Origin of the sequence: Arthrobacter silvisoli (assembly GCF_003369445.1) — a bacterium.
In the GTDB taxonomy this organism is placed as follows: Bacteria; Actinomycetota; Actinomycetes; order Actinomycetales; family Micrococcaceae; genus Arthrobacter; species Arthrobacter silvisoli.
This window is the reverse complement of record NZ_QRCU01000037.1, coordinates 1-222,268: the sequence shown is the minus strand read 5'-3', so window position 1 is coordinate 222,268 and position 222,268 is coordinate 1. Positions and strand designations below refer to the sequence as shown.

Here is a 222,268-nt window from a genome sequence, read left to right as displayed (position 1 = left end):
GCGGCCTGCCCACCCAGTGGGCAGGCCGCCGTCGCGGGTTAAGCGTGCTTTTCCGGACCGCCCCCTGTCCGGGCGCCACAGGCACGGGCACAATGTGACCATGACAGGGGCAATCCAGATACTGGGCGTGGTTTTCGGCGCCGTGCTGATCGTTGTCGGCGTCCTCGAATCGTTTTTCTTCCGGGACCAGCGTTTCCATTCAATCTTCCTGATCGAACCCAAGGACACGGCTGCCGTGCGGTTGTGGACGGTGAACCTGGGCTTCTACAACATGGTGTGGGGAGCCGGGGCGATCACCGGTGCGCTGCTCCTGGGCGGCGCCAACCATCAGGCCGGCCACGCCGTGCTCCTGTTCGCATGCGTGGCACATGTCATCCTGGGCATCGTGCTGGTGGTTTCGGAACGGCGCCTGTGGGTCAGCGGTATCGGCCAAAGCCTGCTGCCGCTCGTCGTTGCGGTCCTGCTCCTGCTGTGACTGCCGGAGCGGGCCGCCGGACGCGGATGCCAAGATAGGACCATGACCCCGGATCCCCAGTTCCTGCAAAGCAGCCGCCTGACCCGTTCCCGGCTGGCGCCCAATCCAGGGCCGATGAGCCTGGACGGCACCAACTCCTATGTGATCTCTGCGCCCGGCGCGGAAGGAACCGTGGTGGTGGACCCCGGCCCCCTGGACGAGGAACACCTGGCCGCCCTGGCCGGTGCCGGGAAGGTGGAACTGGTGCTCATCACGCACCGTCACCCGGACCACACGGAGGCCGCGGCACGGTTCCACGAGTTGACCGGTGCGCCGGTCCGCGCGGCCGACCCGCGTCACTGCCACGGCGGCGAACCGCTGCGCGGCGGCGAAACCCTGCACGCCGGGTCGGTCGAGATCCGGGTCCTGGCCACCCCCGGCCACACCTCCGATTCACTGTGCTTCCACCTTCCCGGCGACGGCCCGCACGGGTCCGTGCTGAGCGGGGACACGATCCTCGGCCGGGGGACCACCGTGCTGGATTACCCGGATGGCCGCTTGGCGGACTACCTCGGCAGCCTGGACCTGCTCGAAGCCCTCGGCCCGGCCACGCTGTTGCCCGCCCACGGCCCGGTGCTGACCGCCACGGACGCCATCTGCCGTGAATACCGCGCCCACCGGCTCATGCGACTGGACCAGATCCGCGGCGCCCTGGCAGAGCTCGGGCCGGACGCCGGCGTCGCGGCCGTCACCGACGCCGTCTATCCCGACGTCGATCCTTCCGTGCGCCGCGCCGCCGAGAACTCGGTGGCGGCGCAGCTGGACTACCTGCGACGGTAGGCTTGGGGGCATGCGTATCGCCCGGTTTGTTGTTGATTCTGATCCCATGTACGGCGTCGTGGAGGGGGAGCCCGGCAGTGAAACCGTCACTGTCATCCACGGCGATCCCTTCTTCAACGGCGTCGAGCGCACCTCCGTGAAGCACAAGCTGGAGGATGTTCGGCTGCTGGCCCCCATCATTCCCCGCAGCAAGGTGATCGGCGTCGGCCGCAACTACGCGGAGCACGCGGCCGAACTCGGCAACGAGGTCCCCGCCCAGCCGCTGCTGTTCCTCAAGCCGAACACCGCCGTCGTGGGCCCCGGCGATCCCGTCGTGCTGCCCGAGTTCTCCGAGGAGGTCTCCTTCGAGGCCGAACTCTGCGTGGTCATCGGCCGCATCTGCAAGGACGTGCCGGAAGAGCGCGTCGACGACGTGATCTTCGGCTACACCTGCGGCAACGACCTTACCGCCCGCGATGTCCAGAAGACCGAGCTGCAGTGGGCCCGTGCCAAGGGTTTCGACACCTCCGCGCCGCTCGGCCCCTGGATCGAAACCGAGCTTGACCCCGATGACCTCGACGTCAAGGGCTGGCTCAACGGCGACCTCCGCCAGGACGGCAACACCAGGGACATGATCCGCAGCGCGCGCGAGCTCGTTTCGATCGTTTCGCAGGCCTTCACCCTGCTTCCCGGTGACGTCATCATGACCGGTACGCCGGCCGGCGTCGGACTGGTCAGCGAAGGCGACCGCTACGAGATCGAAATCGAAGGCATCGGACGCCTGTCCAACCCCGTCGTCCGCCGCTGAATGTGAGGCGCGCGACGCCCGGATTCCGTCCGGGCGCCGCGCGTGCAGGCGGTAAAGTTGGAAGCACTATGACTACTGCTCCCGCGTCGAACTCTGCCGCCATTCCTGCCGTCACCGCCGAAACCCCGGTCCGCGTCCGCTTCTGCCCGTCGCCCACCGGAACCCCGCACGTCGGCCTGATCCGCACCGCCCTCTTCAACTGGGCCTATGCGCGGCACACCAAGGGCACCCTGGTCTTCCGCATCGAAGACACGGACGCCGCCCGCGACAGCGAGGAAAGCTACCACCAGCTGCTGGAAGCCCTGAAGTGGCTCGGCATCAACTGGGACGAGGGCGTCGAGGTCGGCGGCCCGCACGAGCCGTACCGGCAGTCCCAGCGCAGCGGGATCTACCAGGACGTCATCGCCAGGCTGAAGGCCGGCGGCCACATTTACGAGTCCTACTCCACTCCGGAGGAAATCGAGGCCCGCCATCGCGCCGCAGGCCGCGATCCCAAGCTCGGCTACGACGGTTTCGACCGCCACATGACCGAAGAGCAGCTCGCCCAGTACAAGGCCGAAGGCCGCGAGCCCGTGCTGCGCCTGCGCATGCCGGACGAAGACCTCACTTTCACCGACCTGGTGCGCGGCGACATCACCTTCAAGGCCGGGTCCGTGCCGGACTTCGCGGTGGTCCGCGCCAACGGTGCCCCCCTGTACACCCTGGTCAACCCGGTGGACGACGCCCTCATGGGCATCACCCACGTGCTCCGCGGCGAAGACCTGCTGAGCTCCACTCCGCGCCAGATCGCGCTCTACCGTGCCCTCTACGCCATCGGCGTCGCCGAGTACATGCCGGAGTTCGGCCACCTGCCCTACGTCATGGGCCAGGGCAACAAGAAGCTCTCCAAGCGTGATCCCGAGTCCAGCCTCTTCCTGCACCGCGAACGCGGCTTCATCCGCGAGGGCCTCCTGAACTACCTCTCCCTGCTGGGCTGGTCGCTGTCCGCCGATGAGGACATCTTCACGGTGGAGCAGCTCGTGGAGCACTTCGACATCCACGACGTCCTGGGCAACCCGGCCCGCTTCGACCTGAAGAAGGCCGAAGCCATCAACGGAACCCACGTGCGCATGCTTGCGGCCGAAGACTTCCGTGAGCGGCTGGTGCCGTACCTGCGCGACGCCGGACTGGTGGGGGAGATCCTCACTGACCGCCAGGAAGAGATCCTCATCGAGGCCGCACCGCTGGTCCAGGAACGCATCACCCTGCTGGGCGAGGCCCCGGAAATGCTCGCCTTCCTGTTCAAGTCCGACGACGCCGTCGACGTCGCGGACGACGCCCGCAAGGGGCTGCCGGAAAACCTCGGCGAGGTCCTCGACGCGGCCCTGGCAGCGCTGGAGCCGATCGAGGACTGGAACGCCGAGAACATCCAGACCGCGCTGAAGCAGGCCCTGGTCGAAGATCTCGGCATCAAGCCGCGCCTTGCCTTCGGACCCGTCCGCACCGGTATCTCCGGCCGCCGGGTGTCCCCGCCTCTGTTCGAATCCATGGTCATCCTGGGCAAGGAATCCTCCCTTGCCCGGCTGCGCGCCTTCCGCGGCTAGGAGCGGAATGGGCGGCACAGCGGCACAATCAGCGGCTACGGGCGCCGTCGGCGCAGGTCCTTTCGCCTTGGCTTCCTTCGGCACTGTCCGGGGCGTCCTCTTCGACATCGACGACACCCTCGTTGACCTCGAATACTCCATGACCACCGCGCTGCGCGATGTCAGCGAACACCTCCTGCCCGGCCTCGACGCGGCCGGGTGGGAGAAGTTCGGGCGGATCTTCACCCACGAGACCACGCACTTCTACGACCGCTATCTCGCCGGCGAGCTCACTTTCAATGAGCAGCGGCTGCTCCGCGGGCGGGCGGCGCTGGGGCACTTCGGCGTCGAACTCGAAGAAGGAGACCAGTCGCACGCCTGGCTCAGCGAGTATGCCCGGTTGCAGCCAAGCTACGTGCGCGCTTTCGACGACGTCGCTCCCGTCCTGGATGCGCTCGACGACGCCGGGATTCCGTACGGAGCCGTGAGCAACAACGTGCATGACTACCAGCGGGTGAAGCTGGACAGCGCGGGACTGTCCCGGATCTCCGTGTTGGTGGGAACCGACACCGTCGGCGTTCCGAAGCCGGACCCCGCCATCTACCTCGAAGGGGTCCGCCGCCTGGGCACCCGCCCGGAAGAGACCCTGTACGTGGGGGACAACCGCCTGCTCGACGCCGACGGCGCCACCGCCGCGGGCCTGCGCGGAATCTGGCTCAACCGGGTCGGGGAGACCGTGGAGGGTTTTGCCGGCAGGGAGATCGATTCATTGTCGCGGCTGCTGGGCTGATTGCTGCGAAAGAGGGCCGCCCTTCCGGGGGCGGCTTTCTTGTGCGTCAGGAGTCCGCTCAGGGCGTGGTCCTGCTCAGAGGGTACTCCGGCGCCGCCGCAGGACCACGAACGCGCCGATGGACCCGGCACCCAGGGTGCCGACAACTCCGAGCGCCGTGGCCGTGCGTGAACCGTCCGCCATGGACGACGGCGACACAGCCGCCGCACCGCGGTGCAGCTCTGAGGTTCCCGCGGCGATCCTGCCGTTGCCGTCCGCGAGTTTCGCGGCGCCGTCCGAGAGCTGTTCCGACCCCGACGCCAGCCGGGTGCTGCCCTCCGACAGCTTCGCCGCGCCGGCGGCCAGCGCACTGGAACCGCCAAGGAGGCCGGGACTGGCCGGGTCCTGGGGATCTCCGGTGATACCGGAAAGCAGGGCCTGGCTTCCTTCTGCCAACCGGGCGGTTCCGTCCGTCATGCCGGCAGTCGCCTTCAGCAAACCCGGACGCTCCGGATTCCCGGGTACCCCGTCCATGCCGGTCCTGATCTTTGACGTCCCCTCGGCCAGCTGCCTCGTTCCCAAGACCAGCCCGGGAGCTGCAGGGTCCTCGCTGTTGAGCTTGCCTGCCAAGGTGGAGAAGCCGGCGGTGAGTTTCCGGGAACCGGCTGCCAGCTCGCCGCTGCCGCCGGCGAGCTGCGTGGTGCCGGCGTGCAGCTGCGCTGCCCCTGATTCCAGGCTCGCGGCGCCCGCCTGCAAGCGGGCAGCCCCGCTGTCCAGGCGCTGGGCTCCGGCATTCAGGGCATTGATCTGTTCCTTCAGCAGGCCAAGGGGCACCATGCCCTGTGCGCCGTTCGCGGCGTCGGCGAGTTTTTGGAGGCCTTGGGCCAGGGCCGCCGTGCCGCTGCCTTGGGCGGGATCGTTGTTGGCGCCCGGGTAGCCCCTGAGCTGGACGGTACCCGCGGCGAGCCGGGTCGCCCCGTCATCAAGCAGGCGCGCGCCGTCGTCCAGCCGCGCCGCTCCCTCCTCGAGCCGGGAGGCACCGTTGCTCAGCCGGGTGGCGCCGTCGGCGAGGTTGTTCTCGGCGCTTCCCGTACTGCTGGGGGTAAGGGCGCTGGAGAGTTGGCGCGCGGCCGCGGCAAGCCGCTGTGCGCCGTCGTCCACTTTGTAGACACCGGGGGCCAGCTTTGCCCGCACATCGTCCTGGATCTTGAGGGCCCCGCTTGCCAGCTTCCCGGCGCCTTCATTCAGTTTGGCAGCTCCGGGCGCCAGCTTGTTTTCGACGCCGGAGCGGATTGTCGATGCGCCTGCCGCGAGCTTGCCGGCGCCAGCTTCGGCCTCGCCGGCACCGTGGGCCAGCCTTGCGGCGCCGTCCTTGAGCTGGACCGCGCCTGCGGAGGCCTGGCCGGCGCCGGCGTTGAGCCGTTCGGCGCCGGCGGTGATTTTGCCGGTGACCATCGCGTAGAAGGCCGCGAAAGCAATGAGGAGCAGGACAAGGATGCAGATGACGGTGTTCCGGCCACGGCTTCGTGGCAAGGTCTGGCTGAGGTTACGAGTCAAAGGCTTTCCTTTCGACGTCTCCATGCCTGCGACGTTGCAGGCAAAGACCCCCATGTGGCATGGTCGGCATCCGGACCCCGTCCGCAAGGTGGGCTTCGGATGCTGGTTACCGAGCGGTAACTTACCGAGAGTAAACTTAAGCAGGCCGCCGGATCAAGGGGTTCCGCGTGGTGCGCTATCGGACCCCTGGATGCTGCAGATCACCGGCCGCCAGCCGATTTGTGCGTGCCGGGAGTCTCGGGTAAAGTAATTACTCGTGCTGAGGGGCACGGAGCGGAAGGTTGAAGCCTTCGGGTCCGGCCTGAAAGCGACAATGGGATATGGTGTAATTGGCAACACTACGGTTTCTGGTACCGTCATTCTAGGTTCGAGTCCTGGTATCCCAGCTCTGAATAAGCCGAGGTAAAACGAGGCCGATTCGGAAGTTTCAAGCGGTTCGCCGATTTGGAACGAAGCTGAATGTATGAAACAATAGTTCAGCTTGATTGCGGGAAACGCAATCAGAAAAGTACTTGGCCCCATCGTATAGCGGCCTAGTACGCCGCCCTCTCACGGCGGTAACGCGGGTTCGAATCCCGCTGGGGTCACCATGAAACGGCTCCGGGCAATTGCCCGGGGTCGTTTTTCAATTCCGGCGAATATCGGGATTGGATTCCTTTCGCACCAGCCATTCTTAGGTATTGATGTGCCCCGCCGGTTCGTGGCCTCTACTACGTCCGGCAGGCGGATAAAAGTCAAGTAATCCGGTCCTGGCGCAGAGAGTTCAAGAACGGCTCGGTCTGTCACGGTTTTGAACGGTGTGCACCGGGATCTTGTAACATACACAGCGTGCTCGAACGCGAAAGGCCGACGGTGCACTGGTCGGGAAATCTACTGGGGAGAATCGCGTAAGCATGGTTAAAGACAAAGAACTCGACCCCGGCATCGGCAGCGTTGAACGGTTGCTTGCCACGAGGGGGCGGTCATCCACCCCGCCGCCGCCGAATGACGCCAAGATCAGGCTCGCCGACATGCTCCGGATCGGATACCACTCGGCGTCTCCGAACCACCCCAGGCTCAAAGTCGCCACGATCGTTCACGATGAACTGTACGACGAGCTGGAAAAGTCTTACTCCGTCATGCCGCTCCTGCCTTCGACTTTGGTCAATTCCGTCGATGCCGGGCAGCCGCGGATGATCGTGATCCACCGCTCCGCGTTCCAGGACGGGCCATGGTTCGGCACTGAAGACGCCACGGGCGGAGCTGCGGTCGACACAATCCGCAGGCTCCTGCCGTGGAGCCGGAAGCGCCAGGTACCGGTCCTGTTCATTGAAAACGGAACTCCCGACGGTTATTTCACAAACATGCTCCGGGAAATCGCCACGGAAATCTTCCCTTCCGAGCACTCCCGGAGCAGCGTGCCGGAAGGAGCTCCCCGGCGCGCAATATTCCAGATAGCGCTTCGGTCTGCCAAGGCGCCGTATGCACCGACGAACGAAGGCGGAATCTGACATGAAGGTGCTCTTTTGCTCGGCGTATACGCCGGAGTCAGTGGAAGCCGGCCGCAGTCATTTCGCGGCAGTTGGAAAGTTCCTGGGAACGCTCGGGGTCGCCGGGTACTCCATGGTCGCAGCATCGGCGGAGTTGGAGGAACTCCTGGACTCGCCGCCCGCCGGGACATTCGTCCATTCCGGGACCGAAACCGGAACGGATGCCGAGTTCATCCGCGCGTACGCTTCGGTGGTACACGACCGATTCGAACAAGACGGCTTCGACCTCGTCCTTGCCGACGGCCTGCTTCTTAACCAGGAACTTGCGCGGCGGGGGTTCCCCGCTGCGCGCCTCTGGTCCTTCCTTCCGGCCGCCGACGTAGCTTCCCGCAGCAACGCTGCCCGGGGCGGACTCGAAGACCTGCAAGCCGTTGTGCAGTATTCCGCGTTCACCCTCGTGGAAGATGCGGGCCAGCGGCACGTGCTCCGGCAGGCTGTCCCGGCAGCCAATCACCGGGTCCATCTCATTGACGACTGCGACGCCCGGAGGATGCACGCCTTGAAACGGGCGCAGCGCCGGGTCCTGCTGTACAGGCGGCCCGGGGTTCAGGACATGGTGGACTGGGCCAGCCGCACCTACCGGATGGCACGTTCTGTGGCCTCCGAGGACGTCCACGTGATCCTCCTGTGCCACGACGGAGAATCCATTTTTGGTTCCGTGGAGCAGGACAGCCCCCACATCACCGTGCTGCAGCCTGCTACGGCCGGGCACCAGGTTGAGAACGAGCGGTTACTGCCGCGGTTCGCGGCCTGGCATGTTGCCGTGGCCTCATCCGATCTCGATTGCTGCGCGGTCCTCACCGACGATCTGGAAACGGTGGTCTCCGGGTTCACCAATAGCGTCCTGCGGCGTAAATTGTGGCCACTGATTGACTTTGAAAGCCTGGATGAATTCAACGGGTCAAGGCAGCTTTTCCAACAGTTTGCGGAGACTGCGTCGCGCCTTGTCTTTGTGAGGGACGACGCCAGGGCTGTCCTTGAGTCGAGGATCCCGGCGGCGACGTCCAAGGGAGTATTGCTTCCGTCGCTTGCCGTCGGCATGGACGCAACGTCTTCATCTGCAGCAAACGCCGGATCGGACGCCGGACTTTTCCGTGACTACCTCGACAGGGCTGTCGCGGATTATGCGGCTGTTCCGTTCCTCCCTGCCAAGCGGCGCATCCTCGTGGCCGGCCACGATTTCAAGTTTGCCGGCGAGCTTATTGACGTGCTGTCGCAAAGGCAGGATGTGGAACTGCGGGCAGACCATTGGGTAGCCCAGAACCAGCAGGATGAAACGCAGAGCCGGACCCTCCTGGACTGGGCCGACGTCATCTTCTGTGAGTTCGCGTCCCATAACGCCGTGTGGTACTCGTGGGAGAAACAGCCGGGGCAAACCCTGGTGGTGAGGTTCCACGGATATGAACTGTTTTCCCCGTGGATCCAGGAAATCAACATTGCGAATGTCGACCGGATCATTTTTGTCTCCGAGTTTTACCGGAACAAAGTCGTCGAGGAACTGGGCTGGCCCCGCGAGAAGACCTCCGTCATCCCGAACGTGGTCGACGTCCTGGACTTGAACCGTCCCAAGAAAGACGGGGCGCGCTTCCACATCGGGATCGCAGGAATTGTTCCGATCCTGAAGCGGCCCGATCGCGCCCTGGACATCCTGGAGGGGCTGCTCGCCGCGGATCCCCGGTACACGGTCCACATCCGTGGCCGCGCGCCTTGGGACTACGGATGGATGTGGCAGGACGAAGTCATCCGTGAGGCTTACGAGGCTTTCTATGAGCGGATCGCCCTGAATCCCGGGTTGCGGCGCAGGATCGCCTTCGATGAGTTCGGTCCCGACATGGGCCGCTGGTTCCAGAACATCGGGTGGATGCTGTCGCCCAGTTTCCGCGAAACATTCCACCTGGCTCCCGTCGAGGGCATGGCTTCCGGCGCGGTACCCGTGGTCTGGGACCGGGAGGGTGCGCGGGAGATCTTCGGCGACGAATGGGTCCACGAGGACACGGCGGCTGCGGTTGACTACATCAAGCGGATCAACGAAAGCCCCGAGGACTACGCCGAGGCTTCGAACGCCGCGGTTGCACATGCTCGGCAGTTCGACCTGGTGAAGAACGGACAGGATTGGCTGCGGCTCCTTCTGACTCTTGAAGGAACCCACTCGGCCACCCCCGGCGAGAACATCTCCGCCGAGGCTTCCGAGCAGCGTTTCCTGGCGAAACCGAACAGCGTCTCCTTGGCGCGGCTGTTTGCTGTGCTGGAGCGCGACGGCGAACTGGACAGGATCCGTCAGCTGGCTGTCGAGCACCCCGAGCTCGTGGACCGCCCCTCGCAGCGTTACCTTTTCGACCGGCGCTGGAAGGAAGGAATCGAGGCGCTGAAGGACGAGTTGCCGAAGATACCCGAACGCAGCAAGGGTGCCGCCTATCTTGTCAGGCCCGAGAGTGTCCTGTTTGTGGTCGACGAAACCCGCAGCGCGGCGGCGGGCAACTCCTGGCCCACTGCCGTAGCGGACGACGTCGAGTCCGGCTCCTTGCACCTGGTGAGTGTCGCCTCCGCGGCAATCAATCCCGCCTTCGACGCCGAGGACGCAGGACGCACAGAGATCGAACTGGGCGGCGTCGCGGCGGTCCGCATACCCCTGAGAAACTCCGCCGGACTGCGGTTGCCGAAATTCGTCCTTGCAGCAACTGACGCGATCGTGCGGGAGGCGCGCGCCTTCCGGCCGGCTGCCATCGCCGCGCAAGGGGACTTCTGGGTGGCGCTGCCGGCGCTGCTGGCAGCGCGTCGCCTTGGTGTTCCCTTCCTGAGCGAAGACCTGTGCGACGTCCCCGAAGGCCGCCGTGACGAGGAGCTGTCGGCACGCTGTGCTGCACAAGCCGACGCGACTTTCGCGTCTGCCTCCAGCCCGCTGACGTGTATCACGCAAGCGCAACAGAGCTACTCAACGGCCCTTTCACCCGCAATTCAGCGCGATTTGGCGTCGATGAGGGTCGGTGTCATTGCCGACCAGTTCACCAGCGCCACGATCGCCCACTCCTTTGAGACCGTGCCGCTGTCCAGGACCGAAGGCTTTGTCCAGGTGGCCTCGCTTGACCTTGACGCAATCTTTGTCGAGTCGGCGTGGGAAGGCCCCGACTACCAGTGGCGCCGCGGGGTTGCCTACTACCCGGATGAGATCGTCGACCTTGAACGGATCATCAAGGTGGCCCGTGCGCGGAACATTCCGGTGATCTTCTGGAACAAGGAGGACCCGGTACATTTCCGTGCGTTTGAGCGCACTGCGGCCATGATGGACCACGTTTTCACTACCGATGCTGACATGGTGGGCAAGTACCTGCAGAACGAAGAATCCGTGGTGCAGACGGTCTCCTCGCTGCCGTTCTACGCCGAGCCTGCGATCCACAACCCGATGCCCACGGACAGGCCCTATCTGCATACGGTCAGCTATGCAGGCACCTATTACGGTGACCGCTTCAAGGAACGCTCAGACGAACTCCACCGGATCCTTGACGCTGCCAAGCTCCATGGCCTGACCATCTACGACCGTCAGGTCAACGTACCCAACTCGCCGTACCGGTTCCCGGCGGAATTGGCTCCGTTCGTCCGGGAAGGCGTGCCCTACCAGGAGGTCCTGAAGGTCTACAAGGCCCATCCGGTGAGCATCAATGTCAACTCGGCGAACGATTCCCCGACAATGTTCTCCCGGCGCGTGGTCGAAGTTGCCGCGAGCGGGTCCGTGGTCCTCAGCGGCCGCGGCCGTGGAATCACGGAGCAGATCCAGGGCATCGAGGCGGGCGATTCGGATGAGCGCTGGGCGGAACTGCTGGCCGGATGGATGACCGATGAGAAGCTGCGGCTGGAAGAGGCATGGAACCAGATGCGTACCATTACGCGGTCCCACCTGGCTGACCAGGCACTGACCATCGTGATGCGGACCGCCGGCATCCCCGTCGTCGCGCCGGTGCTGCCGTCCTATGCGGTGGTGGCCGCGGCGGCCGGTTCGGCCGACATCGAAGCCATGACACGTCAAACCTGGCGCCCGCGGGTAGTATTCGCGGACCATCTCGACGCCGGCGACCGCACGAAGCTGGAGCAGCACGGGATCCTTGTGGCGCCGGAGTCCGAGCTGGAAAGCATCGACGTGGACTGGCTGGCGACCTGGAACAACGTGCCGGACGATACATATTTCGAGGATCTCCTGCACGCCACCCGCTTTGGTGACTGGGACGTTTTGTCGGCACGGCCCTTTGAAGAAGGCGCAGAGCCCGGCGGTCCCATTATTGAATTGGAGCGCACTGGAACGTTTGCCGAAATCCGGCGCGTCGGTTCCGGGACGCCGGAAACGGAGCAGTCCGCCCTGACGTGGGTTGTCGTCCCTGCCAGAAGCTAGGCAAGGGAGCCTCTGAACCCTTGGAAGCCCTGCCCGTAACACGAGAGAGCGACAAATTAGTGGAAGAGCACGACGAGTTCTACGGTGTACCAGTTGTCCACCTCGGGAGCATCGACGACTTCAGGCCCACAACGGCGGATGAGGAAAGGATCTACACGCTCGCCATTGGCGACGGAATGACCTTGTCTTTCCTGGTCAATTGCCAGAAGAGCGTCCGCAACGAAATGCGGGCCGGATTCCACGCCGCAAAAGGGCCAAGTACGCCTGATGGCCGCTATTTTGCGCCGGTTGCCATTTCGAGGAATTCCCGGTCTCCGTTTGTGCTCTTTTCCGACCCGACGTTGACGCTTGCCCCCGCGAACAGGTTGTCCTGGTATCTCGGGACGCCCGCGGTTGATCCCGATGACTGGATGGAGGCGATCATCCGCAAGGTGATGGCTGCGTCCGGTGCGCGCTACCTGGTGCTGGAGGGCTCGTCCGCCGGAGGATTTGTCGCCATGCGGATGGGAGCCCGGTTCCGCAATTCAATCGCGGTGCCGCGCATTCCGCAGACCGATGTGTTCCGGTACTCCATCCGTACTCCGGTCCTGGAAACGCTGCGGGCGGCGTGGCCGGGCATGTCCTATGACGAGATCATGGCGGACTTCCCGCACCGGTTCCGCATTGCTGACCGTTACACGGATCCGCGCTGGAACAGGGGAAACCTGATTTCGTACGTCCACAATGCGGGAGACACCTGGCACACGGTGGAGCATCTTGAACCCTTCCTCGCCGAGCTTGGCGAGTCCTCCGGGGCGTTCCTTGCCTTGGACGGGCGCATCACGATTTCACGGCCGTACGTTGGGGACGGCCACATCGGCATCCCGTCCATGTGCTGGCCGGGGGATGCCGAGATTGCGTTGGCGCGGTTGAAGGCCCAGCGACCCCTCGAGGAATTGGAAGAAGGGGAAGAAGGCATGTTCGTCCCGCCTTCGGGAATGGACCGATCCGAGCTTGCCGGAAGCGCGCGGCAAGACTCAGTCGCCAAGCACTTCACGTCCTTCTAGGCAGCCGGCCTGCCGGCACGGACGAAGAGGGGAGCCAGCCGGCCGGCTGGCTCCCCTTCGGCCTAGTGGCCCGAGATCTTTGCAAGCTCGTCCAAGAGGTGAGTGGATACCCCGTCGACGAAATGGTACGGGGCGGGCCCCCACCGGTGCTTGCTGTCGGCCACGAGGAGCTGCTCCGGATAGTCGATGAAGCGGATCTCCGGGTGGACTGCGAGGTCGGCGTACAAGCGGTTGAGGACACTGTTGTGGTGCGCGATGTCGGCCTGGTTGGGAAGCTCGGTGCCGTCGTCGGTGATGGTGGCCCAGAAGACGCGGTTCACGATGATCTTGGAGGCAGGGCATGCGGCCAGCAGCCGTTCCAGGCCTGCCTTCCAACGCTCGTAGTAGTCCTCTGAGCCGACGCGCATGAGTTGCTCGGACGTGGCTGACGTCCCCGTCTTCTGCAGTTCCGTTGAATATGCGATCACCGTGTCCTGATACGGCAGCAACCGGATCCGTTCGTCGATGAGGTCGACCAGCAAATAGTCGAACTCAGAATCCCGGAGCAGGCCCTCGAGCTGTTTGTTCACGTCGGCCTTGACCATGCGCCGCTGGAACGGACTCTCGATGGAGTGGAGCTCTACATCGATCTCCTTCGGCACCTGGGCGAAGGCGCTGCCGAACGGTGAACGCGCAATGTAGTTCACCAGTTCGAAGCCGTGATCGAAGGCAAAAGCGTCCCGGGTGACGCAGCTGCCGTAGATGAAGAACCGCGAAGGGACCACCTCATGCGGCGCGGAGGCTCCAAGGGAAAACAGCTCATTGTTGAACCCGTCGCGTACGCGGACTTGTACGGTGAACCCCGGGTGTGGGCCGTCGGCCGGGAAGATGCAGTCCGTGTCGGGTGAGTACCACTTCGTGTTCGTCGCCGCGCCGTCGGCCTCCTGCTTGAAGAAGCCGAAACGCAGCCCGCCGTACCCCAACGGCACGTCACCGAGATTGACGCGGGCAAGGGGGCCGCCGTCGTCGTTCATGTCCAGGTCGAGCGACAGCTGGCCCTCGAGTTCGTCCTTCAGGTGACGCAGATCCCTCGGCTCTTGCCCGGGAAGCTGACCGGGCACGAGGCCGGACTCCTTGAAGGCCGAGACTACGTCCCTGGCGGTCCGTGCAGGATCAAGCAGGTCTTTCACGAGCGAGGTGACGCACTCCGGCGGGAGCGCCGCATGGTCGGCCCCGAAGTGGGTGATCCAGACGGCGTGGTTGACCCCGTGGTGGTACAGGCCCCTGCCCAGGTGCTTGTAGCTGCCGGCTTGGATAAACGGGGCCGTGTGGACGGGTACATGCCAGTCCGTTGCGTTCTGGATGAACACGGTGCGCCTGGGCCGAAGGCCTGCGGCGGTATCCGGAAGCAGGGAAAGCGGCACTCCGGCGTCGGCGAGCTCCCGCCGCACCTGCGACTTCCAGTCCTCGGACTGGAGCGCTGCGCTTGTGCGGTTTGGAAACGCGGTCTCCAAGTAGTGCCGTACGAACTTCTCGTTGTATTCGAGAATGTCAGTCTGGGCATTCCATACGAAGACCGAGGCGCGGTCGCCCAGTCTCTGGCCGTAGAAGAGAGCCGTGTAGCCTCCCCCGGATCCTCCCACGAGCAGGAGTTCGGCTCCTGCAGTATCGGATATGCCCTTCAGGATTTCCAGCAATGGCTCGTGCAGGTGCTGGCCTTCGCTGCCCGTGTACCAGGCCAGGCCAAGGGTCTCGTGCAGTTCAAACGAAGGGTCGGAAACTGAAATGTACGGGAAGTCGCCCGAAAGCGAGACATTCCCGCCGGAAAAGAACGGCCCGGCCTTGGCTTCGCGGTTTTGCACGGCACCCGAGAAGAACACGGGCAGGGCAGTGGAAGGACGGTCGAACGGCTGGCCGCTGATGATGAGATCCAGGCTCGGCCCGGCATCGAGCCCGATGGTGTGCACCCCGTCCTGCCAGGTGTCTTCCCCGCAAAAGGCGGCGACCGATTCCCACGTGAAATGCGGAGTTTTCCACCGCGCGTAGTTTCGCTCGAGCTTGGATGTCATTGCTTTGTCCCTCGCAGTTCGGAGATCTCGTTTTCCAGTTCCGCGATCCTCCGGGCAGATGACTCCTGGACGCTGCGCAGTTCCTCCAGGAGCGCGCGGATTTCGGTGATCTGATCGCTTTCCGCCGCACCGGCAACGGGAGCGGGCTTCCGTGGTTCGCTGTCCCGGGACTCCATCCGGCTGTTGATTTCCTGGAGGGCCTCCCGGTGGAGGCGCTCCGTATACCTGTTGGACCTCAGGAGCCGGGAATCAAAGTCCTTGTGCATGTCCCGGATGGCCTGCAGCTGCCGCCCCTGGAAGCTCACGATCGCCGCCTGCTCCGGTGTGGTTCGCGCCGGCGCAAGAATGTATGTCGGGGTGGCGTTGTAGACGCCCAGGCAGACATAGTCGATGGTTTCGAGGACGTCTTCCAGCGCCTGCAGCTCGGCCGGATCGTTCAACTCACATGAAATGAACGGACGATCCCGCTCGATAAGGGCCAGGCTTCCGCGGATAACCTCCAGGTCCATTCCTTCGACATCTATCTTGATGAGGGAGACGCGGCCGCTGATGGATTCGTTGTCAAGGGATGTCAGGGGGAGGTCGCCGTCCTCGGATTGGACGAGTGTGGTTGCGCCCAGGTTCGATTCATCGAATGTGTTGATTCGTGCCTGCCCGGGTGCACTTCCCACCGCGAACGGACGGACTTCGATATTGGCATCCGCGAAATTGATTTCCACGTTGTGCAGCAGACATTCCAAGGTTGTCTCAACCGGCTCGAAAGCAATGACGTTGCAGCGGAGAAGTTTCGCGAAGTACAGCGAATGGTTTCCGATATTTGCACCGACGTCCACCACGAGGCTTCCTGGTGAAAGAATCGGGGCCAACGCGTCAAGGAACGGACGCTCGTAAAAGTCGCCGGTGGTCCTGATGACCTTGCTGATGTGGTCTACATGCGACGGCAAGGCAAATCTGACGTCGACCTCGCCGGCGCGGACTGTCACAATATCGGACTTCATCAATCCTTCTGCCATTTCAACCAGCTCCTTTTGGACCCGGCGCTCGATTTGTCCGGCTTTCGCCGCAACGTGCTGGGCCGGACCTTCGCTTGCCCGCACAACGGGAAGCCTCCCGCAACGTCATGCAATGCTATCGCTTCCGCTCCCGGGGTCCTGCCAGATGTCCAACGGGGCGGCCCTGTCCGCGGCTTTCGTCAGAGGCCCCCGACGGCGTCCCGCACCTTGATCATCGTGCGCAGGTTCCGGGTGGTGGTCGCCGCCTTGTAGCGGGCTTTCGCGGTGATCTTACTGAAGGGGCTGTCGAGGGTGCCGCCGGCAGGAGCCAGCCAGGCGATCGCCTCGGGGCCGAGCCGCTCAAGGTCCACCCCGCCGTCGGCCGCGCTGCCAAGGGCAGATCCGGCGTCGAACAGCTCATCCAGCACCGCGGTATCCGAGGAGAGCGTGATGTAACTGTGGGTGGACCTGTCATCCGGGGGATAGGGGCACGCCGCTACCAGTTCGGCCACGCGCGCGCCGCTCAGGACAACCACCCAGGCGTCGTAGCCGAAGGAGCCGCGCAGGCACTTTTCGAACTGTTGCTTGACGTCCGGCGCCGCGAGCCCGCTCCTGAGCACCACGTTGCCGCTGGCCAGCAGGGTCTTGACGCCTTCGAAGGGAAGCCCGCTGAGGGCCGTCCTGAGATCGGCCATCTTGATGTTGATTCCACCTACGTTGACTCCCCGCAGGAATACCGCATAGCTGTCCATGCGCCCCACCCTACAACGCGTTCCCGGCGGGTTTTCGCGGCTGCACACGATCGCCGAGGCGCGCGGCGGCGACCTCATGCTCCCGGAAACCCCGGGCGGCGGAACAGCGGTCACGTCACCTTCCCCGCAGGGATCCAGACCCGGACGGCTCAGTCGTTGCCCTTGCGCAGCGCATCGGTGAGGACGCGGGCGGCGTTGCAGACTACTTCGGCGTGCAGCCGGCCCGGCTGACGGGTGAGGCGTTCGATCGGCCCGGAGATCGAGACGGCCGCGATGACCCGGCCCGACGGTCCGCGCACGGGTGCCGAAACGGAGGCGACCCCCGGCTCGCGCTCGCCGAGGCTCTGGGCCCAGCCCCGGCGTCGTACTCCTGCCAGGACGGTGGGAGTGAAGCGGGCGTTTTGCAGGCCGTCCAGCAGGCGGTCGTGGTCCTCCCAGGCGAGCAGCACCTGCGCCGCGGAACCGGCCTTCATGGACAGCTGGGTTCCCACCGGGATGGTGTCGCGCAGGCCGATCGGGCGTTCGGCGGAGGCGACGCAGACGCGCCAGTCACCCTGCCTGCGGAAGATCTGTGCGCTTTCGCCGGTGGCATCGCGCAACTGGATCAGGACGGGGCCGGCGGAAGCGATCAGCCGGTCCTCGCCGGCGGCCGAGGCGAGCTCCACCAGACGGCTGCCCAGGACGAAGCGGCCCTGGATGTCGCGGCTGACCAGGCGGTGGTGGACAAGGGCCAGGGCAAGGCGGTGCACGGTGGGACGGGCGAGGCCCGTGGCGGCCACCAGTTGCGCCAGCGTGGTAGGCCCGGCCTCAAGTGCGTCCAGCACCTGGGCCGCTTTATCAATGACACCGACTCCACTAGAATTGTCCATGTATTGATATTGCCGTCTCAATATCTGAGATGCAAGTTGTTTCAGTGGCGCACTTGGCGGCGCTCATGTTCAGTGGATGTAGACAATCCAACCGCAGTGAAGGGAGCAGGCCGTGGGGAAAACACTGGCCGAGAAAGTTTGGGATGCGCACGTGGTGCGCAAGGGTGACGGCGAAGGAGCCAACGCCCAGCCGGACCTCCTGTTCATCGACCTGCACCTCGTGCATGAAGTGACCTCCCCGCAGGCGTTCGAGGGCCTGCGCCTGGCCGGACGCCGGCTGCGCCGCCCGGACCTCACCATCGCCACCGAGGACCACAACACGCCCACCCTGGAGATCGACAAGCCGATTGCGGACCTCACCAGCCGCACCCAGATCGAGACCCTGCGCGCCAACTGCAAGGAGTTCGGTGTCCGGCTGCACTCGCTGGGCGACAAGGAACAGGGCATTGTCCACGTCGTCGGCCCGCAGCTCGGCCTGACCCAGCCGGGCATGACCGTGGTCTGCGGCGACTCGCACACCTCCACCCACGGCGCGTTCGGCGCGCTGGCCATGGGCATCGGCACCTCCGAGGTGGAGCACGTCATGGCCACCCAGACGCTCTCCCTCAAGCCGTTCAAGACCATGGCCATCAATGTCGAGGGCACCCTGCGCCCGGGCGTCAGCGCCAAGGACATCATCCTGGCCGTGATCGCGAAGATCGGCACCGGCGGCGGCCAGGGCTACGTCCTGGAATACCGCGGTTCGGCCATCCGTGCACTGTCCATGGAAGCCCGCATGACCATCTGCAACATGTCCATCGAAGCCGGGGCCCGTGCCGGCATGGTGGCTCCGGACCAGACCACCTATGACTACATGCAGGGCCGCCCGCATGCTCCGGAAGGCGCCGACTGGGATGCCGCCGTCGAATACTGGAACACCCTGCACACCGACGCCGACGCCACGTTCGACGTCGAGGTGGACCTCGACGCCGACACCCTGGAGCCGTTTGTGACCTGGGGAACCAACCCGGGCCAGGGCGTTTCGCTCAACGACGCCGTGCCCTCGCCGGAGGACTTCGGCGACGAGAACGCCAAGCTGGCCGCCGAGCGCGCCCTGCAGTACATGGGCCTGGAAGCCGGAACGCCCATGAAGGACATCCGTGTGGACACCGTTTTCCTGGGGTCCTGCACCAACTCCCGCATCGAGGACCTGCGTGCCGCAGCCGACGTGATCCGCGGCCGCGCCAAGGACCCGAACGTGCGCATGCTGGTGGTGCCGGGCTCCGCCCGTGTCCGGCTGGAAGCCGAGGCCGAGGGCCTGGACAAGGTGTTCAAGGACTTCGGTGCCGAATGGCGCTTCGCCGGCTGCTCCATGTGCCTTGGCATGAACCCGGACCAGCTGGCCCCGGGGGAGCGCTGCGCCTCCACCTCGAACCGCAACTTCGAAGGCCGCCAGGGCAAGGGCGGCCGCACCCACCTCGTCTCGCCGGTGGTGGCCGCAGCGACCGCAGTCCGCGGCACGCTCAGCTCGCCGTCTGACCTGGTATCCGTCTCCGTCGCCGCCGGCGACGCCGCCTAGGAGGACCCCTTGGAAAAGTTCACCACCCACACCGGCATCGGTGTTCCCCTGCGCCAGAGCAACGTGGACACGGACCAGATCATCCCCGCCGTCTACCTCAAGCGCATCACCCGCACCGGCTTCGAAGACGCCCTCTTCGCCGGCTGGCGCAAGGACGAGAGCTTCATCCTGAACCAGGAACCATTCAATGCAGGCTCCGTCCTGGTGGCCGGTCCCGACTTCGGCACCGGCTCGTCCCGGGAGCACGCCGTCTGGGCCCTGAAGGACTACGGCTTCAAGGCCGTCCTCTCCTCCCGCTTCGCCGACATCTTCCGCGGCAACTCGGGCAAGCAGGGACTCCTGGCCGCCCAGGTGGCCCAGGACGACATCGAGCTCATCTGGAAGGTGCTGGAAAACAACCCCGGCACCGAGGTCAAGGTGGACCTGGTCTCGAAGACGGTCGAATGCGGCAATGTCGTGGCACCGTTCGAGATCGACGACTACACCCGCTGGCGCCTGCTGGAAGGCCTGGACGACATCGGCCTGACCTTGCAGCACGAAGAGGACATCACCGCCTACGAGGCCACCCGCCCGTCCTTCAAGCCGAAGACGCTCCCCGCGCGCGGCTGACGCCTCTCCAGACCCTGAATCCGCACCTGCTGCGGTGCGAAATGAAAGAGCGCCGCCGTCGAATCAGCAATTCGGCGGCGGCGTTCGTGCCGTCCGCTGCGGCCCGCCGATTCCGGCCGGGAGGCAGCCCTCTGTTAAGGTTCTCTAATGCACAAAAACCTGATGATCTACGGCAGCTGTGTGTCCAGGGACCCGTTTGAGGAGCTCGGTTCCGACTACGCATTGCTCGGCTACGTTGCTCGTCAGTCCATGATCAGCGCACTCTCCCGGCCAACGGAACTCCTCGACGGCGAGGCATTGGCTTCCTCTTCCCAGAACCGTTCCCTCAACGGGGACCTGAAGTCGAACCTTCTGCCGACACTCAGGCGCTACGCACCGGACATCGACCTGCTGGTCATTGATTTGACCGACGAGAGGCTGGGCGTCTTCCGCCTCCCCGACGGCACGTACGTGACCCGTTCCTCCGAACTCATGCAGTCCGGCCGGCTGGCGGGGATTGCGGGAAGGTACCGTCTGATCGAGCCGGTCACCGAGGAACATTGGACCCTGTGGGAGTCCGCCGCCAACCGGCTCTTCGGCGCCCTGACGGCCATGGGGCTGCGCGGGAAGACGCTCGTCCTGGGCACCCCGTGGGCGCAGGTGACGGAGACCGGAGAGGCCGTGCCGCCCTTCAAGGACCAGCAAACCGACGCTGAGCTGAACGCCTATTTCGCCGAATGCTGTGCGCACATCAAGGGCCTCGGCTACACCGTCCAGACCCTCCCACAGGAACTCCGGGTGGCCCAGGCCGACCACAAATGGGGCCAGTCTCCGTACCATTTCGGCTCCGCCGCCAGGCAGTGGATTGCACGCCAGATGGAGGACTCGGCCTCCGGCGTCGCGGTCGCCTAGCAGCGCCGATTCGCGGGGGCGCGCCGCTCCCGGCCGGGCCCGCCCGCATTTCGGATCATTAACCCCAGCTTCTATGCTTAGCTTGAGCCCTCGGCAGTATGGGGGCATCAACTCGTGAGGAAACGGTATAGATGAGCAGTGTCCTGACAATCCGCGGCGGTGTGCCGCTGGCCGGCCGTGTAACCGTCCGTGGTGCGAAAAACCTTGTGCCCAAGGCCATGGTCGCGTCCCTGCTGGGAAATGAGCCTTCAGTGCTCCGGAACGTCCCGGAAATCAAGGACGTCGAGGTTGTCACCAGCCTGCTGAAACTCCACGGCGTCACCGTGGAGAAGGACCCCGTCACCGGTGACCTGACCCTGAACCCCAAGGACGCCAAGACCGCGTCCAGCACGGCGATCGACGCCCATGCAGGCGACTCCCGCATCCCGATCCTGTTCTGCGGCCCGCTGATCCACGCGATCGGTGAAGCCTTCATCCCGGACCTGGGCGGCTGCAAGATCGGTGACCGCCCCATCGACTTCCACCTGGACGTGCTGCGCCAGTTCGGCGCCGTTGTGGAAAAGCGCCCGGGCGGCATCCACATCTCGGCGCCCAAGGGCCTGCAAGGGGCCAAGATCTCCCTGCCCTACCCGTCCGTCGGCGCCACCGAGCAGGTGCTGCTGAGCGCCACCCGCGCCGAAGGCATCACTGAACTCAGCGGTGCGGCCACCGAGCCGGAGGTCATCGACCTGATCGCCGTGCTCCAGAAAATGGGCGCCATCATCAGCGTTCAGACGGACCGCACCATCCGGATCGAAGGCGTCAAGGACCTCGGGGGCTACGACCACCGGGCCCTGGCTGACCGCAACGAAGCCGCGTCCTGGGCCTCGGCTGCACTGGTAACCCGCGGCGACATTTTCGTCGAAGGCGCCTCCCAGCGCGACATGATGACGTTCCTGAACACCTACCGCAAGGTGGGTGGCGGCATGGACATCCGCGAGGACGGCATCCGTTTCTACCACCCCGGCGGCAAGCTGAGCCCGCTGGTCCTGGAAACCGACGTGCACCCCGGCTTCATGACCGACTGGCAGCAGCCGCTCGTCGTCGCTTTGACCCAGGCGGAAGGCGTGTCGATCGTCCACGAAACCGTGTACGAGAACCGCTTCGGCTTCACCGAGGCATTGAGCCGTATGGGCGCCACCATCCAGGTGCACCGCGAATGCCTGGGCAGCGTCCCGTGCCGCTTCGGCCAGCGCAACTTCCTGCATTCGGCCGTGATCTCCGGGCCGACGCCGCTGAAGGGCACCGACATCGACATCCCGGACCTGCGGGGCGGTTTCAGCCACCTCATTGCAGCCCTTGCGGCCACCGGTACCTCCCGCGTCACAGGCATCGACATCATCAACCGCGGTTATGAGCGCTTCACCGAGAAGCTGGCCGGCCTCGGCGCAGACTTCGACATCACCGAATCCAAGTAAGCGGGGGACCCTTTGAAGGAATCGGCCAAGAGCCGTGCCACGTTCGTGCTCCTTGCGGGGATCGCACGGCCGTTGATGAACATCCTGATGGCCAAGAAATGGGAAGGCACCGGGAAGCTTCCGAAGGGTGGTTTCATCGCCGCACCCAACCATTGCACCGAGATCGATCCCATCGTGATCGGCCACATGCTCTACAACCAGAAACGCCACCCGCACTTCCTCGCCAAGGCGGGGCTTTTCAAGGCCCCGATTGTCGGTTTCCTGCTGCGTGCCACGCAGCAGATTCCCGTGGAACGCTCGACGGCGGGTGCGAACCGTTCGCTGCAGTCGGCCCAGGAGGTGGTGGACGCCGGTGGCGCCATCATCATTTACCCCGAAGGCACCCTGACCCGCGACCCGGAGCTGTGGCCGATGAAGGGGCACACCGGTGCCGCCCGACTGGCCATCCAGACCGGCGCGCCGGTGGTGCCGATGGCGCATTGGGGAGCCCACGAAGTGTTCCCGAGGTACGCCAAGCGCTTCCACATTTTTCCGCGGAAAACGTCCCGTGTGCTGGTCGGTGAGCCCCTGGACCTCAGCAGCTTCGCGGGCCGGACGCTGGACCGCACCACCTTGAACGAGGCCACCGAGCTCATCATGGACGCCATCACCAAGCTCCTGGCCGAACTCCGCGGCGAAGAGCCCCCGGCTGAACGCTGGGACCCCGCGGCGCACAACCAGTCCAAGCAGGGCCGCTTCCAGGCCCGGGGCAGCGAAAAGCCCGGAAGCACAATGAAGCCCGGAAGCACGGCCAAACCGGGGGAGCTTAAGTGAGCGGCGCCGGCACCGACTGGGAACCCGCGGTCGTCGCCGTCCTGGGTGCGGGCTCGTGGGGGACCACCTTCGCCAAGGTGATCGCCGACGCAGCCACGGCCGCCGGCAAGGAACGCAACATCCGGATCTGGGGCCGCCGCCCCGAAGTGGTGGAGCAGATCAACACCCTGCACCTCAACGAGCAGTACCTGAAGGACACCCCGCTGCCCCTGTCGATCACTGCATCGACCGACGTCGCCGAGGTCCTGGACGGCGCGGAACTGGTGATCCTGGCGGTTCCCGCCCAGTCCCTGCGCCCACAGCTCAAGGAATGGAAGGAGCTCGTGGCACCCGGCGCCGTCGTGGTTTCCCTCATGAAGGGCCTGGAACTTGGCACCGATTCGCGCATGAGCCAGGTGATCGCCGAGGAACTGGACATACCTGAATGCCGCGTGGCAGTGGTCTCCGGCCCCAATCTGGCGATGGAAATCGCCCGGCAGGAGCCCACGGCCTCCGTGGTCGCCTGCAGCGACGAGGACACAGCGGCCGCGATCGCCCACTGCTGCACCGCGCCCTACTTCCGCCCGTACACCAGCACCGACGTCGTCGGGGTGGAGATCGGCGGCATCGTCAAGAACGTCATCGCCCTCGCCGTCGGAATTTGCGAAGGCAAACAGATGGGCGACAACACGAAGGCCTCGGTCATCACCCGCGGCCTGGCCGAGACCTCGCGCCTGGCCCTCGCCCTGGGCGGAGAGGCCCACACGATATCCGGCCTCGCCGGGCTCGGCGACCTCGTGGCCACTTGTTCCTCCCCGCTGTCCCGCAACCACACCGCGGGCCGGCTCCTGGGCCAGGGCCTGACCCTCGACGAGGTCACGGCCAAGATGACCCAAACGGCGGAGGGCATCAAATCCGGGTACGCTGTCAACGAGCTGGCCGTCAGCCTCGGCGTCGACATGCCGATCACCGCGGCCGTGGTGGCCGTGCTGGAAGGCAAACTTTCCGTTGATGAACTCGGGCCCCGGCTCCTTGCCCGCTCCCTGAAGTCCGAAGGCGATTACTGACTGTGACCGAAAAGACCCAGACCACCGGAACTCCCGACGGCGGCCGGCGGCCGCGCATCGCCGTGCTGTTCGGCGGCCGTTCCAGCGAGCACGCCGTGAGCTGCGTGACGGCGGCCGGAGTGATGGGGGCGATCGACAAGAGCAAGTACGACGTCATCCCGATCGGGATCGCCAAGACCGGCCAGTGGGTGCTCCCCAGCGGAGATCCGGGCCAGTGGTCGCTGAGCTCGGCGGAACTGCCGGAAGTCGCCCCCTCGGGCAAGACGGTAACCCTCGCCGAAATCGGCGGCACCCACCAGCTCGTGGTCACCGAACCCAATGCCGTCCCGCAGGAACTCGGCTCCGTTGACGTCGTCTTCCCGCTGCTGCACGGACCGTGGGGCGAGGACGGAACCATCCAGGGACTGCTGGAACTTTCGGACACCCGCTACGTAGGTGCCGGCGTGCTCGCCTCCGCCGTCGGCATGGACAAGCACTTCATGAAGGTGGTCTTCGAAGCTGCCGGGCTGAAGGTGGGGCCCTACGTGGCCGTCACCGACCGCGAATGGAGCAACGATGCCGAGGCCGTCCGCAAGCGGGTCGACCGCCTGGGTTACCCGGTGTTCGTGAAGCCGGCCCGCGCCGGATCCTCGATGGGGATTTCCAAAGTGGACTCGCTCGACGGCCTGGACGCCGCGATCGAAGAAGCCCGCCGCCATGACCTCAAGCTCGTGATCGAAGCCGGCATCACCGGCCGAGAGATCGAATGCGCCGTGCTCGAGGGGCGCGGCACCGATGCCCCGCGCACCTCCATGCCGGGCGAAATCGCCGTGACGTCGGGCGGGCACGAGTTCTACGACTTCGCCGCCAAGTACGTCGAGGACGGCGCCGCCGCCCTGAGCTGCCCGGCGGACATGCCCGAGGAAGCGATCGCCCGCGTCCGCGAGCTTGCCGCGGCGGCGTTCGACGCCGTCGGTGCGGAGGGCCTGAGCCGGGTGGACTTCTTCTATACCCCGGACGGCGAGCTCATCATCAACGAGATCAACACCATGCCCGGGTTCACCCCCAAGAGCATGTACCCGCAGATGTGGGCCGCCTCGGGCCTGCCGTACGCGGAGCTGATCGACGAACTGATCTACCTGGCCCTGAACCGCAAGACGGGCCTGCGCTAGCACACCCGAAGGCGCGTGCCGCCGTCGCGATTGCCGCTGCCGTGATTGCGGCGGTACCGCCCGGTGCGCTTGACCACCTGGTAGGGCCTACTTGCTCTTCGGGAGGTTCTGCAGGTCCTCCTGGCCCACGCAGTGGCGGACGGCCTTGATCTTGCCGGCGGCCTGGGCCAGATCGGCCAGGACTGTTGCCGAACTGATGACGTTCGGGTCCATGAGGATTTCGGTGGCGGGCTCCCGGCCGTAGGTGGTCAGCGTCCACACGGGGTTGCCCTCCTTGATCACCCAGTCGACGTCGTTGACGGTGACGCAGCGGTCGGTAGTGGGACCGGGGACGTTGACGCCGCAGCGCAGGACCACTTGGGAGGGCTCGCCCCAGGCCGCGGTGGCCTGGCTGTTCGTCTTGCGCAGCTTGGCGTCTCCGATCGCGTCCGGAAGCGCCACCATCATTGGGGCGCAGGCCGGGTTGGCGGCATCGGACGCCGCCTTGACGTCCACGGCAGCTGAGCAGGCGGACAGGGCCAGCAGCGACGCGGCCGCGGCAAGCGCCGCGATCTTCGGGGGGAAAGGTTGCGCGGACGGAAAATTCACCCCTCAAGCCTACGTGCCCCACGCGCCCGGAACGAAGCTGGGGGAAGGCTGGAAGGCCTTTTTCGCGGGGCATGGGATGATGGCGTGAACAGTTTTGCCTTGGGGAACAAAGGAACACACGGATGCACAACGACGAAATGCTGCCCGACGCTACGCAGGATGAGCAGGGGCCGCGGAAGAAGAAGTCGCACACCGCGCGGAATGTCCTGCTGGCCTTCTTGGCTGTTGTCCTGGTTGCGGGAACGATCAGCGGCGTCTACCTGGTCAACCTCGCCAACAGCTTCAACACCAAGACCCAGAAGATCGAGCACGCCTTCCCCGAGGAGTCCACCCGGCCCACCAAGCCGACCCTTCCCAACGGGGGAGAGGCCACGAACATCCTCGTGCTGGGCAGCGACTCCCGCTCCGCCTCGGTCGATACCGCGGAAAAAGGGGCCCCGTCGGACCAGCGCTCCGACTCGATGATGCTCGTCCACATCCCCGCGGACCGGAAGAACATCTTCATCACGTCCATCATGCGTGACACCTGGGTGGATATTCCGGGCCATGGCAGCGCCAAGATCAACGCGGCCATGGCCTTCGGTGGCATTCCGCTGGTGGTGCAGACCGTGGAAGGCATCCTTGATACCCGCATCGACCACGTTGCCGTGATCGACTTCGAGGGCTTCAAGTCCATGACCGACGCCCTGGGCGGGGTGGAAGTCAATGTCCCCATTGCCTTCAGCGCCCGGAACTTCGACTTCGCCAAGGGCAAGCAGGTGCTGAGCGGGGACAAGGCGCTGGTCTTCGTCCGCGAACGCTACGCCTTCGCCGACGGCGACTACCAGCGGGTGAAGAACCAGCAGCTCTTCCTGAAGGCCCTGCTGGGCAAGTTCCTGACCACAGAGACCCTCACCGACCCGGGCAAGATCAGCGCCGTGGTCGACGAGGTTTCCCCCTATGTTTCAGTGGACGAGACCCTTGATGCCGTGGCCGTGGGCAAGCTCGCCATCGAACTCCGGAACGTTCGCTCCGGCGATGTGAAGAGCTTCACACTTCCCAACAGCGGAACCGGCTGGTCTGCCGATGGCCAGTCGATTGTGGTGGCCGACCAGGCCGCGATCGACGCCCTCAAGAAGGCCCTGAAGGAGGACAAAGTGGGCGAGTACCTTAAAGCCGAAGGGATTGCCAATTAGTCCACATCAAGGACTTTGATGCGGCTTCGCGCCGCGGAGTGAATTATGCTGATCAGGATCTTATTGACTGGACCGACTGATTCGCTTTGACTAACCGGCCGGGTTCGCCAGCCGCAGCAGCGGCGGGCAGGACCTGCCGCAATCGCTGCGGGGGGCAACGATGAGGAAGTATTGCAGCGGGGCACGCAAGTGCGCCGCGGTGCTTGCGCTTGCCTTGACCCTGGGAATCCAGGCCGGCGCCGCACACGCGGAAGAGACTCCCGCCCCGATCATCGACAACACGCTCGACCCGGGGACCATCATTCCCGGACCCTCGGATCCCATCGACCTCGGCGGGACAACCGGGCCCGCTCCCGGCGATCCCGCAACGACGGATCCCGGCACGACTGATCCCGCGCCTTCCGGTTCCGAAACGAGCGGTCCGGTGACAAATCTTCCCGGAACCATCATTCCCGGCGGAGGAAGCGGGGGAACAGCCACGAATCCGGCGGAGCCCGCACCGAATCCGGCACCCCTGGCCCCGGCGTCCCCGGCGCCGTTCCCTTTCATCGTCGAGCAGCCCGCCGGGCAGCTCCAGGATCCGGGTACCGCGGAGGTCCCGGCCCTGCCGGAGACTCCGGACCCCACCGGCAGCAGCAGTACCGCCCCCGCTCCGAAGCCTGCCGCCCCCGCCAAGACCGCGGCTCCGGTGCCCATCCCCGAGCCGGTGGCGAAGACCCTCGACTCCGTGGTTTCAGTCGCCACCGGCAGCCCGTTGCACGTACAGATCATCACCGTCCTTGCCCTGCTCGGGGCCGGGTTTGCCTACTTCCGGTTCATGGGCTCCAAGTCCCGGAGGACGCCGCTCCGGAGCCATAAGTAAACCCGATGCAGACCGCCACACAAACAGGCGTTGAGCAACAGCGCTGCGGGGATACGCCGCGCCTTACTCTCGTCACCCACTCCTATTGGCCTGAGAGCAGCCCGCCGCAGCGCCGTTGGACCGCCTTCATCAAGGAGTTCGCCGCCGCCGGCTGGAACGTCGACGTCGTCGCGCCGGTTGCGCACACACCCCACGGACGCCGGGAGCTTCCCCGCGATACTGCCGGCTGGCCGATGCGCAGCCAGGAGGGCCCCAACTCGGAGCTGATCGTGCGCGTACCCTACCTGCGGCACGGTGCCTCCCACCTCGCGCGCTTCCTCGACCAGTGCTATTCGGCGGTGCTGTCCGTTCCGCTCGGCCTGCTTACCCGGCGGCCCGACGTCGTCATCGTCACCGCGCCCAGCCTCCCGACGCTCGGCGCCGGGTATGTCCTCTCCAGGTTGCGGCGGGTTCCGCTGATCGTCGAGATGCGGGACGCTTGGCCGGACCTGGCACGGGACGCCCGTCTCGTCCAGGGCAAGGTCAAGAGCCTGGCCGAACACGCCGTCGAGTTCGTGCAGCACCGGGCGGACCTGGTGGTTACCGTCACCGAAGGCTTCGCCTCTACCCTCAGGGCCCGCGGACTGGCCAACGTGGCCACTGTCAGCAACGGTGTCCGGCTGGAGCAGATCCCCACCCTGGCGCCCCCCGCGCTCGAACGGGACACCTTCGAAGTCCTGTACTTGGGCAACCATGGCAGGAGCCAGAAGCTCGACGTCGCGATCCGGGCCAGCGCCTTGGTGGGCGATTCCATGCACCTGCACATGGTGGGCAGCGGAGTGAAGCGCCGCGAGCTGGAGCAGCTTGCCCTCGAACTGGACGCGCCGGTCACCTTCCATGACCCGATGCACGGCAAGGACGTCATGGAGCGCTACGCTTCGGCGGATACCTGCCTGGTCTCCCTCAGGGATGACTGGAAATCCTTCGAGACCACGGTGCCGTCGAAGACCTACGAGGTGCTCGCCGTCGGTCGCCACGTCACCGCTGTGGTCCGCGGGGAGGCCGCCCGCATCATCGAAGACGCCGGCGCCGGTGACATCGTGGCGAGCAGCCCGGAGGCACTGGCGTCGCTGTGGACTTCGCTGGCCAAGGACAGGGGCCGGCTGATCCGTAACGGCGATGGCCGGCAATGGGTGAAGGAGCACGCCGACTACCCCTTCCTCGCCGCGCGCTACATGGACCTGATCAAGGGCGTCCTTGCCACCTCCCGGAGGCGCCGCCGATGAAAGAGCTCCTGAGTAATCTTCGCCTCGCGGCGGGGGCCGCACGCGAACACCTGGCTGATGATCCGGCCCTGCTGGCCCTCCAGGTGTCCCGGCGGATGCCGTCCCGCCTGGTGCGCACCCTCGCGAAAGCCGCGATCCGGGCCGCCGGGCCCGGTTCGTCGCGGGGACCCGTGCTGCTGGCCGGTCTGATGGCGGGCGAGGACCAGGATGTGGTCCGGCGGCTGGAAGCGGCCCTTGCGGACGCCGGCCCGTCCGCGGAGCACAGCAGGGCAATGGCCGACGTCGCGCTGGTCGCCAACCGCCCCGACCTCGCCGATTCGTTCCTCCGCCACTCAGCCGGAGCCCGCCGCCACCGCGCCGCCCAGGCGCGCCGGTTCTGGTACGACGGCGAGGTCAGTGCCGCCGTCGGGATCCTGGACGGCGCCGCCAGCGGTGCTGAACGCCGGCAGGGCCAGCGGCTCGCAGCAGAGTTGCGGCTCCTTGAAGGCTGGACGCCCACCCTTGCACCCGTGCCGTACGAGCCGCACCGCCGCAGGGTGCTGCACGTCCTGACGAACTCGCTGCCGCACACCGCCAGCGGATATGCCCAACGCTCGCATTCGGTCCTCCTGGCCCAAAAGGATGCCGGATGGGACACCATGGCGGTGACCCGGGTGGGTTATCCGGTGCAGGTGGGCAAGCTCGCCGCGCGCCACCGCGATGTTGTGGACGGCATCACTTACCAGAGGCTGCTGCCGGCCCGCCTGGCCGCGACTGTCGATGGACGCCTCCAGCAGCAGGCCGAAGCGCTGCTCGACTTGGCGCTCGACTTCCGGCCGGCGGTGCTGCATACGACCACCCACTATGTGAACGCCCTCGTCACCCGCGCGGTCGCGGAAGCACTTGGCATTCCCTGGGTCTATGAGGTCCGCGGCCAGCTTGCCGACACCTGGGCTTCCACCCGCGGACCGGAGGCGAAGAACAGCCAGCGGTACCGCCTCTTCCGGGAGCGTGAAGCGGAGGCCATGCGTTCGGCGGACCTGGTGGTGACCCTTGGCTCGGCGATGAAGGAAAACATCGTCTCCGCCGGCGTACCGGGGGAGAAGGTCCTGGTGGCGCCGAATGCGGTGGGCGGCGACTTCCTGGCTGAACCCCGGCCGGCGGCGGAGGCACGCGCGCAACTCGGCCTGGACCCGGACGCCCTGTACATCGGCACGGTCAGCAGCCTGGTGGCCTACGAAGGCCTGGACGACTTGGTCTCTGCGTTCGCGCTGCTGGCGCCGCGGCACCCGCGCCTGACGCTGCTGATAGTCGGTGACGGCGTGGCGCTGCCGGCACTGCGTGAACAGGTCCGCGCCGCCGGGCTGGACCACCGGGCGGTGTTCACCGGACGGGTTCCGCGGCACCGGGCCCACCAATACCACCAGGCCCTGGATGTGTTCGTCGTGCCCCGGAAGGACCTGTCGGTCGCCCGGGACGTGACGCCATTGAAGCCGGTGGAGGCCATGGCCTGCGCCCGTCCGGTCGTGGCCAGCCGGCTCCCCGCGCTCGGCGAGATCGTCGAGGACGGCATCACCGGATTCCTGGCGGCACCCGAAGATCCGGGCGGCCTGGCCATGCGGATCGCCGAACTCCTCGCCTCCAAGGAACTGCGGACGGCGTTCGGCGAGGCAGGGCGCAAGGCCGTCCTGGAAACGAGAACCTGGCAGGCGAACGCCAGGGCCCTGGCCTCGGCCTATGCGAATTTGATGGAGGCACTACGTTGAGCACGGAAACACCCGCGAAACCCCAGGGACCCCAGCCAACCGCGGTGGCTACCTCCGTGAACCTGCGCGGCCTGCGCCGGGTCGGGGCGCGCCCACCCCTGCTCGACTACCTGGTGTCACTGTGGGACTACCGGCATTTCGTGTACTACGACGCACAGGCACGCGTGCAGACCGGCAACGAGCAGGACAAGCTGGGCCGGGCCTGGCTCGTCCTGAGCCCGCTCCTCAACGGACTGATGTTCTACCTCATCATGGGTGTGCTCCTGAAGTCCGGGCACGGCATCGAGAACTTCGTGGCCTACCTGGTGATCGGCGTGTTCCTCTTCCAGATGTCGTCGCGTGCCATTTCGGTCTCGTCGCGGGCCATTGCGGGGAACAAGAACGTCATCCATGCCTTCCAGTTCCCGCGCGCAAGCCTGGTCCTGGCGGCCAACCTGCGGGAGCTGTTCGCCAACATCCCGGTGCTGATCACGATGCTCGTCCTGGTGATCATCCTGCCGCCCGCCGAAGAAATCTCCCTGCGCTGGCTGATGCTGGTTCCGGTGGTGGGCCTGCAGTTCCTGTTCAATCTCGGACTCGGACTGATCCTGGCGCGCCTGGTCTCCATGTTCAACGACGTGAACCAGCTGATCTCCTACGTGCTGCGCCTGTGGATGTACATGTCCTGCCTGTTCTTCTCCATCGACAAGTTCGACTCGGTGCCGTGGCTGAAGGGCGTCATGGAGTACAACCCGCTCTACAACGTGGTCCACCTGGCCCGTGAGTGTGTGCTCTACGGAAGCCTCGGCAGTTGGCGGGCGTGGGCGATCCTCGCACTCTGGTCCCTGGCGACCCTCGCCATCGGAATGGTCTTCTTCTGGAAGGGGGAGGAGTCCTATGGCCGAGAGCTCTGATCTGAACTTCATCGAAGGTACTCCGGCCGTTGTCATCGACAAGGTCAGCATGACCTACCGGACCACCAGCCGCAGCCGGGACGGATCCTCCGCGCCGGCCGTCCGCTGGAAAGGGTTCCGCTCCGCCGTCAACCGCACCAAAGCCGTGGAAGTCCCTGCGCTCAAGGAACTTTCCCTCGTGGTCGAACACGGGGAGTCGGTGGGCGTGATCGGCCGCAACGGTTCGGGCAAGAGCACGCTGCTCAAACTCGTGGGCGGCCAGGTTCCGCCCACCTCCGGTGCGGTGTACGCCACCTCGACACCCGTGATGCTCGGCGTCAACGCAGCACTGATCCCGGGGCTTTCCGGCGACCAGAACATCGTGCTCGGCTGCCTGGCCATGGGCATGACCCACCAGCAGATCGACGCCAAGTACGAGGCGATCGTGGAACTCTCCGGCCTCGAAGAGGCCATCCACATGCCCATGAAGTCCTACTCGGCGGGCATGAGCTCGCGGCTCCGGTTCGCGATCGCGGCGAGCATCGATCCTGAGATCCTCATCATCGATGAAGCCTTGAACACCGGCGACGCCCAGTTCAAGGACCGGACCCGCAAGAAGATGCTCGAACTGCTGGGCCAGGCGGGTACGGTCTTCCTGGTGAGCCACAGCATGCCCACCATCAAGGAACTGTGCAACCGGGCGATCTGGATCGACCAGGGTGAGCTGATCGCCGACGGCGACCCGGACCACATCATCAAGTGGTACCGGATGTTCACCCAGAAACTGGCCGAGGGCGATCGTTTCGCCGCCATGAAGCTCCGGCGCCGGATGATCAACGACCTGGAAGTCGCCGATGTCGCCGACCGCAATTCCCTGAGGCGGTCCCGCGCGTGAACGAAGGTATCGCTTCCCTTCGCAAGTTCCTCTGGCACCTGCGGACCGGCGGCCCCGCCCAAGCCAGGAAATGGCTTGAGCGCGAGGCCGCTGCAGCCGGGTACCGGAAGCTTGAGACGGTCCGCGGCGCCGAAGGCGCCTGGGTGGGCCGTGGCCGCCGGAAGCGGCTCAGGTTCCGGCCCGCGGAGCCCCGGCGACGGCGGGACGCAGCGGAGCCTCCCGTCAACGTGGCGGTGATCCTTGACGACTTCTCCCTGCTCGCCTTCGGCGAAGAGTGGAATTGCATCCAGTTCTCACCGCGGGACTGGGAGGCCCGGCTTTCCGGAAACCCGGTTGACCTGTTGTTCGTGGAATCCGCCTGGGCCGGGAACGGCGGACGCTGGACGGGAAAGATCTCCGGCGCCGCCAACGACTCCGCCCTGTCCGAGCTGACCTCCTGGTGCCGGGCACACGGCATCCCCTCGGTTTTCTGGAACAAGGAAGATCCGCCGCACTATGACGACTTCATCGCGGCCGCGAAACTCTTCGACGTCGTCTTCACCAGCGACTCCGGCCGGCTGGACGCCTACCGGAAAGACCTCGGCCACGACAGGGTCGACGTGCTCTCCTTCGCGGCACAGCCACGGATCCACAACCCCGTGCGGCCGCGGTACGGCTGGCACGAGCGGGACGTCGCGTTTGCCGGGATGTATTTCGCCGGGAAGTACCCGGAACGACGCGAGCAGCTCGACCTCCTGCTGTCCGCCGCCGTCGCAGCTTCGCCCTCCATGGAGACCGGCCTGGAGATCTTCGCGCGGCACGCCGGCACCGACCCGAAATACCGCTTCCCGGAAGCGTTCGAAGACCGGGTGGTGGGCTCGCTGGACTACGCGGAGATGCTCACCGCCTACAAGGCGTACAAGACCTTCCTCAATGTGAATTCCGTGGTGGATTCGCCCACCATGTGTTCCCGGCGGGTATTCGAGGTATTGGCGGCCGGTGCCAATATCGTCACCACCCCCAGCAAAGCGATCGGGAATTACTTTTCCGACGATGAAATCTTCACCGTCTCAAACCAGGCTGAAGCGGAACAACTCCTCAAAGCGCTCGCCCGGAATCCCGCATTGGGCGACCGCCAATTGCACCGGGCCCAGCGCCGGATCTGGCGCGACCACACCTACCGCGCACGCAGCAACCAGGTCCTGGCGGCCGCTGCACCGCATCTGGCCCGTCCCACGCGGCGGCCCTCCGTGTCCGCCCTGGTGTCGACCATCCGTCCGTGGCAGCTGGACCACGTCTTCCGGACCGTGTCGGACCAGCGCGACGTCGACGTCGAACTTGTGCTGCTGACGCACGGCTTCGACCTCGCGCCCGGGGAGCTTGACCGCCTCCGCAAAACGCACGGGCTGGCCGAGGTGACCCTGCTTTCCGCGGGCGCGGACAAGAGCCTGGGGGAGTGCCTCAACCAGTGCGTTTCCGCGGCCTCCGGGGACGTCTTCACCAAGATGGATGACGACGACTATTACGGGCCGGCATACCTGAGTGACCAATTGCACGCATTGGGCTTTTCGGCCGCCGACGTCGTGGGAAAACAGGCCCACTACATGTACCTGGAAGCGCCGAACGCCACGCTGCTTCGCTTCCCGGAGTGGGAGCATCGTTATACTCGAACGGTCATGGGCCCAACCATCATGGCTTCGGCCGACACGTTCCGGAGCACTCCTTTCGCTGCGCTTGGCAGCGGCGAGGACAGCCAATTCCTCAGAGATGCAGTGGCTAACGGGCTCACCGTCTATTCATCTGACCGGTTCAACTACTGTCAACAACGTGCCGGCTCAGGGCACACATGGAAGGTAAGCGATTCCGAACTGCTCGCCAGTGGTTCTTTGAAATTTTTTGGAAACTACAGGGACGAAGTCTCTGTCTAAACGGGGGTGTTTGGAATGAATACAATCGAAAACGTAGCGGTCGTCGGTCTTGGTTACATCGGTTTGCCGACTGCAGCAATTCTGGCCGGAAACGATATCCACGTCATCGGCGTTGATGTAAACCAGGGCACCGTGGACGCGGTCAACCGCGGAGAGGTGCCGTTCGTTGAACCGGACCTCGCCTCGTACGTGGCCGGCGCGGTCAGCCAGAAGAAGCTCAGCGCGTCGCTGGAAACCCCGGCAGCACAGGCGTACATCGTCGCTGTTCCCACGCCGTTCAACCCGGACCGCACCGCGGATGTCACCTACATCAAGGCCGCCGCGCGCGCCATTGCCCCGCAGCTCGTGGGCGACGAACTCGTGATCCTCGAGTCCACGTCCCCTCCCGGTACCACCCAGCTGCTGGGCGACTACCTCATCAGCCTGCGGCCCGACCTGAGCCTGGACGGTGCCGACGGCAAGCCGGCCATCCATGTGGCCCACTGCCCGGAACGCGTGCTGCCCGGCCGCATCATGGTCGAGCTCGTGACCAACGACCGCATCGTCGGCGGCCTGACGCCCAAGGCAGCCGAACTGGCACGGGCACTGTACGCCGTCTTCTGCCAGGGCGAAATCCTCGTCACCGACGCGGCAACGGCCGAGATGGCCAAGCTCGTGGAGAACTCCTACCGCGACGTCAACATCGCCTTCGCCAATGAACTCTCCGTGATCAGCGACAAGCTCGGCATCAACGTGTGGGAGCTCATCAAGCTGGCAAACCACCACCCGCGCGTCAACATCCTCCAGCCCGGCCCTGGCGTCGGCGGCCACTGCATCGCCGTGGACCCGTGGTTCATCGTGGCGGCAGCGCCCGAAGAGGCGCAGCTGATCCGCCAGGCACGCGAGACCAACGACGCCAAGCCCGAATGGGTCGTCAAGAAGGTCCTCGACGCCGTTGGTGACAAGGCTGCGCCGAAGATCGCAGTGCTTGGGCTGGCCTTCAAGGCAAACATCGATGACCTGCGCGAGTCGCCCGCCGTGGCCATCGTGGAGAAGCTGAGCGCAAAGGTCGACGGCGCGGAACTGCTGGTCGTGGAACCCCACGTCGAGAGCCTGCCCCGCCAGCTCGCCGGCCTTGCCAACGTCACCCTGGGTGACACCGCGGCCTCCATCGACGCAGCGGACGCCGTCCTCCTGCTCGTGGACCACGACGACTTCAAGGAGATCGACCGCGCGGTCCTCGGCGGCAAGGCCGTGATCGACACCCGCGGAATCTGGCAGTAGAAACGGAGGACTCGGAGACCTGTTGATGAAGCACCCTGACGAATCGGCACAGACTTCCGCTTTGCAGCTGGCGAAGCGCAGACGGTACGCGAGCGACACGGACGATTTGATCCGTGACTACGAACGCGTCGTCAAAGAAGCCAAGAGACAAGCCAGGAAGGCCGGAGACCTCGACAAGGATCTCCGGGCGATGCGCCGTGCAAGGGACGGCTTCAAAGACAGGCTCAACCGGGCCGAATCGGAAAACACGCAGCTCAAGACGACCCTTCGGAGGCTCCGGCAATCCCGGAGCCTCCGGCTCGGGCGGTCCCTGACGGCACCGTACGCCATCGCCAAGCGGGCCGCGCGAAAGCTGAAGGCGGCTGCGTCGTCGTTCCGTCCGTCGTCGTTCTTCCCGACGGCGAAGCCCGCGGCGGCCGCGAAGAACCCGGCGGCCGCGCCGTCGAAACCGGCAGTTTCGAAGCCCGCAGTTTCGAAGCCCGCACCGCGCCAGGAAGTCCCCGCCTACGAGCAGCTTCTCGCCGAGTTCCAGTCCGCTCCTTCCAAGGGGAGCCTGCTGAAACTGGTGATGCATGAGTACTTCGTCCGGGGCGACCTCGCGCTGCCCGCCTCAAGGATTTCCGCACACAGGACCCTGCTGACGGGGCTGACGGCCAAAGACAAGGAGATCCTCGACAACATCGAGGGACAGAACGCACTCCTGGAATCAGGGATCTTCGTCTCCCCGAAGCAGCCCAACCCCGGGTACCTGGTTGAACGCGGCCGGGTCCTGTACTGCGCACACAGCACCGGGCACTTCAACAGCAACGGATATTCGACCCGCACCGCCGGCCTCGTCACCGGCCTGGTGGATAACGGCGAGGACATTGTCGTCGCGGCCCGTCCGGGCTATCCGTGGGACGCACGGACCGACGTGCCTGCTCCCGGCCAGCGCAGGTTCGAACGCAAGATTGCCGGAGTCCCGCACGTCTTCAATCCGGGCCCCGACCTGTCGAAGGACCGCCTCGACCACTACCTGATGAACGCTGCGGATGTGATCGTCCGGGAAGCTCAGCGCAACCGCGTCGCTGTCATCCACGCGGCCTCCAACTACGTCACCGCGTTGCCGGCGCTCATGGCTGCCCGGCGGCTCGGGCTTCCCTTCGTCTACGAAGTGCGGGGCATCTGGGAGATCACCGAACTCTCCAACAGGCCGTGGTGGAACGAAAGCGACCGTTACCGGCTTGCGGTGAAGCTTGAAGCCCTGGTGGTCCAGGAAGCCGACCGGGTGCTGGCGATCACCCGGCAGGTCCGCGAGGAACTGATCCGCAGGGGCGCCGACGAGGCCAAGATCGAGCTGCTGCCCAACTCCGTCGACACCGATACCTTCAAGCCGATGCCGCCCAAGGCTGACCTCCGGGCCCGGCTCGGCCTCCCCGAAGACTCGATCGTTATCGGCTACACCGGCAGCCTCGTCGCCTACGAGGGCCTGCCCGACCTCCTGGAAGCCACCAGGATCCTGGTGGACCAGGGCCTGGATGTGCGCTGCGTGATCGTCGGTGACGGCACGCAACTCGGCGAACTGAAGAAGACCGCCGGGGAACTCGGTCTCGGCAAGCACGTCATTTTCACCGGACGGGTCCCGGCGAAGTCGGTCAAGGACTACGTGAGCCTTTTCGACATCATGCCCTGCCCGCGGCGGCGTTTCCCCGTCACGGAAATGGTCTCGCCCCTCAAGCCGCTCGAAGCCATGGCCAGCGGCAAGGCCGTGGTCCTGTCCGACCTTGGACCGTTGCGGGACCTTGCCGGCCAGGCCCAGGACCGTGCGCTGCTTTGCAGCCCGGGCGACCCCGCTTCCCTTGCCGCAGTCCTGCGCCGCCTGGCCGAAGACGCCCAGCTGCGGTCGGAAATGGGCCGCCGCGCCCGTCTCTGGACCATCGGGCACAGGACGTGGGCACAGGCTTCGGAAACGGCAGCGGCCACACACGCGGAGGCGCGTTCGAGCTACGGCGCCCACGACGCCGGGAAGCCACTCCAGGCCCACCGCATCGGAATCATCGCGGACCAGTTCACCACGGAAGGCCTGCTTCCCGAAGCCGGGTTCGTGGTCCTCGAGCCCGCCACCTGGCGGAGCCAGTTGGCGGCGAACCCCATCGATGCCTTGTTCGTCGAGTCCGCCTGGGAAGGCGTCGGCGGCCTGTGGCGGCAGAAGGTCGGGTTCTATGGCGATGAGCCTTTTGCCGTGCTGCGAGATCTGCTGCGTTACTGCAACGCCAATGCGGTGCCCACGGTCTTCTGGAACAAGGAAGACCCTGTGCATTTCAACCGCTTCAGGGTCACGGCCAAGTACTTCGACCACGTGTTCACCACCGACGCCGAATGCATCCCGAAGTACCTCGAAAGCGCCGGCCGCCGGCTGAAGACTGTGGCTTCGCTGCCTTTCTACGCGCAGCCGCGCCTTCACAACCCGCTGCCGGCGGAGCGGCCCTACGAGCACTCCGTCGCCTACGCGGGTTCCTACTACGGCGAGAAGTACCCGAAGCGGTCCACCGAGCTCGCGCGCCTGCTCGGTGCTGCACGGAACTTCGGCCTGGCGATCTACGACCGCCAGCACCTCAACCCTGACAGCCCTTACCGTTTCCCGGCCGAGCTGGCGGGCTACGTCCGCGGCGGCCTGGCTTACGGGGACATGGTGGATGCGTACAAGGCGCACCCGGTGCACATCAACGTCAACTCGGTGGACGCTTCGCCCACCATGTTCTCCCGGCGGGTCATGGAAGTCGCGGCCTCCGGCGGTGCCGTGGTCAGCGGCACGGGCCGGGGTGTCCGCGAAGTCCTCAACGGCCTGGTGCCGGTGGTTTCCAGCAAGGACGAAGCCGAACTCATCATCGAAGAGTGGATGGGCAACGAAGCAGTCAGGCTGCGCGATGCCTGGCTGGCGTACCGCTATGTCCACCGCGGGCACACGGCCGGCCACCGACTGGCCTTCGCCCTCCGCACGGCCGGCCTGGTGGTCCGCGCACCGGAGCTTCCGTCCTACGCCGTCTTCCTCCCCGAGGCCACGGCCGAGCAGCGGGCCAGGGTGGACGCGCAGACCGTCCAGCCGCGCACTGTCTACGCCCCGTCCGGTTCCGCCGGCGTCAGCGCCGCCGTCGACATCGAGGACGCCCGCAGGAAGGCGGCCGAACAAGGCATCGGCTTCCTCGGCACCCTGCCGGGCGACACCGCAGACCGGACCGCCTTCGAAGACCTCCTTACCGCCACCACGTTCGGTGACTGGAACCGGATCGGCTACGGCGAAAGCGGCCTCGAAACCAAGGGCCTCGGCCTTGTCCAGCCCGGCGCCGGGAACCCGCAGTTGCCCGCGCTCACAGCCACCGGCAACGCGGGCGGGGACGGGAGCGGAGATGCGGCACTGACCGTGCGCAGGACCCTGCTCCGCAGCGAACGCCCGGCGGTGGTCGACGACCCGGCCCCCAGGAAGCAGACGGTCCTGGTCGCCGGCCACGACCTGAAGTTCGCCGGCGGCATCGTCGAGGAACTCAAGCACCGCGGACACACCGTCGTCTTCGACCAGTGGCGGGACCACAACAAGCACGATCCTCAGCAGAGCGAAGCGCTGCTGAAGAGTGCCGACGTCGTCTTCTGCGAATGGGGACTCGGCAACGCCCTGTGGTACTCGAAGAACAAGCTTCCGCATCAGCGGCTGGTGCTGCGGGTCCACTCCCAGGAGATCTTCCGCCCGTACCTCAAGGACGTCGCCTTCAGCGCCGTCGATTCGGTGGTCTTCGTCGGCCGGCACATCGCGGACATCGCCGTACGGGACCACAACGTGCCTTCCAAGAAGGCGCTGATCGTGCCGAACCCGGTGAATCCGGCCGGTGAGGAGCAGGCCAAGGACGACGACCATCGATTCCACCTCGGCCTGGTGGGGATCGTTCCGGCCCAGAAGCACCTGGACAGGGCGCTGGATGTGCTCAAGGCGCTCCGGGCCAAGGACAACCGCTACAGGCTCTTCGTCAAGGGCAAGCGGCCCGAGGAATTCGCCTGGATGGCCAAACGGCCCGAGGAAATGCGCTTCTACGAGGAGCAGTACGCGCGGATCGCGGAAGACCCGGACCTGGCCGGCGGCGTCACCTTCGACCCCCACGGCAACGACATGGCGGAGTGGTACGCGAAGATCGGCGTGGTCCTGTCCGTGAGCGACTTCGAATCATTCCACCTGACCCTTGCCGACGGTGCCATGAACGGCGCCGTACCGGCCAGCCTCGCCTGGCCCGGTGCCGACCAGATCTACCCGACGTCGTGGCTCGCCGCGAGCGTCGACGAAATGGTGCAGCACATCGAGGACAAGACCGCTTCGCCGGAAGACTGGCGCGCCAACGCGGCCGAGGCACAGGCCTTCGTCCAGCAGCGTTTCAGCAAGGACGAGGTACTCGCAGCCCTGTGCGCCCGGATCCTGGGGGCGCCGGTGCGGACGGATGGCGGTCAGTAGTTTGGTGTTGCTCCACAGTTCTGCCCGGGACCTGCTCGCGGCCTCGTTCCGGGGTGCGGCGGACGCCGCGTCCGGGTTCCACGGCCAAAGCCCGAGCCTGGCGGAGTTGCCGCCCGGCGGACCCGCGGGATTCGTCCTTGAAGGCGACGCCGGTTCCGGCGGCCCCTGGGACCTCCGGGTGGGCATCCCCGAAGGGGTGAGGGTTGTCGCCCACGGGCACAGCGCGGCGTTCTGGTCGGACGAGGTGCAGTTCGGCGAACTGCACCTCGAATGCGCGACGCCGGCCCGGCTGGCCGTTGAGGCAGGTCCCGGTGGACAGCGGCTTGCCCTGTCCGGCGACGGGGGCGGCGTGCGGGTCCGCCTGCACCTGGACGGCTTCCTGCTGAAGGACCGCGGCATCGGGCGCCCGGGCATGAACTGGCTCCGGCACGATTCCGGGCGCTCCTTCAACTACCTCTTGGACCGGGCCGAAAGTGCGGAGCGTCCCGACGGGGCATCGGCAGGCAAGCTCCTGGTGGTTTTCTCGGCCATCGGCGCCGAATACGACTTCACCTTCAACTACCGGGCATCCCTGGAACAGAGCCGCCTGTCCAAGGCCTTCATCATGGACGACTTCGGCCGGCAAGGGTCCTACTACTGGATGGACCACGGCGACGACTCGATCTTCCACGAGACCCAGGGCCTGCTCGGCACGCTCGTCGAAGAGCTCGGCGTTTCGCTTGCAGACGTCATGTTCGCTGGCTCCTCAAAAGGCGCCACCGCGGCCCTGCTGCACGGCGTGACCCTCGGAGTCGGGAAGGTCGTCCTGGGTGCGCCCCAGTACCGGGTGGGGGACTACTTGTTCCACGCTGCCCCGCAGATCCTGGACTTCATGACGGGCGGGGCCACGGAGGAGCACCGGCGGTTCCTCAATGACAAGGCCAGGGGCATCCTGGCCAACGGGCACCGCACCACCGCCATCCGCGTGGCGGTTGGTTCCGCGGACCACCACTTGGCCTCCCACGTGGAACCGCTCCTGGACGACGCCCGCGCTGCCGGTTACGAACCCGCGAGCCTGGTGCTGCCCGGCCTGCCCCACAGCGAGATCGGCCAGGTCTTCAAACACTTGTTGTCCGCCGAAGTCGCCGACTTCGAACAGGGCAGCGGGCAGGAGCCGTTGCCCTACGCGTTGACCCGCCAACCCGGGTCGGTCACCCTCCAATGCTGGCCCGGTAACGGAGAAACCCTCGCGGTCCACCTGTTCGGCAAAGCCGGCATCCTCGAACAGCGTCCGCCGAGCGGTGACACGGACTTCACCTTCCCGTTGTCCGACGACGAAGGGCAGGTGCGTGCGCGGGTCTTCCGCCGGTCTGTTCCAGGGGCCACCGTCCGTGCCTTCACCACGCATTGGGTTTAGCTCCGTCCGGACAGGAGAATTGTGGAATTGGAACGTGGAACCCTGGGTCGGCGGCGCTTCGTGGCGCTCGCCGGGCTGGGCACGGTGGCCGCTCTTTCGGCTAGCGGGTGCACGCCGTCGGACGACGCAGGCCCGCAGCCCGTCCCGGGCAACGCGTCCATGCTCGATGCCTTCCTCGCCCGCCGCGGCGGGCCGATCGGCACCGACGGCCAGTCGGCGATCGCGTTCCGCTGCGACCACCACCTGAACAAGTTCGTCAGCAATGTGCTGCCCCTGCACCGGAAGTACTCGATTCCGGTGACGATCGCGGCCTTGTCGCAGATGGCCGCCGTCGAACGCGGACCGAACGGCAGCGACTCGGTGACGTTTGCTCAGCTCCAGCAGTACGCGCTGGAGAACGGGTTTGAGATCGGAAACCACAGTGCCACCCACCGCGACGCGGATTCCGAGCCGCGGCTGCGCGCGGAGATCGTGGACTCCCGCCGCTCCTTGGCGCAATCCCTGCCGAAGCTGCCCATTGAACTGTTCATCCCGCCCGGAGTCGGCGGTACGAACTACATGGGATTCAACGGCGGAGCGACCCTGCAAGCGTTCTCGGAAAATCCGGCGGGGCGGCTCATCATGGAGGAGCACGCCCTGTCGACCGGAACCATCCGGGGCTTTTGGTCGATGACGGGCGAACCCCTGTCGAACCTGGGCCGGGGCCACATCCCCTTCGAGAGCCTCGACGCGATAAGCCGCGGACGGGGCTACGTCCAGCTCGCCCGACGCCAGCGGCAGGGCGCCTGCTTCATGTACCACCCCAGCGGCCTCAACGCGGCCGAACTCACCGCCCTCGAAGGGTTCTTCGAATGGTGCGCGTCGGAACGCGATGCCGGGCGCCTTGAGATCCTCACCGTCGGCGGGCTGATGACCGCGCGGATCGACAGCGCGGACCGGCACGACCTGCTGACAGCTCCCGGGGTAGGCGGACCCGCCTGGGACGGCTGGAACGTTCCGGACGAGCAATGGACCCTGCTTCAGGAAGACGGCCAGGACTTCGCGCGCAGCCGCACGCCCACCGCCGTCCTGGGGAGGGACATTCCGCTCGACGGGCACGCCGGCTCGCCGCGGCAGTTGCGCGTCTCCCTGCGCTCCCTCCGAGGCTGCCGCGTGCGGCTGCGCGTGTTCGACGCCGGCTCTGCAGCGGGCCTGAACGTCACCAAGGACGTGGTGCTGCAGGGCTCGCCCGGTTTCGTTCCCGTCCGCCAGTACCTCACACTGCCCTTGACGGGCACGGACACCCTCCGCCTCAGCATCACCGCGACCGCAGTCGGGGGTGATCTTGATGTCCGGCAACCCGAACTCCTCGCCGCCTGAGCAGGTGCCCGCATCCAAGGGGCTCCTGCGCAGGACGGTGCTGTCGCTCGGCATTGCCCTGGGCGCCGGGACCGCGCTCACCCGCTCCACCGCCGGGCCCGGGCCCGGCCGCGCGGCCGCGGATCCCAATTCCGTGGACCAGCCATCAGCCGACCCCGGGTCCGTCCTCGACGCTCCTGCCCAGCGGCCAGGTCCCTCGATGCCCACGAAGTCCCTTGAAACCGCGCACGGCAAGGCAGTCGCTTTGACCACCAGGATGGCGAAACCCAGTGCGCCGCTCCGCCGTTACCGGAACGTGTTCAAGGGTGACCCGGATGTCACCGCAGAATTCTTCCGGACCGGGCAGGGCGTCCTGAAGATCGCGGCTTCCGCGGCGGGCCTGAGCGGTCAGTTGCAGATCCTCGACGCCGCCACCGGCGTCAGGGAGAAACAGATCAACCCGTTCCCCGGCAATGGCGGCGGTGTCGGGGCAACAGTGTATGACGCCGCACGTGCCACGCTGTTCGCCTTCGGGGCCGAAAACATCGTCCAGCGGGTATCTTCCGCCGGGATGGTCTCCACCGGGTACAGCACGGCGAAGGGGACAACCAACGCATCCTTCGCCGTGGCTACGGATTCAAAGGGACGCATCTGGAACGGCAACTACCCCTCCGGCAACGCCACGCGCTACGACCCGGCCAGCGGAGCCACCCTCAACACCGGCCGGCTCCGCGCCGACACCCAGTACGTCCGCTCCCTGGCCATCGACTCCTCGGACACGGTCTACGCGGGGACGGGGGCCAGTAATCCGGCCATCTTCAGTTGGGACACTGACACCCCAGGGAACGTTCGCGAGATTCCGTTGCCCTGGCGGACCCCCACCGGTTTCGTTCGGCGCATCGAAGCCCACGGCGACCTCCTCTTTGTGTACGTCGTCGGGCCGGACGGGAAGACGATCTTCAGCGTGTACCGGACGTCAACGGGCACTTGGCTGACGCCCCCATGGAGATGGCTGCCGTCCGGAATGGTCACTGCCTCTTCCGGCGACAACGCCGACGTCTACGCAGTCTGGAGCGGCGCGGGTTCGCACCGGCTGATGCGTATTGACGCCCGGACGCTCGATGCGGCCTTCGTGTGCCTCGTTCCGGGGCCGCCCGAGGCGATGGAATTCGAGGCGTCCGGCAGCCAGGGCTACCTGAACCTGCTGTGCGGAAGCGGCAAGGGTTTCCGGGTTGCCAGGATTTCCCTCGACAACGGGAACAGCGTCCGTGACGTGCCGGCCGAGCTCGCCCCGCGCATCTTCAAGCTGCAAACCCTCATCGCCCCCGCGGGCAACAAAGTCTACTTCGGCGGCTACCTCGGAGATGGGATCGGCAGCCTCGACCCCGTTACGCGCCGGACCTGGCGCTCTACCCCCGCGGCGGGCATCCGGCAGATCGAAGGGATGCTGGCCTACAACGCCAGGACGCTCTACATCGGTTCCTATACCGGCGGGGTCATTTTCCGCTTCAACCCCGCCACCGGGTCCGTCAAGAAGCTCATCGAACTGCGGGACAAGTACCTGCAATCACGGCCCATCGCGTGGACGACGGCAGGGGGCCGCGTCGTCGCCGGTACCATCCCGGACTATGGCCGCAGCGGCGGCGCCCTGGTCCTCATCGACCCGGCGGACGACTCGACCCGCGTGATCGTGGATCCGGTCCCGGGGCAGTCCATCCTGGGATTGGTCGGAGACGGCGACGTCGTCTACGGCACCACCGGAATCAAGGGCGGCCACGGCGCACCCAACGATGCCACCCCCGCCCATGTCTTCGCCTGGAACGTCGCGCAGGGGAGGATGCTGTGGAAGCAGGCCCTGCCGGGCGAAGTGGAGATCAACAGCCCCCTCCTGGTGAGCGGCGCGCTCTACGTGAGCACCAGTAACGGGGTGGTCCAGATGGGCAAGGCCGACGGAACGCCGCTGGCCACGTACCGGCTTCTTGAGCGCTGGGCGGCCGCGAAATACCGCACGAGCAGCATCGAAGCACTCCCGGGGCACAACCGGATCGTGCACCTGTGCGGCGGCACAGTGACCTTGCTGGATCTCGGCCGAAAGACACGTACTGAGCTCCTGCGGGGTACCTACTCGGATCTAGCCGTCTCCAAGCAGAACAAACTGCTCCTCGTCGACAACGGCACAGACATCGTCGAGGTGGCTGTCGGCGCCTGAGGGCCGCGCAGGCCGGGCCGGTTCCCCTGCCCGGCCCGGGTACCCCTCTCCCAGTCGGCGGGGACGCTACGTCCGCGGCCGTCCCCGCCGCTACTCAGGGCACGGTGCAGGACCGAGTAGTCGGCCCCCTGCGGACACCCCGAATTGAGTACTATTCGCCCCATTTTCCGCCTGGGCGACCGTACAAAGTGGAGTACACACTACTCGTGACGGGCCTTCACCGCGACGGCTCCAATGGAGCATGGCTGGTCCCCAAGACCGGCTTCTGGTCCCTGGGGGTCTCGGTATGTGCGGTCTCTTCAATCTCGCTATGCCAGTTCCGCGCCATGCGCCGACGGAGCTGCTCCGATGAGCGCCGGGAAGTTGATCCGGCGGAGATCCGTCCTGTCACTGGCCGTTGTCCTGGGAGCCAGCGCCGGGATCGGACTCACGGTCGCCGGAACGGTTCCGGCTGCAGCGCAGTCCCTTGCGACCAGCTTCGGGCAACGAATCCCGCTCACTACCGTCGGAACGGAGCAGTCCCGCCTCCTGCGCAGATTCCGGAACGTCTTCCAGGGCGTCCCCCAAGTGACCGCCAGGTTCTTCAGGACAGGCTCCGGCGTACTGAAGATCGCCGCGGGAAGCTCCGGCCTGGCCGACCAGCTCCAGATCCTTGACGCCGCCACGGGTGTCCGGGAGGCATCGTTGGCGCCGTTTGCGGGGAACGGGGCCGGCGTAGGGAACACCGCGATCGACGCCGGAACCGGGGACCTGCTTGCCTTCGGCGCGGACAACACCGTCAAACGGGTCACGGCCTCCGGTACCGTCACCGATGCGTACGACACGGCGCCCCTCTCGACGTACTCGTCGTTCGCCGTCGCCGTCGACTCCAAGGGCGGAGTGTGGAACGGCAACTATCCCACCGGGAACACCACGCGGTTCGATCCGCTGACCCGGACGACTTTGGAGACCCCGCGTGTCCGCCCTGATACCCAGTACGTCCGGGCGCTCGCGATCGACGGCTCCGACAACGTCTTTGCGGGAACGGGGTCCCAGAACCCGAGCCTGTTCACCTGGCATAGGGGCACCCCGGACGAAATCCGCGAAATCCCCCTCCCCGACGCCAACGCGTCGGGGTTCGTGGAACGTGTCGATGCCCACGCTGACGTGCTCTTTGTCTATTACGACGGCGCCGACGGAACCCAGAAGTTCAGGGTGTACCGGATCTCAACCGGCACGTGGCTTACCCTGCCGTGGACCTGGATCCCTTCTGCACGCACCTCTGCCTCTGCGCCCGGCTCCCCGGAGGCCTACGCCGTCTGGAACACCGCGGGCGTCCACAAACTCATGCGGATCGACACCAGGACCATGGAGGCGACGTTTGTGTGCCTCGTCCCGGACACGGCGCGGGCCATGGACGTCGAGGTTTCCGGGACAGACACTTTCGTGAACATCCTCTGCGGGAGCGACGGCGAGTACCGGTCCGTGCGGGTCTCCGCCACTGCGCAGGCGGTCCTTTCGGACGTGGTGGCCGGCTTCGCGGCCCAGACCTTCAAAGTCCAGGGACTCCTGGCCTCCGCAAGCGAAAACAAGGTCTACTTCGGCGGCTACAGGGGAGACGGCGTCGGCAGCGTCGACCTCGCCACCTGGGCCACGTGGAGGTCGCCGGTGGGGAGCGGGATCGCGCAGATCGAAGGCATCCTCGAATACGACGCGTCCACGATCTACATCGGCTCCTACACCGGCGGAGTGTTGCTCCGCTTCAACCCCGTCACGAAAACGATCAAAGTACTGGTTGAGCTGCGGAAAGCCTACTTCCAGTCGAGGCCGATCTGCTGGGCCCTGGCCGGCGGCAGGGTGGTGGCCGGGACCATCCCGGACTATGGGCGGAACGGCGGTGCGCTTGCCATCCTGAATCCGGCCGACGACGCCGACATCAAGGTGGTGTCCGCACCCGTGCCCGGGCAGTCCGTGCTGGGCCTGGCCGGCGAAGGCGACATCGTGTACGGCACCACAGGGATCATGGGCGGACAAGGCGCGAGCAACGACACCAAGCCCGCCCACGTCTTCGCCTGGGATGTCGTACAGGGCAAACTGTTGTGGGCCCGCCCGTTCACCGGCGAAGTAGAGATCAACAGCCCCATCCTGGTCAACGGGATCCTTTACGTGAGCACGAACAACGGGGTGATCCGGCTCAACAAGGCCAGCGGCTCGCCGGTGGCGACCTACCAGCTCCTCAACCGTTCCGTCGCCCCCGGGTACAGGACCAGCACCATCAAGTACCTTCCCAAGGCCAGCGGCATCCTCCACATCAGCGGCGGCACAGTGACCCTCCTGGACCCCTACTGGCAAACCCGGAAGGAAATCCTGAGGGGTGCCTACAGCGAAATGACGGTCAGCAAGGACGGCCGGCTGTTCGTCGTCGAAGACGGCACCAACATCGCCGAGGTCGACACCGTGCAGCGGCCGACGATCCGCACCGCAGCGGACCTGGTCTCGGTGGGTCCTACCGGCGGTTTGAGTGTCTGCCGTTCCCTCGGCAACGGAAAATTCGGGGATCCTCTCCGTGCGGACTCCGGGTTCGGCGGCTATGTACGGTCCGCGCACGTGGTGGATTGGAACCGAGACGGTATCTTCGACGTCCTGACAAGCCACAGCGACGGGTCCCTGCAACTGCACCGCGGCCTGCCGCGGGGGGGCTTCATGCCGCCGGCTGTCCTGGCGAAAACGGGCTGGGGCACCGTGGATCTCACTGTGGGAATCTGGGGCACCTCGCTGTCGGTGCTCGCCATGGATCCGGCCAGCGGCATCCTGCGGGCCTGGCCGGTCCTCAGCACCGGCGCCCTGGGAACGCCGGCCACCATCGGCACCGGATGGAAGGGCCGGAAGTTCGTCCTCATGGTTCCCTCGCGGTCCACCAGTTCGTGCCTCATCGTCAACCAGGGCGGCTCGCTGTACCGCTACTCGCGCGTTTATGGGGGTAAGGTCACTACGGCCCCGGTCCGGCTCAGCGCCGGAGGGTTCTCGGCCATGACCGCGTTTTCACCCGTCTACGGCCACCGCCCGGACCTCAACGGAATCGGCTGGATCGACGCCAACGGTGCCGTCAAGTACACGGACATCGCGCCAGGCTCAGTGGGCAGCAACATCGCCTACCCGTTCCTGCTGAAGGGCAACAAGCTGGCAAGCACCTGAGGCCATCCGACGTGCTCCCTGTAAGGACCCGCGGTCCCTTTCGCCCCGGCGGAACGAGGGCTAGCCTATAACCGAACGCTCAACGGACGTCAAGCATGCTGGGTGCAGTGTCAGGGGAGCTCATGCACGATGGTCTCATACCCTTCAGCCGTCGGCGGGCAATGCAGTTTCTTGCGGGCCAGCTTGCGGCCACCCCTGTGTTCCTGACCGGTCTCGGATCCGCACACGCGGCGGACTCACCGGCTCCGTACCCCTTCGCGTTCAACCAAACGCTTCTCGATACTTTCATTGCACGCCGCGGCGGAGCGATCGGGACGGCGGGGCGTGCGGCTGTCGCTTTCCGCTGTGACCACCACCTGAACAGGTTCAAGGCCGATCTCCTGCCCCTGCACCGGAAATACGCCATACCGGTGACTATTGCAGCGATGTCCCAGATGACTGCGGTTGAAAAGGGGCCCGCAGGAAGCGAGCTGATGCCCTTCCCGCTCCTGGAGAGGAGTGCTCTGGAGAACGGCATTGAGGTGGCGAACCACAGCGCCACGCATCGCGATGCCGCCACGGATCTGCGCCTCACGGAGGAAATCGTGGAGGCCCATTGGTCCCTGGCGCGCTCGCTGCCCAAGCTGCCGATCGAGCTGTTCGTTCCCCCCGGGGTCGGCGGCACGAACTACCGGGGGTTTGACGGCGGCGCCAACTGGTCGTCGTTCCAGAAACACCTGGCCGGCCGGCTCATTACACAGCAGCATGCGCTTTCCACCGGGTACATGCCAGGGTACTGGTCCATGACGGGACAAGCGCTTCTCAACATGGGCCGAAGCCACATACGGATCGATGACGCGGCCGTCGCGTGGCGCGGAAAGGACTTCGTCAATGCTGCACGGAGGCAGCACAAGGGCGTGTGCTTCATGTACCACCCCAGTTCCCTCAATGCCGCCGGCCTTGCCGCCGTCGAAGACCTTTTCGCCTGGTGCGCGGCCGAACGGGACGCTGGCCGGCTGGACATCCTGACCGTGGGCGGCCTCATGCTCGCGCAGCTCGACGGCCCGTCGCGGCATGACCTCCTGGGCGGGGACCAGGGGTTCAGCAACGGTTGGAACGGCTGGAACGGTTTGTCCGCGAAGTGGTCCCTCCGTGCCGAACAAGGCGGGCACTACGCCCGCAGGGGAACGCGCTCGACCGCGCTGTCCAAAGACTGCGCGCTTGGCGTGTACGCAGGTTCCACCCGGCAGCTGCGGATGTCCGTGCGTTCCGGCACCGGGGTGCGGCTCAAGCTCGAGGTGTTCGACGCCGAATCGCCCGCACGGTTCAGCGCGGCGAGGTACGTCACCGTACGCGGCTCAGGAACCAACACCGCGCTGCATCAGTACGTCACCCTGCCATTGACAGGGACACGGACCGTCCGGGTCCAGCTCACACCCGTTTCCGGCGGCGAACTACTGGTCCAGGCACCGCAATTGCTCGCGGCGTGAGACAGGAGATGACTAGGTAGGTAAGACCATGAACGACCACGAGGCACATGCCAGCAATACTCCCCATATCCGCAGACGGTCCGTACTGTCCCTAGCCGTCGTCCTGGGGGCGGGCGCAGGACTTGGGCGGGTTGCAACGAGTGCTCCACCCGCAGCGGCCGCGTCCCTCGACACCGCATTCGGTTCCGACGTTGCATTGACAACGGTCGGAACGGAACCCTCAGCCGTGCTGAGGCGGTACCGCAACGTCTTTTCGAGCATTCCGCAGGTCAACGCAGCCTTCTTCCGGACGAGCACCGGAGCGCTGAAGATTGCCGCCGGAAGCGCCGGGCTGACTGATCAACTCCAGATCCTCGATGCCGCCACGGGTGTCCGGGAGCTGTCCCTTGTCCCCTTCCCGGCCAGCGGCGGGGGCGTGGGGAAAACTGCCGTCGAAGCCGGAACCGGGGCACTGCTTGCCTTCGGCGCGGACGACACCGTCAAGAGGGTCACGCTTTCCGGGACCGTTACGGATGCTTACCAGACGGCACCGACGTCCACCAACGCGGCTTTCGCGGTCGCCGTGGACTCGAAGGACAGGGTGTGGAACGGTAATTACCCAACGGGCAACACCACCCGCTTCGACCCGCGGACCGGCGCAACCCTGCATACCGCCCGGATCCGCCCGGACACCCAGTACATCCGCTCACTCGCCATCGACGGGCCGGGGTGGGTCTATGTTGGAACCGGCTCGCAGAAGCCCACCGTGTTCACCTGGCACACCGACAGCCCGGATCAGATCCGCGAAATTCCCCTCCCGGATGCCCGGTCCACCGGATTCGTCCACCGGATCGACGCCCACGGGGACGTTCTTTTCATCTATTTCGATGGCGCCGACGGGATGCTCCGGTTCGAGGTCTACCGCACGTCCAACGACACGTGGGTCACCCGTCCGTGGGACTGGATGCCCTCCGCGATGACCAGTGGGTCGGCGCCCGGTTCCTTGGATGCCTATGCCGTGTGGAACACGGTGGGGGTCCACAAGCTGATGCGGATCGACACCAGGACCTTGGAAGCGTCGTATGTGTGCCTCGTCCCGGACACCGCCCGGGCCATCGACGTCGAAGTGTCCGACACGGACACCTTCGTCAACATCCTGTGCGGGAGCGACGGCCAGTACCACTGCATCAGGGTTTCCGTCGGCAGCCAGGCGGTCATCCGGGACGTCACACCGAATTTCGCCGCCCAGACCTTCAAACTGCAGGCCCTCATGGCGTCCCAGTCCGAAGACAAGATCTACTTCGGCGGATACACGGGCGACGGCATCGGAAGCGTCGACATCACGACACGGACAACCTGGAGGTCACCGCTGGGGACCGGGATTGCGCAGATCGAAGGCATGTTTGAATACGACGCGTCCACGATCTATGTCGGCTCCTACACAGGGGGTGTGCTGCTCCGCTTCAACCCGGTGACCCAGGCTGTGACCAAGCTCATCGAACTGCGCTACCCCTACTACCAGTCGAGGCCGATCTGCTGGGCGACCGCCGGCAACAGGGTGGTGGCCGGGACCATCCCCGACTATGGCCGGAACGGCGGGGCGCTCGCCATCCTGAACCCGGCGGACGACACGGACATCAAAGTTGTGTCCGGCCCGGTGGCCGGGCAGTCGGTGCTGGGCCTCGTCGGTGAGGGCGACATCGTCTATGGAACGACGGGAATCATGGGCGGGCTGGGGTCGAACTACGATACCAAGCCCGCCCATGTCTTTGCGTGGAATGTGCCCCAGGGGCGCCTGCTCTGGGCGCGTCCCTTCACGGGCGAGGTGGAGATCAACAGCCCGATCATGATCAACGGGATCCTCTATGTGAGCACGAACAACGGCGTGATCCGGCTGAACAAGGCCAGCGGTTCGCCGGTGGCGACCTATCAGCTCCTCTACCGCTCGGCCTCTCCCGGCTTCCGGACCAGCACCATCAAGTACCTCCCGAAGGCAAGCGGCATCATTCATCTGAGCGGGGGAACGGTGACGGTCCTGGACCCGTTCCGCCAAACCCGCAAGGAAGTCCTCCGCGGCCCGTACACGGAAATGGTGGTCAACAAACAGAGCCGGCTGTTCTTCGTCGAAAACACCACGAACATCGTTGAAGTCGACGCGGTGCAGCGGCCCACGATCCGTTCAAGGGCGGACCTGGTCACGGTGGGGCCCAACGCCTGGCTGTATGTGTGCAGGTCCTCGGGGGATGGGAGCTTCGGCAACCCGATCCGCGCGGACTCCGGGTTCGGCGGATATGTGCGGTCGGCGCACGTCGTGGACTGGAACGGGGACGGCATCCTCGATGTGCTGACGAACCACAGCGACGGGACGCTGCAGCTCCACCGGGGCCTCCCAAACGGCGGTTTCATGCCGCCGGCGGTGGTGGGGCCATCCGGCTGGGCCGCCGTCGACCTCGCCGTGGGAATCTGGGGCACGTCCCTGTCGGTCATCGCGATGGATCCCGCCAGCGGAATCCTGCGGGCCTGGCCGGTCCTCAGCACCGGCGCCTTGGGTACGCCGGCCACGATCGGAACAGGCTGGCAGGGCAGGAACTTCGTCCTCATGGTACCGTCGCGGGCCACCAGCACGTCCCTCATCGTCAATCAGGCCGGCTCGCTCTACCGCTACTCGCGTGTGTACGGCGGCACGGTCTCCACTACCCCGGTCCGGCTCAGCACCGGAGGATTCTCGGCCATGACGGCGTTCTCACCCGTCTACGGCCACCGCCCGGACCTCAACGGAATCGTCTGGATCGACGCCAATGGCGCCGTCAAATACACAGACATCGGGACAAGTTCCGTCGGCAGCACCCTCAGCTACCCGTTCATACTCAAGAGCCACAAGTTTGCGAGCACCTGAGCCTAGCCGGAAACCGCACGCCCTGCCGGTTCCACCGTAGGCAACGGGCCTTGGACAAAGGGTGCGTCCCATCCCGAGAGGACCAGGTCAACGAAAGGATTCAGCACCGTCCTGTAAGGCATGTTGTGCCCTTCGGCGAAGCGTTCGACGACGATCCTCACCTTGCCGTCCGGCGAAACCCCGGTGCGGGGTTCCATGCCCAGGGCGGCGGCGAAAGGACCCAGATGGTTCTCCATGTGGTGGGGGTCGTCGTCGTTCTGGACGTACAGGACCTGGTGCTCAAGCTGCGGCGACGCTCCATACGCGGTGGCCAGCTCGCAGCGTCCCCCGAGGCGGTTGAGCTGCTTCTCGGAGGCGAATTCAGGGAAAAGCCGCCTGACGTAGTTCCGTACCGACTTCAGCCAGTACCGCTGGATGTTTGTCTGCGGGTTGAAGACCAGGGCGCGGCTTCCCGGAGTCTTGGACGCCAGGGCGAGGGAGGCGAACCCGCCGCCCGAGCCGCCCATGAAGACGATTTTCCTGGCCCCCAGCTGGCGGGCGGCCCGCTTCACCAGTTCCGCATAGCGTTCGGTGAGGTCGTCCGCGGCACTACCAGTGAACCAGGCCAACTCCAGGTCGTTGTGCGGTTCGAGCGCGGTGTCGGCCAGGAACATCAGGTTCTCGGGCCGGCCTTCCAGTGTGGCAAGCCACTCGAAGCGGGGCAGGCTGTACTTTTCCCGGTTCAGGGCGCCGTGGCTTACCACCAGCAGGGTGTCCGAGCCGTTGTTCTGGATAAGGCTGCACAGGCCGTAGAGCTCGCCGGCGGCGGGCGCAATCCTGTGGTGGGTCCGCCCTTCCTGCGACGCGTCGAAGTCATCGAGTCCGGCCCACGCCAGGATCGGTGCCTTGTGCCGCGCGTCGTGGACGGGAAAGCCGTGGACGGGAACCTTGTTGACGGGGGCGGAGGCAGGCGGTTCGAGGAGCTCTTCCGGCAGCAGACCAAGCAGCTTCCCTGCTACCTCTCCGTAGACGGCGTCGTGCAGGTTGTACGGCGCCGGGCCCCATTTGTGGTTGCGTGAGGTCCACGTCCTGGAATGGCTCAGTACCTGGACGCCGCGATCGCGCAGGTACGCGGCATATCGGGAGAATTCGGCGTTTGCCTTGTCCGAGGAAAGGCCGAAAGGCAATTCGGCGTCGAGGCCGTTTTCGTCGGTGCGCGCCCACGCGAGATCCAGGACGTAGGTGCGCTGGAGGAGTGCTTTCCTCGCCAGGAAACCGAGGAACTTTTCCGCCGCTTCGCACCATAGCCCGAAGTGTTCATCGGTGCCGAACACAATGGTCCGCATCGCACCGGAGCCGGCAGTGACGTGCTTGACCCGCTCGGGGGAACGGGTCAGGTATGTCCCGTCGACAAGGCGGTCCACGCCGAAGCGTTCGTCGAACAGATCCCACAGCACGATATCGATACCCGGCAGGCGGGCCTCGACGTCGTTCCGCAAGGAAGCGGCGATGTCGGCCTGCAGGACGCGCACGGCAGCCGGGCGCGCCGCGGCGTCCGCGAACACCGCGCCGCTCGGCCCGCCCATGGCGCTGATCAGCGACTGGCGGGATACCAGGCCCGCCTGCTGAACGGCGTCGCCGGGAAAATGGTCAACTATGGCGGAGGCAGGGCCTCCGCCATAGGAGAAGACTTTCAAGGGGCGCATCAATCAGACGCGGACGGCACGTTCGTCGAGTTCGGAGCCGAATTCATCGATGCGGCTGCCGATCCTCAGCAGTTCCGCGATGGCGGCAACGGTGCGCTCTGACGCCTTGCCGTCACCGTACGGGTTGACGGCGTTTGCCATCGCGTCAAAGTGCGCCTCGTCGTGCAGGAGGCGGTCGACCTCGGCAACGATCCGGTCTTCGTCGGTGCCGATGAGCGACACCGTTCCGGCGGCCACGGCTTCGGGACGCTCGGTGTTGTCGCGCATCACGAGGACCGGCTTGCCCAGGCTCGGGGCTTCCTCCTGGACTCCGCCGGAATCGGTCAGGACGATGTGGGCGAGGGAGAGCATGCGGGTGAATTCGCCGTAGGCCAGGGGTTCCGTGACCACCACGTTGCCCTTGCCTTCGAGCGCGGGCAGCACGGCTTCACGGACCACCGGGTTCTTGTGCGCCGGAAGCACGATCACCATGTCAGGCTCGGCGTCGGCGATCCGGGCCAGGGCGCGTCCGACGCCACGCATCGCGTCGCCCTGGTTCTCGCGGCGGTGCGTGGTGACCAGGAGGATTTTCCGGCCGCTGGAGGCGAGTTCTTCAAGCTGCGGGTCCGTGAAGGGAATCTGCTTCCCGACGGTGGTCAGGAGCGCATCGATGACGGAGTTGCCGGTGACGACGATGTCTTCGTCGTTGACGCCCTCGGCCAGCAGGTTGGCCTTGCTGACGCTCGTCGGCGCCAGGTGGAGGCTCGCGATCTGGCTGGTGATCTTGCGGTTCGCTTCCTCCGGGAAGGGCGAGAAGAGGTCGCCGCTGCGCAGGCCGGCCTCGACATGGACCACTGGAATCCCGTGGTAGAAGGCGGCGATTGCGCCGGCAGTCGACGTCGTGGTGTCACCCTGGACAACCACGGCGTCGGGCTTCCGCTCGGCGAAGAGCTTGTCGAGACCGTCGATGGTGCGCGTCATGATCGCCGAGAGGGACTGACGCTGCTGGAGGATGTTGAGGTCGTGGTCGGGGACGATCCCGAATAGTTCGTTGACCTGGTCGAGCATTTCCCGGTGCTGGCCTGTCACGGTGACAACGCAATCGAAAAGGTCCGACTGCTGCAGGGCGGCAACGATGGGTGCCATTTTGATGGCTTCGGGCCTGGTGCCGAAAATGGGCATGACAGTGGGCATTGCTTCCCCCGGGTATTTGGATAATTGACAACATCCTGAATGTTACTTGACATCCCCCTGTGACAAGGAATGCGCAAGCGGCTCCAAGATGAACGGCGGGCGCCGTTTTTCGGCTATCTGATGAACAGCAAAGCCAGGACCAGCGCAGGGACTGCGAGCGTTGTTGCAGCCACCACGGCCAAGGCGACGAGGCGTTTGCGGCCGAAGGTGCTTGGCCGCCGTTCCGGCTTCGCCGCGCGGTTTCCAGCCTGTGGCTGCGGCACCGGAAGGTCGACGAACATGTCTTCCGGGATGTCGGAACGGAAGCGCCTCCGGTGCACGTGCCGGGGGGCTGAAAGAAGCTCCGATGCACTGTCTTGCGGGGTGTCCAGCGGCTGCTCCTTTCGCGTCCGATTCCGTAAAGGTCCGCAACGAGTCTAGCCGGGAGCGGCGCCGGATGCCTGCACGAGGGCCATCACGGGGTGGCTTCAACCGCACTCGGGGCGCAGGTTCACGTCCAGCAAGCCGGCTTCTTCGATGACGAAACGCCGCAGCCATTGCAGCGAATCCAGGGCCGGTTCCGACGCCACCATGTGGACATCCGCCGCGGTGCACTGGCGCATCAATGTCCCGGCCCGAAGCACGTGGTAAGAGGACGTCACGACGGCCACCGAGTGCCATCCGTTCTCCTTGGCCAGCTTCGCGACGGAGGCCGCCTCGCCGCGTGTGTCCATGCCTTCCGGCCGGAAGCAAATCAGTGATTGCTGCGGAAAGGACGCCGCGTTGCAGAGCGCATCGACCGAGGCGTTTCCCCGTGTGTCGGTCCAGGAGAGGACCAGCACCGGCGCCGCAGCCTGGCCGGCCCGGGACTGGGCAGCCAGGGCCTGCGCCGTTTCCAGGGCCTGCGCCGCGGGCAGCCGTTCATCGCTGCTGCCGCCCAGGACGACGATGGCATCGACGGGCGGGGGGACCGGCGTCGACACAAGGCAGAAAAGCTGGAGGGAGACCGCAAACCAGAGAACAAAGAGGCCCGCGGCGCCGGCTGAGAGATACCTCGTCAGCCTCCTGTTTTTCTGTTGCACCCTGCAAGTCTAAAAGCAGGCATGGCAGCGCCCCGCCCGCTCACCGAATGTCAGCACGAGCGGCTAGCGTAGAAGCGTGCCGGAAAAAGTACTGACTGTCGCCCACATGTCGGAGAGCGGGCTGCTCGCCCGGATCTTCCCGCGCCTCGAGTCGAGCAGCAGTGTCCTGCTTGGACCAGGTGATGATGCCGCCGTCGTCGCGGCCCCGGACGGACGGGCCGTCATCTCCATCGATACCCAGACCCAGGACCAGGACTTCCGACTGGACTGGAACAACGGCTACCGCACCACCGGCTACGACGTCGGGTGGAAGTCCGCAGCCCAGAATCTCAGCGACATCAACGCGATGGGAGGAACCGCCACCTCCCTCGTCGTCAGCCTGACGATGCCCCCGGAGACGCCGGTGTCCTGGGTGGAGGATTTCGCCGACGGTCTCACCGCCGGCATCGCCGGTCTCGGCGCCTCGGACTGCTCGGTGGCCGGCGGCGACCTGGGGAGGGGGCGGGAGATCGCGGTGACGGTCGCCGTCGTCGGGACCTTGCACGGGAAGGCTCCGGTGCTTCGCTCCGGAGCGCAGCCGGGGGACACCCTTGCTCTCGCGGGAACCCTCGGCCGCGCGGCCGCGGGCCTGGCCTTGCTGGAAAGCACGGTGCCGCTCGAATCCCTCACCCCGGAACAGCGGGAACTCGTGGACCGCCAATGCCGCCCGGTGCCGCCCCTGGCCGCCGGCCCGCGGGCAGCGGCAGCGGGGGCCACCGCCATGATGGACGTTTCGGACGGATTGATGCGCGACGGCGGCCGCCTCGCCACAGCCAGCGGCGTCATCCTGGACCTTGATCCGGTTGCCCTGAAGGCCCAGGCCCACGCCCTCGAAGCTGCGGCGTCGCTGCTGGACGTCGACCCCATGGACTGGGTGCTCGGCGGGGGAGAGGACCACGGCCTGTTGGCAGCCTTTCCGGCCGGAGTTGAGCTCCCGGAGCCCTTCACTGCGGTAGGCTCAGTCAGGGCCGCTGCCGGGGGAGAACGCGTGGGCGTCCGGATAGCCGGGGAGTCCGCCGACACCGTGGGATGGGATCACTTTGCAGACTAAGATCGCCGCCAATGTGCATGCAATGAAGCGCTGGCTGGGCAAAGCGGAGACTACTCTCGGCAACCACAGCGACCGGCTCAACGCCATCAACATTTTCCCGGTGGCCGATGGCGACACCGGCACCAACCTGTACCTCACCGTTCGGGCCGCCGTCTCAGCCCTGAGCGCAGCGGATGGCAAGGAAGCCCGCAGCCCCGAAAGCGGCCAGGCCAAGACCGAACAGCTCAAGGCCGAACAGGCCAACGACGTCGGCGCGGTGCTGGCGGCGGCCGGACGCGCGGCGATGGAGCAGGCCCGCGGCAATTCGGGGACCCTGTTCGCCGTCTTCCTCTGCGCGATGGCGGAGCCCCTCGCCGGGCATGGCCGGCTCAGCGCCCCGCTGCTGGCCGCTGCCCTGCACCGGGCGCAGATCCGTTCGTGGTCGGCGCTGAGCGAGCCCGTCTCCGGGACCATGCTGTCCGTGCTCGAAGCCGCTGCCCAGGCAGCCGGCGAGGTGGACGCCGCCCAGAACGGCGACGACAGCAACCATGCCCTCGGCCTCGCCCTGGACGCCGCCGTGGATGCCGCCCTCCGGGCCGTGGTTCGCACCGAGGAGCAGTTGGCGCCCCTGCATGATGCCCATGTGGTGGATGCCGGCGGCGTGGGGATGCTCCTGGTGCTGGACTGCTTGCGCTCGGCCGTGCTGGGTGAGGAACTGCAGGACGAGCTGCTGGATGGACTGCATGGCTACGACGTCCAGGACCCGCACATCCACACCGGGCTGCCGGACGACGAGGGCGTGGAAGTCATGTGCACCATCGAACTTTCACCCCTGGCCGCCGCCACGCTCCGGCAGAAGCTCGATGAGTTGGGCGACTCCGTCATCATGAGCCAGGTGGGCAGCGTCACCGCGTCCGGCAGCCAGGACGGCGACGAGCAGGATGACGACGACGTCGACGGCATCGAGGCAAGCTACCGCTGGCGGGTCCACGTGCACGTCCCGGAAGCCGGTCCCGCGGTGGAGGCCATCCGCGCCCTCGGGGAGCCGAGCGATATTTCCGTCAGCCAGCTGGCCCTGCCGCGCGATCCGGACGCCAGCCCGGAAGCCGGTTCCGGCGTCGCCTCCGCTGCCCCTGGAAGGCCATCACCGGCATGAGTCCTGAGCTGGCACACCCCGAACTGGGCCTGCCGCTGGACCGGAGGATCGGCAAGCGTTCGGCCTCCGTGATCACCAAGCACCTTGGCCTGGAAACCGTCGGCGAACTGCTGAACTACTTCCCCCGCCGGTATCTCACCCGCGGCGAGCTCACGCCCATCGCGCAGCTCCCGCTGGATGAGGAAGCCACCCTGGTTGCCCGCGTCATCTCGAACAACACCCGGCAGATGCGCGCCCGCCGCGGTTCGCTCACCGAGGTCGTGGTGACCGACGACGCCGGCGGGAACCGTGCCGAAGTAGCCGTCGCGGGCTCCAAGGGGCCCGGAACGCTGAAGATCAGCTTCTTCAACGGCTTCCGTGCGCGCAGCGAACTGCAGCCGGGACGCCGGGCCATGTTCTCGGGGAAGGTCACCCGCTACGGCGGTGCCCTCGGTATGACGAACCCGGACTTCATGCTGCTGGATGAAGACCCGGAAGCCGCCGGCAGCTCAGGTCTTAAAACGACTGACCCGGAGAAGCTCGCGGCGATGCCTATCCCGGTCTATCCGGCCACGGCCAAACTCACCAGCTGGTCGATCCACAAGGTCATTACCACCCTGCTGGACACCATCGACCTTGACCGGATCGAAGACCCCCTCCCGGCCGCCATCGTGGACCGGGAAGGATTCGCAGACATCGGCCGGGCCTACCAGCTGATCCATTCCCCGGAAACGGCCATGGACTGGAAGCACGCCCGGGACCGTTTCCGTTACCAGGAAGCGCTGGTGCTGCAGACGGCCCTCGCACGCCGCCGTGCCCAGCTGGCCGCCGAAGAGGCCACGGCGCGACGGCCGGCAACGGACGGACTGCTCACCGCGTTCGACCGCCAGCTGCCATTTACCCTCACGGCCGGCCAGGCCGCCGTCGGGAAGGCTCTCTCGCAGGAACTGGCGCAGAATTCGCCGATGAACCGGCTGCTCCAGGGCGAGGTGGGCTCCGGCAAGACGATCGTGGCCCTGCGCGCCATGCTGCAAGTGGTCGACGCCGGCGGGCAGGCTGCGCTGCTGGCTCCCACCGAGGTCCTCGCGGCCCAGCATTACGAATCGATCCGGCGCACGCTGGGACCGCTGGCCAGGGACGGCATGTTCGGCGGCGCCGGGATGCTCGGGCAGGAGCCCGGCACCGCCTCCGTCCAGGTGACGCTCCTGACCGGTTCCATGCCCACCGCCGCGCGCAAGCAGGCCATGCTGGACGCGGCGTCCGGGAACGCCGGCATCGTGATCGGCACCCACGCACTGCTCAGCGACAGGACCAGCTTCCAGGACCTCGGCCTGATCGTGGTGGACGAACAGCACCGCTTCGGCGTCGAACAGCGCGATGCCCTTCGTGCCAAGGCGAGCCGCCCGCCGCACCTGCTGGTCATGACCGCCACCCCCATTCCCCGGACCGTGGCGATGACCGTGTTCGGGGACCTCGAAACCTCCGTCCTCGACGAACTGCCCGCAGGCCGGGCCCCGATCAGCACCCATCTGGTGGGCCTGGCCGAGAACCCCGGCTGGGCCACGCGGATCTGGGCCCGCTCACGCGAGGAAATCGACGCCGGCCACCAGGTGTATGTGGTGTGCCCCAAGATCGGCACGGACGACGACGGCGACTTCACCCCGGGCGAAGACGAACCCGTGTACCTGCCGGACGGCAGTCCGGATCCGCTGGCGGAGGACGGCGCGGCCCGCGAGCTCGCGTCCGTGACCGCGGTCGTCGAAGCATTGCGGCAGGAGGATGCCCTGCGCGGAGTTAGGATCGAACCGCTGCACGGCCGCCAGGACCCGGTGCTCAAATCGGAAACCATGGCCTCCTTCGTGGCGAACGAGACCCAGGTGCTGGTTTCCACGACCGTGATCGAGGTGGGCGTCGACGTGCGCAACGCCACCCTGATGGTGATCCTCGACGCCGACCGCTTCGGCATTTCCCAGCTGCACCAGCTGCGTGGCCGGGTGGGCCGTGGCGGGCTGCCCGGGACCTGCCTGCTGGTCACCACCCTGGAGCCCGGGCACCCGAGCCGCCGCCGCCTGGACGCCGTGGCCGCCACGACGGACGGCTTCGAGCTGTCCCAGGAGGACCTCAAGTTGCGGCGCGAAGGCGACATCCTGGGTGCCTCTCAATCAGGCGGGCGGTCCACTCTCAAGCTGCTCAGGGTCCTGGAACACGGGGACGTGATCGAGCGCGCCCGCAGCGATGCCCAACGGCTGGTGGCCGATGACCCGGAGTTGGGCCGGCACGAGACCCTTGCGGCTGCGATCGACGAATACCTCAACCCCGAGAAGGAGGCCTTCCTTGAACGCGGATAGCCCGGACGCGGATGGCGTGATGCCCGTGGAGCGACGCCGTTGAGCCGGATCATCGCCGGGGCTGCCGGCGGCAACCCTTTGCAGAGCGTGCCCGGAAGCGCCACCCGGCCCACTACGGACCGCGTCAAGGAAGCCCTTTTCTCCCGCCTTGAAGCCTTGGGGGTGATCGACGACGCCCGCGCGCTGGATCTCTATGCGGGCTCGGGCGCTCTTGGACTCGAGGCGGCCAGCAGGGGCGCCGCCTCTGCGGAACTCGTGGAATTCGACGCCCGCGCCTCGGCCGTCTGCCAGCGCAACGCGGACATCGTCAACCAGGCGCTGGCCCGCAAGACCGTCTCGGTCCACCGGTCAAAGGTGGAGTCCTTCCTGGAAAGGGCAGGGGAGGACGCCCTCTGGGACCTGGTATTCCTGGACCCGCCCTACCCGCTGGATGAGCCGTCGCTGCAGGCGGTGCTGGCCAAGCTCGCCGGGCACTTGGACGATGGCGCGGTGGTCGTCGTCGAGCGCTCCTCCCGCTCGCCCGAACCGGACTGGCCGGACACGCTCGAACGTTTCGCCGGGAAGAAGTACGGCGAAACGATGCTTTGGTTCGCAGAACCGGCCTGAGTACCTTATCGCCAGTCGGTTGGGTCAGTCGGACAGCGGATCCAGCTCCACGCCCCGGAGGACGGTGGCCGGATGGGGGCCGCTGGCCAGCAGGGACTGGGTCCACGAGTCCTGCCACGGCTGCTTGCTGCCCACCAGGATGATGTTCCCGGGGTAGCGGCCGGCGAACATCCCGGTTTCCGCGAACGCCACCAGGTCCGCCAAGGCCCCGGACCCGATCGCTTCACGCATGGCAGCCACCTGGCTGCGCACCAGGGTCAGCGCCGCCTCGTCCCCGACATTGATGACCAGCAGCCCGTCGGGCCCCAGCCGGGCCGCGGCCTCCTCGTAGAACTCCCGGCAGGCGATGTGCTCCGGCGCTTCCGGGCCGGAGAAGATGTCCAGGATGACGACGTCGAACAGCAGTTCCGGGGGTAGCGCGGCAAGTTCGCCGCGGGCGTCCCCGATCCGCGTCTCCAGCCGGGTGCCTTCGGGCATGGGGAGCTTCTGCAGGACGAAGTCCAGCAGTTCGCGTTCAAGTTCGACGGCGTACTGCAGCGATCCGGGGCGCGTCGCCTGGATGTAGCGGGCCAGGGTGAGGGCTCCGGCACCCAGGTGGAGGGCGCTCACCGGCGCACCGGCGGGAGGCACCAGGTCCACCACGGTGGCGATCCGGCGCAGGTATTCGTAGAAGACGTCCTCCGGCCGGGCCAGGTTCACATGCGATTGTTCGGCCCCGCCTATGCTCAGCACGTAGGCGCCGTCCACCAGTCCGTCCTGTTCGATGCTTGCGTGCAGGCCGCTCGAGCGCAGGAAACGCCGGCCCCCGGGACCGTCGGCCGTGCTCATGCCTGGAGCTTGTCGCGCAGGCTGGCCAGGCGCGAGGCCGCTTCGGCCAGCACGCTCTCCCGCTTGCAGAAAGCGAAGCGCAACAGGCTCCGGGTCCGTTCGGCTCCTTCCGGGTGGCAGAAGACAGGCACCGGGATGGCGGCCACCCCCACCAGTGCGGGCAGCCTGCGGGCGAGGTCGACGGCGTCGCGGATTCCCAGCGGGGACGTGTCCACGTTGATGAAGTACGTTCCCTGCGGCAGGTAGACGCCCAGGCCCGCAGCGCGCAGGCCCTCGGCCAGGATGTCCCGTTTGCGCTGCAGCGTGGAGGCGATCTCCTGGTAGAAGGTGTCCGGCAGGCCCAGGCCCACTGCCACCGCACCCTGGAAGGGCGTGCCGGAGCTGTAGCTCAGGAACTGCTTGACGGTGCGGATCGCCGCCACAAGGTGTTCGGGGCCACTGAGCCAGCCGATCTTCCACCCCGTGAAGGAGAAGGTCTTGCCGGCGGAGGAAATGGTGATGGTCCGCCCGGCGGCGCCCGGCAGCGTGGCCACCGGGATGTGGGGCACGCCGAACGTCAGGTGCTCGTAGACCTCGTCGCTGACGATCAGGGCGTTGTGCTTTTCGACCAGTTCCACGATCCGTTCCAGGACCGGACGCGGGAATACGGCCCCGGTGGGGTTGTGGGGATTGTTCAGCATCACCACCCTGGTCCGGGGGCCGAACGCCGCTTCCAGGCGGTCCATGTCCGGCATGAAATCCGGGGCCAGCAGGGGAGCAGTGACGTGCACGCCCCCGGCCAGGCCGATGATCGCGCCGTAGGAGTCGTAGAAAGGCTCGAAGGTGAGCACCTCGTCGCCCGGTTGGACGAAGGCGAGCAGGGACGCGGCAATGGCTTCGGTGGCGCCGGTGGTCACCACCACCTCGGTGTGCGGGTCCGGCGTCAGCCCGTAGAAGCGCTCCTGGTGGGCGCTGATCGCCTCGCGGAGTTCCAGGATGCCCTTGCCTGGCGCGTACTGGTTCGCGCCGGCGGTAATGGCCGCTTGGGCAGCGGCCTTCATTTCCGCGGGGCCGTCTTCGTCCGGAAATCCTTGGCCCAGGTTGATGGCGCCGGTGGACACGGCCAGGGTGGTCATCTCTTCAAAGATCGTCACACCCAGCGAGCCGTCAGCGGACAGTAGGTTGGCGCCGGTGGCCGCCCGCTGCCACGGGGCCGCGGCCGCTTGGGACGCGTCCTGGGTGATGCTGGTGGGGCTGGTGGGGACGGGGCTCGTCACGCGGGTCCGCCTTCCTGGTGGGGCTGGATTCCGGCAGGGCCCGCCGGTGTGTGTCATGGTATCCCGCCGGGGGATGCGATAGCTTCGAGGCATGAGACGCGCAGTGTGCCCTGGCTCCTTTGATCCCATCCACAACGGACATCTTGAAGTGATTGCCCGGGCCGCCGGCCTGTTCGACGAAGTGATCGTGGCCGTCTCCACCAATTACACCAAGAAGTACCGCTTCGGCCTGGAAGAGCGGATGGACATGGCCCGGGAAACCCTCGCGTCGCTGCGTGGCATCATCGTCGAGCCCATGGGGGACGGGCTGCTGGCCGAATACTGCCGGCAGCGCGGTGCAACGGCGATCGTCAAAGGCCTGCGTTCCTCCTCTGATTTCGACTACGAACTGCCCATGGCCACCATGAACCGCCAACTCACGGGCGTCGAGACTGTTTTCCTTCCGGCGGAGGCCCACTACATCCACCTGTCCTCCACGCTCATCAAGGAAGTGGCCCAATTGGGCGGCGATGTGTCGGAGTTCGTGCCCAAGTCCGTGTTGAAGCGGATTCTCGCTGGCGAGTCGGCGCCGGATCAGCGCCGGAACGGGTAAGCTGGACCGGTGCCTCGGGCCGCTGCCAGTGCGGTGGCCCCGGTTTGAGTCCGCTCGGACGTTCAGGCTAAGATGGTACGTCGGTCATATGTTCTACAGGAGTTCTCATTAAGCGAGATGCAAGTTCGCCCTTGATGCTGCTTGTCAAGGACCTCGGGCGCAGCCCGGGAACCATGCGGACACTCAAAGAACATGTACCTGCACCAAGCGATCTTGGTGTGGCACTCATTGGCGTTCAGGAAGGCTCGGACATCGAGCTCGACCTGAGGCTTGAGGCCGTACACGAAGGAATTCTGGTATCCGGAACCGCGTTCGCCGAAGTCAAGGGCGAATGCGGACGATGCCTGGATCCCCTTGCGTATGACCTTGAGGTCAATGTGCAAGAACTTTTCCTCTATGAAGGCGTTCAGCTTTCGGACGGGGAAGACGATGAAGAGCAACGTCGAGTCGAGCACGATCTGATCGATCTTGAGCCGGTGTTGCGGGACGCAGTCGTGACCACGCTGCCGTTCCAGCCGGTGTGCCGGGAAGACTGCCAGGGCCTTTGTTCCGAATGCGGAATACGCCTGGAAGACGAGCCGGGGCACCACCACGAGGTCCTGGATCCTCGCTGGGCTGCCCTAGCTGAACTGGCTAAGACTGACCGGCAAACTGATTAGTAAGTGTTCGTCTAAGAGAGAAATGAGATAGCCGTGGCTGTTCCCAAGCGGAAAATGTCTCGCGCAAACACCCGCGCCCGCCGTGCCCAGTGGAAGGCTTCTGCCCCCAACTTGGTAAAGACCATCGAGAACGGCCAGGTTGTCTACAGCCTGCCGCACCAGGCAAAGGTCGTTACCGACTCTGCTGGCACCGCGCTGTTCCTTGAGTACAAGGGCCGCAAGGTCGCAGACGCCTAAGTCCGCCATACAGGCTGATTAAAGGATGTCTTCAACTGAAGAGCTTCTGAAGCGTCTCGGCGTCACCATTGACGCCGAGACGCTTCGTCTTGCTCTGACACACCGCTCGTACGCGTACGAGAACGGCGGGATCCCCACCAACGAACGCCTTGAGTTCCTTGGCGACTCCATCCTGGGCTTCTCCGTCACCGACTTCCTCTTCCGGGAGAACCCTGACCTTCCCGAAGGCGAGCTGGCCAAGCGGCGGTCCGCCGTCGTCAGCACCCGCGCCCTCGCGGTGATCGGCCGCGAACTGGGCATCGGCGAGTACATCTACCTTGGCCAGGGCGAAAAACTCACCAACGGGAAGAACAAATCCTCGATCCTCGCGGACACCATGGAGGCGCTCATCGGCGCCACCTACCTCTCCAACGACATCGAGACTGCCCGCCAGCTGGTCATGCGCCTGGTGGGACCCCTTCTGGCGGATGCTGCAGCGCTCGGCGCCGGCACCGACTGGAAAACCAGCATCCAGGAACTGGCCGCGAGCCGTCAGCTCGGCGTCGTCTTCTACGCAGTGGAGGGCACCGGGCCGGACCACGCCCGCATCTTCACCGCTGAACTGCAGATCAACGGCACCGGCTACGGCAAGGGCACCGGCCATTCCAAGAAGGAAGCCGAACAGGAAGCCGCAGCCGATGCCTGGCGGACCCTGAGCACCACCAAGGCGAACGCCGGCTCCGGCGACGCCCCCGGCGCCGGCTGATTTCCCGTGCCTGAACTGCCCGAAGTCGAGGTGGTCCGCCGCGGCCTGGCCCGCTGGGTGCGCGGCCGTACCATCACCTCCGTGGACGTCCTCGATCCCCGTTCCATCCGCCGCCACGCCCTGGGCCCGGAAGATTTCGCCGGAAACCTCGAACAGGCCACGGTGCTGGACGTCGTCCGCCGCGGAAAGTTCCTGTGGATGCCGCTCGCCATGGCGGGCACCCCCGTACACGAGCCGGGCACCGGCGTTGCGCTGATGGCGCACTTGGGCATGAGCGGCCAGCTCCTCATGCAGGACCCGCAGGTTCCGGACGAAAAGCACCTCAAGGTCCGGCTCCGGCTCAGCGAAGCGGACGGCATGCCCGAACAGCTGCGCTTCGTGGACCAGCGGATCTTCGGCGGACTGTTCGTCACCTCGCTGGTACCCACGGCCGACGGCGGCCCCGGCGGCTTGGCGGAGGCACCCCTTCCCGAGATTGCCGGGGAGGCCGCGCACATCGCCAGGGACCCGCTGGACCCGCATTTCTCCTTCGAAGATTTCTACCGGAAGCTCAAGTCCCGCAGGACCGGCCTCAAGCGTGCCCTCCTGGACCAGGGAATCATCTCCGGCATCGGTAACATCTACGCCGACGAAGCCCTGTGGCGGGCCCGGCTGCACTACGCCCGCGCCACCGACACCCTGCGGAGGGCCGATGCCCTGAGGGTGGTCGACGCGGCGCGCGAAGTCATGACTGATGCCCTGGCCGCCGGCGGCACCAGCTTCGACTCCTTGTACGTGAATGTCAACGGCGACTCCGGTTGGTTTTCCCGAAGTCTAAGTGTCTATCGGCTTGCCGGGCACCCGTGCAAGCGCTGCGGAACCCCCATCGTGCGCGAGCGGTTCATGAACCGGTCGAGCCATTTTTGCCCGGTTTGCCAGCGAAAACGCTAGCTGAGTCTTCGTCTCAAACGCGACCAAGAGTGGCCTGCGGCCCTCGGTCGTGGTGTGATTGCCTCGATCCGCAGCACATCAATGTATTGCGAGTGCCTTCGTCGTTGACGTGCTCTGGTTTCGCCTGGGCGGACCTTCTCGCGGCCGGCCCTGATGAGCGGTTTGCAGTCTGCTGGTCTGAGGTCCCCGAGGATGTCTCGGTCGTCGGATTCGACAACCGGGATATCAGCAAATACACGAGCCCGCAGCTCACCACGATCGCCCAGGACATCCTAGCCAAGGTAGCCGCGGCGGTTTCGATGCTCCTGGACCGGATCGAGGGAGGACCGGGGAAGACCGAAGGAACCGTGCTTGCTACCCAGCTCGTTGAACGGGAATCCGTCAGGGTCCTCTGACACCTCAGCTCGGGAAGAAAACCGACGAGCACGACAATGGCTGCGGCCGCCGTCACGGCCGCTCATTTTAGCTACATCAACCGCTGCTTGCGTCGCGCCTTCGCGGATGTGCCGCCCAGTCGGAAGGGCTCGCCCGGTGCGAGTACACGGATGCGGTCGGGGTTGACCACGACGTCCCGGAGCGTGGCTGGGTCGGCGTTGAACGGGGCGAACTCGGGAGAATCTACGCTGCCCCAGTGGTGCAGGAGCAGGTCCGCGTCGGGGTAGGCATTGGCCATCTCGACCGCGCCGTCGAAGGTGAAGTGCCACTCGCTGTCCGAGAAGTCGAAAAGCAATGCGTCCGGGGCCGGCATGGTCAGATGGTGTTCGCGGATCAGCCGTGAATCCCCTGGTGCCCAGATCACGCCGTCGAGGGTCTCGACCCAGAAGCCACACGAGTCTTCATCATGGAAGGTGCGCTGCCCGGGCTGGGGCGCGGCATTCTGCCAGGCGTGGTCGGCCGGCGTGACCGTGACCTGGACCCCACCGACGGAGAAGGCATCGCCGATGCCGTGGCCGTTGGCGGGCATGCCCAGTTCCTGCATCAGATCGGCGACGTAGCGGGTCGAGTGGAACTGCTGAGTGACTTCATTCAAGGCCGTACATGTCGGCACGCTGAAGTGGTCATTGTCCGCGTGAGTGACCAGGATCCCATCGAGTCGGGGGACGTCTGCCGCCTGGAGCGGGAAGTCGATGAGCACTGGCATGTCAAAGTCCTGGAGCAGCGGGTCGACCATAATCAGCGTCCCCCGTGCATTGATCAAGTATCCCGCCATGCCGAGCCAGTAAAGGACTGTGCCGTGTGGGTCATCGAAGGCCTCGGCACGAATTGGCATAGTTGTCGGGGCCATTGCCTGCCCGCGGGGGCTGCGCCGGAGCGGTGGGTGCGAATGGTTCATCATGTCTCCTTAGATCTATTCTGCGGTGCAATGGGAGCGGTCACTGTTCACTTCGGCGACCCAGCATGAAATCAGCCATAAGATCTTGCACGGCCTCAACCATGTGCACACCGGCGGCAGTTCCGCAGCCAAGGGAACGGGCGGCAGCGATGAGAGGTGTAGTGCCGTGTCCGGAGACGACGTCGCCGACGAACATTGAGGAGGTCAGCAATGAGCGATCCACCGGCAACGGGTCTTTGTCTTCCATCCCGAGAGGAGTCGCGTTGAAGACCAGGTCGAAGCCAGTTGGGTCTGCCGTCCCGGCACTCGCCCGGCCAGAATCCATCGCCTCCAGCAGGTCCAGCAAACTGCTCACGCGCGAGAGGTCGGCGTCGTGGACCACGATCTCTCGTACTCCTGCTTCGATGAGTGCGATTGCTATGGCCCTGCCCGCACTGCCGGTACCGATCAGCAGTGCCCGTGCGCCGTGGATGGTCGCGCCATGGTCCAGTTGGGCCTTGACGAAGGCAAGGCCGTCGAGCATGTCCCCATGCCAGGTGCCGTCCGGGTTGCGGCGCATGACGCTGACGACGCCGGAGTGACTCGCACGGTCGGTGCTGGTGGAGCAATAAGTGAAAGCGGCGTTCTTGTGTGGCATCGTGACCAGGATCCCGTCGACGTTCCGCGTCTCCGTCAGTCCGGCCATGACGGCATCGAGTGTGCCTCCTTGTACTTGCATCGGTACGCAGATCCCGTTGTGGCCGCGCTCGGTAAAGGTCCGCGTGAGCCATATGGGGGACTGCACATGTGCGACGGGGTCTCCGATGATGGGGAACAAGCGGGTGGCCCCGCTGAGAGAGGGCGGTGTCTCTGCTGTTCCGAGCGGTTTCTGCGATGACATTCTTTGTCCTTCCGTAAGGCCGGTGCCCGCCCGATGCCGTGGGGGTTTCCCACCACATCGAGTGGTTCTAGAACCCGGTGTCAGGCGTCTTCGATGACGTTCTTCAGCGCCGCCGTTGCGCCCATCCCGTTGGGCCAGCCGGCGTAAAAGGACAGGTGCAGCAGGGCTTCCTTCAGTTCCTCGTCGCTGACGCCGTTCTGGCGGGCGAAACCGAGATGGAATTTCAACTGGTCCATCTTGCCCAGGGACGTCAGCGCAGCGACGGTGATCAGGCTGCGATCGCGCTTGGACAGGTCCTCGCGTTCCCAGACCTCATCAAATAGGACCTTGTCGGTGTAATGGACTATTCCAGGGGCGAAGTCGCCGAAAGCGTTCTTTCCGCCGCTCCAGCCGGTGCTCTGCTTTTCGTTACTCATGATCTTTCACCTTCGTCGTAGTTGCTCGGATGCCTCTATTCCATCGCCACGCCGGTAGGGGAGGGAGTCTCCAGCGAAGGGTGTACCAGTGGAGACTCCCTCCCAAGGATTGGCCGAATTAGCGTTGTCTGCATGAACACCAGGGACGAAGCACGGGAATTCCTGATGTCCCGTCGGGCGAACATCAGCCCCGAGCAGGCCGGGCTGGCCGTCTCGGGACACCGTCGCGTGGCGGGCTTGAGGCGGGGCGAGGTCGCGATGCTCGCTGATGTGAGCCCGGAGTATTACGCCAAGATCGAACGAGGCAACCTCGTGGGGGTCTCCGACTCTGTGCTGGAATCCGTAGCCCGTGCCCTCCAAATGGACGATGCCGAGCGTGAGCACCTTTTTGATCTCGCGCGGGCTGCAAACGGTGGCGCGCAGCCCGTCCGGCGGCGCAAGCCGAAGACGTGGGTGGCGAGGGAGAGCCTGACTCGTGCGCTGGAGGTCATCGTGAACGGCCCGGCGTTCGTACGCAACGGACGGATGGACATTCTGGCAACCAACGCCCTGGGCCGTGCGTTCTACGATGAGGTCTTCGAAGGGCCCGGTCAGGGGAACCTCGCCCGGTTCTGCTTCCTCGATGAGCGTGCCAAGTCCTTCTACCCGGAGTGGGAGGCAGCCGCCGACGTCACCGTCGCGATTCTGCGCACAGAGGCCGGCCATGATCCTCGTGACAGGCAGCTGCACGACCTCGTCGGTGAACTCTCCACCCTCAGTGATGCGTTCCGCACGCGGTGGGGTGCACATAACGTCCGCCGCCACGGCTCGGGTACGAAGACCTTTCACCATCATGAGGTCGGTGACTTGACCCTCACTTACGAAGGTCTGGAACTGACCGCCGAGCCAGGGCTTTCATTCTTGATCTACACCGCCGAGCCAGGTTCGCCGAGCGAACAACGGCTTCAGCTGTTGGCGAGCCTCGCCGCCACCGCGACCGCGCAGCAGTCGCGCCCCGTGCTTGACGACACCACTACTACGAAGGACTGATCATGCATATCAGAACACTTGGCCAAGGCCTTGAAGTTTCCGCGATCGGGCTCGGCGCGATGGGTATGTCCCAGAGCTACGGACCCAACCCCGGTGACCGCGCCCAGATGATCTCCGTGCTGCGCTCGGCCGTCGATGAGGGCGTGACGTTTTTCGATACCGCGGAGGTGTACGGGCCGTACGTCAACGAGGAGCTCGTCGGTGAGGCACTCGAGCCGATCCGCGAGAAGGTGGTGATTGCCACCAAGTTCGGTTGGGACATCCGGAACGGCAAGATGGTCGGCCTTAACAGCAGGCCCGAGCAGATCCGCCGCGTCGCCGAGGAATCGCTGAAACGGCTCCGCACAGACGCGATCGACTTGTTCTATCAGCACCGCGTGGACCCCGAGGTGCCGATCGAGGACGTCGCCGGCACCGTGGGCGAGTTGATCGCCCAGGGCAAGGTGAAGCATTTCGGTCTCTCCGAGGCCTCAGCCGCCACGATCCGCCGCGCTCACGGCGTGCACCCGGTCACCGCGGTGCAGAGCGAGTACTCGCTCTGGACGCGGGATCCCGAGGCGGAGGTGCTGCCGACTCTGGCCGAGCTGGGCATCGGGTTCGTGCCGTTCAGCCCGCTCGGCAAGGGCTTCCTCACCGGCACCATTGACACAGCCGCGACGTTCGCCGAGGGCGACATCCGGAACCGTGTTCCGCGCTTTCAAGCTGACAACCTCGTCGCGAACCAGAAGCTCGTCGACCATGTGAAGAGCCTCGGCGAGTCGAAGGGCGCGACGCCGGGCCAGATCGCCCTGGCTTGGTTGCTCGCCCAGCAGCCGTGGATCGTGCCGATTCCCGGCACCCGACGCACCGAGCGCATCCGCGAAAACGCGGCAGCCACCCAGCTCGCCCTCTCCGCGGACGAGCGCGCCGATCTCGACAGCCTTGCCCAGCGCATCGGCGTCAGCGGAGACCGCTACAACGCCGAGCACATGAACTACGTCAACCGCTGATCGCAGCAGCAGGAAAAGGACAATGACTGGAAACAAATTCGACCAGATCTTCCCGCTCGGAGCACCGAACGACGCCTACGCGCAGTACTTCATCGGCCAGAGCTACCTGGCCCCGCTCGCGTCGGGGAGCGTTCCGGTCAACAACGTCTCCTTTGAGCCGGGATGCCGCAACAACTGGCACATCCACCACGGCACCGATGGTGGAGGCGACCAGATCCTGATGTGCACAGCTGGCAGCGGCTGGTACCAAGCGGAGGGCGAAGACCCCGTCAGCCTTGAGCCGGGAACGGTGATCCGCGTGCCGGCCGGCACGAAGCATTGGCATGGGGCGAAGGCTGATTCGTGGTTCTCCCACGTCGCCTTCATCACCCCAGGCGAGGACGTCTGCAATGAATGGCTCGAGCCTGTCACCGACGAGGTGTACGGCGCGCTGCCGAAGAACGGAGAGAACGCATGAGCATCTTGAACGAGAACTACACCTTGGCCAACGGCATCGGGATCCCGAAGCTGGGGCTTGGCACGTGGTTCATCGACGACGACAAAGTGGCCGACGCGGTGACGGCCGCGATCGAGATCGGCTACCGCAACATCGACACCGCCCAGGCCTACGGCAACGAACGCGGCGTCGGCGAAGGCGTGCGCACGTCCCGGGTCGCCCGTGACGAGCTGTTCGTCTCCACCAAACTTGCCGCGGAGATCAAAGACTACGACAACGCGGTGGCCGCGATCGACGGGTCCCTGGCGACCATGGGCCTGGACTATATCGACCTGATGCTCATCCACAGCCCGCAGCCCTGGGGCGACTTCCGCGGCGGCGACTACGCCGATGGCAACCGCCAAGCCTGGCGCGCGCTCGAGGATGCGTATCAAGCCGGCAATATTCGCTCCATCGGCGTGTCCAACTTCCAGCAGCAGGACCTGGAGAACATCCTGGCGGGTGCGGCCGTCGTCCCGCACGTCAACCAGCTCCTCGTCCACGCAGGCAACACCCCCGCGGATCTTCTTTCCTACTGCGAGGACAGGGGGATCCTTGTCCAGGCGTACTCGCCGATCGCCCATGGCGGGATCTTGAAGAACGCCGAGGTACAGGCGGTGGCGGAAAAGTACGGCGTGTCCGTGCCGCAGCTGTGCATCCGCTACACCCTGCAGCTGGGCACCGTGTCCCTGCCGAAGACGGCGAATCCCGAGCACATGCGCACCAACGCCCAGGTCAACTTCGAGATCTCCGAGCCGGACATGGACGCCCTATTGAACATGACGGCGCAGGACTACGGCGAACACAGCAGATTCCCCGTCTACAGCGGCAAATGAAGAGAGAGGACCATGACATGAACGCCTTGACTCCGGAACAGCTCGAGAACATCGGCACGACCGACGATTTCCACATCTCCCCGTACCGTGCCGACGGCATCACGCCCGGCACGCCCACCTGGATCTGGTCGGTGGTCGTGGACGGGAACGTGTACGTGCGCGCTTACAACGGAACGGCGTCGCGCTGGCACCGATCCGCAATGGCGCAGCGGGCCGGACGCGTCCGCGCGGGCGGCCTCGACATCGAGGTGTCGTTCACAGCTGTTGAGGGTGGAATCAACGACCGGATCGACGATGCCTACTCAGAGAAGTACGGAGGCAGCCCCTACCTGCCGCCGATGCTCTCGAACCGCACCCGCGCGGCGACGGTGCGCGTCGACCCCCGCTAAGACGCCGGGGCCAAGCAAGGATTGCCGAGGTAAGCCGGATCACAGTCAGTGTTGACCTGCATCACCTTGCATGCTTTACTATCGAAGTAGATTTTTTCTGCTGAGACCTGAGCATGTAACTCGTTTCGAACGAGGCAAGACTCAAGCTCTGACGCTGATCGCGTCATTGCTTGGGTCTTTTTTTATGCCCAAAAAACGTCTCAGCCCGCTTTATGGTCCAAAGGAGCACCCCACGATGGCTGAACGCATCGCAACCATTGCAAGCAGGGTAGGCCTGCATGCCCGCCCGGCCGCGGTATTCACCGAAGCCGCACGAGGAACCGGCCTCGACATCACAATCGCGGCCCAGGACGCACCCGTGGCTGACGCAGTCGACGCCTCCAGCATTCTCGCCTTGATGAGCCTAGGCATCCACCACGGAGATCGCGTAGTCCTCAGGGCCGAAGGCCCGGACGCAGAGGCAGCGCTGGATGCGCTGTCCCGCATCCTCGAGACCGACCACGACGCCTGATCACAAGAAAGAGCAACCATGAGCAAGCAATACGCCTCACTCGCAGGCAACATCATCGATCTGGTCGGCGGCCCGGACAATATTGCCACGGTCTACCACTGCCAGACCCGTCTTCGCTTCGAACTGCGGGACAACGGCAAAGCCGACCAGGAAAAACTTGCTGCTGTTGAGGGAGTGGCCAAGACTCTCGTCAACGCCGGCGTTTTCCAGGTGGTCGTCGGAATGCACGTCAAGGACGTGTACGAAGAGGTCGAGCAGCAGCTCGCTGCCAGCGGACACAGGGTAACGGAGACGGAGGAGGATGGAACAAGCGAGAAAAGGGGCATCGTTTCGACGGTCATTGACTTCGTCGCAGGTGCCTTCCAGCCCCTCATCCCGGCGCTCTCAGGAGCCGGCATGGTCAAGGCCTTTCTTGCCTTGCTGGTGGTCTTCAACGTCATTACCCGCCAGTCGCAAAGCTATGTGATCATCAACTTCATCGCCGACGCGGTGTTCTACTTCATGCCGATGCTGATCGCGTTCTCGGCTGCCAACAAGCTCAAGAGCAACCCGATCCTTGCCGCCGGGGTCGCCGGAATCATGATGCATCCGAACTGGCTCGCGCTTGTCCAGGAGGGAAAGCCGGTCCACCTGTTCGAAGTCATTCCACTTCCACTTGCGTCGTACGCGGGCTCAGTCATCCCGATCATCCTGGTGGTCCTCGTCCAGGCGAGGGTTGAGAAGCTGCTGGACCGGATCATTCCGGCCGCAGTGAAGCTGGTCTTCGTCCCAATGATTACCTTCCTCGTCGTGGGAACCTTGGCGATGACAGTCCTAGGCCCCATCGGAAGCATCATCGGCGGCTGGCTCGGCCTGTTCTTCGGATTCCTCAGCACCCACGCCGCATGGGCTCCCGCAGTCCTGATCGGTGCCTCCCTGCCCGTCATGGTGATGTTCGGCCTCCACAACGGCGTCGCCCCGCTTGGCATCGTCCAGCTCGCCCAGACCGGCCGGGAAAACATCTTCGGACCCGGTGCCCTCGTCTCCAACATCTCCGTCGGCGTCGCAACCCTTGTCGTTGCCCTTCGCACCAAAGAACGCAAGCTCAAGCAAATCGCTTCCGCCGGCTCAATCACCGCGCTGATGGGAATCACCGAGCCTGCTCTGTACGGTGTCTTGCTCCCGAAGCGGTACCCACTGATTGCCGCCATGATCGGCGGTGGCTGCGCGGGCTTGTACGCCGGCCTGACCCAGACCAGCCGTTTCGCCACGGGATCCTCCGGCCTTCCCGCGGTCCTGCTCTACATCGGTGACAACACCCTCCAGCACCTGATCAACATCGTCATCGCCTTGGTGATCGGGGCCATCGTCACAGCCGTGCTGACCTTCGCGCTTTCCCTCAAGTACGAAAAGCCGGCAACCCCTGAAGAGGGCTTTGTCGTGGACTACGACAGCCTGCCCACCACCGCCAGCCTCCGAAACGGCGGGACGGGCACCGCCACCCTGGTCCGTGCCGGGGTGACCGAACTGAACGCGCCGGTTGCCGGCGTCGTCGTTCCCCTCAGCGAAGTCGGAGACCCGGTCTTCTCGGCCGAGACGATGGGACCCGGGATCGCCGTCGAGCCTGCGAACGGCGCGATTGTGGCACCGTGTGCGGGAACGGTCATGGTCGCCATGGCCACCGGACATGCCTTTGGAATCCGCACGGACGATGGCGTTGAGGTCCTCGTGCACGTCGGCATTGACACGGTGACCATGGACGGTCACGGTTTCACCGACGCAGTTCAGCGCGGTGCCCGGATCGAGGCCGGCCAGCACCTTGTCACGGCAGACCTGGACGCGATCCGCGCCGCCGGTCACCCCACCACCGTGATCATGGTGGTCACCAACCACGACAAGTTCGACGCCGTGACCGCCGCCGCGAGCGGTCAGGTCGGCTCCGGTGAGCCCGTCCTCGACGTCGTCCGCTGACCCGCAAAAGGACCATCCATGAAATTCAAGACACTCAAGGACTTCCCTTCGGACTTCCTGTGGGGAGCCTCAACGTCCGCCTACCAGGTGGAAGGCGCGTGGAATGAGGACGGCAAGGGCCCGTCCGTCATCGATACCAGCATGCACCGCCCCGAAGGCGTCACCGATTTCACCGTCGCTTCGGACCATTACCACCGTTACGCCGAAGACGTCGAGCTCTTCTCCGAGCTCGGACTCAAGGCCTACCGGTTCTCGATCGCCTGGACGCGGATCATTCCCGACGGCGACGGCCAAGTCAACGAAGCCGGTGTCGCCTTCTACCACCGCCTGATCGACGAGCTGCTGGCCAAAGGCATCGAACCGATCGTCACGATGTACCACTTCGACCTGCCCGCAGCGCTCGACGACCGCGGCGGCTGGTCCGAGCGCAGCACGATCGATGCCTTTGTCCGGTACGCGCGGATCCTCTTTGACGAGTACGGATCCAAGGTGCGCTACTGGCTGACCATCAACGAACAGAACATGATGATCCTGCACGGTCGGGCCATCGGCACCACCGGGCGCAGCGGCGACGCGCCGGAAAAGGTGATCTACCAGCAGAACCACCACATGTTCCTCGCCCAGGCGCGGGCGATGGCACTGTGCCACGATCTGCTGCCCGAAGCCAAAATCGGCCCCGCGCCGAACATCGTCTCTGTGTATCCCGCGACGTGTTCGCCCGAAGACGTCATCGCTGCCGATGACTGGGACGCTGTGCGCAACCTCCTATACCTGGACCTCGCGGTCCGCGGCAGCTACCACCCCCTCGCCTGGGGGTACCTGAGCGAACGGGGATGGGAACCGGAGATTCTCGACGGCGACCTTGAGGTCCTTGAGGCCGGACGGCCGGACTTCATCGCGTTCAACTACTACTCGACCCAGACGGTCGGCGCGTCCACGGGCGACTCCAGTGATCTCCAGCTTCGCGGAGGGGACCAACAGATCGTCCGCGGCGAAGTGGGTTTCTACCGGGCCGTAAAGAACGAGCACCTTCCGACCAACGCCTTCGGCTGGGAGATCGATCCCGTGGGGCTGCGCACCACGATGCGCCGGCTTTGGGACCGCTACCGATTGCCGCTGATCATCACGGAGAACGGTCTGGGAGCATTCGATGAGCTCGTCGACGGACGGGTCCACGATGACTACCGGATCGACTATTTGCGCCGCCACATCGAGCAGATTCATCTGGCCATCAGCGACGGTGTGGGAATTTTCGGCTATTGCCCGTGGACCGCTATCGATCTGATCTCCACCCACCAAGGCATCTCGAAGAGGTACGGATTTGTCTTTGTGGACCGGACCGAGGACGAGCTGCGCGAACTCGCACGGGTAAAGAAGGATAGTTTCTTCTGGTACCAGGAACTGATCAGCAGCAACGGTTCTACCCTGAATCCATAGGACCGCAGCTTGCGGCGGGCATCCGGGGTGAGCCCGCCGCAAGCGACATTGAAACCCGACAACGGAAGGACACCAGGTGCGCGTTAAGCGTGTCCTCAACAACAATTCGGTTATCGCCACCGACGACGAAAACCGAGAATTCGTCGCGATCGGACGGGGCTTGGGCCACGGTCGAAAACCAGGCGACATTTTGGCAAAATCCGCGATCGACCAGGTCTTCGTTGCCAGTGAAGGAAGCAGCGAAGACCGACTCTCGCAGTTCCTGGCAGATATTCCGCTGGAATACATCAGGGCAGCTGGACGCATCGCGGATCTGGCACGGGACCGCCTCGGCATTCGTGTTGGCCAAAGCCTCATCCTGCCCCTGGCGGACCACCTGCACTTCGCAGTACAGCGGATTCAAGAGGCGATTCCTGCCGAATTCCCCCTCGCGTGGGAAGTCTCCCAGCTCTATCCCCAGGAACTTGCCACCGGGCGCGAAGCGGTAGAGATTGCCCGCCAGGCGCTCGGAGTGCAGATCGAAGCGGATGAGGCCGTCGCGCTGGCTTTGCATTTTGTGAATGCCCAGTTCGCTGCGCCCGGGATGAGCCGGACCTTCCAGATGACAGAGATCATCACCCACACCTTCGGAATCATCGATCAGACGTTCGCGATCACAGTCGATCAGCAGTCCATGAATGCGGCGCGTTTCGTCACACATCTGCGTTACCTGTTCAGCAGGGTGGCATCAGGGCGGCAGATCACCGAAGACAGCTCGACTCTTGCTGATGCCATTGCAAAGACGCATGCGGCCGGGGTCGGATGCGCGGCGAAAATCCAGTATCTGCTCGAAATGAAGCTCTCAACGGCGCTGACCCGGGATGAGGTCGCCTACCTCGGCCTCCACGTCAGCCGCCTCGTCGCGGACGTGGAAGCGGAGCAGGCGGCGGCAAAAGAATAGTTCTTCCCTGGGTATCGAGGCTCGGTATGAGCCTCCCGCAACAAGGGACTTTTTCGGTTTTGAAAGGACCATAATGCAGGAAAATTTCAGTGGTGTTGGTGTTGCTCCGGGCCGGGTGTTGGGTCCGGTGCGGCAGATGCCCAAGCCCGTGCAGGAACCACACGCGAACGTGAACATCCCCACGGATGTGACCGTCGAGTCGCAGGCGGCCCGCGTGAAGGACGCAGCGAAGGCCGTCCAGGCCGAGCTGCGTTCCCGCGCCGCGACCGCGGCGCGTGAAGGCAAGGAGGTGTTGGAGGCCACCGCGTTGATGGCCGCCGACCCGATGCTGATCAAGTCCGCGGTCAAGCTCCTTTCACCGGAGGCCCCGGGCGGTGCCCGGACGGCCGAGCGCGCCGTCTGGGAAGCCGCCGCCACGGTGGCCGAGACGCTGAAGGGCCTGGGCGGGTACATGGCCGAACGGGTGGCGGACGTCCTGGACGTACGTGCCCGGATCGTGGCCGAACTGCGCGGGCTCCCGGCCCCGGGCATCCCGTCCTCGGAGGGGCCGTTCATCCTGGCCGCAGAGGACCTCGCCCCGGCCGATACCGCCACCCTTGACCCGGCCAAGGTCATCGCCCTGATCACCTCCGGCGGCGGGCCCCAGTCGCACACCGCGATCCTGGCCCGGGCCCTGGGCCTGCCCGCCGTCGTCGCCGCCCCCGGCGTGGACGACATCGCGGACGGGACCGAGGTGTACGTGGACGGCGCTGCCGGCACCATCACTACCGAACCGTCGGAGGAACTGCGGGTCGCGGCGAAGGCGTGGGCCACCCAGGCCTCCACCCTGGCCGCGTTCACCGGTGACAATGCCCTGGCTGACGGCTACCGGGTCCCGCTGCTGGCGAACGTGGGCACCGGCACGGACGCCGTCAAGGCCGCAGACGCAGGCGCAGAGGGCGTCGGGCTGCTGCGCACCGAGTTCTGCTTCCTGGATCGCGACACCGAACCCACCGTCGAGGAACAGATCGCCGCGTACGGTGCCGTGTTCGCCGCGTTCCCGAACAAGAAGGTCGTCGTCCGCACCCTGGACGCCGGCGCGGACAAGCCCCTGCCGTTCCTGACCAACGCCGACGAGCCCAACCCCGCCCTGGGTGTCCGCGGCTACCGTACCGACCTCACCAGCCCTGGTGTCCTCGAACGCCAGCTCCACGCGATTGCGGCTGCCGAAGCGGAGCATGAGGCCGAGGTGTGGGTCATGGCCCCCATGATCTCCACCGCCGCGGAAGCCTCCCGCTTCGCCGCGCTCTGTGCAGAGGCCGGGCTGAAGACCCCCGGCGTGATGGTCGAGGTCCCCTCGGCAGCGCTCACCGCCGCGGCGGTCCTGTCCGAAGTTTCCTTCGCCTCGCTCGGCACCAACGACCTCACCCAGTACGCCATGGCCGCCGACCGGCAGCTCGGACCCCTGGCGACGTTGAACGACCCTTGGCAACCGGCGGTGCTGCACCTCGTCAAGCTCACAGCCGATGGTGCCGCAACCGCGGCAGCGGCGACCGCGACCGCGAAACCCGTCGGTGTCTGCGGTGAAGCAGCAGCAGACCCCGCCCTTGCCGCCGTGCTCATCGGCTTGGGCGTCACCACGTTGTCCATGAGCCCCCGGGCCCTGTCAGCCGTTGCGGCCGTGCTGAAGACCGTTACGCTGGCCCGGGCCCAGCAGCTTGCCGCCCTTGCACTTGCAGCCCCGAGCGCGGCCACCTCCCGTAGCATCGTACGAGAACATCTGCCCGTGCTGGACGACCTCGGACTGTAACGTGCCCTCTTGTCGCCGCGAATTGCAGGTGTGGCGCGACGAAGGATTCGGTGTGCCGTCGAAGGCACCCAGTAGGGGAGTCATGGAGTAGGTGGAAAACCGGATGGACTGCAGCAAACGTGGCAGCTTCCACAGTGGGGCCTTGTTTCCGACGTAATTCACCTTGTCACCGACGATGCCAGGCAGCTCTGGTATGGTCTACTCCGCCTTCATCCGCGTGACGAAGTTTCTGATTGCCTTAATGGCCTGCTCCTTTTCCCATACTTGGTGCTGGGCAATGTCAGACCTCTCCGCACCAAGCATGACGCCGAGTGTACACGTTTAGGGCCCCGTGACCGGGCAGGTTGCGGGCGGGGCATACGGTGAAACGATTCCAGTACGCCGACGAAGGATCCATGGACTGCGGAGTCGCCGGGGTTACAACAGCATTCGAGTTGTTCACTGGATGCTCTGTAGATCTGAAGGAGACCGATGCACCAAGAAGAATGGATCGACGTCGCCGCGGCGGCGGCGCGCCACAGCTGCAGCAAAAAGAGCATCTGGCGGCGAATATGGCGGAGCAGCCTTCCTGCACGCACCGAGAAAGTGAGAGGCCGCGACGGACGCCCGGTCATCAAGACCCTGATCCGAGTGTCCGACCTCGACTACGCGTTCGGCACGGCTGTACATGACGAGCACGTCCGGAAGATCCGAGAAGCCGCTCCGCCGTTGACGCGTGACCAGGTGACAGCCATCGCTCAGGTGCTCACGGAGCACCTGCTTGAACGAGACGCCAAGCGACGTAGGGGAGGCGAAGCCGGATCGTCGTCGTAGGGTGGAAGTGTCGACCTCGATTGATTCGTGTCCGTGCTTGCGGATGACTGACTGTTCTTTCGACCGAGGAGTTGCCGAGTTGAAGTCCGGAGGCCGTACTCTGATGTGCGGGCGGTGTGCGTCACGCTGGCGTTTTCTTGATCGGTACTCGGTCCTGTCCAGGGAAAACGCCGCCTCGGGAGCTCTCCTCAACATCAATGTCACAAACGTAAATAGGGCGGCTACTTCGCCCGCTCGCTTGACGCCTACGGCAGGACGGGGCAGCCTTGCCGGCGCTGCGCCGAAGCAGGGCTGGCGGGCGTGATCAAGCGTGAGCAATTCATGAACCGTTCCTCGCACACCTGCCCGGTATGCCAGCCCCGGCCACGCAACGGCCGCTGGTAGCAGTTCGATTCCCTCCGACACCTCCGTTCCGCGGCACCGTCTCCAGTGGCAGACTGTGGGCATGAAAGCCTGGGCCATCCGGACGGCCATCGCCTTCGTGTTCAACGCCATTACGCTCTGGGCGGCCGCCATCCTGCCCGGCGTCCGGCTCGGCGACGGCTTCCTTTGGGTGGTGCTGCTCTTCACCACGGCCAGCCTTCTGCTGCGCGGGGCCGCCTCCGCCGTTTTCCGGCGCCTGGACGCCCAACGGCCCGACGGCGGGCTGCCGGGACGATCGAAGGCCGCCCGGAAGGTGCTGGTGGGGGCGGCGGGGCTCGCCTTGAGCTTCGGCGTACTGTGGTTCACCACGCTGTTCGCCGGCGGCTTCAGCATCAACGGGACGGTCGGCTGGGTGCTCGCCGCCGTGGTGGTCTGGCTCGCCTCGATCATTTTCGACGCCGTCGACGACGGGCTTGAAAACAAGGCCCAGCAGCTGCTCGGCGGCACCGGCGCGGGCGGCCGCCCGCGAACCTGAACCGGGAACGAGGCCGCCCGGAACCCCTCTGGACCCGCCCAAATCCGGTGATTGTCGGCGTCGGGCAGTAGATTTGGAAGTACACGCTGCCACTGGAGGAGTTCCGAACCACCTTGCATTTGAAAAGTCTGACTGTCCGGGGATTCAAGTCGTTCGCGTCGGCCACGACGTTCGACTTCGAACCCGGCGTCACTGCGGTGGTTGGTCCCAATGGTTCCGGCAAGTCCAATGTGGTGGACGCCCTCGCCTGGGTGATGGGTGAGCAGGGCGCCAAGACCCTGCGCGGCGGCAAGATGGAAGACGTCATCTTCGCCGGAACGGCGGGGCGCCCGCCACTGGGCCGCGCCCACGTCTCGCTCACCATCGACAACACCGACGGCGCGTTGCCCATCGAGTACAGCGAAGTCACTATTTCCCGCACCCTGTTCCGGGCCGGCGGCTCCGAGTACGCCATCAACGGCTCGCCCTGCCGCCTTCTGGACATCCAGGAACTGCTGTCCGATTCCGGCCTGGGCCGCGAAATGCACGTGATCGTCGGCCAAGGCCAGCTGGACCGGGTGCTGCACGCCACCCCGGAGGACCGCCGCGGCTTCATCGAAGAGGCCGCCGGCATCCTCAAGCACCGCCGCCGCAAGGAAAAAACCGTCCGGAAGCTTGAGGCCATGCAGTCCAATCTGCAGCGGCTGGGCGACCTCACGGCCGAAATCCGCCGGCAGCTGACGCCCCTCGGCAAGCAGGCCGAGGTGGCCCGCCGGGCCCAGACCGTGCAGTTCGAGGTCCGCGACGCGAAAGCCCGCCTGCTCGCCGACGAACTCGTCCGCTTGAACGAAACCCTGGAAGAGGACGTCGCCACCGAAGCCGCCCTGAAGGAACGCCGCGAAGCGGTGGAACTGGAACTCGGAGCCGGCCGGCAGCGCCAGGCCGAGGTGGAGCGGCTCGCCGCCGAAGCCACCCCCCGCCTGAACGCGGCCCGGGATTCCTGGTACCAGCTTTCCGCCTCCCGCGAGCGGCTCCGTGCACTCGGATCCCTCGCCGCCGAACGGCGCCGCCTGCTCGGCAGCTCCGATTCCGTGCCCGATTCCGGGCGCGACCCGGAACAGCTCGAACGTCAGGCGGCACGGGTCCGGGAAGAACAGTCCGCCTTGGATCAGGACATCGTCGCCCGCAACGCAGCCTTGGAGCGGGCCGGCCGCTCGCGCCAGGAAGCCGAGGAGCTGGCGGCCGCCGAGGACAAGCGGCTGACCGCCGTGCTGCGTGCCGCCGCCGACCGCCGCGAAGGCATTGCCCGGCTCGTCGGGCAGCTCGGTGCGGCACGGTCCAAGGTCGAGGCCGCCGAGGCCGAACGCGGCCGCCTGCGCGAATCCATGTCCGCGGGGGAGGAGCGCCGCCGCCTGGCGCAGCAGGAATTCACCGCCCTCGAGTCCCAGGTGGCCGGGGTGGAGGACGGCGAGGAGAGCCTGGACGCCGAGTACGAGGAGGCCACCGCGCTCCTGGACGGCATCGAGGCCGAGATCGAAATGCTCAGGAACACCGAGCGCGAACAACTCCGCGAACGGGACGCGCTCACGGCCCGCCGCGACGCCCTCCAGCTCGGCCTGAACCGCAAGGACGGCTCCGGCCGCGTGCTCTCCTCCGGCGCCGAAGGCGTGCTCGGCGCGCTGTCCGACATGCTTGCAGTCGAACCCGGCTACGAGACCGCCGTCGCCGCAGCCCTCGGCAACCATTCGGACGCGGTGGTGGTGTCCGGTTCCGACGCCGCGAAGGCCGCGGTGCAGCTCCTGAAGGACGACGACGGCGGCAGGGTGTCGCTGCTGCTCGCGGACGGCGGCGCAGCAGCACAGCCGGACGCCGGGCAGCTTCCCGTCTTGCCGGAGGGCGCCCGCTGGGCCACCGCGCTGATCCGTGCGAGCAGTGGTGCCGGTGCGAACAACGGCAGCGCGGACGCCTCGGTTGCGGCGGCCCTGCTGGCGGGCACCGCCGTCGTTGAGGGCCTGGATGCCGCAGCGGAACTGATCGCCCGCCACCCCGGGCTGACCGCGGTGACCCGCGCCGGCGACGTCTTTACGGCACTGACTGTCAGCGGTGGTTCCGCGGACGCGCCGTCGCTGCTTGAGGTGCAGGCCGCCGTCGACGACGCCGAAAGCCGCCTCGCCGCCCTCACCGCCGGGCTCGAACGGGGCCGCTTCTCCCTGGCGGCCGCCGAAGCCCGCCGCGGTGAGGCACAAGTACGCACCGACGCCGCCCTTGACAAGCTGCATGACTCCGACGCCCGGCTCGCGGCCGTCGCTGAACGGCTCGGGCACCTGAACTCCCAGCTGCGCAGCGCCGTCGCTGAAAGCGACCGCCTCGCCGACTCGCTTGCGAAGGCCGAGCTGAACATCGCCGTCGCCGAAGAGGCACTCGAGGCCGCGGCAGAGCGCCTCGCCGCGGCCCAGGAAGCCCCGGAGGAAGACGAACCGTCCACCGAACAGCGGGATGCCCTCGCAGCAGCTGCCAGTAACGCCCGGGCCCACGAGATGGAGGTGCGCCTGGGGCTGCGCAGTGCCGAGGAACAGCTCAACGCCACCGCCAACCGGGCGGCGTCGCTCGAACGCGCGGCAGCCACCGAACGCCGTGCCCGTGAGGAAGCCGCCCGCCGGGCCGAGCGCCGCAAGGCCCAGGCCGCCCGGGCCGCCTCCGTGGCACGCGCCGTGGAACACGCCGTGCGCTTTATCGACGTCTCCGTGGAACTCGCCGCTGACGCCCGGGACCAGGCTGAAGCCGTCAAGGAGGAACGGGACAAGGAACTCGCCGGGCTGCGCAGCAGCAACGACGAGCTGGCCAGGGAACTGGCCGGCCTGACCGATTCGGTGCACCGCGACGAACTTGCCCGGGCCCAGCAGCGGCTGCGCATCGAGGCCCTCGAAGCACGCTCCGTCGAAGAACTCGGGCTGTCCCCGGAACAGCTCGTGGCGGACTACGGCCCGGACCAGCCCGTACCGCTGCCTGCCGATGGCAAGGACAAATGGGCCGAACTGCGCGCCGAGGTGGACGAGGACGGCACACCTGTCCCCGCTGGAAAGCCCTTCGTCCGCGAAGAGCAGGAGAAGCGGCTGCGCAAAGCCGAACGCGAGCTCGCCGCCCTGGGCAAGGTCAACCCCCTTGCCCTGGAGGAATTCGCCGCGCTCGAAGAGCGCCACCAGTTCCTCAGCACCCAGCTCGAAGACCTGAAAGCGAGCCGCAAGGATCTGCTGGACATCATCAAAGAGGTGGACAAGCGGGTGGAGCAGGTGTTCTCCGAAGCCTTCGCCGACACGTCCAAGCAGTTCGACCACGTCTTCGCCCGCCTGTTCCCCGGTGGGGAGGGCCGGCTGGTGCTGACCGAGCCGGACGACATGCTCACCACCGGCATCGAGGTGGAAGCCCGGCCCGCCGGGAAGAAGATCAAGCGGCTGTCCCTGCTCTCCGGCGGCGAACGCTCGCTGACCGCCGTGGCCCTGCTCGTGGCGATCTTCAAGGCCCGGCCCTCGCCGTTCTACGTCATGGACGAAGTGGAAGCTGCCCTGGACGACACCAACCTGGGCCGGCTCATCACGATCTTCGAGGAACTGCGCGAATCCAGCCAGCTGATCGTGATCACCCACCAGAAACGCACCATGGAAGTAGCGGACGCGCTGTACGGGGTGACCATGCGCGGCGACGGGGTGTCCACCGTCATCAGCCAGCGCATCGACGCCGAGGTGTAACCGGTTTCGGCGGGGGACGTCATCGGGCTGTGAGAAGCTAGGGGAGTGAACGATCTCCTCCCCGTTATCCTGTCCATAGCCGCTGCCCTGGTGGTCATCGGCGGGCTGATCCCGGTGCTCCTGAAGGCGCGGAAATCCGCCGCCAAGTACCCTGGAACGCGCGACGCCAACGACCCGGCAACCCCGCGTGCCAGCGGAACCCTGGTGGAAGAGCGCGACCGTGCCGTCGACGAACGGAAGGCTCCGGCCGGCGTCGTCGATGCAGCCGAGGCTCCCGAGGTGGACCTCACGGAAGAGCCCGCCGGGCTCGAAACCGTGCAGGTCGAGACACCCGCCCCGGTGGAAGGCCGGCTCCAGCGGCTCCGCGCCCGCCTGGTCAAGTCCAACAACATTCTCGGCAAGGGCCTGCTGGCCCTGCTGGCCGGCGACAAGATCGACGAGGACGTCTGGGACGAGGTCGAGGAGACCCTGCTTCTTGCCGACCTCGGCACCGAACCCACCATGGAACTGGTGGATGCCCTCCGTGAGCGCGTCAAAGTGCTGGGCACCCGCAGCCCGGAACACGTCAAGGCGCTGCTGCGCGAGGAACTCATCAAGCTCGTCGATCCGACCATGGACCGCAGCCTGAAGGTCGAACGCAAGAACGGCCACCCCGCCGTCATGATTGTGGTGGGCGTCAACGGCGTCGGCAAGACCACCACGGTGGGCAAGCTTGCCCGCGTGCTGGTCGCCGAGGACAAGGACGTGATCCTCGGCGCGGCGGACACCTTCCGTGCCGCCGCGGCCGAGCAGTTGGCCACCTGGGGCAAGCGCGTCGGCGTCCCCACCGTGAAGTCCGACGTCGACGGCGCCGATCCTGCCTCCGTCGCCTTCGAGTCGGTGAAAGCCGGTATCGAACAGGAAGTCGACGTGGTCATGGTCGACACCGCGGGCCGCCTGCAGAACAAGGTGGGCCTGATGGACGAACTCGGCAAGGTCAAGCGCGTCATCGAAAAGCTCGCCGAAGTGGACGAGGTCCTGCTTGTCCTGGACGCCACCACGGGCCAGAACGGCATGAACCAGGCGAAGGTCTTCGCCGAGGTGGTCAACATCACCGGCATCGTCCTCACCAAGCTGGACGGCACCGCGAAGGGCGGCATCGTCGTCGCGATCCAGAAGGCCCTCGGGGTGCCGGTCAAGCTCGTGGGCCTGGGCGAGGGTCCCGACGACCTCGCGCCGTTCGAGGCCGAGACATTCGTGGACGCCCTGCTCGACTAGCCGCACGCCCCCGGGGGGCGCGCCCTGCTCGACTAGCCGCACGCCCCCGGGGGGCGGGAACACTGAAGAAGAAAAGCCCGGCCGCCCGCAGAATGATCCTGCGGGCGGCCGGGTTTTTGTGTGCTCCGGGCTTTATGCGCCGGATTCAGTACGTGAAGTGCAGCACTGTAATGGTTCCGGAGGTCAGCGGGAACTTCTGCACGCTGGAACCCTGGACGAAATCCATGACCATGGGCCGCTTGCTGCCGGCCACCGGGAGCGCCTTCCTGCCGTCGATCACCGTGGCACCCGCCGCGGTGTAACCGGGGCCGGCCATCTGCGTCATGGTTCCGGCCTTGGGCTTTCCGGGCAGGCTGAGCGTGACCGTGACCTGGCCGTCCTTCTGCGGGTCGTTCTTGTTGGCGATGTACACGCTGGTGCTGCCGTCCCCGCCCTTGACTGCATAGGCGTAGCTCAGCCCGCCGCCGGACTGCTCCAGCTTCAGGAATCTGCCGGTTCCCACGTCCGAGACCATGGCCAGGCCGAAGTAGCTCGGGTTCTCCTCGATCGCGCCATCAGGCTGCAGGTACGTGCCGCCTGAGCAGATGGGCGAGAGCGGCGGGCCGCCGACGCAGGTGATCAGCGAACTGTGGAAACCGAGGCGCTTGATGCCCTGCTGGAGTCCGTTCATCGCGAATTCGCTGTACCAGAGGGCCGAAGCGTGGTTCTTGGTGGTCGGGTTGGTCCCCGGGCAGGCGGACGGGCCGGTCTCCGTGAGCCAGGTCGGCAGGCCGGCGGCCGTCGCGGGCTGCATCGCCCTGCGGTCGTAGTCCCGCACCCGGGGATGCATGTAGTCGCTCATCAGGTTCGCCATGGTCGGCTCGTCCCCGGGCTCGCTGCCGGAGCAGCTGGAGAGCGGGTAGTAGTGGAAGGACACGATGCGCTGCTGCGGCAGGGGATTGGCGGCGAAAGCTTTCCACCAGGCTTCGGAATAGGTGCCGGGGCCGATGATGGGCACACCGGGTGCCGCCGGGTTGATCGCCTCGGCGTAGGCCTTGAGCTCGTTGAGGTAATCGGGGATGCCCCAGGTTCCGGGGCGCAGGCCGTTGTTGGGGTAGCCGTTCGGTTCGTTGCCGATCGTCAGGCCCACCAGCCGCTTGCCGAAGATCCGGGCCGCGTGCCGGCTCATGTCGGCCGCGCGGGCGGGATCGTAGTGGCCGAGGTCCACGGTGAGGTTTACCGTGCCGTCGATGGCGTCCACGAGGGTCTTGACGCGTTCAAGGTCCTGGGGCGTCACCGTCCGCGCGGGGTGTGCCTTGTCGCCCTGCCTGTCGGCGGGCATGGCTTCGCCGGAGGAGGTCCAGAAGAAGCGCCGGTCCACGGCGTTCCCGCCGAAGCGCAGCAGCGGCTTGCCCAGCCCCTTGAGGGTCGCCACGAGATCGGCGTTGGCTGAGCTGAGGCCGGGATCGGCGAGGTCCGTGGCTTCAAGGGAGAGCCCCACTGCGCCTTCGTCGATCGAGGTGCCAAGCTCCGCGTCCGAGATGTTGACGGTCAAGGGGGCCACCGGGCGGGTCGCCGAGGCCTGCGGCCCGGGTTGCTTGTAGTAGCTCAGGCCCGGCTGCTTCGTGAACTTCGGTGCCGGGCTCGGCACTACGGCTCCGCTTGGGGCGCCAGGCTGCTGGGCATTCAGGACGAACGGCACGGCGATCGCCGCCCCGGCCACCAGGGCGCCCGTGGCGACCAGGGCGACTACTTTGCCCTTGCGTGCCTTGGCGCGTCGTGGTCGTCGGTCGGCGGGTTGACCGCCGCTGGGCAGGTGGTCAGGGGTGGCCACGGTGAAGTACCTCCGGGAAGGGTGGGATTGGTCCTTCAGCCAGCCTAGACGATGTAAAGCGGGCTCTTTCCCCGCCTAGGAAACATGCGGCTATGCCGCCTGGCGTCCAGGCAGCGTTTCGGGCGCGGTCAGCCACCAGGCAGCGGAAAGCAGCAGCAGGCTTCCGGTCGCGGCAAAGGCCCAGCCGTAACCGAAGGCGTCGGCGAGCACGCCGGCCAGGACCGGGCCGACGATCGCTCCGGCGTCGGCAGCCATCTGGAAGGTGGCCAGCACCTTCCCCCCGGAACGGCCCTGTCCGAGGATGTCGCCGACGGCGGCCTGCTGGGCCGGGTTGAGCACACCGGAGCCGAAACCCGCCACGGCTGAGACAAGGAGGAACGTGGCCAAGCTGTCCGTCAGGCCGATGGACGCCGTCGCGAGCCCTGTGACGGCAAGACCGGCAGTGATCAGCGGCTTGCGGCCGATCCGGTCCGCGAGGCGGCCGGAGAAGCTCAGGGCCACGGCGTTGCCGCCCGCGAACACCGCGAGGGCCCAGCCTGCGGAGGCCGTTCCTGCCTGGAGGACGGCGACGGCGAACAGGGGCACCGTGGCCATGCGCACGCCGAAGACCGCCCAGCCGTTGCTGAAGCCGGAAAAGAGCGACGCCCTGTAGGCCGGATTGGCCATGGCCTCGCGCATCGGCATGGCCGGGGCGGCGGTCCCGGCCCCAGGGCCGGCGGATGGCCGGGCCCCGAGCTGGAACCGGACCAGCAGGGCGGCCAGCACCAGAGCCGCGGCGTAGGCCAGGAACGGCACCCTCAGGCCGAAGCCGGCCAGCAGGCCACCGACCACGGGGCCGAGAACGCTGCCCAGCAGGAACGCCGAGGAATAGGCGCCGGACACCCGGCCCCGGCTTTCGGGCGGTGCGAGCCGGATCAGCAGGCCCATGGCAGCCACGGTGAACATCACCGACCCCGCGCCGCCGAGCCCCCGGAAGATGAGCAGCTGCCAGTAGTCCTGGGCAAAGGCGCAGGCCGCCGTCGAGACCGCCACGATCAGGAGGCCGGACACGTACACCGTGCGCTCGCCCAGCTTGCCGATCAGGGCGCCGCCGGCCGGGGCGAAGGCCAGGCGCATGAAGGCGAAGATGCTCACGATCACCGCGGCGGCGGTGGCGCCGACATCGAACGTGGTGGCGAACTGCGGCAGTACGGGAGCCACGAGACCGAAGCCGAGGGCAATCAGGAACGCCGCCAGCAGCATCACCTTGATGTCGCGGGGCAGCGCCGGGCGCCGGAGCGGGGTGTGGGAACCGGAAGCGGTTTCCCGGGTTGTTTCTCGCATGCGGCGGCTGACCTCAAGGTTGGCGGGGTTTCGGGGCGGTGCTTCCAAGGTAACAAAGGCCGTGCGCCGATGACTCCGACGGCCTGGTGTGACCCACGAAACATCGTTGTAACGCGGAGGATATGCACCATTTACGTTTGGGAAGTTCTTGTAACAGGCGCGCAATCTAAATCCCGCGCGGGCGAAACACTGCGAGCTGAAACTTTTGTGTAGAACGCAAACGGCGTTGGTACAGGCGGCACTTGCCGCATAAAGCAGAGAGGACGCAGACCATGGAATTTACCGCCGGTCTCGTTTGGCTCCTGGTCGCAGCAGCACTCGTGCTGTTCATGACCCCGGGCCTGGCATTCTTCTACGGCGGCATGACCCGTGCCAAAGCCGCCCTGAACATGATGATGATGAGCTTCATCGCCATCGGCACCGTGGCCATTGTCTGGGTACTGTGGGGCGCCTCCATGTCCACCAGCAACGAGGACAACTTCTTCCAGATCTTCGCGAACCCCTTCAGTCACTTCGGCCTTCACAACTTCACCGAACCGGCCGATCTGTTGAAGGTCGGCTACGCCGCCACCTTCGCCATCATCACCGTGGCGCTGATCTCCGGCGCCATCGCCGACCGTGCCAAGTTCTCGGCCTGGACCCTCTTCACCCCGCTCTGGGCCACCCTGGTCTATGCGCCCATGGCTTACATGGTCTGGGGCGGCGGCCTTTTCTCGGCTGACGGCTGGTTCGGCAAGACCTTCGCCCCGGTCATCGACTTCGCCGGCGGCACCGTGGTGCACATCAACGCCGGTGTGGCCGGCCTGATCCTCGTGCTGATCATCGGCAACCGCAAGGGCTTCGGCAAGGACCCGAACCACCGTCCCCACAATGTGCCCCTGATCATGCTTGGCGCAGCCATCCTGTGGTTCGGCTGGTTCGGCTTCAACGCCGGTGCCGCCGCCACGGTGGAGCAGGGCGGCCTGATCTGGATCAACACCCTCGTTGCCCCGGCTGCTGCCATGCTCGGCTGGCTCGTGGTGGAACGCATCCGCGACGGCCACCCGACCTCGCTTGGCGCGGCTTCCGGTGTGGTTGCCGGCCTCGTGGCCATCACCCCGGCCTGCGCGAACGTTTCCCCGCTGGGCGCCATCGCCCTCGGCGCGGTGGCCGGCGTCGCCTCGGCTCTCGCTGTCGGCCTGAAGTTCAAGCTCGGCTACGACGACTCGCTCGACGTCGTGGGTGTCCACCTTGTCTCCGGTGTCATTGGCACCGTGGCCATCGGGTTCCTTGCCACCCCCACCCAGGGCGCTGCCGGCCTCTTCTACGGCGGCGGCACCACCCAGCTCGTGGCCCAGGTCCTGGCGGCACTCGCCTCGATCGCCTTCACCGCGGTCATGACGTTCGTCATCGCGTACCCGATCCACAAGATCATGGGCTTCCGGATCTCCGAGCGCCAGGAAATCGCCGGCGCGGACCTGAGCCTGCACGCCGAAACCGCCTACGAATTCGGCGTCGGCGGACACGGCGGCAGCTTCCAGCCACTCCATGACCTGATCACCGGCAAGAAGTCGGCTCCGGCCGAGGCCGAAGAAACCACCGAAGCCACCACTGCAAGCAAGGAGAGTGTCCAGGCATGAAGCTCATCACCGCGATTGTCCGTCCGGAGAAGCTTGAGGCTGTCCGCGAAGGCCTCGAGGCCTACGGCGTCCAAGGACTGACGGTCAGCGCGGCCAGCGGATACGGCCGCCAGCGCGGCTACACCGAGGTGTACCGGGGAGCCGAGTACAACGTCGACCTCCTTCCGAAGATCCGCATCGAGGTACTGGCCACCGACGAACAGGCCGACGACATCCTGGATGTCCTGATCGCCTCGTCCAACACCGGACGCGCCGGCGACGGCAAGGTCTGGACGGTGGACGTCCACGAGGCAGTGCGGGTCCGCACCGGAGAACGCGGCGCAGCCGCTATCTAGAAGGACCAGCGCAGCCGCCGCTTGATCGGCAGGCTGTCCGCCGGAGGCAAGGAACGGGCCGGGTACCAGCAAGGTACCCGGCCCGTTCTTCTGTGTCCGGCTTGTCCTGCTGTCCGGCACGTCTTTTGTCCGGCGGAGTCAGCGCTCGACGGCGCGGCGGAGTCAGCGCTCGACGGCGGTGGGCCATTCCGCGGGACCGGCACTTCCGGCGTCGTACTTCTCCAGCGGGACCGAATCCCTGGCCCAGGCGGCAAGGACCGGTTCCACGATCCGCCAGCACTGTTCCGCGGTGTCGCCGCGCACGGACAGCAGGGGGTCGCCGTTGATCACGCCCTCAAGCACTTCACCGTAGGGGAGCAGTTCGGAGGCATTGAGCTCTGCCAGGAGCGTGGTGCGGTCAAGGCTGAAGATGTCGCCGGGGCCGTTGACGTCGACGTCGAGCTTCAGCGTGTCCGGGCCGAAGCCGATCCGCAACTGGTTGGGCGCGTCCACGCCTTGGAAACCGTCAGGCAGGTGGGGCACGGGGCGGAAGGTGACCACGGCTTCCTTGCGCTTGATGCCCAGGGCCTTGCCCGAGCGCAGGGTGAAGGGAACGCCCTTCCAACGCCAGTTGTCGATGCCCACCTGCACCTCCGCGAGGGTTTCGGTGTTGCGGGAGGCGTCCACGCCTTCCTCGGCCGCGTAGTCGGGAATGTCGCGGCCGCCAATGGTTCCGGCGCTGTAGCGGGCACGGCGGGTTGAATTCCTGTACGGGGTGGTGATGCTGCTGGCGCGCAGGACGGTCGAGATGGCATCGCGGAGGTCGCGCTCGCCGATGGTGGCCGGGGCGTCGATGGCCAGCAAGGCCATGATGTGCAGCAGGTGGCTTTGGATCATGTCCCTCAGGGCGCCGGCTCCGTCGTAATACCGCGCACGCCCCTCCAGGGCCAGGTCCTCGTCGAAGATGATCTCCACTTTCTCGATGTGCTCGCGGTTCCACACCGGTTCGAGGAAGCGGTTGGCGAAGCGCAGGCCCAGGATGTTCAGCACCGTGGCCTTTCCCAGGAAGTGGTCCACGCGGTGGACGTGGTCCTCCGGGACCAGCCGTGCCAGCGTCCGGTTCAGGGCCTCCGCGGAGCCGACGCCGGAACCGAAGGGTTTTTCCAGGACCAGCCGGGTGCCCGCCGGAAGGTGCTCCCGGTCCAGGATTTCGCAGGCCTTCTGGCTGACCTGCGGCGGAAGGGCGAAATACACGGCAACGGGCGCTTCCAACCCGCCGATCAGTCCGGCCAGGCTGCCCTCCGCGGTGACGTCGATGCCATGGTAGGCGGTGCCCTTTTCCATGGCGGCGAGGGCCGCCTTGCCCTCTGCGCCGGCGGATTCGGCAGCTTCGGCGAAGGAATCGTGGACCCGTTTGGCCCACTGCGCCGGGGTCCACTGATCCGAGCCTGCGCCCACCAGCTTCAACCCCGAAGCCCGTCCCGAGGCCACCAGCCGGGCCAGCCCCGGCAGCAGCAGCCGGCCGGTGAGGTCCCCGGAAGCACCGAGGATGAGCAGTGTTTTCACAGTGTTTTCGCTGGTCACTGTGCCAGCATGCCATCTTGGAGGTGCAACTTGGTACCCTAGATAGTCGGGTCCCGCAGCCACGTCGAATCAGTGTTGTCGTCGAATCAGGGTTGTCCGGGACAAAGATCGGCAATGATGCAGGCGTGCCCCTTAGGCCGCCATCCGTAGACCATTGAAAGAAGTGCACGGCGCGTGTTCAATTCACTCTCTGACCGGTTGACAGCAACCTTCAAGAATCTCCGCGGCAAGGGCCGCCTCTCCGAGGCCGACGTCGATGCCACCGTCCGGGAGATCCGCCGCGCCCTGCTGGACGCGGACGTTGCCGTCCCCGTGGTCCGTGAATTCGCCGGACGCATCCGCGAACGTGCCCTCGGCGCCGAGGTCTCGGCCGCGCTGAATCCGAGCCAGCAGATCGTCAAGATCGTCAACGAGGAACTCGTGGAGATCCTCGGCGGGGAGACCCGCCGCATCCGGCTGGCCAAGTCCGGACCGACCATCATCATGCTCGCCGGCCTCCAGGGTGCCGGTAAGACCACCCTCGCCGGCAAGCTTGCCAAGTGGATGAAGGCCCAGGGCCATAGCCCCGTCCTCGTGGCGGCCGACCTGCAGCGTCCGAACGCAGTAACCCAGCTGCAGGTGGTCGGCGGCCGCGCCGGCGTGCCTGTGTTCGCCCCGCACCCCGGCACCACCTCCGACCTCGAGACCCCCACCGGTGACCCGGTCGCCGTCGCGAAGGCCGGCGTCGAGGAGGCCCGCCAGAAGCTGCACGACGTCGTGATCGTGGACACCGCCGGCCGTCTCGGCGTCGACGCCGAAATGATGGACCAGGCCCGCCGCATCCGCCAGGCGATCTTCCCCAACGAAGTACTTTTCGTCATCGACTCGATGATCGGCCAGGACGCGGTCAACACCGCGCAGGCCTTCGACGAAGGCGTCAACTTCACGGGCATTGTGCTGTCCAAGCTCGACGGCGACGCCCGCGGCGGTGCCGCGTTGTCCGTCTCGTCCGTGACCGGCAAACCCGTCATGTTCGCGTCGACCGGCGAGAGCTTGGACGACTTCGAGCTTTTCCACCCGGACCGAATGGCCTCGCGCATCCTCGACATGGGCGACGTCCTGTCGCTCATTGAGCAGGCGGAGAAGAACTGGGACAAGGACGAAGCCGCCCGGATGGCGAAGAAGTTCGCCGACCAGGAAGACTTCACCCTGGACGACTTCCTGGCCCAGATGCAGCAGATCCGCAAGATGGGCTCCATGAAGAAGATGCTCATGATGATGCCGGGTGCACAGAACATCCGCCAGCAGCTTGAGCAGTTCGACGAACGCGAGATCGACCGCGTTGAAGCCATCGTCCGCTCCATGACCCCGCACGAGCGTGTGGCTCCGAAGATCATCAACGGTTCCCGCCGCGCCCGCATCGCCCGCGGTTCCGGTGTGCACGTCTCCGAGGTCAACGGCCTGCTGGAACGCTTTGCCCAGGCCCAGAAGATGATGAAGAAGCTGGCCCAGGGCGGCGGCATGCCGGGAATGCCCGGGATGCCCGGCATGGGTGGCGGCGGTGCCCGCAAGGGCGGCAAGAACGCGCCCAAGAAGAAGGCCCGCTCCGGCAACCCGGCCAAGGCCGCCCAGCAGCTGCGTGAGGCCGAAGCCAAGCGCAGCGCCCCGTCGTCCGCGGCCACCGGTGCGGCCTTCGGCCAGGGCGCGGCCGACTTCGATCCTTCGCAGCTGAACCTGCCCAAGGGCTTCGACAAGTTCCTCGGCAAGTAACACCGCCTACCCCACTGGGTCGCAGTCAACGTCGTGGTGGGGGCTCAAAACGACATCTACTGCCGGTCAGTTGGGATGTCAGGGCCATGGAATACGGTGAAACAATGGAAAAGCAGCGTGTTGTCTTCGTCCACGGCGGCGGTTCATATGGAGCCGCTGCCTGGCCGAAGCAGCACGGCATGGCCTTGAAGTATGACGCCCTCTTCCTGCGGCGCCACGGCTTCGACCCCGTGGCGGAGCCTGTGGAGCCGTCCGTTGCTGCCGACGTCGCGATCATCCTCGATGCCTTGGATAGCGATGGGAATGCCGGTGGACACCTGGTGGCGCATTCCCAAGGCGCCATCCCGGCCATGCTTGTCGCCGTTGAACATCCGGAACTGGTGCGCACCCTGGTGCTGGTGGAACCGGCCTGCCTGTCCCTGACCGCGGAACTTCCCGCCACCATGGCGTACCGGAGCCTCATGGAACCCTTGTTCGGTGCCCGGCACCGGAAGGGTGATGAAGAATACCTGCAGGAGTTCCGGCGCCGCACGGCCTCCGCCGTTACCGGGCCGCCGTCGAACGAGGACCCGCAGCGCGTCGCCCGGCGGCTCAGGCTGCAGGCTCCGCCGTGGGATGCGCCGCTGCACATCGTTCCGGGCGTCCCCACCCTGGTGCTCACGGGCGGCTGGGAACCCCTGTACGAGGAGATCGCAGGCTACCTGCGCGAAACCGGTGCCCTCCACCGCGTCGCGGCAGGAGGACACCGGCCCCATGATTCGCCCGAAGGCGACCGGATCATCCGCTCCTTCATTGCGGAAGCCGGCCGGGCGCCGCAGCCAGGCTACGGGCACCCGGCCTAAGCCGGTCTAGCCGCGGTTTCCCGAGGTTTCCGGGAGCTTCAGCTCGGGCAGGTAGACCTTCCCGCCGGCCGCCAGGAATTCCTCGCTCTTTTCACGCATACCGGCATACATTTCCGCGATGGCCGCCTGCGAATCGGCCGAGCCGTACTCGTTGCGGATGTCCTGGCTGATGCGCATGGAGCAGAACTTCGGCCCGCACATTGAGCAGAAGTGCGCGGTCTTGGCCGGCTCCGCGGGGAGCGTTTCATCGTGGAACGACTCAGCGGTCACCGGGTCAAGCGACAGCGCGAACTGGTCCCGCCAGCGGAACTCGAAGCGTGCCTTGGACAAGGCGTCGTCACGTTCGTTGGCACCCGGGTGTCCCTTGGCCAGGTCTGCGGCATGTGCGGCGATCTTGTAGGTGATTACGCCGGTCTTGACGTCGTCCTTGTTCGGCAGGCCCAGATGTTCCTTCGGGGTGACGTAGCAGAGCATCGCCGTGCCGTACCGGGCGATCTCCGTGGCGCCGATGGCCGAGGTGATGTGGTCGTAGCCGGGTGCGACGTCGGTGACCAGCGGGCCGAGCGTGTAGAACGGTGCGCCCTTGCAGAGTTCCTGCTGGCGTTCGACGTTCTCGCGGACCATGTGGAACGGAATGTGGCCCGGCCCCTCGACCATCACCTGCACGTCGTACTCCCACGCGCGCTGCGTCAACTCGGCCAGGGTGTCCAGTTCGGCGAACTGGGCGGCGTCGTTGGCGTCCGCCGTCGCGCCGGGACGCAGGCCGTCGCCGAGCGAGAACGCGACGTCGTACTTGGCGAAGATCTCGCACAGTTCATCGAAGTGGGTGTAGAGGAAGTTCTCCTCGTGGTGGGCCAGGCACCAACCGGCCATGATGGATCCGCCGCGTGACACAATGCCCGTCACACGGTTGGCGGTCAGCGGCACGTAGCGCAGCAGCACGCCGGCGTGGATGGTCATGTAGTCCACGCCCTGCTCGCACTGTTCGATCACGGTGTCGCGGAAGATCTCCCACGTCAGAGCGTTGGCCTCGCCGTTGACCTTCTCCAGCGCCTGGTAGATCGGAACGGTGCCGATCGGCACGGGGGAGTTGCGGATGATCCACTCGCGGGTGGTGTGGATGTCGTCGCCGGTGGAGAGGTCCATGACGGTGTCTGCGCCCCACTGGGTGGCCCACTGCAGCTTGTCCACCTCTTCGGCGATGGAGCTGGTGACGGCGGAGTTGCCGATGTTGGCGTTGATTTTCACCAGGAAGGCCTTGCCGATGATCATCGGCTCGGACTCGGGGTGGTTGATGTTGTTGGGGATGATGGCCCGGCCGGCAGCCACTTCGCTGCGGACCAGTTCCACGTCGCAGTTTTCGCGCAGCGCCACGAAGCGCATCTCCGGGGTGACGATGCCCTGCCTGGCGTAGTGCATCTGGGTCACCGTCTTGCCTTCGACGGCGCGGCGCGGCACCGGCTGGGCGCCCTTCCACTCGGCGGAGGCGGCGCCGCGGCGCAGGGCGGACTTGCCGTCGTCGAGCAGGTTCCGTTCCCGGCCGCTGTAGGTCTCGGTGTCGCCGCGCCCTTCGATCCAGGCCGCGCGGAACGGCTCCAGGCCCACCACCGGATCGCTGCCCGGCCCGGCGGTCCGATAGACCTGCAGGGGCGCATTCGCCTCGCCGTTGGGGGAGGGCTCCAGCGCAATCTCCGTGACGGGCACGCGGATGCCTGCGGCGGGGTCCTTGATGTAGGCCAGGGAATGCGATTTCAGCGACTGCGTCACCTCGGCGGAGCCGTTTTGGGCAGGGCTGTGCTGTGCTTCTGAGGTACTCAAAGGATTACTCACTTCCTTCGCCGGCATTACCCGGACAGGTTCAACGGTCGCAGGCTGCGCCAGCCTGATCTCAGCCCATGCATGGGCCCCCGTGTGGTCGTAGTCGAAGCTACCACAGGCCCGGGCGCGGGGACCGAAAAGCCCGGATGTTACTGTGGCGGCGTGCATGAGGCAGGGCTCGGGCTGGACCGCTTGGGGGCCAGGATTGCCGTGGAAAGGGGCCTTCAGCAATGACCGTCGACGCCGGAACCGGCATCATCGAATTCAGCGGCCCGGTACTGAGCGGGCCCGCCGAGGAACGCCGCGGGCTGTGGTCCGTGGCCGGCCGGCTCACCTTCACCCGACCGCAACAGCAGCCGCAGTTTGTCCTGGACGGCTGGGTCCTGCCGGGCTTTGTGGATGCCCATTGCCACATCGGCCTCGGGCCAGGCGGTGCCGTGGACGAGGACACCGCCCGGGCGCAGGCCGCCGCAGACCTCAACGCCGGAACCCTCCTGGTGCGCGACGCCGGCGTCCCGGCGGACACCCGCTGGCTGCAGGGGAGCGCGGGCGTCCCCCGGATCATCCGCTCAGGCCGGCACATCGCCCGCAGCCGGCGCTACCTGCGGGGCCTTGCCGTGGAGGTCGAACCGGAACAACTCGTGCAGGAAGCCCGGAAGCAGGCCCGTGCGGGCGACGGCTGGGTGAAGCTCGTGGGGGACTGGATCGACCGCTCCGCCGGTGACCTCAGGCCCTCCTTCCCCGCCGCCGTCGTCAGGGATGCCGTCGCCGCCGCCCACGACGAAGGTGCCCGCGTGACAGCCCACTGTTTCGCCGAGGACACCATCGATGACATGCTCGACGCCGGCATCGACTGCATCGAGCACGCCACCGGGCTGCTGCCCCGGCACATCCCGCGCCTGGTGGAGCAGGCCGTGCCGATCGTGCCCACCCTGGTTAACATCGCCACGTTCCCGGACATCGCCCGGCAAGCCGAAGCCAAGTTCCCCCGCTACGCCGCACACATGCTGGCGCTCTGGGAGAGCCGCCACGAGCGGATCGGGGAAGCGTACGACGCCGGAGTCCGGATCCACGCGGGAACGGACGCCGGAAGCGTCATCAAGCACGGCCGCATCGCCGAGGAGATCCTCGAACTGCACCGCGCGGGGCTCCCCGCCGCAGCGGCCCTCGACGCCGCCTGCTGGTCAGCGCGTAAGTGGCTGGGCGCCGGGGCCATCAGCGAAGGAGCCCCGGCCGACGTCGTGCTCTGCGCTGAGGATCCACGGCAGACACTGGCGAGCGTCGCCCGGCTGAAGCATGTGGTGCTCGGCGGGAAAGTTGTCAGATAACCCTTGGAATAAATTGAAGCTTCAAGTAATTTAGTAAGAGTAGAAGCGCCGATCGACGGCGCCAACACTTTTCGGGAGTTTCAATGACCGCAGCATCCACGCAGGACCTGCTTCCTGCCGATCTCACCATGGGTACCGTCATGCTCAAGGTCGGCGACATGAAGCTCATGGGCGACTACTATGGCAACGCCCTGGGCCTGGATGTCGTGGCCGAGCAGGACGGCGGGCTCTACTACGGCCGTCTCGGGAAGCCCCTGGTGCACCTCGCCCCGGCTGTGGGCCTGCAGATCCCCGGGCGCAGCGAGGCCGGACTCTTCCACACCGCCCTGCTGTTTGAAGACCGTGCCGCGCTCGCAGCCACGATCGCGACGGCGGCGCAGTACGAGCCGCGCGCCTTCGTCGGAAGCGCGGACCACCTGGTCAGCGAGGCTTTCTATTTCACCGACCCCGAGGGCAACGGAATCGAGCTTTACTACGACAAGCCCCGTGACGGCTGGGAATGGAACGGCACCTCCGTGGTCATGGACAGCCTTCCGCTGCCGCCGCAGCGCTACCTCCAGGAACACCTGAGCGAGGAAGCGGTGGCCGGCCAGCACGCCGCCGGCGCCGGTGTCGGGCACGTCCACCTGCAGGTGGGCGACGTGCAGACCGCCCAGGACTTCTACGTCGACACCCTCGGATTCGAGCGGACCGCGGGATGGCACGGCCAGGCCTTGTTCGTCTCCGCAGGCGGCTACCACCACCACATGGCCATGAACGTCTGGAACAGCCGCGGTGCCGGCCCGCGCCGCGACACGCTGGGCCTGGGCGAAGTGGTGATCGAAGTGCCGTCCGGCGACGACGTCGGGGCGCTGGCAGACCGCCTCAAGGCCGCGGGAATCGAATCCCACCACACCGGACTGGAACTGCGCTTCGAAGATCCGTGGCGCAACCGGCTCCGCGTAGCCGTCCGTTAAGCCACGCGGTCCGTTACGCTGATCGGGACGGCGCGATTCCGGTATTTCCGGCCGTCGCCAGGCCTGCATTGGAACGGATGAATGAGAGTGTTTTCCATGGGTTTTGCCGAAATTTTTGTTGCCACCCACGATGAAGCGCTCAAGCGGGCGGCTGCCCTGGAAAGTGGCGGCGACGTGGCCGGGGCGGCCGTCCGCATCCCCGGCATCAGCGATTTCGAAGTGGAGCAGCTGGGGGACCTGGCCGGCACCGCGGTCCACGCCGCGGGCGCGGACTACGAGCTGGCCATGGTCGACGTCACCAGCGACGCGCTCCTGGGCGTGCCTGCCGCCATGGTGCGCGCCCTCTCCGAGCTGCTCAGCTACGAAAGTGAAGGCGAGGGCAACGTCCTGGACGACGTCGCCGCAAGCTGGGCCGCGCAGGAAGACATGCCCTTCGGCGTCGAGGAGTCCCGGGGCTACGTCCAGCAGTTGGCGGCGCTGGCCGCCGACGTCGAAAAGTCCGAACGGGCCGGGCTCTACGTCTGGTCCGTCTGAACGGTCTCGCGGGTTCCTTCCGGGGCGCCTCCGGCGCGCGCGACACCCCGGACGCTCCGGTTCGAATTCCCGTCCGCCATCTGGCACAATGGACAGGTACTCGATCCGTGCGGCCCCTCTCTCCGTGCGCGCATCCTGTCCTTAGAACCCTCAAGTACGGCCCGCCCCACGGGTGCAGAACGACGGGTTCACCCTCGTTTCAGAAACAGGAGTGACCACAAAAGTGGCCGTTAAGATTCGCCTCAAGCGCTTCGGTAAGATGCGCGCACCGTACTACCGCATCGTTGTCATGGACGCCCGCGCCAAGCGCGATGGCCGTGCCATCGAAGAAATCGGCAAGTACCACCCCACCGAGGAGCCCTCGTACATCGAGGTCGCCTCCGAGCGGGCCCAGTACTGGCTGTCCGTCGGCGCCCAGCCGACCGAGCAGGTTGCCGCCATCCTGAAGATCACCGGTGACTGGCAGAAGTTCAAGGGCCTGCCGGGCCAGGAAGGCACCCTGAAGACCAAGGCTCCGAAGGAAGCCTTCGTCGCTCCGGAAAAGGGTTCCGTGATCATCCCCGAAGCCATCACCAAGAAGGCCAAGAAGGAAGAGGCCGCTGAGGAAGCCGAAGCTCCCGAGGCAGAAGCCACCGAGGCCGAGTAAATTGCTGGCAGAAGCGCTCGAACACCTGGTCCGCGGCATTGTCGACAGCCCTGAGGATGTCAAGGTCAGTGCCAGGAACAACCGCCGCGGTGAATCGCTCGAGGTCCGGGTCCACCAGGACGACCTCGGCCGGGTCATCGGCCGCCAGGGACGCACCGCACGCGCACTGCGCACTGTGATCGCGGCTCTGGCCGGTGGCGAGCAGGTCAGGGTCGACGTCGTCGACACCGACCGCCGCCGGTAGACGCGCTCAGCAATAGCTGGACTTTGGATCCGGTCCCGCCGCCAGATAATGGTGGAGGGGCCGGATTCCTTTTTTCGCCCCCATCAGACTTTTCGGGCCGCCCGCCGCAGCGGCGCGGCACAGCGTAGGAAATCAGAGGAAACCATGCAGCTTCAGGTGGCCAGGATCGGAAAGCCCCACGGAATCCGCGGCGAGGTGACGGTCCAGGTGCTCACCGACGCGCCCGAGGCCCGCTTCGTTCCCGGCACCGAATTCCGCGTGGAACCGGCCAAGTTCGGCCCGCTGACCATCCGCAGCGCCCGCTGGAACAAGGACATCCTGCTGCTCGGTTTCGAGCAGGTCGCGGACCGCAATCGTGCCGAGGAAATCCGCGGCGCCAAGTTGTTCGTCGAAACCGAAGAGCTTGAGGACGACGGCGAGGAGGGCTGGTACGAGCACGAGCTGGTGGGCCTCGAAGCCCGGGTCGGCTCGCAGGTGGTAGGCCGGGTCACCGCCTTGAACACCATGCCCGCGCAGGACCTGCTGGTCATCGAAGGCGACGATGGCACGGAAATCCTGGTGCCTTTCGTCGAGGAGATCGTCCCCGAGGTCAACCCTGAAGGCGGCTACGTGCTGCTCGTACCGCCGCCCGGGCTGTTCGAGCTCAACAGCGACGACACGAAGGACGCCGGTTCCGAGGGCGCCGGTTCCGAGGGCGACGGGCGTGAAGGCGACGGGGCCCGCGCGTGAGGATTGACGTCGTCAGCATCTTCCCGGACTACCTGGCCCCGCTGGAGCTTTCGCTCATCGGCAAGGCGCGCCAGGACGGCATCCTGGACCTCAACGTCCACGACCTCCGCAGCTTCACCACGGACAAGCACCGCACGGTTGACGACACGCCCTACGGCGGTGGCGCCGGCATGGTGATGAAGCCTGAACCGTGGGCGCAGGCCCTCGAATCCGTGGCCGCCGCAGCGCCGGGCGACCGGCGGCCGGTGCTGGTGGTTCCCTCGCCGGCGGGGGAGCGCTTCACCCAGGCCACCGCCTACGAACTCGCCGAAGAAGAGCATCTCGTGTTCGCCTGCGGCCGCTACGAAGGCATCGACGAGCGGGTCATCGAATGGGCGGCGGAGCACTTTACCGTCCGACCCATGAGCTTGGGCGACTACGTGCTCAACGGCGGCGAAGTGGCGGTGCTTGCCATGGTCGAGGCCATCGGAAGGCTCCTGCCCGGCGTCGTCGGCAACCCCGAATCGCTCATCGAGGAATCGCATTCGGACGGGCTCCTCGAATATCCGGTCTACACCAAGCCCTCCAATTGGCGCGACCGCGACGTTCCAGAGATCCTGCTCAGCGGCAACCATGGCAAGATCGCCCGCTGGCGCCGCCACGAACAGTTCCGGCGCACCGCCGCGCGCCGTCCGGACCTCCTGGACGGGTTCGACGCCGGCACCCTGGACCGCGCGGACCGCACCGCATTCGCCGAACTCGGGTACGACGTCGTCGACGGCCGCCTGCGCCGGCGCGGCGGAAACGGCGCAGGGGGCAACCCGCCGGCCTGACGGAGGGGAGTCCGCGACGGAACAGCCGAAAGGCGATCCGGAAAAAGCCGTGCGGGAATTGGCCGGGCGCCCGGTGGTATGGCAAAATTATTCTTTGTGTCTGCTGGGTCCGCACCTGCCACAGGGGGAGCGCAACCAACAGCCGGACACGCGGCACCGCCGATCAGTGGCGGAGCCGCTCTTTTGAACTTCGGCGGCAATTTCCGGACAGCTCCGGGCTTGGCCGCCGTGACCCAAAGTGGATGACCTGTGGCGTCCACCAGGAGTGGATCAATGCATATCCTCGATAGCGTAGATGCAGCATCGCTGCGCAACGATGTTCCCGAGTTCCGCGCCGGTGACACCCTCAAGGTTCACGTGAACATCATCGAAGGCAAGAACTCCCGCGTCCAGGTCTTCCAGGGCTTCGTCCTGGGCCGCCAGGGTGACGGCGTCCGCGAGACCTTCACGGTCCGCAAGGTCTCCTTCGGTGTCGGTGTTGAGCGTACCTTCCCGGTGCACTCCCCGATCATCGAAAAGATCGAGGTCGTCACCAAGGGTGACGTCCGCCGCGCCAAGCTCTACTACATGCGCGAACTGCGCGGTAAGGCTGCGAAGATCAAGGAAAAGCGCGACTTCAACAAGTAAGTCTTCCGACTTACGCAGCGGGTCCCGTGATCGTCCCGGCCGCGCAATCGGCAACGCAACAGGGATACGAATCATGGACCACGCAGAACGCCAGCCCCGGAAACAGGGCTGGCGTTTTGTTTTGCTCGGAGTGGTCCTGGCAGTGGCCATCAGCGGCCTGGTCCGTTCGCTCTGGATCGACGTCTACTTCATTCCTTCGGAATCGATGGAACCGCTCCTCGGCACCGGGGACCGGATCCTGGTCTCCCGCACCGATTTCGGTTCCGAACCCATCCGACGCGGCGACATCGTGGTTTTCGACGGCCGCGGGACCTTTGCGCCCCTCAACAGCGGCAAGGGCCCACTGGCAGACGCGGCGGCCGCCGTCGGGCATTGGCTGGGCCTGACCGGCAGCGACACCACCTACGTGAAGCGGGTCATCGGCATCCCGGGGGACCACGTGCGCTGCTGCGGTGTGGACGGCAGGCTCACAGTCAACGGTCAGGCAGTTGAGGAATCCTACCTGTATCCGGGGGACGCGCCGAGCGCGCAGCAGTTCGACGTCGTGGTCCCTGGCGGCCGCCTCTGGCTCATGGGCGACCACCGCTCGCGCTCCGCGGATTCCCGCAGCCTGCTGGGCGCCCCGGGCGGCGGACTGGTTCCTGTGGAGCGGGTGATCGGCAGGCCGGTCCGGATCATCTGGCCACTTGATAGATTGGCAGAACTGCCAAGGCCTGCCGTGGCCGAACCACCTTCTAAGAACGGACAGTAGATGCCGGAGAATCCCGAACAGGAAGCCTCGACGCCGGAAGAGGACGGCAAGAAGGGTAATCAGTTCCTGCTCTGGCTCAAAGAGATCGGCACGGTGGTGGGCATCGCCATCGTGTTGTCCTTCCTCATCAAGACCTTCCTGTTCAAGGCGTTCTTCATCCCGTCCGAGTCGATGGTGGCAACCTTGGAGAAGGACGACCGGATCTTCGTGAACCTGCTGGTGCCGGAGCCCTTCGCGCTGCAGCGGGGCGACATTGTGGTGTTCAAGGACACCCAGGGCTGGCTCCCGGCCACCCCGAAGGAAGACCCAGGACCCTTCAAATGGCTGCAGGACAGCCTCGCCTTCGTGGGCCTGCTTCCGGACGAGACAGAACAGCACCTGGTCAAGCGCGTCATCGGCTTGCCCGGCGACCATGTGGTCTGCTGTGACTCGCAGGCCCGGGTCAGTGTCAACGGCACCGTTCTGAACGAGGACTACCTCAACCCCGCCGAACCGCCCAACGCCAACCCCTTTGATGTGATCGTCCCGGCTGGGAAAATTTGGGTCATGGGCGATAACCGCAACAACTCGGCGGACTCCCGTGAGCACCTCGAAATCAACGGCGGCTTCATCAACCTTCCCGACGTCGAAGGCAAGGCTGCCGTGATCGCCTGGCCCGTGAGCCGCTGGCAGGTCCTTGACAACCACGCTGAAGTCTTCCGGAGCGTTCCGGCGCCGTCTCCCGAAGACAGCAGCTCCAGCACCGCGCCCACGGGCAAATGAGCACGCGGGCTGCCGGAGGCAAGGCCGGCGCGGGTAAGGCCGGCGCGGGCAAGGCCGGGAGCGGCAAAGCCGGTGCGCGTAAGGGGAGCGCTGTTGCGCGCGGTGCGAAGGTTTCCCCGGCCGCCCCGACGCTGGACTTTGAACGGACCTTCCTGGCCCCGGGCGTGCGGCTGCTCGCCGGCGTCGATGAAGTGGGCCGCGGCGCCTTCGCCGGCCCCGTCTCGGTGGGGATCGCCGTCGTCGACCTCCAGGACCAGGGCCTGCTCGACGGCGTCCGCGACTCCAAGCTGCTCAAGGCTGAAGACCGCGAACGGCTTGAGCCGCTGGTGCGGGGTTGGGCGGTCGCAGCCGCCGTCGGTCACGCCAGCGCCGCCGAGATCGACGGCCTTGGCATCATCGCTGCCCTGAGGCTCGCCGGCAACCGGGCTTGGAGCGAACTCCTGGCCGCTGGAACGCGGCCAGACGTGGTGCTGCTGGACGGCAGTCACGACTGGCTTTCGCTGCCCGCCCAGGTTTCCCTGTTCGATGCGGACACCGCAGACGATCCCGGCGTGACGGCGTGTGACGTCCCGGTGCACACCCGGGTCAAGGCGGACATTTCCTGTCTCAGCGTCGCGGCCGCCAGCGTCCTGGCCAAAGTGGCGCGGGACCGCATGATGCTTGACCTTCACAGCGAATATCCGGACTTTGCCTGGAACGAAAACAAGGGCTACGGCACCTCCGCCCACCGGGAAGCCCTGCGGTCCGCCGGCCCCAGCAGCCACCACCGGAGCAGCTGGAACCTCCTCTAGCGCCGCAGCCGGTCCGCACGGCCGGGCCGCGGGCTGTCGACACCGGCGCGATAGGGCAAGATGGATCTATGAGTGCCGAAGATCTTGAGAACTATGAAACCGATATGGAGCTCCAGCTCTACCGTGAGTACCGCGATGTCGTCGGTTTGTTCAGCTACGTTGTCGAGACCGAACGGCGTTTCTACCTTGCCAACCACGTCGACCTGCAGGCCCGCAGCGCCGACGGCGAGGTCTACTTCGACCTGACCCTCCAGGACGCCTGGGTCTGGGATGTCTACCGTTCTGCACGGTTCGTGAAGAACGTCCGCGTCATCACCTTCAAGGACGTCAACGTCGAGGAACTGCCGCGGAACGAACTCTCCTTGCCGAAGGACGGGGACCTCGGCGACCTCGGCAACTGACGCCGTGCCCTAGCTTCGGGTTTCCAGCGCTCCGGCTTCTCCTCCACAGCCCGGATTCCGGCGGGTTTCCCACATAGCCGCTCTTCCCGCTGTTCTCTGCCTCCCGTGTGCCCGCACGCTGGTAGCGGAGGTGGACATGAAAGAGAAGGACATTCTCGGCAGGCAGGGCGAGACGCTCGCGGCCGGGTATCTGGAGACCCTCGGAATGAGGATCATCGACCGCAACTGGCGCTGTTCCTCGGGAGAGATCGACATCGTCGCCCTCGACGGCGACACCCTGGTGATCGCGGAGGTGAAGACGCGGCGCAGCCTGGACTACGGGCATCCCTTTGAAGCCGTTGGCGCGGTGAAACTGGCCCGTCTGCACCGGCTGGCCTCATCGTGGTGCCACGCGCATGAGCTGCGGACCTCCAGCCGGCGCGTGGATGTCGTGGCCGTGATCGACGACGGCATCGGCACGCCGAGCCTGGAACACCTCAAGGGCGTGGGCTGACGTGGGCGTCGCACGGAGCTACTGCGTCGCCCTGCTGGGGCTGAACGGCTACATCGTCGAGGCCGAGGCGGACATCGGGCAGACTCTGCCGAACTTCCTCATCCTGGGCCTGCCGGACGCTGCCCTGAACGAAGCCCGCGAACGGATCCGCTCGGCCGCACAGAACTCCGGCATCCCGCTGAGCCGGCGCAAAATCACGGCCAACCTGATCCCTGCGTCGCTGCCCAAACGCGGTTCAGGATTCGACCTCGCCATTTGCATGGCAGTGCTGGGTGCCGCCGGGGACATCCGCTCCACCGAAGGCACCGTGTTCATCGCCGAGCTTGGCCTCGACGGCCGGCTGCGCCCGGTCCGTGGCATCCTGCCTGCCGTGATGGCGGCCGTCCGGGCCGGCCACCCCGACGTTGTGGTCGCCCGGGCCAATGCGGCGGAAGCCATGCTCGTGCCAGGTGCACGGGTCCGGGGGTACAAGACCCTTGCCCGGCTCGCCTTCGACTTCGGTGCGGACCCCCAGGACCTCGCCCTTGACTACGACCCCGCGGAGGAGGAAGACCCCGACGACGCCGGTACCCTCCCCGTGGCCGTGCCTGACCTTTGTGACGTCTCCGGTCAGGGCGACGCCCGCCGCGCGCTGGAGGTTGCCGCGGCCGGTGCGCACCATGTGCTCCTCAGCGGACCTCCGGGCGCCGGGAAGACGATGCTCGCAGAACGGCTCCCGGGCCTCCTTCCGGACCTCGGAGACAGGGAATCCATGGAGGTCACCGCCATTCACTCCCTTTCGGCCGTGCACATCGAGAAGATTTCGTTGTTGCGCAGGCCGCCGTTCGAGAACCCTCACCACAGTGCCACCGCCGCGGCAATCATCGGCGGGGGTTCCGGACTTCCGCGGCCCGGTGCTGCGTCCCGTGCGCACCGCGGCGTGCTGTTCCTGGACGAGGCCCCGGAATACGAACGCCGTGTCCTGGACGCCCTGCGCCAGCCGCTGGAGAGCGGAGAGCTCGTGATCCACCGCTCGGCAGGCACCGCGGCGTATCCTGCCCGGTTCCAGTTGGTTCTCGCAGCCAACCCCTGCCCCTGTGGCAAGGCCAGCGGCAAAGGCGTGGACTGCACCTGCACCGCGCTCATGCGCCGGCGCTACTTCGGCCGCATGTCCGGGCCGCTCCTGGACCGCGTTGATATCCAGCTTCAAGTGGAGAGGGTCTCCTTGGCTGACTTCGGCCAGGCAGGCGGGGAAGAGGATTCGGCCACCGTGGCCCGGCGGGTCGCAGCCGCCCGGTCCCGGCAACGGGAGCGGCTGGGGGGCTTCGGGTTGGAGACCAACTCCCAGGTTCCCGGCCGGCTGCTGAGGGGCGTACTCAAACTCCCGCCGGCAACCACGCGCATCCTGGACAGTTCCCTGGAACGCGGCGTGCTCACCGCGCGGGGCTATGACCGCGTGCTGCGCCTGGCCTGGACACTGGCAGACCTCGGACACCGCGAGCAACCCGGCCTTGATGACATCGGGCAGGCCCTGAGCCTGCGGCAGGCGGTGGCAGCCGCATGAAAGGACCAGCCATGGCGACAAACACCGCACCCAGCCAACCGAACTCCGCGTCCCAGGCACCGAAAGACGAACGTGTCGCCCGTGCTGCCTTGTCCCGGCTCATGGAACCGCAGGACGCCTCCGGCCTTGCCCTCGTACGCCTCGCAGGAGCAGTGGACGCCCTCCGGATTGCCACCGGGCAGCTCACAGCTGGCCCGTCGCTTGAGCAGGAAATGGCGGCACTGCTGCTTGAAGGCGGCGGAGGCTCATGGCCAGGGCTTGCTGCTTCCCTGAAGCGGTGGATGCCACGGGTCCCGGACCTCGCACCGGAGCGGGACCTGGCCTCGATCCAGCGTCTTGGCGGCCGGCTCATCGTCCCGGGCGACGCGTTGTGGCCCGAGCAGCTGGCCGACCTCGGACTCCACGAGCCGCTCTGCCTGTGGTGGCGCGGGCACGAGCTCGAATTCCCGCCAGCCCGCCGGACTATTGCCCTTGTCGGTTCCCGCGACAGCACCGGATACGGGGGAGCGATCGCCGGCGAATTCGCTTACGGGCTCGGCCAGCGTGGATACACGGTCGTATCCGGTGGCGCGTACGGCATTGACGCGCACGCACACCGGGGTGCACTGGCGGGAGGCAGCAGCGCTGTCCCAACCATCGCTGTCATGGCCGGGGGAGTGGACCGCTACTATCCGTCCGGAAACGAAGAACTCCTGCGCGCCGTCGCCAACCAAGGGGCAGTCGTCGCAGAGGTTCCTCCGGGCTCGGCCCCCACCCGGTACCGCTTCCTGCAACGCAACAGGCTCATCGCAGCACTCGCGGCCGTCACCGTGATCGTCGAGGCCCGGTGGCGTTCCGGCGCCCTCAACACGGCCCACCACGCTGAATCCATCGGCCGCGTGGTGGCCGCCGTCCCGGGATCGATCCACAGCGCCAATTCGGCCGGATGCCACCGGCTCCTGCGCGAAGGCGGCGCTGTGTGCGTGACCGACGTCGGCGAGATCGCCGAACTAGCCGGTGGAAGCGGCGAGGACTTGGCGCGGGAACAGGAAGACCCTGGGTCCGAACACGACGGACTCACCCTGGAAGACCTGGTGTTGTTGGATGCCTTGCCGTTACGAACCACGACCTCCGTGGAGAAGCTGGGCACCGTGGCCGGGCTGGGCCAGGACGCCGTCCGGGCCGGGCTCGGCCGGCTCGGCTTGCTCGGCCTGGCTGTCTCCGAACGCGGCGGCTGGAAACGGGCACGGAAAATTGCATGAACTTGAAATGCAGGTGACGGATGGGACGTGGCGGTGCCGCGCGACGCGGGCGTCTGCTGGCAAAGTTGAAGGGTGGACACTGCAGCAAACCTGGAGCATTCGGACGGCGCTCACCCCGAGCCCGAAGCGGCCGGCAAGAACGACCCCGGCCGCCAGGCTCCGCCGGTGCCGGCCGCCTTGGTTGAGGCGATGGCCGGGTTCCGCCGCTATCTCGACGGGGAACGGGCCCGTTCGGCGCACACCGTGCGTGCCTACCTGGCGGACCTCGAAAGCCTGTTCGCTTTCGCTGCCGGCGAAGGGGTCAGAACACCGGCAGAACTGGAACTCGGCACGCTGCGCCGCTGGCTTGGCGGACAGAGCGAGGCGGGGCGATCGAGGGCAACCTTGGCCCGCCACTCAGCGACCGTCCGGACTTTCACCTCCTGGGCCCTGCGCGAGGACCTGATAGACGCCGACCCCGCCGTGCGCCTGCAGGCACCCAAGCGGGAACAGTCCCTTCCCGGCGTCCTCCAGCGGGGGCAGCTCGGCCGGATGTTCGACAGGCTCGCCCACGCCGCATCGGAGGGGGAACCGGTCCCGCTGCGGGACCGGGCCCTGGTGGAGTTGCTGTACGCCACGGGTATCCGCGTCGGTGAGCTTACCGGCCTGGACATCGACGACCTCGACGCCGACCGCCGCACCCTTCGGGTCCTGGGCAAGGGCAACAAGGAACGGACGGTTCCCTACGGGCTGCCGGCAGCGCTCGCCGTCGACGACTGGCTGCGCCGCGGCCGCCCGAAGCTTGCCGGAGAACACAGCGGCCCGGCGCTCTTCCTTGGGGCGCGGGGAGGACGCCTCGACCAGCGGCAGGCCCGCAGCGTGGTCAAGGAACTGCTGGAGGGGCTCGGCGACACCTCGGCCAGGGGACCGCATGCCCTCCGCCACTCAGCGGCCACCCATCTGCTCGACGGCGGCGCCGACCTGCGCGCCGTCCAGGAAATCCTGGGCCACAGCAGCCTGGCCACCACCCAGATATACACCCACGTTTCCGTGGAACGGCTCCGGGCAAGCTACCGCCAGGCCCATCCGAGGGCATGAATGCGTCCATTCCGTAAACGCGAAAAAACCGCGCTGGCGCAAAAGCGGTGCGTACGGCAAAATGAAAGCAATGTCCCGGAACTTTCAAGCACTGCTTGAAGTTGGCAAATGACCGGGGCGGCAATTTCATAATCCGGCAAATACAGTTTCATAATCTGGGAAATACAGTCCCGCAGGGATCACCGAATACCCGGTCACCGGCGCGGCAACCATCCAGGCAGAGGTCGTTGGGGAAGACGTACCTACAGCTATGGAGGATGGAATGTCTGTTGCAATGACCCGTGGTGTGTTGTTCGTACACTCGGCCCCGACGGCACTGTGCCCGCATGTTGAGTGGGCCATCGGATCGGTCGTGGACAAGCGGACCGATCTCGACTGGACCCCTCAACCCGCAGCGCCCGGAATGTTCCGGGCGGAGCTGTCGTGGGTCGGTACCCCCGGTACCGGTGCCCAGTTGGCCTCGACGCTTCGTGGCTGGGCGCACCTGCGCTATGAGGTCACCGAGGAGCCCAGTCAGGGCGTTGACGGGGCCCGCTGGTCGCACACGCCCGAGCTCGGTATTTTCCATGCAGTCACGGACGTGCATGGCAACATCATGGTCAGCGAGGACCGCATCCGCTACGCCTATGAGTCCGGCGCCGGCGATCCCGCCGCCGTCTACCACGAGCTCTCCCTGGCCCTCGGCGAGGCCTGGGACGAGGAACTCGAGCCGTTCCGTCATGCCGCCGAGGGCGCTCCCGTGCGCTGGCTGCACCAGGTCGGCTGAGCGGGCCTGCCGGGCCCGAAGCCGGCAACACAACATCCTCATAGCAGGGAAGAGGGCCCCGCCAGTGGCGGGGCCCTCTTCCTGCGTCAGTCGGAATACGGTTGTTAGACGCTTCGGACGGCGATGACGGCATTGTGGCCGCCGAAGCCGAAGGAGTTGCTCAGGGCCACGATATCGCCGGCAGGCAGGCTGCGGGCGGAGGTGACGACGTCGAGCGGGATCTCCGGGTCCTGGTTCTCCAGGTTGATGGTCAGCGGAGCCTGGCGTTCGTAGACGGCCAGGACCGTCAGCACGGCCTCCACGGCACCGGAAGCGCCCAGGAGGTGGCCCATCTGGGACTTCGTGGCGGAGACCGCCACGTTGTCGACGTGGGTGCCGAGGGCCGCACGGAGCGCGGTGTACTCGGGCTTGTCACCGACCGGGGTGGAGGTGGCGTGGGCGTTGACGTGCACCACGTCTTCGGCCTGGATCCGGCCGTCGAACATGGCTGCCTTAAGGGCGCGGGTGGCGCCGAGACCTTCGGGGTCCGGGGCTGTGATGTGATAGGCGTCGGCCGTGACCGAGGTGCCGGCCAGTTCGCCGTAGATGCGGGCGCCGCGGGCGAGAGCGTGTTCCTCGGCCTCGAGCACCAGCGCGCCGGCCCCTTCACCCATGACGAAGCCGTCCCGGTCGATGTCGTACGGCCGGGAGGCGTGTTCAGGATCGTCATTGCGGCGGGAAAGGGCCTGCATCGAGGAGAACGCGGCGAGCGGCATCGGGTGGATCGCGGCCTCCGCGCCGCCGCACATCACCACGTCAGCCTTGCCGGAGCGGATCAGGTCCAGGCCCAGGTGCAGGGCTTCGGTACCGGACGCGCAGGCGGAGACCGGGGTGTGCGCACCGGCGCGGGCACCGAGGTCGAGGCTGACGGCGGCGGCCACGCCGTTGGGCATGAGCATGGGCACAGTCATTGGCAGGACGCGGCGCGGACCCTTTTCCTTCAGCGTGTCCCAGGCGTCGAGCAAGGTCCAGACACCGCCAATGCCGGTGGCGAAGGCGACGGCCAGGCGGTCGTGGTCGATATCCGTGATGCCGGCGTCGGCCCAGGCTTCACGGGCGGCGATCACGCCGAACTGGGTTGACGGGTCCATGCGCTTGGCCTCGACACGGGTCAGCACATCGAGGGCCGGCGTCGAGCACCGCGCAGCAAAGTGGACGGGAAGGTCGTACTTGGCCACCCACTCGTCCTCGAGCGTGTGGGCTCCGGAGACCCCTTTAAGCGCGTTCTTCCACATTGTGGGAACGTCGCCACCGATGGGAGTGGTGGCCCCCAGACCGGTAATGACTACTTTGCGTGCCATGTGCGATCACTCTCTGTCGGATATCAGCCTGCTCGGCTGCGGTTCTTCGCAGGGCAGGAAAGCTTTGGGTAATGCGGCTGTGCCGGGCGCGGGATGGCGGTGCACCCGGGCCCGGCACAGCTGAAGGGCAGGACTAGGCCTGTGCGTTCGCGATGAAGTTGACGGCGTCGCCGACGGTCTTCAGGTTCTTGACCTCTTCGTCCGGGATGCGCACGCCGAACTTTTCTTCGGCGTTGACGACGATGGTCATCATGGAGATGGAGTCGATGTCCAGGTCCTCGGTGAAGGACTTGTCCAGCTCGACGGCGTCTGCAGCCAGGCCGGTCTCTTCGTTGACGATTTCAGCCAGGCCGGCCAGGATTTCTTCGTTGCTAGCCATTGTTGGCTCCTTTTCTTGTTGTGCCGGCTAGGCCGGAAACGGGCAAACCGCGGATACGGCTTGGTTGTCAAGGTCATGATCGTTGCATGCCTGCCGCAGCTAGGTTACGGCAGGACCACCACCTGGGCGCCGAAAACGAGGCCGGCACCGAAGCCGATCTGCAGCGAAAGTCCGCCGCTGAGCTGCGGGTTCTCCTGTAGGAGACGGTGCGTTGCCAGCGGGATCGAGGCCGCGGAGGTGTTGCCCGATTCGACGATGTCGCGGGCGACAATCACGGATTCGGGAAGCTTTAGCTTCTTGACCATCTCGTCGATGATCCGCATGTTTGCTTGGTGCGGCACGAATGCGGCGAGGTCCGAAGCTTCGATGCCTGCGGCGTCGAGGGCCTGCTGGGCCACCTTCGCCATTTCCCAGACTGCCCAACGGAACACGGTCTGCCCGTCCTGGCGCAGCGTGGGCCAGATGTCCTGGGCCGCCGAGATGATGGCGAGGTCGTCCGTTTCGTCCGAGTGCCGGGCGGACTCGCCGAGCTTACGGACCTCGTCAAGGGAGTGGGTCATGCCGATGGCGTTCCACTTGCTGCCGTCCGAGCCCCAGACCGACTGGCCGATGCCCGGGGTGTCCGAAGGTCCGATGACGACGGCGCCGGCGCCGTCGCCCAGCAGGAAGGAGATGGTGCGTTCGTGGTTGTCGATGACGTCCGAGAGTTTTTCGGCGCCAACCACCAGGACATACTCTGCAGCGCCGGAACGGACCAGGGCGTCACCCTGGGCGATGCCGTAGCAGTAGCCGGCGCAGGCGGCCGAAATATCGTAGGCGGCAGCCGGGGTCGCGCCGAGCCTGTCGGTCAGCGCAGCAGCGGCCGAGGGAGTGGCGAAGGGGTGCGTCACGGTGGAGACGATCACGGCGCCCAGCCGGGAGGCTTCAATGCCTGCCTGCGCCAGGGCTTCGCGGGCTGCGCCCTCGGCCATGTCGATCACACTGACGCCCTCGGGGGCGCGGTGCCGGGTGACGATGCCGGTGCGTTGCCGGATCCACTCGTCGGAGGAATCGATCCACTGGCAGACGTCGTCGTTGGTGACGATGACGTCCGGCCGGTAGGCGCCGATGCCGAGGATCCGGGAGAACTCGCGGACCGGGGCCTGCTTCAGGGTCGGAGCGCTCATGCGCTGGCCTCCAGTTCAGCGAAGAGGGCCAGCGCCGCGGACAAGTCCTCCGGGGTCTTCACGGCGACCGTCTTGACGCCGGGCATGCCACGCTTGGCGAGGCCGGTGAGGGTGCCTGCCGGGGCCAGTTCGATCAGGCCGGTGACACCGCGCTGCACCAGGTTTTCCATGCACAGGTCCCAGCGGACCGGTCGGGAGACCTGGGCGATCAGGCTGGCGACAGCGGCATCGCCGTCAGTGACCTCGCCGCCGTCGAAGTTCGACAGCAGCGGGACGGAAGGAGCCTGCGGCTTCAGGGACGGGCGCAACGCTTCGAGGGCGTCCACGGCCGGCGCCATGTGGGCTGTGTGGAAGGCGCCTGCCACCTTGAGCGGGATGACCCGGGCCTTGGCGGGCGGGTTGTCTGCGAGAGCCTGGAGCTGCTCGAACGTGCCTGCGGCGACGGTCTGGCCCGCGCCGTTCACGTTGGCCGGCGCCGCCCCGGACGCCTCGATGGCCGCCAGGACCTCCGCCGGGTCGCCTCCGACGACGGCGCTCATGCCGGTGGGGGTGACGGCTGCGGCGGCAGCCATGCTGTTGGCGCGTTCGCGTACGAAGGTCATGGCGTCGTCTTCGCTGAGCACCCCGGCAAGGGCGGATGCGGTGATCTCACCGACCGAGTGTCCGGCGAGGACCACCGGGAGGGTGCTGAGTTCGACGTCGAACAAGGACTTCGCGGCGACCAGCCCGGCGGCAACGATCAAAGGCTGCGCGACGGCGGTGTCCTTGATGGTTTCCTCGTCCGAGGTGGTGCCGTGGGCCTTGAGGTCGATTCCGGCAATTTCGCTCAGGGCAGCCAGATGGCCCTCGACGGAAGGCAGCTCCAGCCACGGGGCGAGGAATCCAGGGGTTTGCGAGCCCTGTCCAGGGCAGACGATTGCAAGCACGTAACCAGCTTTCCAAATTGCTGCGTGATCCAACGGTGTTTTCGTACACCAAGCTCACTGGGACGGTTTGTAGGAAGTCTACAACGAATCAGTTGCCGTTCCGGGAACCGTGACGCTCCGCGGTCGCCTTCGGCGGGGCTGAAAGACGGCCCACCACCAGGGCCGTCTGGAGCACGAAGGCCTCGCGCGGAAGGAGCGGATCCCACCCCGTCACATCGCAGACGCGTTTGAGCCGGTACCGCACCGTGTTGGCATGGACGAACAGTTCGCGGGCGGTGGCTTCCAGGGAATGGCCCAGTTCAAGGTAGGTTCCGAGCGTCTCGACCAGTCCATTGGAGGCGGCGATGAGCGGCCGGTAGATGTTCTTGATGAGCGAGCGGCGCGCGGCGTCGTCGCCGGACACTACGCGCTCGGGCAGGAGATCGTCGGCGGCGACCGGCCGCGGGGCCGAGGGCCAGGCCCGTGCTGCCGTGAGCCCGGCAAACGCGGCCTGCGCGGAACTGCTCGCTTCCAGCAGGGAGCCGGCCTCGGGGCCGTAGACGACCGGTCCAGGGGCGAACAGTTCGCTCAGCTTCAGGTAGGCGGTGTCGCGGTCTTGGACGCCGCCGAGAATCAGGATCAACCGGTCGCCCTGGATGCCCACCAGGGCGTCCTCGGCGAAGCGGCCAGCGGTGCGGCGCAGTTCGCTGACGTAGCTCGCGCTGGGCTCGGAGGGTGAATTGCCGACCATCACGGTAAACCGCTCCTGGGCCTTCCAGCCCAGCGCGGCGATCCGGGAACGCAGCGCGTCGGTGTTTTCGCCGCGCAGGATCGCGTCGACAATCAGCGCCTCGAGCCGGGTGTCCCAGGAACCGCGGGATTCCGCCGCACGGGCGTAGACGTCGGCTGCTGCGAAGGCCACTTCGCGCGAGTAGCGCAACACCGCTTCGCGCAGGGACGGCTGGTCCGGTTCGGGCGCGATTACCGGCACCTGGTTTTCTACGACTTCCACCACGATACGGATCAGCTGCAGCGCCTTTTGCAGGCTGATCGAGCGGGTGAGCTCGGTGGGGGCGTTGCCGAACACGTCGGTAAGGATCCACGAGGGGGAGCTCGGCCGTTCGTACCAGGTGACGAACGCCGCGATGCCGTTCTGCGCCACGAGTCCCAGCGCCGAGCGTTCATCGGCGCTCAGGCGCGTGTACCACGGAAGCGACTTCTCCAGCTGGCGCATGGTGGTCGTGGACAGCTGGCCGACATTCGCGCGAAGCCGTTTGAGGGTTTCGGCTTTCTCGGGGGAGACCGCACGCGATGGCGCCTTGCGTTTCGCGGAGGTAGGGGTGGGCTCTGCCATTCTTTGAGCATAAGGCCCCTGCCGCACAAGCTCCATTTGTGCGAAGGCTACAAGCCGGTGCCGCCGCTTCCGCTCGGGGCCGCCTCCCCTCGGGAAAGACCTTAAACGCCCGACGGCGGCCACGCCTTCCGGTGGGGCCGCCGCCTGGGTGTTGCCGCTCGCTTAGCTGTCGCCGCCGGCGCCGCCGGTGGTTCCTGCGTTGACGTCGAGCAGACGGTACTTCTCGATCGCCAGGCCAGGGGCCGAGGGGTCGACCTTGCCCTGCTGAGCGAGCAGCTGGAGGGCCTTGGCGACGATCGAGTGGGTGTCGTTCTTGAAGAAGCGACGGGCCGCGGCACGGGTGTCCGAGAACCCGAAGCCGTCGGCTCCCAGGGCCGCGAAGTCGTTCGGGATGAACTGGCGGATCTGGTCCGGAACGGCCTTCATGTAGTCCGACACGGCGACCACGGGACCCTCCGCACCGGCCAGCTGCTGGGTAACGAACGGGACGTGGGCGGCTTCGCCCGGGTTCAGGAAGGCCTGCTCCTCGGCGGCGAGGCCGTCGCGGCGCAGTTCGTTCCAGGAGGTGACGGACCAGACGTCGGCCGCCACGTTCCATTCCTCGTCAAGGATGCGCTGGGCCTCCAAGGCCCACGGCACGGAGACGCCGGAGGCAAGGATCTGGGCCTTCGGGCGGTCCGCCGAGCCGTTGTTGGCGGCGGAGAGCCGGTAGATGCCCTTGAGGAGGCCGTTGACGTCGAGGTCTTCCGGCTCGGCCGGCTGGACGATCGGCTCGTTGTACACCGTCAGGTAGTACATGAGGTTGCGGTCGGCCGACTCAGGGCCGTACATCCGCTCCAGGCCGTCACGGATGATGTGTCCGATTTCGTAACCGTAGGCGGGGTCGTACGTGACCACGGCGGGGTTGGTGGAGGCCAGCAGGGGGGAGTGGCCGTCGGCGTGCTGCAGGCCTTCACCGGTGAGGGTGGTGCGTCCCGCGGTGGCACCGACGATGAAGCCGCGGGTCATCTGGTCCGCAGCTGCCCAGAAGGAGTCGCCGGTCCGCTGGAAACCGAACATCGAGTAGAACACGTAGATCGGAACCAGGGGCTCGCCGTGGGTGGCGTAGGAGGTGCCGGCCGCGGTGAACGCTGCGACGGCACCGGCTTCGTTGATGCCGGGGTGGATCAGCTGGCCGGCAGGGGACTCCTTGTACGCGAGCACAAGGTCGCGGTCCACGGACAGGTAGTTCTGGCCCTTCGGGTTGTAGATCTTTGCCGTCGGGAAGAACGCATCCATGCCGAAGGTGCGGGATTCGTCCGGGACAACCGGGACGAAGCGTGTGCCGAAGTTCTTGTCGCGCATGAGGTCCTTGAGCAGGCGCACGAAGGCCATGGTGGTGGCCGCCTGCTGCTTGCCCGAACCGCGCTTGGCGACGTCGTAGGACTTGGCCTCCGGCAGGGTCACCTCGCTGTGCTTGGAACGGCGCTCCGGGAGGAAGCCGCCCAGTTCCGCACGACGCTCCATCAGGTACTTGATCTCCGGTGCGTCCATCCCCGGGTGGTAGTACGGGGGACGGTACGGGTCGGCTTCAAGCTGCTCGTCCGTGATCGGGATGCGCAGGTAGTCGCGGAAGGCCTTCAGGTCGTCCAGCGTCAGCTTCTTCATCTGGTGGGTCGCGTTGCGCCCCTCGAAGTGCGGACCCAGGCCGTAGCCCTTGACGGTCTTTGCCAGGATGACGGTCGGCTTGCCCTTGAACTCGGTGGCGGCCTTGTAGGCGGCGTAAACCTTGCGGTAATCGTGGCCGCCGCGCTTGAGCTGCCAGATCTGCTCGTCCGAGAAGTCGGCAACCATGTCCTTCGTCGCCGGAGTCTTGCCGAAGAAGTGCTCGCGCACGAATCCGCCGGACTCGGCCTTGTAGGTCTGGTAGTCCCCGTCGAGGGTCTCGTTCATGATGTTCACGAGGGAACCGTCGGAGTCCTTGGCGAGCAGATCGTCCCACTCGCGGCCCCAGACGACCTTGATGACGTTCCAGCCGGCACCGCGGAAGAACGCTTCGAGTTCCTGCATGATCTTGCCGTTGCCGCGGACGGGTCCGTCCAGGCGCTGCAGGTTGCAGTTGATGACGAAGTTCAGGTTGTCCAGGTTCTCGTTGGCGGCGAGCTGGAGCAGGCCGCGCGATTCGGGCTCGTCCATTTCACCGTCGCCGAGGAAGGCCCATACCTGCTGCTCGGAGGTGTCCTTGATGCCCCGGCCCTGGAGATAGCGGTTGGCCTGGGCCTGGTAGATGGCGTTCATCGGGCCGATGCCCATGGAGACCGTGGGGAATTCCCAGAAGGCCGGCATCAGGCGCGGGTGCGGGTAGGAGGACAGTGCATGCCCCTCCTTGGATTTCTCCTGGCGGAAGCCGTCAAGGTCTTCTTCGCTGAGGCGTCCTTCCATGAAGGCGCGGGCGTACATGCCGGGAGAGGCGTGTCCCTGGAAGAACACCTGGTCGCCGCCGGACGGGTGGTCCTTGCCGCGGAAGAAGTGGTTGAAACCAACTTCATACAAAGTGGCCGCGCCGGCATAGGTGGAGATGTGCCCGCCCACGCCGATGTCGGAGCGCTGTGCGCGGTGCACCATCACTGCTGCATTCCAACGCATGTACGCCCGGTAGCGACGCTCGAATTCTTCGTTGCCCGGGAACTTCGCTTCCTGGTCCGCCGGGATGGTGTTGACATAGTCCGTCGTCGTGACCATGGGTACGCCCACGGACTGCGCGCCGGCACGCTGCAACAGGCTGCGCATGATGTACTGCGCGCGTTCGGTTCCCTGCTCCTTGATCAAGGTGTCCAGGGACTCAATCCATTCCGCGGTCTCTTCCGGATCACGATCAGGCAGCTGGGCAGTCAACCCGCTGAGGATGTGTGAGGTCTCTTCTCCTGCAGCCACGTCCAACCTCTCTTTTGGCGCAAGCAGCGGCGCCTCAAGTCCGGCAGGGTAACTGCCCGCCATGAACGCGTCGTGTGCGACATCTCGGTTACAACAGCCCGGTCAGGTATGCCGGGCAGGTTCTCTAGAGCAACGGCTGCGCATTTACGGGGCGGTTGCCCTGCAGCCGAAGTGCTCACTGGCCACTGTAGCTTTGTCGATGCTGGGATGCGTAGCCGCGCAGGCCGTTTAAGCGTGATGTGACCGAGGATTCGCCGTGCTTTTGCGGCAGTGGCGGTGACACGGAATCGGGTTCATCGGGCGATAATGGCTTGAAGCACGCACACAAAGGGTGTTGGCTGGTAGTAATCGAAATCACTTCAGAGGAGGAAAACGTGAGCGAGGCCGACGCCGCCACATCGGTAAATGTGGCGGAAAGATTGGGTTTCAAGGACGGGGATCTGATTCAAGAGTTCGGTTACGACGATGATGTCGACTTCGACTTGCGTGACGATATTGAGGAGCTGACCGGCTCCGAACTCCTCGACGAGGACGACCACGAGGTCGTGGATGCAGTGATCTTCTGGTGGCGCGACGGCGATGGTGATCTCGTCGATGCCTTGGTGGATTCCCAGACGACCCTGAGCGAGGGTGGCGTGGTGTGGGTCCTTACCCCCAAGTCCGGCCGTCCGAACCACGTTTCCCCTTCTGAAATCCAGGACGCTGCGCCCACGGCCGGCCTCCACTGCACCACCTCCGCGGGTGTGTCCAAGGACTGGAGCGCCACTCGTCTCGTCGCCCGGAAGAAGAACAAGTGACGCACTCGCGGGCCGGCCGGGCGGATCTGTTGCAGGGCGTTCCGGCGGTTGGCGAGGTGGCTCCCGACTTTGAGTTGGTCAACCAGTACGGCGAACCAGTCCGGCTCTCGACCCTACGGGGACACAACGTCGTCCTTGTTTTCTTTCCCTTCGCGTTCTCCGGGATCTGCACCGGCGAACTCTGCGAGATCCGGGACAACCTCGCCGTATTCGAGGACGCCAACGCCACAGTCCTCGGCATTTCGGTGGACAGCAAGTTTGCCCAGCGCGCCTACGCGGAGAAGGAAGGCTACAGTTTCGAACTGCTCGCCGACTTCTGGCCGCACGGCGAGGTCGCCCGGAGCTATGGAGTGTTCGACGACGGCACCGGCATGGCCTTGCGCGGCACCTTCATCATCGATGCGGCAGGCATCATCCGCTATGTCGTGGTGAATCCGCGCGGCCAGGCGCGGGACCTGGCCGACTACCGCGCGGCCCTCGCCGGACTCGGCGCTTCCTGAATGCCTGTGGACTGAAGCGATGGACGGACGCCGCCCCGGGATCGGGACTACCGGACTGGCCAGCCAGGCGCCGGCGGGAACGGCTCCCCTGGCGGTGGAAGACCTTCCGGTGATGCGGCGGTCTGTCGAAATCCTGGGCGGTAGCCGCCTGGCGGTGCTCACCGGCGCGGGCCTGAGCACGGATTCGGGCATTCCGGATTACCGCGGCCCGGGCGCTGCGCCCCGCAAGCCCATGACCTACCAGGAATTCGTCGGCAGTGCGGACAACCGTCGCCGCTACTGGGCGCGCAACCATATCGGCTGGTCCAAGCTCCGGCATGCCGATCCCAATCCCGGACATTTCGCCGTCGCCCGCCTGGAGGGGCGCGGCCTCATGAGCGGGCTGATTACGCAGAACGTCGACCGGCTGCACGAGGAGGCGGGCAGCCGGAACGTGGTGGACCTCCATGGCCGCTATGACCGGGTGGTCTGCCTCGACGGCGGCCACGGCTTCAGCAGAAGGCTGCTTGGCGGAATCCTCGAGGAGATCAACCCCGGGTTCCTGGAAGCCGCCGAGGCCACGGGCGTCGTCGAAATGGCGCCGGACGCCGACGCCGTTGTGGAAGATCCGGAGCTGATCCGCAGCTTCGTGGTCGCCAGGTGCCCGGTGTGCGGGGGAGTGCTGAAACCGGACTTCGTCTATTTCGGTGAGAGCGTGCCCAAGGAACGGGTGGAACGCGCCTATGCCATGGTCGACGACGCAGGCGCCTTGCTGGTGGCCGGCTCGTCCTTGACCGTCATGAGCGGGCTGCGCTTTGTCCGCCACGCCGCGAAGGCGGGCAAGCCGGTGGTGATCATCAACAGGGGCACCACCCGCGGAGACGGCCTTGCCGATCTGAAGATCGACGCCGGGGTCAGCGCGGCTTTGTCGTGGCTGGCCGTGGAACTGCCCGACTTGCCCTGAAGTAGCGGAACGTTGCCGGCCGCTGGGAAGTGCGGCGATTCGCATTCCTGCAGCCGGATCGGGTAGAGTCTATGTTCGTTGCTTCAGCCGGGAATCCCGGCGGAGATACGCTTTTGGGTCTTTAGCTCAGCTGGTAGAGCGCCACGTTTACACCGTGGATGTCATCGGTTCGATCCCGGTAGGACCCACCAACGAAGCCCGTCACTCGCGCCGCCAGGCAGGAGAGTGGCGGGCTTCTTTCATGGCCGCGAATCCCGCGCTGAATGGTCCGGAAACTGGAAGAGCTCTCCACCGCGACTATTGGGGGATGCCGCGGTGGAGAGCTCGAAAATGAATATACAGTGAATTCCGTGGATTGGGAAGCATGCCGTTTCCCGCCGCTCCGGGGCGTATTTGCGGCGAAGCCACTATGATGGGACTTGTTCACTGGACTGAACATCGCCTTCCGGGCCCTTCATTCCGGACCAGCCACCGTCAAGGAGAGTCATGGCCGATTCCCGCGCTTCCCGTTCTACCGAGAGTCCGGGGGGTTCCTCGCCGGCTCCCGCGGTGACGCGGGCGGCTGCCGTGCTGGACGCCTTGGCCGCTGCGCCGTCGGGCCGGCTGACCCTGAGTGACCTGGCACGGGAGCTGGGCATCCCGAAGTCCTCCACCTCGAATCTCCTGCTGGCCCTCGAGGAGGCCCGCCTGATCACCCGCGAGGGCGCCGACTTCTCGCTCGGCCGCAAGCTCGTGGAACTCGGCGCGGCCTACCTGAGCCGGCTCGATGAGGTCCAGGAGTTCTACAAGTATTGCGAGCAGGCGCCGACCCTCTCGGGGGAGACCGTGCGCATCGCCATGCGCGACGGCGACCACGTCATCTACCTGGCCCGTTATGAGGGCCACCCGGCCGTCCGCCTGACCTCCAACATCGGCGACAAGATGCCGCTGTCCCTGTGTGCGGTCGGCAAAGCCCTCCTGGCGCAACTGCACGACCATGACATCGAGGCGATGTTCCCGGACGACCTTGAACTCCCGGTCATGACCCCCAAGTCACTGCGCTCCGCGACCGAACTCAAGGCCCAGATAGCCGAGATCCGCCGCCGTGGCTTCGCCTTCGAAGACGAGGAATCAACCCTGGGCGTCGTCTGCCTGGCAGTACCCGTGCCGACCCACGGCGCGCACGGGCCGAGCCTGGGCCTTTCCGTCACGTCCCTCAAGGCGACGTATTCGGACCAGCAGGGCGACCTGATGGTGAAGGAACTCAAGGAGCTCGCCCATTCGCTGGGCAATCCGATGGGCTGATCCGGAAACAAATCTGATTACACCTCTTGAACATTGTTCAGCTTGTTGTACGCTGTTCAATATAGTGATTCTGGCCACCGTGCTGACGCTATGCCCAGGCCAACGGGGGCCTGGATGTTCCTGAGGGAGTGCTAGTGACAATTCGTACTAAGACCGTGGTTGCCGGTCCGGACGACGCGGTCGTCGATCCGGGCCAGCTGCGGAAGGCCACGCTTGCCAGTTCCGTCGGCTCCGCCCTGGAGTACTACGACTTCTACATCTACGGCCTGGCTTCCGCCTTGATCTTCGGGCCGCTGTTCTTCAAGCCGCTGGGCGACACGGGCGCACTGATCGCGTCCTTTGCCACCTACGGCGTCGGCTTCGCAGCCCGGCCGTTCGGCGGCATCATCTTCGGCCACATCGGCGACCGTTTTGGCCGCAAGATGGTGCTCCTGCTGACCATCGGCATGATGGGCCTGGCCAGCTTCGCGATCGGCCTGCTGCCCACCTTCGAGCAGGCCGGCATGCTCGGCGCGGTCCTGCTGGTGACCCTGCGCATCGTCCAAGGCCTCGGTGCCGGCGCGGAGCAGGCCGGCGCAACGACGCTGATCTCGGAAGTCGCCCCGCGCCGCCGTCGTGGTTTCTTCGCCGCACTGCCGTTCGTCGGTATCCAGTTGGGCACCTTGCTCGGGGCCGGAACCTTTGCCCTGATCGCCCTTGCGGACAAGTCCGTACTGGAAGGCTGGCTGTGGCGTGTGCCTTTCCTGGCCAGCGTCATCCTGATCCTGGTGGCTGTCTTCATCCGCCTCAAGCTCAAGGAGACCCCCGTCTTCCAGGAACTGGAAGCGCACAAGAACGTGGTCAGGAACCCGGTGGGTGAGCTGTGGAAGCATTCCAAGAAGAACGTGCTGGTCGGCATCGGCCTGCGCATGGGTGAGAACGGAAACTCCTCGATCTATTCGGCGCTCCTGATCGCCTTCCTCTCCGCCAAGGAAGGCATCTTCCCGGGCGACAAGTTCATCGGCCCCGTCGGACTGCTGATCGCCGCTGGCTTTGCCGCCGTCATGGTTGTCACCTTCGGCGCCCTTTCTGACCGCTACGGCCGCGTTCCGGTGTACCGCTACGGTGCCTTGTTCCAAGCGGTCATTGCGCTGCCCGCGTTCTACCTGGTGACCCTCGGCAACCCGACGCTCGTCTGGGTCGTCATGGTGGTCGGCATCGCCCTCGGCGTACAGTCCATGCTGGGCCCCCAGTGCCCGCTGCTGCCCGAGCTCTTCGGCGCCCGCTACCGCTTCACCGGCGTCGCCCTGAGCCGCGAGATCTCGGCCGTCATCGCAGGCGGCCTGGTGCCCTTGGTGGGTGCTGCGCTGCTCGCAGCGACCGGCTTCTCGTGGCTTGTCCTGGCGGTCTACTCCCTGATCCTGGCGTTGATCTCCTTCGCCGCCAGTTTCTTCACGCCCGAGACGGCAGGCCGCGACCTGCTCGCCTTGGAGGATGCCAGCTAGGCGTACTGCAGCACCGGTCGAAGCAGCAGGACAGCGAAGCGGCGGCTCCCCTCCGGGAGCCGCCGCTTCGCTGTGTGCAGGAAGCGCCGCCCGCCCGGTCCGCACTACCAACCGACGCCTTCACCCTTGCCTGGGAAGCAACAACGGCCCCGGCGGGTATCCGCCGGGGCCGTTGGGTGGAGTCCGTGTTTAGTAGAAGTGCACCGTATCCACGAGGTGCGGCATTTCGCCGCCCGCAAGGAAGATCCGCAGGTTGCTGCAGAAGCGCTCGGCGATCAGCCGGTTCTCTGCGGCGCTCAGGGCCGAGGTGTGCGGCGAAACCATCACCTTCGGGTGGTTCCAGAGCGGGCTGTCCTGGGGGAGGGGCTCCACCGCGAAGACGTCCAGGCACGCGTAGGAGACCTGTCCGCTCTCCAGCGCCTCAAGCAGGGCTTCTTCGTCCACGACCGTTCCGCGTCCGACGTTCACGAACACCGTGCCAGGCTTCATGGCCGCGAAGACCTCGCGGTTGAAGAGGCCTTCGGTGTAGGGCGTGCCGGGGAGGGTGTTGACGACGGCGTCGGCGGTGGCGAGCAGCCCGGCAAGGCCGTCGTTCGTGGCGACTTCCTCGATGCCGTCGATGGCTTCGACATGCCGCTTCGTGCCGCTGACTTGCATGCCGAGTGCGCGGGCGACGCGTGCGGTCTCCATGCCGATTTCGCCGAGGCCGGTGATGACCAGCTTGGAACCGTTCACCAGTTTGGTGGGGGTGCGCAGTTCGGGCCAGACCTTGGCAGCCTGGTCCTGTGCAAGTTCGGCGCTGCGCTTGAACCCGTTGAGGATGCCAAGGGCGGCGAACTCGGCCAGCGGCAGGGCGTGCACACCGGCGGAGGTAGTGACCTTGAACTTGTCCAGGGTCGCGGTGTCGAGGCCGGAGGCCTTGACGGCTCCGCCTGCGCCGGCGGCCATGGCATGGATCCACTGCAGGCGCGGGTTGCTCTGCGCAATGCGGGCGAGGCCGGCCGGGTTTTCGTTGGGGAAACCGTAGAGGATCTGCGCCTGGTTGAGCATCTCCCAGTAGCGCTCTTCCTGTTCAGGGGTGCGCTTGAAGGCCGGGTCTCCGGCGTGGTCGGCGGGGAAGCGCTCCGGTGGCAGCAGCTCCGGTTCGTAGAGAACCGTGATGGCTGGATCGATGGCGCGGATACGCTCCACATGCTCAGCTTCGAGCGGGACGGCGATCGCGATGGTGAGTTCATCAGTCGTCATGCTGTTCATCATACTGAATTGAGGCTAGGATATTGAACAGTTTTTGCGGAGAATCGCAGCTGAGACGACACAACGAAGTGAGGTAGGCACAGGATGACCGTCCGAAAAGCAGGTTTCGTCGGCCTGGGGCTGATGGGCTTCCCCATGGCCGCCAATCTCCTTGCCGCAGGTTGGGACGTGACGGGCTGGAACCGTTCGGAGGCCGCCGTCAGCCGATTGGCGGCCCTCGGCGGGCAGGGAGCCGGGTCGGTCGAGGAGCTGCGCGGGCAGCCCGTGATCGTCTTCATGCTCCCGGACCTGTCGTACATCAAGGACGCCGCGGCTCCCTTGCTTGACTCCTGGCGGGCGGCCCCTCCCGCCGCCGGGACCGCCGTCGTCATCATGAGCAGCGTCTCGCCGACGGCGGTACGCGACTTCGGCGCACTGGTGCACGACGCGAGTGCCGGCAACGCCGTGGTTGTCGATGCCCCGGTCAGCGGCGGCACCAAAGGCGCCGAGGAGGGCACCCTCGCCATCATGGTGGGCGCCGGCGAGGCGGACTTCGACCGCCTGCTGCCGCTGTTCAGTGCCATGGGTGCCACGGTCCGCCGCATGGGCGCCCTGGGCGCCGGTTCCCTCGCCAAGGCGTGCAACCAGCTGATTGTCGGAACCACGACGGCGGCCCTCGCCGAGGCCGCCGAACTCGCCGAGCGTTCCGGCATGGATGCCGCAGCGCTTTTCGAGGTGCTCTCCGGCGGCCTGGCCGGGAGCCGGGTCCTGGACATCGTCGGGCCGCGCCTCACCGCGAAGGATTACGTGCCTACCGGGCCGGCGAAGTTCATGCACAAGGACCTGAACTTTGTGCTCGAAAGCGCCGCCGCCTCCGGTTCGGCTGTCCCCATGGCCTCGGCCGGCGTCGGGCTCTACCGCGAACTCATCGACCAGGGCCTTGGCGACCAGGACCTTGCGGTGGTCCGCCAGGCCATCTCGAACCTCAGCGACTCCTGCGCAACCATCACCACAAAAGAAGGACAGCAATGAGTGGACTCTTCGACCTCACCGGGCGCGTAGCCCTGGTGACGGGCTCCAGCCGTGGAATCGGCAACGCCCTTGCCCGCGGACTGGCTGACGCCGGCGCCACGGTGGTGCTCAACGGCATCAACGTCGACCGCCTCAAGGCCGCCGAAGCTGCCCTGGCGGCGGACTTCGCCCCCGGACGAATCCACAGCTGCGCCTTCGACGTCACCAGCGACGTCGAAGCCGCGCGCGGTGTTGCCTGGATGGAGGAAAACGTCGGCCCGCTGGACATCCTGGTGAACAACGCCGGAATCCAGCATCGCGTCCCGATGCTCGAGCTCGACGTCAAGGACTGGGAACGCGTCCTCACTACCGACCTGACCAGCGCGTTCCTCGTTGGCCGTGAAGCCGCCCGGCACATGGTTCCGCGCGGCCGCGGCAAGATCATCAACATCTGCTCGGTGCAGACCGACCTCGCACGCCCCACGATCGCCCCCTACGTGGCGGCCAAGGGCGGCCTGCGGAACCTGACCCGCGCCATGACCGCCGAATGGGCAGCCTCGGGCCTGCAGATCAACGGCATCGCCCCGGGTTACATCCACACGGAAATGACCCAGAACCTGGTGGACGATCCCGAGTTCAACTCCTGGATCCTGGGCCGCACCCCGGCGCACCGCTGGGGGACCGTGGCCGACCTTGCCGGTCCGGCCGTGTGGCTTGCCTCCGACGCTTCGGACTTCGTCAATGGCCAGACGATCTTCGTCGACGGCGGAATGACGGTGGTGGTCTGATGTCCGGCTTCGACCATTCAGGACTCCAGTTGCCCGAGGCCGGCCTGGCCGTCGTCGCGCACGCTGCCGGTGACCTCCGCATCGAAGAGGTCCCCCTGAAAGCGCCGGCGGCGGACGAGACCGTCGTCGAAATCGCCTATGGCGGCATCTGCGGCTCCGACCTGCACTACTGGTTGCACGGCGCGGCCGGCGAATCCATCCTCAAAGCCCCCATGGTCCTGGGCCACGAAATCGTCGGCACCGTGGTGCGGCAGGCTGCGGACGGCAGTGGCCCGGCCGCCGGCACGCCCGTCGCTGTGCACCCGGCAACGTCGGGTCCGGGCGAGGCAAAGTACCCTGGGGACCGGCCCAATCTGTCCCCGGGCTGCACCTACCTCGGCAGCGCGGCCCGTTTCCCGCACACAGACGGCGCGTTCAGCCGCTACGCCACCCTCCCTTCGCGCATGCTGCGCGCACTTCCGGAAGGCTTGTCGCTGCGCACGGCGGCCCTGGTTGAACCGGCCAGTGTCGCCTGGCACGCCGTGGCCCGGGCCGGCGACGTCGCGGGCAAGACGGCGATGGTGATCGGCAGCGGTCCGATCGGCGCCCTGGCTGTCGCCGTGCTCAAGCGGGCCGGCGCGTCCAGGATCGTGGCGGTCGACATGCACGACAAGCCGCTCGAGATCGCCCGTGCCGTGGGTGCGGACGAGGTCCTCAAGGGGGACGACGCCGAGGCGATCGCCACAGTGGAGGCCGACGTCGTCATCGAATCCTCGGGCAGCCACTTCGGGCTGGCTTCGGCGATCAAGGGCACGGCCCGCGGGGGCAAGGTAGTGATGGTGGGCCTGCTGCCTACGGGACCGCAGCCGGTATTCATCTCCCTCGCGATAACCCGCGAATTGGAACTCCTGGGCTCCTTCCGCTTCAACGACGAAATCGACGACGTTATCGCCGCGCTGGCGGACGGTTCCCTGCAGGTGGATCCGGTGGTGACGCACGAATACACCCTGGACCGCGGCCTGGAAGCCTTCGAAGTCGCGAAGAACTCGGCCCGGTCCGGAAAAGTCCTGCTGGACTTCGCCCCCGCCTCCTAGGGGTCTTGGGAAAGGGCTATTTCCGTTCCACCGGGACGAATACCCGGGGCTGGTCTTCCCAGCTTGGCGACAGGTCCGCGATGGTCTCGCGCATGATGTTCGAGGCCGCCTCGCGGGCCTTTTCGCCGTCCCCGTCAGCGATGGCCCGGGCGACATCCATGTGCCATTGCAGGGCGGCTTCCTCCGGGTGGGCGGGCATCAGGCCGTGGACGGTGCGGCCGGTGAGGGTCTCTGTGACCTGGCCGATCAGGTTCGCGAACATTTCGTTGCCGGAGCCGGACAGGACCAGCGCGTGGAACCGGATGTCCAGTTCCAGGAAGGTCGGCATGTCACCGGCGTGTCCGGCGTCGCGCATGGCCAGGGAGATGTCCACCAGTTCGCTACGGAGCTTCTGCGGCGCGTTCTGGGCGGCGAGCTCGGCGGCGGCGGGTTCGACGGCGGAGCGCAGTTCGGCGAGTGAGCGTAATTGCGCCCCGCGGCCTTCGCCGGCGAGACGCCAGCGGATGACGAGCGGATCGAAAGGGTTCCAGCGGTGCGCAGGAAGGACGCGGATTCCCACCCGTTTGATCGTTTCCACCAGCCCGAGCGACTGAAGTACCCGGACCGCTTCCCGGACCACTGAACGGGAGACCTTGAGTTCCTCTTCGAGCTGCTCGGCCAGCATGACGTGGCCGGCGGGAAGCACACCACCGACAATCCGGGCGCCCAGATGCTCGACGGCGCGGTGGTGGAGACTGGTTGACATAGTGGTAAGCATAGTGGCGGCCGGAGAGGCGCCTTTGTTACTTCCGCGGGGAGGCGGCCCGGGCGCCTGCACCATACACTCTTTTGTGACGCGGACGTTTCCGGATCCTCTGCAAAAACTTTCGCGATGGCCGTCAAATACGTATGGTTTATTCCAGCAACTGCGTTAGAAAACGTTTCCTGCGTCCCGGGCAGGACTCACTGCACAAGAAGAATTGGAGTTTTGATGTCAGCACACATCGGTGTCACCGGCCTTGCGGTGATGGGCGCCAATCTGGCCCGCAACCTGGCCCGCAACGGCTTCACCGTTGCCCTCCACAACCGCTCCGTCGAAAAGACCGACGCACTTCTTGCAAAGCACGGTTCCGAAGGCGACTTCGTCCGCACCGAGACCCTCCAGGAACTCGTCGACTCCCTGGAGAAGCCGCGCCGCGTCCTCATCATGGTGAAGGCCGGCAAGCCGGTGGACGCCGTCATCGACCAGCTCGTGCCGCTGCTTGAAGAAGGCGACATCGTCATCGACGCCGGCAACTCGCACTACGAGGACACCCGCCGCCGCGAGGCTGCCCTGTCCGAAAAGGGCCTGCACTTCGTGGGCGTCGGCGTTTCCGGCGGTGAGGAAGGCGCCCTCAACGGCCCGTCCATCATGCCCGGCGGTTCCAAGGAGTCCTACAAGGCCCTTGGCCCGCTGCTGGAAAAGATCTCCGCCAAGGTCGACGGCGAGCCGTGCTGCGCCTGGATCGGCACCGACGGCGCCGGCCACTTCGTCAAGATGGTCCACAACGGCATCGAGTACGCCGACATGCAGGTCATCGGCGAAGCCTTCGACCTCCTGCGCTCCGGGGCAGGTATCGAGCCGGCCGAACAGTCCAAGATCTTCGCCGAGTGGAACACCGGCGAGCTGTCCTCCTTCCTGATCGAAATCTCCGCCGAGGTCCTCGGCCACGTCGACGCCAAGACCGGCAAGCCGTTCGTCGACGTCGTCGTGGATGCCGCAGGCCAGAAGGGCACCGGCCGCTGGACGGTCATCTCCGCCCTCGAGCTGGGTTCCCCGGTCTCCGGCATCGCCGAGTCCGTCTTCGCCCGTGCGCTCTCTTCCCAGAGCGAACAGCGCAAGCTGGGCCAGGAACTGCTGGCCGGCGAGGAAGCCGCCGTCGAAATCCCGGCGACCTTCGTCGAGGACGTCCGCCAGGCGCTGTACGCCTCCAAGCTCGTCTCCTACGCCCAGGGCCTGGACATGCTGACCTCCGCCGCCAAAGAATACGGCTGGGAGCTCAAGCTCGACGAGATTGCCTCCCTGTGGCGTGCAGGCTGCATCATCCGTGCGGAACTGCTCAAGGACATCACCAAGGCCTACGCAGCCGAGGAGAAGCCCGCCAACCTGCTGTTCGCCCCGGCCTTCACCAAGGCCATCGCAGAGGCCCTGCCGGCGTGGCGCCGCGTCGTCGCCACGGCAGTGCAGCTGGGCATTCCGGTTCCGGTCTTCTCGTCCTCCCTCGCCTACTACGACGGCCTGCGCCGCAAGCGCGTTGCAGCCGCCCTGATCCAGGGCCAGCGCGACCTCTTCGGTGCGCACACCTATGGCCGCGTTGACGCCGAGGGCACCTTCCACACCTTGTGGGGCGAGGACAAGTCCGAGGTCGAAGCCGTGGACACCCACTAGCAGTACCCCGCTCCTGACAAAGGCCGGCCGTTCCCCGATACTGGGGAGGGCCGGCCTTTGCCGTGCCGCCAGTTGCCGCCACAGGCCGGTCCGCGGCCCGAGTCGAGGAGCTTCCATGGTGCCAGGAACCGCGTTCGTGACAGGAGCATCCACGGGAATCGGCTACGAGGCCGCTGTCCTCCTGGCCCGGAACGGTTTCATGGTCTACGCAGGCGCGCGCCGCACCGGCAAAATGGAACCACTCAAAACGCATGGAATCCGGGTCCTCGCCCTCGATGTCACGGACGATGCCTCCATGGCGGACGCAGTCTCGGAAGTGGAAGACGCGCACGGCCGCGTGGACATCCTGGTCAACAATGCCGGCTACGGCTCCTACGGCTCGCTCGAGGAGGTCCCGCTGGACGAAGGCCGGCGGCAATTCGAAGTCAACCTCTTCGGCATGGCGCGGATGACCCAACTGGTCGTGCCGGGCATGCGGCAGGCCGGGACGGGCAGGATCATCAACGTCTCCTCGATCGGCGGCCGGATCTACGAGCCCCTCGGTTCCTGGTACCACGCCACGAAGTTCGCCGTCGAGGGACTGAGCGATTCCCTTCGCCTCGAACTCGCGCCGCACGGCATCTCGGTGTCGATCATCCAGCCCTCCGGAACGGCGTCGGAATGGGGCCGGATTGCAGGGGAGCACCTCCTGGCTGCTTCCGGGCAGGGGCCCTATGCCGGGCAGGCCCGCATGATGGCTGCCGCGTTGGCGAGCACGGAGGGCTCGGGGCTGGCTTCCTCGCCGCGGGCCGCCGCCCGCGCGATCCTCCGCGCGGCACGGTCCGGAAAACCGAAAACCCGCTACCCGGCGGGCCGGGGAGCGGGTTCGATTCTGGCGCTCAGGCGGGTCCTGCCGGACCGCGCCTTCGATGCCCTGCTAAGGGGCATCTACGGCAGGTTTCCGGCCTAGATCCGGTACTCGATGTAGTACTCGGCCGGATCCACCGCGGGCTTGGTTTCGGATTTGGCATCGCGGTGCCGCCAGGTTGCCGGGATGCCTGTGATGATCGACTCCGGTGGTGCGTCCTTCACGACGACGGCGTTCGCGCCTACTGCGCTGTCGGCGCCGATCGTGATGGGGCCCAGCACCTTCGCGCCTGCGCCGATGGTTACACGGTCACCGATGGTGGGGTGACGTTTGACCTTCGCGAGGGAGCGCCCGCCGAGCGTGACACCGTGGTAGATCATGACGTCTTCGCCGATCTCCGCGGTTTCCCCGATGACGACGCCCATGCCGTGGTCGATGAAGAACCTGCGCCCGATGGTGGCACCGGGATGGATCTCGATGCCCGTCAGGAAACGCGCAAGCTGCGAAATCAACCGGGCAGGGAACCGGGTGGACGGGTTCTGCCACAGCTTGTGCGTCAGCCGGTGTGCCCAGATGGCATGCAGTCCGGAGTATGCAAAAAAGTTCTCGAAAGAGCCTCGGGCCGCCGGGTCGTGTGACCGGGCGGCCTCGAGGTCTTCCTTGAGTCTTGCGAAAAAGCTCACAAAGACCTTTCTACAGGAAGGGTGGTGAATCAGCCGCGGATGTCGTCAAAGAGCACGGTGGAGATGTAACGCTCGCCGAAGTCGGGAACAATCGCGACGATCAGTTTGCCCTTGTTCTCCGGGCGCTTGGCCAGCTCCAAGGCACCCCAGACGGCGGCGCCGGCGGAGATGCCGCCGAGGATGCCTTCCTGGGTGCCAAGCGAGCGTGCGGTGGCGACGGCGTCTTCGAGGGAGGCGTCAAGGACCTCGTCGTACACGTTGGTGTCCAGCACCTCCGGGATGAAGTTGGCGCCCAGGCCTTGGATCTTGTGCGGGCCGGGGGTGCCGCCGTTCAGGATGGGGGAGTCCTTGGGCTCGACGGCCACGATCTGGACTTCCGGCTTGCGTTCCTTCAGGACCTGGCCGACGCCGGTGATGGTGCCGCCGGTGCCGACGCCGCCCACGAAGATGTCGATCTTGCCGTCGGTGTCCGCCCAGATCTCCTCGGCGGTGGTGTTGCGGTGGATTTCCGGGTTGGCCTCGTTGGCGAACTGCTGGGCCCAGATGGAGTTCTCGGTGTTGGCTACGATTTCCTGGGCCTTTTCCACAGCACCGCGCATGCCCTCGGAGCCCGGGGTCAGCACGATTTCTGCGCCGTAGGCACGCAGCATGACGCGACGTTCGGTGGACATGGTCTCGGGCATGGTCAGGATGACCTTGTATCCGCGGGCCGCACCGACGAGGGCCAAGGCGATGCCGGTGTTGCCGGAGGTGCCCTCGACGATCGTTCCACCGGGCTTCAGGGCACCGGACTTCTCAGCGGCGTCGATGATGGCTACACCGATGCGGTCCTTGACGCTGTTGGCGGGGTTGTAGAACTCCAGCTTCACCGCCACCGTGGCTTCGAGGTCCTTGCTGAGCCGGTTGAGGCGGACCAGTGGGGTTCCGCCGATCAGCTGGGTGACGTCGTCGTAGATCCGTGCCATGTATTCATGCCTGTTCTCTGAAGAGGGAAATGCTGTGGCCAGCCTAACCAGCGTTACGGGGCCCTGCTACGCACGGAGCCACGAAGAGTAATATTTCCGGGCTTTGGCGAGCTTCGGATTAATGATCACCTGGCAGTAGCCCTGTTCGGGGAACTTGGCGTAGTAGTTCTGGTGGATCGCCTCGGCTTCATGGAACTCGGGAAGCCGGCTGACCTCCGTGACGATTTCCTTGGACCACAGCGGCTGGTTCCGTGCGATCGCCTTCTCGAAGAGGTCCTTTTCCTCCTGCGTCTCGTAGAACATGACCGAACGGTACTGGGTGCCGACGTCGTATCCCTGGCGGTTCAGGGTTGTCGGGTCATGCAGCGCAAAGAACATATCCAGGATGATTTCCTCGGGAATGACGTTTTCGTCGAAGGTCACTGCCACCACTTCGGCATGGCCCGTGGTCCCGGAACAGACCTCGTAGTAGCCGGGGTTCCGGACGTGTCCACCCGCGTATCCCGAAACCACCGATGAGACGCCCTGGGTTTTCTGGTAGACGGCATCCAGGCACCAAAAGCAGCCGCCGCCAAGTACGAAAGTTTTCATGCCCTGTTCAATGGCCGGGGGCCGCGGAAGATTCCCGCAGGAGCCTTACGGAAGTGTGACGGCGCAGGATGCGCAAGAATATTGCCCATGGAAGCTGTGAACACCGCTGTTGCAGGAGACGTTGCGGACAAGGAATCCGACGGCGGCCCGGAGACTCCGAGCCTCGGCGAACTGCTGCTGGCAGTCGAGGAGCTCTGGCCGGAGTCCCTGGCCGAGAACTGGGACGAGGTGGGCCTTGTGGCCGGGCGCCCCGAGGCCCCGGTGGGCAAGGTGATGCTGGCGGTGGACCCCACCCTGGAAACCATCGAGGAAGCCATCGCCTGGGGTGCGCAGCTGCTGGTCACCCACCATCCCCTGCTGCTCAAGGGGGTTAACTCCGTCGCCGCCACCACGGCCAAAGGCCTGGCCGTCCACCGGCTGATCGAGACCGGCACTGCGCTGCTGACGGTGCACACGAACGGCGACTCCGCCGTCGGGGGCGTTTCCGATGTGCTCGCCGACGCCTTCGGACTGGACAACGTGGTTCCGCTGGCACCGGCGGCGCAGGGCCTGCCCGAGGAAGGGATCGGCCGCGTGGGGGAGCTCCCTGAACTGATGACCCTGGGCGATTTCGCCGCCCGCGTGTTCGAGATCCTCCCGGCCGTTGCCGGCGGGGTGAGGGTTTCGGGGGAGCGGGACGCCCTCATCCGCAGGGTCGCCGTCTGCGGCGGCGCCGGTGACAGCTTGTTCGACGCCGTCCGCGCCAGCCAGGCGGATGTCTACGTGACGGCCGACCTGCGCCACCACCCGGCGTCGGAAGCGCGGGAGTCCGCCGTCAACGGCCGCCCCTACCTGATCGACGTCTCGCATTTCGCCAGCGAATGGTTGTGGCTCCCGGCCGCCGCCGAAGCCCTCGGCAACGTGCTAAGCGACCAGGGGTACGACGTCGAGATCCGCGTGGCCAGCACCAACAGCGACCCCTGGGACTTCATCCTCACTCCCGGCTAAGCCCGGCACCCCAGTAGAGGGGATGGCAGGCGCGGCAGCCGGGATTGGCGCTAGAGTCGGGTGAAGAACGGGCACCAGGCCCGGCCGGATCCCGAAGGGATGCGGCACAACCAAGCGGAGGTGGACGTGGCCAAGGCAGCCCCGGCGGAACAGATGAAGTTGCTCGACCTGCAGGCACTGGACGCCAAACTCAAGGGCCTTGCCAAGCGTCGCAGCATCCTCGAAAACGATCCCCGCATCACCGACCTCCAGGATGCCCTGGCCGTGGCGAACGGCGAACTCGGCACCGCGAAGCTCGCGGTGCATGACGCCGAAGCTGAACTGCGCCGCGCCGAAGCCGATGTGGAGCAGGTCGCAGGCCGCATTGAACGGGACGAGGCCAGGCTCAACAGCGGCACCGGCCTCTCCAAGGACCTCGTGGCACTCCAAAGCGATATCGCCTCCCTGAACCGGCGCCGCTCCGACCTGGAGGACGTCGAACTGGAGATCCTCGAACGCCTGGACGGGCTTCGCGAAAAGCAGGCCGCCCAGCAGCAGATCGTCGATGACATCCAGGGTTCCTTTGCCGGCATCCGGGCCGAACTGGACGCTGCGATCGCTGAGGTGGCCGCCGAAGAAGACGCTGTCCGCGCCGAACGGAACGCCTTCGCCGCCGGTGTTGATGCCGGCGCTCTCGATATCTATGAGAAGACGCTGGCCAAGCGCGGCGTCGGTGCGGCCCGCCTGTTCCACGGCAGGTCCGAAGGCTCGGGAATGACTCTGAGCCCCGGCGACCTCGCCGAGGTCAGGGCGGCCGCCGAGGACGACATCGTCTTCTGTCCCGACTCCGGCTGCATCCTGGTCCGCTCCGCGGAATGGAACTAACGGGACGGGGCCGCCGCTAACCCTGCAGGATGATGTTCAGGGCGTGTGCCTTGCGCGCGGTGCCCTCCACGAGCTCGGCGCTCCAGCTTTCCTGTGTCGCCTTGAGCAGTTGTTCGGGCGTTGCCGGAGCCTTGCCCCGCCGGGTGAGCAGGTGGCGTGCCAGTTCCCCGCGCGTGTGCTTGGCGAAGTGGCTGACCACGGTGCGCTTGCCGTTGGCCTCGGTGAAGACGTTCACCGTGACTGTCTGCGCCGGTGGCGGAGTCCAGGCCGCCGCATAGGTGCTGGAGCGGCAGTCCACCATCAGCTCGCCTTCCACCTTCCCGGCCAGAGCCTCCGTGAGTTGCGGTTTCCAGAAGGAAGCCAGCCGTCCGACGTCGGGCAGTGCGGTTCCCATGGACAGCCGGTAGGCGGGCACCCGGTCGCCGAAACCGAGCGCGCCCCAGAGGGCGGAGATCACCAGAACCGACTCGGCGGCCTTGCGGCGCTGCGCAGGAGTAAGCGACTTGTATCCAAGCGCGTCGTACAGGACACCCGAATACAGTTCGTACGCCGGGGCCGCCGGTTCGTCGTGCAGCCGGGTGTTGCGCTCGACGTCGTCCTTCAGAGACGCGCCGACACCCAGCAGGGCGAGGGCGTCCTCGTGCGCGCTGACCAGGCCCAGGGCGTCGAGCACTTTGGCCCGGTAGCTGTTGAGCCCGGGAAAGCTCAGCGCCTCCCAGTCGACGGCGGGGCCTTTGGCCGCGGGAGTCTTGCCTTCGGAGGGTGGGAGGAGAATCAGCACCCGTCGATAGTACCGGGGTCCTGAGCCCGTTCCGGCGCCGGTAGACTGTACTGCGGACGGGGCAGCCAGGCGGCCGCGCGCCACGCAAGTGGCTCGAGGAACGTCCGGGCTCCACAGGGCAGGGTGGTGGGTAACGCCCACTCGGGGTAACCCGCAGGCCAGTGCCACAGAAAACAGACCGCCGCTTCCGTGTGTTTGCACGGAACGCAGGTAAGGGTGAAACGGTGGTGTAAGAGACCACCAGCTTCCCGGGTGACCGGGAAGGCTAGGTAAACCCCACCCGGAGCAAGGCCAGACAGGACACGTTCGAGGGCTGCCCGCCCGAGTGTCCGGGTAGGCCGCTGGAGGGCGCCGGCAACGGCGTTCGTAGATGGATGGTCGCCTCTTCCCGGCCGGCAACGGCCTGGAATGACAGAACCCGGCGTATCGGCTGCCCCGTCCCACGCATCCTGGATGCCTACCCACGCGCAATGTTGGACGCGCGGCCGCCGGTCCGGCTAGTAGTAGTAGCTGGTCTGCAGTGCGTTCGCGAAGGATACGAACCAGAAGAGGCCGCCGACCCCGATGCCGATCCAGCCCCATAGCTGGGCCTTCTTCGAAGCGTCGATCGCGCCTGCCTGGTTTCCTGTGTTCCAGCGCCCCGGGACCTGGGTCGAAAAGTAGAGTGCCACCGCTCCGAGCGGTATGCACAGCACCAGGGCGATGATGGACAGGGCCAATCGTTGCGGGGGCGCGGGTTGCTGCACGAACCGGAAATCCTGCGGCGGCTGGCGGAAGCCCTGTTGCTGCGGCGGCAGTGGCGCACCCGCGTACGCAGGATTCGCCCGCGTCTGCGGAAAGCCTCCGGGATTTAACGGCTGCGGATTCCCCACGAACGGTTCGGCCGGCCGGTTGGCCTGTGGAAGATTCTGCGCTGTTGCGGGTGCTGCTTGTGACGTCGGAGAGTGGCCCCCGGCCGCGAGGATCGGCTCGGGCGTCTTCCGGGCTTCAGGGGCCTTCCGGGGCGTCGGGGCCGGCTCGGAATCTGCGGCGGCGGTCGCCGGCTCGCTGCTGCGCGACCGGAGGGTGTCGTCCTGCCGAACCCGCTCGATATCTTTGGCCACCTGGTGGAGGAGGTCGCGGCGTCCCTCCAGCACCCCCAGGAGTTCCGCGGCGGCGTCGTGTTCGCGTGGGCGTTCAAGGGATGCCCTGAGCTTCGCCAGAATGGAGAACTGCTCATCGGCGCTGAGGACCTCCCGCCGCAGGACAGCGGCCAGGTCGCCCAGATAGGACACGGGAACGGCCGGCGGGTCCGGGAGCGGCTCGGGCAGCGCGGCGTCGGTGGGAACGGAGAAGAGTGCATTGGCGAGCTGGGCGCCGGTGAGGGGAGTCCGGTTGGTGTAGTCGATGAACTGCAGCGTCGCGATGTCCGGCGGCAGCAAGTCTGAGCGAACGGGCTTGACGACGAGCGGTATCAACGGCTTGCGGAGCCTGCGTGCATAGTCCCGCTCACGGGTTGCCGCCTCGGAGTCGATCAGGCTGGGGGACAGAACCAGGATCATCGCGTCGCACGAGCGGATCTGCTCAAGGATGACGTCCCACCACGCCTGGCCGCCGTCCAGGTTGCTGTCCACCCACGCCTCATGGTGCAGGGCCGAAATGCCTGCCCGGATGTCGTTGAGTGCGTCCTGGTCTTCCCGGGCGTAGGAGATGAAAACGCGCCTGCCGGAGCGGCCAGGCGATGGTGAAGCTGCTGTTCCGCTCATGGGATCCTGGTCTCGCCTGAACGAATAAATACAATGATTAGTGAAATCAAGGATACGCGTCCTGAGTGAGCGTTGCTAGCCCCCGCGGGAAGCAAGCCACATGGTGTGCTCGCGGCTGATGGCGTCCTCGGCGTCGGCGACGGCGGTTCCCCAGGACGCCTCGTCGGCATCCTGCAGCAGCGACTCCTGCAAAGCGAGTTCACGGCTAGTCAGGCTGTATGCGGCCGCCAGTTGGGCGTGCTGCTTGAGGGCCAGCCATGCCGCGCTGGCACCGATGACGGAGCCCAGGACGCCGCCCAGGTCGATCTCCGCGACTCCTGCGAACTTCAAGGTGGCCAGTGCCACGGCAAGGATCTCGGCCGAGACCAGCACCGACCGCCACACCTCGGCCCGGCGCTTGTTCGCGGCGGCCTTGGCTGCGTACCACTGGCGCTGGGCAAGCGTGCGCTGCCTGAGGTAGGCAGCCTTCCGCTCCTCGAAACTGCGGTGCCGCAAGGCGGTCATCGATTCGGTGACCAGCGGGCTGTCCGTGGCTATGGCTACCCGGTCGCCGCCCTTCTGGGTCAGTTGCTCGGCCCGGTCCCGCAGGATCCTGCGCGCTTCCGCGTCACTGAGGTCGGTCCCGAACGGTGCGCCGTGGACCGAGTAGCGCCAGGCCATCGTTTTCATGGATTCGGCGAGTGCCCGCCCCGAGTACCAATCGCGCTCCGGCTGGACATAGGAGAGGATGAGTTCGCAGATGAGGGCCAACAGGAAAGCTGCGAGCACCACCAGCGACGACAAGCCAAAGTTTCCAACAGCCAAGGGGACGGCGCCACCCGCCGCGCCGGCAATGGTGCTGCCCAGGCGCAGGCGGTTCAGGAACAAGTACTTCCGCTGGCCCTTCAACGACGCAGAGTCGGCATCCTTGAAGTAACCCGGCAGCTCGAGGACTTCACTCACGACAGTACTTCCGTTCGCCCCGCGGGACCGGCGCACCGGCAACCGATGATTGGATTGTAGGACCCGCTGCGGGCGGCGGCCAGAGTCCCGGCCGGGGTCTCGTCCGGCCTGTGTGAGTGATTTCACTGTTCCGGGCACACCGGTGCGTGCGTCCCAGACCCTAGAATGGATGGTGAACGTTGAGGTTCCCCGCTGGTACTGCGTTCGCAGCCGGCGGTTTTTCTTTGCGATCGTTCGTGGTATCCGGGGCGGACCGAAGCCCCAGTGATGCCGGTGCCGCAGGATTACTCCGGGCGGCCGCCATCTGCGCACGAGGACGTGCGCGGTTGACCCTAGGAAGGTAGTTCTGTGACCCAGTCGTCTGATTCTTGTCTTGATTCGTGGATGGGCCGCGAGGCGCTCGCCGAAGCCATGATCCCGGTCATCGGCCGTTTGTACCGTGAAAACAATGTGGTGACCAGCATTCACGGACGCAGCCTCATCAACAAGTCCTCCATGAACATCCTGAAGGCGCACCGCTTCGCCCGCCGGATGAGCAACGCAGAGCTCCCGCTGGAAGAAACCGCACCGCTGCTCGATGCCCTCGCCGGACTCGAACTCGGCGCAGCCGCCGTCGACATCGCCCTGCTCAACGAGAAGTTCAAGGCCCAGGCCCCGGGAACCTCCTTGGAGGGTTTCCTCCGTGAGGAACTGGCTGAGATCGTGGGCCGCCGCGGGGCCGACGACCGCACCAGCACCGACGTCGTCCTCTATGGCTTCGGCCGCATCGGCCGCCTGCTCGCCCGCCTCCTTATCGAAAAGGCGGGCGGCGGACACGGGCTGCGCCTGCGCGCCATCGTGGTCCGCAAGGGTGCCGAGAACGATCTCGCCAAGCGCGCAAGCCTGTTGCGCCGCGACTCGGTGCACGGCTCCTTCGAAGGCACCATCCGCGTGGACGAGGAAGCCAACACCATCACCGCCAACGGCGTGCAGATCCAGGTCATCTACTCGGACAACCCCTCCACGGTTGACTACACCGCCTACGGCATCAAGAACGCCCTGGTGGTGGACAACACCGGCCGCTGGCGCGACGCTGAAGGCCTGTCCCAGCACCTGCAGAGCAAGGGCGTCGCCCGCGTGCTCCTCACGGCACCGGGCAAGGGCGATCTGAAGAACATCGTCCATGGCATCAACCACCGTGACATCCAGGACAGCGACACGATCGTCACCGCCGCGTCCTGCACCACCAACGCCATCACCCCGGTCCTGAAGGCCCTCAACGACAAGTTCGGTGTCATCCACGGACACGTCGAAACCGTGCACTCCTTCACCAATGACCAGAACCTGATCGACAACTTCCACAAGGGTGACCGCCGTGGACGTTCGGCGGCGCTGAACATGGTCATCACCGAAACCGGTGCGGCGAAGGCAGTGGCCAAGGCCCTTCCGGAACTGCAGGGCAAACTGACCGGCAATGCCATTCGCGTTCCCACCCCGGATGTCTCCATGGCCATCCTGAACCTCAACCTTGAGACGGGCACCACCAAGGATGAGGTCAACAACTACCTGCGCGAGATGTCCCTGCATTCCTCGCTGCGCAAGCAGATCGACTACATCGATTCGCCCGAGGTTGTCTCCACGGACTTCGTCGGCTCCCGCCGGGCAGGCATCGTCGACGGCCTGGCCACCATCGCCAACGACAAGAACCTCGTGGTCTACGTCTGGTACGACAACGAATTCGGCTACAGCTGCCAGGTGGTCCGTGTCATGGAGGAAATGGCCGGTGTGAACCCGCCGTTCTTCCCGGCTCAGGAAGTACCCGCTGCGGCCAAGCCTGCTTTGGAAGCGGTCACTGTCTGATCCTGTTTTCAGGAAGCTTCGGCTTTCCCGGCCGGTTCTCTGGAATCGGCCGGGAAAGCTGAGCAAAATGGACCCCATGGAACGCGAAGAGATCCTGGACCACGACACCACGCTTGAGCACGCACTTGACGTTGCCCGGGCAAACCAGAAGGAAGCCAAGAGGCTGCTTGAAAGCGCCCGCGCCGCGCACGCTGCTGGAGATGTCACCGCGGAGCGCGTGGCGCAGCTCGAATCATTGTTGGCACTGGCCGACGAGGACCTCAAACGGGTCGCCCGGGAGCAATAGCTCCCTTTTTTGCTTTCGTGGACCCGGCGGCGTGTGTGTCCTCCTCCACACTGTGGATGGCCCCAATATTGTCTGCCGCCTGGCCTAGGCTCAAAGGGATTGAATCCACAGTGAAAGGACCTCCCCTTGAGTACCACCTGGACCGCCTTCCGGCGTGCCCGACGCCGATCCCGCCAAGCTTGGGCCGTGCTGGCCTTCGTCGTGGCAGCCGCCGTAGGCGGAGTTGCATGGTTCTTCGGCAACGGTCAGTTCGCCATGGCGGAAGGTCCGGGTGGCGGGCCCGCCGCGGCGCCCGTGGTGGACTACAACTGGATGAGGCCTGTCGCATCGGTGGCCCCCGTTCCGCGTGGTGCGGCCGCGGACGCACTTGAGGCCCTTCCCGTCAAAGGCCGTGCAGGCAAGGACGACTATGACCGCTCGCAATTTGGCCAGGCCTGGCTGGACGTCGACCACAATGGCTGCGATACCCGAAACGACATTCTCCGGCGGGACCTGAGCTCGGTGCGGTTCAGCGACGGTTCCAAATGCAAGGTGGCCGGCGGTGGCCTCGCCGAGCCGTACATCGGAAGAACGATTGAATTCCGGCGCGGCCCCGAAAGCAGCAAGGCCGTCCAGATCGACCACGTGGTGGCGTTGGGCGACGCGTGGCAGAAGGGCGCCAAGCAGCTCACACCGAAGCAGCGGAGCACTTTTGCCAACGATCCGTTGAACCTGATAGCCGTCGACGGTCCCGCCAACGTGAAGAAGGGAGCCGGTGACGCCGCCACCTGGCTTCCGGCGAACAAGAACTTCCGCTGCCATTACGTTGCCCGCCAGATCTCGGTCAAGGTGGCCTACCGGCTTTGGGTCACCGCCGCCGAAAAGGATGCCATGAAGCGCGTGCTCGCCGCGTGCCCGGGGCAGCAGACCATCCGGCCCTGACGGCGAGGCCCTGACGGCGAGGTCCCGGCCCGGGTCGCAGGCCCCGGCCCGTCACGCCCAGCGCAAAGATGGGGTGTCGGTCAGGGTCCTGCCGGGAGTTCGAGGTGACCGTGCCCGAGCTGCCAGGTGCCGCCGTCGTCGATACGTTCAAGCACCACCCGCTGCAGCGAGGTATCCCTGGGCAGCCCGGTCAGGTTCGCCATGTCCCTGGTGCGGAACGTGAAGTAGACGGCGTCGCTGGCAGCGTCCGAGCACCGGTCCACGGTGAAGCGGCGGGCAAAGGAAGCAATGTTGCTCTCCGGGAGCCGCGCTGCCAGGTACGGGTCCAGCATCCAGGAATCGCAGGTGGCCAGCCGGACCGGCTTGTCCGGGAAATGGCCGTCGAAGAAGCGGCGCGCCTGGGCCAGGCTCTCGTCGACGACGGCGGGGGAGAGGCCGCCGTCCTCGGGAATGTGGACACCGACGAGCCACTCTCCTTCGGGTACCGGTGACCTCCCGCCACTGCTGCGCACCAGATGGTACTGCAGGCGGCCGAGCCGGAACATGTTTCCGGCCATGTGCAGCGTGAGCCAAGCCCAGGTGTCCAGACCGAAGTTCCCGTGGACGCGGCGGTTGATCCGCAGGTTCAACCCGACGTCGGCCAGGATCGCTGCCGAAACCCCGGCAGGGATGCCCAGCGAGGCATGGTACGAAGCGGCCACGGGGGCGAAGCGCAGGAGCGCTTCGATCCAGTCGTGCTCGGTGCAGCCGTCAGCGGAGGCCGTCCCCGAAGGGAACGTCCCTAGCCGTGCTTCCAGCGCGGACACGGCCGAAACGACCGCTGGGCCTGGTGGCGTGGAGAGGAGTGCCGCGCATCCGCGTGCGTCATCGTCCCGGATGTCCAGGAGATCAAACAGTGTTGTCGTGTCCACGGCCAAGGTCCGATCGCTCGATGACAGGGCTCAGTGCCCGAAGGGATCCGGGTCGACACCCGGCATCCAGGTCAGGCCCGGGACGCCCCAGCCATGTTTCTTGGCCTGCTTCATCGCCTTTTTGGAATAGCGGTCCACGAGCCGGTTGACATAGAGCTTCCCGTCGAGGTGATCGAATTCGTGCTGCATGACCCGGGCGAACCAGCCGGTGGCCACGAAGTCAATGGGGTTCCCATCGCCGTCGAAGCCCTGTACCCGGGCCCACTCGGCGCGCTGCAGCGGGTAGCTCTCACCAGGGAAGGAAAGGCAGCCCTCGATGTGTTCGTCCGGATCCGGCAGGGCGCCGGACACCTTGGACAAGGTCAGTACCGGATTGACCACGACACCTTCGTCGGGCGCGTCGTCATCATTGGGGTACTTGAAGATGAAGATCCGCTTGCCGACGCCCACCTGGGGTGCGGCAAGGCCAACGCCGTTCGCCGCGTCGTTGGTTTCGATCATGTCCGCGATCAGAGTCCGCAACTCGTCGTCGAAGACTTCAACCTCGCTGGCCCGGCGGTGCAATACGGGCTCGCCCCAGATGGTGATGGGCAGGACGGTCATGGCGGCTGGTTCCTTGCTGGGTGACGATAGCGGGGAAAAACAAAGGCCGCACTGGAAAACCAGTGCGGCCTTTGGCTGACCGGTACCAACTACCAGCCTTATGCGGGTGAGCGACGGGGGTTGAACCCGCGACCTCCTGGACCACAACCAGGCGCTCTGCCAACTGAGCTACGCCCACCATGTGCCTTGTGAGCAGCGGAATGACCCGCCACCTGCGAAGGCAACGACAAAAACTATACCTCGAGTTTCGTGGCCGGAGCGCCACTTTTTGCCGTTTCGGAGAAAATTCCGGGAAAGGTAACGCAGATCACACTACGGTGCTGTCTTCGACGCTTCCAGAAATGCGCTTGGAGACCTTCAGTGCCGTGGCCGTGTCCGGGCCGGGGGCGGGGACGAAGACTGCTTCGCGGTAGTAGCGCAGCTCGTCGATCGAATCCTTGATGTCGCCCAGCGCGCGGTGGCCGCCATGCTTGGCGGGCGCCTGGAAGTAGGCCCGCGGGAACCAGCGGCGTGAGAGCTCCTTGATGGTGCTGACATCGATCACCCGGTAGTGGAGGTGCTCGATGACGTTGGGCATGTCCCGGACGAGGAACGTGCGGTCCGTGCCGACCGAGTTGCCGCCCAGCGGGGCCTTCTTTGGGTCCGGAACCCATGTCTCGATGTACTCGAGGATGAGTGCTTCGGCTTCCGCCATGGTCTTGCCGTGGGGCAGTTCGTCCAGGAGCTTGGAACGGGTATGCATGTCCCGGACAAAGTCGTTCATCTGTTCAAGCGCTGCGTCGTCAGGTTTGATGACAACGTCCACGCCCTCGCCCAGGATATTCAGCTCTGAGTCGGTGACCAGGGCGGCGACTTCGATCAGGGCGTCCTTTTCGAGATCCAGTCCGGTCATTTCGCAGTCGATCCAGACGATGCGTTCATTAGTAATAGGCACCCGCCCAGCCTACAGTTCAGCGGCCCGATGCCGCTCCGGTGATACGATTTCGAGCACGGCAGAGGCTTGTTTCGGCCTTGCTTTTTCACTGCATGGACTGCCCGCCAGGTGTGTCCGGAACCTGTTCGGCAAACGATTGGATAATTCTGACAATGACGGCGCCTGTACCTGCCGCCAGCAAGGACGACGGGACGCCGGCGGCCTCCGAAACGCCGGCGGAAGTGGACAATCCCCGTTCACCCTTGATTGCCGGCTTCATCGGATCGATGTTCCTGGTTATCGGGTCCCTGGGTGTGGGGTGGCTCGCTCCCGTGTCTGAGCTCCGGCGCTTGCCGCTGTTCATCTGGATGCGCACGGAGGCCGCAGGCGTTGCGCTGTCCATCGTGTTGCTTTCAGTCGGTGGAATGCTGCTGGTGCGTGCGTGGCTCCGACTGGGCCAGCGCGTGCGGGTTTGGGGTCAGGAAGCCCGCAAGGCGACACTCCAGGCGATTGTCGCCTGGGGCCTGCCGATGATGTTCACCGTCCCGCTCTTCAGTCGCGATGTGTACGCCTACATCGGCCAAGGGAGGTTGATGGTCGAAGGCATCAACCCGTACGAGAACGGCATCTCGGCCCTGCCGAACTACTTCCAGCTGGGCGCGGACAAAATGTGGACCGAAGCCCCGGTACCCTATGGCCAGCTGTTCCTCTGGATAGAGCAGTTCGTGGTGTGGGTGACCAATGTGCAGCCCGAAGCCAGCATCATGCTCTTCCGGGTTGCGGCCGCCCTGGGAATCGTGTTGTGCGTCATCTATGTTCCCAAACTCGCCGGATTGCACGGCGTCAATCCGCACCGGGCGTTGTGGCTTTCCGCCGCGAATCCGCTCTTCCTCACCAACTTCATCGCCAGCGTCCACAACGACGCCCTCATGATCGGCCTTGCCCTTGCCGGGCTCTACTACTGCGCAACCCGCCGCGTGGTCCTGGGCATCGTACTGGTCACTCTCTCGATATCGGTCAAGCCGATCACTGTGGTTTTCCTGCCCTTCATCGGACTCCTGTGGGCCGGCAAGGGCGCCAGCTGGCCGCGCAAGTTCCTCTTCTGGGCGCTCACGGCCGGCCTGTCGCTCGCGCTCCTCTACGCCCTGGGCGCCGTCAACGGCTTCGGCTTCGGCTGGATCAAGGGGCTGTCGGCCCCGGGCAGCGTGTGGATCTGGTACGCCCCGGTCGGCCTGCTCGGCCTGATCGTCGCCTCGATCGTGAACGTGTTCGGCCTGGACGGCTGGGGACTTGCGAAATGGGTGTACGACGCCGGCAAGGTCCTTGCAGTGGGAATCGTCGCCTGGCAGGTCTTCCGCGGCAGTCATGACCGGGTCATGCGCCGCCTGACCCTTGCGTTCGCAGCGATCGTACTGTTGGCACCCATGATCCAGTCCTGGTATGTCGTGTGGTTGATTCCGCTGTTTGCGGTGACCGGCATCCGGAACGACTGGCAGGTGAAGACCCTGTACTTCGTGGTCTCCTTCTTCATGGTCTATGCGATCTCCGACCAGCTGGAGGTTTTCCCGTACCTGCAAAGCGGTGACGTTGGCCTGGCGTTGGTGCTCGCCCGGAACGCGGCCGCGATCATCGCCCTGCTGTTCGCCCTCTACTTGATCTTCCTCGACCCCCGTACGAAGCATCTCTTCAGCCGCCGGGACCAGCCGCTCAGCAACACCGTCATTTAGCGCCGCTGACCGCCGGCAGGCGGCGCACGGCTTCACGGTAGGACAGGGTGCTCAGTCGTTCCTTGTGTTCGGCAACGAACCCCGCCACCCACTCGGGATCGCTCTTGCTGTATTCGCGCAAGGCCCAGCCGATCGCCTTCCGGATGAAGAACTCCCTGTCTGCCAGGTTGGGCAGGATCACCGCGGCCAGCAGCGTCCTGTTGGTCCGGGCTTTGGCTCCCACCTGGGAAGTGATCGCGGCGCGCCGGACCCACATGTCGCCGTCGGCCGCCCAGCGCAGCATCAGCTCAGCCATCCCGTCCGGATGCGCAAGCAGCAGCTCCCGGATCCGCGGCGAGACACCGTCCACCAGGTCCCACCAGGCGCCGCTGCGGATGAACTCCTCGTACACCGGGACCATTTGCAGGTCGGTGGCAACGAGCCGCGCCGCAGTGAGATCGATCGCCGCATAGCGCTCCTCGCGTGCGCCGGCTTCGCGCCACAACCGGAGCACCGTGTCGCGCAGCTCAGCCCCTGAAGTGAACGGCGACGCCTTCGCGGCGGCCTTGACGATCCTGCGGACTTCTGGAACAGGCACGCCAAGCGACGGCATCTCCGACTTCATGTACGCCTGCACCGAGCGGGCGCGTTCCGGATCGCCTGCGGCCTTGAGCGATGCCCTGATGCCCGCGATGAGTTCCTGCCCATGCATGGCACCACTTTAGGCTTCGGCGGATATTATGCGGACTCTGCCGCATCCGGGCGACGCAGCCGCATGACGGCCCGTCCCGGCACCGAGGTGGGGATCGCCTCGAACCCCGCGCGGGCGAACACGGAAACCGTCCCGTGGTAGAGGTCGGCCGACCCGGCTTTGGGCCGCAGGGCCGGATCCACCGGATAGCCTTCGATGATCCGGGCGCCGTGCGCGAAGGCGTGTCCGACGGCGGCGGCCAGCAAATCGCTTGCGATGCCTCCGCGCCGGTGAGCGGGAGCGACGACGAAACAGCTCACCGACCAGACGCCGTCGCCGTCGGCGGCCGCCGCGCCGGCCGATCGCAGGATCTGCGATCGCTCGATGCGGGGGTAGCAGTGCCTGGGTTCGACGGCACACCAACCCACCGGGACGCCGCCCTTGACGGCGATGACGCCTGGCTCCGGGCCGGTGTCGAACGCTGACTTCAATTGCTCGCGAAGGCCTTCGGCGGGAGTTTCGTTCCAGGCTTTGCCGGGAATCGAAAACCATCGGCACCAGCAGCGGCCCGGTTCGCCCTTGCCGCTGAACAGTTCGTCTACCTCGGCCCATCGCGCGGGGCGGGTCAGGATTTCCGCGGAGTTCTGCTCCATGGCACGGAGTCTAACCCGGGGTTCCGGGCGGTGGCAGCCCCTTGACTTGCCCGGTGCGACAACGGATGCTCCGATCAAAGCCATCACGGAAAGACAGCATTGGAGCCAAGCACCATGACCACGAATGATCCGGCTACGAAGGGCCCGCAATTCGTCTACGCCACCTACATCAAGGCCACACCGGAGCAGCTGTGGCAGGCTCTGACCGACCCGTCCTTCACGGAGCGCTACTGGGGCGTGGCCCTCAGATCGGAATGGAAGAAGGGCTCCGCAATCACCTGGGAAGTGGCGGGTGTGACGATTGCGGATCCCGAGCAGGTTGTCCTGGCTGCGGACGAACCCCGCAGGCTCGCGTTCACCTGGCACACGATCACCCCGGAATTCGGGGCGGCGGTGGGTGCTCCGGACGATGAGCTTGCAGCGATGGCCGCCGAAGGGCGTTCCAGCGTGGCCTTCGAGATTGAACCCCTCAAGGACATGGTCAAGCTCACCGTGATCCATTCGGGGTTCGAAGAGGGCAGCACCGTCCTGGCCGGCGTCACCGATGGGTGGCCGGGAGTGATGGCAAGCCTCAAGACGCTGCTGGAAACCGGCGAGCCGCTGGTCTTTTCCTAGGCCGGCGACACCGTTCCCGCAACCCTCCGCGCCTGCGGGGCAACCGGTGCCCGTGTGCAGGGTAAACTCGTGGTGTCGCCGCCGGAATGGACCGGCAGGCGCCCGCCTCGGTAGCTCAGAGGATAGAGCAGGAGCCTTCTAATCTCTTGGTCGGGGGTTCGATTCCCTCCCGGGGCGCTTTGTGATGTAGCGGGACATCCTTGACACCCCTGGTCTTCGGACCGGGGGTGTTTCTTGTTTGCGTGCGTCGGCCCGGTCCGGGCTTGGCACTGCTCCTCCACAGTCCGATTTTCGGCGGGGTATCCACATACGGGCAGTGTGGTCTGCCGGCGCCACTGCAGCGGCGTGATGCTGGGAAGGCCGGACAGGCAAGCCAACCACGTTAGGACGCATCATGAACGACATCATTACTGTCCGCGGCTTCGTTGCCTCGGAGGTCAAGAGTTCCACCACGCCCGGCGGTATTGCCACCGCCTCCTTCCGGATCGGGTCCACCGAGCGGCGCTTCGACCGCGCCAACAACGTATGGATCGACGGAAACACCAACTGGTTCACCGTCCAGAGCTTCCGGCACCTCGCGGGGCATGTCGGGTGCAGCATCAAGAAGGGCCAGCGCGTTATTGTCCTCGGCAAACTCAGGCTCCGCCAGTGGGAGCGCGACGGCCGGATCTACCACGTGGCCGAAATCGATGCCGAGTCCGTGGGCCATGACCTCATGTGGGGTTCCGCGAATTTCACCCGGATGGCCAGCAGTTCCGCCCAGCCGGCATCGGCACAAACCGGTCAGGCCCCGGCGTCCGATGCGCTGTGGCCGGAGGGCAGCGGCGACAACGAAGCGCCCCTTCCGGATGACGAAGAGGGCAACGGTGGTGACCCCGCTTCCCGGCTGGAGATCCTCGAGCAGGACGACAGCGGCGATCCCGCCCTGGTGGACACCGAGACGGGGGAACTCTTGGACACCTCGGCGTGATGCGGCCCCAAGCCGCTACCGTCCTGTCAGCCTTCCCGGCGCCGGCTGATGCGTCCGGGAGGCGGCCGGACTGCATGGCAGAATAGCCGGGTGAAGCACTGGGGGGCACATCCAAGCGCCAACGCAGGACGGCGTCGTGCCGGGGCGGCGCGACACGCAGCCGCGTTATGTCCCGGGGCCATGCTCTCCGGGACATTGCTCTACGCGATGGTGTTCCTTGCGGTGTCAGCCTGCTCGGAGCCCGGCCCGGGCCCGGCCGCCGGGGCTGGCGAAGGGACTGGAAGCGGTACCCCGGCGAACGCCGCCCCTGTGACCGGCACCGCTGTGGCCGGCAATCCCGGGAAGGCGGCTCCGTCGTCGGGAGCCGGCGCGCCCGGGACGGACCGGCTGGTGCGGATCATGGAGGCCGTGTTGCGGGACGCCGGCCCCACTCCGGGGCAGGAAGTACTGCGGTCCCGGCTGCTTGCTGCGGGCGTCGCGTCCAATGCAGTGGAGGTGTCCGTGAGCAGGACGCCCACGGGCCTGGACGTGGACGCCGTTGAAGCCGCTATCAGCTCAGGCGCCGAATGCGTCGTCGGTGAAGTCCGCGACGGCCGCATCTCAGTCACCGTATTGCCTCTGCTCGGCGACGGCAGATGCTTCGTGGGAGACGCCCGCTAAGCCTGCTGCGCTTCGTTCCGAATGTGAGATCTGCCTTGCCACCCATTAGATTTAAGGGCATGGCGGAATTCATTTACACGATGACCAAGGCCCGCAAGGCTGTTGGCGACAAACTTATCCTGGACGATGTCAGTATGTCGTTCTTCCCCGGTGCGAAGATCGGCGTTGTCGGCCCGAACGGTGCCGGTAAGTCCACAATCCTGAAGATCATGGCCGGGCTCGACACCCCGTCGAACGGCGAGGCCCGTCTCAGCCCCGGCTACTCCGTGGGCATCCTCCTGCAGGAGCCGCCCCTGAACGAGGAAAAGACAGTCCTGGGCAATGTTCAGGAAGGTGTCGGCGAGATCTACGGCAAGATCCAGCGCTTCAACGAAATCTCTGAAGAGATGGCCAACCCGGACGCGGACTACGACACCCTGCTCGACGAGATGGGCAAGCTCCAGGAAGCCATCGACGCTGCCGACGCATGGGACATCGACTCCCAGTTGGAACAGGCCATGGACGCGCTGCGCTGCCCGCCGGGCGACGCGGACGTCACTGTGCTCTCCGGTGGTGAGCGCCGCCGCGTGGCCCTCTGCAAGCTGCTGCTCCAGAAGCCGGACCTGCTCCTGCTCGACGAACCGACCAACCACCTCGACGCCGAAAGCGTGCTCTGGCTCGAACAGCACCTCTCCAGCTACCCGGGCGCCGTCCTCGCAATCACCCACGACCGGTACTTCCTCGACCACGTCGCGGAATGGATCTGTGAAGTGGACCGCGGCCGGCTGTACCCGTACGAAGGCAACTACTCCACCTACCTGGAAAAGAAGCGCGCCCGCCTGGAAATCCAGGGTAAGAAGGACGCCAAGCAGGCCAAGCGCCTGAGCGAGGAACTCGAGTGGGTCCGCTCGAACGCCAAGGGCCGCCAGACCAAGTCCAAGGCACGTCTGGCACGCTACGAGGAGATGGCGGCCGAGGCCGAGCGCACCAGGAAGCTCGACTTCGAGGAAATCCAGATCCCGCCGGGACCGCGCCTGGGCAGCCTCGTCATCGAAGCTACCGACCTCAAGAAGGGCTTCGAGGACCGCGTCCTGATCGAGGACCTGTCCTTCTCCCTGCCACGCAACGGCATTGTGGGCGTCATCGGCCCCAACGGCGTGGGTAAGTCCACCCTCTTCAAGACGATCGTCGGCATCGAACCATTGGACGGCGGCAACCTGAAGATCGGCGAATCCGTCAAGATCTCCTACGTGGACCAGTCCCGTGGTGGCATCGACCCCAACAAGACCCTGTGGGAGGTCGTGTCCGACGGCTTGGACCACATCCAGGTCGGCCAGGTGGAAATGCCGTCCCGTGCCTACGTTTCGGCGTTCGGGTTCAAGGGGCCGGACCAGCAGAAGAAGGCTGGAGTGCTCTCCGGCGGTGAGCGCAACCGCCTGAATCTTGCGCTGACCCTCAAGCAGGGCGGCAACCTGCTGCTCCTCGACGAACCGACCAACGACCTCGACGTCGAAACCCTGAGCAGCCTGGAAAACGCGCTGCTCGACTTCCCGGGCTGCGCCGTGGTGGTCTCCCACGACCGTTGGTTCCTGGACCGCGTGGCGACCCACATCCTCGCCTACGAGGGCGACGACGAGAACCCCTCCAAGTGGTACTGGTTTGAAGGCAACTTCGAGGCCTACGAGGAGAACAAGGTCGAACGGCTCGGACCCGACGCAGCCAAGCCGCACCGGGTCACGCACCGCAAGCTGACCCGCGACTAACACCGCCAAAAACACGGAAGGCCGGCCCCGCTGGGGCCGGCCTTCCGTCGTTCCTGGGCCGGCGGCTACTCCGGAAGCCGGAGCATACCCTCCTGCGCCACGGTGGCCACGTGTACACCGTCACGGCTGAAGATCTTCCCGGTTGACAGGCCGCGCGCACCCTGGGCGCTGGGCGACTCCTGGACGTAGAGCAGCCATTCGTCCACGCGGACGGGCCGGTGCCACCACATGGCGTGGTCCAGGCTCGCCACGCTCATGCCGGGAGTCATCCAGCTCAGCCCGTTGCGCCGCAGGATGGGTTCGAGGATCGTGTAGTCGCTCGCGTAGGCAAGGGCGGCCCGGTGGAAGTCCGGGTCCTCGGGCATGGGTCCGAGGGTTTTCATCCAGACGGCGTTCCTGGCCACCTGCTCCTTGGGAGCCTCGACATACAGGGCGGAGTCGACATGCCGCACGTCGAAGGGCCGTTCGAAGGACATGTGGCGGGCCAACGGGTGGTCGTACTTCCGCAGCAGGTCCGCCGTGCTTGGCAGGCTTTCGGGGTCAGGGATGCCCTCGGGCATGGTCGACTGGTGTTCAACGCCCTCGGCGTCCGTCTGGAACGACGCGATCATGGACAGGATCGGCTGGCCGTTCTGGTACGCGTGCACCCGGCGCGCCGAGAAGGAACGGCCGTCCCGGAGGCGCTGCACCCCGAAGGTTATCGGCTGGTTGGCGTCGCCAGGGCGCAGGAAGTACCCGTGCATCGAGTGGACCACCCGGTCATCGTCGACTGTCCGCATCCCGGCGATGAGCGATTGTGCCAGGACCTGCCCGCCGAACACCCGGTGCCGGGGCTGCTTCTGCGAGGGGCCGAGGAATATGTCCTCGTCGGTCCGGGCGCCGTCGAAATCAGCCAGCGAAAGCAGTTCGATGAGGGTGGCGGTGGGGTCCTCGGGGACAGCCTGGTCGACCAGGCCGGGGTGCGCGTCAGTCATGGTTCGACTCTAGTCCCCACCGGCTCCCGAATCCCGCTTCGCACGATCCGGGTCCCTCGCCGGCGTGGGCCCACCCACGGCTCCCGAATCCCGCTTCGCACGATCCGGGTCCCTCGCCGGTGTGGGCCCACCCACGGCTCCCGAATCCCGCTTCGCACGATCCGGGTCCCTCGCCGGTGTGGGCCCACCCACGGCTCCCTAATCCCGCTTCGCACGATCCGGGTCCCTCGCCGGTGTGGGCCCACCCACGGCTCCCGAATCCGGTCAAACTGACACAAGGCCGCTCGGCGACGGACATGCCGGTAGAGTCGATGCTGTGGCTGATGTAATGACCAGTTCCCTCCGCTTCGCCGATCCCCGCGATCTGGCGGACCTGCGCACCTACGTCACTCGTGCCAAGAGCATCGACGACGGCGCCGTCCGCCTCCAGGCCGCTGGCACCGTCCTCGCGGCCTATGTCTGCGTCCTCCGCCCGCGGGCGCTCGGCGATGCGACCCCCACCATCCTCGGGCTGCGCACGAGCGCCCTCGCCGAGGAAGCGCAAGCCGACGTGACGGTCACACTCGCTTCAGTATTGGACCGGCTGGCGCGTTCGGGTGCGGACGACGTCGAGCTGCCGCTGCCGCCGTCGACCGTTTCGGAATCCTGGGCGGGAGTCGGCGCGCCCCGGGGCGGCTGGGAACCGCTGGGTGAAGTGTCCGACGCCGAACTGAAGTCAGTCGCCGAGGCCGGCATCGCGGAGGTGGCCGGGGTCGTTCCCGACCAGGCCGGAGCGCACATGGTGGCCGCCGCACGGGCGTCCGTGTGGGGCCGCGACATGCCGGGCCGCGAGGGAGTGCCCGCCGGCGCGGCCTTCGGGGCGTTCGCCCTCGGTTTCCTGGGGGAGGGCATGCACCGGCTCTTCCGCAACGGGCGCTGGTACCGGCTCAGCGGAAGTCGCGGCCACATCCTTGTCCGCACCGGCGCCGGCCTCGGACTCAACGTCGCCTAGCAGGCCTTAGGGCTGCGCCGGGGAGGGGCTGTTCACCATGGTGAGCGCGGCCCGCTCCATGTAGTCCCACAACGTACCTTCGTACAGGGCCGGGAGCTGGAGCGAGTCCACGGCTGCGCGCATGTGGAACAGCCACCGGTCCTTCGCTTCCGGTGTCACCCGGAACGGCATGTGCCGCATCCGCAGGCGCGGGTGCCCGCGTTCCTGGCTGTACGTCGTCGGGCCGCCCCAATACTGCTCCAGGAACATCAGGAACCGCCGCTTCGCGGGGCCGAGATCCTCTTCCGGGTACATCGGGCGCAGCAGCGGATCACCTGCCACGCCGTCGTAGAAGACGTCGATCAGCTTCACGAACGTCTCATGCCCGCCCACGGCGTCATAGAAGCTGTCCGTATAGGCAGGCTGGCTGAAGGGGTCGTTGCGCATCAGCTGGGGCCGGTCGCCGGCCGGGGGCGCTGCGTTGACCGGGATGCCGGGGGACTGCTGCCCGTTTGCCGTGTCACTCACTGGACTTCTCCTCAGCGGAACCGCCGCTGCCGGTGTCTTTGTCGTGGGCCGGGACGTAGTCGCCCTGGGAGCGGTTGCCCACACGCAGGATCTCACCGTTGCGCAGGTACCAGATGGCGCCGTCTTCGGCGCGGAGCCGGGTGATCCGCAGCCCCACGGATTCAACCGTACCAACCACTTCGGCAGTGACGATCACGTCGCCGATGCCGTACTGGTCTTCGATGGTAATGAAGATCCCTGCGAGGAAATCGCGGATGAGCTGCTGGGCGCCGAAACCGATCACCACGCCGAGGATTCCCACGCTGGTCAGCAGCGGAGCGATGTCCACATTGAGGAACTTGAGCACATAGATGATCACGATCACCGCAACAACCACGCTCAGCAGGCTGGTCAGCAGCGAACCGATGGTGTGTGCCCGCTGCGAACGCCGCTCATGGTCCAAAGCCCGGAACGCCGGCTGCACCCATTTGAAGGGCGCGTTGCGGAAGAAACTGCTGCCCTCCGCGACCCTCCTGGTGATGCGCAGGATCACGAACCGCAGCACGATCCAGATCACCACGCCGATTCCGACGGTCAGGAGTATGGCCCCGAGATCGATCTTGGCGGCTTCCTCGGCTGCATCCTGGATCGTGGTGGTGCTTGCGTTCATTGGCAGGGCTGCTCCTCAAGAATCTGACGGGTACGCCCGGAAGCTGTTCGCCGGGCGCTGAACACTCTGTCCGCCATCAACCCTATCGCCGTAGCGTGGCGGCATGCGCATCCTGATCCTGGGCGGCACGGCGTTCCTGTCGGCCGAAATCGCCCGCCAAGCCCTTGACGCCGGACATCACGTTACGTGCCTGGCCCGCGGCACCGTCGCGCAGCCGCCGCCGGGCGTCCGCTGGGTGCGCGCGGACCGATCGGCAGGCACCGAAGCCTATGGCGGGCTCGACGGCGGCTGGGACGCCGTCGTCGACGTCTCGCGCGATCCTGCCCATGCCCGCGCCGCGCTTGCCGTGCTGTCGGCCAGGACCGGGCACTGGACCTTCGTGTCCAGTTGCTCGGTGTACCGCCGCCACGACCAGCCGGGCGCCGATGAGGCAGCGGCGCTGCTTCCGCCGTTGGCGCCGGGGAAGGAGGCAGCCCCGGAGACATACGGGGAGTCTAAGTCGGCCATCGAAAAGCTTGTCCTGGAAACTGCGGGGGAGAAAGCACACATCGTGCGTGCCGGGCTCATCGCCGGACCCGGGGACGGCAGCGACCGCTACGGCTACTGGCCGGCTCGTTTTGCCTCCGGCGGCGGGCCGGTTCTCGTTCCGGACATCCTCGGGGACCCGGTCCAGGTCATCGACGTCCGTGACCTTGCCGCGTGGATCCTGTCGGCAGCCGAAGGCGGGCTGGCCGGCGCGTTCAACGCCGTGGGCGAAGTGGTGTCCTTTGGTGAGTACCTTGAGGTGTGCCGGGAGCTGGCGGGCGCCGTCCCCGGGAGCGTCCTGGCCGAAGCCGGCTGGCTGGAGGCGCAGGGTGTGCAGCCGTGGTCGGGCGAGGATTCGCTGCCGCTGTGGCTGCCCCCGGAACACGAGGGCTTTATGGCGCGGTCACATGCGGCCGCCGTCGCCCAGGGGCTGAGACTGCGTTCGTGGCAGGAAACGCTGCGGGACACCCTTGCCGACGAGCTGGCCAGGGGGTTCCACCGGACGCGGAGGGCCGGCCTGCGGGCTGAACGCGAGAAGGAACTGCTGGCTAGCCTTCGGCCCGCGTGACCGGTTCGTGGAGCACGGGGAAGTTCACGCTCCGTGCGATGAAGCAGAGCTGGTTCGCCTTGTGGTGGAGCTCGGCCATCAGTGGCAGGTGGTCCTCGCTGGCGACCGTCACCTGCGGTTTGAGCGTGACGGTTTCGAACTGGCCGCTGCCGTCCCGGTTGCTCCGCATCAGCCCTTCGGCGTTGTCGACGTACCCGGTCACCACCACACCGTTCATGACGGCCACGTGCAGGAAGGACAGCATGTGGCACTGCGACAGCGCCGCGAGCAGCAGCTGTTCCGGGTTGTAGCGGGCGGGGTCGCCGCGGAACGTGGGATCCGAGGAGCCCTTGAGCACGGGGAGTCCGGGGATTTCGACATCGTGGTCGCGGGAGTAGGCCCGGTAGCCCGCCGTGCCCTCGCCGAGGTTTCCGGTCCAGCGGACGGTGAGGGCGTAGCGGTGTTCATCCAGGCTCATGGGCCCCAGTCTAAACGGCCGCCTGGACGGCTGTGCCTCCCGTCCCGCCGGGCGGGCGGTGCGGGAGGCGCAGGAAGATCCGCAGGAAGATCCGGGGGCGCGGCGACAGGAATCAGGCGCCGGGACTCAGACGTCGGCCGCCCGGGCGCGCAGGGCCCGGGCCACGCCGTCGCGGTTCTCCAGCATCATGCGGCGCAGTGCCGCGCTTTCCTCGGGCAGGGAGGCGAGGAACGCGTCGGTCCGGTCCACGGTGTCCTGGGTGGTCAGCTGGGCCGGGTACAGGCCCACGATGATCTGCTGGGCCAGGGCGTGGGTCCGCTTGGCGAAGATTTCGGGAACCGCCTCGAAGTACTTCTCCGCGTACGGTTCCAGCAGCGCGGTGTCCAGCACGCGGGTGAAGCCGGCGACGGCGGAGCCCTGCAGTGCGTTGGACAGCTCGCCAGTGACCACGATCTTCTCCCAGGCTGCGGCCTTTGCTTCGGGCGTCGGCAGCGCCGCTGCGGCCTGGGCTGCCGCGTTCTGGCCGCTGGACGTGTGGTCCCGTTCGAGCTCGGCATCGATGCGCGCTTGGTCCGCGCGCCCGCCGACCACGAGGGAGGTCAGGAGTTCCCAGCGCAGGTCCTGGTCCAGGGTGAGGCCGGCCAGGGAGCGGGAGCCGTCGAGCAGCGCCTGGATGGTGTCCAACTGGTTTCCGCTGCGCGCCAGCAGCGCGAAGGACTTCACGAACTGCAGCTGGGCATCGGACCCGGCGTCCACCGAGGAAGCCAGGTCCCAGAGCCGGTCGGCGGCGGCCTCGGCGGTTGCGTCCTTGTGTTCGGCGGCCACGTAGAAGTTCAGCGTGGTGGCGAGCTGGCGCAGCTGCACCAGGATCACCGAGGAATCGGTCTCGGATGCAATGTTGGCCAGGATCAACTCAACGTAGCCGCGCGCCGGGGTCTCGCCGTCACGGGCTGCATCCCAGGCCGAGCCCCACACCAAGGTCCGCGGCAGGCTGGACGCGAAGTCCTTCAAGTGCGCCTTCGCGCTGGCCAGGGACACCGGATCGAGGCGGACCTTGGCGTAGGCAAGATCGTCGTCGTTCAGCAGGATCAGCGCGGGGCGTTGCTTTCCGAGCAGTGCCGGGACTTGAGTGGCCGGGCCGTCGACGTCGAGCTCCTCGCGGTGCACCCGCTCAAGCTTGCCGGAACCGGAAAGCTCGTAGAAACCGACTGCGAGTCGGTGCGGGCGCAGCACGGGCTGCTCGTCGATGGCGGTCTGGCGGATGGTGAACCCGGTGATGGCGCCGTCGTGGTCCACGTCGATCTCGGGGGAGAGGGTGTTGACCCCCGCCGTTTCCAGCCAGAGCTTGCCCCATTGGTCCAGTTCCCGGCCGCTGGCCGCCTCCAGTTCCACCATGAGGTCGGACAGTTCGGTGTTTTGCCACGCGTGCTTCTTGAAGTATTCGCGGACACCCGCCATGAACTGCTCCGGCCCCACCCACGCAACCAGCTGGCGGAGCACGGAGGCGCCCTTGGCGTAGGTGATGCCGTCGAAGTTGACTTCGACGTCCTGCAGGTCGTTGATCTCGGCGAAGATCGGGTGCGTAGTGGGCAGCTGGTCCTGCCGGTATGCCCACGACTTCTCCACCGAGGCGAAGGTGGTCCAGGCGTGGTCGAAGACGGTGTTCTCGACGGCCGCCAGATGGGACATGTACTCGGCGAAGGATTCGTTGAGCCACAGGTCGTTCCACCAGCGCATGGTCACGAGGTCGCCGAACCACATATGCGCCAGCTCGTGCAGGACCGTGATGGCGCGGCGCTCCACCTGCGCCTCGGCCACCTTTCCGCGGAAGACGTAACCTTCCAGGATGGTCACAGCGCCCGCGTTCTCCATGGCGCCGGCATTGAATTCCGGAACGAACAGCTGGTCGTACTTCTCGAACGGATAGGGGAAGCCGAACTGGGCCTCGAAGAACTCGAAGCCCTGGCGGGTCAGTTCGAAGATGTTCTCCGCGTCGAGGTACTGCATCAGGGACTTCCGGGCGAAGACGCCCAGCGGGACCACCCGGCCGTCGGAACTGGTGACCTCGCTGCGTACCGACTGGTACGGGCCGGCGATCAATGCCGTGACATAGGAGGACAGCCGCGGGGTGGGCGCGAAGCTCCAGACCGAACGGGCCTCCCCGTTGTCTCCCGGCGTGGCTTCCGCAGGCTCGGGCGTCGGGGAGTTGGAGATGACGTCCCAGTGCGAGGGGGCCGTGACGGTGAACGTGAAGGTTGCCTTCAGGTCCGGCTGTTCGAAGACGGCGAACATCCGGCGCGAATCCGGCACCTCGAACTGCGTGTAGAGGTACACCTCGCCGTCCACGGGATCCACGAAGCGGTGCAACCCCTCGCCCGTGTTCATGTAGGGAGCGTCCGCCACCACCGTGAGTTCGTTTTCCGCGGCGAGGTCCGGCAGCTGGATCCGGACGCCGTCGGACACCTCGGCCGGGTCAAGTTCCCTGCCGTTCAGGGTGACGCTGTGCACCTTGTCCGTGATGGCGTCGATGAACGTGGACGAACCAGCCGTGGCGGTGAACTTGACCACCGTCGTCGACCCGAAGACCGTCCCGCCCCTCGTCAGGTCGAGGACGACGTCGTAGGACTCGACGGCGAGCAGTTCCGCGCGTTCCGCGGCTTCGGCGCGGGTGAGGTTCAGGCCTGGCAAGGGGTGCCTCCAAGAAGTGGTGTGCAGAGAAGCCGGACGGGTTCACCCGGCTCCGGCGCTGTGAAGCCATTCTTTCAGTTCCTTCCGGCTTGGCAAGGTTCATCACAAAGTGTCGTCGGCCGGGAGTAGCGTTAAGCCATGGGCAAGCTGCGCGACTCTCTCGATTTCCGGGCACTGCGTTTTGCAGTGGCATTCCCACTCCTTCTCGCCGCAGCGTTTGTTGTCTGCGCTCTCATGCTCCGGCCTGAGCTTCCGGATTCCCTTGCGGTGACCTGGAACGCCGACGGCGGCAGCAGCTTTGCGCCGTTCGGCGCCTATGTGGCGGGCGGGGCTTCCCTCATGGTCCTGGCAGGGTGGCTCGTGTTCGTCCAGGCCGTGCCCATTTCCCGGCCGGCCATCATGCGGCGGCTGATGATGGGGCTGGGCCTGATGGTGAGCCTGTTCATCACCGCCGTGCTCGCGGCGGGCTTGGTGGGCCAGGCCGGATTGGCGGATGCGCGTAGTTCCCATGTCGATGCCACGGTGCTGGCGCTCGGTGCCGGTGCGGCGCTGTCGCTGGGGGTTGTGATGGTCTTCGCCTTCAAGCCCGATCCGCGGTGGACACCGGAGGACGATGCGGCCCTCGAAGCGGAGCGCATCCGCCGGGAGGATCCCGGCTTGGCCGATGACTCCCTGAAGCTGTGGGTCCACGCCCGCAGTTCGGTGTTCGTTATGATCTGTGTGGCCGCGGTCTTTCCGGCGATGCTGATTTCGGTTGCCGTGCCGTGGCTCGGTGCCTTGGTGTTCGGCGTCGCCATCCTTGGGGCCTGTTTCCTCTTCGTCAGGGTCAAGGCCGACCGCGCCGGTCTCGAAGTCTTCCTTGCCGGAGTGCTCCGGGTCCTGAAGGTGCCGGCGGTTGACATCGCGGCCGCCACGCCTGCGGAGGTCAAGGCGGCCGACTTCGGGGGCTGGGGCCTGCGGCACCACGGCGGTGCGACGGCCATGCTCGTCAGCAGCGGACCCGCCGTCGTCGTGCGCCAGCTCAACGGACGGCGCGTGGCACTGAGCGCAGGGAGCCTTGCGAGTGCGGACCGGCTCGCGGGGCTGCTGAACCGGGTGGCCGACCGGGCGCACGGCCAGTAGGCGTGGCTGACTTAAAGCGCATCGCTGGCGGGTCCCTGGGAGTCCACCTAGTACCCTAGTACCGCATCCCCTCACCGCCGCGGCCCGGCCCCTGCCGACCCGCGCCCCAGACCGAACGGACTTCCAGTGACCACACCCCGCGTCCACATTGCCACGGATCATGCCGGCATGGAGCTCAGCGCCCACCTTGTCAGCCACCTCACGGCCAAGGGCTACGAGGTTGTTGACCACGGCCCAAAGGTGTACGACGCCCTGGACGACTACCCCTCCTTCTGCATCAACGCTGCCCGCGCCGTCGTGGCGGACCAGGAAGCCGGTGTCCACGCCCTCGGCATCGTCCTGGGCGGTTCCGGGAACGGCGAACAGATCGCCGCGAACAAGGTCAAGGGCGTGCGTGCGGCCCTGGCATGGAACGAATCCACGGCCAAGCTCGCCCGCGAACACAACGACGCGAATGTGATCGCCGTCGGCGGCCGCCAGCACAGCGTTGAGGAAGCCACCCAGCTGATCGAATTCTTCCTCGAGGAGCCCTTCAGCAATGACGAACGCCACGTGCGCCGCATCGGCAAGATCGCCACGTACGAAAACAGCGGCGAAATCGTCGAATAGTGCCTGAGGGGCATTCGGTTCACAGGCTTGCCCGCCAGTTCCAGGACGTCTTCGGCGGCAGCGCCCTGCGGGTTTCCAGCCCGCAGGGCCGCTTCGCCGCAGGTGCGGCGCTGCTCGACGGCCAGCGCTTGCTCGAGGCCACCGCGCACGGGAAGCAACTCTTCCTGCGTTTTGACAACGGGAAGTACCTGCATGTGCACCTTGGCCTCTACGGAGCATGGGACTTCGGCGGCGACGAAACGTTCCGCGGCGCCTCCAGCATCGGTGCTCCGCGCCGGATCGGCGAACGCGAGTCCGGGTCCGAGGACGACGGCGTAGCCTACTCCGGGCCGCCGGAACCCGTGGGCGCGGTGCGGGTGCGCCTCGTATCAGCCCACGGCTGGGCCGACCTGCGCGGCGCCAGCACCTGCGCTGCCATCACCGGAGAGGAAGCCCGGGCCGCACGCGCGAAGCTGGGACCGGACCCGCTGCACCTGGTCCCGGGGGACCGCACGGAATTCATCGGGCGGCTGCTCCGCCGCAAGACCGCCGTCGGCCTGCTGCTGATGGACCAGTCCGTGCTGGCCGGCGTCGGCAACATCTACCGGGCGGAGGTGCTGTTCAGGCAGGGCCTCGATCCGTGGACGCCGGGGAACGCGCTCAGTGCGGAGTCGGCAGGCCTCCTGTGGGACGACACAGTCGCTGCGATGTCCGACGGCGTCCGGGACGGCCGGATCATCACGACGCCCGCCGCGTTGTGGAGCGGGGGAGCAGGACCGCTCGACGGCGAAGCGCACTATGTCTACCAGCGCGCCGGGCAGGACTGCCGCCGCTGCGGCACTCCGGTTGCGGTGACTGAGATCGCCGCCCGCAAGCTCTACTGGTGCCCGGGCTGCCAGAACTAGGCGCCGGCAGGTGCCGTTCCCGGAACGAAGCACGGCAACGAAGAAGGGCCCCTCGGGAGGGGCCCTTCTTGCTGTTCGGAGGGGACGACGGGAATCGAACCCGCGTAATCAGTTTGGAAGACTGAGGCTCTACCATTGAGCTACGTCCCCGGAGTAGTGCAGGATTGATGCATCCGTGCAATTCCCGGTGGCTGTTCAAGCCGGATATAACTAAACCCAATTCAGGTGCCAAGTGTCAAATGTGCAAACTGGCGATTCTTGGCCGTAGACTGTCCTGTGCACTCACGGGGTGTAGCTCAGCTTGGCTAGAGCGCCTGCTTTGGGAGCAGGAAGTCGCAGGTTCAAATCCTGTCACCCCGACTCTGTAAGTCTGTTCCGATCCGGGAACGCAGCAGAAACCCATCCCACAAAACCAGGAGTACTTAGACTGTGAAGAGCGCTGTCGAGAACCTCACCGCCACGCGGGTCAAGCTCAATGTTGAGGTTCCGTTTGAAGAACTGAAGCCGAGCATCGATGCCGCTTACAAGACCGTTGCTTCGCAGATCCAGGTTCCCGGGTTCCGCAAGGGCAAGGTTCCCTCCAAGCTGATCGACCAGCGCGTCGGCCGCGGCTACGTCCTGGAGACTGCCATCAACGATGGCCTCAACGGCTGGTACCAGGCTGCCGTCCAGGAAACCGGCGTGCGCCCGCTGAGCCGTCCCGAGGTTGAGATCACCGAGGTTCCGGACCCCTCCTCCACCGACGGTGAACTGAAGTTCCAGGTCGAGATCGATGTCCGTCCCGAGGTTGAACTCCCCGACTACTCGGGCATCAAGGTCGAAGTTGCCGCCGCTGAGTCTTCCGACGCCGACGTCGACAAGGCCCTCGACGAGCTCCGTGGCCGCTTCGGCACCCTGAAGTCCGTTGACCGCCCGGCGAAGAACGACGACTTCCTCACCATCGACATCACCGCCCTGATCGACGACGCCGAGGTTGACTCCGCTTCCGGCCTGTCCTACCAGGTGGGCGCCGGCACCATGCTGGAAGGCCTGGACGAAGCCGTCTCCGGTCTCTCGGTCGACGAAGAGGCAATCTTCGACACCACGCTGGTCGGCGGCGAGCACGCGGGCGAGGCTGCCCAGGTGAAGGTCGTCGTCAAGGCCGTCAAGGAACGCGAGCTCCCGGAAGCCAACGATGACTTCGCACAGCTGGCTTCCGAGTTCGACACCCTTGCCGAACTGCGTGAAGACCTCGCCAAGCAGGCAGCCGAGTCCAAGGTTGTCGGCCAGGGCGTCGAAGCCCGTGACAAGGTCCTGGACAAGCTCGTTGAGCTGATCGAGGTTCCCGTTCCGGACTCCGTCATCGAAGAGCAGCTGGAACAGCACTTCAGCGCGGAGAACTCCCACGGTGAAGGCGAGCACGACACCGAAGAGCACCGCGAAGAGGTCAAGGCCAACACCGCCCGCGCCTTCCAGAACGAGATCATCCTCGACGCCATCGCCGACAAGGAAGAGGTCGGTGTCAGCCAGAACGAGCTGATCGACTACATCGTCACCACCGCCAGCCAGTACGGCATGGACCCGAACCAGTTCGCCCAGATCATTGACCAGAGCGGCCAGGTTCCCATGATGGTTTCCGAGGTCCGCCGCCGCAAGGCACTGGCCGTCGTCCTGGGCCAGGCCGAGGTTGTCGACACCGAAGGCAACAAGGTCGACCTGAGCGACTTCGTCCGCCCCGCCGGTGAGGTTGCCGAGGCTCCCGCAGCCGAAGAGGCCGAGGAAGCCGCAGCGGCTGTCCCCAGCGACGACCCCGCTGCAGTGAAGTTCTAATCAGGCTTCAGCACACCCCCGGATCCACCGATCCGGGGGTGTGCTTTTTAAGCCCGCATCCCGCCGAATCCCGGCCCGCGCGGCAATCGTGCGCCGTCAGCGAACAGTGCGATTCCGGAGAACAAAACGGCTTCGAAACCGGTTAGTGTCCAAGTAGTGAAGATCAGGGATGGCAACTTCAGCAACGGCCCTGTCACCAGCGAGAGGTAAGTACATATGTCACAGCACGCAGAGGCGCCCCGGATGGCAACTGTCGATCCGGCAGCCCAGGACAACTACATCTACAACCGCCTGCTGAAAGAGCGCATCATCTGGCTCGGCTCCGAGGTCCGTGACGAGAACGCCAACGCGATCTGCTCCCAGCTTCTCCTGCTCTCCGCCGAGGACCCGGAGAAGGACATCTACCTCTACATCAACTCCCCGGGCGGTTCAGTGACCGCAGGCATGGCCATCTACGACACCATGCAGTTCATCCCGAACGACGTCGTCACCGTGGCCACCGGCCTGGCGGCCTCCATGGGGCAGTTCCTGCTCTCCTCGGGCACCAAGGGCAAGCGCTATGCGACCCCCAACGCCCGCATCCTGATGCACCAGCCCTCGGGCGGCATCGGCGGCACCGCCTCGGACATCAAGATCCAGGCCGAGCTCATCCTCCACATGAAGAAGGTCATGGCGGAGCTGACCGCGGAACAGACCGGCCAGACCGTGGAAACCATCCTCAAGGACAACGACCGCGACAAGTGGTTCACCGCCACCGAAGCACTCGAGTACGGCTTCTTCGACAAGATCTCCGCACACGCAGGCTCCGTGGCCGGCGGGGGCGGAACCCAGAACGCCTCCAACTCCGAGAAGTAACCGGCAGCACGACCCACTGAACACCAGGAGCAATGAAATGAACTACAACTTCGGATGGTCTGCCGGTAATCTTCCGTCCAGCCGCTACGTCCTCCCGCAGTTCGAGGAGCGCACCCCCTACGGTTTCAAGCGCCAGGATCCCTACACCAAGCTCTTCGAGGACCGCATCATCTTCCTCGGCGTGCAGGTGGACGACGCTTCGGCCGATGACATCATGGCCCAGCTGCTGGTCCTCGAGTCCACCGACCCCGACCGTGACATCACCCTGTACATCAACTCGCCGGGCGGCTCCTTCACGGCCATGACGGCGATCTACGACACCATGCAGTACATTCGCCCGGAGATCCAGACGGTCTGCCTGGGCCAGGCAGCCAGCGCGGCAGCGGTCCTGCTTGCGGCCGGCACGCCCGGCAAGCGCCTCGCCCTCCCCAACGCCCGCGTTCTGATCCACCAGCCGGCACTCTCCGGCGGCCAGGGCGGCCAGGCCTCGGACCTTGAGATCCAGGCCGCCGAGGTCATGCGCATGCGGACCTGGCTGGAAGACACCCTGGCCCACCACTCGGGCCGGACGTCCGAGCAGGTCAACAACGACATCGAACGCGACAAGATCCTCACCGCCGCCGAGGCCCAGGACTACGGCCTGATCGACCAGGTCCTTGACTCGCGGAAGATCAAGCCGCAGGCAATCGCCCGCTAGCCGGCAACGTCGGCACGCCGGTGCGGTCCCAGGAAATATGGACCGCACCGGCGTCCTGTTTCAACCCAAGCAGCCCATTGTGTCCTACAGTGGAAGTTGTCATGGTGGCGCCCGCTGTGGCTCCTCGCGCAGGAGCAGGGCAGTGAGGTTCCGTCCGCAAGAAACGAAGGGATTCCCCACATGGCCCGGATTGGCGAGAGCACGGATCTGCTGAAGTGTTCTTTCTGTGGAAAGAGCCAGAAGCAGGTGCGGAAGCTGATCGCCGGGCCCGGCGTCTACATTTGCGACGAGTGCATCGAACTCTGTAACGAGATCATCGAAGAGGAACTCGCCGAAGTGTCGGATCTGGGCAGCTTCGAGTTGCCCAAGCCCCGGGAGATCTTCGATTTCCTGCAGGAATACGTCATTGGCCAGGAACCCGCCAAGCGATCACTTGCCGTCGCGGTCTACAACCACTACAAGCGCATCCAGGCTGGGCATGCCCCCAAGGGCGGACTCGGCGAAGGCGGCCACCACGACGACGTGGAGATCGCCAAGTCCAACATCCTGCTGATCGGCCCCACGGGCTGCGGCAAGACCTATCTCGCGCAGACGCTCGCCCGCCGGCTGAACGTTCCGTTCGCCGTCGCCGACGCCACCGCCCTGACCGAGGCCGGCTACGTCGGCGAGGACGTGGAAAACATCCTCCTCAAGCTCATCCAGGCCGCGGACTACGACGTCAAGAAGGCCGAGCAGGGCATCATCTACATCGATGAGATCGACAAGATCTCCCGCAAGAGCGAAAACCCCTCCATCACGCGGGACGTGTCCGGTGAGGGCGTCCAGCAGGCGCTGCTGAAGATCCTCGAAGGAACCGTGGCGTCCGTGCCGCCGCAGGGCGGCCGCAAGCACCCGCACCAGGAATTCATCCAGATCGACACCACCAATGTCCTCTTCATCGTGGCCGGCGCCTTCGCTGGCCTGGAAGACATCATCGGCTCCCGCTCCGGCCGCAAGGGCATCGGCTTCGGCGCCCCGCTGAACGAGGTGAAGGAAAACGTCGACAGCTACGGCGATGTCATGCCGGAGGACCTGCTCAAGTTCGGCCTGATCCCCGAATTCATCGGCCGCCTGCCCGTGATCACCACGGTGTCCAACCTCGACAGGCCGGCACTGATCCAGATTCTCTCGAAGCCGAAGAACGCCCTGATCAAGCAGTACCAGAAGATGTTCCAGCTGGACGGCGTGGAACTGCTGTTCGACGACGACGCCTTGGACGCGATCGCGGACCAGGCCCTGGAGAGGGGCACCGGCGCCCGCGGGCTGCGCGCCATCATGGAGGAAGTCCTCCTTCCGGTCATGTTCGACCTGCCCAGCCGGGACGACATCGCCAGCGTGGTCATCACCGCCGACGCCGTTGCCAAGAAGGCCGCGCCCACCATGATTGCCCACGAAGTGGTGGCCAAGCGGCGGAATAAGTCCGCCTAAGACGCCGTTCGCATCAACAGGAGCCCCGGCCCTCCAACGGCCGTTGCTTGCTCTGCGTTCCTGTTTCCCATCCAAGGAGTACCCCTGTGCCTGAGCAGAACATGCCCGAGCGGACCGTCAACAAGGTAGATTTCTGGTTCGATCCGATCTGCCCCTTTGCCTGGGTGACCTCACGCTGGATCGGCGAAGTCGAGGCCGTCCGCGATATCGAAACCAGTTGGAACGTCATGAGCCTCTCAGTTCTCAACGACGGCCGCGAATTGCCCGCCGACTACCGCGCCATGATGGATGACTCCTGGGGACCCGTGCGGGTCATCATCGCGGCGAAGGAACTTCACGGCAGCGAGTTCATCAAGCCCCTCTACGATGCCATGGGCGAGGAATTCCACCACGAAGGCAACAAGGACCGCGCATCGGTCATCGAGAAGGCATTGGCCCAGACCGGCCTGCCCGCCGGGCTCGCCCGCTTCGCAGACAGCGATGAATACGACGAACAGCTCCGCAGCAGCCATGAAGCAGGTATCTCGCTGGTTGGCCAGGACGTCGGCACGCCGGTGGTGTCCGTGAACGGCACCGCGTTCTTCGGCCCCGTGCTGACCCGCATCCCGCGTGGCGAGGAGGCCGGCCGGATCTGGGACGCTTCAGTGACCCTGGCCGGCTACCCGCATTTCTTCGAGCTCAAGCGGAGCCGGACCGAGAGCCCCGAGTTCAACTAGCCTGCCTGGCCGCGCCGGCGGCTACTTCAGGAACCGTGAGGTCCGGCGGTCAGCGAGGATCTTTCCGTTCGTCTGGCAGCCCGGGCAATACTGCAGCGCTGTGTCAGCGAAGGAGACTTCGCGAACGACGTCCCCGCACACCGGGCACTGCTCGCCGGCGCGGCCATGCACCCGCATCGCGCTCCGCTTGCCGTCCTTGAGTTCGTCAGGTGCCTTGCCGACGGCCGAGCCCACGGCTTCGCCGAGCACGCTGCCGATGGCGGCGAACAAGCGGTCCCGGCTGGCGCCGTCGAGCGTTCTTGCGATCGCGAACGGGGAGATCCTGGCGGCGTGGAGGATTTCGTCGCTGTAGGCGTTCCCGATGCCGGCCACCACACTCTGGCTGCGCAGCAGTCCCTTGATCTGTTGGGATGCCGCAAGGATGCCGTCGAAGGCCTCGCGGGTAAAGTCCGGGGCGAGCGGGTCCGGTCCCAGGGACGCGATGCCGGGAACGTCCTGCGGCTCGCGGACGACATAGACCGCAAGGCTCTTCCTGCTGCCGGCTTCGGTGAGGTCGAAGGCCATCTTCGCCGGACCGCCGTCGGATGCCGCCGACGGCGGGGCAGTGAAGGCCAGGCGCGCAGCGATCGGGCTGGAGCCAAGGCGCAGCGGGGCCGGCGACGGGTTCTCCGTGTACCGCAGCCAACCCGCTTTGGCCAGATGGAAAATGAAATGGACGCCGCCCATGTCGAGGCCGAGGAACTTGCCGAAGCGTTGGACGCCGGCGACGGTGCGGTCTTCCAACGCCGAGTATGGCGGGTCTGCGGTCTTCAACACCGCAAAGGAGGTGATCTGGACTTTTGTCAGGACGGCTCCGCGCAGCTTCGCGTCGAGGAAGGCGCACAGCCCAGCAACCTCTGGAAGTTCCGGCATGGCAATACTGTGCCACACCCAGCGGCCAACGCGGAGCCCTGGCCGCTGCCCGCGCCGCCCGCAGCATGCCTCAAACAGCGTGCCCCAAACAAGGGGCGGAACAGGCCCAAACCAGACCCAAAACGGGTCAGCGGAATTACAGCCTGGTAGTTCCCCCGGAGGCCTTGCGCTGCCCGGTAGGCGGGGCAAGAATAGTACTTACCCACTTCGAAAGAAGCGGGACGCGGGAACCAAAGATTCAGTGATATGCATCTGACGCAGCCTTCGGCAAAGCCAGAAGCAAGCTAGCTGTGACGAGCTAGGAAGACCTGAAATTCCAAGGATTCCGCCAGGCTGTCAAGTCGTCACCGGACAGCCGAAAAGTCGAAGCCCCACCAACGGCAAAACGCTGATGGGGCTTCCCCTTTGCCCGGAAACGTCCGGGGAGCCGGAAACTCCCGGGCCATGATGAAGGCGGCAGTGACGAAGCCGCCCCGAAATCCCCGGCCGGTCCCGGGAGCCGCCATCAAAGCAAGCTCCCGGAACCAATTCCGGATTTCTTATCCCTGTGCCTCCTCGGCGGGTGCCAGGACCACGTCGCTGACCGTCAGCTCGCCGTCGGCAGCCACCAGCGAAATCTCCCGCGCGTTCGCCGCGGCCTTCAGGTCACCCAGCCCGGCCTTGAGCTGTGCCACGAAGGATTCGCCGGCCGAGATCGCGGCGGAGAGTACTTCGGTGCGCTGCTTGACCTTGGCCTCGGACTTGGCCTTGCGGATGCCGCTGAGGGCCAGGCCCACTGTGCCCAGCATGCTGGTGTCGCCGTCGACGATCTCCAGCGGAGCCGGCCACGCGGCCTGATGCACCGAACCCGCACGCCACCAGCTCCAGACCTCTTCGGTGGCGAAAGGCAGGAACGGGGCGAACAAGCGGAGCAGGGAGTCCAGCGTCGTGGCCAGGGCCGCGAGCACCGAGGCCTGTTCGGCGTCGCCGGCGGCACCGTAGGCGCGGTCCTTGATCAGTTCGACGTAGTCGTCGGTGAACTGCCAGAAGAACGTCTCGGCGATCTGCAGGGCGCGTGCGTGGTCGTAGCTGTCGAAGGCCTTGGTGGCCTGGGCGACGACCTCGGCCAGTTGGGCGAGCAGCGCGCGGTCCAGCGGGTTGCTGAGGACGGACAGGTCACCGGAAAGCACCGAGTTCTCGGTGGCGCCCAGGTTGAGCACGAACTTCGAGGCGTTGAGCAGCTTGATGGCCAGGCGGCGGCCGATCTTCATCTGGGCGATCTCGTAGGCGGTGTCCGCGCCGAGCTTTGCCGAGGCAGCCCAGTAGCGGACGGCGTCGGAGCCGAACTCGTTGAGCACATCGGTGGGCACCACCACGTTGCCCTTCGACTTGGACATCTTCTTGCGGTCCGGGTCCAGGATCCAGCCGGAAATCGCGGCGTGCTTCCAGGGCGCGGTGTCCTGGAGCGCGTCGGCCCGCACGGCCGAGGAGAACAGCCAGGTGCGGATGATGTCGTGCCCCTGCGGGCGCAGGTCGAACGGGAAGACCTTGTCGAAGAGTTCTTCGTCCCGGCTCCAACCGCCCACGATCTGCGGGGTCAGCGAGGACGTGGCCCAGGTGTCCAGGACGTCGGCGTCGCCGGTGAATCCGCCCGGCTGTTCGCGCTGTGACTCCTCATAGCCCGGTGCGGCATCCGCTGCGGGATCCACCGGGAGCATGCTGTCCGAGGGCAGGATCGGGTTTTCGTAGTCCGGATTGCCCTCGGCATCCAGCGGGTACCAGACCGGGATCGGCACGCCGAAGAAGCGCTGGCGGGAGACCAGCCAGTCCCCGTTCAGGCCGGAAATCCAGTTCTCATAGCGCGAACGCATGAAGGACGGGTGGAAGTCGATGTCGCGGCCGCGGCCGATCAGCCGTTCGCGGCGGTCCTCGTCGCGGCCACCGTTGCGGATGTACCACTGGCGGGAGGTGACCACCTCGAGAGGCTTGTCGCCCTTCTCGAAGAAGTTCACCGGGTGCATGATCTTCTTCGGTTCGCCGTCCAGCAGGCCAGCCTCGCTGAGCAGTTCCACCACGGCTTCCTTGGCGCTGAACACGGTCTTGCCGGCGATTGCGGCGTAGGCTTCACGGCCGGCGTCGGTGGTAATCCAGTCCGGAGTATCGGCAACGATGCGGCCGTCGCGGCCCACGATGGCGCGGGTGGGCAGCTGGAGTTCGCGCCACCAGGTGACGTCAGTGAGGTCGCCGAAGGTGCAGACCATGGCGATGCCGGAGCCCTTGTCCGCCTTGGCGAGGGGGTGGGACTTGACCTCGAGCTCGACGCCGAACAGGGGAGACGTGACGGTCTTGCCGAACAGCGGCTGGTAGCGCTCGTCGTCGGGGTTTGCGACCAGTGCGGCACAGGCTGCCAGCAGTTCCGGCCGGGTGGTCTCGATGAAGATCTTCTCGCCCTCGGCGGTGAAGAACGGGTAGCGGTAGTAGGCTCCGGGCATTTCCCGGTCCTCAAGCTCGGCCTGCGCGACGGCGGTGCGGAAGGTCACGTCCCACAGCGTCGGGGCCTCGGCCATGTACGCGTCACCGGAGGCCAGGTTCGCCAGGAAGGCGCGCTGGGAGACGGCGCGGGAGGTGTCGTCGATGGTGCGGTAGGTGAGGTTCCAGTCCACGGAAAGGCCGAGAGTCTGGAACAGGTTCTCGAAGACCTTCTCGTCTTCGACCGCGAGCTCTTCGCAGAGTTCGATGAAGTTCCGGCGGGAAATCACATCGAAGTCCCGCTGGTTCTTGGCCGGGGTCGCAGGCGGGCGGTAGTCGGCGTTGTAATGGATGGCCGGATCGCAGCGGACGCCGTAGTAGTTCTGGACGCGGCGCTCGGTGGGAAGGCCGTTGTCGTCCCAGCCCATGGGGTAGAAGACGTTCTTGCCGCGCATGCGCTGGTAGCGGGCGACGACGTCTGTGTGGGTGAAGGAGAACATGTGGCCCACGTGGAGGGACCCCGACGCCGTGGGCGGGGGAGTGTCGATCGAATAGACCGCTTCACGGGTGGTGTCCGGGTTGAACTTGTAGGTGCCGTCCTGGAGCCAGCGCTGGGTAAGGGCCGTTTCGAGGCCTTCCAGGGCGGGCTTGTCGGGAACGTTGATGGGAGTGGGGGCGGGCGTGTCTGTACCCTGCGTTGATTCAGCCATGGGGCCAATTCTTTCATGGTCTTTCATGGTCGTTCGGCAGTAGCATCCGGCTATGGCCGAACAGCGCGCGCGATGGGTGACCAAACGCATCTATGACGACGCCTCCGACGACGACGGCTGCCGGGTTTTGGTGGACCGCCTCTGGCCGCGCGGAGTGAGCAAGGAACGGGCCGGCCTGGACCTGTGGCTGAAGGAGATCGCCCCTTCGCCGCCCCTCCGTACGGAGTTCGCGCACATGCAGGAGCGGTTTGCCGACTTCCGGAGGGCGTACCTGGCCGAATTGGAGCAGAACCCCGCCGTGGACACGCTCCTGGACCTGGCCGGGAAGCATCGCAGGGTGACTTTGCTGTATGCGGCCCGGGACCCTGAGGTCAACCACGCCAGGGTCCTCGTCGAGTACCTCGAGAAGTCCCTGCGCGGGCACATGCACGGAAAGGCCGGCCGGTGACGCCGCAGCATCCACGGTTTGCCCGGGCCTATGCGCGTGCCGTGCAGCACATGGACGAACGTGGCGTCGGCGGGCACCGTCGCGAACTCCTGGCCGGTCTGCAAGGATCCGTCATCGAGGTCGGCGCAGGAGAAGGCTCATCCTTCGCCTATTACCCGGACACCGTTCGCAGTGTTCTGGCCGTGGAACCTGACGATTACCTCAGGGGGATCGCCTCCCGAAAGGCGCGAACCGCTCCCGTCCCCGTCCATGTTCTCCCCGGAACCGCCGAGGGGATCCCCGCAGCGGAGCACAGCGCCGACGCCGTCGTCGTCAGCCTCGTCCTCTGCAGCGTTCCGCAGCAGGCGGCGGCGCTCGCCGAAATACGCAGGGTCCTGCGTCCCGGCGGGACGCTGGCGTTCTACGAACACGTCCGCTCCAGCCGCAGGTTCGTGGCCACCGTGGAAGATTTCGTGAGCCCGGCCTGGCAACGAATGGCCGGAGGATGCCACCCCAACAGGGACACCTTGGGAGCCATTGTTGAAGCCGGGTTCACGGTGGTGGACTACCGGCGTTTCAGCTTCGCCCCGGCCCGCCTGGCACCGGCGTTCGACCACATCCTGGGCCACGCAATCGGCCCGGGCAAAGCAAGTTAGTGTGGTGCCATGACTGAGGAACAACAGACGAGGACCGCAGTAGTCACCGGGGCCAGCACGGGCATCGGGGAAGCGACTGTGCGTGCGCTGAGGGCCGACGGCTGGAAGGTTTATGCCGTGGCTCGCCGCGCGGACCGGCTCACCGCCCTGGCCGACGAAACCGGCGCGGTGGCCGTCCCGGCAGACATCAGCAAGGACGAAGACATCGACATCCTGCTCCGGCTGGTGGAGCGGCACGGCGGAGCGGACACCCTCATCAACATTGCCGGCGGCGCCCGGGGCGCGGATACCTTGGCCAACGCGCAGACCGAGGACTGGGAATGGATGTACCAGGTCAACGTGCTGGGCACCATGAAGATGATCCGGGCCTTCCTGCCCATGCTCCGCAGCAACGGCGAAGGCACCATCCTGAACCTGACCTCCACTGCGGCCCTCGCGGCCTACGAAGGCGGCGGCGGGTACAACGCGGCCAAGTCCGCCCAGCACGCACTGACCGGTGCGCTCCGCTTGGAGGAAGCCGAAAACAATGTCCGGGTCATCGAGGTTGCCCCGGGCCTGGTGTACACCGAGGAGTTCGCCCTGAACCGCCTCGGCAGCGCAGAAGCCGCGGCGAAGGTTTACGCCGGCGTCGAGAAGCCGCTGCTGGCCGAAGACGTGGCCGAGGTGGTCCGCTACGCCGTGTCCGTGCCGCACCACATCAACCTGGACCACATCACTGTGCGCCCCGTGGCACAGGCCGCCAACCACAAGCTGATCCGGAAAGGCTAGCGCGCCGCCGCTGGCCCAGGCCCGCTGCGGCGAGGGTCCCGCGCACTTAGCGGCCAGGAACCGCGAGGGTTGCGATGACGGCTGCGTGGTCGCTGCCCGGGACCCGGTGGACGGAGTAGCCGGTGGCGGTGATCTCCGGGGTGGTCACGATGTGGTCCAGGACAACGCCGGGCAGCGTCATCCCCTCCATGGGCCAGGTGGGGATCAGCCGTCCGTTGTTCGCGATCCCGGCATCCACCAGCCTGCGCCCGTCGGTGCCGCCGGCGAGCGGTGCATCCAGGAGCCGCCGGAACTCAAGGTGGTCGTAGCCGGCGTTGAAGTCGCCCAGCAGCACCCGGTTCCCGGGCCTGGATCCGAGACGCCCCACGGCCGCCAGGTCGTGCCGCCACTGGGCGATCCGGGAGTCCACCGGCGGCAGGGTGTGCACATTCGTCACCTCGAAAACGGCCGAAAGGCCACCGGCCTTCGCCGTCACCCGGATGGTCGGCATGTGGAACGGTGTGTCGGGAAGCAGGCCCACGGCCTCCAGCGGATACGCGGAGTACACCGCGCTGCCGGCTGCGTCCTCCGTCGGACTGCTGATCCGGTACGGCAACAGCCCCCGCAGTCCGGCTCGTTCCAGCGCCGCTTCAAGGGAGGCGGAGTGTTCCTGGACTGCGAGCAGCCTTACACCGTTCTCCCGGACCAGGCGGACCACTTCCGCAGCGTCCGCCTGCCCGTACCTGGAGTTGATGCTCATCACCGGCAGTTCCACGGTGTCCGCCGAGCGGGGCAGGTACCGGTTGAAATCCAGCGGGAACAGCCAGAATAGCTGCGCCAGCAGCAGGAGGGCCGCGACCACGCCAAGCCACGTCCGGCGGCTGAACGCGGCCAGACCCGCCGCCGCTGCTGCCGGAAACACCGCCCACGGCGTGAACGCCAGTAACTGGACCACCGGCGTCGGCCATTCCACGGGCAGGGCCCGGAACAACGACAGCACCGCCACCGAAAGGGCCGCCAGAACGGCCAGGACGAGCACGGTACGGCGCCGGGAGCGCGGCTTGCCGCGGGCAGCACGAGTCATGAGCCCGAGTCTAGGCCCCCTCCGTACGACAACTCATGCCGGGTGGACGTCCAGGTGGAGGCCGGTGTCCTGCTGCGGCTAGACTTGAGCCACAAGCACTGACCCGGCCATCACCGGTGAGCTTCCGGAAGAACCCTCCCGCGCGCCGGGGGCCAGTAGAACCGGACGGGTAAGCCCGTCACAGCAGCAATGAGCGGCCGACGCCGGTCCCTCCCTTGGAGGGCAGGCGACGGTAAGTGAGGTGGTACCGCGGTACCGGTGCTGCGCAAGCGGCACGGGCGCCGTCCTCGCATCCTGACAGACAAACAGTCCCACCAGCTCAGACCAGGATTCGAGATGACCTTTTATCCCAAGGCCACAACGGCCGCTTCCGGCGACGGCACAGCCGCCGGTGTTTCCGCTTCCGTGAAGTTCCCGGACATCGAAGAGCGCATCCTCAAGTACTGGGATGAGGACGGAACCTTCCAAGCCAGCATCGACCAGCGCGAAGCCGGTCACGATGGCAGCAACGAGTTTGTGTTCTATGACGGCCCTCCCTTCGCCAACGGCCTGCCGCACTACGGCCACCTCCTCACCGGCTACGCCAAGGACCTGGTAGGCCGCTACCAGACCCAGCGCGGCAAGCGTGTCGAACGCCGTTTCGGCTGGGACACCCACGGCCTCCCGGCCGAACTGGAAGCCATGAAGCAGTTGGGCATGACGGACAAGACCCAGATCGAGGCCATGGGCATCGACAAGTTCAACGCGGCCTGCCGCGCTTCCGTCATGAAGTACGCCAACGAGTGGAAGGCCTACGTCACCCGCCAGGCCCGCTGGGTGGACTTCGAGAACGATTACAAGACGCTCAACGTCGAGTACATGGAGTCGGTGCTCTGGGCCTTCAAGCAGCTGCACGAAAAGGGCCTCACCTACAACGGTTACCGCGTGCTTCCGTACTGCTGGAAGGACGAGACGCCGCTGTCCAACCACGAGTTGCGCATGGACGACGACGTCTACAAGAACCGCCAGGACCAGACCGTCACGGTCACCTTCCCCGTCAAGGCAGGGGACTCCGAACTCTCCAAGGCGCTCGCAGGCGTGCAGGCGCTCGCCTGGACCACCACGCCTTGGACCCTGCCCACCAACCTGGCGCTCGCCGTCGGGCCGGAAATCTCCTACGCCGTGCTGCCCGCCGGGCCGAACGGCGTGAAGGCCGCCTCCGAGGAGGCGCCAGTCACAGGCCGCTTCCTGCTGGCCGCTGATCTGCTCGGTTCCTACGCCAAGGACCTCGGGTACGGTGACGGTGCCGCTGGCGCGGCGGCCGCCACCGCCGCGGTCGAGGCCAGCTACACCGGCGCCGAACTCGCCGGTCTTGAGTACGAGCCCCTCTGGAACGATTTCGCCGACGCCGAGAAGTACGGCACGCAGAACGCCTGGCGCTTCCTCGTGGCCGATTACGTCACCACGAGCGACGGCACGGGGATCGTCCACCAGGCCCCGGCCTACGGTGAAGACGACCAGAAGGTCTGTGAAGACGCCGGCATCCCCGTGGTGCTCTCTGTGGACGAGGGCGCCAAGTTCCTGCCACTGTTCTCGCACGGCGAGCTTGCCGGCATCGTGGGCCTGCAGGTCTTCGAAGCCAACAAGCCCATCACGCAGGTGCTGCGTGCCGACGGCCGCCTGGTCCGCCAGGCCAGCTACGAGCACAGCTACCCGCATTGCTGGCGTTGCCGCAACCCGCTGATCTATCGCGCCGTTTCCTCCTGGTACGTGGAGGTCACCAAGTTCAAGGACCGGATGTCCGAACTGAATCAGGAGATCAACTGGATCCCGGGCAACGTCAAGGACGGCCAATTCGGCAAGTGGCTGGAGAACGCCCGTGACTGGTCGATCAGCCGCAACCGCTACTGGGGCTCCCCGATCCCGGTCTGGCAGTCCGACGACCCGGAGTACCCCCGCACCGATGTCTATGGTTCGCTCGCCGAACTGGAGGCCGACTTCGGCCGCCTGCCGCTGAACAACGAGGGCCAGGTGGACCTGCACCGCCCGTTCATCGACGAACTGACCCGCCCGAACCCGGACGACCCCCGTTCGCCGGAAGAAGGGCAGTCCACCATGCGCCGCGTGGAAGACGTACTGGACGTGTGGTTCGACTCCGGCTCCATGCCTTATGGCCAGGTGCACTACCCGTTCGAGAACGGCGAGTGGTTCGACACCCACAACCCCGCAGACTTCATCGTCGAGTACATCGGGCAGACCCGTGGCTGGTTCTACATGCTGCACATCCTGTCCACCGCGCTCTTCGACCGCCCGGCCTTCCGCAATGTCATCAGCCACGGCATCGTGCTCGGCTCGGACGGACAGAAGATGTCCAAGTCCCTGCGCAACTACCCGGACGTCTCCGAGGTCCTGGACCGCGACGGTTCGGACGCCATGCGCTGGTTCCTGATGTCCAGCCCGATCCTGCGCGGCGGCAACCTGATCGTCACCGAGCAGGGCATCCGCGACGGCGTGCGCCAAGTCATCCTGCCGCTGTGGAACGTGTACAGCTTCTTCACCCTGTACACCAACGCCTCTAACGCAGTGGATGGAACAGCGCAGGGCTACGATGCCACGCTGCGCTACGACGGCTATTCCGATGAACTGGACCAGTACCTGCTGGCCAACACGGGCGACCTGGTGCGCTCCGTCACGGAAAGCCTGGACAGCTACGACATTTCCGGTGCCTGCGATGAACTGCGCAGCTACCTGGACATGCTCACCAACTGGTACGTCCGCCGCAGCCGCCAGCGTTTCTTCGACGAAAACACCGACGCTTTCGACGCCCTGTACACGGCGCTCGAAGCCGTGTGCCGCGTGGCCGCCTCCCTGCTGCCGCTGGTCACCGAGGAAATCTGGCGCGGCCTCACCGGCGGCCGCTCGGTACACCTGGCCGACTGGCCGGACGCGTCCCTGTTCCCGGCCAAGCCGGAGCTTGTGGCAGCGATGGACCGCGTGCAGCAGATCTGCTCCACCGGTTCGTCCCTGCGCAAGGCCGCCAAGCTGCGCGTCCGCCTGCCGCTGCAGGAACTGACCGTCGTGGCACCCGGCGCGGACGCGCTGGAAGGCTTTGCCGCCGTCGTCGCCGATGAACTCAACCTGCGTTCGGTCCGGCTGCTCGACGCCGCGGCCGCCTCGCCCGAGGAATTCGGCATCGAGCAGAAACTCGTGGTCAACGCCCGGGCCGCCGGGCCGCGACTGGGCAAGAACGTCCAGCAGGCCATCAAGGGTTCCAAGTCCGGCGACTGGTCGGTCAGCGACGCCGGTGTGGTCACCGCCGGCGGGCTCGAGCTTGAGCCGCAGGAATACACCCTGGAAACCGTGGTGGCGGAATCGGCCGACGGCGGTGCTGCCGCCAGCAAGGCTGTCGCCATGCTCCCCGGCGGCGGCTTCGTGGTTCTGAACACTGAAGTCACCCCGGAACTCGAAGCCGAAGGCCTGGCCCGCGACATGGTCCGCGCCATTCAGCAGGCCCGCAAGGACGCCGGACTGAACGTCAGCGACCGGATCCGCACCACCGTCAAGTCCAACCGGCAAATCTTCCACGCGGTACGTGACAACGAGGAGCTGGTCCGGACCGAAACGCTGACCGTTGAATTGCAGCTGGGTTCCAGCGGCGACGATACGGACCTTGAAGTCACTGTGGAAAAGGTGGACGCATGAGCGACGAATTCTCCGTAGAGAGCGTCTACGCCGAACTCCTGGGCCGTGCCCCGGAAAACAAGATGGAACCGCGCCTGGCGCCGCTGTTCCGGGCCATGGACGTCCTGGGGAAGCCTAACAAGGCGTACCCGATCATCCACATCACGGGGACCAACGGCAAGACGTCCACGGCGCGCATGATCGAGCGCGGGCTCATCGCCCACGGCCTCAGCACCGGCCGCTACACCAGCCCGCACCTGTCCAAGGTGACCGAACGGATCAGCATCAACGGCGAACCGGTGGATGACGCCACGTTCGTGCGCATTTGGGACGAGATCCGGCCGTACCTGGAGATCGTGGACAAGGAACTCGTCGCCGAGGGCCAGCCGCGGCTGACCTACTTCGAATGCCTCACCATCCTCGGCTTCGCTGTCTTCGCAGACCAGCCCGTGGACGTGGCGGTGATCGAGGTGGGCCTGGGCGGCATCACCGACGCCACCAACGTGGGCGACGGCCAGGTTTCCGTGGTCACCCCGATCTCGCTGGATCACACCGACCTGCTCGGGGACACGACGGCGGACATCGCCCAGGAGAAGTCCGGCATCATCAAGCCCGGCGGCTTCCTCGTCAGCGCCGCGCAGCCGGTGGACGCCGCCCAGGTGCTCCTGGACCGGGCCCGCGAGCTGGAGGTGCCGTTCCGCTTCGAAGGGGTGGAGTTCGGCGTCGAGTCGCGCAGCGTCGCCGTCGGCGGCCAGGTTCTGACCATCCAGGGCCTTGCGGGCCGCTACGAGGACATCCTGCTGCCGCTGCACGGCGCCCACCAGGCCGAGAACGCGGCCGTCGCGGTAGCGGCCTTGGAAGCGTTCTTCGGCGGGGGAGAGAAGGAACTCGACGGCCAGGTGTTGCGTGAGGCTTTCGGCAGCGTCACCTCCCCGGGCCGCCTGGAGGTGGTCCGTACCGCGCCGACCATCATCGTGGACGCGGGACACAACCCCGACGGCATCCGGGTCTCCGCCGAAGCCATCCACGAGGCGTTCAACTTCAGCAAGCTCGTGGTGGTGATCGGCGTGCTGCGGGAAAAGGACGCCGAGGAAATCCTGCGCCAGCTCAAGGAATCCCTGGGCGACCTCGCCGAGGAATTCTGCTTCACGCAGTCCAATTCGCCCCGCGCCATCCCCGCCGGGGAACTCGCGGAACTCGCCGTGGATCTGGGCTTCGGCGAAGAGAACGTGCACATCGCGGAAAGCCTCGACGACGCCATCGAATGGGCCGTTGAACGCTCCGAAGCCAACGACGACCTGGCTGGCGGCGTCCTCATCACAGGTTCCATTACGGTGGTGGCCGAAGCCCGCATCCTCCTTGGAAAGGCCGGTGCTTGACAATGGCGAAACTCACCAGGGCCCAGCGCGAATGGCGGCCGGGTATGCCGAAGAAGCGGCGCTCCACAAAGGTCATGTTCGCCTCCACCGTGCTGCTGCTTGAGGCCTTCGTGGCGTTCTTCGCCACCCTGGCCGTGTTCGGGCTCAAGCGCGGCGAGGTGCCACCGGCCCTGATCCTCGGTTTCGGGATCGCCCTCAGCGTGGTGCTGGTCCTCGCCTGCGCTGTGCTCAGCAAGCCGTGGGGGATCGGGCTCGGCTGGGCACTGCAGATCGTGCTGATCCTCACGGGTTTCGCTGAACCGATGATGTTCATCGTCGGGGTGCTCTTCGCTGCCTGCTGGTGGTACGGGGTCCGCGCCGGGATCCGGATCGACCGGGAGAACGTCCAGCGCGACCGGGAACAGGCCGCCTGGGAGGCCGAGCACGGCACGGACGGCCAGCAGGCCTGAGCGTTGCCTCCGGGTGACCCGGCGCATCGGAGCCGCCCGCAAACCCCGTAAACTGGCAGGGAAACCCACCACCACCGCATTGGAGCAACTGTGAGCATCGAGCGCACCCTCGTCCTGATCAAGCCCGACGGCGTCGCCCGCAACCTCAGCGGCAGCATCCTGGCCCGCGTCGAAGCCAAGGGCTACACCCTGGCCGAACTCAAGAAGGTCAACGCCAGCCGCGAACTGCTGGAGCAGCACTACGAAGAGCACGTCGGCAAGCCCTTCTACGAGCCCCTCGTCGAGTTCATGCTCTCCGGGCCGGTGGTCGCGGCGATCTTCGAGGGCCACCGTGTGATCGAGGGCTTCCGTTCGCTGGCTGGCACCACGGACCCGACGACGGCGGCCCCCGGCACCATCCGCGGCGACTTCGGCCGCGACTGGGGCCTGGCAGTCCAGCAGAACCTGGTCCACGGCTCGGACTCCGTGGAATCCGCCGAGCGCGAGATCAAGATCTGGTTCCAGGACTAATCCGCGCGAGCGTACAGTTGCGGCCCCGGAATCGGCGGCGATTTCGGGGCCGCAACTGTACGCTCGCGGGATGCTCCCGGGCCCGGCTCAGTAACCGGACGTGCCCACGAAGACGCTGATGAACGCGAAGAAAATGCTCGCAATCACGGCCACGTAAAGCAGCGCCACGATGATCCAGCCGTAGTCGCCCAGCACCTTGGCCACTCCTGCCGGCGCGGGAATCACGCCGTGCACCACGTTGCGGACGGTCACGAAGACGAACAACGGGATCATGCAGGCCCACACCACCATGCAGAACGGGCACAGGATGTGGATGACGTAGAGCGCCTGCGACCACAGCCAGACAATGAAGACGAAGCCCAGGGTCACCCCGGTCTGCAGGCCGACCCAGTACCAGCGCGCCAGCTTGGCGCCCGCGAACAGGGCCATCGCCGTTGTGATGATCACCGCGAACGCCACGATTCCGATGAACATGTTCGGGAAACCGAACACCGAGCTCTGCGGCGTCTTCATCACGTCACCGCAGGAAATCCACGGATTGATGTCGCACACCGTTGCGTGCTTGGGGTCGGCCAGCACCTGGAGCTTCTCCAGGACCAGCGCGCCGGAGGCCAGCCACGCGATGGTGCCCGTCAGCAGCAGGAGCCACGCGAACGGGATGTCCCGGGCCATCCGCGGCAGCTGTGCCTCCGCCTGGGAAAGTCCGCCCGAGGAGGCGCTTGCATGGGCCAGGTTGTCGCTGGCGGGGCTTGGCATGGGTGTGGGTCCCTTTCTGCTTGGTGCGGACTACGGGTGCTCCCGGCGCCGGTGCCGCTCTCTGGGAGGATTGTAGCGCCGCTGGCTTGGCGCAACGTCCAGCCTGACGCACTCAGTTCCGTCCATCCGGGCAGGTGTGTGAGAGAATGAACGTGGTCGGAGCCCGTTCCACATGCGGAATCCGGTCCGGCATCTTGCTCCCAAGACCGCCAGCCCTGAGCAGGGCATGCCCGGAAAACAGATTCCCGGCACGCCCGCCATGGCATGGGACGGCACCTGGTTGTGGTATTAGAACAGCGGGTTCGCAGCAGAGCCGGCTTTCCGTGTTTGCCGCACCCCCACGCTGGTGCGAACCGGAGAGACAACTGACGACTTCTGTCAACGCCTGCGGGTTTTGACAATATGTGCCCCACTGGGCGCCGGATGTGGCGGTCGCACAAGGGCAGGAGTGTTGCCACTTATGGATAACGATCAAGCAGTACCCGCCGCGGAGGATGCGGCAGCGGCAGAGACCGTGGAAGCACCGAAGAAGACCACCAGGACCCGCCGCAAGGCCGCTCCGAAGACGGAGGCCCCCGCCGAAGCCGTGGCGGCTCCGGACGAGGAAACCGAGGAAGCTCCGAAGGCCCCGGTCCGGCGCAGCCGGGTCCGCAAGAAGGTCGAGGCTGAGGAGCCGCTTCCGGCCTTCGCCGGGAACGACGCTGAGGCCGCCTCAGGCGCTCCGGCCGAAGCCGCTCCGGCCGAGCCGGCTCCCGTCGAGGCAGAAGCCGCGCCGGAAAAGCCGGTCCGCCGTCGTCGGACAAGCAGGGCCAAGGCGGCAAGCGGGGAAGCCGCCCCGGCCGAAGAGGCAGCAGAAGCGCCTGAGGCCGCCGCGGACGCACCCGCGGCCGCTGCTGAAGCCGAATCTGGCCCCGCTGAAGAGGCTGAGGAAACTGCCCCCGAGGAGGCGGCAAGCCCCATCGCATCGCTGTTCCTGGAACCGGCGTCCGTCACGTCGATGATCTTCCAGGCACCGGACCTGAGCACCGTCGTCCGCCCGGCTCCGGCCGCGGACGAGGACGAAGCGGAAGAGAACGACGAGGACAACGAACTCGAGGACGGCGGCAGCCGCCGTCGCCGCCGCAGCCGGGGCCGTCGCGGACGCCGCGGCAATGAGCGCGAGGACGGCAGCGAAGAAGAGAGTGAACCGTCCGACGACGACAGCGAGGCCGCTGAATCCCTCGACGACGGCGTGACCTCGCGCCGCCGCCGTCGCCGCCGCCGCGGCGACCAGGACCTTGAGCTGAGCGGTGGCGGGGACGACGACCCGCCCAACACGGTGACCCGGGTCCGTGCCCCGCGCACCCACACCGAAAGCGTCGGACCCGACCGCGTCACCAGCGTCAAGGGCTCCACCCGACTGGAAGCCAAGAAGCAGCGCCGCCGCGAATCCCGCGAAACAGGACGCCGCCGCCAGGTCATCACCGAAGCCGAGTTCCTGGCCCGCCGCGAATCCGTGGACCGGCAGATGATCGTGCGCCAGCGCGACGACAGGATCCAGATCGGCGTCCTCGAAGATGGTGTCCTGGCCGAGCACTTCGTGTCCAAGACCCAGCAGGATTCCCTGATCGGCAACGTCTATCTGGGCAAGGTCCAGAACGTGCTGCCGTCCATGGAAGCCGCGTTCGTCGACATCGGCCGCGGCCGCAACGCCGTGCTGTACGCCGGCGAGGTCAACTGGGATGCCGTCACCCTCGAAGGCAAGCCGCGCCGCATCGAAAACGCGCTGAAGTCCGGCGATTCGGTGCTGGTGCAGGTCACCAAGGACCCGGTGGGCCACAAGGGTGCCCGCCTGACCAGCCAGATCTCCCTTCCTGGCCGGTACCTCGTGTACGTGCCCGGCGGTTCCATGACCGGCATCTCCCGCAAGCTGCCCGACGTCGAGCGCAACCGGCTCAAGCGCATCCTCAAGGACCGCCTCCCGGAGAACGCCGGTGTGATCGTCCGTACCGCGGCCGAGGGAGCGTCCGAGGAGGAACTGACGCACGACATCAACCGCCTCCGCGCCCAGTGGGAAGGCATCGAGGGCCAGTCGACCTCCAACAAGGTCCTCGCGCCCGAACTGCTGTACGGGGAACCGGACCTCACCATCAAGGTTGTCCGCGACGTCTTCAACGAGGACTTCTCCAAGCTGATCGTCTCCGGCGAAGAGGCATGGGACACCATCGAGGCCTACGTCACCTACGTGGCGCCGGACCTGGTGGGACGCCTGGAAAAGTGGACCTCCGAGCAGGACATCTTCGCAGCGTGGCGCGTGGACGAACAGATCCACAAGGCCCTCGAGCGGAAGGTGTTCCTGCCCTCCGGCGGTTCCCTGGTGATCGATCGCACCGAAGCCATGACCGTGGTTGACGTCAACACCGGCAAGTTCACCGGCAGCGGTGGCAACCTCGAAGAGACCGTCACCAAGAACAACCTGGAAGCCGCCGAGGAAGTTGTCCGCCAGCTCCGCCTGCGCGACATCGGTGGGATCATCGTGATCGACTTCATCGACATGGTGCTCGAATCGAACCGCGACCTCGTGCTGCGCCGCCTGGTCGAATGCCTGGGCCGCGACCGGACCAAGCACCAGGTCGCAGAAGTGACGTCACTGGGCCTGGTGCAAATGACCCGCAAGCGCATGGGCACCGGCCTGCTCGAAGTCTTCGGAGAGCAGTGCGAAGCCTGTGCCGGCCGCGGTGTGGTCACCCATGACGAACCGGTGGAGCACCGCCGCGCCAACGTCGTGGCCGCCGAACACCACCGCCCGCACACGGAAGCCGGCCAGCAGCCTGCCCGCACGGAGCGCAAGCGCCGCCGCGGCAAGGGCGGGGGACAGGCAGCGCCGGAAGCCGCCGTTGCCGCGCCCGCACCGGAGGTTGCAGTTGACGCCCAGCGTCAGGCGAAGGCTGATGCGACGCGCGCTGCGTTCGCCAACATTGCCGCCGCCGCGCATGCGGCGCACCTGCACGACGACGAACTCCACGCGGCCGAGGCCCTCGCCGCGGCAGCAGCGACGGAAGCCTCCGAAGGCGGTCCCGCTGCCCGTGGTGCCTCCGGACCTGCCGACACCGGCGCGGCCTCGGCGGCGGCCGCGGCCCCGGCGGCTTCCAGTGCACCGGTGCTGCCTGTCCTTCGTTTCGGCGGAGAGGAAGTGGCGCTGCCGCTGGCCATCCACCACGAGGAACCTGCTCGAAGCGAGCCCGCGATGAGCCTGGACCTGCTCGCCCAGGCATTCGCCGGCCTTGGCCGGGAGGCTGCCGCCGGCGACGCTCCGGACACAGCGTCCGCAGGGGTCGACGCCGGCGACCTTCCCCGCAGCCGCCGGAGCCGCCGCAGCCGGAGCGCGAGCCGTGCCCAGGGCGCAGCCAACGCCACGACGGTGGAACAGCACACGACCACCGGCGCCAGCGGCGGTACCGCCCACGAGGCCAAGGCCCCGGCGGCGCTGCCGGACAACGCCGCGAAGCAGCCGGTAAAGAAGGCCGCCGATGAACCGATCATCCTCGGCGTCGGCGTTCCCAAGTCCGAGCTCTAGGAAGCCGGTTTCCTGACCGTGCAGGCCCCGTTGCCCCCGCTTTATCGCGTGAGGCAACGGGGCTTTTGCCTTTCCCGGGTCTCATTCCCGCCATGGCCGCTGTGGCTGGGGACCGGGCAAGGCGGGCCGTTAGACTTGGAACCCTGACACGGGGTGCCGCGCACCGATGCCGGCTGAGACCAGACCCGTTGAACCTGCCCGGTTAGTACCGGCGAAGGGATGTCCGCTTCATGGCACTCGCACCACTCACTCCCGTCTACCCTCTTGACCCCGCCGCTGCCCGGCCGCCTCGCGTGCTGAGCATTGCCGGGTCCGATCCCTCCGGCGGTGCCGGAATCCAGGCCGACCTCAAGAGCATCGCGGCCAACGGCGGCTACGGCATGGCCGTCATCACCGCGCTGACCGCGCAGAACACCAAGGGCGTGCGTTCGGTCCACGTTCCGCCGGTCGGATTCCTGCGCGAGCAACTGGATGCGATCAGCGAGGACATCACGGTGGACGCCGTCAAGATCGGTATGCTCGGCGACGCCGAGGTGATCGGGGAGGTCCGTCGCTGGCTCGTGGAGGTGCGCCCCGCCGTCGTCGTCCTCGACCCGGTGATGATCGCCACCAGCGGTGACCGGTTGCTGGAAAGCTCCGCCGAGGAAGCACTCCGGGCCTTGCTCCCGCTGGCTGACCTGATCACCCCGAACCTTCCTGAACTGGCCATGCTGCTGGGCGAAGACGAAGCCCGGGACTGGGCCTCGGCTCTGGCACAGGGAAAGCGACTCGCAGCGTCCACCGGGAGCACGGTGCTGGTCAAGGGTGGCCACCTGGCCGGCGAGGAGTGTCCCGACGCCCTCGTGAACACCACAGGCCTGCTCAGCCAGGACGTGGTGGAGGTTCCCGGACCCCGGGTTGCCACCAGCAACAGCCACGGCACTGGATGCTCGCTTTCGTCCGCCATGGCCACCGCCAAGGCGCGGCTGGGTAGCTGGGAGGAGGCCCTGCACGAGGTGAAGCCCTGGCTGCAGGAAGCGCTCGCCCGCTCCGGGGAGTTGGAAGTCGGCCAGGGCAACGGCCCCGTCCACCACTTCCACGGACAGGGACAGCTGCGGCCCGGCGGCTTCGCAGCGCAGCTATGGGACGCGGCGGAACTGGAACTCGCCGAAATCCATGCCCTCGGGTTCATCGGTGGACTGCAGTCCGGAGCGCTGTCGAAGGAACACTTCGGCTACTACCTGGCCCAGGACGCCCTCTACCTGAACGGTTATTCAAGGGTGCTGGCCCGGGCCGGTGCGCTGGCGCCGAGCGAAGACGAACAGCTGTTCTGGGCAAAGGGCTCCCAGCAGTGCCTGGAAGTCGAATCCGAGCTGCACCGGAACTGGCTCGGCGGCCGCATGGCCACCGAGACCGGCCCGGTCACGAAGGCCTACGTGGACCATCTGCTCGCAGCCTCTGCGTCAGGGAGCTATGGGGTGCTGGTCGCGGCCATCCTGCCGTGCTACTGGCTCTATGCCGAGGTAGGCCAGCGCCTGCACCACGAATTCGTCGCCGCCGGGGAGCCTGCCGGCCACCCCTACGCGGACTGGCTGCGGACCTACGCGGACGAAGCCTTTGCCGAGGCCACCCGGAAGGCGATCGACGTCGTCGACGTCGCCGCCCGTGCGGCGTCCGCGGCAGAACGTACCGCCATGCACGAGGCCTTCGTCCAGTCCTGCCGCTACGAGACGGCGTTTTTCGACGCTCCGAGGCTGCATGCCTGAGCGTGTCGGCCTTTCAGCGTGTCGAATCGGGCGTGCGCGGCCGGAGCGCCCGGAAACGGTAAGCTTGTGGGGCACGGTACCGGATGGCGGCATAGCCGCTGTGGCAGCCATCACACGGCACGCTCCGGGCCCGGCCTCATTTGCAGCCGAGGGCGAAACTAGCGTAATCTAGATCTTCGGTGCTTACGCCAACACTTGGGTTATGTCCCCTGGATCTGTTCAGGGATGACTCATGGGCTTCTTTCCTGGAGTTCACGGCGTTGAGGCACAGCGCGAATCAGGACCACAACGGCTCCGCGGGTTCCGCACGCAAATTTTGTAAGAAACGTCGAGAGAAGTGAGTGCCCAAGTGGTGTACGCGATTGTCCGCGCAGGCGGCCGCCAAGAAAAGGTTTCCGTTGGAGACTACGTAACCCTCAACCGCGTCCCCGGTGAAGTCGGAAGCACCCTCGAGCTGCCCGCACTGCTCCTGGTTGACGGCGACAAGGTCACCTCCGCTGCTGCGGACCTGGCCAAGGTCAAGGTTACGGCTGAGATCCTCGAAGACCTCCGTGGTCCGAAGATCGTCATCCAGAAGTTCAAGAACAAGACCGGCTACAAGAAGCGCCAGGGTCACCGTCAGGAACTGACCAAGATCAAGATCACCGGCATCAAGTAACCACTGGTTGCTTTCCGGGTTTCACCAGATTTCCCAAGAACCTCAAAGGCAGGCATTTCAAATGGCACATAAAAAGGGCGCGAGCTCCACTCGCAACGGTCGTGACTCCAACGCACAGCGCCTCGGCGTGAAGCGCTTCGGCGGTCAGGTTGTTTCCGCCGGCGAGATCATCGTCCGCCAGCGCGGCACCCACTTCCACCCGGGCGCCGGTGTCGGCCGCGGTGGCGATGACACCCTGTTCGCTCTGCAGGCCGGTGCTGTCGAATTCGGCACCCGCCGCGGCCGCCGTGTCGTGAACATCGTTGCTGCTGCAGCTGCAGAGTAACAACACATTCTGAACGGGTGGAGCGGGCCAGGCGGCCCGCTCCACTTGTCTTTTAACAGCATTAGAATCTTTTAGAGTTTTTGCATACACAGAGGAGAAAAACGTGGCCACCTTCGTAGACCGGGTAGTACTTCACGTATCCGGCGGAACAGGCGGCCACGGCTGTGTATCGGTCAAGCGGGAGAAGTTCAAGCCGCTCGGCGGTCCCGACGGCGGCAACGGCGGCAACGGCGGCGACGTGATCCTGCGCGTCGACGGCCAGACCACCACCCTGCTCGACTACCACCACGCCCCGCACAGGCACGCCACGAACGGCGGTCCCGGCATGGGCGACTGGCGCGGCGGCAAGAACGGCGAGACCCTGGTCCTCCCCGTCCCGGACGGCACCGTGGTCAAGAGCAAGGACGGCACTGTCCTGGCCGACCTCGTGGGCACCGGCGCCGAGTTCCTGGCCGCAGCCGGCGGCATCGGCGGCCTCGGAAACGCCGCGCTGTCCTCCCAGAAGCGCAGGGCCCCCGGCTTCGCCCTCCTCGGCATCGAAGGCGATTCCCGGGACATCGTCCTGGAACTGAAGTCGATCGCCGACATCGCCCTCGTTGGCTTCCCCTCGGCCGGCAAGTCCAGCCTGATCGCCGCCATGTCCGCGGCGCGGCCCAAGATCGCCGATTACCCGTTCACCACCCTCGTTCCCAACCTCGGCGTGGTCCAGGCAGGTGACGTCCGCTACACCATTGCCGACGTACCCGGCCTCATCGAAGGTGCCAGCGAAGGCAGGGGACTGGGCCACAACTTCCTGCGCCACGTGGAGCGCTGCGCCGCGCTCGTCCATGTCCTGGACTGCGGCACCCTGGAAGCTGACCGTGACCCGCTCTCGGACCTGGCCATCATCGAGAACGAACTCGAAAAATACGCCGTCGACATGAGCTACGCCGGCGCCGACGGCGAAGTGGTCCCGCTCAACGAGCGCCCCAAGCTCGTGGTCCTGAACAAGGTGGACCTGCCCGACGGCCGCGACATGGCCGAATTTGTCCGCCCCGACCTTGAAGCCCGCGGATACCGTGTCTTCGAAGTGTCCGCAACCAGCCACGAAGGCCTGCGGCCCCTGAGCTTCGCGATGGCCGAGATCGTCCAGGCCGCCCGCGACGCGGTGCAGGCCGCGCCGCCCAAGGTTGCCGCCCCGGTGCTGCGCCCGCGCGCCGTGAACGAAACCGGCTTCACGATCCGCCGCGAGGAAAAGAACCTGGAGCCGCTCTTCCGGGTCATGGGTGAGAAGCCCGAGCGCTGGGTCAAGCAGACCGACTTCAACAACGAAGAGGCCATCGGCTACCTGGCCGACCGCCTGGCCAAGCTCGGCATCGAAACGGAGCTCTACAAGATGGGCGCCACCCCGGGCGACACAGTGGTGATCGGCGGCGAGGACGGCGTCGTCTTCGACTGGGAGCCCACCATCATGGCCGGCGCGGAACTCCTCGCCACGCCGCGCGGCACCGACATCCGCATCGCGGACATCGGCGACCGTCCCACCCGTTCGCAGAAGCGCGAGGAGCAGGTCGAGCGCCGGGAAGCCAAGGCCGCCGCCCGCGCCGAACTCGAGGCCGAGCGGAAGGCAGGCATCTGGACGGAATCCGTCAGCCGCCGTCGTGCTGCCCGCCCCGTGACCGAAAGCGGCCTGGAAGACGGCGATGACGACTAGCGCACAGGCCCGGCCCGTCGCTATGGAACCTGCCGGACGAGAGGCGCTGGCCGCGGCCAGGCGGATCGTGGTCAAGGTCGGTTCCTCCTCGCTCACCAGCATCAAGGGCGGCATCTCGGAACGCGCCCTGACCGCCCTCGTCGATGCCCTCGCACGCAAGCGGAACGCCGGCAGCGAAATCATCCTGGTGTCCTCGGGCGCCATTGCCGCAGGACTCGCACCCTTGGGCCTGGCAAAACGGCCCAGGGACCTCGCCACCCAGCAGGCGGCGGCCAGCGTGGGCCAGGGCCTGTTGATGGCCCGCTACACCCAGGCGTTCTCGGCCCACGGCGTGACCGTCAGCCAGGTGCTGCTCACGGCTGATGACCTCATGCGCCGCACCCAGCACAGCAACGCCTACCGGGCCCTGGACCGGCTGCTCAATCTGGGCGTGGTCCCGGTGGTCAACGAAAACGACACCGTCGCCACGCATGAGATCCGCTTCGGCGACAACGACCGCCTGGCCGCCCTGGTCGCGCATCTGGTGCGCGCCGACGCGCTCGTGCTGCTGTCCGACGTCGACGCCCTCTACGACGGCCCGCCCGCCAAGGGTGCCAAGCGCATCCCGCTGGTCACCGGCCCCGCGGACCTCGAAGGGGTGACCATCGGCAAGGCCGGCAAAGCCGGCGTCGGAACCGGCGGCATGATGACCAAGGTCGAGGCAGCCAGTATCGCCGCCGGCTCCGGAATCCACGCCCTCGTCACCTCCACCGCCAACGCAGGCGCGGCACTGGCGGGCGAGGACGTCGGCACCTGGTTCGCCGTCAACGCCGGGCGGAAGCCCGTCCGGCTGCTGTGGCTGGCGCATCTTGCCTCCGTGCGTGGCCGCCTGATGCTCGACGACGGCGCCGTCCGGGCCGTGCGCGACCGCCACACCTCGCTTCTGCCCGCCGGAATTTCTTCCGTGGCCGGCGATTTCGAAGCCGGGGACCCGGTGGAAATGGTGGCCGGCGACGGGACCGTGATCGCACGGGGCCTGGTCAACTACTCCGCCGAAGAGCTTCCGCGCATGCTCGGCCGCTCCACGAAGGAACTCGCCAGGGAGCTGGGCAGCGGATATGACCGCGTTGTTGTCCATGTTGACGACCTCGTTCTGGTCCCGTAGCAGGCTCCACTAAACTTGGACCATGACTGAAGCACTGACTCCCCAGGCCGTTTCCGACGCAGCAACCACCGGTCCCGTTTCCGGTGCCGTTCCGCCGGCGGAAACCCCGGAGTCGCTGACGCCCAAGGAACTCAGTGCAGAGGACGTTGAGGCGGCCGTCCACGCCATCGCCGACCGCTCCCGCAAGGCCGCCCGCCGCATGGCGCAGGCCAACCGGGCGTGGAAGGACCGCGCGCTGCATGCAATCGCCGAGGCACTCGTGGCACAGCAGGCCGCCGTCCTCGCGGCCAACGCCAAGGACGTGGAGGCCGGCCGGGCCAACGGGACGTCCAAGGCCCTGCTGGACCGGCTCACCTTGACCCCTGCCCGCATCGACGGCCTCGTGGCAGCCCTCGAAAACCTCGCCGGCCTGCCCGATCCCGTGGGCAACGTGGTCCGCGGCCAGACGCTGCCCAACGGCCTCCGCCTGCGCCAGGTCAACGTGCCCATGGGCGTGGTCGCGGCGATCTATGAGGCCCGCCCCAACGTCACCGTGGACATCGCCGGCCTGGCCCTGAAGAGCGGCAACGCCGTGATCCTGCGCGGCGGCTCCGCCGCGGCGCACACCAACGCCGCCCTCGTGGTGATCCTGCGTGACGCCCTGGAATCGGTGGGCCTGCCTGCCGACGCTGTCCAGACCGTGGACCAGTACGGCCGCGAAGGTGCCAATGTGCTGATGCGCGCCCGCGGACGGGTTGACGTCCTTATTCCGCGCGGTGGCCGGGACCTTATCCAGACGGTCGTGAACAACTCTTCCGTGCCGGTGATCGAGACCGGTGAGGGCAACGTGCACATCTTCATCGATGAGTCCGCCGGTGAGGACATGGCCGTGGAGATCCTGCTCAACGCCAAGACCCAGCGGCCCAGCGTCTGCAACACGGTGGAGACCCTGCTGGTCCACTCCGGATCCACAGTGCTGCCCGCCGTCGCGTCCGCGCTGAAAGCTGCCGGCGTCACGCTGCACGTCGACGACCGGGTGGCCCAGGCCCTCGCGGGCACGGTGGAAACCGTGCCGGCCGATGACGACGACTGGGCCACCGAATACATGGACCTGGACCTCGCGGTGGCCATGGTGGACAACGTGGACGCCGCCGTGAACCACATCCGCAAGTGGACCACCGGACACACCGAAGCGATCCTGACGAACAACCTCGCCAACGCGGAGAAGTTCATCGCCGAAATCGACTCCGCGGCCGTGATCGTCAACGCCTCCACCCGCTTCACCGACGGCGGAGAGCTCGGCCTCGGTGCCGAAGTCGGCATCTCCACCCAGAAGCTGCACGCCCGCGGTCCCATGGGACTGACGGAACTGACCACCACCAAGTGGATCGTCCAGGGCGAAGGCCAGGTACGGGCCTAGGCCGGTGCCGGCGGCGGGCGTTGCCGTAACGCCAACGCTGTAACATAGAACAGAAGTCCGAAGCGGCGGGAGGATCCGCCGTCGAAATCCTTTGAACCACTAGGGGAGAACATGCAGTTTCAACAGATCGCCGTTTCCATTGCCGCGCAGGGCGGCGAAGGTGGCCACGAGGAACTGGCTCCGCTGTGGGCCGAGCCGTGGGTTTTCGGTGTCACCATGTTCGCCATCCTGTGCGTCCTGATGTTCGTCACCCTGTCCTACACCAACCTGGGCAACCGCCACGAGCCGGTCGACGAGCACTCGGATCCGCACCGCCAGCACCCGGCCAAGCACTCAGGGTTTGGCCACTAAGATTTCCGCCGCAAAACCCTTCGAGGTCACGGATCGCAGGATCCGCCTGGGCGTGATGGGTGGGACGTTCGATCCCATCCATCACGGCCACTTGGTTGCCGCGAGCGAAGTCGCCGCGAAGTTCCATCTGGACGAGGTCGTTTTCGTGCCCACGGGGCAGCCTTGGCAGAAGTCCAGCAGGCAGGTCAGCGAACCTGAACACCGTTACCTCATGACGGTGATCGCCACGGCATCGAACCCGAACTTCACCGTCAGCCGCGTGGACGTGGACCGTCCCGGTCCCACCTTCACGATCGACACGCTGCGCGACCTGCGGGCCCTCCGCCCGGATGCCGACCTGTTCTTCATCACCGGTGCCGATGCCCTGGCCCAGATCCTGTCCTGGAAAGACGTGGATGAGCTCTGGAAGCTGGCGCACTTCGTGGGCGTCACCAGGCCCGGGCACGTGCTCGATGACATGGGCAGGGAGGACGTCAGCCTGCTCGAAGTGCCCGCCATGGCCATTTCCTCGACTGATTGCCGCGCCCGTGTGGCCGAAGGCAGCCCGGTGTGGTACCTCGTTCCCGATGGCGTGGTCCAGTACATCGCCAAGTACGGGCTTTACGCGGCCAAGAAGCCCGCAGCGTCCGTGTCGTCATTGACCGGATCAGACCGCCGAGCACTTACTGAGTGAGTTTTGAATGAGCCAGGAACAGCCCCCTATCCGCAGCCGGCGTGAACTTCGTCGAGCCCGGGAACAGCACCTGGAACAGACGCCACTGGAACACGTGGCAGGCACCGGCAAGCCTGCTGAAGCCCCCAAGAAGTCCGGCCCCGAAACCGGGCGCGTACGGCGCGTAGCGGACGCCCCGGTGGACGCGACGCCGTCCGAGCGCTCCTCCCAGATCAGGGCGCGCGACCGTGCGGCGCTGCGGGCGATCAAGGAACTCGCGGACAAGGAAGGGCAGCTGTCCAAGGGCGGCCCGCCGACGCGCAGGCAGCTCCGACTCCAGCAGCTCCAGGAGGAACTGGCTCCCGGCACGTCCATGCTTCCGGTGGTCGCTCCGCCCGCGGGATCGGCGGCCGTTGGTTCGGCATCCGCCGACGCGCCGCCGTCGGCGATTCCGCTTGTTCAGCAGGCAGTTCCCGGCGGCAGGTCCGCGCAGCCCGGTCCCTACCGCACCGCTCCCGACGGCGCCATCCGGGTCACTGCCGGGCCTCCCGTCTCCGCCGCAGAGCCAGCCCCCGCGGAAGCTCCCGCGGCGCGGCCGGAGATGTCGGTTGAGCAGGCCCTTGCTGCCCGGGAACTGCTGACGGCACAGGCCCGGAACCAGGCCAACAAGCTCGAACACATTGCCTCATTGGAGAACGCTTCCGGTGAGGCCGCTGACGCGCAGGCGGCGGGGGAGGTTCCCGAGGACCAGCAAGCGCTTGCCCGGCAGATCGCCGAGGCCGAACGCGAAGCCATCCTCAGCAAGCGTGCCGAGGCCAAACAGAAGCTCGCTGAGCAGACGGCCCGTCCGGCCGCCGCCAAGAGCGGGCCTGCGACGGCGAACAACCTGGCCATGGTGACGCCGCTGGAATTCGTCAAGGTTCCGGGCGTCGAGCGTCCCATGATGAAGCCGCCGGCAACCAGCTTCGTTCCTTTGGTGACCTCGGCCGGGCCGAAACTGAGCAAGGACCAGGCAACAGCTGCGAAACAGCGCAGCAAGCGTGGCCGCTCGGCGGTGCTTGCCCGGGCTGAGGCCGCGGCGAAGGCGCCCCGCACGCGGACAGTGGAGGACGCAGCCGTCGACTCCGAGGGGGCGTCACCGGCGGCACCCGTGTCCGCGCGCGCCGCCTACGGGCTCGACCCCCTCGACGCCGCAACGGCCGGGCTGGCGCGTGCGCGCCGGCAGCAGTTGCTCATCCTGTGCTTGGCGGTGGTCGCGGCAGCCGCCGTCATTGCCGGCATTGTTTTCATCGCCAGCGGCATCTCCCGCTGAAGCCCCAGACGTTGGCAGGCATTGGCCTGCACCGCATTAACCACCACACAAGGAGTCCCGTGACTGCACATGAATCGTCCATCGTCCTGGCCCGCCACGCCGCCCGCGCGGCAGCGGACAAGCTCGCTGAGGACATCGTCGCCCTGGACGTCAGTGACCGCCTCGCCCTCACCGACGTCTTCCTGATCGCTTCCGCGCCCACCGAGCGCCAGGTCAACGCGATTGTCGACAGCATCGAGGAGGAGCTGCTCAAGCAGGACCTGCGCCCCGTGCGGCGCGAAGGCCGCTCCGAAGGCCGCTGGGTCCTGCTGGACTACGCGGACATCGTGGTGCATGTCCAGCACAGCGAGGATCGGGTGTTCTACGCCCTGGAACGGCTCTGGAAAGACTGCCCTGTGGTGGACCTCGAGCTCAACGGCAAGGACCACGGCGCGTCGGCAATCCAGGAAGGCGCCTGAGCAAGAACCCCGGATTGGCGGGGCAGAACGGCCAAAGTATGCCCGATTTGGAATTTTCGGAACGGCTGTTCTAAGATATTGGAGTTGCTTCGCCGCAAGGCAGGGCGGGAAAGACTTTCCCAAGTCTTTCCTGCTTCATGAAGCAGCGAGAATATGGGGGTATGGCGCAGTTGGTAGCGCGTCTGCATGGCATGCAGAAGGTCAGGGGTTCGAATCCCCTTACCTCCACCAAACGAAAAAGGAACCGTCAGGAATGACGGTTCCTTTTTCGTTTCCGCAGGGATTCCGGAGCCATTGGATCCTCCGGCTTCCCGGGGCCACGTGCCCGCTAACAGGTATGAGCCCCGTCCCTGGGGGACGGGGCTCATACCCGCTTCATCGCGCCGTCTGATGTGGGCAGATGCGCTGTGCATGCGTGTGCGCATGCACAGCGCCCAGCCCCCACTAAGCGATCGGCGTCGGCGGCTGCTCGCCCCGGAGGACGGCGAGGGTGTTGTCGGCGGCGAGGACTGCCATGGCGGTGCGGGTCTCGACGGTGGCCGAGCCCAGGTGCGGCACGAGAACCACGTTCTCGAGGTCCAGCAGTTCCGGATAGACCTGGGGTTCCTTTTCGAAGACGTCCAGGCCTGCGCCTGCAATGGCGCCCGTGCGCAACGCGGTGGCGAGGGCGGCTTCGTCGACGATCGGTCCGCGGGCGGTGTTCACCAGGTACGCGGTGTCCTTCATCGCTGCGAGCTCGTCGGGACCGATCAGGTGGTGGGTGTTCGGCCCGTAGGGGCAGTGCAGGGACACGACGTCGGACACGGCCAGCAGTTCGTCCAGTTCAACCCGGCGGGCGCCCAGTTCCGCGGCGATGGCGGGGTCGATTTCGCTGCGGGACTGGTAGACGATCTCCATGCCGAAGGCCTTGGCCCGGCGTGCGGTGGCCTGTCCGATCCCGCCCATGCCCACGATGCCGAGGGTCTTACCCTGCAGGCTGGAGCCGAGGAGGAAGAACATGCCCCATTTCCAGGGCTGGCCGGCGCGGATGAGCCGTTCGCCCTCGCCGAGGCGGCGGGTTGCCATGAGGATCAGCCCGAAGGCGATGTCGGCCGTGGCTTCGGTCAGCACGCCGGGGGTGTTGGTGGCGGTGATGCCGCGACCGGTGCAGGCCGGGACGTCGATATTGTCGTAGCCGACGGCGACGTTCGAGACGACCTTGAGCTGCGGTCCGGCGGCGTCGAGCAGTTCGTCGTCGATGCGTTCGGTGAGCAGGCTGACGATGGCATCGGCCCCGGCGACGCGGCGCAGGAGTTCTTCGCGGCTGATGGATTCGGTACCGGCCCAGGCGTCGACGTCGTGTCCGGCGCGGAGCTTGTCGAGGGCGGCTTCGGGAATGCGTCCCGTGACGACGACGCGGCTCATGCGGTCTCGATCCATTCGCGCAGGCGGCCGAGGCCGTCGCGGATGGCGTCCGCTTCGATGCCCGAGTAGGCGAGCCGGATGTACTGGCGTTCCTCACAGGGCAGGCGGCGGCCGAAGTGCTCGCGCGTGCAGAAGGACACACCGGTCTTGTACAGGGCGTCGGTGGCGAAGTCGCCCACCGCGGTGTAGCCCATCCGGGCCATGGCTTCGGTGACGTCGGGGAACAGGTAGAAGGTGGACTGCGGCACGGCGACGCTCATGCCGGGGATGGAGTTGACGAGTTCGCAGGCGGTGTCCCGGCGCTTCTGCAGGACGTCGAGCATCTGCTGCACGGAGTCCTGCGGGCCGCGGAGCGCTTCGATGCCGGCCCACTGCACGTAGTGCGTGGTGCAGGACTCGTCGTTGGTGTTCAGCGTGCTGAGCACCTGGGCGATTTCACGCGGGGCGACGGCGCAGCCCAGGCGCGAACCGGTCATGGCGAATTTCTTGCTGAAGGTGTAGAGGATGACAGTGCGCTCGGCCATGCCCGGAAGCGCTGCGATCGAGCTGGAAACGCCTTCGTAGCGGGTCTCGAAGTAGGCCTCGTCGGAGAGGACCCAGAGGTCGTGTTCGATCGCGATCTGCGCGATGGCTTCCCGTTCGGCCGCGGTGGACTCGGCCGAGATCGGGTTCTGCAGGTCGTTGTAGATGATCGCTGCCGTGTTAGGGGTGATCGAGGCGCGGACCTGGTCAAGGTCGATCGCGAAGCCCGTGCTGGTGGGCACGTAACGGTACGGCACGGCCGTGCCGCCGAGGTACTCGATCTGCGATTCGTAGATCGGGAAGCCGGGGTTGGGGTAGAGCACTTCCTGGCCGGGATTCATGACCGTCTGCAGGAACTTCGTGATGACGGGCTTGCCGCCGGTCATCACCACCACGTTCTCGGGGGAGAACTCGATGCCGCGGCGGGAGCCGATGTCCTCGGCAAGGGCTTCGCGCAGCTGCGGGATGCCCGGGCCCGGGCAGTAGCCGGTGTAGCCGTCGGCGATCGCCTTGTTCATCGCTTCCACGATGTTCGCGGCGGTGGGGATGTTGATATCGCCCAGGTGGAAGGGGTACACGAGGTTCCCCTTGGCCTTCCAGGCGGCGGCGGCTTGGGCGACGCTGAAGGCGGTTTCGGTGCCCAGGCGTTCGAGCCGGTTCGCGAGTTTCTGCATGGTGTTTCACTCCTCGTCGAGTTGGAGAGCGATCCTGCGACGGATCCGGTCTAGTATATGATTGATATATCAGGGGGCAAAGTGTTTTTCGTCACATTTCGTGACTTGCTCTTCCCGACCCGCCGGCGGCTACCTGAAGTCCCGCGATTTTGGCGCGGCTGGCAGGCCAAGGGCTTCCAGCCTGTCCGCCACCAGGTTGGTGACGCCGTCGGGGGACCGTTCCAGGAAGCCGCGCACCACCAAGGCCACTGCCTCCCGGGCCACCCGGCGGTGCCGTTTCCAAAGGCCGACGCTGCAGATCACGTTGAGGATGCCGCTCTCGTCTTCGAGGTTGACGAAAGTGATGCCTTGCGCGGTCTGGGGACGCTGCCGGTGCGTGACCAGCCCCGCGGCTTCGATCCGGGTACCGGAGGCAACCCCTGCCAGGCTGTCGATGCGCAGCACCCCGCGTTCCTCCAGGCTGCCGCGCACATGCCGCATGGGATGGTCATCCGTGGTGACGCCGGTGGACCATAGGTCCTGGATGACGCTCTCCTGGGGTGAAAGTTCCGGCAACAGCGGCAACTGGAAGGGCAGTTGCGTGCCCGGCAGTTGACCCTGCCGTTCCAAAGCCGCACTGCCCGCTTGCCACAACGCTTCGCGGCGGCTCAATCCCAAGGAGTCAAGGGCGCCGGAGGAGGCGAGCGCTTCCAATTGTTCGGAGCCGAGATCCGCCCGGCGGGAGAGGTCCGCCATGTCCAGGTAAGGTCCGTTCTCCTCCCGCTCGGCAACGATCCGCTTCGCCACATCGGCTCCGATGTTCGTGACTCCGTCGAGGCCGAGGCGCACCGCATGGGAGCCGTCGCGGCGGTGCAGGTGGTCCTCTGCCGGAAGGTCCGGGCGGAACGCTCCAGGCTCGGGCTGCGTGGCAAGCAGACAGGAATCCATCCCGCCGCGGCGGGCGGCAGCCGGGGCACCCGCTTCCGTGCCGCCGTCGTGCTCCTCCAACGGTTCGAGGGTCGCTTCCGCCCGGGAGCGGAGGATGTCCGGCCGGAGCACCCTGACCCCGTGCCGCCGGGCATCGGCCACCAGGCTCTGCGGGGAGTAGAACCCCATGGGCTGGGCGCGGAGCAGCGCCGCCAGGAACGCTCCGGGGTAGTGCAGCTTCAACCAGGAGCTCGCATAGACCAGCACCGCGAAACTGAGCGAGTGGGATTCGGCGAAGCCGAAGTTCGCGAAGGCCTCGATCTTGGCGTAGATCTGATCGGCGTCGTCCGGGCTGATCCCGTTGGCGGCCATCCCGGCATACAGCTTGGCTTTGAGCGATTCAATCCTTTCCACCCCGCGCTTGGAACCCATCGCCCGGCGGAGCAGGTCGGCGTCTTCCGCGGTGCAGCCGCCCACGGCGACGGCCATCTGCATCAGTTGTTCCTGGAACAGGGGGACGCCGAGGGTCCGTTCCAGCACGGGCTCCAGCAGGGGATGGAGGTAGGTGACGTCCTCTTCGCCTGAGCGGCGGCGGATGTAGGGATGCACGGCGCCGCCTTGGACGGGGCCGGGACGGATCAGGGCGATCTCCACCACGAGGTCGTAATACCTCCGTGGTTTCAGTCGGGGCAGGGTGCTGATCTGGGCGCGTGATTCCACCTGGAACACCCCGATCGAATCGGCGCGGCAGAGCATGTCGTACACCGCGGGTTCTTCCTTGGGGATCGTCTCGATTTTCCAGTGTTCCCCGAAGTTGTCCTCGATCAGGTCGAAGCAGTACTGCAGGGCCGCGAGCATCCCCAGGCCCAGGAGGTCGAACTTGACCAGGCCCATCCATTCGCAGTCGTCCTTGTCCCACTGCAGCACCGTGCGGTCCTCCATCCGGGCGTGCTCGATCGGCACCACTTCGCCCACGGGCCGTTCCGTGAGGACCATGCCCCCAGAGTGGATGCCCAGGTGCCGCGGGAAGCCCATGATCCGTTCGGCCAGTTCCAGCACGGGTCCGGGGATCCCGTCCTCCTTGCCTTCCTCGACGCCGTTCCAGCGGTCGATCCGCTTGGACCAGGCATCCTGCTGGCCTTGGCTGTAGCCCAGTGCCTTGGCCATGTCCCGGACGGCGTTCTTCGGCCGGTAGCTGATGACGTTCGCCACCTGCGCCGCATTGAACCGCCCGTATTTGCCGTAGACGTACTGGATGACCTCCTCCCTGCGGTCGGAATCGAAGTCGACGTCGATGTCCGGCTCCTCCTCGCGCAGGCTTGAGAGGAAGCGTTCGAACGGGAGTTTGTAGAAGATGCTGTCGACGGCGGTGATCCCCAGGGCGAAGCAGACGGCGGAATTCGCCGCCGAACCGCGGCCCTGGCAGAGGATGCCGCGCGACCGGGCAAACTGCACGATGTCGTGGACGATCAGGAAATAGCCGGGGAAGTCCTTCGCTTCGATTACGGCGAGTTCCTGTTCGATCCGGGCATGGACGTCCCCGCCTGCGCCCGGATACTTCGCCGCGACCCCCTGCCTGACGAGTTCGCGCAGCCAGGAGATGGGGGTGTGCCCCCGGGGGACGTCGAGCTTCGGAAGTTTCGGCCGGGCAGCCCGCAGCTGGAAGGCGAGGTCGTCGGCAAGTTCCACTGTGTGTTCGACGGCGCCGGGGTAGCGGGCGAAGCGTGCGGCCATCTCCGCCCCGCTGCGCAGGTGCGCGCCGGAGTTGGACGGAAGCCAGGCATCCAGTTCGTCCAGGCTCCGCCGTGCCCTGACCGCGGCGAGCGCCGTGGCCACAGGATACTGCCCGGGTGCGGCGTAGTGCACGGCGTTGCTGGCGATCAGGGGAACCCGGGCCCGCGCCGCGATCCGGGCAAGGGCGTCGTTGTGGTCCGTGTCCAGCGGGTTGCCGTGGTCGAAAAGCTCCACCACCACGTTCCCGTGCCCGAAGCGGTCCAGGAGGGCATCGAGCTCCCGCGCCGCTGCCCGTTCGCCTCCTGACAGCAGCGCCCGGCGCACGGATCCTTTGCGGCAGCCGGTCAGGACCAGGCAATGGCCATGAAGTGTTTCGGCCAGGGAGTCGAGGCTGTAGACCGGCTTGCCCTTCTCCGCGCCGGCGGCCAGGTGGGCAGCGGTCAGGGCGGAGGCCAGCCGGTGGTAGCCCTCCTCCTTGCGGGCGAGGACCAGCAGGTGTCTGCCTTCGGGGTCGGCTTCGCCGTGCTGGGGTTTGCCCAGTTCAAGGGAGAGTTCGCTGCCGAACACGGTCTTCAGTTGGTAGGCCTCCGCTGCCTCGGCCATCCGCACGATTCCGTAGAAACCGTCGTGGTCGCTGAGCGCGAGGGCGTGCAGGCCCAGCCGCACGGCCTCCTCCACGAGCTCTTCGGGTGAGGAAGCGCCGTCGAGGAAGCTGTAATGCGAGTGGGCATGAAGTTCCGCGTACGGGACCGATCCCTGCGCCGGGGGAAGCGCCTGGGTGGGCAGCGGATGGTAGGGGCCGCGTTTCCGGGACCAGGCGGGGCTGTCCCCGCCGTCGCCCTTCTGCCCGCGTTCCCGTGCAGGGAGCCTGCCGGAGAGGGTGCCTTCGAATTGCGCCCAGGTGAGCGGTGAATTGTGCCAGCCCATGTCGGTCTTTCTTGCTTGGTGTTGCTGGGGCCAGGATGGCGGAGCCGCCTAGTCGTAGCGGGCTTCAGCCCACCAGCGGTCCCCGGTCAGGAGCAGGAGCCAGGCGTCGCCGTCGCCGTCGACGATCTGGAAGCGTTCAGCATGGCGACGGCGGCCCTCGTCCCACCAGCGCTGCCGCAGCGGCCAGGGGCCGGTCCATTCGGCCACCGCCCGGCGCGGCGCGGCGCTTCCCCCGGCGGCCTCCGGACAGAACCAGTGCGGCGGGGAAAGCAGGGTGCCGCGTTCGTCAATGCGGACTGGCTCCCCGGCCGCATCCAGCAGCAGGACCGGGACAGGGGAGGTGAAGACCGTGGCAGGCTGCGGATCCGGAATGCTTCCGGGCCAGGGCCTGGCCGCCTGGACTGCAGCCTCCCGCGGAACGGGATCGCCCCACGGCGTGAGCAGCCGCCGTTCGCTGAGGACCCGGCCGCCGGAGACAGCGGGAACCAGCACAGCTTCCTGCCCCAGCATGCTTTGGAGCCGGCTCAGTCCGTGATGAATCTTCTCCTCTGCACCTTCACCGAACAGGGCCTGCCCGTGGCCGGTAATGGAGTCCACCCGCCCGGGAATCAACTCCACCCGGACGATCGCCGAGGTGATGCCGCCCGCGTTGAGGCCGCCGGAGGGGTCCGCCGAGCGGGGCTGGAGCTGCCAGCGCACCCGGTCGACGACGTCGTTCGCCGTGAAATGGCGGGGATGTCCCCACAGGCGCTCCGAGCGGATGCCGGAATCGTCCAGGAGGGCAACCTTGAGTTCCGTGCACACCAGTCCTGCGTCCTGCAGTGCCGCAACGAACTCTCCGGCGGGTGCCCGCAACTGGAAGGCAATTTGGTCGATGCGGTCCAGCCCGGGTTCGAAATCCACCTGCCGGTCCAGCTTCCGCGGAGGCACCCGGGGAACCACCACTTTGGGATCTTCGCCGCCGGCCATGGCGTGGGCCAGGACGCCGGCTGCACCGAAACGGGCCCGGACGTCGGACAGGGGGAGCTGCGTGAAATCCCCGAGGGTATGAATGCCGAGCCGCTTCAACAAGGAAGCCAGCTTCGGCTGTTCCAGGGCTTCCACGGGAAACGGGGCCAGGAAATCCCGTGACGTGTGTGGCGGCAGCACCAGGAGTGCGACGCTTTCGGTGGTGCTCCGGGCGGCCTGCACGGCGGCAAAGACGGAATCGGCAACCCCCACCCGGGCCTCGACGCCCAGGGAATCGGCGGCGTCGAGCACGGCCCCGCCCGCTGACTCCTCGCTGCCGTAATACCGGGCAGCACCACGGACCCGGACGGCACACAACCCCGGACGCAGCACTTCCACTCCAGGGCTCCGCTCTTCCAGGGAAGCGAGGACCGGCTCGAATTCCCGGGCATCCCGCAGCGGGTCCGCCGGGCACACCGCCAGCGAAGTGCACCGGGTCTGGGCTTCCCGGAGCCGCAGGCCGCGGACCACGCCCTCCGCCCGGGCCTCCGCCGAACATGCCGCCACCCTGCCCTGGGAGATGACTGCGGCAGGGACGTCGGCCGGCAGCTCATCCGCGAGGCGGGCCGCCACAAGCGGCCAGTCCGGGAACCAGGCCGCCATCACCCTGGAAACCGCTCCGCCAGACATGTCTTAGGCCCCGATCCGGTACGCCGAGGAGTCTTCCGGAACCCTTCCCGCAAGGTCCACGACGGCGGTCCGTGAGGCACCCCGCAGGGCCACTTCGAGCCGGAGTTCCTGGCGGGCAAGGTGCCCGTACCCTTGGCCAAGGCCTTCCCATTCGTGCCCGCTGACGCGCAGGACCGCCTCGCTTTGCGGCCAGTGGCCTGCCACGAGGAGGACGGAACCGCGCTCGCGGAGCCTGGCCCCGAGGCGGGCGGCTTCTGCAGGGGCTGCCCGGGACGGGGCGCAGGCAAGGACCACGGGGAGGACATCGGCCATGGCGGCGAGCACTTGCATCCAGCGCTCGCCGGGATCGGGGACCAGGACCAGACGATCCAGTGCGACGCCGAACCCCGCCGCCGCTTCGATCCCGAAGTCGGGAAGCCCCATGACTCCGCACCAAGCGCCTTGCAGGGACGGTCCCGCCAGCAGGGCCATTGCAAGGGACATGGAACCCTGCAGGGAGTACACGGCTCCGGGCCGCAGGCCGCCCGGCAGGACTGCCTTGAGTGCCGGAAGTACGGGGAGGGAATGTTCCCGTGCGCGCCTGCCCTGCAGGAGGTGGATCTTGGCCTGCAGGTCCTCGCCCGGCGAAGAGCGCAAGGAGCCGGGAGGGAGGTCGGGTAGCGCTTCTGACATACTCCAATATTCGAATATATGTTCGAATACGTCAATTGCCGCGGGGACGCCGGGAGAGTGGGGGTTCCGTTCCTGTCCGCTCCTTGGCATGGTGAGGGTACGGGGGCCGTTCACGTGTTTGAAAAAGCGGGTGAACCGATAAAATTGGGCAATTACGGTCGAAGAACATTGGGGCACACCGAGTTGGATGAACGGAACACGGGCAGCGGCCCGGGGCATGTCGAAGCGCTGTTCGAATCCTCGGTAGGGCGCGGCTTGGTCCATAAGCTTTCCCTGTCGGAAGTCTTCCTGACGGACTTTGTCCAGATGGGACCGGGCCGTTTTGCGGCAGGAGCCCAATGGCCGCGCTGGCACGTCTTTTACGGATCCAGCGACGGCCTGCCGGATTCGGCGCTGATGGCCGAGACGCTGCGGCAATCGGTGATCCTGTTGGCCCACCGCAACGGTGTTCCCATGGACTACAAGTTCCTGATGCCCAGGCTCGGGGTGTCCATGGAGGAGGTGAAGCTGGATCCCTCGATCCCGACGCAGCTTTCGATGGAGCTCGAGCTCAGGGACGTGAAGCTGAGCGCGGGAACGCCCGCTGCGCTCACGGTGGATGCGACGTTCATGGTGGGCGGCGAAACCATTGGCAGGGGCAGTGCCGGGGCCCGTATCGTGACGCCTGCCGGCTATGAGCGCTTCCGCCGCTCCGCCGTGGTCGAACAGCCTCAGTCCAGGGGCTCCTTGCTGAAGGCCTCGGTGGTGGGCCATTCCACTGCCCGGAACGTGATGCTGGGGGAGGAGGTCCGGCCCTCCGTCTGGCCGCTGCGGGTAGACACGAGCCACCCGATCTTCTTCGACCACCCCTTGGACCACGTGCCGGGGATGCTCCTGATCGAGGCGGCCAGGCAGGCCGTGCGTGCCGCCATCGGCCGACCGGAAGCCGATTTTTCCCGCTTCGAAGCGGAGTTCGTGAAGATTGCCGAACTCGCCGACCCGGTTGAGCTGGCAGTGACCTTGCCGGACGCCGGGGAACCGGATGCGACGGCGGAACCCGGAAGGCAGGATTCAGTGCAGGTCCGGGTGCTCAACGGTGACGAGGTCCTGATGATCCTGCAGGCGGCCGTCTGGAACTGAGCCGGCCCGGAACTGAGCCGGCCCGGGCTATCCGGGTTTGGCCCCGGGTCGCCAGGTTCAGCGGCGCTGCTCGCCGTGGTGGGAAGCCGGGTGGTGGGGGGCGATCGCGGGCATCATGAAGTCCCACATGTCATCGATCCGCTTCAGGACATCCTTTCGGCCTGTCATCACGTTGGACACCATCTGGCTTCCCGTGAACGAGGCCACCAGGTAGTGGGCGAAGTCGCTGGCGTCCAGATCCTCCCTGATGTCCCCTTCCCGCTGGGCCTGTTGTGTGAGGAACTCCATCGTGGCCATCCAGTCCTGGTAGGGGCCCTTGACATCCCCGTTGAATGCCGAGGCCTCGAAGGTCAGGCGGATGCCGGCACGGACGACGGGCTCGTCGAGCAGTTGCTGCCCGAAGGTCTTGCACATCGTGATCATGGTTTCCAGGGCGGGAAGCCCGGCGGACGCGATCTTCTCGCCGGCGATCCGCACGATGTTGTGCTGCTCGGCGATGACTGCAAGGGCGAGGTCTTCCTTGGACTTGAAATGGAAGTAGAGCGCGCCCTTGGTGACGTTGGCGCGCTTGGTGACGTCGCTCAGGCTCGCATTTCCGTAGCCGACTTCCTCGAAGATGGAAGCGGCTCCCTCGATCACGGCCGTTCGGGTGGCTTTGGCTCGTTGTTGCATAGTCAGCGTCAGGACCTCTCCGGTTCTCCATCCGGGATACTTGGGTTCATGATTCCATCGATTGCCGGAGCCCGGGGAACATGACAGCCGGTGCCGGCGCACTCCCCGGGGTGGTGGTGCTGGGCTCGTCGGGCTTCATCGGCCGCCGCATCGCTGCGTCGTTGGCCGGGAAGGCCCGGGTGACCGCGCCCTCCCGGAACCCCGGCACGCGGAATCCCGATGGCCCCGCCGGGCCGCAGGGACACCACGCTACCAGCACGGTGGCGGAGCTCACCGCGGCCGGCGTCACGGTGCCGGGCGCCTTCCTGCCTTTCCTGCGGGATCTGGAGGATCCGGGCGTCGTGGTCCACGCCGTCTCGTACGTCGGCTCCGACCCGGCGCTGGCCCGCGAGGTCAACGAGGCCGGCACCCGGAACATCATCGAACAATGCCAGCACTCCGGCAATCCACGCCTTATCTACCTCAGCACCGCCAGTGTCCACGGCATGGGCCCGCACCGGGGCGGCGGACCGTATCCCCGCAGGCCGGCCTCGGCGGCCAGTGCCGCGCGCGCGGCGGCCGAGCGCATGGTCCTGGACTACGGCGGCGAAGTCGTGCGTCCCAACCTCGTGTTCGGCGAAGGTGACCGCTGGGCGGCGCCCGGCCTGCTGCGCATCATCGACGCGGCCGGCGGGTGGCCCGGGAACGGTGCTGCCCGCTTGTCGGTGATCGACGCCGGCAGCCTGGGGGAGCTCGTGGCCGGGCTGGCGCTCGCGGATCCGCAGCCGGGGCGGGCCTTCTATGCCGCCTATCCCGCGCCGGTTCCAGTTTCGGTCCTGGTGGAGGAGCTGTGCCGGGCGTCCGGGCGTCCGGTGCCGCCCCTTCTGGGCGATGCTCCGGAGGTGTGGGAGTCCGTGCTGGATGCGGGGTTCAGCAGGCATCAGATCGACCTTGTCACGGTGGATCATTTCTACCCTTCCGAACAGCTGTGGCGGATAAGCGGCGTGGTTCCCGGCGCCGAGCCTGTCGCGGGGATGTTCCGGTCATGATCCGCCCGGAGGGGTGGCCCGCACCGAAACAGGATGAATGGTTTGTTTAACACTGATTATGACCCTACACTGGGAAGCAGGCCAGTCTCGTTTTGCGAACCGGGCCTGATAGCAGAAATGGGGGGAGGTGCGGCCGATTCGTCGACCGCACCTTATCTGCTTAAGCCGCCCGCAAAAGCCGTCGCGAGGCCTGTCAGGTGCCGATTTCCATCTCACACCGATGTGGTTTAGTATTGACGAGTTGCTTCGGCGGGAACGGGAAAGTTCCTGCCTGGTGATTTCCGGGGCTGTGGCGCAGCTGGTAGCGCACCTGCATGGCATGCAGGGGGTCAGGGGTTCGAGTCCCCTCAGCTCCACCGAAGAAGAAACACCCCGCCCGGTTGGGCGGGGTGTTTCTTTGTCTCCGAGGGAAGGCGGATCGAGCCGATGCAGGACGTGGAACTGGACAGGGTTCTCGCCGGGCTCAGGCGGTTCCCGGATATCGAAGCCCCGAACCTCTTCGCCCATGACGCGAGCGACAGGCTGCTCCTGGAAACCGCGGAGGAACACCTGCGCCCGGGAACGCGGGTCGCCGTCGTCGGCGACCGCTACGGCGCCCTGACGCTTGGCGCCCTGGCCGCCCTGGACATCGGCGGGATCCGCGTGGCCCAGGACCTCCATTCCGGGCGCAGTGCCCTGGAACGCAACGCCGCCGCGGCCGGCTACGAGGGGCGTTTCGAATCCTGCCCGCCGGGACCCGGGCTGTACGTTCCGGAATTGTTCGACGGCGCGGGACTGGTCCTGCTCCAGCTGCCGCGTTCGCTGGCGGAACTGGAGGAAATCGCCGACGCCGTTGTGCGCCATGCACCCGAAGACACGGTCCTGCTGGCCGGCGGCAGGGTCAAGCACATGTCCTTGGGGATGAACGGCGTCTTGGAACGCTACTTCGACACCGTCCAGCCCCAGCTCGCCCGGCGGAAGTCCCGCGTACTGGTGGCCCGCGGCCCCAAACGGCCGGCAGGCGCGGCCCGCTTTCCAGCCCTCGAACAGGTACCTGAGCTCGGCATCACGGTGGCCGCCCACGGCGCCGCCTTTTCCGGCGGGAAGCTGGACATCGGGACCCGCTTCCTGTTGTCCTTCCTCGACCGCATGCCAGACGCCGGCCACGCCGTTGACCTCGGCTGCGGCACCGGCATCCTCGCCACCATGTATGCGCGCAGCCACCCCGACGCGAGGGTCACCGCCACCGACCAGTCCGCGGCCGCCGTCGCCTCCGCCGCAGCCACGGCCGCGGCCAACGGCTTGGGTGACCGTATCGCCGTCGTGCACGACGACGCCATGTCAGGATTCGAAGCGGGCAGCGCGGACCTCATCCTGCTCAACCCGCCCTTCCACCTCGGAGCGAGCGTCCACGCCGGAGCGGCACTGAAGATGTTCGAGGCCGCGGCACGGGTCCTGGCACCGGGGGGCGAGCTGTGGACGGTGTACAACAGCCACCTCCAGTACCGCCCGGCCCTCGAACGGCTGGTAGGGGCCACGGAAGAGGTCGGCCGGAACCCGAAGTTCACCGTCACCCGCAGCGTCAAGGCCTGAGGGGCACTGGGTGACACCGGGGTCAGGTCCCGGGTTCGCCGCCAAGCAGCTGCCGCAGGCCGAAGCGTCCGGTTTCGAGCATGTCGGGGTTGTCGTCGGAGTTGCTGAGCATCGCCGTCGCAAGGACCAAGGCCCACCCTTTGGCGCGCTCCCACTCAGCCCGGGCGGCACCGCAGGCGGCCATGAAACGCTGCCGGCCGGCGTCGTCGAACATCAACCAGGCAACTGCCAGGTCGACGGCGGGATCCCCGGCGCCGAGGTCGCCGAAGTCGATCACGGCGGCGAGCCCTGAAGGCCGGCTCCGGGCGTCGCGGAACAGAATGTTGGCCGGGTGCAGGTCGCCGTGGAACCACAGCGGTGGCCCGGCATGCGGCGGTGCGGTCAGGGCCTGTGTCCAGAGGGTCCGGAGCCGCCCGGCCTCCGGGTACCGTGACGTGTCCGCCAGCCGTTCCAGGACCGCCGCCGAGCGTGCCGCCAAGGGGACGCCGCGCACGGGATTGACCGGCGCATCGGCCGGGGCCCGTACATGGATGGCCGAGAGGAACGCCGCCAGTTCCTCCGCGGCATGGCCCCGTTCCGCCGCCGGCATGCGGGTGGCCGGGACGCCGTCGAACCAGGGAACTACGCTCCAGTGCCATGGGTATCCGGCGGCGGGCCGCCCGGCGAATACTGGCGCCGGCACGGGCACCGGGGAGCGGCGGGCGTAACCGGGAAGCCAGCGCTGCTCGTGGACCAGCAGGTGCGCTGCGGCCTCGCGGCGGGGCAATCTCACAGCGCTTGCGCTGCCCAGCCGGTAGACGGCGTTGTCCCAGCCGTTCGCCACAAGCTTCAGGGGTTCCCCGGCGAGGGAAGGCAGTTGCGCGCCGAGCAGGCGGCGGACAAGGCCGGCGGTGATTTCGACGTCGGCCCCCGGCATCAGCGCCATGAAGCCCTCTGCACTTCCCGTCGGGCGGCTTCGCGGGGACCCGCGTGTGAGCATACCGGCGGGAGCGCGGGTGACGTACGATGCAGATGCAAGTACCGCATCCGAATGATTTTAGGGGAAATCCTTGACTGAGATCCGCCAGCCCACCCCGAGGCGCGGAACGAATCTGCCACGCATGGGTGACTTCAACCTCACGGTCATTCTGGATGCGATCAGGCGTTCCACGGGCGGGCTGAGCCGGGTGGAGCTTGCGCAGATCGTCGGCCTCTCACCGCAGACCATTTCGAACATCTCCCGCCGCCTGCTGGACCAGAACCTGATTGTCGAAGCCGGCAAGGAGGGCAGCGGACCGGGAAAGCCGCGGACCATCCTGCGCCTCAACCCCAGGGGCATGTACGCCGTGGGGGTCCACCTGGACCCCGCCGTCATCACCTTCGTGGTGCTCGACCTGGTAGGCGACGTTGTCAAGCATTCGCGGATCGCCACCCCTGCCGGTGCGCCGCCCGTGGTCATCGCCGCCATCGCCGATGAGATCAAGGCCCTCATCAAGGAATCCGCCGTTGACCCGGGCAAAATCGCCGGACTCGGTGTCGCGGCGCCCGGCCCGATCGACCTCGACGAAGGGGCCGTGGTCGATCCTCCGTTGCTCAACGGCTGGCACCGGGTTCACCTGCGCGACGCGCTCGCCGAAGCCACCGGCTTGGAGACCTTGGTGGACAAGGATGTCACCAGCGCTGCTGTCGCCGAGACCTGGGCCGGCGGTGCCAGCGGAACCGGCAGCTTCATCTTCATGTACATGGGCACCGGCATCGGCTGCGGGATCGTGATGAACGACGAAGTGGTCCGGGGGACCTCGGGCAACGCCGGCGAAATCGGCCACATCATCGTAGACCCGGGCGGACCCGCGTGCGACTGCGGGCTCAATGGCTGCGTGAAGTCCTCGGCCATCCCCCAGGTCCTGGTGACCGAGGCAGAGGAACAGGGCGTGATCGAGGGCGGCCGGCAGGGCAGCGACGGTCCGGAGGTCCAAGAAAGCTTTGCCCGCCTGTGCGACGCCGCCGACGCCGGGGACGAGCGCGCGCTGGCGATCATCGACAGGTCCGCGGTGCTGGTTTCCCGGGCGGTCGCCGTCGTGACGAACACGCTGGACGTCGAGCGCGTGGTGTTCGGCGGACCCTTCTGGGGCCGCCTGGCATCCCGCTACCTCGACCGCGTGCCGCCGCTGCTCGCCTCCAACAGCGCGGCCAACAGTATTCACGGGATCGAGGTCGTGGGAACGGGCGTGGGCGAAGACGTCGGAGCCATCGGTGCCGCGTGCCTCGTCCTTGAACACACGTTGGCTCCCCGCGCGCAGCGGCTGCTGCTGGAGGGCTGAAACCGGCACCCGCCGGACGGCTCTTGAGCCACGGGAAGTTTGAAGGATATGTGAATACCGGACATGGCTGGGCCGACTGGAGTGTGGGGGCTGCAGCCGCATGACGATCGGAGCGCCGTGACCACCCCAGCCCAGCATCATCGAACCCCTGCCCGGAAGACCCGGCCACTGCAGACCCAAGACAAGCGAACCGGACTCCGTGCGGGGTCGGCCATGCTGGCGGCCTTCGCCCTGCTGGGCCTGTCCGCCTGTTCACCGGCGGCACCGCAGGGACCGGAAACGAAGACCCTGAAGGTGGTCTACCAGAAGACCGATTCCTACACCGCCCTGGACGACGTCCTCAAGGCGGCCAAGGCCGAATTCGAAGCCGCCAACAAGGGTGTCACCGTCGAGCTGGAGCCGATCCAGGCCAACGACGACGACTACGGGACCAAGCTCGCCCTGTCCCAGCGCTCGGCCGAAACCGCACCCGACGTCTTCTACGAGGACACCTTCAAGGTCCGCTCCGACGTCGACGCCGGCTACCTGCTGAAACTGGACAGCTACCTCGCGTCCTGGGCTGAGTGGGGCAGCTTCACCGACGCTGCCAAGGCGGCAGGGCGGGCGGACGACGGCGGCATCTACGCCGTTCCGCTGGGCACCGACACCCGGGCCATCTGGTACAACAAGACTGTCCTGCAGAAGGCCGGCATCGCCGTGCCGTGGCAACCCAGGACCTGGGACGACATCCTCGAGGCAGCCCGGAAGATGAAGGCCGCCGACCCCACGCTGGTGCCCTTCAACATGTACGCCGGCAAAGCCACGGGCGAAGGCACCGTGATGCAGGGCTTCTACCAGCTCCTGTACGGCACGGGCAGCACGCTCTACGACGAGCAGGAAAAGAAGTGGGTGGTGGGCTCCCAGGGCTTCACCGATTCCCTGCAATTCCTGAAGACCCTCTACGACGAGAAGCTCGCCGTCACGCCGGCCGAGGCACTGGACGCGAACGTCTGGAAGCGGGTGTTCGGCGAGTGGCTGCCGAAGGGCAGGATGGGCGCCACCGTGGAGGGCTCCTACACGCCCTCGTTCTGGCAGAAGGGCGGCGCCTATGAGTGGCCCGGCTACGCCAAGGACATGGGCGTGGCGATGTTCCCCACCCAGCACGGGCGGGCGCCGGGCGGGGTGAGCATGTCCGGCGGCTGGACCCTGGCCATCGGCGCGAAGACGGAGAACCCGGACCTCGCCTTCACGTTCCTCTCCACTGCCCTGAACCGCAAGAACGCCCTTTCCTTCGATGTCGCCAACTCCCAGATCGCTGTCCGCAGCGATGTGGCCGCGGACCCGGGCTACCAGGCTGCGAACCCGTTCGTGAAGGACGTCTCCGCGCTGGTAAGTGTCACGCACTTCCGTCCGGCAACGGCGGACTACCCCCGCATCTCGAGCGCGGTGCAGGAAGCCACGGAAGCGGTGATCACCGGCAAGCAGGACCCGGCCGAGGCGGCCGCATCCTATGACGCGGCCGTGAAGAGGATCGTCGGCGGGGACAAGGTCATCGAGAAGTGATCCGTGCTTTCCCCTGAGGGGCAGCCTTCCTTGAAGGTGCGGCGCGCAGGTGGGATCCGGCGCCGCCTGCGGCTGCTTCCGGTCCTTCCTTCGGTGCTCCTGCTCGCCCTGTTCCTGCTGGCACCGGTGGCATGGTCGTTCTACGCCTCCTTCACGGATGTTGCCCTGAGCGGCAAGGCGGCACGTGAACCCGCCTGGATCGGACTGGACAACTACGCCCGGATGTTCGGCGAGCCGGGGTTTCCGCTCGCGCTCTGGCTGACGGTCGTTTTCGTGGGGGCCTCGGCCATCGCGGGACAGAACATCCTTGGCCTGGCCCTGGCGCTGCTGATGTCCCGTGGAAACCGGGCCCTGTCCCGCGCGGTGGGGGTCACCGTCGTCGCGGCCTGGGTGCTGCCGGAGATCGTCGCCGCCTTCGCCGCCTATGCGTATTTCAGCCGGGACGGCACGCTCAACCAGTTGCTCGGCCTGGCCGGGGTGCACGGGGCCGACTGGCTGTACGCGTTCCCCATGGCCGCCGTCGTGCTCGCAAACATCTGGCGCGGGACCGCGTTTTCGATGCTGGTCTACCGTGCCGCGCTCGCCGACGTGCCCGCGGACATCATGGAAGCGGCACTCATGGACGGTGCGGGCGGGCGGCAGCGGCTGTTCTTCATCACGCTGCCCATGATCCGCAACAGCATCGCCGGCAACCTCATGCTCATCACGCTCCAGACGCTCGCGGTGTTTACCCTTATCTGGGTCATGACCGCCGGCGGCCCGGCCGGGGCGAGCACCACGCTGCCGGTACTCGCCTACCAGGAGGCGTTCAAGTTCGGCGACATCGGCTACGGCACGGCTGTGGCGTCGGTGCTGATTGTGGTCGGCATGGTCTTTGGCGTCTTCTATGTCCGCCTGCTCCGGGAAGCGAAACAGTGAGCCCGCCGCTGGGTGCCGGATTGTCCGCAAGGACGGGAACGACGACGGCGGCCTCCGCCCTGCGCGGACGGCGCCGGATCCGTTGGACCGCCAACGCCGCGCTCGCCGTGGTCGGGGTGGCTTTCGTGCTGCCGCTGCTGTGGTTGGTCTTCGCGTCCCTCGATGCCGGGGCGGGGCATGCCACACGGGTTCCACGGGAGCTGTCGTTGGCGAACTTCGCGGCTGTCCTGACCCCCGGGCTGCTTTTCGTGCCCCTGGTCAACAGCGTCCTGCTCGCCGCCGGGACGGCTGTCGTGAACCTGTTGGCGGCCGTCCTCGCGGCGTACCCCCTGTCCCGGCACCCCTCGCGCTTCACCAAACCCTTCATGTATTCGGTCTTGTTCGGCACCTCGCTGCCGGTCACCGCCATCATGGTTCCGGTGTACGGCCTGTTCGTGCAGCTGAACTTCCTGGATTCCGTTCCGGCCACCATCCTCTTCATGGCCACCACCACGCTGCCCATGGCGATCTGGATGACGAAGAACTTCATGGACTCCGTGCCGCTCGAGGTGGAGGAGGCGGCCTGGGTGGACGGCGCTTCCGGCCTGGTGGCGCTGCGCACCGTGGTGCTTCCGCTGATGCGCCAGGGCCTGGGGGTGGTGTTCATCTTCGTGTTCATCCAGGCCTGGGGGAACTTCTTCGTCCCGTTCATCCTGCTGCTGTCGCCGTCCAAGCAGCCGGCGGCCGTGTCCATCTTCAGCTTTTTCGGCCAGCATGGCGCCATCGCCTACGGTGAGCTGGCCGCGTTCTCGATCCTCTATTCGCTGCCGGTCCTGCTGCTGTACACGATCGTGTCCCGCGGCTCAGGGCGGGCCTTCGCGATGTCCGGCGCCATGAAGGGCTGAGCGCGGCGCAGGCTGTCGGCTCAGTCGATGTCCTCCACGATCGTCCCGTACGGGAGGCTCTCGTCGAGGTGGGCCTGGTGACCTGTCGGTCCGGGGTTGTAGGAGATCCGGACGCCGTGGAGCTTGTCCGCGGCCGATTGCATCAGGACCGGTCGGATGGCCAGGACCACCCGCTCGCTCTGGCCGTCGAGGTACGTCTTGTAACTGTCTGGGAGCTCAATCATGGCTAAAGGATAGTCCTGCGGCCCCCGCATGGGGAGGGCTCCCCATTGCCGCATCCGGCGCGAACGGATTGGCTGTTAAGGCCGGTTTCCTGACCGTCCGGTCTTGGAGGACCGGGCCGGAGGAGGTCAAGCCGGAGGCACAATCCAGCGAAGGGGACCACAGGGTGCTTCAGAACACCGCCACAGTCAGCATCGAGGCGAGCGAGATGGCCCGGGCCCAGCAGTTGCTTGCCGCCGTTTCACGGCGCTTCGAGGCCAAAGTGGTGGGGCAGGGCCGGCTGCGTGAAACCCTCCTGATTGCCCTGCTGACCGGCGGACACGTCCTCCTCGAAAGTGTGCCCGGGCTGGCCAAGACCACTGCGGCGCAGGCCGTCGCGGAATCCGTGAGCGCCGACTTCCGCCGCATCCAGTGCACCCCGGACCTGCTCCCCAGCGACATCGCCGGCACTCAGATCTACGACGCTGCGAAGGGCACCTTCATCACCCAGCTCGGCCCCGTGCACGCCAACGTCGTGCTCCTTGACGAGATCAACCGCTCCAGCGCCAAGACCCAGAGCGCCATGCTCGAAGCCATGCAGGAACGCCAGACCTCCATCGGCGGGCAAAGCCACCCCCTGCCGTCCCCCTTCCTGGTCCTGGCCACCCAGAACCCGATCGAGCAGGAAGGCACCTACCGCCTCCCCGAAGCCCAGATGGACCGCTTCATGCTCAAGGACGTGCTCGACTACCCGGACCCGGCCCAGGAAGCGGAAATCATCCGCAGGATCGACGCCGGTGTCTACAGCCCGGCGCAGAAGCTGCCCGCCGCTGTCTCCCTCGACGCCGTGATCGAGGCACAGGAGCTGGTGCGCAGGATCTACATCGACCCGGCGATCGTGCGCTACATCGTCGGGATCGCCTACGTGACCCGCAACGCTGCCCAGTACCTGGACCCGGGCCTGGCCACCCTGGTGGAATTCGGTGCCAGCCCGCGCGCCAGCATCGCCTTCAGCCAGGCGGCCCGGGCCCTGGCACTGCTCAACGGGCGGGACCACGTGATTCCGGAGGACGTGAAGAACCTGGCCCACCGCATCCTGCGCCACCGCGTGGTGCTGGGCTTTGACGCCGTCGTGGAAAACGTCCGGGTGGAGACGGTCATCGACGCCGTGCTCGCCTCGGTCCAGGCTCCCTGAGGGCACCCCATGGCGAGCCTCCTCCAGCAGGTGCAGTCGAAGATGTTCATCTTCGCCCACCGCAGGGCCCTCGCCCTGCTCGACGGCGAATATGGTTCCGTCTTCAAGGGCCGGAGCCTGGACTTCGATGACCTGCGCCCCTACACCCCCGGGGACGAAGTGCGGGACATCGACTGGAAGGCGACCGCACGGCACGGCTCGCCGCTCGTGAAGCGCTACGTCGCTGTGCGGCGGCAAACGGTGCTGCTCGTGGCCGACACGGGACGGAACATGGCCGCGCTCGCCGCCTCGGGGGAGTGCAAACGCGACATCGCAGTCCAGGCCCTCGGTGTCCTTGGCTACCTTGCGCACCGGCACGGCGACGTGGTGGGCCTTGTGCACGGCGACGCCGAAGTGTCCCGGACCGTTCCGCCGCGCCGCGGCGAAGACCACCTCGAACGGCTCCTGCAGGAAGTGGACCGCAGCGCCGTGCTCGACGGCGGCCCCAGCGGTATCGCACGGCAGTTCGACTTTGTCCTGCGCAACTTCACGCGCCGGATGCTGCTGGTGGTGGTCGCCGATGAGCTCCTGCCCGGTGCCGCCACGGAAATGTTGCTCCGCCGTCTCCAGGCCCGCCACGAAGTCCTCTGGTTCACCGTCCGGGACGCCGAACTGGCCGGCCCCGTGGTCGCCGATGCCTTTGAAGTGGCGGACGGCTCTGGCATCCCGTCAGCCATCGCCGCCGACCCCAGAGTCCGGGCCGACTACCTGCAGGCCCGGACCGAGCGGGAACAGCGCCGGCAAGAGTTCTTCCGGCGGCTCGGAATCGCCGAAGGCAGGGCCGGCAGCAGCACGGAGGTCCTGCCGGAACTCTTTGCCCTGCTGGAACGCCACAGGACCCGCACATCGCACAGGACCCGTGCATCGCATAGCTCCGGACGCACCACATCGCCCGAGGGGCGGCAGCATGCAGGATGACACCGGCTTCTACGTGCCCCTGCAATACAGCGCGCACTGGATGTGGCTGGGCCTCCTGCTGCTCGTGCTCTTCGCCGCAGGCCTTGCGTGGTCCTTCCGTCCCGCCCGGACAGCCCGCACAGCCGTGCCTGCGCCGGTGGCGGACCTCCCGCGCCTGCGGGCACGCTACCTGGCGGCCATCGACGCCGTCGTCGCCGATGCCGGCTCCGGCCGCCTCCCGCAACGGGAGGCGCACCAGCGGCTCAGCCTGCTGCTCCGGGGCTTCGCAGGGGAGGCCCGCGGAATCCGGACCACGCATATGACCCTGCAGGAGCTCCACGCCCACGGACTCGGCCCGGTCGCCGAAGGGGTCGCCGGGATGTACCCCGCCGCGTTCGCTGCCGCCAGCCCGGCCGCCGTCGAACACTCCGCCGAACGTGCGCGCCGGGTGGTGCGCACATGGAGCTGAACTACTGGTGGATCCTGCCGCTTGCAGCGGCCACCCTGACACTCGCCCTGGCCCGGGCGGCAAGGCGCTCCCGCGGCAGGGATGTGCGGCCCGTTGCCCACAGCGGGCGGCTCACCGCGCTTCCCCAATACCGGCGCGCCCTGCGCTGCCGCCGCCGCTGGCTCACAACCGCCGTCGTCGCCGGCTTCCTGCTCCTGACGGCCACGGCGCTCGCCGCCGCCCGCCCGGCCGAACGGAGCACGACGCAGCCCGAACTGCGGAACCGCGACATCATCCTCTGCCTGGATGTCTCCGGCTCCATGGCCGGCACTGACGCCGCCCTCACCGGAGTGTTCGAAAGGCTCGCCAAGGAGTTCGACGGCGAGCGTATCGCCATGGTCATGTTCGACAGCCGCGCCGTGCAGCTTTTTCCCCTGAGCGACGACTACGACTACGTCGCCGGAGAACTCGCCGCCGCACGCAAAGCCTTCGACGACGGCGGGGACGACTTCTTCAGCGGCACCTGGGGAGGCAACGGCTCCTCCCTGGTCGGCGACGGGCTCGCCAGCTGCCTCCGCAGTTTCCCCGGCACGGGCCAGGATGCAAACCGTTCCCGCAGCGTCATCCTTGCCACGGACAACTACGTTTCCGGGGCTCCGTTCTTCACCCTGGAACAGGCGGCGCAGCTCGCCACGCCCAAAGGAATCCGGATCCACGCCCTCAACCCCGGAGACCTCGACTACGGGGGCGACAGGAACCAGCCCGGCGCCCGCCTCAGGGCAGTCGCCGAGTCCAGTGGCGGCAGCTACTTCGCACTGGACAACCCGGCCGCCGTTCCCGGCATCGTGCAGAAGGTCCAGGAAGGCGAGGCGGCCGCGCACCAGGGCGCGGCGCAACTCGTGGTTGCGGACCGGCCGGAGTTGCCGCTCCTGGCCGCATTGCTCTCCGGCGCCGTGCTCCTGTTAGCCGGCTGGAGGCTCGAACGGTGAATCCCGGGCCTCTCACTTTCGCGCCCGTGCTGCCATGGTGGATCATCGCCGCCGCTGCGCTCGCCGTCGTCGTCTCCGCCGCCGTGCTGCTGACCCGGACCGTACGGCTGCCCCGGAAGAAGTTTCCGGTCGTGCTGAGGTCGGCGGCACTGCTGCTTCTCCTGGCGGCGGGCCTCCGGCCCGGCTGGCCCGGCGGGGACCCGCGTCCTGCCACGGCGCGCCTTGACGTCTTCTTCGTGGTGGACAGCAGCACCAGCATGGCCGCCGAAGACTACGGCAATGCCGCGCCACGGATGGACGGTGTCCGCAACGACGTCACTGCCATCGCCCGCGAACTCGCCGGCGCGAAATTTGCGCTCATCGCCTTCGACGGCGCCGCCGGGGTGCGCATGCCGCTCACGCAGGACGCCGACGCCTTGGCCGCCGCGGTGGACATCCTGCAGCCGCAGGCGGCCGTGTACGCCCGGGGCAGCAGCGTCACCGCCGCCGGCCCGCTGCTCGGGGAACGGCTCACCGCCGCCACGGAGCAGCATCCCGGCCGGCCCGCCGTCGTGTTCTATCTCGGCGACGGTGAGAACACCAGCCCGAAGCCCGCGGCCGCGGACCTGGGCATCGATCCGGGGCTCGTGTCCGGGGGAGCAGTGCTTGGGTTCGGCAGCAGCCGGGGTGGACGGATGAAGGACGTCGCTGGAGACGGCGCCTACCTGCAGGAGAACGCCGTCGGCGGCCGGCAGGACGCGCTCTCACGGATCGACGAGGGGCAACTCCGCAGGATTGCCGACGGCCTTGGCGTCCCCTACGTGCACCGCGACTCCGGGGACCCCATCGACACGGCTCTGGTTAAGGCCCGGCCGGGCACCCTTGGCGCCGTGGAAAAAGACGGCGAAGGCCGCACCGAGCTCTATTGGATCTTCGCGCTCCTGGCCTTCGCGGCCGCCCTGCCGGAGCCGGTACGGCACGCTGTCGAGCTCAGGCGGCTCAGCAGCGGACGCTCCCGGGCAGGCCACAGGTACGGTCCGGCGTGAGCTCCGTCGAAAAGTCCCGCGCCAGGCCCGACGCCGGGCGGCGCCCCCAGCGCCGGGTGCCACGGCCGGCCTGGGCGGCGCTGCCCGCCGTCGTCGTGCTTGCCGCAGCCGCCAAGCTGCTCTCCGTGACGCCGCTGGGGACGGCAGCCGAAGACGCCTTCACCGGCGAAGACGCCCCCGCCCTCGCAGCAGCCGCGGACTGGCTCGGGGCCGTCAACGTCATTGAACCCCACAAGGCGGACTTCGCCAGGGGAGACGCCCAGGTGCTCCATGGCGATTTCGCGGCGGCCCGGACCTCCTTCGAGGCAGCTCTCCGCAGCGCACCGGGACGCGACGGATGCAGGATCCGCGTGAACCTGGTGCTCAGTATTGAGAAGCTCGGCGACGGCCGCTGGAACGCCGGAGACGATGCCGGTGGACGCACCCTGTACCGGGAGGGGCTCGGCGTCATCCAGCAGGCACCTCCAGGGTGTTTTGAGTCCGGGGGAGAAGGCAACGCCCAGGGCGAGGGTAGCCGTTTGTCCGACGCGCGGGCGCGGCTCGACACGAAAGCCGGCCAAGCCGCGGACGCCGGTTCCGAGCGCGAGGAAGCCCCTCCGGAGAATCCACCTGCCCGGCAGCAGCTCGAGCAGCTGGAGGAATCGGAACGCCAGGCCCGGCAGGACCGCCAGAAGAGCTGGCAGCGCGGCGAATACTTGCGGAGCCCGGATGATGGCATTCCGGTCGATCGGCCCTGGTAAAGGCGGGCATCGAACAATATTCTGGAAACCGGGGCAAGGCGGGCGTAAGAATGCGTCTTAATTCGGTCAAAGATTTGTGGCCCCACCGCTCCGGTCATAGAGTCGTACACAAGTTACCGCGGTAACGTGTCAGCGATCCTCCTCAGGAGGGTGTGGGTGCCCCCATGTGGGCCTGACATTTGCACACGGTCGGCTTCACTCCAGGCGTAACAGTCGCGGCTGCGTCCTGCTGGAGCCCGTCCCGTGTATCCCCAAACTAAATTCACGGATCTCCGGCCGAATTCAAGGTGAAGCCTGTCCAGGGCAAACCTTAGGTACGGGTGCGGTCCGCTGACTCACGGCCAAGGACGCAAATGTCACCACCAAGCCTTATTGACGCACATCCCAACCTCGCCACCTCGGCACCCCTCGCCCTGTCGTACGAACTGTTCCCGCCCCGTTCCCCGGCGGCTGCGGAATCGCTCTGGACCACCATCGGCGAACTCGAAGCCACCGACCCGGACTACGTTTCGGTCACCTACGGCGCCAGCGGCTCGAACCATGACACCGCGATTGAGCTCATCAACCGGCTCCTGCTGGAAACCACGCTCCGTCCTCTGGCCCACCTGACCTGTGTGGGCAACACCCCGGAAGAACTGGCCGACATCATCGGCGACCTGCTCGACCACGGTGTGCGCGGCATCCTTGCCCTGCGCGGCGACCTGCCCAAGGACAGCGGCAAGCCCGTGGACGGTTCCCTCCGCTACGCCCAGGACCTCATCGAACTGATCCGCCGCGTCGAACAGCGCCGCTCGGCTCTGCTTTGTGCCGGCAAGATCGCCGTCGGTGTGGCTGCGTACCCCACACGGCACCCGGAATCGCCAAGCGTTGCCCACGACGTCGAGGTGCTGCTGGCAAAGCAGCGCTCCGGCGCCGACTTCGCCATCACCCAGGTGTTCTTCCACCCCGAGCAGTACACCGACCTGCTGTCCCGCGCCCGCCGCGCCGGCGTCACCATTCCGATCATTCCCGGCGTCATGCCCCTGACCAGCGTGCGCCGCCTCAAGCGGCTCGGCGAGCTGGCAGGCGTCGAGCCCGCTGCGGCATTGATCGACAAGCTCGCCGCCGCGGACACCGAGGCCGAACAACGTCGGATCGGCGTGAGCGCCACCGTGGACCTGGCCAATGCTGCGCTGGATGCCGGGGCCCCCGGAATCCACCTGTACACCTTCAACGAGCACACCTGCGCGCTGGACGTGCTGGACAAGCTGGCCCTGCCCCGGCCGGCACGGCCCACGAGCCGGCTCAACGCGATCGCACGCCGCCAGGAACTGGTCAGCTGACCCCTGCCCGGCATCCGCCCGCAGATCTTCCGGCCCGTCACGGGTCCATGCACTTTTACATTCTTGGCACTTCACATTTCTTGATCCCTTAGCAAAGGAAAAACCATGCCCGAAAACAACCTCACTCCCTTCCCGTCGGCATCGCTGCTCGGCTACCCGCGCATCGGCCGCCGCCGCGAGCTCAAGAAGGCCGTTGAAGCCTACTGGGCCGGCAAGATCGACGCCGCCGCCCTGGATGCCGCCGCCAAGGAAATCCAGCTGACTACTGCCAAGCGCCTGCAGGAACTGGGCCTCAACGAAGCTGCCGCCGTTCCGGGTACCTTCTCCTTCTACGACCAGGTTCTGGACGCCACCGCCCACTTGGGTGCGGTCCCGGCCCGCTTCGGCAAGCTCCTCAACGCCGAGGGCCAGCTGGACATCGACGGCTACTTCACCCTGGCCCGCGGCAACAAGGAACAGCAGCCGCTGGAAATGACCAAGTGGTTCGACACCAACTACCACTACCTTGTTCCGGAGATCGGTCCGGAGACTGAGTTCACCCTCGCCTCCAACCGCATCGTCGAGGAATTCGAGTTCGCGCTGGCCAACGGCATCGAAACCCGCCCATACATCGTCGGCCCGGTCACCTACCTGCTGCTGTCCAAGGCTTCCGACGACGCCCCGGCCGGCTTCGCTCCGCTGTCCCGCCTCGACGATGTCCTGCCGGTCTACGTGCAGCTGCTTGAAAAGCTCGCCGCTGCTGGTGCCAGCTGGGTCCAGCTCGACGAGCCTGCCCTGGTGGTCGACCAGGATACCCCGGGTGCCGAGATCGAGGCCGCCGTTGCCCGCGCCTACGAGGTCCTGGCCGGCGCCGCTGCCCGCCCGCAGCTGTTCGTCTCCACCCCGTACGGCTCCCTCGACGGCCAGCTTGGCGCCATCGCCGGCACCGCCATCGACGCCCTGCACATCGACGTCTTCAAGGGCGGGGTTCCGTCCGCGGCCGCCCTCGCCGGCCTCGGCAACAAGACCCTGGTTGCCGGCGTCGTGGACGGCCACAACATCTGGCGCAACGACCTCGCCGCATCGGCCGCGAAGCTGGACGAACTGAAAGCCGTCGCCGGAAAGCTCGCCGTGAGCACCTCCACGTCCACCCAGCACGTCCCGCACGACGTCGAAGAAGAGACCAAACTGTCCGCCGAGCTGCGCAGCTGGCTGGCCTTCGCCGACCAGAAGGCCGTTGAGGTCAAGACCCTCGCCGGATACTTGGCCGATCCTGCCTCCGCCAAGGCGGCCATCGACGAAGCCTCCGCCGTCATCGCCTCCCGTGCCGTCGCCGAAGGCGTCCGCCGCGAGGACGTCCGGGCCCGCACCGCAGCACTGACCGCAGCCGACTTCAACCGTTCCGACTACGCGGTCCGCGAAGCGGCACAGGAAGAGGCCCTGCAGCTTCCCCCGCTGCCCACCACCACCATCGGTTCCTTCCCGCAGACGTCCGAGATCCGTTCGGCTCGCGCCCGCAACATCAAGGGCGAACTCAATGCCGAACAGTACGAGCAGCTCATGAAGGACGAGATCAAGCGCGTCGTCGAGCTGCAGGAAGATCTCGGCTACGACGTCCTGGTCCACGGCGAGCCCGAGCGCAACGACATGGTCCAGTACTTCGCCGAGAACCTCGAAGGCTTCGACGTCACGGTGCACGGCTGGGTCCAGTCCTACGGCTCCCGCTGCACCCGTCCGTCCATCCTCTGGGGTGACGTGACCCGTTCGGCCCCCATCACGGTGGCCTGGGCCGAGTACGCCCAGTCCCTCACCGCGAAGCCGATGAAGGGCATGCTGACCGGCCCGGTCACCATCCTGGCCTGGTCCTTCGTCCGCGACGACCAGCCCCTCGCTGAGACCGCAAACCAGGTGGGCCTGGCCCTGCGCGACGAGATCGCCGACCTCGAAGCCGCCGGCATCAAGGTCATCCAGGTGGACGAGCCCGCCCTCCGCGAGCTCCTGCCGCTGCGCAAGGCAGACCACGCCGACTACCTGAAGTGGTCCGTGGACTCCTTCCGCCTGGCCACCGCCGGAGCCGGGGACGCAACCCAGATCCACACCCACCTCTGCTACTCCGAGTTCGGTGTGATCATCGACGCGATCGACGGACTGGACGCCGACGTGACCTCCATCGAAGCCGCACGTTCCCGCATGGAGGTCGTCCACGACCTCGAGTCCCACGGCTTCGGCCGCGGCGTCGGTCCGGGCGTCTACGACATCCACTCGCCGCGTGTTCCGGGCGAGGCCGAGGTGACCGAGCTGCTCTCCACCGCCGTCAAGCACGTGCCGTCCCGCCAGCTCTGGGTCAACCCGGACTGCGGCCTGAAGACCCGCGGCTACGCCGAGACCGAAGAATCGCTGCGCAACCTCGTCAAGGCAACCCAGGCTGTCCGTGCCGAACTGCTGGAAGCCGCCAAGTAGGCTGCGGTTCCACTAACAAAGCGGCGGCCGCCCACCGGAAGGTGGGCG

Annotated in this window: 193 protein-coding genes, 9 tRNA genes, 1 other RNA gene, 1 pseudogene and 2 riboswitches; of the genes and pseudogenes, 147 read left to right on the top strand and 57 right to left on the bottom strand. The window is 66.5% G+C overall.

The window, feature by feature from the left end:
- Positions 1-100 precede the first annotated feature (100 nt).
- The 5 genes from DWV11_RS10560 (at position 101) to DWV11_RS10540 (ending at position 4,433) form a co-directional block, all read left to right on the top strand.
- Positions 101-475 carry a DUF1304 family protein gene (locus DWV11_RS10560; RefSeq protein ID WP_115788845.1) on the top strand — a complete coding sequence of 125 codons (375 nt, stop codon included), beginning with the start codon at positions 101-103 and terminating at the stop codon, positions 473-475.
- A 42-nt stretch (positions 476-517) separates the two neighbouring features.
- Positions 518-1,294, top strand: coding sequence for an MBL fold metallo-hydrolase (locus DWV11_RS10555; protein ID WP_115788821.1), 777 nt, complete (start codon positions 518-520; stop codon positions 1,292-1,294).
- A gap of 10 nt (positions 1,295-1,304) precedes the next feature.
- Positions 1,305-2,081 (top strand): fumarylacetoacetate hydrolase family protein, encoded by a 777-nt coding sequence (locus DWV11_RS10550; protein WP_115788820.1) that lies wholly within the window; start codon positions 1,305-1,307, stop codon positions 2,079-2,081.
- A 68-nt stretch (positions 2,082-2,149) separates the two neighbouring features.
- Positions 2,150-3,664, top strand: coding sequence for a glutamate--tRNA ligase (gltX, locus tag DWV11_RS10545; protein ID WP_115788819.1), 1,515 nt, complete (start codon positions 2,150-2,152; stop codon positions 3,662-3,664).
- Between the two features lie 7 nt (positions 3,665-3,671).
- A complete protein-coding gene (locus DWV11_RS10540; RefSeq protein ID WP_115788818.1) occupies positions 3,672-4,433 on the top strand; it encodes an HAD family hydrolase in 762 nt (253 codons plus the stop codon).
- Positions 4,434-4,508: 75 nt separating this feature from the next.
- On the opposite strand, the gene DWV11_RS10535 is transcribed toward DWV11_RS10540, so the two are convergent.
- Positions 4,509-5,969: a hypothetical protein gene (locus tag DWV11_RS10535; RefSeq protein WP_245953546.1), complete on the bottom strand. Its 1,461-nt coding sequence runs from the start codon at positions 5,967-5,969 to the stop codon at positions 4,509-4,511.
- A gap of 314 nt (positions 5,970-6,283) precedes the next feature.
- On the opposite strand from DWV11_RS10535, the gene DWV11_RS10530 reads away from it, so the two are divergent.
- The 5 genes from DWV11_RS10530 to DWV11_RS10510 all read left to right on the top strand — a co-directional run bounded on the left by DWV11_RS10530 (position 6,284) and on the right by DWV11_RS10510 (position 12,925).
- A tRNA-Gln gene (locus DWV11_RS10530) sits at positions 6,284-6,355 on the top strand.
- 128 nt (positions 6,356-6,483) lie between these two features.
- Positions 6,484-6,559, top strand: a tRNA-Glu gene (locus DWV11_RS10525).
- Between the two features lie 303 nt (positions 6,560-6,862).
- Positions 6,863-7,459 carry a hypothetical protein gene (locus tag DWV11_RS10520; RefSeq protein WP_115788817.1) on the top strand — a complete coding sequence of 199 codons (597 nt, stop codon included), beginning with the start codon at positions 6,863-6,865 and terminating at the stop codon, positions 7,457-7,459.
- Between the two features lies 1 nt (position 7,460).
- Positions 7,461-11,879, top strand: coding sequence for a glycosyltransferase family protein (locus DWV11_RS10515; protein WP_168404667.1), 4,419 nt, complete (start codon positions 7,461-7,463; stop codon positions 11,877-11,879).
- Positions 11,880-11,899: 20 nt separating this feature from the next.
- Complete coding sequence (locus DWV11_RS10510; protein WP_136017898.1) at positions 11,900-12,925, top strand: hypothetical protein; 1,026 nt, start codon at positions 11,900-11,902, stop codon at positions 12,923-12,925.
- 62 nt (positions 12,926-12,987) lie between these two features.
- Here the strand turns inward: DWV11_RS10510 and DWV11_RS10505 are convergent, their stop codons facing one another.
- From DWV11_RS10505 to DWV11_RS10490, 4 genes are all read right to left on the bottom strand, one after another.
- Positions 12,988-14,973 (bottom strand): DUF6270 domain-containing protein, encoded by a 1,986-nt coding sequence (locus DWV11_RS10505; RefSeq protein WP_115788814.1) that lies wholly within the window; start codon positions 14,971-14,973, stop codon positions 12,988-12,990.
- Positions 14,970-15,971: an FkbM family methyltransferase gene (locus DWV11_RS10500; protein ID WP_168404665.1), complete on the bottom strand. Its 1,002-nt coding sequence runs from the start codon at positions 15,969-15,971 to the stop codon at positions 14,970-14,972. Before DWV11_RS10500 ends, DWV11_RS10505 begins: the two co-directional genes overlap by 4 nt.
- A 194-nt stretch (positions 15,972-16,165) precedes the next feature.
- Complete coding sequence (locus tag DWV11_RS10495) at positions 16,166-16,717, bottom strand: DUF1697 domain-containing protein (protein WP_115788812.1); 552 nt, start codon at positions 16,715-16,717, stop codon at positions 16,166-16,168.
- Between the two features lie 149 nt (positions 16,718-16,866).
- Positions 16,867-17,586, bottom strand: coding sequence for an IclR family transcriptional regulator (locus DWV11_RS10490; RefSeq protein WP_115788811.1), 720 nt, complete (start codon positions 17,584-17,586; stop codon positions 16,867-16,869).
- Between the two features lie 112 nt (positions 17,587-17,698).
- Here DWV11_RS10490 and leuC point away from each other — a divergent pair, with 112 nt between their 5' ends.
- The 7 genes from leuC to DWV11_RS10455 all read left to right on the top strand — a co-directional run bounded on the left by leuC (position 17,699) and on the right by DWV11_RS10455 (position 25,111).
- On the top strand, positions 17,699-19,144 hold the full coding sequence (gene leuC, locus DWV11_RS10485; protein WP_115788810.1) for a 3-isopropylmalate dehydratase large subunit: 1,446 nt from the start codon (positions 17,699-17,701) through the stop codon (positions 19,142-19,144).
- A 9-nt stretch (positions 19,145-19,153) separates the two neighbouring features.
- A complete protein-coding gene (gene leuD, locus DWV11_RS10480; protein WP_115788809.1) occupies positions 19,154-19,753 on the top strand; it encodes a 3-isopropylmalate dehydratase small subunit in 600 nt (199 codons plus the stop codon).
- Positions 19,754-19,900: 147 nt separating this feature from the next.
- Positions 19,901-20,644, top strand: coding sequence for a DUF6270 domain-containing protein (locus DWV11_RS10475; protein WP_115788808.1), 744 nt, complete (start codon positions 19,901-19,903; stop codon positions 20,642-20,644).
- 131 nt (positions 20,645-20,775) lie between these two features.
- Entirely contained in the window at positions 20,776-22,101 is a 1,326-nt protein-coding gene (gene murA / locus DWV11_RS10470) for a UDP-N-acetylglucosamine 1-carboxyvinyltransferase (protein ID WP_115788807.1), read from the top strand.
- Positions 22,102-22,113: 12 nt separating this feature from the next.
- Positions 22,114-22,914 carry a lysophospholipid acyltransferase family protein gene (locus tag DWV11_RS10465; protein ID WP_115788806.1) on the top strand — a complete coding sequence of 267 codons (801 nt, stop codon included), beginning with the start codon at positions 22,114-22,116 and terminating at the stop codon, positions 22,912-22,914.
- Complete coding sequence (locus DWV11_RS10460) at positions 22,911-23,960, top strand: NAD(P)H-dependent glycerol-3-phosphate dehydrogenase (protein WP_115788805.1); 1,050 nt, start codon at positions 22,911-22,913, stop codon at positions 23,958-23,960. Before DWV11_RS10465 ends, DWV11_RS10460 begins: the two co-directional genes overlap by 4 nt.
- A 2-nt stretch (positions 23,961-23,962) precedes the next feature.
- Positions 23,963-25,111, top strand: a complete 1,149-nt coding sequence (locus tag DWV11_RS10455) for a D-alanine--D-alanine ligase family protein (RefSeq protein WP_115788804.1) — start codon at positions 23,963-23,965, stop codon at positions 25,109-25,111.
- 87 nt (positions 25,112-25,198) lie between these two features.
- Here DWV11_RS10455 and DWV11_RS10450 read toward each other — a convergent pair whose 3' ends face one another.
- Complete coding sequence (locus tag DWV11_RS10450) at positions 25,199-25,663, bottom strand: DUF3515 domain-containing protein (protein ID WP_115788843.1); 465 nt, start codon at positions 25,661-25,663, stop codon at positions 25,199-25,201.
- Positions 25,664-25,821: 158 nt separating this feature from the next.
- Here DWV11_RS10450 and DWV11_RS10445 point away from each other — a divergent pair, with 158 nt between their 5' ends.
- The 15 genes from DWV11_RS10445 to DWV11_RS10375 all read left to right on the top strand — a co-directional run bounded on the left by DWV11_RS10445 (position 25,822) and on the right by DWV11_RS10375 (position 52,618).
- Positions 25,822-26,874 carry an LCP family protein gene (locus DWV11_RS10445; RefSeq protein WP_245953545.1) on the top strand — a complete coding sequence of 351 codons (1,053 nt, stop codon included), beginning with the start codon at positions 25,822-25,824 and terminating at the stop codon, positions 26,872-26,874.
- Positions 26,875-27,034: 160 nt separating this feature from the next.
- On the top strand, positions 27,035-27,736 hold the full coding sequence (locus DWV11_RS10440) for a hypothetical protein (protein WP_136017896.1): 702 nt from the start codon (positions 27,035-27,037) through the stop codon (positions 27,734-27,736).
- A 5-nt stretch (positions 27,737-27,741) separates the two neighbouring features.
- Complete coding sequence (locus tag DWV11_RS10435) at positions 27,742-29,001, top strand: glycosyltransferase family 4 protein (protein ID WP_115788802.1); 1,260 nt, start codon at positions 27,742-27,744, stop codon at positions 28,999-29,001.
- Entirely contained in the window at positions 28,998-30,746 is a 1,749-nt protein-coding gene (locus tag DWV11_RS10430; RefSeq protein ID WP_115788801.1) for a glycosyltransferase family 4 protein, read from the top strand. The genes DWV11_RS10435 and DWV11_RS10430 overlap by 4 nt, the downstream gene beginning before the upstream one ends.
- Before the next feature lie 44 nt (positions 30,747-30,790).
- Positions 30,791-31,639: an ABC transporter permease gene (locus DWV11_RS10425; RefSeq protein WP_245953544.1), complete on the top strand. Its 849-nt coding sequence runs from the start codon at positions 30,791-30,793 to the stop codon at positions 31,637-31,639.
- The gene (locus DWV11_RS10420; protein WP_115788799.1) at positions 31,623-32,513 is read left to right on the top strand and encodes an ABC transporter ATP-binding protein; all 891 of its coding nucleotides are present in this window, start codon (positions 31,623-31,625) and stop codon (positions 32,511-32,513) included. Before DWV11_RS10425 ends, DWV11_RS10420 begins: the two co-directional genes overlap by 17 nt.
- Complete coding sequence (locus tag DWV11_RS10415; RefSeq protein ID WP_115788798.1) at positions 32,510-34,420, top strand: glycosyltransferase family protein; 1,911 nt, start codon at positions 32,510-32,512, stop codon at positions 34,418-34,420. Before DWV11_RS10420 ends, DWV11_RS10415 begins: the two co-directional genes overlap by 4 nt.
- Before the next feature lie 15 nt (positions 34,421-34,435).
- Positions 34,436-35,683 (top strand): UDP-N-acetyl-D-mannosamine dehydrogenase, encoded by a 1,248-nt coding sequence (gene wecC / locus DWV11_RS10410; protein WP_115788841.1) that lies wholly within the window; start codon positions 34,436-34,438, stop codon positions 35,681-35,683.
- Between the two features lie 25 nt (positions 35,684-35,708).
- Complete coding sequence (locus DWV11_RS10405) at positions 35,709-40,157, top strand: glycosyltransferase (protein ID WP_115788797.1); 4,449 nt, start codon at positions 35,709-35,711, stop codon at positions 40,155-40,157.
- Between the two features lie 4 nt (positions 40,158-40,161).
- A complete protein-coding gene (locus DWV11_RS10400; RefSeq protein ID WP_136017895.1) occupies positions 40,162-41,553 on the top strand; it encodes a hypothetical protein in 1,392 nt (463 codons plus the stop codon).
- 21 nt (positions 41,554-41,574) lie between these two features.
- Positions 41,575-42,912, top strand: a complete 1,338-nt coding sequence (locus tag DWV11_RS10395) for a polysaccharide deacetylase family protein (RefSeq protein WP_115788795.1) — start codon at positions 41,575-41,577, stop codon at positions 42,910-42,912.
- Complete coding sequence (locus tag DWV11_RS10390) at positions 42,881-45,100, top strand: outer membrane protein assembly factor BamB family protein (protein ID WP_115788794.1); 2,220 nt, start codon at positions 42,881-42,883, stop codon at positions 45,098-45,100. Before DWV11_RS10395 ends, DWV11_RS10390 begins: the two co-directional genes overlap by 32 nt.
- Before the next feature lie 348 nt (positions 45,101-45,448).
- Positions 45,449-48,274 carry an FG-GAP-like repeat-containing protein gene (locus DWV11_RS10385; RefSeq protein ID WP_168404663.1) on the top strand — a complete coding sequence of 942 codons (2,826 nt, stop codon included), beginning with the start codon at positions 45,449-45,451 and terminating at the stop codon, positions 48,272-48,274.
- Positions 48,275-48,435: 161 nt separating this feature from the next.
- A complete protein-coding gene (locus DWV11_RS10380) occupies positions 48,436-49,743 on the top strand; it encodes a polysaccharide deacetylase family protein (RefSeq protein ID WP_168404661.1) in 1,308 nt (435 codons plus the stop codon).
- Positions 49,744-49,969: 226 nt separating this feature from the next.
- Complete coding sequence (locus DWV11_RS10375) at positions 49,970-52,618, top strand: FG-GAP-like repeat-containing protein (protein ID WP_168404659.1); 2,649 nt, start codon at positions 49,970-49,972, stop codon at positions 52,616-52,618.
- A 2-nt stretch (positions 52,619-52,620) separates the two neighbouring features.
- Here the strand turns inward: DWV11_RS10375 and DWV11_RS10370 are convergent, their stop codons facing one another.
- The 4 genes from DWV11_RS10370 to DWV11_RS10355 form a co-directional block, all read right to left on the bottom strand.
- The gene (locus DWV11_RS10370) at positions 52,621-54,303 is read right to left on the bottom strand and encodes a DUF6270 domain-containing protein (protein WP_136017894.1); all 1,683 of its coding nucleotides are present in this window, start codon (positions 54,301-54,303) and stop codon (positions 52,621-52,623) included.
- Positions 54,304-54,306: 3 nt separating this feature from the next.
- Positions 54,307-55,476 carry a non-hydrolyzing UDP-N-acetylglucosamine 2-epimerase gene (gene wecB, locus DWV11_RS10365; protein WP_115788789.1) on the bottom strand — a complete coding sequence of 390 codons (1,170 nt, stop codon included), beginning with the start codon at positions 55,474-55,476 and terminating at the stop codon, positions 54,307-54,309.
- 113 nt (positions 55,477-55,589) lie between these two features.
- Positions 55,590-55,757 carry a hypothetical protein gene (locus DWV11_RS20120; RefSeq protein ID WP_168404657.1) on the bottom strand — a complete coding sequence of 56 codons (168 nt, stop codon included), beginning with the start codon at positions 55,755-55,757 and terminating at the stop codon, positions 55,590-55,592.
- Between the two features lie 186 nt (positions 55,758-55,943).
- Entirely contained in the window at positions 55,944-56,537 is a 594-nt protein-coding gene (locus tag DWV11_RS10355; RefSeq protein WP_115788787.1) for a YdcF family protein, read from the bottom strand.
- 106 nt (positions 56,538-56,643) lie between these two features.
- Between DWV11_RS10355 and DWV11_RS10350 the strand changes: the two genes are divergently transcribed.
- From DWV11_RS10350 to rsmD, 4 genes are read left to right on the top strand one after another with little or no spacing between them, the layout of a single operon-like run.
- The gene (locus tag DWV11_RS10350; RefSeq protein ID WP_115788786.1) at positions 56,644-57,627 is read left to right on the top strand and encodes a thiamine-phosphate kinase; all 984 of its coding nucleotides are present in this window, start codon (positions 56,644-56,646) and stop codon (positions 57,625-57,627) included.
- A gap of 22 nt (positions 57,628-57,649) precedes the next feature.
- Positions 57,650-58,762: a DAK2 domain-containing protein gene (locus DWV11_RS10345; RefSeq protein WP_115788785.1), complete on the top strand. Its 1,113-nt coding sequence runs from the start codon at positions 57,650-57,652 to the stop codon at positions 58,760-58,762.
- Positions 58,759-61,089: an ATP-dependent DNA helicase RecG gene (locus DWV11_RS10340; RefSeq protein WP_115788784.1), complete on the top strand. Its 2,331-nt coding sequence runs from the start codon at positions 58,759-58,761 to the stop codon at positions 61,087-61,089. Before DWV11_RS10345 ends, DWV11_RS10340 begins: the two co-directional genes overlap by 4 nt.
- Positions 61,090-61,128: 39 nt before the next feature.
- On the top strand, positions 61,129-61,695 hold the full coding sequence (rsmD, locus tag DWV11_RS10335; protein WP_115788783.1) for a 16S rRNA (guanine(966)-N(2))-methyltransferase RsmD: 567 nt from the start codon (positions 61,129-61,131) through the stop codon (positions 61,693-61,695).
- A gap of 24 nt (positions 61,696-61,719) precedes the next feature.
- Here the strand turns inward: rsmD and DWV11_RS10330 are convergent, their stop codons facing one another.
- Positions 61,720-62,523: a spermidine synthase gene (locus tag DWV11_RS10330; RefSeq protein ID WP_210725719.1), complete on the bottom strand. Its 804-nt coding sequence runs from the start codon at positions 62,521-62,523 to the stop codon at positions 61,720-61,722.
- A complete protein-coding gene (locus DWV11_RS10325; RefSeq protein ID WP_245953542.1) occupies positions 62,520-63,779 on the bottom strand; it encodes an aminotransferase class I/II-fold pyridoxal phosphate-dependent enzyme in 1,260 nt (419 codons plus the stop codon). Before DWV11_RS10325 ends, DWV11_RS10330 begins: the two co-directional genes overlap by 4 nt.
- 91 nt (positions 63,780-63,870) lie before the next feature.
- On the opposite strand from DWV11_RS10325, the gene coaD reads away from it, so the two are divergent.
- The 6 genes from coaD to DWV11_RS20245 all read left to right on the top strand — a co-directional run bounded on the left by coaD (position 63,871) and on the right by DWV11_RS20245 (position 67,337).
- Positions 63,871-64,371 (top strand): pantetheine-phosphate adenylyltransferase, encoded by a 501-nt coding sequence (coaD, locus tag DWV11_RS10320; RefSeq protein WP_115788781.1) that lies wholly within the window; start codon positions 63,871-63,873, stop codon positions 64,369-64,371.
- Between the two features lie 131 nt (positions 64,372-64,502).
- Positions 64,503-65,030 carry a YceD family protein gene (locus tag DWV11_RS10315; protein ID WP_115788780.1) on the top strand — a complete coding sequence of 176 codons (528 nt, stop codon included), beginning with the start codon at positions 64,503-64,505 and terminating at the stop codon, positions 65,028-65,030.
- Between the two features lie 33 nt (positions 65,031-65,063).
- The gene (gene rpmF / locus DWV11_RS10310; protein WP_070347563.1) at positions 65,064-65,267 is read left to right on the top strand and encodes a 50S ribosomal protein L32; all 204 of its coding nucleotides are present in this window, start codon (positions 65,064-65,066) and stop codon (positions 65,265-65,267) included.
- Between the two features lie 25 nt (positions 65,268-65,292).
- Positions 65,293-66,012 carry a ribonuclease III gene (gene rnc / locus DWV11_RS10305; protein ID WP_115788779.1) on the top strand — a complete coding sequence of 240 codons (720 nt, stop codon included), beginning with the start codon at positions 65,293-65,295 and terminating at the stop codon, positions 66,010-66,012.
- A 6-nt stretch (positions 66,013-66,018) separates the two neighbouring features.
- Positions 66,019-66,942 (top strand): bifunctional DNA-formamidopyrimidine glycosylase/DNA-(apurinic or apyrimidinic site) lyase, encoded by a 924-nt coding sequence (mutM, locus tag DWV11_RS10300; protein WP_115788778.1) that lies wholly within the window; start codon positions 66,019-66,021, stop codon positions 66,940-66,942.
- A 92-nt stretch (positions 66,943-67,034) separates the two neighbouring features.
- Complete coding sequence (locus DWV11_RS20245) at positions 67,035-67,337, top strand: substrate-binding domain-containing protein (protein ID WP_210725718.1); 303 nt, start codon at positions 67,035-67,037, stop codon at positions 67,335-67,337.
- Between the two features lie 71 nt (positions 67,338-67,408).
- Here the strand turns inward: DWV11_RS20245 and DWV11_RS10290 are convergent, their stop codons facing one another.
- The 3 genes from DWV11_RS10290 to DWV11_RS10280 form a co-directional block, all read right to left on the bottom strand.
- A complete protein-coding gene (locus DWV11_RS10290; RefSeq protein WP_245953541.1) occupies positions 67,409-68,212 on the bottom strand; it encodes an MBL fold metallo-hydrolase in 804 nt (267 codons plus the stop codon).
- A 103-nt stretch (positions 68,213-68,315) separates the two neighbouring features.
- A complete protein-coding gene (locus DWV11_RS10285; protein WP_115788776.1) occupies positions 68,316-69,155 on the bottom strand; it encodes a shikimate dehydrogenase family protein in 840 nt (279 codons plus the stop codon).
- 80 nt (positions 69,156-69,235) lie between these two features.
- On the bottom strand, positions 69,236-69,571 hold the full coding sequence (locus tag DWV11_RS10280) for a carboxymuconolactone decarboxylase family protein (protein ID WP_115788775.1): 336 nt from the start codon (positions 69,569-69,571) through the stop codon (positions 69,236-69,238).
- 132 nt (positions 69,572-69,703) lie between these two features.
- On the opposite strand from DWV11_RS10280, the gene DWV11_RS10275 reads away from it, so the two are divergent.
- The 15 genes and pseudogenes from DWV11_RS10275 to ftsY all read left to right on the top strand — a co-directional run bounded on the left by DWV11_RS10275 (position 69,704) and on the right by ftsY (position 86,609).
- Positions 69,704-70,600 carry a helix-turn-helix transcriptional regulator gene (locus DWV11_RS10275; protein WP_115788774.1) on the top strand — a complete coding sequence of 299 codons (897 nt, stop codon included), beginning with the start codon at positions 69,704-69,706 and terminating at the stop codon, positions 70,598-70,600.
- Positions 70,601-70,602: 2 nt separating this feature from the next.
- Positions 70,603-71,589, top strand: coding sequence for an aldo/keto reductase (locus tag DWV11_RS10270; RefSeq protein ID WP_115788773.1), 987 nt, complete (start codon positions 70,603-70,605; stop codon positions 71,587-71,589).
- 22 nt (positions 71,590-71,611) lie between these two features.
- Positions 71,612-72,046, top strand: a complete 435-nt coding sequence (locus DWV11_RS10265) for a cupin domain-containing protein (protein WP_115788772.1) — start codon at positions 71,612-71,614, stop codon at positions 72,044-72,046.
- Positions 72,043-72,900, top strand: a complete 858-nt coding sequence (locus tag DWV11_RS10260) for an aldo/keto reductase (RefSeq protein ID WP_115788771.1) — start codon at positions 72,043-72,045, stop codon at positions 72,898-72,900. Before DWV11_RS10265 ends, DWV11_RS10260 begins: the two co-directional genes overlap by 4 nt.
- Positions 72,901-72,917: 17 nt before the next feature.
- Positions 72,918-73,289 carry a DUF2255 family protein gene (locus DWV11_RS10255; RefSeq protein ID WP_115788770.1) on the top strand — a complete coding sequence of 124 codons (372 nt, stop codon included), beginning with the start codon at positions 72,918-72,920 and terminating at the stop codon, positions 73,287-73,289.
- Positions 73,290-73,524: 235 nt separating this feature from the next.
- Positions 73,525-73,800 carry an HPr family phosphocarrier protein gene (locus DWV11_RS10250; RefSeq protein WP_115788769.1) on the top strand — a complete coding sequence of 92 codons (276 nt, stop codon included), beginning with the start codon at positions 73,525-73,527 and terminating at the stop codon, positions 73,798-73,800.
- An 18-nt stretch (positions 73,801-73,818) separates the two neighbouring features.
- Positions 73,819-75,750 carry a beta-glucoside-specific PTS transporter subunit IIABC gene (locus DWV11_RS10245; RefSeq protein WP_115788768.1) on the top strand — a complete coding sequence of 644 codons (1,932 nt, stop codon included), beginning with the start codon at positions 73,819-73,821 and terminating at the stop codon, positions 75,748-75,750.
- An 18-nt stretch (positions 75,751-75,768) separates the two neighbouring features.
- Entirely contained in the window at positions 75,769-77,187 is a 1,419-nt protein-coding gene (locus tag DWV11_RS10240) for a glycoside hydrolase family 1 protein (protein ID WP_115788767.1), read from the top strand.
- A 76-nt stretch (positions 77,188-77,263) separates the two neighbouring features.
- Positions 77,264-78,127, top strand: coding sequence for a PRD domain-containing protein (locus DWV11_RS10235; protein WP_115788766.1), 864 nt, complete (start codon positions 77,264-77,266; stop codon positions 78,125-78,127).
- 73 nt (positions 78,128-78,200) lie between these two features.
- A complete protein-coding gene (gene ptsP, locus DWV11_RS10230) occupies positions 78,201-79,916 on the top strand; it encodes a phosphoenolpyruvate--protein phosphotransferase (protein WP_115788765.1) in 1,716 nt (571 codons plus the stop codon).
- Positions 79,917-80,387: 471 nt separating this feature from the next.
- Positions 80,388-80,729, top strand: coding sequence for a hypothetical protein (locus DWV11_RS10225; RefSeq protein ID WP_115788764.1), 342 nt, complete (start codon positions 80,388-80,390; stop codon positions 80,727-80,729).
- A 219-nt stretch (positions 80,730-80,948) separates the two neighbouring features.
- A pseudogene (locus DWV11_RS20390) lies at positions 80,949-81,113 on the top strand (bifunctional DNA-formamidopyrimidine glycosylase/DNA-(apurinic or apyrimidinic site) lyase); the annotation flags it as partial.
- 61 nt (positions 81,114-81,174) lie between these two features.
- On the top strand, positions 81,175-81,627 hold the full coding sequence (locus DWV11_RS10215; protein ID WP_115788763.1) for a hypothetical protein: 453 nt from the start codon (positions 81,175-81,177) through the stop codon (positions 81,625-81,627).
- Positions 81,628-81,740: 113 nt separating this feature from the next.
- Positions 81,741-85,352, top strand: a complete 3,612-nt coding sequence (smc, locus tag DWV11_RS10210) for a chromosome segregation protein SMC (protein ID WP_210725717.1) — start codon at positions 81,741-81,743, stop codon at positions 85,350-85,352.
- A 45-nt stretch (positions 85,353-85,397) separates the two neighbouring features.
- Positions 85,398-86,609: a signal recognition particle-docking protein FtsY gene (gene ftsY / locus DWV11_RS10205; protein WP_115788762.1), complete on the top strand. Its 1,212-nt coding sequence runs from the start codon at positions 85,398-85,400 to the stop codon at positions 86,607-86,609.
- Between the two features lie 145 nt (positions 86,610-86,754).
- On the opposite strand, the gene DWV11_RS10200 is transcribed toward ftsY, so the two are convergent.
- Positions 86,755-88,422, bottom strand: a complete 1,668-nt coding sequence (locus DWV11_RS10200; protein ID WP_115788761.1) for a glycoside hydrolase family 5 protein — start codon at positions 88,420-88,422, stop codon at positions 86,755-86,757.
- Positions 88,423-88,512: 90 nt separating this feature from the next.
- Complete coding sequence (locus DWV11_RS10195; protein ID WP_115788760.1) at positions 88,513-89,745, bottom strand: MFS transporter; 1,233 nt, start codon at positions 89,743-89,745, stop codon at positions 88,513-88,515.
- A gap of 272 nt (positions 89,746-90,017) precedes the next feature.
- On the opposite strand from DWV11_RS10195, the gene DWV11_RS10190 reads away from it, so the two are divergent.
- Positions 90,018-91,364 (top strand): ammonium transporter, encoded by a 1,347-nt coding sequence (locus DWV11_RS10190; protein WP_115788759.1) that lies wholly within the window; start codon positions 90,018-90,020, stop codon positions 91,362-91,364.
- Positions 91,361-91,699, top strand: coding sequence for a P-II family nitrogen regulator (locus DWV11_RS10185; protein ID WP_070347556.1), 339 nt, complete (start codon positions 91,361-91,363; stop codon positions 91,697-91,699). The genes DWV11_RS10190 and DWV11_RS10185 overlap by 4 nt, the downstream gene beginning before the upstream one ends.
- Before the next feature lie 162 nt (positions 91,700-91,861).
- On the opposite strand, the gene DWV11_RS10180 is transcribed toward DWV11_RS10185, so the two are convergent.
- Positions 91,862-93,262 carry a glucose-6-phosphate dehydrogenase gene (locus tag DWV11_RS10180; protein ID WP_115788758.1) on the bottom strand — a complete coding sequence of 467 codons (1,401 nt, stop codon included), beginning with the start codon at positions 93,260-93,262 and terminating at the stop codon, positions 91,862-91,864.
- Positions 93,263-93,436: 174 nt separating this feature from the next.
- On the opposite strand from DWV11_RS10180, the gene ffh reads away from it, so the two are divergent.
- Both ffh and DWV11_RS10170 read left to right on the top strand, forming a co-directional pair.
- Entirely contained in the window at positions 93,437-95,011 is a 1,575-nt protein-coding gene (gene ffh, locus DWV11_RS10175; RefSeq protein ID WP_115788757.1) for a signal recognition particle protein, read from the top strand.
- 104 nt (positions 95,012-95,115) lie between these two features.
- Positions 95,116-95,853 carry an alpha/beta fold hydrolase gene (locus tag DWV11_RS10170; RefSeq protein WP_115788756.1) on the top strand — a complete coding sequence of 246 codons (738 nt, stop codon included), beginning with the start codon at positions 95,116-95,118 and terminating at the stop codon, positions 95,851-95,853.
- A gap of 6 nt (positions 95,854-95,859) precedes the next feature.
- Here DWV11_RS10170 and thiC read toward each other — a convergent pair whose 3' ends face one another.
- Positions 95,860-97,671, bottom strand: coding sequence for a phosphomethylpyrimidine synthase ThiC (gene thiC, locus DWV11_RS10165; RefSeq protein ID WP_115788755.1), 1,812 nt, complete (start codon positions 97,669-97,671; stop codon positions 95,860-95,862).
- Positions 97,667-97,774, bottom strand: a riboswitch (TPP riboswitch). Its footprint overlaps the gene before it by 5 nt.
- Before the next feature lie 127 nt (positions 97,775-97,901).
- On the opposite strand from thiC, the gene DWV11_RS10160 reads away from it, so the two are divergent.
- The 17 genes from DWV11_RS10160 (at position 97,902) to DWV11_RS10080 (ending at position 111,372) form a co-directional block, all read left to right on the top strand.
- Entirely contained in the window at positions 97,902-98,999 is a 1,098-nt protein-coding gene (locus DWV11_RS10160; RefSeq protein ID WP_115788754.1) for an amidohydrolase family protein, read from the top strand.
- A gap of 83 nt (positions 99,000-99,082) precedes the next feature.
- Positions 99,083-99,955, top strand: coding sequence for a VOC family protein (locus DWV11_RS10155; RefSeq protein WP_115788753.1), 873 nt, complete (start codon positions 99,083-99,085; stop codon positions 99,953-99,955).
- Positions 99,956-100,051: 96 nt separating this feature from the next.
- Entirely contained in the window at positions 100,052-100,489 is a 438-nt protein-coding gene (locus tag DWV11_RS10150) for a hypothetical protein (RefSeq protein ID WP_210725716.1), read from the top strand.
- A 223-nt stretch (positions 100,490-100,712) separates the two neighbouring features.
- Positions 100,713-101,135: a 30S ribosomal protein S16 gene (gene rpsP / locus DWV11_RS10145; RefSeq protein WP_115788751.1), complete on the top strand. Its 423-nt coding sequence runs from the start codon at positions 100,713-100,715 to the stop codon at positions 101,133-101,135.
- Position 101,136: 1 nt separating this feature from the next.
- Positions 101,137-101,379, top strand: coding sequence for an RNA-binding protein (locus DWV11_RS10140; RefSeq protein WP_070347547.1), 243 nt, complete (start codon positions 101,137-101,139; stop codon positions 101,377-101,379).
- 144 nt (positions 101,380-101,523) lie between these two features.
- Positions 101,524-102,108, top strand: a complete 585-nt coding sequence (gene rimM, locus DWV11_RS10135; protein ID WP_115788750.1) for a ribosome maturation factor RimM — start codon at positions 101,524-101,526, stop codon at positions 102,106-102,108.
- The gene (gene trmD, locus DWV11_RS10130; RefSeq protein ID WP_115788749.1) at positions 102,105-102,920 is read left to right on the top strand and encodes a tRNA (guanosine(37)-N1)-methyltransferase TrmD; all 816 of its coding nucleotides are present in this window, start codon (positions 102,105-102,107) and stop codon (positions 102,918-102,920) included. The genes rimM and trmD overlap by 4 nt, the downstream gene beginning before the upstream one ends.
- Positions 102,921-103,193: 273 nt before the next feature.
- On the top strand, positions 103,194-103,547 hold the full coding sequence (rplS, locus tag DWV11_RS10125; RefSeq protein ID WP_115788748.1) for a 50S ribosomal protein L19: 354 nt from the start codon (positions 103,194-103,196) through the stop codon (positions 103,545-103,547).
- Between the two features lie 73 nt (positions 103,548-103,620).
- Positions 103,621-104,298, top strand: coding sequence for a signal peptidase I (gene lepB / locus DWV11_RS10120; protein ID WP_115788747.1), 678 nt, complete (start codon positions 103,621-103,623; stop codon positions 104,296-104,298).
- Positions 104,299-105,060, top strand: coding sequence for a signal peptidase I (gene lepB, locus DWV11_RS10115; protein WP_115788746.1), 762 nt, complete (start codon positions 104,299-104,301; stop codon positions 105,058-105,060).
- A complete protein-coding gene (locus DWV11_RS10110) occupies positions 105,057-105,851 on the top strand; it encodes a ribonuclease HII (protein WP_115788745.1) in 795 nt (264 codons plus the stop codon). The genes lepB (DWV11_RS10115) and DWV11_RS10110 overlap by 4 nt, the downstream gene beginning before the upstream one ends.
- Before the next feature lie 68 nt (positions 105,852-105,919).
- Entirely contained in the window at positions 105,920-106,252 is a 333-nt protein-coding gene (locus tag DWV11_RS10105; protein WP_115788744.1) for a DUF2469 domain-containing protein, read from the top strand.
- Between the two features lie 136 nt (positions 106,253-106,388).
- Complete coding sequence (locus DWV11_RS10100) at positions 106,389-106,745, top strand: YraN family protein (RefSeq protein ID WP_115788743.1); 357 nt, start codon at positions 106,389-106,391, stop codon at positions 106,743-106,745.
- Position 106,746: 1 nt separating this feature from the next.
- Positions 106,747-108,288 (top strand): YifB family Mg chelatase-like AAA ATPase, encoded by a 1,542-nt coding sequence (locus tag DWV11_RS10095; protein ID WP_115788742.1) that lies wholly within the window; start codon positions 106,747-106,749, stop codon positions 108,286-108,288.
- 11 nt (positions 108,289-108,299) lie between these two features.
- Positions 108,300-109,529, top strand: coding sequence for a DNA-processing protein DprA (dprA, locus tag DWV11_RS10090; protein WP_115788741.1), 1,230 nt, complete (start codon positions 108,300-108,302; stop codon positions 109,527-109,529).
- 189 nt (positions 109,530-109,718) lie between these two features.
- Positions 109,719-110,606 (top strand): tyrosine recombinase XerC, encoded by an 888-nt coding sequence (locus tag DWV11_RS10085; RefSeq protein ID WP_115788837.1) that lies wholly within the window; start codon positions 109,719-109,721, stop codon positions 110,604-110,606.
- Positions 110,607-110,868: 262 nt separating this feature from the next.
- Positions 110,869-111,372: a DUF3145 domain-containing protein gene (locus DWV11_RS10080; protein WP_115788740.1), complete on the top strand. Its 504-nt coding sequence runs from the start codon at positions 110,869-110,871 to the stop codon at positions 111,370-111,372.
- Between the two features lie 104 nt (positions 111,373-111,476).
- Here the strand turns inward: DWV11_RS10080 and DWV11_RS10075 are convergent, their stop codons facing one another.
- The 6 genes from DWV11_RS10075 to aceE all read right to left on the bottom strand — a co-directional run bounded on the left by DWV11_RS10075 (position 111,477) and on the right by aceE (position 119,429).
- Positions 111,477-112,712, bottom strand: a complete 1,236-nt coding sequence (locus DWV11_RS10075) for a beta-ketoacyl-[acyl-carrier-protein] synthase family protein (protein WP_115788739.1) — start codon at positions 112,710-112,712, stop codon at positions 111,477-111,479.
- A gap of 133 nt (positions 112,713-112,845) precedes the next feature.
- Positions 112,846-113,091 (bottom strand): acyl carrier protein, encoded by a 246-nt coding sequence (locus DWV11_RS10070; RefSeq protein WP_070347536.1) that lies wholly within the window; start codon positions 113,089-113,091, stop codon positions 112,846-112,848.
- Positions 113,092-113,195: 104 nt separating this feature from the next.
- Complete coding sequence (locus DWV11_RS10065; protein ID WP_115788738.1) at positions 113,196-114,257, bottom strand: beta-ketoacyl-ACP synthase III; 1,062 nt, start codon at positions 114,255-114,257, stop codon at positions 113,196-113,198.
- Entirely contained in the window at positions 114,254-115,183 is a 930-nt protein-coding gene (locus tag DWV11_RS10060) for an ACP S-malonyltransferase (protein ID WP_210725715.1), read from the bottom strand. The genes DWV11_RS10065 and DWV11_RS10060 overlap by 4 nt, the downstream gene beginning before the upstream one ends.
- Positions 115,184-115,271: 88 nt before the next feature.
- The gene (locus DWV11_RS10055) at positions 115,272-116,516 is read right to left on the bottom strand and encodes a PucR family transcriptional regulator (protein WP_115788736.1); all 1,245 of its coding nucleotides are present in this window, start codon (positions 116,514-116,516) and stop codon (positions 115,272-115,274) included.
- A 162-nt stretch (positions 116,517-116,678) separates the two neighbouring features.
- On the bottom strand, positions 116,679-119,429 hold the full coding sequence (aceE, locus tag DWV11_RS10050) for a pyruvate dehydrogenase (acetyl-transferring), homodimeric type (protein ID WP_115788836.1): 2,751 nt from the start codon (positions 119,427-119,429) through the stop codon (positions 116,679-116,681).
- A 374-nt stretch (positions 119,430-119,803) separates the two neighbouring features.
- Between aceE and DWV11_RS10045 the strand changes: the two genes are divergently transcribed.
- The 6 genes from DWV11_RS10045 to DWV11_RS10020 all read left to right on the top strand — a co-directional run bounded on the left by DWV11_RS10045 (position 119,804) and on the right by DWV11_RS10020 (position 124,437).
- Positions 119,804-120,226 (top strand): DUF3052 domain-containing protein, encoded by a 423-nt coding sequence (locus tag DWV11_RS10045; RefSeq protein ID WP_115788735.1) that lies wholly within the window; start codon positions 119,804-119,806, stop codon positions 120,224-120,226.
- Positions 120,223-120,726 (top strand): peroxiredoxin, encoded by a 504-nt coding sequence (locus tag DWV11_RS10040; RefSeq protein WP_245953540.1) that lies wholly within the window; start codon positions 120,223-120,225, stop codon positions 120,724-120,726. Before DWV11_RS10045 ends, DWV11_RS10040 begins: the two co-directional genes overlap by 4 nt.
- A gap of 19 nt (positions 120,727-120,745) precedes the next feature.
- Positions 120,746-121,669, top strand: coding sequence for an NAD-dependent protein deacetylase (locus tag DWV11_RS10035; protein WP_115788734.1), 924 nt, complete (start codon positions 120,746-120,748; stop codon positions 121,667-121,669).
- Positions 121,670-121,784: 115 nt separating this feature from the next.
- A tRNA-Val gene (locus DWV11_RS10030) sits at positions 121,785-121,860 on the top strand.
- Positions 121,861-122,155: 295 nt separating this feature from the next.
- A complete protein-coding gene (locus DWV11_RS10025; RefSeq protein ID WP_115788733.1) occupies positions 122,156-122,953 on the top strand; it encodes an IclR family transcriptional regulator in 798 nt (265 codons plus the stop codon).
- A gap of 134 nt (positions 122,954-123,087) precedes the next feature.
- Positions 123,088-124,437, top strand: coding sequence for an MFS transporter (locus DWV11_RS10020; RefSeq protein WP_115788732.1), 1,350 nt, complete (start codon positions 123,088-123,090; stop codon positions 124,435-124,437).
- 189 nt (positions 124,438-124,626) lie between these two features.
- Here DWV11_RS10020 and DWV11_RS10015 read toward each other — a convergent pair whose 3' ends face one another.
- Positions 124,627-125,694: an NAD(P)-dependent oxidoreductase gene (locus tag DWV11_RS10015; protein WP_115788731.1), complete on the bottom strand. Its 1,068-nt coding sequence runs from the start codon at positions 125,692-125,694 to the stop codon at positions 124,627-124,629.
- Positions 125,695-125,775: 81 nt separating this feature from the next.
- Between DWV11_RS10015 and DWV11_RS10010 the strand changes: the two genes are divergently transcribed.
- From DWV11_RS10010 to DWV11_RS10000, 3 genes are read left to right on the top strand one after another with little or no spacing between them, the layout of a single operon-like run.
- The gene (locus DWV11_RS10010; RefSeq protein WP_115788730.1) at positions 125,776-126,702 is read left to right on the top strand and encodes an NAD(P)-dependent oxidoreductase; all 927 of its coding nucleotides are present in this window, start codon (positions 125,776-125,778) and stop codon (positions 126,700-126,702) included.
- A complete protein-coding gene (locus DWV11_RS10005; protein WP_115788729.1) occupies positions 126,699-127,469 on the top strand; it encodes an SDR family oxidoreductase in 771 nt (256 codons plus the stop codon). Before DWV11_RS10010 ends, DWV11_RS10005 begins: the two co-directional genes overlap by 4 nt.
- Complete coding sequence (locus DWV11_RS10000) at positions 127,469-128,542, top strand: L-idonate 5-dehydrogenase (RefSeq protein WP_115788728.1); 1,074 nt, start codon at positions 127,469-127,471, stop codon at positions 128,540-128,542. The genes DWV11_RS10005 and DWV11_RS10000 overlap by 1 nt, the downstream gene beginning before the upstream one ends.
- A 16-nt stretch (positions 128,543-128,558) precedes the next feature.
- On the opposite strand, the gene DWV11_RS09995 is transcribed toward DWV11_RS10000, so the two are convergent.
- Positions 128,559-129,287: a FadR/GntR family transcriptional regulator gene (locus tag DWV11_RS09995; RefSeq protein ID WP_115788834.1), complete on the bottom strand. Its 729-nt coding sequence runs from the start codon at positions 129,285-129,287 to the stop codon at positions 128,559-128,561.
- Between the two features lie 225 nt (positions 129,288-129,512).
- On the opposite strand from DWV11_RS09995, the gene gndA reads away from it, so the two are divergent.
- Entirely contained in the window at positions 129,513-130,949 is a 1,437-nt protein-coding gene (gene gndA / locus DWV11_RS09990; RefSeq protein ID WP_115788727.1) for an NADP-dependent phosphogluconate dehydrogenase, read from the top strand.
- A gap of 115 nt (positions 130,950-131,064) precedes the next feature.
- Entirely contained in the window at positions 131,065-131,898 is an 834-nt protein-coding gene (locus DWV11_RS09985; protein WP_115788726.1) for an oxidoreductase, read from the top strand.
- Here the strand turns inward: DWV11_RS09985 and epsC are convergent.
- The 3 genes from epsC to msrA form a co-directional block, all read right to left on the bottom strand.
- Positions 131,895-132,479, bottom strand: a complete 585-nt coding sequence (gene epsC, locus DWV11_RS09980) for a serine O-acetyltransferase EpsC (protein ID WP_115788725.1) — start codon at positions 132,477-132,479, stop codon at positions 131,895-131,897. The two genes, DWV11_RS09985 and epsC, sit on opposite strands and share 4 nt — an antisense overlap.
- Before the next feature lie 29 nt (positions 132,480-132,508).
- Entirely contained in the window at positions 132,509-133,444 is a 936-nt protein-coding gene (cysK, locus tag DWV11_RS09975; RefSeq protein WP_115788724.1) for a cysteine synthase A, read from the bottom strand.
- Between the two features lie 66 nt (positions 133,445-133,510).
- Positions 133,511-134,035 (bottom strand): peptide-methionine (S)-S-oxide reductase MsrA, encoded by a 525-nt coding sequence (gene msrA / locus DWV11_RS09970; RefSeq protein WP_115788723.1) that lies wholly within the window; start codon positions 134,033-134,035, stop codon positions 133,511-133,513.
- Between the two features lie 87 nt (positions 134,036-134,122).
- Here msrA and DWV11_RS09965 point away from each other — a divergent pair, with 87 nt between their 5' ends.
- Together DWV11_RS09965 and DWV11_RS09960 are read left to right on the top strand one after the other, a co-directional pair.
- Positions 134,123-135,022, top strand: coding sequence for a Nif3-like dinuclear metal center hexameric protein (locus tag DWV11_RS09965; protein WP_115788722.1), 900 nt, complete (start codon positions 134,123-134,125; stop codon positions 135,020-135,022).
- A 126-nt stretch (positions 135,023-135,148) separates the two neighbouring features.
- Positions 135,149-135,886, top strand: coding sequence for a zinc ribbon domain-containing protein (locus DWV11_RS09960; RefSeq protein WP_115788833.1), 738 nt, complete (start codon positions 135,149-135,151; stop codon positions 135,884-135,886).
- A gap of 16 nt (positions 135,887-135,902) precedes the next feature.
- On the opposite strand, the gene DWV11_RS09955 is transcribed toward DWV11_RS09960, so the two are convergent.
- A complete protein-coding gene (locus DWV11_RS09955; RefSeq protein WP_168404655.1) occupies positions 135,903-136,667 on the bottom strand; it encodes a YaaA family protein in 765 nt (254 codons plus the stop codon).
- Between the two features lie 57 nt (positions 136,668-136,724).
- On the opposite strand from DWV11_RS09955, the gene rnpB reads away from it, so the two are divergent.
- Positions 136,725-137,109: RNase P RNA component class A (gene rnpB / locus DWV11_RS09950), an RNA gene on the top strand.
- Positions 137,110-137,164: 55 nt separating this feature from the next.
- Here the strand turns inward: rnpB and DWV11_RS09945 are convergent.
- Both DWV11_RS09945 and DWV11_RS20115 read right to left on the bottom strand, forming a co-directional pair.
- Positions 137,165-138,412, bottom strand: a complete 1,248-nt coding sequence (locus tag DWV11_RS09945) for a TIR domain-containing protein (RefSeq protein WP_115788721.1) — start codon at positions 138,410-138,412, stop codon at positions 137,165-137,167.
- Positions 138,413-138,487: 75 nt separating this feature from the next.
- Positions 138,488-139,354: a DUF4231 domain-containing protein gene (locus tag DWV11_RS20115; protein ID WP_168404653.1), complete on the bottom strand. Its 867-nt coding sequence runs from the start codon at positions 139,352-139,354 to the stop codon at positions 138,488-138,490.
- A 348-nt stretch (positions 139,355-139,702) separates the two neighbouring features.
- On the opposite strand from DWV11_RS20115, the gene DWV11_RS09935 reads away from it, so the two are divergent.
- The 3 genes from DWV11_RS09935 to DWV11_RS09925 all read left to right on the top strand — a co-directional run bounded on the left by DWV11_RS09935 (position 139,703) and on the right by DWV11_RS09925 (position 142,400).
- Positions 139,703-141,193: a glyceraldehyde-3-phosphate dehydrogenase gene (locus DWV11_RS09935; protein WP_115788719.1), complete on the top strand. Its 1,491-nt coding sequence runs from the start codon at positions 139,703-139,705 to the stop codon at positions 141,191-141,193.
- 76 nt (positions 141,194-141,269) lie between these two features.
- Positions 141,270-141,479: a hypothetical protein gene (locus tag DWV11_RS09930; RefSeq protein WP_115788831.1), complete on the top strand. Its 210-nt coding sequence runs from the start codon at positions 141,270-141,272 to the stop codon at positions 141,477-141,479.
- A gap of 126 nt (positions 141,480-141,605) precedes the next feature.
- Positions 141,606-142,400: an HNH endonuclease family protein gene (locus tag DWV11_RS09925; protein ID WP_115788718.1), complete on the top strand. Its 795-nt coding sequence runs from the start codon at positions 141,606-141,608 to the stop codon at positions 142,398-142,400.
- Positions 142,401-142,480: 80 nt separating this feature from the next.
- Here DWV11_RS09925 and DWV11_RS09920 read toward each other — a convergent pair whose 3' ends face one another.
- The 4 genes from DWV11_RS09920 to orn form a co-directional block, all read right to left on the bottom strand.
- The gene (locus DWV11_RS09920; RefSeq protein WP_115788717.1) at positions 142,481-143,311 is read right to left on the bottom strand and encodes an acyltransferase domain-containing protein; all 831 of its coding nucleotides are present in this window, start codon (positions 143,309-143,311) and stop codon (positions 142,481-142,483) included.
- Positions 143,312-143,341: 30 nt separating this feature from the next.
- Positions 143,342-143,914: a peptide deformylase gene (gene def / locus DWV11_RS09915; RefSeq protein WP_115788716.1), complete on the bottom strand. Its 573-nt coding sequence runs from the start codon at positions 143,912-143,914 to the stop codon at positions 143,342-143,344.
- 105 nt (positions 143,915-144,019) lie between these two features.
- Positions 144,020-144,092, bottom strand: a tRNA-His gene (locus DWV11_RS09910).
- A 129-nt stretch (positions 144,093-144,221) separates the two neighbouring features.
- Complete coding sequence (gene orn / locus DWV11_RS09905) at positions 144,222-144,848, bottom strand: oligoribonuclease (protein ID WP_115788715.1); 627 nt, start codon at positions 144,846-144,848, stop codon at positions 144,222-144,224.
- A 152-nt stretch (positions 144,849-145,000) separates the two neighbouring features.
- Between orn and mptB the strand changes: the two genes are divergently transcribed.
- Positions 145,001-146,554, top strand: coding sequence for a polyprenol phosphomannose-dependent alpha 1,6 mannosyltransferase MptB (mptB, locus tag DWV11_RS09900; protein ID WP_168404651.1), 1,554 nt, complete (start codon positions 145,001-145,003; stop codon positions 146,552-146,554).
- Here the strand turns inward: mptB and DWV11_RS09895 are convergent.
- Together DWV11_RS09895 and DWV11_RS09890 are read right to left on the bottom strand one after the other, a co-directional pair.
- A complete protein-coding gene (locus DWV11_RS09895; RefSeq protein ID WP_115788714.1) occupies positions 146,547-147,245 on the bottom strand; it encodes a DNA alkylation repair protein in 699 nt (232 codons plus the stop codon). The genes mptB and DWV11_RS09895 overlap by 8 nt on opposite strands.
- A 26-nt stretch (positions 147,246-147,271) precedes the next feature.
- Positions 147,272-147,877, bottom strand: coding sequence for a GNAT family N-acetyltransferase (locus tag DWV11_RS09890; RefSeq protein ID WP_115788713.1), 606 nt, complete (start codon positions 147,875-147,877; stop codon positions 147,272-147,274).
- 114 nt (positions 147,878-147,991) lie between these two features.
- Here DWV11_RS09890 and DWV11_RS09885 point away from each other — a divergent pair, with 114 nt between their 5' ends.
- The 5 genes from DWV11_RS09885 (at position 147,992) to ettA (ending at position 151,864) form a co-directional block, all read left to right on the top strand.
- Entirely contained in the window at positions 147,992-148,492 is a 501-nt protein-coding gene (locus tag DWV11_RS09885; protein ID WP_115788712.1) for an SRPBCC family protein, read from the top strand.
- Between the two features lie 104 nt (positions 148,493-148,596).
- Positions 148,597-148,669, top strand: a tRNA-Arg gene (locus tag DWV11_RS09880).
- A 217-nt stretch (positions 148,670-148,886) separates the two neighbouring features.
- Positions 148,887-149,462 (top strand): single-stranded DNA-binding protein, encoded by a 576-nt coding sequence (locus DWV11_RS09875; protein WP_115788711.1) that lies wholly within the window; start codon positions 148,887-148,889, stop codon positions 149,460-149,462.
- Between the two features lie 309 nt (positions 149,463-149,771).
- On the top strand, positions 149,772-150,122 hold the full coding sequence (locus DWV11_RS09870) for a DUF6993 domain-containing protein (RefSeq protein ID WP_245953538.1): 351 nt from the start codon (positions 149,772-149,774) through the stop codon (positions 150,120-150,122).
- A 59-nt stretch (positions 150,123-150,181) separates the two neighbouring features.
- Positions 150,182-151,864, top strand: a complete 1,683-nt coding sequence (gene ettA / locus DWV11_RS09865; RefSeq protein ID WP_115788710.1) for an energy-dependent translational throttle protein EttA — start codon at positions 150,182-150,184, stop codon at positions 151,862-151,864.
- A gap of 65 nt (positions 151,865-151,929) precedes the next feature.
- On the opposite strand, the gene DWV11_RS09860 is transcribed toward ettA, so the two are convergent.
- Entirely contained in the window at positions 151,930-152,838 is a 909-nt protein-coding gene (locus tag DWV11_RS09860) for an acyl-CoA thioesterase (protein ID WP_115788709.1), read from the bottom strand.
- 316 nt (positions 152,839-153,154) lie between these two features.
- Here DWV11_RS09860 and DWV11_RS09855 point away from each other — a divergent pair, with 316 nt between their 5' ends.
- Positions 153,155-153,829 (top strand): DUF8185 domain-containing protein, encoded by a 675-nt coding sequence (locus DWV11_RS09855; protein WP_115788708.1) that lies wholly within the window; start codon positions 153,155-153,157, stop codon positions 153,827-153,829.
- Between the two features lie 6 nt (positions 153,830-153,835).
- On the opposite strand, the gene DWV11_RS09850 is transcribed toward DWV11_RS09855, so the two are convergent.
- Together DWV11_RS09850 and DWV11_RS09845 are read right to left on the bottom strand one after the other, a co-directional pair.
- Positions 153,836-154,336, bottom strand: a complete 501-nt coding sequence (locus DWV11_RS09850) for a globin (protein WP_425452057.1) — start codon at positions 154,334-154,336, stop codon at positions 153,836-153,838.
- A complete protein-coding gene (locus DWV11_RS09845) occupies positions 154,329-154,985 on the bottom strand; it encodes a mechanosensitive ion channel family protein (protein ID WP_115788707.1) in 657 nt (218 codons plus the stop codon). Before DWV11_RS09845 ends, DWV11_RS09850 begins: the two co-directional genes overlap by 8 nt.
- Before the next feature lie 103 nt (positions 154,986-155,088).
- Between DWV11_RS09845 and DWV11_RS09840 the strand changes: the two genes are divergently transcribed.
- A complete protein-coding gene (locus tag DWV11_RS09840) occupies positions 155,089-156,078 on the top strand; it encodes an NAD-dependent epimerase/dehydratase family protein (RefSeq protein ID WP_115788706.1) in 990 nt (329 codons plus the stop codon).
- Here the strand turns inward: DWV11_RS09840 and DWV11_RS09835 are convergent.
- Both DWV11_RS09835 and pepN read right to left on the bottom strand, forming a co-directional pair.
- On the bottom strand, positions 156,059-156,535 hold the full coding sequence (locus DWV11_RS09835) for an OsmC family protein (protein ID WP_115788705.1): 477 nt from the start codon (positions 156,533-156,535) through the stop codon (positions 156,059-156,061). The two genes, DWV11_RS09840 and DWV11_RS09835, sit on opposite strands and share 20 nt — an antisense overlap.
- A 126-nt stretch (positions 156,536-156,661) precedes the next feature.
- A complete protein-coding gene (gene pepN / locus DWV11_RS09830) occupies positions 156,662-159,223 on the bottom strand; it encodes an aminopeptidase N (protein ID WP_115788704.1) in 2,562 nt (853 codons plus the stop codon).
- 138 nt (positions 159,224-159,361) lie between these two features.
- Here pepN and DWV11_RS09825 point away from each other — a divergent pair, with 138 nt between their 5' ends.
- From DWV11_RS09825 to DWV11_RS09815, 3 genes are all read left to right on the top strand, one after another.
- A complete protein-coding gene (locus tag DWV11_RS09825; protein ID WP_115788703.1) occupies positions 159,362-160,345 on the top strand; it encodes a hypothetical protein in 984 nt (327 codons plus the stop codon).
- 126 nt (positions 160,346-160,471) lie between these two features.
- On the top strand, positions 160,472-160,954 hold the full coding sequence (locus DWV11_RS09820; RefSeq protein WP_115788702.1) for a ribose-5-phosphate isomerase: 483 nt from the start codon (positions 160,472-160,474) through the stop codon (positions 160,952-160,954).
- Positions 160,954-161,838 (top strand): Fpg/Nei family DNA glycosylase, encoded by an 885-nt coding sequence (locus DWV11_RS09815; protein ID WP_115788701.1) that lies wholly within the window; start codon positions 160,954-160,956, stop codon positions 161,836-161,838. Before DWV11_RS09820 ends, DWV11_RS09815 begins: the two co-directional genes overlap by 1 nt.
- 79 nt (positions 161,839-161,917) lie before the next feature.
- Here the strand turns inward: DWV11_RS09815 and DWV11_RS09810 are convergent.
- Positions 161,918-161,988: transfer RNA gene (locus DWV11_RS09810), tRNA-Gly, on the bottom strand.
- A 135-nt stretch (positions 161,989-162,123) separates the two neighbouring features.
- Here DWV11_RS09810 and DWV11_RS09805 point away from each other — a divergent pair.
- From DWV11_RS09805 to DWV11_RS09780, 6 genes are all read left to right on the top strand, one after another.
- A tRNA-Pro gene (locus DWV11_RS09805) sits at positions 162,124-162,198 on the top strand.
- 69 nt (positions 162,199-162,267) lie between these two features.
- Positions 162,268-163,647, top strand: coding sequence for a trigger factor (gene tig / locus DWV11_RS09800; protein ID WP_115788700.1), 1,380 nt, complete (start codon positions 162,268-162,270; stop codon positions 163,645-163,647).
- 243 nt (positions 163,648-163,890) lie between these two features.
- Positions 163,891-164,502 (top strand): ATP-dependent Clp protease proteolytic subunit, encoded by a 612-nt coding sequence (locus DWV11_RS09795; protein WP_070347496.1) that lies wholly within the window; start codon positions 163,891-163,893, stop codon positions 164,500-164,502.
- Positions 164,503-164,539: 37 nt separating this feature from the next.
- Complete coding sequence (locus DWV11_RS09790) at positions 164,540-165,199, top strand: ATP-dependent Clp protease proteolytic subunit (RefSeq protein ID WP_074591379.1); 660 nt, start codon at positions 164,540-164,542, stop codon at positions 165,197-165,199.
- A gap of 180 nt (positions 165,200-165,379) precedes the next feature.
- The gene (gene clpX, locus DWV11_RS09785) at positions 165,380-166,666 is read left to right on the top strand and encodes an ATP-dependent Clp protease ATP-binding subunit ClpX (protein WP_115788699.1); all 1,287 of its coding nucleotides are present in this window, start codon (positions 165,380-165,382) and stop codon (positions 166,664-166,666) included.
- 101 nt (positions 166,667-166,767) lie between these two features.
- A complete protein-coding gene (locus tag DWV11_RS09780) occupies positions 166,768-167,382 on the top strand; it encodes a mycothiol-dependent nitroreductase Rv2466c family protein (protein ID WP_115788827.1) in 615 nt (204 codons plus the stop codon).
- Between the two features lie 21 nt (positions 167,383-167,403).
- On the opposite strand, the gene DWV11_RS09775 is transcribed toward DWV11_RS09780, so the two are convergent.
- Together DWV11_RS09775 and valS are read right to left on the bottom strand one after the other, a co-directional pair.
- Positions 167,404-168,294, bottom strand: a complete 891-nt coding sequence (locus tag DWV11_RS09775; RefSeq protein WP_115788698.1) for a DNA-formamidopyrimidine glycosylase family protein — start codon at positions 168,292-168,294, stop codon at positions 167,404-167,406.
- A gap of 539 nt (positions 168,295-168,833) precedes the next feature.
- Positions 168,834-171,452, bottom strand: a complete 2,619-nt coding sequence (gene valS, locus DWV11_RS09770) for a valine--tRNA ligase (protein WP_115788697.1) — start codon at positions 171,450-171,452, stop codon at positions 168,834-168,836.
- Between the two features lie 52 nt (positions 171,453-171,504).
- On the opposite strand from valS, the gene DWV11_RS09765 reads away from it, so the two are divergent.
- Genes DWV11_RS09765 through DWV11_RS09755 form a run of 3 tightly spaced genes read left to right on the top strand, consistent with a single transcriptional unit; the run spans position 171,505 to position 173,303 of the window.
- Positions 171,505-171,900, top strand: coding sequence for a DUF488 domain-containing protein (locus DWV11_RS09765; protein WP_115788696.1), 396 nt, complete (start codon positions 171,505-171,507; stop codon positions 171,898-171,900).
- On the top strand, positions 171,897-172,535 hold the full coding sequence (locus DWV11_RS09760) for a class I SAM-dependent methyltransferase (protein ID WP_245953537.1): 639 nt from the start codon (positions 171,897-171,899) through the stop codon (positions 172,533-172,535). Before DWV11_RS09765 ends, DWV11_RS09760 begins: the two co-directional genes overlap by 4 nt.
- Before the next feature lie 9 nt (positions 172,536-172,544).
- Positions 172,545-173,303, top strand: coding sequence for an SDR family oxidoreductase (locus tag DWV11_RS09755; protein WP_115788695.1), 759 nt, complete (start codon positions 172,545-172,547; stop codon positions 173,301-173,303).
- Positions 173,304-173,349: 46 nt separating this feature from the next.
- Here the strand turns inward: DWV11_RS09755 and DWV11_RS09750 are convergent, their stop codons facing one another.
- On the bottom strand, positions 173,350-174,366 hold the full coding sequence (locus DWV11_RS09750) for an endonuclease/exonuclease/phosphatase family protein (RefSeq protein WP_115788694.1): 1,017 nt from the start codon (positions 174,364-174,366) through the stop codon (positions 173,350-173,352).
- A gap of 336 nt (positions 174,367-174,702) precedes the next feature.
- Between DWV11_RS09750 and ileS the strand changes: the two genes are divergently transcribed.
- The 4 genes from ileS (at position 174,703) to ndk (ending at position 180,364) form a co-directional block, all read left to right on the top strand.
- Entirely contained in the window at positions 174,703-178,047 is a 3,345-nt protein-coding gene (gene ileS / locus DWV11_RS09745) for an isoleucine--tRNA ligase (protein ID WP_115788693.1), read from the top strand.
- Positions 178,044-179,405: a bifunctional folylpolyglutamate synthase/dihydrofolate synthase gene (locus tag DWV11_RS09740; RefSeq protein WP_115788692.1), complete on the top strand. Its 1,362-nt coding sequence runs from the start codon at positions 178,044-178,046 to the stop codon at positions 179,403-179,405. The genes ileS and DWV11_RS09740 overlap by 4 nt, the downstream gene beginning before the upstream one ends.
- A gap of 2 nt (positions 179,406-179,407) precedes the next feature.
- On the top strand, positions 179,408-179,854 hold the full coding sequence (locus DWV11_RS09735; RefSeq protein ID WP_115788691.1) for a DUF4233 domain-containing protein: 447 nt from the start codon (positions 179,408-179,410) through the stop codon (positions 179,852-179,854).
- Between the two features lie 90 nt (positions 179,855-179,944).
- Positions 179,945-180,364, top strand: a complete 420-nt coding sequence (ndk, locus tag DWV11_RS09730; RefSeq protein ID WP_115788690.1) for a nucleoside-diphosphate kinase — start codon at positions 179,945-179,947, stop codon at positions 180,362-180,364.
- Positions 180,365-180,451: 87 nt separating this feature from the next.
- Here the strand turns inward: ndk and DWV11_RS09725 are convergent, their stop codons facing one another.
- Positions 180,452-181,120: a vitamin K epoxide reductase family protein gene (locus DWV11_RS09725; RefSeq protein ID WP_115788689.1), complete on the bottom strand. Its 669-nt coding sequence runs from the start codon at positions 181,118-181,120 to the stop codon at positions 180,452-180,454.
- 460 nt (positions 181,121-181,580) lie between these two features.
- Between DWV11_RS09725 and DWV11_RS09720 the strand changes: the two genes are divergently transcribed.
- The 12 genes from DWV11_RS09720 (at position 181,581) to DWV11_RS09665 (ending at position 194,644) form a co-directional block, all read left to right on the top strand.
- Positions 181,581-184,676 carry an Rne/Rng family ribonuclease gene (locus tag DWV11_RS09720; RefSeq protein ID WP_115788688.1) on the top strand — a complete coding sequence of 1,032 codons (3,096 nt, stop codon included), beginning with the start codon at positions 181,581-181,583 and terminating at the stop codon, positions 184,674-184,676.
- A gap of 139 nt (positions 184,677-184,815) precedes the next feature.
- Positions 184,816-184,913: riboswitch (TPP riboswitch) on the top strand.
- Positions 184,907-186,421: a bifunctional hydroxymethylpyrimidine kinase/phosphomethylpyrimidine kinase gene (gene thiD, locus DWV11_RS09715; protein WP_115788687.1), complete on the top strand. Its 1,515-nt coding sequence runs from the start codon at positions 184,907-184,909 to the stop codon at positions 186,419-186,421. Its footprint overlaps the riboswitch before it by 7 nt.
- 349 nt (positions 186,422-186,770) lie before the next feature.
- On the top strand, positions 186,771-187,079 hold the full coding sequence (gene rplU / locus DWV11_RS09710; RefSeq protein WP_070347480.1) for a 50S ribosomal protein L21: 309 nt from the start codon (positions 186,771-186,773) through the stop codon (positions 187,077-187,079).
- 61 nt (positions 187,080-187,140) lie between these two features.
- Positions 187,141-187,404, top strand: coding sequence for a 50S ribosomal protein L27 (gene rpmA, locus DWV11_RS09705; protein WP_070347479.1), 264 nt, complete (start codon positions 187,141-187,143; stop codon positions 187,402-187,404).
- 103 nt (positions 187,405-187,507) lie between these two features.
- Positions 187,508-189,097, top strand: coding sequence for a GTPase ObgE (gene obgE, locus DWV11_RS09700; protein WP_115788686.1), 1,590 nt, complete (start codon positions 187,508-187,510; stop codon positions 189,095-189,097).
- Positions 189,087-190,241, top strand: coding sequence for a glutamate 5-kinase (proB, locus tag DWV11_RS09695; protein ID WP_115788685.1), 1,155 nt, complete (start codon positions 189,087-189,089; stop codon positions 190,239-190,241). Before obgE ends, proB begins: the two co-directional genes overlap by 11 nt.
- A 22-nt stretch (positions 190,242-190,263) precedes the next feature.
- Entirely contained in the window at positions 190,264-191,640 is a 1,377-nt protein-coding gene (locus DWV11_RS09690; RefSeq protein WP_115788684.1) for a glutamate-5-semialdehyde dehydrogenase, read from the top strand.
- A 111-nt stretch (positions 191,641-191,751) separates the two neighbouring features.
- Entirely contained in the window at positions 191,752-191,991 is a 240-nt protein-coding gene (locus DWV11_RS09685) for a hypothetical protein (protein WP_115788683.1), read from the top strand.
- Position 191,992: 1 nt separating this feature from the next.
- The gene (gene nadD / locus DWV11_RS09680; RefSeq protein ID WP_281269613.1) at positions 191,993-192,664 is read left to right on the top strand and encodes a nicotinate-nucleotide adenylyltransferase; all 672 of its coding nucleotides are present in this window, start codon (positions 191,993-191,995) and stop codon (positions 192,662-192,664) included.
- Positions 192,665-192,671: 7 nt separating this feature from the next.
- Positions 192,672-193,955, top strand: coding sequence for a hypothetical protein (locus DWV11_RS09675; RefSeq protein ID WP_115788681.1), 1,284 nt, complete (start codon positions 192,672-192,674; stop codon positions 193,953-193,955).
- A gap of 59 nt (positions 193,956-194,014) precedes the next feature.
- A complete protein-coding gene (rsfS, locus tag DWV11_RS09670) occupies positions 194,015-194,413 on the top strand; it encodes a ribosome silencing factor (protein WP_115788680.1) in 399 nt (132 codons plus the stop codon).
- A 155-nt stretch (positions 194,414-194,568) separates the two neighbouring features.
- Positions 194,569-194,644 (top strand) — tRNA-Ala (locus tag DWV11_RS09665).
- 213 nt (positions 194,645-194,857) lie between these two features.
- Here the strand turns inward: DWV11_RS09665 and DWV11_RS09660 are convergent.
- From DWV11_RS09660 to DWV11_RS09640, 5 genes are all read right to left on the bottom strand, one after another.
- The gene (locus DWV11_RS09660; protein WP_115788679.1) at positions 194,858-195,817 is read right to left on the bottom strand and encodes a 2-hydroxyacid dehydrogenase; all 960 of its coding nucleotides are present in this window, start codon (positions 195,815-195,817) and stop codon (positions 194,858-194,860) included.
- Positions 195,814-197,013 carry a pyridoxal phosphate-dependent aminotransferase gene (locus DWV11_RS09655; protein WP_115788678.1) on the bottom strand — a complete coding sequence of 400 codons (1,200 nt, stop codon included), beginning with the start codon at positions 197,011-197,013 and terminating at the stop codon, positions 195,814-195,816. The genes DWV11_RS09660 and DWV11_RS09655 overlap by 4 nt, the downstream gene beginning before the upstream one ends.
- 129 nt (positions 197,014-197,142) lie before the next feature.
- Positions 197,143-200,580, bottom strand: a complete 3,438-nt coding sequence (locus tag DWV11_RS09650) for an error-prone DNA polymerase (protein ID WP_115788677.1) — start codon at positions 200,578-200,580, stop codon at positions 197,143-197,145.
- Positions 200,581-200,628: 48 nt separating this feature from the next.
- Positions 200,629-202,218, bottom strand: a complete 1,590-nt coding sequence (locus DWV11_RS09645) for a DNA polymerase Y family protein (RefSeq protein ID WP_115788676.1) — start codon at positions 202,216-202,218, stop codon at positions 200,629-200,631.
- Positions 202,219-202,221: 3 nt separating this feature from the next.
- The gene (locus DWV11_RS09640) at positions 202,222-202,890 is read right to left on the bottom strand and encodes a hypothetical protein (protein ID WP_136017893.1); all 669 of its coding nucleotides are present in this window, start codon (positions 202,888-202,890) and stop codon (positions 202,222-202,224) included.
- A gap of 183 nt (positions 202,891-203,073) precedes the next feature.
- Between DWV11_RS09640 and DWV11_RS09635 the strand changes: the two genes are divergently transcribed.
- Positions 203,074-204,009 (top strand): ScbA/BarX family gamma-butyrolactone biosynthesis protein, encoded by a 936-nt coding sequence (locus tag DWV11_RS09635; RefSeq protein ID WP_168404649.1) that lies wholly within the window; start codon positions 203,074-203,076, stop codon positions 204,007-204,009.
- Between the two features lie 57 nt (positions 204,010-204,066).
- On the opposite strand, the gene DWV11_RS09630 is transcribed toward DWV11_RS09635, so the two are convergent.
- On the bottom strand, positions 204,067-204,681 hold the full coding sequence (locus tag DWV11_RS09630; RefSeq protein ID WP_115788673.1) for a ScbR family autoregulator-binding transcription factor: 615 nt from the start codon (positions 204,679-204,681) through the stop codon (positions 204,067-204,069).
- Positions 204,682-204,761: 80 nt separating this feature from the next.
- Here DWV11_RS09630 and DWV11_RS09625 point away from each other — a divergent pair, with 80 nt between their 5' ends.
- From DWV11_RS09625 to DWV11_RS09615, 3 genes are all read left to right on the top strand, one after another.
- Entirely contained in the window at positions 204,762-205,709 is a 948-nt protein-coding gene (locus DWV11_RS09625; RefSeq protein WP_115788672.1) for an NAD-dependent epimerase/dehydratase family protein, read from the top strand.
- Positions 205,710-205,992: 283 nt separating this feature from the next.
- Positions 205,993-206,065: transfer RNA gene (locus DWV11_RS09620), tRNA-Ala, on the top strand.
- Between the two features lie 70 nt (positions 206,066-206,135).
- The gene (locus tag DWV11_RS09615) at positions 206,136-207,281 is read left to right on the top strand and encodes a class I SAM-dependent methyltransferase (RefSeq protein ID WP_115788671.1); all 1,146 of its coding nucleotides are present in this window, start codon (positions 206,136-206,138) and stop codon (positions 207,279-207,281) included.
- Positions 207,282-207,303: 22 nt separating this feature from the next.
- Here the strand turns inward: DWV11_RS09615 and DWV11_RS09610 are convergent, their stop codons facing one another.
- A complete protein-coding gene (locus tag DWV11_RS09610; protein WP_115788670.1) occupies positions 207,304-208,206 on the bottom strand; it encodes an aminoglycoside phosphotransferase family protein in 903 nt (300 codons plus the stop codon).
- A gap of 124 nt (positions 208,207-208,330) precedes the next feature.
- On the opposite strand from DWV11_RS09610, the gene DWV11_RS09605 reads away from it, so the two are divergent.
- From DWV11_RS09605 to DWV11_RS09590, 4 genes are all read left to right on the top strand, one after another.
- Positions 208,331-209,581 (top strand): ROK family transcriptional regulator, encoded by a 1,251-nt coding sequence (locus tag DWV11_RS09605; RefSeq protein WP_245953535.1) that lies wholly within the window; start codon positions 208,331-208,333, stop codon positions 209,579-209,581.
- Positions 209,582-209,794: 213 nt separating this feature from the next.
- Complete coding sequence (locus tag DWV11_RS09600; protein ID WP_115788668.1) at positions 209,795-211,123, top strand: extracellular solute-binding protein; 1,329 nt, start codon at positions 209,795-209,797, stop codon at positions 211,121-211,123.
- Between the two features lie 3 nt (positions 211,124-211,126).
- Positions 211,127-212,041 (top strand): carbohydrate ABC transporter permease, encoded by a 915-nt coding sequence (locus DWV11_RS09595; RefSeq protein WP_245953534.1) that lies wholly within the window; start codon positions 211,127-211,129, stop codon positions 212,039-212,041.
- 59 nt (positions 212,042-212,100) lie between these two features.
- Positions 212,101-212,925, top strand: a complete 825-nt coding sequence (locus DWV11_RS09590; protein WP_115788825.1) for a carbohydrate ABC transporter permease — start codon at positions 212,101-212,103, stop codon at positions 212,923-212,925.
- A gap of 20 nt (positions 212,926-212,945) precedes the next feature.
- Here the strand turns inward: DWV11_RS09590 and DWV11_RS09585 are convergent, their stop codons facing one another.
- Positions 212,946-213,149 (bottom strand): hypothetical protein, encoded by a 204-nt coding sequence (locus tag DWV11_RS09585; protein WP_245953533.1) that lies wholly within the window; start codon positions 213,147-213,149, stop codon positions 212,946-212,948.
- Positions 213,150-213,313: 164 nt separating this feature from the next.
- Here DWV11_RS09585 and DWV11_RS09580 point away from each other — a divergent pair, with 164 nt between their 5' ends.
- The 8 genes from DWV11_RS09580 (at position 213,314) to metE (ending at position 222,220) form a co-directional block, all read left to right on the top strand.
- Positions 213,314-214,321 carry an AAA family ATPase gene (locus tag DWV11_RS09580; protein ID WP_115788667.1) on the top strand — a complete coding sequence of 336 codons (1,008 nt, stop codon included), beginning with the start codon at positions 213,314-213,316 and terminating at the stop codon, positions 214,319-214,321.
- Between the two features lie 9 nt (positions 214,322-214,330).
- Positions 214,331-215,278 (top strand): DUF58 domain-containing protein, encoded by a 948-nt coding sequence (locus DWV11_RS09575; protein ID WP_115788666.1) that lies wholly within the window; start codon positions 214,331-214,333, stop codon positions 215,276-215,278.
- Entirely contained in the window at positions 215,268-215,726 is a 459-nt protein-coding gene (locus DWV11_RS09570; RefSeq protein ID WP_115788665.1) for a hypothetical protein, read from the top strand. The genes DWV11_RS09575 and DWV11_RS09570 overlap by 11 nt, the downstream gene beginning before the upstream one ends.
- Positions 215,717-216,694, top strand: coding sequence for a vWA domain-containing protein (locus tag DWV11_RS09565; protein ID WP_115788664.1), 978 nt, complete (start codon positions 215,717-215,719; stop codon positions 216,692-216,694). Before DWV11_RS09570 ends, DWV11_RS09565 begins: the two co-directional genes overlap by 10 nt.
- Positions 216,691-217,719, top strand: coding sequence for a vWA domain-containing protein (locus tag DWV11_RS09560; protein WP_115788663.1), 1,029 nt, complete (start codon positions 216,691-216,693; stop codon positions 217,717-217,719). The genes DWV11_RS09565 and DWV11_RS09560 overlap by 4 nt, the downstream gene beginning before the upstream one ends.
- The gene (locus tag DWV11_RS09555; RefSeq protein ID WP_245953532.1) at positions 217,716-218,459 is read left to right on the top strand and encodes a hypothetical protein; all 744 of its coding nucleotides are present in this window, start codon (positions 217,716-217,718) and stop codon (positions 218,457-218,459) included. Before DWV11_RS09560 ends, DWV11_RS09555 begins: the two co-directional genes overlap by 4 nt.
- A gap of 353 nt (positions 218,460-218,812) precedes the next feature.
- Positions 218,813-219,781, top strand: a complete 969-nt coding sequence (locus tag DWV11_RS09550) for a methylenetetrahydrofolate reductase (RefSeq protein WP_115788662.1) — start codon at positions 218,813-218,815, stop codon at positions 219,779-219,781.
- 105 nt (positions 219,782-219,886) lie between these two features.
- Positions 219,887-222,220, top strand: a complete 2,334-nt coding sequence (gene metE / locus DWV11_RS09545; protein WP_115788661.1) for a 5-methyltetrahydropteroyltriglutamate--homocysteine S-methyltransferase — start codon at positions 219,887-219,889, stop codon at positions 222,218-222,220.
- The last annotated feature ends 48 nt before the right edge of the window (positions 222,221-222,268 follow it).

Coding starts and splice junctions, on each gene's coding strand:
- DWV11_RS10560 (WP_115788845.1), top strand. CDS start 101: ATGACAGGGGCAATCCAGATACTGGGCGTGGTTTTCGGCGCCGTGCTG.
- DWV11_RS10555 (WP_115788821.1), top strand. CDS start 518: ATGACCCCGGATCCCCAGTTCCTGCAAAGCAGCCGCCTGACCCGTTCC.
- DWV11_RS10550 (WP_115788820.1), top strand. CDS start 1,305: ATGCGTATCGCCCGGTTTGTTGTTGATTCTGATCCCATGTACGGCGTC.
- gltX (WP_115788819.1), top strand. CDS start 2,150: ATGACTACTGCTCCCGCGTCGAACTCTGCCGCCATTCCTGCCGTCACC.
- DWV11_RS10540 (WP_115788818.1), top strand. CDS start 3,672: ATGGGCGGCACAGCGGCACAATCAGCGGCTACGGGCGCCGTCGGCGCA.
- DWV11_RS10520 (WP_115788817.1), top strand. CDS start 6,863: ATGGTTAAAGACAAAGAACTCGACCCCGGCATCGGCAGCGTTGAACGG.
- DWV11_RS10515 (WP_168404667.1), top strand. CDS start 7,461: ATGAAGGTGCTCTTTTGCTCGGCGTATACGCCGGAGTCAGTGGAAGCC.
- DWV11_RS10505 (WP_115788814.1), bottom strand. CDS start 14,973: ATGACATCCAAGCTCGAGCGAAACTACGCGCGGTGGAAAACTCCGCAT.
- DWV11_RS10500 (WP_168404665.1), bottom strand. CDS start 15,971: ATGAAGTCCGATATTGTGACAGTCCGCGCCGGCGAGGTCGACGTCAGA.
- DWV11_RS10495 (WP_115788812.1), bottom strand. CDS start 16,717: ATGGACAGCTATGCGGTATTCCTGCGGGGAGTCAACGTAGGTGGAATC.
- DWV11_RS10490 (WP_115788811.1), bottom strand. CDS start 17,586: ATGGACAATTCTAGTGGAGTCGGTGTCATTGATAAAGCGGCCCAGGTG.
- DWV11_RS10475 (WP_115788808.1), top strand. CDS start 19,901: ATGCACAAAAACCTGATGATCTACGGCAGCTGTGTGTCCAGGGACCCG.
- murA (WP_115788807.1), top strand. CDS start 20,776: ATGAGCAGTGTCCTGACAATCCGCGGCGGTGTGCCGCTGGCCGGCCGT.
- DWV11_RS10445 (WP_245953545.1), top strand. CDS start 25,822: ATGCACAACGACGAAATGCTGCCCGACGCTACGCAGGATGAGCAGGGG.
- DWV11_RS10440 (WP_136017896.1), top strand. CDS start 27,035: ATGAGGAAGTATTGCAGCGGGGCACGCAAGTGCGCCGCGGTGCTTGCG.
- DWV11_RS10435 (WP_115788802.1), top strand. CDS start 27,742: ATGCAGACCGCCACACAAACAGGCGTTGAGCAACAGCGCTGCGGGGAT.
- DWV11_RS10430 (WP_115788801.1), top strand. CDS start 28,998: ATGAAAGAGCTCCTGAGTAATCTTCGCCTCGCGGCGGGGGCCGCACGC.
- DWV11_RS10420 (WP_115788799.1), top strand. CDS start 31,623: ATGGCCGAGAGCTCTGATCTGAACTTCATCGAAGGTACTCCGGCCGTT.
- wecC (WP_115788841.1), top strand. CDS start 34,436: ATGAATACAATCGAAAACGTAGCGGTCGTCGGTCTTGGTTACATCGGT.
- DWV11_RS10405 (WP_115788797.1), top strand. CDS start 35,709: ATGAAGCACCCTGACGAATCGGCACAGACTTCCGCTTTGCAGCTGGCG.
- DWV11_RS10390 (WP_115788794.1), top strand. CDS start 42,881: ATGTCCGGCAACCCGAACTCCTCGCCGCCTGAGCAGGTGCCCGCATCC.
- DWV11_RS10385 (WP_168404663.1), top strand. CDS start 45,449: ATGAGCGCCGGGAAGTTGATCCGGCGGAGATCCGTCCTGTCACTGGCC.
- DWV11_RS10380 (WP_168404661.1), top strand. CDS start 48,436: ATGCAGTTTCTTGCGGGCCAGCTTGCGGCCACCCCTGTGTTCCTGACC.
- DWV11_RS10370 (WP_136017894.1), bottom strand. CDS start 54,303: ATGCGCCCCTTGAAAGTCTTCTCCTATGGCGGAGGCCCTGCCTCCGCC.
- wecB (WP_115788789.1), bottom strand. CDS start 55,476: ATGCCCACTGTCATGCCCATTTTCGGCACCAGGCCCGAAGCCATCAAA.
- DWV11_RS20120 (WP_168404657.1), bottom strand. CDS start 55,757: ATGTTCGTCGACCTTCCGGTGCCGCAGCCACAGGCTGGAAACCGCGCG.
- DWV11_RS10350 (WP_115788786.1), top strand. CDS start 56,644: ATGTCGGAGAGCGGGCTGCTCGCCCGGATCTTCCCGCGCCTCGAGTCG.
- DWV11_RS10345 (WP_115788785.1), top strand. CDS start 57,650: ATGAAGCGCTGGCTGGGCAAAGCGGAGACTACTCTCGGCAACCACAGC.
- DWV11_RS10340 (WP_115788784.1), top strand. CDS start 58,759: ATGAGTCCTGAGCTGGCACACCCCGAACTGGGCCTGCCGCTGGACCGG.
- DWV11_RS10330 (WP_210725719.1), bottom strand. CDS start 62,523: ATGAGCACGGCCGACGGTCCCGGGGGCCGGCGTTTCCTGCGCTCGAGC.
- coaD (WP_115788781.1), top strand. CDS start 63,871: ATGAGACGCGCAGTGTGCCCTGGCTCCTTTGATCCCATCCACAACGGA.
- rnc (WP_115788779.1), top strand. CDS start 65,293: ATGTCTTCAACTGAAGAGCTTCTGAAGCGTCTCGGCGTCACCATTGAC.
- DWV11_RS10290 (WP_245953541.1), bottom strand. CDS start 68,212: ATGCCAATTCGTGCCGAGGCCTTCGATGACCCACACGGCACAGTCCTT.
- DWV11_RS10285 (WP_115788776.1), bottom strand. CDS start 69,155: ATGTCATCGCAGAAACCGCTCGGAACAGCAGAGACACCGCCCTCTCTC.
- DWV11_RS10280 (WP_115788775.1), bottom strand. CDS start 69,571: ATGAGTAACGAAAAGCAGAGCACCGGCTGGAGCGGCGGAAAGAACGCT.
- DWV11_RS10275 (WP_115788774.1), top strand. CDS start 69,704: ATGAACACCAGGGACGAAGCACGGGAATTCCTGATGTCCCGTCGGGCG.
- DWV11_RS10270 (WP_115788773.1), top strand. CDS start 70,603: ATGCATATCAGAACACTTGGCCAAGGCCTTGAAGTTTCCGCGATCGGG.
- DWV11_RS10265 (WP_115788772.1), top strand. CDS start 71,612: ATGACTGGAAACAAATTCGACCAGATCTTCCCGCTCGGAGCACCGAAC.
- DWV11_RS10260 (WP_115788771.1), top strand. CDS start 72,043: ATGAGCATCTTGAACGAGAACTACACCTTGGCCAACGGCATCGGGATC.
- DWV11_RS10255 (WP_115788770.1), top strand. CDS start 72,918: ATGAACGCCTTGACTCCGGAACAGCTCGAGAACATCGGCACGACCGAC.
- DWV11_RS10250 (WP_115788769.1), top strand. CDS start 73,525: ATGGCTGAACGCATCGCAACCATTGCAAGCAGGGTAGGCCTGCATGCC.
- DWV11_RS10245 (WP_115788768.1), top strand. CDS start 73,819: ATGAGCAAGCAATACGCCTCACTCGCAGGCAACATCATCGATCTGGTC.
- DWV11_RS10240 (WP_115788767.1), top strand. CDS start 75,769: ATGAAATTCAAGACACTCAAGGACTTCCCTTCGGACTTCCTGTGGGGA.
- ptsP (WP_115788765.1), top strand. CDS start 78,201: ATGCAGGAAAATTTCAGTGGTGTTGGTGTTGCTCCGGGCCGGGTGTTG.
- DWV11_RS10225 (WP_115788764.1), top strand. CDS start 80,388: ATGCACCAAGAAGAATGGATCGACGTCGCCGCGGCGGCGGCGCGCCAC.
- DWV11_RS10215 (WP_115788763.1), top strand. CDS start 81,175: ATGAAAGCCTGGGCCATCCGGACGGCCATCGCCTTCGTGTTCAACGCC.
- DWV11_RS10195 (WP_115788760.1), bottom strand. CDS start 89,745: ATGCGAGAAACAACCCGGGAAACCGCTTCCGGTTCCCACACCCCGCTC.
- DWV11_RS10190 (WP_115788759.1), top strand. CDS start 90,018: ATGGAATTTACCGCCGGTCTCGTTTGGCTCCTGGTCGCAGCAGCACTC.
- DWV11_RS10185 (WP_070347556.1), top strand. CDS start 91,361: ATGAAGCTCATCACCGCGATTGTCCGTCCGGAGAAGCTTGAGGCTGTC.
- DWV11_RS10170 (WP_115788756.1), top strand. CDS start 95,116: ATGGAAAAGCAGCGTGTTGTCTTCGTCCACGGCGGCGGTTCATATGGA.
- DWV11_RS10160 (WP_115788754.1), top strand. CDS start 97,902: ATGACCGTCGACGCCGGAACCGGCATCATCGAATTCAGCGGCCCGGTA.
- DWV11_RS10155 (WP_115788753.1), top strand. CDS start 99,083: ATGACCGCAGCATCCACGCAGGACCTGCTTCCTGCCGATCTCACCATG.
- DWV11_RS10150 (WP_210725716.1), top strand. CDS start 100,052: ATGGGTTTTGCCGAAATTTTTGTTGCCACCCACGATGAAGCGCTCAAG.
- rimM (WP_115788750.1), top strand. CDS start 101,524: ATGCAGCTTCAGGTGGCCAGGATCGGAAAGCCCCACGGAATCCGCGGC.
- rplS (WP_115788748.1), top strand. CDS start 103,194: ATGCATATCCTCGATAGCGTAGATGCAGCATCGCTGCGCAACGATGTT.
- lepB (WP_115788747.1), top strand. CDS start 103,621: ATGGACCACGCAGAACGCCAGCCCCGGAAACAGGGCTGGCGTTTTGTT.
- lepB (WP_115788746.1), top strand. CDS start 104,299: ATGCCGGAGAATCCCGAACAGGAAGCCTCGACGCCGGAAGAGGACGGC.
- DWV11_RS10110 (WP_115788745.1), top strand. CDS start 105,057: ATGAGCACGCGGGCTGCCGGAGGCAAGGCCGGCGCGGGTAAGGCCGGC.
- DWV11_RS10105 (WP_115788744.1), top strand. CDS start 105,920: ATGAGTGCCGAAGATCTTGAGAACTATGAAACCGATATGGAGCTCCAG.
- DWV11_RS10100 (WP_115788743.1), top strand. CDS start 106,389: ATGAAAGAGAAGGACATTCTCGGCAGGCAGGGCGAGACGCTCGCGGCC.
- dprA (WP_115788741.1), top strand. CDS start 108,300: ATGGCGACAAACACCGCACCCAGCCAACCGAACTCCGCGTCCCAGGCA.
- DWV11_RS10085 (WP_115788837.1), top strand. CDS start 109,719: ATGGCCGGGTTCCGCCGCTATCTCGACGGGGAACGGGCCCGTTCGGCG.
- DWV11_RS10080 (WP_115788740.1), top strand. CDS start 110,869: ATGTCTGTTGCAATGACCCGTGGTGTGTTGTTCGTACACTCGGCCCCG.
- DWV11_RS10075 (WP_115788739.1), bottom strand. CDS start 112,712: ATGGCACGCAAAGTAGTCATTACCGGTCTGGGGGCCACCACTCCCATC.
- DWV11_RS10070 (WP_070347536.1), bottom strand. CDS start 113,091: ATGGCTAGCAACGAAGAAATCCTGGCCGGCCTGGCTGAAATCGTCAAC.
- DWV11_RS10065 (WP_115788738.1), bottom strand. CDS start 114,257: ATGAGCGCTCCGACCCTGAAGCAGGCCCCGGTCCGCGAGTTCTCCCGG.
- DWV11_RS10055 (WP_115788736.1), bottom strand. CDS start 116,516: ATGGCAGAGCCCACCCCTACCTCCGCGAAACGCAAGGCGCCATCGCGT.
- DWV11_RS10035 (WP_115788734.1), top strand. CDS start 120,746: ATGGACGGACGCCGCCCCGGGATCGGGACTACCGGACTGGCCAGCCAG.
- DWV11_RS10025 (WP_115788733.1), top strand. CDS start 122,156: ATGGCCGATTCCCGCGCTTCCCGTTCTACCGAGAGTCCGGGGGGTTCC.
- DWV11_RS10015 (WP_115788731.1), bottom strand. CDS start 125,694: ATGATGAACAGCATGACGACTGATGAACTCACCATCGCGATCGCCGTC.
- DWV11_RS10010 (WP_115788730.1), top strand. CDS start 125,776: ATGACCGTCCGAAAAGCAGGTTTCGTCGGCCTGGGGCTGATGGGCTTC.
- DWV11_RS10005 (WP_115788729.1), top strand. CDS start 126,699: ATGAGTGGACTCTTCGACCTCACCGGGCGCGTAGCCCTGGTGACGGGC.
- DWV11_RS10000 (WP_115788728.1), top strand. CDS start 127,469: ATGTCCGGCTTCGACCATTCAGGACTCCAGTTGCCCGAGGCCGGCCTG.
- DWV11_RS09995 (WP_115788834.1), bottom strand. CDS start 129,287: ATGTCAACCAGTCTCCACCACCGCGCCGTCGAGCATCTGGGCGCCCGG.
- gndA (WP_115788727.1), top strand. CDS start 129,513: ATGTCAGCACACATCGGTGTCACCGGCCTTGCGGTGATGGGCGCCAAT.
- DWV11_RS09985 (WP_115788726.1), top strand. CDS start 131,065: ATGGTGCCAGGAACCGCGTTCGTGACAGGAGCATCCACGGGAATCGGC.
- cysK (WP_115788724.1), bottom strand. CDS start 133,444: ATGGCACGGATCTACGACGACGTCACCCAGCTGATCGGCGGAACCCCA.
- msrA (WP_115788723.1), bottom strand. CDS start 134,035: ATGAAAACTTTCGTACTTGGCGGCGGCTGCTTTTGGTGCCTGGATGCC.
- DWV11_RS09965 (WP_115788722.1), top strand. CDS start 134,123: ATGGAAGCTGTGAACACCGCTGTTGCAGGAGACGTTGCGGACAAGGAA.
- DWV11_RS09945 (WP_115788721.1), bottom strand. CDS start 138,412: ATGAGCGGAACAGCAGCTTCACCATCGCCTGGCCGCTCCGGCAGGCGC.
- DWV11_RS09930 (WP_115788831.1), top strand. CDS start 141,270: ATGGAACGCGAAGAGATCCTGGACCACGACACCACGCTTGAGCACGCA.
- def (WP_115788716.1), bottom strand. CDS start 143,914: ATGACCGTCCTGCCCATCACCATCTGGGGCGAGCCCGTATTGCACCGC.
- mptB (WP_168404651.1), top strand. CDS start 145,001: ATGACGGCGCCTGTACCTGCCGCCAGCAAGGACGACGGGACGCCGGCG.
- DWV11_RS09895 (WP_115788714.1), bottom strand. CDS start 147,245: ATGCATGGGCAGGAACTCATCGCGGGCATCAGGGCATCGCTCAAGGCC.
- DWV11_RS09890 (WP_115788713.1), bottom strand. CDS start 147,877: ATGGAGCAGAACTCCGCGGAAATCCTGACCCGCCCCGCGCGATGGGCC.
- DWV11_RS09885 (WP_115788712.1), top strand. CDS start 147,992: ATGACCACGAATGATCCGGCTACGAAGGGCCCGCAATTCGTCTACGCC.
- DWV11_RS09875 (WP_115788711.1), top strand. CDS start 148,887: ATGAACGACATCATTACTGTCCGCGGCTTCGTTGCCTCGGAGGTCAAG.
- ettA (WP_115788710.1), top strand. CDS start 150,182: ATGGCGGAATTCATTTACACGATGACCAAGGCCCGCAAGGCTGTTGGC.
- DWV11_RS09860 (WP_115788709.1), bottom strand. CDS start 152,838: ATGACTGACGCGCACCCCGGCCTGGTCGACCAGGCTGTCCCCGAGGAC.
- DWV11_RS09845 (WP_115788707.1), bottom strand. CDS start 154,985: ATGAACGCAAGCACCACCACGATCCAGGATGCAGCCGAGGAAGCCGCC.
- DWV11_RS09840 (WP_115788706.1), top strand. CDS start 155,089: ATGCGCATCCTGATCCTGGGCGGCACGGCGTTCCTGTCGGCCGAAATC.
- DWV11_RS09835 (WP_115788705.1), bottom strand. CDS start 156,535: ATGAGCCTGGATGAACACCGCTACGCCCTCACCGTCCGCTGGACCGGA.
- DWV11_RS09825 (WP_115788703.1), top strand. CDS start 159,362: ATGGGCAAGCTGCGCGACTCTCTCGATTTCCGGGCACTGCGTTTTGCA.
- DWV11_RS09795 (WP_070347496.1), top strand. CDS start 163,891: ATGGCAACTGTCGATCCGGCAGCCCAGGACAACTACATCTACAACCGC.
- DWV11_RS09790 (WP_074591379.1), top strand. CDS start 164,540: ATGAACTACAACTTCGGATGGTCTGCCGGTAATCTTCCGTCCAGCCGC.
- clpX (WP_115788699.1), top strand. CDS start 165,380: ATGGCCCGGATTGGCGAGAGCACGGATCTGCTGAAGTGTTCTTTCTGT.
- DWV11_RS09780 (WP_115788827.1), top strand. CDS start 166,768: ATGCCCGAGCGGACCGTCAACAAGGTAGATTTCTGGTTCGATCCGATC.
- DWV11_RS09775 (WP_115788698.1), bottom strand. CDS start 168,294: ATGCCGGAACTTCCAGAGGTTGCTGGGCTGTGCGCCTTCCTCGACGCG.
- valS (WP_115788697.1), bottom strand. CDS start 171,452: ATGGCTGAATCAACGCAGGGTACAGACACGCCCGCCCCCACTCCCATC.
- DWV11_RS09765 (WP_115788696.1), top strand. CDS start 171,505: ATGGCCGAACAGCGCGCGCGATGGGTGACCAAACGCATCTATGACGAC.
- DWV11_RS09755 (WP_115788695.1), top strand. CDS start 172,545: ATGACTGAGGAACAACAGACGAGGACCGCAGTAGTCACCGGGGCCAGC.
- DWV11_RS09750 (WP_115788694.1), bottom strand. CDS start 174,366: ATGACTCGTGCTGCCCGCGGCAAGCCGCGCTCCCGGCGCCGTACCGTG.
- ileS (WP_115788693.1), top strand. CDS start 174,703: ATGACCTTTTATCCCAAGGCCACAACGGCCGCTTCCGGCGACGGCACA.
- DWV11_RS09740 (WP_115788692.1), top strand. CDS start 178,044: ATGAGCGACGAATTCTCCGTAGAGAGCGTCTACGCCGAACTCCTGGGC.
- DWV11_RS09735 (WP_115788691.1), top strand. CDS start 179,408: ATGGCGAAACTCACCAGGGCCCAGCGCGAATGGCGGCCGGGTATGCCG.
- DWV11_RS09725 (WP_115788689.1), bottom strand. CDS start 181,120: ATGCCAAGCCCCGCCAGCGACAACCTGGCCCATGCAAGCGCCTCCTCG.
- DWV11_RS09720 (WP_115788688.1), top strand. CDS start 181,581: ATGGATAACGATCAAGCAGTACCCGCCGCGGAGGATGCGGCAGCGGCA.
- thiD (WP_115788687.1), top strand. CDS start 184,907: ATGGCACTCGCACCACTCACTCCCGTCTACCCTCTTGACCCCGCCGCT.
- rpmA (WP_070347479.1), top strand. CDS start 187,141: ATGGCACATAAAAAGGGCGCGAGCTCCACTCGCAACGGTCGTGACTCC.
- proB (WP_115788685.1), top strand. CDS start 189,087: ATGACGACTAGCGCACAGGCCCGGCCCGTCGCTATGGAACCTGCCGGA.
- DWV11_RS09690 (WP_115788684.1), top strand. CDS start 190,264: ATGACTGAAGCACTGACTCCCCAGGCCGTTTCCGACGCAGCAACCACC.
- DWV11_RS09685 (WP_115788683.1), top strand. CDS start 191,752: ATGCAGTTTCAACAGATCGCCGTTTCCATTGCCGCGCAGGGCGGCGAA.
- DWV11_RS09675 (WP_115788681.1), top strand. CDS start 192,672: ATGAGCCAGGAACAGCCCCCTATCCGCAGCCGGCGTGAACTTCGTCGA.
- DWV11_RS09660 (WP_115788679.1), bottom strand. CDS start 195,817: ATGAGCCGCGTCGTCGTCACGGGACGCATTCCCGAAGCCGCCCTCGAC.
- DWV11_RS09655 (WP_115788678.1), bottom strand. CDS start 197,013: ATGCAGAAACTCGCGAACCGGCTCGAACGCCTGGGCACCGAAACCGCC.
- DWV11_RS09650 (WP_115788677.1), bottom strand. CDS start 200,580: ATGGGCTGGCACAATTCACCGCTCACCTGGGCGCAATTCGAAGGCACC.
- DWV11_RS09645 (WP_115788676.1), bottom strand. CDS start 202,218: ATGTCTGGCGGAGCGGTTTCCAGGGTGATGGCGGCCTGGTTCCCGGAC.
- DWV11_RS09640 (WP_136017893.1), bottom strand. CDS start 202,890: ATGTCAGAAGCGCTACCCGACCTCCCTCCCGGCTCCTTGCGCTCTTCG.
- DWV11_RS09630 (WP_115788673.1), bottom strand. CDS start 204,681: ATGCAACAACGAGCCAAAGCCACCCGAACGGCCGTGATCGAGGGAGCC.
- DWV11_RS09625 (WP_115788672.1), top strand. CDS start 204,762: ATGACAGCCGGTGCCGGCGCACTCCCCGGGGTGGTGGTGCTGGGCTCG.
- DWV11_RS09615 (WP_115788671.1), top strand. CDS start 206,136: ATGCAGGACGTGGAACTGGACAGGGTTCTCGCCGGGCTCAGGCGGTTC.
- DWV11_RS09610 (WP_115788670.1), bottom strand. CDS start 208,206: ATGGCGCTGATGCCGGGGGCCGACGTCGAAATCACCGCCGGCCTTGTC.
- DWV11_RS09600 (WP_115788668.1), top strand. CDS start 209,795: ATGCTGGCGGCCTTCGCCCTGCTGGGCCTGTCCGCCTGTTCACCGGCG.
- DWV11_RS09585 (WP_245953533.1), bottom strand. CDS start 213,149: ATGATTGAGCTCCCAGACAGTTACAAGACGTACCTCGACGGCCAGAGC.
- DWV11_RS09575 (WP_115788666.1), top strand. CDS start 214,331: ATGGCGAGCCTCCTCCAGCAGGTGCAGTCGAAGATGTTCATCTTCGCC.
- DWV11_RS09570 (WP_115788665.1), top strand. CDS start 215,268: ATGCAGGATGACACCGGCTTCTACGTGCCCCTGCAATACAGCGCGCAC.
- DWV11_RS09565 (WP_115788664.1), top strand. CDS start 215,717: ATGGAGCTGAACTACTGGTGGATCCTGCCGCTTGCAGCGGCCACCCTG.
- DWV11_RS09550 (WP_115788662.1), top strand. CDS start 218,813: ATGTCACCACCAAGCCTTATTGACGCACATCCCAACCTCGCCACCTCG.
- metE (WP_115788661.1), top strand. CDS start 219,887: ATGCCCGAAAACAACCTCACTCCCTTCCCGTCGGCATCGCTGCTCGGC.